The sequence below is a fragment of the Brevibacterium sediminis genome, from assembly GCF_013623905.1.
Classification (GTDB): Bacteria; Actinomycetota; Actinomycetes; order Actinomycetales; family Brevibacteriaceae; genus Brevibacterium; species Brevibacterium sediminis.
The window spans coordinates 173,015-401,480 of sequence record NZ_JABKDD010000001.1 but is presented as its reverse complement, the minus strand read 5'-3'; the positions used below and the strand labels follow the sequence as shown (position 1 = coordinate 401,480).

Genomic DNA, 228,466 nt, shown 5'->3' with positions numbered 1-228,466 from the left:
CGGGCTCCTCAGCTCGTTCAATGAGGTCCTGTTCGGTTCCTCCGCCGATGCAGCCGCCTCCACTGAGGAACCGACTTCTGAGTCCGCGATCGAACCTGCAGACGGTGGAGACACTCGCGGAGCGGCCCCGAATTCCTCTGCCCCGGCAGCGGCCGATGCTCCCGACGTGGAAGCCGCGATCACGGAGACCGCAGCCCCCGATGTGTTCATTCCCGGAGCTCAGCCTCCGTCGGCGCCCTCGGAAGACGATTCGGAGTTCGACTCCGAGCCGGGATCGCAGGTGCGGACCGAGCCGACTCGGGACGCCGACGAAACTGATGACGGGGAAGAGACCGGCCGGATCCGCTGATCTCAGCCCATGTCGTTGTCTTCCAGCCATTCGACGACTTCGGCCTCATCAGGCAGATCTGTGAACTGCACGATGTCGTCACTGCCGACGAAGTAGAACGTCCCCGTCACCTCGGCGATCTCCGGATGCACCCTGAGAATCGCGAACCGGTAGAGCGCCAGCTGCCATTTCATCACTTCGAGCACTGCCGCATCGGGTTTCTTCGAGGTCTTCCAATCCACAACTTCGGCATGATCCCCGGTGATGAAGACCGCATCGATCTTCCCCGGCACCCGGAATCTGCCGAGGACGAGTTCGAAGGACATCTCCACATGGTCGGCCCGACGCGTCGCGAACTCGGAGGCTGAGAATGTCTCCTGCAGCCGTTGGACCGTCGCGGCGTCGATCGGTCTCACTGATTCGTCTTCGCCGATTTCGATGCTCGACTGGCCGAAGTGCTGTTCCACCCAGGAATGGAAGGTCGTTCCGATCTCGGCCGCCCGGCTGGGCGGAGCCGGGATCGGACGCAGGGTCTGCGTACGGAAACCCTGCGGGTCCCTCCTCCATGCGACCAGCGCCGTTGCCGACAGACGGTCGGGCATGGCCGCAGCGGACACCGCTTCGGGCCGGTCACCGATGCGCAGGGCCTGAGCGGCGAAGCGCCCGATCGTTCCCGGATTATCGGCCAAGGACTCCAAGCTGACGTCCGGGCTCGCTTCGACCCAACCGGCGGCTCGCTGTGCGGCGGCGACCTGCTTCGTGCGCGGCACCGGCCATGGAGTGGTCTCGATGCGGTCCTCCGCCGTGTCGTCGGCAGGTTCCGGAATCTCCACTTCGAGGCCCAAGGCTTCGATCGCTTCGGTGAGGAAGGGCGAGGGGTCGTCGGGAACCGCGCGCGAACCCATCAGTTCCGCCCCGAGCCACAGATGCCTCTTCGCACGAGTGAACGCCACGTAGGCGAGGCGTCGCTCCTCCCCCTCGTGCGCGTCGGCGATCCGTGGACGGATGAAGTCTCCGATCCACTCATCCAGGGCCTTCTTCGTCTCGAATTCGGCCTCCCGCAGGTCGAAGTCGACGAGGTGTGCGCGGTCACCGCGCAACGGGTACGGCAGAGCCGTGCGATCCATCCACCCTTCCTTGTCCCGCGGCTCGGTGGGAAAGTCCTTGACCACCAGAGACGGAACGGCGACGGCGTCGAACTCCAGACCCTTCGAGGCATGGACGGTCATGATGTTGATCGCATCGGCTGCCGTCGTCGGCTCGGCGACGCTCAGCGCATCATGAGCTTCCATGAGACTGAGCCAGGAAAGGAAGCCTGTAATCGAGGGTTTGTCATCGGTGGCCGAGTACTGGCTGGCCGCGGAGAGGAAAGCGTCGACGGAGGCTCTGTGCAGATTGCGCAGCGAATCGCCGAGGCCCCAGATATCCGAATCGATTCCGGTCTCGGACATCGCGGTGCGGATGATCGAAGCCACGGTGCCGGTTCCCGACCGGGTGGCCCGCAGCGCGCGAGCCAACCGGACCAGACGATGCAGCGCCTCCGAGCTCAGACCGGACCGCTGATAGTCGGCGATGAGTCCCCTGTCAGCAGCTGTCCGCGCTCCTTGGTCGAGGACGCGCCGCACTTCGATGAGCTCATCGATGCCTTCGACGATCGTCGCCTGGTCGATAGCTTCGGCGATCACCTCCTCGGCGGCCGGTTCGGTTCGCTCGGACGCTCGCCGCTCGGTCTGACGGCGAGTGAAGGCCTGCAGCCCCGCGATGTCGCCTGCGCCGAGGCCGAGCATGCGTCCGCTGACGAGCCTCATGATCTCGTCGCCGGCCATAGGATCGACCGCAGCGGTGAGCACCGCGCGCAGATCTGCGACGAAGGGATCGGTCAGCAGCCCGGAGGAACCGTGCACGTGTACAGCGAATCCGGCGGCTTCCAGCGCCGCCGCGACCGGCGCGAAGTGGGCACGTTTGCGGCACAGCACGGCCTTCGACGAACCTGCGGGGATCGTGTGGAACCAATCCGTGAGTGCGCGCAGGCCCGTGGTGAGGAAATCGGGATCGTGGGCACCCGAGCTGATTTCGACACAGACTTCGCCCTCACCGGCATCATCGCGGGCCGACAGCGGAGACTCGCTGCTGTCAGCGAGTCCGGCGGCGATGCGGTTGGCCACCTGCAGGATCGAGCGGTCGTTGCGCCAGCTTGTGCTCAGCGACAGTGATTCGACGTCCCGGAAGTCCGATGAGAAACGCACCATGTTGTCGGCGCTGGCGCCGCGCCAACCGTAGATGGCCTGGCGGGGATCACCGACTGCGGTCACTGCGGTGGAGTGGAAGAGGTCGCGCAAGAGCTTCAGCTGAGCCACCGAGGTGTCTTGGAACTCGTCGAGGAGGACGATCTTCCACCTGGCTCTCTCGGCCTCGGCCGCGGCGGGCACCTCGTCGAGGATGCGTTGGGCGAATCGCACCTGGTCGGAGAAGTCCATGGCCAGATTGCGCCGTTTCGCGCGCATATAGGCATCAGCCAGTCGGGCCGTTCGGATCTTCGCTTCGAGCTTTGCCCGTCGTCCACTGGGATCGACGGGCTTGCCCTTGCTGGACACCAGGGCAGCCAGGCACTGCTCAAGATAGTCCGTGACGTCGTCGACATCACGACCGTGATCATTCATCTGCCCTGCCAGGGCGATGACATCGGCGATCATCGTCTCGCGGGAGAAATCGCCGGGGATCTCGTCGGGTGGCGTCGAATCGATGAGAGTCCCGGCGATGGTGTGTGCCGCGGCGTCATCGAGGAGGACAGTTTCGGGTTCGATGCCGATGCTCACCCCGTGTTCGCTGACGATGGACGCGGCATAGGAGTTGTATGTGGACACGGTCGGATTGTCGAGACCGGGCAGTGAAAGGTCCTGACCCCGGCCGAGGTTGTGCCGCAGACGCGACAGAAGCACTCGGATGCGTCCGCCGAGTTCTCCGACTGCTTTGCGGGTGAAGGTCAGGCCGAGGATCTCTTCGGGAGAGACGAATTCGTTGGCGACCAGCCACACCACACGCTGGGAGATGACTGTGGTCTTTCCCGATCCGGCCCCGGCGGTGACTTTCATCGACTGTGCCGGGTCGGCCTCGATGATCACCTTCTGCTCCGGGCTCGGAGGGAAGGCCTGGGCAGGGTCGGCAGCCGTGAGCTCGGCAAGCCGCTCGGCGGTGAAGCGCATCAGTTCTCCTCCAACATCTTCGGGCCGATCGCCGGGCACGATGATCGGACGGGGCACGACTTGCACTTCTGCGGGTCGACCCGTGCAGGGAAGCTCGCGGCACGCATCCTGCCGGACACGTCGTCGATGAGTTCACGAGCCCAGTCGGGGTTCTCATCGACGTCGAGCGCCGACTGCTCCCGAACAGTGCGAGCCGACTTGCGCAGGAAGACGAGTTCAGCGCCGAAAGCGTGTGCATCGAGCTCCTGGTCCTCACCGATCCTGATGGTCCCGGAATTGATGGCTTCCTGATACACACCCAGCTGTGCATGCCGGTCCATCTCCTTGCCGGCGACGACGTTCCTGCCGGTCTTGAAGTCGACGATGCGCAGTCCGCCCTCGACCTCCTCGACTCGGTCGAGGCGTCCGGTGACCTTCCACTCACGTCCGTTCGAGTCGACACCGACCGCATAGACCTGTGCTTCGACTCCGACGAGGCGGCCCGGAGTCTTCTTGATGTAGTCGCCGAGCCGGTCGGCCATGGTCATCGCCACATCGAATTCCCGTTCCCGTTCCCATTCTGCGTCGAATTCCAAGGACGCGAACTCAGTTTCCACGAAGCTGCGGATCGCGGAGGTGGGGCCCTCCGGATAGTTCTCGGCGGCGGCGTGGATGATGGTTCCGAGACTTTGGGCTGTCGACATCGGGCGGTCACCACCGTTGTGGGTGAGGAACCACCGCAGAGAGCAGTCGGTGAATGCTTCGACCTGGGAGGGTGAGACGCGAACCGTATCGGAGTCGGTGAAGAGCGGCTCATTCGTGGTGATGTCCTCAGCCTCGCGCCACTGCGTCGGTGACCCCACCGCCCCGCCACCAGCTGAGAGCGCCCGCATCAGCGCCGCCCATGACCGCGTGTCCGCGTCCGGAATCGCAGAGCTTTCGGCGCTTTCGGTCGTGGTGGCGTCCACAAGCGTCGACGATGGCCCCGCAGCTTCGACATCGGCCGCGGCAGCCGTTTGCAGCAGATGAGCGCGGGCATGTGCTGCCATCTCCGGTACCGTCAGCGGAGGCAGCTCATCCTCGTGGGTGATCGCATAGCCGTCGGCCGCCTCGGTGCCCTTGGCGGAGCCAGCGGCGAGCACATCGAAGAACGGAGACGGCTCGGTCTCCGCATCGGTGACGGCGGTGACGATCACGCGTTCCTGCGCACGGCTGAGCGCGGTGAAGAACAGCTCGCCCTCTTCACGCAGATTCGTCCGTTTCGCATGCGCGTGGTAACCGGGGTCGCCGGTGACCGTCTCACCCGTGGCGAGCACCGCCGTGAGGTCGGTGAGGCCGAGGATTCCGCCGCGCAGCTTCGGGTTCGGCCAGACGCCTTCGTTGACTTCGGCGATGATCACCAGAGGCACACGCACATGGGCCAGTGAGGACGGGGTGCCCACCAGCACGTGGTCGGCGAATCCTGCGGTATCGGCCAGGGAATCCTGGGCGATGTCCTGTTCGGCGACGATGCCGGCGAACGAGCGAGCGGTGAAACCGCCGCGGTCGGCGATCTTCTCGGCCAGCGCGAACAGCCGGAGCACCGAATCGAGATAGCCGTTGGTCACCGATTCCGGGTCGCGCAGGGCTTCGATCTGCCATTTCTCAGCGACTCCGGCCGCGTCCCAGATGCTCCAGAGCGCTTGGTGGGGGTCGGTGGTGCCGACCTCAGCAGCGGCGTGGAGCATCCGTGAGATCGTGGCCAGTCCCTGTGGGGACGAATCGTCGATCGGGCTGCGCAGTGCCTGAGCCAGCGACGCCGTGCTGCTGGACGCCGGGAACTGTCTGCGCACTGCTCGCCGGAATCGGCGGATCTGCACGGGGTCGAGGCGGACGTAGATGCTGCCGGCCAGGGACAGAGCGAGGTCGGCGATCGACTCGTCATCGTCGAAATCAGGGGCGGCCGAAAGCAGGTCCAACAACGGTGCGGTCGCGGGGTCGACATTGAGCGGCTGCATGAGAGTGGCGATCGAGACCCCTGAGGCTCTCAGCTCATTGGCGATCGCGCGAGCACTCGACGAATTGCGGCAGATGAGTGCGACATCGGACCAGCTGTGCCCCTGTTCGACGAAGTTCGTGATCCGACGGGCCAGATATCGGTGTCCGGACGCACTGCCCTCGAATACGTGCGTCTCCACGGCAGGCTCGGACGACACGGGAGACAGCTCTTCAACCGGTGACGCTGTCGGAGCTGATTCCGGCACGGTCACCGACGCCTCAGCGGAAGCCGCAGAATCAACAGCATCCTCGAGGGGACGTGGGCGCGGCATATGACCGGTCGACCAGCGCGTGGTGATCCTGGCTCCGAATCCGTCGATGGTCGTCGCCAATGCAGGGTCGACATCCCACTGACGATCGAGCACGACCGTTTCGAAGCCGGCCTCGGCCGTCGCCCGATCGATGATCGACGCGTCGGCTCCGTGGAAACGTCCGGTCACCGTCTCGGGCGAGCCGAACAGAGCGATGGCACTCCCCCTGGCCCGCAGCTGTTCGAGGATTCCCCAACTGGCGGCAGGGAAGTCCTGGACCCCGTCGGCCAGAACCACTGTGGGCAATCGGTCGGGGGCGAACGTCCACGAACGTCCAGCCGTCACCTCGGCAGGTTCGCGGAGGATCTCGAAAGCGGCAAGGGCGAGAACGGTCGCGGAATCGACGCCCCCGTAGCCGGGCATGGACATGATGCCCAGATATTCGTCGAGGATCTCAGCCACGGCCTGCCACCGAGGGTCGGGGTTGTCGGCAAGGGCACGATCCAGGGCGCTGCGACCGAAGTCGAACACGTGTTCTGCGTTCTCCGGCGACGTGTCGGGCGTGCGCATTCCGAAATCGAACTCCATCACTCGGTTGAGCGCGTCGCGGACCTCGGTTCGGAAGGCCGAGGTCGAGCGCACCTCGGCGGTGATCTCCGACGGCCACGCCGGGCCACGGGAACGACCGAGTTCGTGTCCGGCGAGGAGATCGGCGAGGAACACATCCTGATCGGCACCGGAGATGAATTCGAGATCCTCCCCGGTCCGCGTCGTATGTGCGGCACGGGCGATCCCGTACGCGAACGACGCCAGACTGCGGGCCGGGGCGGAGGAGAGAACCGCGTCAGCGGGCAGCTCGAGACGATTGCGCAGCACATCGGCGTGATCACGGTCGGGTGTGAGAACGAGGACCGAGGCGGGGTCGATCGTCGACACCAGCTGTGCATAGAGCGACTCGAGCAGAGTCGTCTTCCCTGTTCCCGGCCGCCCGATGATATTCAGGCAGCCGCCCGAGAGCAGGGTGCTGCCCATCCGCTGCGTCATCTCATCCATACTCGTATTCCATCACGGCCCGCTGACATGAGACTTCCGAGCCCCTGACCGGCGCGTCGTCAAAGTGACAGCGCGGATGCCCGGTGCACAGCCTGACTTCGCGTAGCATTGAAGAATGTCGAGTCCACAACAGAGATTGCCCCGTGACCAGCGCCGCGACCAATTAGTGGGAGTCGCACGCTCCGTTTTCGCCACCCGTGGATATCGGACGACCTCAATGGACATGATCGCCGAGGCAGCCGGTGTGTCCAAGCCTGTTCTCTATCAGCACTTCGATTCGAAGCAGGACCTCTACCTGGCACTCATCGATTCCTCGGCGGCGCTGCTCGACTCTCGGCTCGCCGAAGCTCTGGGATCGACGACAGATCCGCATGAGCAGGTCCACGCGACCTATCGCGCGTATTTCGACTTCGTGGTCTCACACCGCGAAGAGTTCGTCATCATCTTCAATTCGGACGTCTACGAGCCGAAAGCCGAACAGAAGCTGCGCGCGCTGCGGGAGAGTTCGGCGACACGGGTCGTGTCGGCGCTGAAGAACTTCGCCCGCCTCAGCGACGATGAGGCACAGCTGCTGTGCCGGGCTCTCATCGGCACCGCCGAGGTCGTCGTCAAGCAGATCGACTCTCAACGCGGTGTCGACGTCGACACAGCTGTCGAACTGCTCACCCAGATGAGCTGGGGCGGACTGCGGTCGTTCGCAGATCGCTGACGTTCCACCGGCCGCTCAGCCTTCAGCAGAATCCATGGGGAAGAAACCCAAGTCTGCGGACGTTAAGCTGAACACAGTCCAATCCGTCATCGATCACCGAGCATCGGCACAAGGAGCACCATGGAAATCAAGATCGGCGTCAAGCAGACTCAGCGCGAGATCACCCTCGAAACGGACGAGGATGCGAAGGCTCTCGCCGCCCGCATCGAAGAGAAGATCCAGTCCGATGGGCTGCTGACCTTCACCGATACGAAGGGCCGTCAGGTCTACGTCCCCTCCGCTTCGCTCGGCTACCTCGAAATCGGTGCCGAGACTTCACGTCGCGTAGGCTTCAGCGCCTGAGCTGCGCCTGAGCGGAAGGGCCCCGGTCGCAACGACTGGGGCCCTTTTCGCGTTCGCGGCGGAACCGTGCGTCCCTCGCAGGATCGCGAGTCCGTCGCAGGTTCGTGCTGCAGACGCGGAATCGTGCTCCGCTGCCGGTGCAAGCGCCTATAGTGTGATCAGGCGACGAGACCGAGCGCCGACATCCGCTTCGAGTGATTCGACGTCACCGCCGGGATCAGCTCGACGACGAGATCTTCGTCGAGGCCGAGGAACGGATCGGTGAGCAGACTGCGTGCCCGTCCCAGGGTCTCGGCGACGAGCTTGCGGCCCCACAGGGCCAGCCGCGAGGCCAGCTGTGTGTCGACAGCCACTTCGGAGGTCAGACGATTGCGCGCATATTCGCTGGCACGTGTATCATCGAGAATTGCAATAGCCAGGCTGTATCCGGGCTCCGCGAGTTCGTCCACCGCCGTGCGGTAGAAATCATTCATGATTCCGTCGAAGACGAATCCCTTCATGAGGCTTTCGTACCAGTCGCGAGGACGAGTCCTTTCAGCCAGAGTGCTGAAGGTCGGTTCGAAATGCTGACAGAGCTCGATCACATCCTGGCCCATCTGATCGATGTGCTGTGAGAGCTGTTCGAAGTTCGCGAATGACTGAGAGGCCAGCCGCGCCAGGATGACCTTGTCATCCAGATCCGCTGCGGTCGTCGCGTTTGTGGCCATACGTTCGAAACCGGTCAGCTCGCCGAACGCCAGAAGTGCGAGCGTTGCAGCATCATTACCGGCCAATGGGACAGAATCGGGCATAGTTCAAGACTACCGGTTCGCACCATGACAAGCGCGTACGCGCTAAAAGGAGTTTGGAATATGGCGGAGACAGAAGCGGATTTCGCGGAGCTGGGAGTCGCCGGACCGATCGTGGCCTCACTGGCCTCGGCAGGAATCACCCACCCCTTCCCCATTCAGGCACTGACACTGCCCGTGGCACTGTCGGGAGCCGACATCATCGGGCAGGCGAAGACGGGCACCGGAAAGACCCTGGGATTCGGAATCCCCCTGCTCCAGCGTGTCGTCGGCAAAACCGAGGACTCGTCGGTCACCTCCGACCCCGATTCGACTCCCGACAGCGTGGGCGATGCCAAGGAGCCGCGGCTGCCGCAGGCCCTCGTGGTCGTTCCCACCCGTGAGCTGGCCAAGCAGGTCGCGGCCGATCTCGTCACCGCCTCGGTGCAGCGTGACATCGACATCATGACCATCTACGGCGGCATGGACTTCGATCCGCAGATCAACCGGCTCAAATCCGGCGTCGACGTCGTCGTCGGCACCCCCGGCCGCCTCCTCGATCTCTATGGTCGCAAGATCCTCAAGCTCCACCGCGTCCGCACCGTCGTCCTTGACGAAGCCGATGAGATGCTCGACCTCGGCTTCCTGCCCGACGTCGAGAAGATCATCAACGCGGTGCCCGCCCACCGCCAGACGATGCTGTTCTCCGCCACCATGCCGGGTGCGGTCATCACCCTCGCCCGCCGCTACATGAACCAGCCCACCCACATCCGCGCCCAGGACCATGAGGACCTGTCGCTGACGGGCAAGAACACCACGCAGTTCGTCTACCGCGCCCATTCGATGGACAAATCCGAGCTCGTCGCCCGCATGCTCCAGGCCGAGGGCCGTGGTCGCACGATCATCTTCACCCGCACCAAGCGCACCGCCGACAAGCTCGCAGCCGAACTCGAGGATCGCGGTTTCGCAGTCAAGGCGCTCCACGGCGATCTCGGTCAGTCACAGCGTGAGAAGGCTCTGAAGTCCTTCCGCGACGGAAAGGTCGACGTGCTCGTGGCCACGGATGTCGCGGCCCGCGGAATCGACATCGACGATGTCACCCATGTCGTGAACTACCAGTGCCCCGAGGACGAGAAGACCTACGTCCATCGCATCGGACGCACCGGTCGAGCCGGCAACTCCGGTGTCGCCATGACCCTGGTCGACTGGGATGACATGCCCCGCTGGCGTCTCATCAACAAGGCCCTCGGCCTCGACTTCGATGAACCCGCCGAAACCTATTCGACCTCGCCCCACTTCTTCTCCGAGCTCGGCATCCCGAAGGGCACCAAGGGCCGACTGCCGCGCCAGCACCCCGAAAGCGAGGACGAGAAGTCCTCCGGTGAGCGCCAGGCCCGTGAGTCTGATCGTCGCGGTTCCGGCCGTGGCCGTTCGGATTCTCGCCAAGGCGGCTCATCCGACCGTCGTGACGCCACGTCCGCATCCGGCGAGGAGAGCCGCAAACCGCGCCGCCAGCGCAGCCGTCGCCGCACCCGCGGCGGCAAGCCGGTCAACCGCGCGCAGGGCGGCCAGGCGGGTCAGGGCGGTCACCCGGCCACCGACTCCAGCGAGGACTGACCTCTCCGCTGGCGAGACCTATTCTCCGTACCGTCTGCACGAAGGGCCCCGACCACTCGGCGGGGCCCTTCGTGCATCCTGCATTCGATTCGAGCCCTGATCCCGTTCGATTCTGTGACCGATGATGTTCGCACGCTTCATCATCCATCACGCGCATGCGCTGCGTCCGCCGAATCCTCGGCCGATCTCAACCGCCGGATGAAGGCTGGCGCAGATCGGAGCCGGGCTCAGCCCTGGATGTAGTCGACGCCCCCCGGCCGTGATGCCGCACGCTCGAGCAGCTTCGCGAGCATATGGTCGGAGGTGACGTGCTCGCCGAGGCGGTTGGGTTTGCCCGTGCCGTGATAGTCGCTGGAGCCGGTGACGATGAGGTCGTGCTCATGCGCCAGACGTCGCATCGCCTCTCGCTCCTGCGGAGGGTTGTCCCTATGGTCGACCTCGAGTCCGTCGAGACCGGCGGCGATGAATTCGGTCATCGCCGAATCGGGCACGACCCGACCGCGCATGGCCGCGCGCGGATGGGCGAAGACCGAGACTCCCCCGGCCTCCCGAATCAGCCCGATCGCGGTGATCGGATCGATCGTCGGCAGGGACACATGATATTTTCCCTGGCTGGACAGAATCGACGAGAACGCTTCGGTGCGGGACTCGACGACGCCGGCCGCGACCAGCGCATCGGCGATATGCGGACGTCCGATCGTGGCGTCCTCTCCCGAGACGGAGAGCACCGCATCCATGTCGATCGGATAGTCTTCGGCCAATCGTTCGATGATGAGGTGGGTGCGATCGAGTCTCGCCCGCCTGGTCTCCTGCACGACCTCGGCCAGCCCCGTATCGTATGGGTCGTGGAGGTAGGAGAGCAGGTGCACGCTGATCCCCTCGTAGCGGCAGGAGATCTCCATTCCCCTCACCAGGCCGAGCCCGTAGACGCGGGCGGCATCTTCGGCAAGGGTCCAACCTGCAGTGGTGTCGTGATCGGTGAGTCCGACGACGTCGATGCCCTCCATCGAGGCTTCTGAGATGAGTTCGGACGGGGTCTGGGTCCCGTCCGAAAATGCGGTGTGCACGTGGAGATCGATGACCATGGTCACAGTCTATCTGCATCTGTCGTTCCGACTTCCACGTGTACACACCATGTCACTCCGCCCGTCTAGACTGGCGGCATGACAGAGCACAACTCAGATACCCCAGACTCGACTCAGGACCTCGCAGACCGCGTCAACAACCGCTCGCATCGCCCGAATTCCGCCGCCTTCCGCGACTTCGTCGCCTCCGGTTGGGATCGCACTCCCCTCAACGCCGAGGCTCTCGCCGCCGCCGGTTTCACCCCTGCCCGTCGGGACGCGGTCTCGGCGGCATTCCCCGGCGAACGGCTGGTCGTTCCCGCCGGCGGACTCAAGGTCCGCTCGAACGACACCGATTATCGCTTCCGCGCTCATTCCGCGTTCATCCACCTCACGGGTCTGGAAACCGACTCCGAACCCGACGCCGTGCTCGTCTTCGAACCCGAGGGCGACGGCCACGATGTGACGCTGTACTTCCGTCCCCGCGCCGGAGCCGATACGGAGGAGTTCTTCTCCGATTCCCGCTACGGAGAGTACTGGGTCGGACCGCGTGCCGATCTCGAAGCGATGTCCACCATGACCGGCATCGCAACTGAGAGCTCCGCCACTGTCGATGACGCCATCACGAAGGATCTCGGGGCCATCTCCGTGCGCCTCGTCCGACAGGCCGACGCCCGCATCGACGGAGTCATCGACCTGGCTCGCAGCCAGGTCCAGGCCGATCTCGAGACATCCGAGGCAGGCGACGCCGAACTGGCCCAGCTGCTCTCCGAGCTGCGCCTGATCAAGGACGACCACGAGATCGCGCAGCTGCGCGAAGCCGTCGCCATCACCCGCGCCGGTTTCGACAACGTGGTGGCAGCGCTGCCGAAGGCACTCGGACACCGTCGTGGTGAGCGTGTCGTCGAGACCGCGTTCGAGACCGCCGCTCGCTCCGACGGCAACGGGATCGGCTACGACACGATCGCCGCCTCGGGCAACAATGCCTGCACCCTGCACTGGATCCGCAATGACGGTCAGGTCCGGGACGGTGACCTCATCCTCGTCGATGCCGGAGCCGAAGCCGATTCGCTCTACACCGCGGACATCACCCGCACCCTGCCCGTTTCGGGCACCTTCACTCCGGTGCAGGCGAAGATCTACGATGCCGTGCTCGATGCCTCCGATGCCGCGTTCGCTGTGGCCGCAGATCACCCCAACCGTCCTGTGAAGTTCCGTGAGGTCCACGAGGCGGCCATGGAGGTCATCGCGAAGCGTCTCGAAGAGTTCGGTGTGCTGCCGGTCTCCGCTGCCGTTTCGCTGTCACCGGAAGGACAGCAGCACCGTCGGTGGATGGTCCACGGCACCAGTCATCACCTCGGCCTCGACGTCCATGATTGTGCGCAGGCGAGAGCGGAGATGTACTTGGACGCGACCATCGAACCGGGAATGGTCTTCACCATCGAACCCGGACTGTACTTCAAGTCAGACGACCTGCTCCTGCCCGAGGAGTTCCGCGGTAACGGTGTCCGCATCGAGGACGACGTCCTCGTCACCGCCGACGGAGTGGAGAATCTCTCGGCCGACTTCCCCCGCACCCGCGCCGAGATCGAGGCCTGGGTGCAGAGCCGAGCCCAGGACCGCTGATGACCTCGGATACCGCACGCGGTTCGGGCTCCGAGGCACGACCCGGCCCGTTCCGCGGGCGCGGAGTCCTCGAGATCCCCGGTATCCGCCTCGGCCATGCCGGTGAGTTCACCGACAGCCGGCTGACCGGGATCACCACCGTGCTGCCACCGATCGGTTCGACCATCGGCGTCGATGTCCGCGGGGGCGGTCCCGCCACCCGTGAGACCGATGTCATCGCAACGGGAACACATTCCTATGGTGCCGATGCCATCGTCCTCACCGGCGGATCCGCATTCGGGCTGGGTGCCGTCTCCGGAGTCGTCGATACCCTCGCCGAGGCGGGGCTCGGATTCCCTGCTCCCGGACTTGCCGATGCGGTCATTCCGCTCGTTCCCGCCGCCGCGATCTTCGACCTCGGCCGCGGAAACGGTTCCGAGGCACCGCCGAGACCGGATGAAGGCGCCGAGGCGACACGAGCGGCGCTGTCCGGACGGACGGACGACGTCCGAGGCAGCATCGGGGCAGGCATCGGAGCCCGGTCCGGATTCCAGAGTGTGCGCGGAGGGCTCGGATCCTATGCCGTCCGGCTGCCCAGCGGAACCATGGTCGCGGCGCTCGTCGTGGCGAATTCGCTGGGAACGATCGGCACACCGTCGGGCGGTCTGTGGTTGGACCCGCTGCTGCGCTCGATCGGCCTCGATCTGCCGAAGGTGCTGAGTCTCCCCGACTCGGCAGCGCCGGTCCCGGGGACTGCTGCGAAGAACACGACGATTGCGATCGTCGCAACCGATGCACGCCTCGACTCGGCGCAAACCACGCGGATGGCATCGGGTGCGCACGCGGGCATCTCCCGAGCTGTGCGGCCCTCGCACACCCTCTTCGACGGCGACACGGTCTTCGGCATCGCCACCGGAGCGCAGGATCTGCCCTCCGATCGTGACGCCGCCACCCGAGAGCTCGTGATGATCTCCGCGGCGGCGGCCGATGCGCTGAGCTTGGCGATCCTCGACGCCCACGCTTCGGCGACACCCGTCGACAGCTCGTGGGGGCAGCCGCCGACGCTGAGCGAGATCGCACCGGATTTCACCTCGGAGTTCAACGCTCTCTGATCACGGAGACGGGGCCCGCCGTTCGGCGGGCCCCGCTCCTCTCAGTTCTCCGCAGCTTCCAAGCGCCATCATCCGACAGCCGCACGAAGCTGCAGCTCCTTCTTCAGCTGTCAGTCGTTGCGAGCCGACTGAGCCTCTTCGGAGTCGAGACCCTTCGGGTCTCGGACTTCCTTCTTCTGCTGAGCATCGAAGCCATCCTGACGCAGCAGCTTCTGCGATTCGGTCTTCGCGGCGGCCTCATCCTCGACCACGGTGAACCGGACCGACTCGGTGAAGTCACGACCGTAGCGGTCGGTTCCGGTCACCTCGGCGGTGTGGGTGCCCAGGTCGAGGTTCGAGGGGATCTCGGTCCGCCACAGGTGCGAGCTCGACTGGCCCACATTGCCGGAGGTGCGCAGATTCTGAGATGCCGTGTACGGATCGGTGTACTCCCAGCCCTTGGCCAGAGCTTCGCCCTTGCCCGGCTGAGTGTGCTCAGACCGCTTCGGTGCTTTGCCGTCGAAGCTGACCTCCACTCGTGCGTCCGAGGTGCCGGCGAGGAAGCTCGAGGTCAGCCAGGTCTCGCCCTGCTTGAGGTCCTCGCGGGTGACGACGCGTTCGGAGATCTCCTTCGGAGCGGTGCCCTTCTTGTCCGCGTCCTGCCAGTCCTGGGCTTTCTGCGCCCAGTCGCGCCACTCGGGCGAGTTCACGCCGAGCAGCAGCTGGTGGTCGTCGGATTCGTTGCGCACGGTGTAGCGTTCGCTGCGCGAAGCACCGTCGTATTCGAGGGTGAGCACGCCCGGTTCCGAAGCGTCCTGAGTGAATGAGTACGGCAGCCCGTCGGCGTTGAGGCCGCCGGAGTACCAGTCGCCGGAGACGGCACCGGCGACGATCTGCGTGTTCGGCAGCTTCTCGATCCCGGCTGCAGCCCATTCCTTCCTCGTCTCGCCTGCGACGAGGTTCTCCTGAGTGTGAGTGTGTCCGCCGACGGTCACGGCGTTCGGGTAGTCGGAGATGACGTCGTAGAAGTCCTTCGCGTTGTCGACGACGACCTCTTTGTGCGTGAGAATGGGCGCGTGGGTGGCGACGACGACCTGTGCGTTCTTCGGCACGTTCTTCAGATCGTTCTCCAGCCAAGTCAGTTGATCCTGACTGATCTTCTCCTTGTACTTCTTCTTGTTCGCCTTGCCCTCGTATTCGATGCTGTCGAGGACGACGAAGTGGGTTTTGCCGACGTCGTAGGAGAAGTAAGAGGGTCCGAACTGGTCACGGAAGGTGTCGAGGGCGTGAGCGTCGTCGACCGCGTCGTAGTCCTGGTCATGGTTGCCCGGGGCCACGCGCACGGGTCCGTTCATCTGGGAGTAGATATCGCGCAGTTCATCGTTGAGACTGAGGTCGTCACCGACGTTGTCCCCGAGCAGCAGCACTCCGCAGGCCCCATAATCACTGCGATCGGCAAGGTCACCGACGGCTCCGTCGCGGGCGTAGCCCATCTCTGTCTTGTCATAGGCCTGGGTGTCGGAGGCGATCGGGCAGTTCTGCTCGCCCTTTGCCGAGGCCTTCGACTCAACCATCGGGAAGTTCACGGCCTTCGGCGTGTCCCCTGTCGGTTCGATGCCGCCGTATTCGAGATCACCGGACCCTTCGGGCAGATGGTTGTAGCTGAACTGTGCGACCTTGTCCTCATCGACGGGAACCTGCCAGCCGGACGGCTGAGTGATGGAAACGGTCATGTTGTCCCGCACGGGCAGCTCGTAGCGGCCCTCGCCGTCGGTCTGGACGACGTCGACGCCGTTGGACACCGCGACTCCGGCCACTCCCTTCTCGTCGCCGTCGAGCTTCGAGTTCTCGTTCACGTCATCGAAGACCTGACCGGTGAACTTCTTCGGGTCGGCGGCCTTGCCGCGGTCGACCTGGACGTGGCCCTCGTAGAGTTCAGCCGGTGCGTCCGCGGCCGTCGCCGAGGTCGGCGAGAGAAGCGGAGCGAAGAGCGAGAGCGCGGCACAGGCTCCCAGGCCTGCGGCAGCGGTGCGCGGGCGGATTCGTCGTGTCTGCATGGATTTCTCCTGTATTCGACTATGGCGGGTTCTGCCGAGAAATGACCCTAGGGAGACGGGGCGACATCGAGATGAAGCAGACAGGACGGCTTGATGAATAGGAAAAGTGGGCGAGTGGAACCCGACGCCCACTGCGTTCACCGCCCGCGAATGTGATCTCGATTCAATTCGTGGAGGCGATCACTGAAAGCTCCATGCACCACGTAGTCTGAGAACATGAGTGGTCCACCGAAAAGAGTTTTCGTCGCCCGACTCGTCTCCGCCCCCGTGTTCGACCCTCTCGGCGATCAGGTCGGCCGTGTCCGTGACGCCGTCGTCGTCTATCGTGCGACGATGCGGCAGTTCCCGCGAGTCATCGGCCTCGTCGTCGAAGTGCCGGGCCGTCGCCGCGTATTCGTGCCGATGGGCCGGGTCACCGCGATCGACTCCGGCCAGGTCATCACGACCGGCCTGGTGAATATGCGCCGCTTCGAACAGCGCGAATCCGAGACCCTGGTGATGAATGACCTGCTCGACCGACGGCTGCGTCTGCGCGAGGACAACTCACCGGTGCTCGTCGAGGACGTCGGCATCGAACAGCAGGTGAACAAGGACTGGGAGGTCACCAGGCTGTTCGTGCGTCGTGTGCCCGAACGCAGCGCCTTCGCCGCGTTCCGCCGCCGCGGCGAGACCAAGCAGATCGACTGGACGGATGCCGACCATCCTGTGGATTCCGAGGTCGATCAGGAAGCCACTCAGCTCATCGCCGCCTATCAGGACACGAAGCCTGCCGACCTCGCCGATGTGCTCTTCGAGATGAACGCCGCTCGCCGCCTCCAGGTGGCCCGTGCCCTCGATGACGAACGCCTTGCCGATGTCGTCGAGGAGCTGCCGGCCGAGACCCAGATCGAGATCCTCACCGGACTCGAAACCCAACGAGCCGTGACCGTGCTCGAAGAGATGGCTCCAGACGATGCGGCAGACCTCCTCGGCGAGCTCAGCGATGAACAGGCCGAACGATTCCTGACTCTGATGGAACCGGATGAGGCCGAAGATGTGCGTACGCTTCTGGCGTACGACGATGACACAGCCGGCGGTCTGATGACGACCGAACCGGTCATCCTCACCCCGGAAGCCACTGTCGCCGAGGCGCTGGCCCATGTCCGGCGGGAAGACCTGCCTGCGGCGCTGGCTGCCGCGGTCTTCGTCTGCAGGCAGCCGGTAGAGACCCCGACTGGCAAGTATCTGGGTCTCGTCCACATCCAGGAGATGCTGCGCCATCCGCCGCACGAGGCCGTGGGCATCATGCTCGACACCGAGGTCGAACCGCTGTCGCCGGAGACTCCGCTCGGCGAGGTGGCGAAGCTGCTGGCCGCGTACAATCTGGTGTCGGTGCCGATCACCGACGACAACGATCGCCTCGTCGGTGTGGTCACCGTCGATGACGTCCTCGACGAGCTGTTGCCCGAGGACTGGCGAACCACCGGTCGAGACGATCGCAGCAGGGGGTAGATATGGCCGTCGATGATTTCGAGATCCCGCGGTCGAGCAAGCGCCGACTGCCGAGCTTCACCGTCTCCCCCGAGACCTTCGGACGCGGAGCCGAGGCCTTCGCTCGGTTCATGGGCACTCCCGCGTTCCTCGTCGGGATGACGGTGTTCTGTGCGGTGTGGCTGCTGTGGAATACCCTGCTGCCGGAATCGTGGCAGTTCGACCCGCGATCGCTCAACTTCACCCTGTTGACCCTCATCCTGTCCCTTCAGGCCTCCTATGCCGCGCCGTTGATCCTGCTCGCGGAGAACCGCAGCACCGACCGGGACCGCGTCGAGTTCGAACACGATCGGCAGCGCGCCGAACGCAACCTGGCCGACACCGAGTACCTCGCACGAGAGGTGGCGGCGCTGCGCATCGCCATGCGCGAGGTCGCCACTCGTGACTTCATCCGCTCCGAGCTCAAGGATCTGCTCAAGGAGCTCGAGGAGGAGAGACAGGACGAAAACGGGACCGACAAGGTCGATCCCCGGGCCTCCGAAAAGCGCCGAGGCGGCCCTCGAGGCGGATGACGAGACGACCGCCGAAGCGGTAGTGTTGAGGGCCCGGGAGCACTGTTCCGGGAAGGAAAGGACGTGGGCATGACTGGTCCCTCTGAGGACGCCGTGAGAGAGGCGCTGACCGGGGTCATCGACCCTGAGATCCGCCGCAGCATCGTCGAACTCGATATGGTCGAGTCGATCGTGATCGAAGGCGGCAAGGTCACCGTCACAGTTCTCCTCACGATCGCCGGGTGCCCGCTGAAGGACACGATCACCAAAGACACCAAGGCTGCGGTGGCCGGTGTCGACGGGGTCGCCGAGGTGGCTGTCGTTCTGGGCACGATGACCCCCGAACAGCGCAAGGAGATGAAGGAGAAGCTGCAGGGCTCCGGCACCCGCGATATCCCCTTCAATCGCCCGGAATCGCTGACGAAGGTCTATGCCATCGCGTCCGGAAAAGGCGGAGTCGGAAAGTCGTCGGTGACCGCGAACCTCGCCGTGTCCCTGGCGGACAAGGGCCTGCGTGTCGGCATCGTCGATGCCGATATCTACGGCTTCTCCATCCCCGGTATGCTCGGTCTCTCCGGCAAGCCGACCCGAGTCGATGAGATGATCCTGCCCCAGGTCGCCCATGACGTGAAGGTGATGAGCATCGGCATGTTCGTCCCGCCGAGCCAGGCCGTCGTCTGGCGCGGTCCCATGCTCCATCGCGCTCTGCAGCAGTTTCTCACCGATGTGTTCTGGGGCGACCTCGACGTGCTGCTGCTGGATCTGCCTCCCGGCACAGGTGATATTGCGATCTCCGTGGCTCAGCTGCTGCCCGGATCCGAGCTCCTCGTCGTCACCACACCGCAGTCGGCGGCCGCCCAAGTCGCCGAACGTGCGGGATCCATCGCCACACAGACGAAGCAGACGTTGGCAGGAGTCATCGAGAACATGTCATGGATGGAGATGCCCGACGGCACTCGGATGGAGGTGTTCGGCTCCGGCGGAGGTGCCAGCGTGGCCGAGAACCTCGCCGCCGCCCTCGACCAGGAGGTTCCACTGCTCGCCCAGATCCCCTTGGACACTCGTCTGCGGGAAGGTTCGGACGCGGGTACCCCGGTCGTGCTCGGCGGTCCAGATTCGCCTGCGGCGAGGGCTTTCGACACCCTTGCGGAGTCGCTGCGGCGACGCAGTCGCGGCCTGTCCGGCAGGTCCTTGGGACTGAGCCCGGTCTGAGTCGGTGTCTCCTCTCTCCCCTCGCGATACCCTCGTCTACTCTGCCTTCGTCGGCCTCAGCGCTCTGACCACTCTCGTCCTCTTGGCCGGAGCTGTCGTCACTGCTCTTCGAGATGACCCCACCCCCGGACGGCCGGTGGAATCCGCGCAGCGAACGATCGCCGCCGAGAACCGGGACGCTCTCTCCGCAGTGCTGCGCAGCTACGCGCTCGTCTCAGACGAACGCACGCCGCGACTGGACGTCCACACCTTCGGTCTGCCCACGGCCGCCTCGTTGAATGCGGCGATCGAAGAACATGTGCTGTCTCTCATCGACGGTTCCGGAGGCTTCGCCGACCGCGCTGCCTTCGACCCCGTTCAGACAGCCCCTGTCCACAGGTGGCCGGCGACGGCTTTCACACCAGCCCAGACCAGCATCGATGACGCTCCTGCGTCTCGAGTCGACCCGCGTGCTGTGGACATCAGCACTCGGGTGTTGGCAAGCGGCGGGAAATTCGTCGTGACCGCAATCGATGTTCAGTCGCCGCATCCGCAGACAAGGCTGCTGCTGACCGATCTCGCCCACGACAGCACAGTCAATGCCCGCCGGCTCTTCGCCGCACCGGTCGACCCGGCCGCCGTCGGAGCCGATGACACCGGCACGCTGACGATCAATGACGATGCCGTCTCCGACACCGATCTGTCCTCCATCGGCGTCCGTGTCCAGAAGGCGCTGCACAGCAGTCTCGAACTGCCGCAGCCGTTTGATCTGCGCTCCCCCGACTTCTCCTGCGCGCTGCTGCCCTGTGTGGCGCTGACCTATGACGACGGTCCCGGAGAGGCGAAGACCGAACAGACGATCCTCGACGCAGCCGATGAGGCGAACATCCGTCTGACCTACTTCTTCCTCGGGAAGAACACGGTTGCCTTCCCCGAAGTGGCCGAGCGCATCATCTCCGCCGGCCATGAAGTCGACGATCACACGTTTTCGCATGTCCAGATGGACAAGACCTCCTCGGCGACGATCCGCAGAGAGCTCGACCGGACGGACAGATCACTGCGATCGGTCGGAGTGAAGGACGAACCTCTCGTCCGTCCCCCGTACGGTGCCCTCGACAAACGCGCAGCACATGCTCTGGGTGGCCCTGCGATCATATGGGACGTCGATACCGGAGATTGGCAGCACAGAGATGCGAAGAAGACGGTCCGACGTGTGCAGTCTCTGACCAGGCCCGGATCAATCGTGCTCATGCATTCCATTCATCCGTCGACCGCGAAGGCGGCTCGGGAGGTGTTCTCGGCCGTGGCGGACAAGGGCCTCTACGCAGTGACCGTGCGCGAGCTCTTCTCCGGGATCGAATGGAAGAAGGGCGGGTCGTACTTCTGCCGCGGCTACGGCGATGAGCTGTGCTCGAATCCCGAACATCCCGCGGTGATGAAGAACTGAGCCACTGACGCTTGCACGGAGGTGGGAATGCAACATTCCCAACAGACGCCGTCGGCCCCAACCCCAGGTGGGTTCCGGGGGCGGCTCAGGTGGCTTCGGGGTCGAACGGTGCCGCAGCGGAACGGTCGCGCTGGTCGATCTGAGCTTGGAACCGTTCGATGGGTGATTTCTCCCGGGTAGGGGTCGCCCCGGTGTCGGTCTCAGTGGACAGGGCAGCACCGGAGGACTCAGCGGATGACAATTCTTCAGAGGCCCGTTCCTGACGTTTGGACTCGCGGATGGCTGCATCCTCTTCGACGAGTGCCTCACGTACGATGCGGCGGGGATCGTACTGGCGCGGATCGAGCTTCTGCCAGTCCACGTCCTTGAAGTCGTCGCCGAAATCGCGTCGGACGCTGTCTTTCGCGCCTTCGGCCATGCGACGCATCTGCCGCACGAAGTCCCGCAGCTTCTGAGCGTATTCGGGTAGGCGTTTGGGTCCGATGACGACCAACGCCACAACGACCAGAATCACCATTTCGGTGCCGTTGATACCGAACATGGTCTCAAGTCTACCGTGGACGGCGGTAGCATCGACTCATGGTCAGCTCAGGTTCGACATCCCGCTGCCGGGAGGTGCAGTGGACGAGATAGCAGTCGAACGGGTGCTGCGCATCATCGAACTCGTACCCGCCGCACGCGTCGTCGCCTACGGGACAGTCGGCGCCGTTGCCGACTGCTCACCCCGCTATGTCGGACGGGTGATGAGGGAATTCGGATCGAACGTCACTTGGTGGCGAGTCGTCAACGCGGCCGGGATCCTGCCGCCCGAGATCTTCGCCCGCGCCCGCATCCACTGGGAAGAGGAGGGCACACCGCATTCACATGAGCGGGTCGAACGCGCGGCATTCCTCGAAGTCGATGAACTCGATCGACTGTGGCGCAACCAAGGAATCGACCCCGATTGCAGTTAGACTTGGGAGAACTCAGCACCAGAAGGGAGGGGCCGGTTGGCACGCGAAAATGCAGGTGATCTCACCTTCTCGGAACAGTACAACGGTCCCGATCCGCTGCTCGACGCCGCTCGCACCCACTCTCATGAGTTCGGGATCGCACCGGTGTCGCAGACCACGGCGAGGACGCTGACGCTGCTGGCCCGACTGCTCACACCGGTCGCGGCCGTCGAGGTCGGCACCGGTGTGGGAACGTCGACGCTGTCACTTCTGCGCGGGATGCCGACCGCCGGGATACTGACGTCGATCGACACGAATTCGACGACCCAGAGCGCAGCTCGTGACCTCGCCGACATGGCAGGAATCCGGCCGGGGCGATTGCGTCTGATGAGCGGTCGAGCCGAAGAGGTGCTCAAACGTCTCGCGCCTTCGGCCTATGACATGGTCTTCATCGACGTGGAGCCGGGCAGCCTTGAGAGGATGATCCAACCCTCTCTCCGCCTGCTCGATGCCCAGGGCCTGCTGGTCATCCACAAGACTCTGCTCAAGGGCGCCGTCGCCGATCCCGTCGATCGCAGTCCCCGGACTCAGGCGGCACGGAGCATGCTCAACCGCATCGCCGAACAGGAGCACCTCGAACGGGTTCTGCTGCCCATCGGAGAAGGGCTGCTGCTGCTGCAGAAGACCCGGTGAATGCAACAACAGCAGAGACTTACAGGTAAGTCTCTGCTGTTCGTGCGTCTCCGTCCGGCCGTGTTCTGCGGCCGTCGGCTCAGAGCCCCAGCGTCTGGGCGAGAGTGTCGTGGAGTCCGGTGGCTTCATCTCTGCTGAGTTCGATCACCAGACGGCCTCCGCCTTCGACTGGAAGCCGCATCACCATGCTTCGGCCTTCTTCGGTCACTTCCAGAGGTCCGTCGCCGGTGCGGGGTTTCTGGGCTGCCATATGGGCTCTTCCTTCCGTTGTCATTCAAAGACGGTTCACACCAGGTGGACCGAATGATGTACCTACGATTATTCCATGATCCGCGCGTTCCCGGTAACTCTCCCGCCCAACGGACGGTGACGGGGGCAGATCAGCAGGCGATCACGGCGGCAGATCGGCCGGCGGAGTGAAGTGCCACAGGTAGGCGACCCATACGATCTGAAGCAGGATATAGGCCACCAGCATCGCGGCCCGATAGCCTCGTGAGCGCACCAGCGACAACGTCAGGGCCAGCGGGAACAACGGCAGCAGCAGACGCAGGGTGGAGGTCTGCGGATTGAAGAAGATGAGCAGATACAGGCCGTACCCGAGGCAGAACAGCTGCAGTGTCCGTCCCATATGCGCTCCCGCCGGGGAGAAGATCAACGCGAGCATTCCGGCGACGACGATGACGAGAAGCACCGGACCGAGCGGACCGATGAGGCTGATCGACCGAGCCACCCACTGGACGACGAACGTGGTCTCGCCGGTGTGCCAGGCCGCCTCGGTGTCGGTATAGGCCGTCAGCGATCCGGTTGCCCACCAGGCATGGACCGGGTGGATGAGGGCCGCTGCGCAGGAGAGCACACCCAGGGCCCAGGACCGGATCACCTCGCCGGTCGGATACGGATCGCTGCGGCGGCGGAGGAAGCGGTCGATGAGGTGGAAGAGCATGAAGAACGAGAACGCCACGCCGATCGGCCGCGACAGATCCATGAAGACGACGACCGGGATCGCCGTGAGATAGCGGCGTTCGACGACGAGGAACAGCGCCGACGCCTGCAGCAGGAGGGTCAGTGATTCGGCATAGCCGGTGGAGAAGATCGCGGCCGGTGGGAAGAACATCACGAGCGCTAGGCCCATCAGCGCCTGACCGGCATCGACGTACTTCCGGAAGAGGTGGAGGATGACGATCGAGGCCAGACCGGCCGCGATCGTGGACACGATCGGCGAGATGACTTCGTAGCTCAGCCCCGTGAGGTCGGCCAGAGTGGACACGATCGAGGGGTGCAGCGGATAAAACGCCCACTGGTTCTCCGCGACCGCTCCGGATTCGTCGACGGGCAGGATGCGGGGATAGCCCTCATCGGCGACGCGCCCGTACCAGCCGCCGTCCCAGAAGTTGAGGAAGTCATTGAGCGTCGTCGTCACAGGCGACGACGACCAGTTCGCCGGGTCCTGCCGTTTGAGGACTGCGGCGAAGATCGACATGCTCACGACGCGGGAGGCGAAGTACACTGCCACGGCCTGCAGCCACACGGGCAGAGCCATGAACAGTGCGCCGAGGCGGCTGAAACGGGAGGAGTCGAAGACTTCGGGGGCGAGGGTGATTCCGGGGAGGTCTGCGGGGCGGCTCATCGTGGTCCGGCAGCCGTTTCCGGTCCGTCAGGTGAGGTTGTCGCTCTGGTGGGCGATGCCGCCTCGGCGGGGGCGGCTGCGGTTTCGAGTTCGCTCAGGCGTGCCCGCAGCATCGCCATGGCCGCGTCGACGTCTTCCATCCGGTAGCCGCGCAGCGCGGGCCGGAACCGCACCGATTCCAGGTCCTTGACGGTGAACTCCGCCGGCAGCCCGGTCCAGCTCTCTTCGGCCTCGTCGACGGTTTCGGAGGAGAAGACGTTGAAGGTCGCTGCGACGACGAATACGAGGACGAAGACCGCAGCTGCGACACCGATGACAATCCACAGAGGCATGCCCCCATTTTCGCATAGGCGCCTGCACGGAAGGCTCAGCGCAGTCCGCGCACGGTGTGTCTCGGCGCCGCTTCGCCGGTGATCGCCACGGTCACGTCGATGGCGTCGGTAGTGGCCCTGACATCGTGGGTGCGGATCATCGCCGCTCCCTTCTCGACGGCCAGCGCGGTCGCGGCGATCGTTCCGTACAGCCGGTCCGACGGGGCGACCTCACCGATGGCCTCACCGACGAAATCCTTGCGTGAGATCGCCAGCAGCACCGGATAGCCGGTGGCGGCGAATCGGTCGAGTTCACGCAGCAGACGAAGCGAGTGGTACGTGTTCTTCCCGAAGTCGGGAGTGGGATCGATGATGATCCGGTCTTCGCGCACCCCTGCTGCACGCGCCGCCTCGGCGAGGTCGATGACGCCTGCCAAGGTGGAATCGACGACGTCACCGGCCTTTAGGCCATAGCGGTTGCGGTGGGCGTCGGTGCGCGGATCCAATCCCCCTGTGTGGGAGCAGACGATGCCGACATCATGTCGGGCGGCCACCTCGGCGAGCTTCGGGTCGATCCCGGCCCAGGTGTCGTTGAGCAGTCCCGCACCGGCCCTGCAGGCAGCCTCGGCCACTTCATGGCGCCAGGTGTCGACGCTGATGAGCACGTGCGGGTGGGACCTTGCGACTGCTTCGATGGTCGGGCACACGCGGTCGATCTCCTCGGCCACGGAGATCTCCCGTCCGCGGCCGGCGCGCACTCCCCCGATATCGACGATCTGAGCACCCGCCGAGGCGGCCGCCTCCACCGCCGTGATCGCCTCGTCGAGGGTGGCGGCGGATTCGTAGAACGAATCTGTGGTGCGGTTGATCACGGCCATGATCGCCGGGGTTCCGGGCCGAGCCCGGGCCAGATCGAACCGTTCGCCCTCCGGCACTGATGAGATGTCGCCCCTCATGGTCGACCGTTCGCAGGATTCGCCGCGGCCGAGTCCTGGCCGTGTCCCGGTCCGATCGCGGCGACGACTTCGTCGAGGTCATCGGTGAGGGTGAACATGTTCAGGTCTGTTTCGCTGATCGTCCCCGCGGCCAAAAGGGTCTTCTGCATCCAGTCGACGAGCCCGCGCCAGTAGTCGGTCCCGAAAAGCACGATCGGGAATGAGGTGATCTTGCCGGTCTGGACCATGGTGAAGGCTTCGAACAGCTCGTCCAGAGTGCCCAGGCCTCCGGGCATGACGACGAATCCGCGCGAGTATTTGAGGAACATGGTCTTGCGGACGAAGAAGTAGCGGAAGTTCACGCCGAGTTCGACATGCTGGTTGAGTCCGGTCTCGAAGGGCAGCTCGATGCCCAGCCCGATGGACACTCCCCCGCCCTCGCAGGCACCGAGGTTGCCGGCCTCCATGATTCCGGGTCCCCCGCCGGTGATGATCGCATTACCGTTCTCGGCGATGCGGCGAGCGATCTCGCGGGTGTCCGCATAGGCCTGGGTGCCGGCTTTCAGACGGGCTGAGCCGAAGATGGACACTGCCGGTCCGATCTCGGCCAGCGAGCCGAATCCTTCGACGAACTCGGCTTGGATGCGCATGACACGCCACGGGTCCTCATGCACCCAGTCGGTGCCCGACTTCGATTCGAGGAGGCGCTGGTCCGTCGTCGTCGCCGGCACCTGGTCACCGCTCAGCCGCAGCGGGCCCTTGCTGTAGAAGCCCGGGTCACCTGTTGGGTCGTCTCCCCGGTCGCCTGTCTGATCGTCGGCGGAAAGGCGCCCGGGAGCACTCGAAAGCTCGCCATCGACGTCGTCTGTCGCTCTGGTCATCTCGTTCACCGGCCCTGAAGGTAGCTGCGCAGAGTTGCGGTGGCCTGTTCCACCTCGGTGACTCTCACATGCTCGTCCGACTTATGGGCGTACAGAGGGTTGCCGGGACCGAAATTCACCGCCGGAACGCCGAGGGCGCTGAACCTGGACACATCCGTCCAGCCGAGCTTCGGTGCCGGGGACAGACCGAGGGTGTCGATGAAGTCCTGGGCGATCGCCCGGTCGAGTCCGGGGCGGGCCCCCTCGGCGGCATCGGTGACGACGACGTCGAATCCGGTGAAGAGCTCGCGCAGGAAGGATTCCGCCTCGGCGGCCGACTTGCTCGGAGCGAAGCGGTAGTTCACGGACACCACGCACTCGTCGGGCACGACGTTGCCGGCGACTCCCCCGCGGATGTTCACGGCGGACAGGGATTCGCGGTAGTCGAGCCCATCGACCGTGACGGTGCCCGTCTCGAATTCGGCGAGCCGGGTGAGGATCTCGGCGGCAGCATGGATGGCGTTGACACCCATGAAAGCACGGGCCGAGTGGGCCCGGACTCCGGTGGTGGTGACGTCGACGCGGATGGTTCCGTTGCAGCCGCCTTCGACGGAGGCGTTCGAGGGTTCGCCGAGGATCGCGAAGTCACCGGCCAGCCAATCGGGATGGTTGCGGGAGACGCGGCCGAGTCCGTTGAGTGAGGCATCGACCTCCTCATGGTCGTAGAAGACCCAAGTGACATCGCGGTTCGGACTGGTCAGCGCGGCCGCGGTGGACAGCTGCATCGCCACTCCGGCCTTCATATCGCAGGCACCCCGCCCCCAGATGACCTCGTCATCGGGGTAGTCGTCTCCGGACATGTGGGTGCGTACGGGCGGAAGGTTGTCTTCGACGGGAACGGTGTCGAGGTGGCCGGCGACGACGATGCGCTCGGCCAGCCCCAGGTTCGTGCGAGCGATGACGGTGTCTCCGTCGCGGAGGATCTCCAGGTCCGGTCCCGGACCCGCGCTGATCCTCTCCAGCACAGCGACGACGGCATCGGCGAGGACGGTTTCGTTCCCGGACACGGATTCGATGGCGCACAGTCGGCCGGTGAGTTCGGCCGGGTCACCCACCGCGGCGAACAGGTACTCGCCGAGGTCGCCGACGGGCGCGAATATGGCATCAGTCTCAGCAGATGGATCGACAGTCATGTCTCTTAGCCTAGTACGGCGCCACCGTCTAGGCTTGAGGCATGACAGAACGCATCGTTTCCGCACGTGGACTCGCCACGATCCATTCCGACACCGTCCTCTCCGTCTGGTACCCGGTACTGAGCACCGGCGATACCCACGACACCGCCGAGGCGGCCGCCACCGCTCGCGCCGCCGACGACGGTCTCGACGCCCTGGAGGGCACCGATGAGGCTCGCGGCACCCGCTCAGAGGTCGTCACCACCACGATCGATCTCGACGCCGGTCCCGCCTCGGCGGCCGACGCCTACCTGCGTCTGCACGCACTGTCCCACCGCGTCGTGACCCCCAACGACGTCAACCTCGACGGAATCTTCGGCCATATCGCCAATGTCGTGTGGACCTCCTTCGGCGCCTGCTCCCCCGAGGACTTCGAGGCCACTCGCGCCAAGCTCCTCGCCCGCGGCCCTGTTGCCGTGTACGGGCTCGACAAGTTCCCGCGGATGACGGACTTCGTCATCCCCTCCGGCGTGCGCATCGCCGACGCCGACCGTGTCCGCCTCGGCGCTCACCTTGCTCCCGGCACCACCGTCATGCACGAAGGCTTCGTGAACTTCAATGCCGGGACGCTCGGTTCGGCCATGGTCGAAGGCCGCATCTCCCAGGGCGTCGTCGTCGGAGACGGCTCGGATATCGGCGGCGGAGCCTCAATCATGGGTACGCTCTCCGGCGGCGGCACGCACCGCATCTCCATCGGCTCGGGCAGCCTCCTCGGCGCGAACGCCGGTGTCGGCATCTCCATCGGCGATGACTGCATCGTCGAAGCCGGTCTCTACATCACTGCAGGCACTCGCGTGACGGTCCCTGGCGAAGACGATGCCGTGGTCAAGGCCGCCGAGCTCAGCGGGAAGAACAACATCCTTTTCCGCCGCAATTCGGTCACCGGCACCGTCGAGGCGATCGCTCGCGACTCAAAGGGCATCGAGCTCAACCCCGACCTCCACTGAGTCAGCCTCCGGCGACCGGCGAAACGGGTCTCATCGACCGACCTGCCGTTCGCTGGAAAGATGAGGGCACCTTGTTGACGGTGAGGCGGAAGCCGAATCGCCTGCGAAGAGCAGCCAAGGGCGCGTTCACATCATGTGGACGCGCCCTCAGCGCATTCACTCCTCCGATAACGCGCCCCATCGCTGCAGTCCTAGCGAACACGCACGCATCTGCCTCGCCTGCGAGCATGCATCCACCATGGCTCGTCGCAAATCACTCCGCTTGAGGCAAAACATCTCGCGCGTGCCATAACGCCCCGTTCCTGCAGGAGGTTGTGGCACCAACGGTGACGCATGCCCAAGCACGTGTAGGAGAAGCCACCACCGGCGCATAGTGGCACTACCGGTGCGGGATGGCGAACGAAGGCCCACGCTGAGGACATGTTGGCGACGGGAGGCCTGCCGGAGAAATGCACCTGTGAAAAGGGCAGCGCGGAACAGCGCAGCCGGTGCGGGGGAAAGGGCAACGGCGCGGGACGGACCTGGGCAGTTACGACTGTGCCGGGCAGGTGAATGCACAACGGCGCCGGGCAGACGAATCTGCTCCGACGCCGTTGCGTCCGCTGGGACTCAGCGTTCGCTGATGTCCTTGTAGTTCCGGTTGTATTCGCCCGTGTAGATCTGTCGGGGACGGCCGATCTTCGTCTCGGGGTCCTTGATCATCTCGCGCCACTGGGCGATCCAGCCGGGCAGGCGACCGACCGAGAAGAGCACGGTGAACATATTCGTCGGGAATCCGAGAGCCTTGTAGATGAGGCCCGTGTAGAAGTCGACGTTCGGGTAGAGCTTGCGCTCGACGAAGTAGTCGTCGGCCAGCGCGATCTCTTCGAGCTGCTGAGCCAGTTCGAGCAGCGGGTCGCCGCCGGACCGCGCGAGAACCTCGTCAGCCGTCTTCTTGATGATCTTCGCGCGCGGATCGTAGTTCTTGTACACGCGGTGACCGAAGCCCATGAGACGGACGCCGTCTTCCTTGTTCTTCACGCGTTCCATGAACTTCTTCGGTCCGTCATCGGAGGCCGCGATCTGCTCGAGCATCTCGAGCACTGCGGAGTTCGCGCCGCCGTGCAGCGGTCCGGCCAGGGCGTTGACGCCGGCCGAGATCGACTGGAACACGTTGGCCTGCGACGAGCCGACGAGGCGAACCGTCGAGGTCGAGCAGTTCTGCTCGTGATCGGCGTGGAGGATGAACAGCTGATCCATGGCCTTGACCGCCAGCGGATCCGGTTCGTATTCCTCAGCGGGAACGCCGAAGTTCACTCGCAGGAAGTTCTCCACGAGGCTCAGCGAGTTATCCGGGTGGATGACCGGCAGGCCCATGTTCTTCCGATGCGCAAGTGCCGCGATGGTCGGCATCTTCGCGAGCAGACGGAACGACGAGGTGTCGATCTGGTCTTCGTCAAAGACATCGAGGTCGTCTTGGTAGAACGTCGACAAAGCCGCGACGGCAGCTGCAACCATAGGCATCGGATGAGCGTCGTACGGGAACGCTCGGAAGAAGCGCCGCAGGTCCTCGTGGACGATGGTGTGTCCGCGCAGGCGAGCGTCGAAGGCATCGTACTGTTCCTGAGTCGGCAACTCACCGTAGATGAGGAGGTAGCAGACTTCGACGAAGTTCGACTGTTCCGCGAGCTGTTCGATCGGGTAACCGCGGTACTGCAGCTCACCGTTGTCACCATCGATGTAGGTGATGGACGACGAGGTGGTTGCAGTGTTGGCAAACCCTGGATCGTATGTGACCGCGCCGGTCTCTTTGAGCAGAGAACCGATACGGTATCCGTTGTTGCCCGCTGTTGCTGACACCTCGGGCAGTGTCAGCTCCGTATCAGCGATCCTGAGGTTCGCCTCCGAAGTCATTCGATCTCCTCACCGTTGACCGACCCCAAGAACTTCCTGAGGTGTTTTGCACAGTTCTTTCAAAGACTACCGACAACTGCGGGAATCAGAAAATCACTGCACGCTTCATTTACTGGCTGGTAATACGTCTGACCAGGGCAGATAACAGTTTTTCGCCCTGCATGAAGTCTTAGCAGGAACTTAGCGGACGCTCGGAAACCGTCGACTTCCTCGCACCGTGCCCCGCCCTCGTAATCATCTCGCGGCGGCCCGAAGACGCTCGGCCGCGGCTCGAATGCGTTCGTCGGTGGCGGTCAGCGCAATCCGCACATGGTCGGCAGCCGCCGCTCCGTAGAACTCTCCGGGACCCGCCACGATGCCGAGTTCGGCAAGGTCAGCCAGGGACTCCCAGCAGTTCTTGTCCGCGGTCGACCACAGGTAGAGACCGGCAGTCGAATGGTCGATGCGGAATCCGTACTCTTCGAGACCAGTTCGCAGCTGCTCGCGTCGTGACCGGTAGGTCTCCTTCTGCGCCAGCACGTGTTCGGTGTCGCGGAGTCCGGCGACCATGGCTTCCTGAATCGGGAACGGCACGATCATTCCCGCGTGCTTGCGTGAGCGGGTGAGATCGGAGATGAGCTCGGCGTCACCGGCGACGAACGCCGCGCGGTAGCCGGCGAGGTTCGACTGCTTCGACATCGAGTACACACTCAGCACACCGGCATTCGACTCCCCCGCGGCTGCAAGTACGCTCGGCGCCGGCTCATCGGATTCCCAATTGAGCAGTCCGTAGCATTCGTCCGATGCGACGACGACTCCGGCGGCACGAGCACGGCGAACCACCTCGGCGATGGTGTCGACGTCGAGGACCTCACCGGTCGGGTTGCTCGGCGTGTTGATCCACAGCAGACCGACACCGTCCAATGACTCGCCGTCGACGATCTGCGCGGCGTCGAGACGGCGGCATTCGACGCCAGCGATCGTCGCACCCATCTCGTAGGTCGGGTAGGCAGCGGAGGGACAGGCGACGGCCAGTCCTCGCTCGCGCAGTCCCAACAGGGTCGGCAGCCAGGCTACGAGCTCCTTCGAGCCCACAGTCGGCAGGATCTCCGTGGCGGGATCGAGCTGAACCGAGTGCCAGTTCTCGTACCACCAGGCGATGGCTTCACGAAGCTGTGCGGTTCCGGCAGTCGTCGGGTAGCCGTGCGCATCCCCTGCGTCCGACAGCGCACGCCGGATCACCTCGGGGGTGGGGTCGACCGGAGTGCCGATGGAGAGGTCACACACTCCGTCGGGATGCTCGGCGGCCCGGTTGCGGTATTCCGTGAGACGGTCCCAGGGGTAGTCCGGGAGGTTGAGTCCGAAGGCGTTCGTCATCGGTCAGTCGTCGTGGTTCTGCGGCGGCAGGGCGGAGACGATCGGATGGTCCTTGCCGGTGTTGCCGAGCTTCGCGGCACCGCCGGGCGAACCGAGGTCGTCGAAGAATTCGACATTGGCCTTGTAGTACTCTTCCCACTCATCGGGCACATCGTCCTCATAGAAGATGGCCTCGACGGGGCACACCGGTTCGCACGCACCGCAGTCGACGCATTCGTCGGGGTGGATGTACAGGCTGCGTTCGCCCTCGTAGATGCAGTCGACGGGGCATTCGTCGATGCAGGCCTTGTCCTTGAGGTCGACACAGGGCTGGGCAATGATGTACGTCACTGGGCTGACTCCTCGAAAGACTCACAGATGGTGCGCATATACATCCCACAATACGCCTTCGCCCGATTCCCGTGACCACCGGTCTCAAGTGATTCGCATTGCATCTGACATCCCTGACCACGCCTGCACCCGACCGGGGCGCGCGTGTCATAGGGTGGGAGGGCATCAATTTCGCGGAGGAAGGCCAGAAGTGGACGATCTGCAGCCCGGCAGACGAGTGGTCGTGCGGTATTCGCTCGCACCCGGTGACACCCATTCGACGTCGGATGCCCTCGGCGTCGTCACAGCCGTCGACGAGGCGGGGCTCGAGATCGATACGAAGCGCGGTCCCCTGCGCATCGCTCGCGCCCAGATCCTCCTCGTCCACGAGGTGCCCCCGGCTCCGACGAAGGCCGGGCGCACGCATGAGATCGTCTCCGCCGTGGATCTGCGGCGCATCTCGGCCGCCGCCTGGCTTCCTCACGACGTGTCCTGGCTGCACGTGGAGAATCTGCGCAACGAAGGCACCGAGGCGGCCGCCGAGGTCAGCCTGCTGCAGAAGGGCTGGCTGCTGCGGCATTCGGAATCAGCGACCCGGCGCGCCAATTCCTGCCTGCCGGTGACCGACACCGGACTCGGGTGGGAACAGGGACTCGATGCCGTCGAGGAGTGGTATCGGACCCGAGGCAGGCCGAGCCGCGTCCAGATCTATTCCGCTGACGATTCCTCGACGCTGGCACCCGAATGTGAGGGGCTCGCTCCCCTGCTCTCGGCTCGCGGCTACACCCCTTCCGAGGCCACACTTCTGCTCACAGGCGCCACGGCAGAGGCAGCCGGCGGTGCATCCTCCCCCGCCGAGGCGGCCGCGGCCGGACTGATCGTCGACGTCTCCGATGCCCCGACCTCCGAGCATTTCGCCGCATGGACGTCGCAGCGCAACCCCGGTGAGGAACCGGGTTCAGCTGAGGCGTTCAAGACGCTCATCGAAGCCGATCAGCCGTGTGAGTTCGTCACCGCCTACGCCGAGCATCCCGATGGGTCCCGGACTATGGTGGCGGCCTGCAGGGTGGTCGAGCGCAGCAAATGGGGTGTCATCACCAACCTCATCACCCGTCCCGATCTGCGCAGACGCGGTGCCGGACGTTCGGTGGCCGCAGCCGCGGCAGCACTGCTCGCTCAGCGCGGGGTCAGGTCCTACCTCGTCGACGTCGAGTCGAGCAATGAGGCATCACTGGGCCTCTTCGCCTCTCTCGGAGCCGCAGTGCGTCACCGGTCCTGGTACGCCGAAGCACGCTGACCGGTCAGCCGGCCGGAATCCAGCGGGGAGGGCTCAGCCCTTGCACTCGACCTTGTTCACCGGCCGGTAGACCGTGGTGAAGCCGTCCTTCGTGGTCTTACCCGAAGCGATGTCTTTCATGGTCCGGGTGATCCGGATCGACCAGCCGCCCTTCGGCGACTGCGGGGAGCAAGAAGGCCCGCTTTCGGTGACCGACCCCGGTGACGTGTGGTTGAACCGGTCCGAGGCGTCGGCCGACACATCGTACTTCTTGACGCCGAAGACCTTCGCGTGGACCTCTCCGTCTTTGAGGTACATGTCGAGGACGACCGGAGTCTTCGAGTTGTTCGTGAACTTCATATCGATCGACGACCAGTCGAGGGTCGACTCGCGGCCCTCCGGGTAGCGGGAGATATAGCGCGAATGCGCCTGGTGTTCGTCGAGTTCGAAGCCGGCGAAGAACGCCGCATTGAACAGGGTCGTCGACACCTGCGAGACGCCGCCGCCGTAGTCTTCCTTCATCTGCCCTTCGGAGATCACGCCGGCAGGTTTGTAGCCGTTTGCGGCGGTGCGCTGGCCCAGAGCTTCATTGAGGGAGAACTGCTCACCGGGTTTGAGAACGGTGCCGGAGACCCTCTTCGCAGCCACTCGCAGGTTCGTATCGCGGTTGGGTTCGGAGCTGTAGCCGGTGGAGAAGTGTGACACGGTGTCGGAGACATCGGCCTTCTTCGCGTCCTTCGTCGTGAACTCGGGTTTGACCGAGGCCAGAGTGACCGTGGGCTTGTCCTCCTTGCCGTTGATGGCATCGGTGACCGCGCCGGTCAGCTCCTTGGCCTTGATCCCGATTCCATCGCGGGAGGGCACGACCTCGGGCTTGCCGTCCTTGATCTCGAAACTCGCGTCTTCGGCCGGTCGCCCGATGTCCTTGTTCGCGGCCAGCACGGACTTCTGCAAAGCCTCCTGATCGAAGACAGGCTTGAGCTTCGAGTCCTCGGCCTTGAACGTCAGAGTCTTCGCGACGGTCTTCGGAGACACGGTGAGGTCACCGCCCTTGACCTTCGAATCCGCATCCTTCCCGGGCTTCGCCGTGATCGTGAGGTCCTTGCTCACGGCGTCTTTCGCGAATCCGTCGGCCATGTCCTCGGCTTCGGACGTGGTGATATCGGGATCGACGTTCGTCGGAATGACCGGGAGAGCATCCTCGGTGCGCAGCCAATGATCGTCGACGGCGGTGCGCACGGCGGCGGTCTCGACGGTCTGGCCGTTCTTGCCGTCCTTGACCTTCGGTGTGGTCTTGTCGAACTCGAGTTCGGCGTCTTTGGGATCCACGGCCAGGGATTCCGTGACCTTCGCGGTTTCCTTGTCGAACTTCTCCTCGTCGACCTCGATGACGGGATCGCCTTCGTCCTCACCGAACAGGCGGTCCCAGATGACGGTGGGGTCGAGGCTGAAGCCGGTGATGCGCTCGACTGTCGCTTCCGCGTCGAAGGTGATTCCGGCCTTCTCCGGGTCGAGCTTCGCCGTCGGTTCTCCGGCCTTCAAGACGATGTCCTTCTCCGCGTCATCGCGCAGGTCGTTGCGCAGTGTATTCTCGGCGTCTGTCGCGGACTTGCCGCCGATGTCGATTCCGGCCACGGTCGTCCCCGGTGCGAGCATACGACCGCTGAAGAAGCCGATCACCACATAGATGGCGGCCAGCACGACGACGGCCACGAGGATGAAGGGCCAGACCGACTTCTTCCGGACAGCGCTGCCGGACGGGTCGGGCCCGCCTGCGTTCGAGGTTCCATCGGACAGGGTATTGGTCGGCATCATTCTCCCGAGGGTGTCGATAACGACTGATTCGGTGCGGTTCGCACGAGTCTATCGAGTGCGATCGTGCCCGCGCACGTTGATGAAGGAGAAGACGGCAGCCAGGACCATCGGTCCGAGCAGCCACACAACTGAACGCAGCAGTCCGGTGACGATCATATCGGCGCCGGGCAGCCACTTCGGCTGACCGAAGACGAAGGACAGTACGGCGATGATCACGGCGGCGACCAGCATCGGGGCGCTGCTGCGATACATCGTTTTCAGGTGCCACAGTCCCGCCGCGGCCAGAGCCAGGGCCAGCACGAGTCCCCACGGCAGGATGATCGGGGTCTCGCCGAGGTTGACCACCGTGACGTTGAGGTGCTGCATGGTGCCGAGGAAGGCGATGAGCAGTCCGAGCACAGCGGAGTGGAGGTAGGCGAAGATTCCCGGCTTCCGCGGTGCGCGTCGCCGTCGCAGGGGCTGAACCGCTGTATTCTCCTGAGCTTCGACCACTGCGACATCGAGGCCGGTGAGCACGTGCGGGGCCGATCCGGCGTTGAGGATCTCGGACGGGATCGGCGCTCCGGCTCCGATCGAGAAGTATTCGCGGTCGCCGATCTTCTGGCCGACACCGTTGGACAGAGCGAAGAAACCGCCTGACACACTCACCTGCGTACGGTGGGCTTCCAACGCTGCCCGTTTCGCCGGCAGCACCGCGCTGACGTCCTGGTCGATGACGATCTGACCGACAGGCGGTTTGGCCGGGATCGTCTCGGCGGGGGCGAATCCGGTGTCTGCGAAGCCTGCCTGGTGCGGGTCGAACGAATGGCGGGCCACCTCGGTGGGGGTGTCGACGTAGAGCAGTCGACCGGTCCGCCATTCGGCGAAGTCGATTGCCGCGGTCGTGGCCTCGTGCACCCGCACGTGGTCGGGGTGACCATAGCCCCCGTTGGCGGCGTAGGTGATGATCGCATGCGGTTCGAAGGCGTCGATGACGGCGGCGATGTGTCTGGCCACGGTCGTGATGTCGGCTGCGCTCAGAGCGTTGTCGGTCATCGATGCCGCGGGTCGAGCGTGACCGTCCGGTCCCCATTCCATTCCCGAATCCTCAAAGGTGCGCGTGGTCCCGCCGAGGAAGGTGTGCATACGCACGCCGAGAGCACGCATCGCCTCGGCGATCTCCTGCTCCCGGACCCGGGCGAGACCGGCCCGGTCGCCCTCGAGCTGCTTCAGCTCTGCGGGGATGACCTCGCCGCCCTCACCGCGGGTGGCTGTGAGCACCATGACCTCGGCACCCTCGGAGACCAATTCGGCGATCGTGCCGCCCGTCGTGATCGTCTCATCGTCGGGATGAGCGTGCACGAGGAGGACGCGTGGCGTAACAGTCATTGGTTCCTGGGTGCTCGAGGTCATTCGGTGCTGCCGGATCAAGGAATCCGGCTCAGGCGTTCTGGCGGCGCATCTTCGCGTAGAGCTTTGCGCGTTCCTTCTGATCGAGTTCGACCTTGCGGATGCGGATGGCACCCGGGGTGACCTCGACGCACTCGTCCTCACGAGCGAACTCGAGGCTCTCCTCGAGGGTCAGCTTGCGCGGCGGAGTGAGGTTCTCGAAGCTGTCGGCAGAAGCCGAACGCATGTTCGTCAGCTTCTTCTCCTTCGTGATGTTGACGTCCATATCGTCGGCGCGCGAGTTCTCGCCCACGATCTGGCCCTCGTAGACCTCGGAGGTCGGTTCGACGAAGAAGGTACCGCGGTCCTGCAGGTTGATCATCGCGTACGGGGTCACTGTTCCCGCGCGGTCGGCCACGAGAGATCCGTTGATGCGGAACTCGATATTGCCGGCCCACGGTCCGTATCCGGCCGAGATCGTGTTCGCGATACCGGTGCCGCGGGTCTCGGTGAGGAACCGAGTGCGGAATCCGATGAGGCCGCGAGCGGGGACCTTGAACTCCATCCGCACCCAGCCGGTGCCGTGGTTCGTCATGGTCGACATGACACCCTTGCGGGCAGCCAGCAGCTGGGTCACGGCGCCGAGGTAGTCCTCCGGCACATCGACCGTGAGCTCTTCGAAGGGCTCATGGACCTTGCCGTCGACCTGTTTGGTCACAACCTGAGGCTTGCCGACCGTGAGTTCGAATCCTTCACGGCGCATCTGCTCGACGAGGATGGCCAGAGCCAGCTCACCGCGACCCTGGACCTCCCAGGCGTCGGGGCGTTCGGTCGGGACGACCTTGAGCGAGACGTTGCCGACGAGCTCCTGGTCGAGGCGGTCCTTGACCATGCGGGCGGTGACCTTCGTGTTCTTCTCACGGCCGGCCAACGGGGAGGTGTTGATACCCACGGTCATCGAGATCGCCGGATCGTCGATGACGATCGCCGGCATCGGCTTCGGATTGTTGATGTCGGTGAGCGTGTCACCGATCATGATGTCGGGAATGCCGGCGACGGCGACGATGTCACCGGCCGAGGCCTCCGTGGCGGGCACCCGGTCGAGACCCTGGGTCTCGAGCAGTTCGGTGATCTTCACCGAGCTGATCTCGTCACCGCGGGCCCAGGCGACCTGCTGGCCCTTCTTCAACGTGCCGCCGAAGATGCGCAGCAGAGCCAGACGGCCGAGGAACGGCGAGGCGTCGAGGTTCGTGACATGTGCCTGGAGGATGCCGTCGGAGTTGATCTCCGGTGCCGGGATCGTCTCGAGAATGGTCTTGAACAGCGGTTCGAGGTCGGGGTTGTCCGGGACCGCTCCATCGGCGGGCTGTTCGAGGGAGGCGGCACCTGCCTTCGCGGCGGCGAAGACGACGGGCACATCGAGGACGGAGTCGACGTCGAGGTCGGGGACTTCGTCGGCGAGGTCGGAGGCCAGACCCAGGAGCAGGTCCTGAGCTTCCTCGACGACTCCGTCGATGCGGGCATCGGCACGGTCGGTCTTGTTGATCACGAGGATGACGGGCAGCTTCGCGGCCAGCGTCTTGCGCAGGACGAAGCGGGTCTGCGGCAGCGGACCTTCCGATGCGTCGACGAGGAGGACGACGCCGTCGACCATGGACAGTCCGCGCTCGACCTCACCACCGAAGTCGGCGTGCCCGGGGGTGTCGATGACGTTGATGACGATGGGGTCCTCGCCGGCCGAGGGACCGTTGTAGAGGACGGAGGTGTTCTTCGCGAGAATAGTGATGCCCTTCTCACGTTCGAGGTCGCCTGAATCCATGACGCGTTCGGCGAAGTCGCCGTGTTCGCTGAACACACCGGTCTGCCGGAGCATGGCGTCGACCAGCGTGGTCTTGCCGTGGTCGACGTGTGCGACGATTGCTACGTTTCGGCGGTTTTCCCGTCGTGTGATGGCTTCAGTCATCAAGAACCTTTTTGAGATAGAGAGATCGGTCCAGCCCGGACCCAACAGACAATTATACGGCCACCCGCACGCTCTCGCGTGCAGGTGGCCGTCAGCTTGGGCGGACTCAGGCGTTCATCGTGGCCTCGAGAACCGCGTCCCTGGCCTCCCGACGCTTGCGCTGCTCCTGCGGATCCGGAACGGGAACCGCAGACAGCAGACGCTGTGTGTACGGGTGGACGGGGTTCGACACGACCTGTGAGGACTTGCCGATCTCGACGAGGTAGCCGTGGCGCATCACCGCGATGCGCTCGGCGATGCGCTCGACCACGGCCAGGTCGTGGCTGATGAACAGACACGCGAAGCCGTATTCCTTCTGCAGGCCTTCGAACAGGTCGAGGACCTTCGCCTGCACGGACACGTCGAGGGCCGAGGTCGGCTCATCGGCGATGAGCAGCTTCGGGCGCAGGGTCAGGGCACGGGCGATGCCGATGCGCTGACGCTGACCTCCGGAGAGCTCATGCGGATAGCGGTTGCGCATAGAAGTCGGCAGTTCGACCGCGGTCAGCAGCTCCTCGACCCGCTTGCTCAGCTCCGGCCCTTTCATCCCCTCGTGGAGGTAGAGCGGCTCACCGATCGACTCTCCGACCGGCAGTCGCGGGTTGAGCGAGGAACCGGGATCCTGGAACACGATCCCGACTTCCTTGCGCAGGGGCCTCATCTGCTTATTGCTCAGGCCCTTGATGCTCGTGCCGTTGACGACCATGTCGCCTTCAACGGTGGGCAGCAGCCCGAGAGCGGCGCGCCCGATCGTGGTCTTGCCCGACCCCGACTCCCCCACCAGGCCCACGACTTCGCCGGGGGCGATCATGAGATTGATGTGATGAGCGGCGCGGAAGGCCTTCTTCCGTCCGATTGCGGGGTACTCGATCGCGGCGTCACGCAGCTGCAGAGCAGAGGGCTTCGAGAAGTCCGCCTGCGAACCTGGATGGTAGTACGTCTCCGTGGAGTCCATCTCGATATCGGGACGGTCCTGCGCGGTCACCTGAGCGCGAGCCTCGGCCACGGCCATATCGGCAGCCCCGGCCTCGGAGAGACCGTCGCCACCTACGGCGGAGTCCGGTGCGCCGACCGGGTCATCGGCGTGCGAGGCCTGATCGGAAGTGATATCGGACAGCGAGGCCTCGACATCGTCGATGCTGCCGCCGAATGCTTCGCTGTCGGTACCCTCACCGAGGTGGGGAACAGCCTCGAGGAGCTGCTTCGTATACGGATGCTGCGGGTTGTAGAAGATCTCCTCCGCGGTACCCGATTCGACCACCTTGCCGGCGCGCATGACGATGATGCGATCGGCCATATCCGCCACCACGCCCATATCGTGCGTGATGAGGATGATGCCCGCATCGAGCTTCGACTTCAGTTCGCGCATGAGCTTGAGGATCTCGGCCTGCACCGTGACGTCGAGCGCCGTGGTCGGCTCATCGGCGATGAGCAGCTTCGGCTGACAGGCCAGAGCCTGCGCGATCATGATGCGCTGACGCTGACCGCCGGAGAGCTGATGCGGGAACGAATGGAACCGATCCTCCGGATCAGGGATCTCCACCAGCCGCATGAGCTCGAGCGCCCGTTGCTTCGCCTCACTGGGACCGATGTCGAGGTGGACGCGCAGCGTCTCCACGATCTGGTACCCCGCGGTGTAGACCGGGTTGAGCGCAGTCATCGGCTCCTGGAAGATCACGGAGATGTCGTTGCCGCGCACGGCCTGCATCTTCTCCGGAGGCATGCCGATGAGTTCGCGCCCATTGAGCTTCGCTGAGCCGGTCGCACGGCCGTTGCTCGGCAGGAGGCCGAGCAGTGACATGCTCGACTGCGACTTTCCGGAGCCGGACTCGCCGACGATCGCAAGAACCTCGCCGGCATTGACCGTGTAGTCGAGGTGTTCGGCGGCCATCCACCATTCGTCGCTGACCCAGAACTGGACTCCGAGGTCATTGACCTCGAGGATCGGGGAGCCCGTCTTCGGCTGGGCCTCTGCTTTCTTCTCAGCCATCACTTCGCCTCTTTCTGTGCCATGCGCTCGGCCTTCTTCATCTTCCTCCAACTCGGGATGGTCTTCATCCGCGGGTCGAACGCGTCGCGCAGACCGTCGCCGATGAAGTTCACACACAGAGCGATGACGATGATGAACAAGCCGGGCCACCAGAACAGCCACGGACGAGTGGCGAAGGAGGTCTGGTATTCACTGATGAGCTGTCCCAACGAGATGCCGGGCGGTTTGATGCCGAAGCCGAGGTAGCTCAGCGAGGCTTCGAGCACGATCGCCTGACTCATGATCAGCGTCGTGTTGACGATGATGACGCCCATGGCATTGGGCAGCATGTGCTTGAACATGATCCGGAAATCGCTGGCCCCGGCCACGCGCGCCGAATCGACGAACTCCCGTTCGCGCAGCGACATGAAGTCTCCGCGGACGAGACGTGCAAGACCCACCCAGAGGATGCAGCCCAGCGCCACACCGAGCAGCGGGCCGTTCGCTCCGCCGACGAGCACACCGAGGATCGATCCGACCACGATGACCGGCAGGATGACGAAACCGTCGGTGATGCGCATGAGCACCGAATCGACCCAACCGCGGTAGTAGCCCGCAACAGCACCGACGACCGTGCCGATGATCAGGCAGACGATGCCGATGATGAACATGACGACGAGAGAGATCTGTGTCCCTTTCATCACTCGGGAGAAGTTGTCACGACCGATCTCATCCTGACCGAAGGGATGATCACCGAGTGAGAAGAAGTTCGCAAACGACCAGGTCGGGGCTCCGCCGGGGTTGACCACGGGCCCGGACGCCGTATGACTGAACTTCCACCAACCGGGGATTCCCGCAAATCCCTGTGCGCTGAAGGCGAAGATGGCCACGAGCACAAGGACGACGATGGAGATCATCGCGCCTTTGTGACGGAGGAATTTGCGCAGGACGATCTTGCCCTGGGAAAGACCTTCGGTTTCCTTCGACTCGATCGCATTGTCCCCGACTTCGTCGAGGGCGAGAGCGTTCTGTTTGTCGTTGTCAGTACTCATGCGTTCACTCGGATTCTCGGGTCGAGGACGGCATAGAGGAAGTCCGCGACCAGGTTGGCGATGATAGCGAGCAGGCCTGTGATCAGGATGTAGGCCATGACCGGGTCGAGCTCTGCCTGTCTCAGCGAATCGATGAAGAGCTTGCCCATGCCGTTCCAGCCGAAGATCGTCTCCGTGATGACGGCACCGCCGATCATTGTGATGATGTCGACGGGAACGACCGAGGCCAATGGCAGCAGCGCATTGCGCATAGCGTGCCGCATGATCACCGTACGTTCGTTGAGACCTTTGGCTCGTGCCGTGCGGATGTAGTCCTGGCCCAGGACCTCGAGCATCGAACCGCGGGTATAGCGGGTGTACGAGGCGAAGGAGATGAGGACGAGAGCGATCGACGGCAGCAGCAGGTGAGTGAACGAGTCGAGGTTCGTGATCCAGAAGTCGCCGTCGATATTCGGCGCCGATGCACCGATCGTCGCGATCGGACGATTGTTGATGGCCGGGTCGTCCGAATACTCCTGCCAGCCCTGCAGCACACGGTCGGCGAAGATGAGCACTGCCACGATGATGGCCGTGAAGCTCGTCGTGCGCGCGGTATCCCAGGGATCCGGGCCTCGGAATGCCAGACCGATGCCGACGGCGACGGCGATCGCAACGATGAAGAGCCCGAACATCCACAGCCAGTTCATGTCGACGTAGTAGAAGAGGTTCATCAGCGGCCAGTAGAGCAGCGCGCCGACGGCCACCGTGATGAGTGTGGCATAGAGCACGCGGCGGTTCTTCAGGCCCGTCGACAGGTACGTCATGACGATGGCCGCACCGGCGCCGATGACGACCACGCCGAGGAGGCCGATCGTCGGGTGCTGCATCCAGCCGCTGGCGAGGATGTAGTAGATGGTGCCGAAGGTGATGACCGCTGCGGCGACGAAGGTGATCACGCGACGCTTCGCGCTGCCGCCGAGCGCACCCATCCAGAACAGCCCCATGGCCACACAGCCGATGATGATCGGCCACCAGGATTCCAAGGTCGGATCGTTGATGAAGTTGTTGATGTCGATCGCTCCGTACTGCTTGAGCAGCACCGCCACCCAGAAGACGGGCAGCGAGTAGAGGAGGAACGAGACGAAGGTGATGAAGTAGTCGAAGCCCGAGTACTGGCGGATGGCCGAGATCATGCCGACGGCGATGCCGAGGATGATGGCCACGATCGTCGAGGCGGTGATGAGCTTGATCGTGTTGACGATCGCGCCCTGCAGCTGTTCGGTGACTTCCTGACCCGACTTCCAGGCGATGCCGAAGTCACATTGGCCGATGGCGCAGCCGCCGACTCCTGCCAACCACTTGAAATAACGGACGATGGCCGGAGTGTCGAGGTCGAGGAGACGTCGACGCGACTCGTAGAGAGCTTCGATGTTCGGTGATGTGCTCGCGCGCAGGTCCCAGAAGAAGTCGAGCGCGACGTTGAGGAGCAGGTAGAGGACGAAGGTGACGACGAGGAGCACGAGCGCTGTCGACAGCAATCGTCGGAGGATGAATCTGATCATGATGGGAGTTCCGTTTCAATCTTCCGAAAACGCCGCTGTGGGGACCACACAGTGATCCCCACAGAAGGCTTGAGTGGAGAAGAACCGATCGCGTCAGTCGCGGATCAGTTGACTTCCCACTCCCAGTAGTTCCAGAACATCGTCGGCGACACAGCGGTCGACTTCACGTTCTTCACGCTGTCACGGTAGATCGTCAGTTCGGGGAACTGGAAGATCGGCGCACCGAAGGCATCTTCGGTCAGCTGCTTCTCCATGTCGATGAGGAGATCCTGCTGCTCCTCTTCCTTGGACACGAGAAGCTTGTCGAGGATCTTGTTCATCTTCTCGCTCTTGTAGCCGCCGTAGTTGTTCTGCGCACCGTAGCGGAAGTTGGCATCGTTCTCGGACACGCCGGTGCCCTCGGACTGCCAACCGAACAGCGAAACATCGTAGGTGCCGTCACCGAGGCGGGTGCCCCAGTTGACATCTCCGACGTCCTTGATCTTGAAGCCGGCTTTCTCAGCCGATTCCTTGATCAGCTGAAACTCCTGCTGACGACGCGAGTTCGTGTTGTCGTACATGACACGCACGGTCGGGGAGTCCACTCCGGCTTCCTTGAGCAGCTTCTTCGCGGCCTCGACGTCACCATCTGCGGCATCGGCGACGCCGTTGACCTTGGTGATCGCGTCGTACATCGGCGAGCCCGGCACCTGCGAGTACGAATCACGGGTGACGGCTTTGTCGTTGAGGGGCTTGATGATCTTCTCGACGATGTCCTCACGCGGCAGAGCCTTGAGGAACGCCTGACGGACCTTCTTCGCCTTCTCCTCGTCGCCGCCGTTGGCAGCAGGATCGAAGGGACCCTTGTTGTCGAAGGTGAAGTCGACGTGCTCATACGTCGCACCATCGGCGGCATCGACATTGACTCCGTCGATCTTCTCGGCGGCGGAGAGGACGTCAGCGGTCGCCTGCGGCTGAGTCATATCGACCTCACCGTTCTCGATCGCCTGGATCATCGCCATCGGGTCGCCGTTGTAGCGGACCGTGACTGTCTTGACCTTCGGCTTCACCGGACCGGTGTACTTGTCGTCGAGCTCGAGGGTGACATACTGTCCCTCCTCGAACTTCGTCATCTTGTACGGACCGTTGTGGACCAGCAGGTCCTCGTCCTTCGGCATCGAAGTGAAGTCGAACCCGGTGTTCCAGGTGTTCGAGATCTTCGACAGCTTCTCGGTGTCCTTGTCCTTGATGGCCTTGAGGATGGCCTCCTTGCCCTTCTCGGCATCGTCGATCCCGAGAGCCTTCTTCGCCACGATATGAGCGGGCACACCGACGCCGTCGGCACCAGTGCCGAATTCGGTCTGCCAGTCGGCGAAGGGCTTGGAGTATTCGAGGGTGATCTCCTTGCCGTCGTCGGAGATCTCGGGGAACTTCTTGATCAGAGCCGAACCGGCGGTCGAGGAATCGAAGTAGACGGTCTTCGCGTCGTTCTTCTTCACCGTTCCGTCGTCGTTGTTGTTGGCTTCGACGGTGTTGAAGTTCGCCGAGGTGCCGGCCCAGGTCAGCGCCAGGTCGGCGGCGTCGACGGGGGTGCCGTCGGACCACTTGGCATCATCATTGAATGTGTACTTGACCTTGAGCGGGTCTTCGGAAACCTGTTCGACCTTGCCGAGGGCTCCGTCCTGAACTTCGAGGTCACCATCGTAGTACCCGAAGTTGTCATTCATCATGTAGGTGAGAATGGCGTTCGAGGTTGCATTGCCGTTGGCGGTCAGCGTATTCATCGACCGGAACGATTCGTTCCAACCGATATTGATGGCGGTGTCCTTCGATGCTTCGTCGTCATCGCCTCCGCCAGGGGGTGTGCAGGCGGTGAGCACCATTGCAGCGGCAGCCACAGAGGCACCAGCCGCGAGGAAGCGCTTGTTCACGTTCTCTCCTTGTTGTTCTAGGGCGAGTCACCCTCGTTCTTGCACCCCAAAGCCGGAGTGCATTCCGGTCACGTGAAGCATTTCGGCAGAGACCGAAGCGCATGTGACCGCGTTCATGTTTTTCACATGGATTGCAACAAAGTTAATTCACCGGCGACTGTGACGGAGTCCACATAATGAGCAAATTTCGGAATCGTTACCGTTTCGAAACCAAGGGAACAGACAACTTTTGTTCAGTCTCAATGGATAGGATGATCAGGTGGCTGACAGTGAGATAGATCGCAATGAGACCGAGCCGACCGTCGTGCGGACGACGAGTTCGACGGCCCTGTTCTTCATCGTCGGCGGGCTCTGCGCCTTGGGCGTGCTCTCAATCCTCTTCGGCGATTTCACGCTGCGCGGTCTGGCCGCCGCAGGCATCCCTCTGGCCGTCGGCACCTTGGTCTTCGTCTTCTACCGGTTCCCCCGCGTCGAGCTGCACAGACAGCAGCTCATCTTGGTCAATCCGCTGCAGACCGTGACGATCCCGTGGAACCTCGTCGACGGCTTCGAGACCCACTTCGGTCTGAGCGTGCGCACCCATGAGAAGAAGTTCGCCTCATGGCCGCTGGCCGGCAAGGGCAAGAAGTGGGAGAAGGACGAGCACGATATGCGCCGGCTCGTCGAGAATCCGAGCCCGGCCGTCGACACAGTGCTCGAGCGCTATTCGTCGCTCAGCGACGCAGAACTCGCCAACCCCGGTGGGCAGCGTGTCATCGAGACGAGATGGAACATCGGCATCATCGCCGTGGGTCTCCTCGCCATCGTCTGGGCGCTCTTCGGCTTCGCGGCACTGCCGAGCTGAGGTCACCAGCCGCGTTCGCGCCACTCCCCCAGTTTCGGACGTTCCTCGCCCAGGGTGGTCGAGTCCCCGTGTCCGGGCAGGACGAGAGTCTCGTCCGGAAGTTCGCCGAATACCCGCTCCTCGAGGTCGTCCATGAGTGAGGTGAAGTCCTCCGCCGACCAGGTCTTGCCCGGCCCGCCCGGAAACAGCGAGTCACCGGAGAACAGGATCGTCTGACCGCCGTCGCGCAGAAGCAGTGCGATCGAGCCGGGAGTGTGCCCGCGCAGTGCGATGGCTTGGAGGACGAATCCGCCGAAGTCCCCGACATCGAGGTGATCGACAGAGTGCGCGATCTCCACGCCTTCCGCCTCGGTGATGGCGGCCGCGTCCGCGGCACCGGCGATCGTCATCGCCTCCGGATAGTTCGCCGAGGTGGCCGGCAGTGCCCGAATATGATCCCAGTGCTGGTGTGTGGTGATGATCGCTCGCAGCATGGGTTCCGCGTCGGTGTCCTGGGCTCCCGAGTCGATGAGCTCGGTGATCGCCTCGGCGTCGTCGGCGGCGTCGATGAGCACCTGGGAGCCGGTCTCTTTGGCGGTGAGCAGATAGACGTTGTTCGCCATCTCGGAGACCGCGATAGAGCGGATGATGACGTGCTCGGTTTCGATCGTGTGCATTTCCAAACTCCTCAATCTGTGCTGATGCTTCCGAGGTTCAGGGACAGGTCACCAGGCTCCGCGGGTGTACTGCGGAGGGTAGGGTCCGGGTTCGGCTCCGAGGACATGGGCGGCCCGCTGCGGCCAGGAAGGTTCGCGCAGGGCTGCTCGGGCCATGAAGATCGCATCGGCCTGTCCCGTGCTGAGGATGGTCTCGGCCTGCTTCGGATCGGTGATGAGTCCGACGGCTCCGGTCGGCACGCCCTCGGCGCGGATCGCCGCGGCCAGCGACACCTGGTAACCGGGACCGATGGGGATCCGCACCGGATAGTTGCCGCCCGAGGAGACGTCGATGAGGTCGACTCCAGCCTCCGACAGCGCACGGCTGACATCGGCGGCTTCGGCGATGTCGAATCCGCCGTCGGTCCATTCGCTGGCCGAGATGCGTACGAACACCGGCACGTCCTCACCGACCTCGGCGCGGACGGCCGCATAGACCTCGTGGAGCAGTCGGGACCGACCGGCGAGATCGCCGCCGTATTCGTCGCTGCGCTGGTTCGACAGCGGGGACAGGAAGGAATGGAGCAGATAGCCGTGGGCTGCGTGGAGCTCGACGAGGTCGAACCCGGCATCGATCGAACGTCGGGCAGCGGCCGCGAAGGCGGCGACCACCTCGGCGATGTCGTCCTTCGTCATCTCCACGGGCTCGGCCAGCTGCGGATAGGCGATGGAGCTGGCGCCGAACGTCGGCCATCCGCCCTCGGACTCGGGGACGCTGCCCTTCGGTTCACCGGTGAAAGGACGATAGGTGCTGGCCTTGCGGCCGGCATGGGCGAGCTGAATGCCGATGATGCTGCCCTGGGAGTGGACGAAGTCGACGACGGCCGACCATGACTCTGCCTGGTCGTCGTTCCAGATTCCGGCGTCCTGTGGTGAGATTCGACCTTCGGGGACGACTGCGGAGGCTTCGGTGAGGATGAGCCCGAATCCGCCCTGCGCCCGGGCACCGAGGTGGACGAGATGCCAGGGGCCGGGCATTCCGTCTTCGGCTTCGCAGGAATACTGGCACATCGGTGCCAGCCAGATGCGATTGGGGATCTCGGTTCCGCGCAGTGTCAGCGGTTCGAACAGCTCAGTCATGACATCAGTCTGCCAGTTCCGCTCGGACTCAGACACCGGTCCCGAATACCGGAACGGCGAAGATGCCGCGGTCCGCTCCTCTCTAGAGCTGGCCGCAGAACTCCTGGATGTGATCGACGACGATCTCAGGGTGTTCGACCATCGGCAGGTGAGCGGAGTCCGGGATCGTGGCGAAGTGCGAACCTTCGATCTGTTCGGCCATCTCCGACATCGCTTCGGGAGTGCAGCCGGAATCCTGGGCGCCGGCGATGACGAGCGTCGGGGTGGCGATCGAGCCGAGCTTCCCACTCAGATCGTAGGTCTTCAGCGCCGAGGCGGCCGCGATGTACGCCTCGTCATCGACCAGGGCGAGGTCGGACAGGATGAGGTGGCCGGTGGCGATGTCCTCGCCGAGGAACCCGGCGGCGAACCACCGATCGGCGGTGTCATCGACAAGTCCCTTGGTGCCGTCGGCGCGGACTTCGCCGATGCGTTCGTCCCAGGATTCCGGAGTGCCGAACTTCTCGGCCGTCGCACAGGCGACGAGTCCGGCCAGCGAATCGGGGTGGTTGAGCGCCAGGGTCAGACCGACGCCGCCGGAGATCGAGACTCCGCAGTAGATGAAGGACTCCACCCCGAGCTCGGCGAGGGGCTCGACGACACCGGAAGCCAGCGCTTCGACTGTCAGCGGGGCGGACGCCTCGGCGAGGGAATCGCCGGCGGGAAGGGTATGTCCGGGAAGGTCGGTGAGATAGATCTGGAAATCGTCGGCCAGACGCGCGGCCACGGAGGTCCACAAAGGCATCCGAGTGCCCAAAGCGTTGCCGAAGACGAGGACGGGAGAACCGGGATTGTCGTTGAAGGCACGAACGGCGATGCGCATGGAGGCTCCTTGAGAACTGAAAGTGCGAACGGATTTCGACTGGATACGACGGTCGTCGATGAGCTGGATTCGACGGGGAAGCTGTGTCGGGATCGGTCAGGAGTCTGTCGTTGACAGCCTACCGCCGGAGTACTCGAGATAACAGCTCGGGCACAGTGACTCATAGGTCACGGAATTGCCGTCGATGGCGACCTGATCGCCGTCGAAGATGAACTGTCCGTCGACGAGGCGGCCGTTGAACATCGCCTTGCGGCCGCAGCGGCAGATCGTCTTGAGTTCCTCGAGGGTGTGGGCGATCTCGAGCAGTCGCGCTGAACCGGGGAATGCCTTCGTCTGGAAGTCTGTGCGGATTCCGTAGCACATCACCGGCACCGAGGCGGTGGTGGCGATCCGCATGAGCGAATCCACTTGGACGGGGCTGAGGAACTGCGCTTCGTCGATGAGCAGGCACGCGACCGGGATCTTCGGGGCGTCGATGGATTCGATGAGGGCATCGTGGTCGACGTAGTCGGCATGTTCGGCATAGATCCGCTCCACGTCACCGTCGGCGGGGATGACGAAGTCGACCTCACGGGTGACGCCCAATCGGGACACGATCTGCGATGCGCCTTTGGTGTCGATCAGCGGCTTGGCCAGCAGAACGCGCTGGCCGCGTTCCTCGTAGTTGAAGGCCGCTTGCAGAAGAGCGGTCGACTTGCCGGAATTCATCGCCCCGTACCGGAAGTAGAGTTTGGCCACTGTCGTCCTCTTTCTGTTGTCCGTGCCGACACAGAAGACTACCGGGTGCCACCTGGGGATGTGAGCACCATCATCGGCCGGGGCCGCCTACCGAAATGGCCCAGAAGGTAGGATGGAGGGCGATAAACCCCAAGAAGATGCGGAGTGGTCCTTAACTATGGCTAAAATCATTTACACGCGCACGGATGAAGCGCCGCTTCTGGCGACGTATTCGCTCAAGCCGATCATCGAAGCCTTCGCCACGTCGGCCGGTGTCGAGGTTGAGACCAGGGACATCTCTCTCGCCGCACGCGTGCTGGCCCAGTTCAACGACCGTCTGCCTGAGGAACAGCAGGTCGGCGACGCACTCGCGGAGCTGGGCGATCTCGCCAAGACCCCCGATGCCAACATCATCAAGCTGCCCAACATCTCGGCGTCCGTCCCGCAGCTGAAGGCGACGATCTCCGAACTGCAGTCCCAGGGCTACGACCTGCCCGCCTACCCGGAAGAGCCTTCGACCGATGAGGAGAAGGACGTTCGGGCACGCTACGACAAGGTCAAGGGTTCGGCCGTCAACCCGGTGCTGCGGGAGGGCAACTCCGACCGTCGCGCTCCGCAGGCAGTGAAGAACTTCGCCAAGGCCCACCCGCATTCGATGGGCGAATGGTCCAAGGACTCGAAGACCCGCGTCGCCACCATGGGCTCGGACGACTTCCGCGACAACGAGAAGTCCGTGATCATCGAGGCCGATGACACCCTGTCGATCCGCCTGCGCACCGCTGCGGGAGAGACGAAGGTCCTCAAGGAGTCCCTGCCCGTTCTGGCCGGCGAGATCGTCGATTCGACGAAGATGAACGCCGCCGCCCTCGACGAATTCGTCAAGGACCAGATCGCCGCGGCCAAGGCCGACGGCGTCCTCTTCTCCGTCCACCTCAAGGCCACGATGATGAAGGTCTCCGACCCCATCCTCTTCGGCAAGGTCATCGAAGCTTTCTTCCCCGACGTCTTCGCCGAGTACGGTGACGTCCTCGCCGAGGCGGGACTGACCTCCGACAACGGACTGGCCGCCATCCTCGCCGGGCTCGACACCCTGCCTGCCGAGGCAGCCGCCGGAGTCAAAGCCGGAATCGAGAAGGGTCTGGCCGACGGCCCCGACCTGGCCATGGTCAACTCGCACAAGGGCATCACGAACCTCCACGTGCCCTCCGACGTCATCGTCGATGCCTCTATGCCGGCGATGATCCGCGTCGGCGGCAAGATGTGGAACAAGGATGACCAGACCCAGGACACCCTGGCCGTCATCCCCGACTCCTCCTACGCCGGCGTCTACCAGACCGTCATCGAGGACTGCCAGGCCAAAGGCGCCTTCGACCCGCGGACCATGGGCACCGTGCCCAACGTCGGTCTCATGGCGCAGAAGGCCGAAGAGTACGGCAGCCACGACAAGACCTTCGAGATCCCGGAGGCCGGAACCGTCGAGGTCGTCAACTCCACCGGCGATGTGCTGATGAGCCACGAGGTCGCTGCCGGTGACATCTGGCGTGCCTGCCAGACGAAGGACATCCCAGTCCGCGACTGGGTCAAGCTCGCCGTCACCCGTGCCCGCCTGTCCGAGACTCCGGCCGTGTTCTGGCTCGACGAGACCCGCGCCCATGACCGCAACATCACGTCGAAGGTCGAGGAATACCTCAAGGACCACGACACCGAGGGCCTGGACATCCGCATCATGAACCCGGTGGAGGCCACTCAGTTCTCCATCGACCGCATCCGTGAGGGCAAGGACACCATCTCGGTGACCGGCAACGTGCTCCGCGACTACAACACCGACCTGTTCCCGATCCTGGAGCTCGGCACCTCGGCGAAGATGCTCTCCGTCGTGCCGCTCATCGCGGGCGGCGGGCTGTTCGAGACCGGTGCCGGCGGCTCGGCTCCGAAGCACGTTCAGCAGCTCGTCGAGGAGAACCACCTGCGCTGGGACTCCCTCGGTGAGTTCCTTGCCCTGGCAGAGTCCTTCCGCCACGAGTTCAACGTCCACGGAAACGAGCGGGCCGGAGTGCTGGCCGACACCCTCGACGCCGCGACCGGCAAGTTCCTCGAAGAGAACAAGTCGCCGTCGCGCAAGGTCGGCGAGATCGACAACCGCGGCAGCCACTTCTACCTCACCCTGTACTGGGCGCAGCAGCTGGCCGAGCAGACCGCGGACGAAGCTCTGGCCGAGGCCATCGCCCCCGTGGCGAAGGCACTGGCTGAGAAGGAGGACGCCATCGTGGCCGAGCTCCTCGAGGTTCAGGGCGGCCCGGTCGACCTGGGTGGGTACTACTACCCGAACGATGCGAAGACCGAAGCCGCCATGCGGCCTTCGGCCACGCTCAATGAGATCATCTCCTCGCTGAGCAAGACCGTCTGATCAACTGATCGACACCCCTTAGGAAAGAGTCCCGGCAGCGGTTGCCGGGACTCTTTCTGCAAACCTGCCTTATGCGCCCCATCAGCAGTTATGATGGGGCGCATGAGTACTCAAGACCCGCGTGGCGATTCGCAGACGCCCGAAGAGCTCCTGGCCGAAACCGATTCAGTCCTCGGCAGCGATACTCCCGCGACGGGCGAGACCGCTGCGGTGGACAAGACCCGAGAGATGTCCCCGCAGGAGAGGCATGAGCAGACCCAGCCTCCGACGGGACACACCGGTGAACTGCCGTCGACGAAGGCCGGATCCGGAATGTCGGCGGGAATGTGGGTCTCCCTCATCCTCGGCGCCCTCATCGTCGTCCTGCTGCTCATCTTCATTCTGCAGAACAATGTCCCGGCCGAGTTCAAGTACTTCGGCTGGCAGTTCGAACTGCCCCTGGGCGTGGCGATGCTCTTCGCTGCGATCGGCGGCATCCTCATCGCCGGAATCATCGGTTCGGTGCGGATCTTCGTGCTCAACCGCAAGCTGAAGAAGATCAACAAGGCCCTGGGCCGCTGATCGATGGCGCACCACCCCAGCTTCACCGAACTGCCCACCGAGCTGCCCGTCACTCTCATCCTCGCCGATACCTCGGCCGAAGCGGCCTGGGCGCGGGATGACGATTCCGTGCTCACCGAGCAGGAACGCAACTATGCGAAGGAATTCGACGCCGAGGCGGCCGCCACCTGGTCTGCCGGCCGGGTTGTCCTCCGCCATGTGCTCGGAGCGCATCTGGGTCAGGACCCCGCCGCGATCGAGATCCGCCTCGACTCGGCGGGCAAACCACGTCACGACGAGTGCGAATTCTCCGTGTCGAGGTCTCGTCGCCTCGTCCTCGTCGCCGTCGCCGACGACCCGGTCGGACTCGACATCGAAGCGATCCCCGAGCGAGATGTCGCACTGGAGGCGATGCAGCTGCTCCATGAGAGAGAACGCGCAGAACTCGAAGCGCTTCCCGATGACGACTTCGCCGCCGGCTTCGTCCGTGTGTGGGCACGCACCGAAGCTTTCCTCAAGGCACTGAGCACGGGCCTGGCTCGCGATCCGGGTCTCGACTACATCGGTGCCGGACCGGAACCGAATTCACCGCATCCCGATGTCGACATCCACGACCTCGAGGCCGGTATTCCCGACGGCCATATCGCGGCCATCGCCTTCAACCGCTGAGCGCACCGTCGCACCACAGCGAGAATTCTCCGCCGATCAAGGCCTACAGCAGATATGTGCCGGTAGGCGTCCACAAATGTGCGCCGGCGCTTGATCGACGGAGAGCGGCGCGCGCCAACGCTTGATCGACGGAAAGCGCCGTGCGGGAACGCTTCATCGACGTAGGGCGGCGTGCGACAGCGGTCAGGGGTTCTGCGGCTCGTCTTCGCTGAACGACGGGCCGTTCTCGCCGGTCGTGAAGACCACGGCGATGCCCAACGAGCCCACTCCGATCAATCCGAAGAGGACCCAGGCGCCGGCAGGGTTGCTCGCAGCGGCGAGGATGAGGCCGACGACGACCGCGACGATGAGAAGCGCGTCGAAGACCATCGGGAACTTCAGGTAGCGCTTCTCCCCCTTGGTCACGGCATAGGAGATCTGGGTGGCAGCGCTGAGGAAGAGCAGCACCAGCGCGGTGACGACCAACCAGCGTGGGGCGAGGAAGAAGTCCTCGAGCCCGCCGATGAAGATGAAGCCGAGCACGGCCAGCAGCAGCTTGATGATGCCGTCGACTGCAAATCCGGAATTCCTCATGACTGAATCCTACTCAACAGGGACTTCACCGCCCCCAAGGCCTCCCGCAGCGCAGGGGCCTCGACGTTCGAATGGGCGATGACCAGACCGTGTCGAATCTCGTCGCCACCGGTCCAGCCGCGAGCCAACGAGGCGACGAGGATGCCGCGCTCGGCAAGCTCCCTCAGGAGGCTTTCGGCCTGGGCCTGAGACGTTTCGATGACGAGGGTGCGTCCCTCGTGGACGAGACCGGGGATCGGGCCGATCTCGGACACGACCTCCTCGGCGGCCCGGAGTCGCCGCCGTCCCCGGGAGATGCGACGACGCAGCCCACCGGAGCCGAGGTAGGAGGCGATGGCCATCTGCAGAATCGGCGAGTAGGCCGGCCCGAGTGCCGCGCGCAGGCTCATGAGCTCCTCCGAGATCGGTCCGCGAGCGATGACGTATCCGGTCGATACGGCCGAGGTCAGCAGGGCAGAGAAGGTGCCGATGTGGACGACGTGCGCGCTGCTGCCGGTCGATGATGCGAGGTCGAAGAGGGTCGGCAGCACTGTGCGGGTGAAGCGGGCCTCACTGTCGTAGTCGTCCTCGACGATGAGGACGTTTCCTCGAGCTGCCCAGTCCAGCAGGCGGGCACGCTGGTCGACCGGCATCGGTGTTCCGTGCGGGAACTGGTGATTCGGTGTCACGACGGCCGCAGCCACATCGGCCCGTGCCGGCGAGGAGCCGACCAAGTCCAGAGGCACAAGCTGCTGGTCGGTCATCGCCTGGCGCAGACCCGGGAAACCGGGATTCTCCACGGCGATGGATCCGGAGACGCCGAGGCTCAGCAGCAGGCGCAGACCATCGCGAGACCCGCTGGTGAGGATGATCTCGTCGGGGTCGACGGCCATCCCACGAGTCAGCCGCAGATAGTCGGCGATCGCCCACCGGGCACGGGGCTGGCCCAAGGGGTCGATTGGGCCCGGGTCGAGGTCGAGTGATTCCCTCCAGGCCCGACGAAAGGCCGGTTCGCGCAGAGGATCGTCACCGCCGAACCCCGGGCGCAGGTCGACATAGTTGCGCAGGCGCCGCCTCGGCGAGTCCGGAACTCGGCGCTTGGGACGCACCGTCGTCGAGGCGGCGGGCAGGCCGGGATTGATCCGCGTGGCCGAACGCTCGGCGGCGATGAGGAATCCTTCCACGGCAAGCTGCGCATAGGCGGTCTCCACACTGCCGCGAGAGATTCCGAGATGCTTGGCCAACCGACGGCTCGAAGGCACAGCATCCCCCGGCCGCAGAGTCCCGTCCGAAATCAGACGACGCAGCTCCTGAGTGAGCTGATCCGGCAGCGGAGTCGACAGACCTTTGTCGACGTTCACTGGCAAGGCGATGCCCTCGGCCTGAGTGCCGTTCTGTGACTTCGTGACCATCAGTCGATCATAGAGCGATCACGTTTATTTGGCCTAAAATACTTGCATACTACTGGCTCTCTCAATGAGCCACTCATCGGCTTAGGCTGGTCGAGAACGGCCGTTCACCCCGAAGAACCACGATCCCTCCGACCTCCGGCAGCAGACAGAGATCCCTCTGTTCTGTTCCCCGTGGCGACCCGGATCGACTCCGCGACAGTGAATGGATCTACACCACAATGACCGAAACACAGACCCTGCTCAACACCGGACTGGCTCAGATGCTCAAGGGCGGCGTCATCATGGACGTCGTCAACGAAGAGCAGGCACGCATCGCCGAGGCGGCCGGCGCTTCCGCAGTCATGGCCCTCGAACGCGTCCCTGCCGACATCCGCGCACAGGGTGGAGTCGCCCGGATGAGCGACCCCGACCTCATCGACTCGATCATCAGCGCCGTGTCTATCCCGGTGATGGCCAAGGCCCGCATCGGCCATTTCGTCGAGGCCCAGATCCTCGAGACCCTCGGTGTCGACTACATCGACGAATCGGAGGTCCTCTCCCCCGCCGACTACGTCAACCACATCGACAAGTCCGTCTTCAAGGTGCCGTTCGTCTGTGGTGCGACCAACCTCGGTGAGGCTCTGCGCCGTATCCAAGAGGGCGCATCGATGATCCGCTCGAAAGGCGAGGCAGGAACCGGCGACGTCTCCGAGGCGATGCGCCACCTGCGGACCATCAACTCCGAGATCCGTGCACTGGGAGCGAAGAGCGAAGACGAGCTCTACGTCGCGGCCAAGGAGATCGCCGCCCCGTACCACCTGGTCAAGCAGGTCGCCAGCCTCGGCCGTCTGCCCGTCGTGACCTTCGTCGCCGGCGGCATCGCCACCCCGGCAGACGCAGCGATGATGATGCAGCTCGGTGCCGACGGCGTCTTCGTCGGCTCCGGCATCTTCAAGTCCGGCAACCCGGAGGCCCGTGCGAAAGCCATCGTCGAGGCGACCACACACTTCGATGACCCGCAGGCCGTGGCCGAGGCATCCCGCGGACTCGGCGATGCGATGGTCGGCATCAACGTCGCCGACGTACCCGCACCGCACCGCCTGGCCGAGCGCGGCTGGTGAGAGTCGGCGTCCTCGCCCTCCAGGGAGCCTTCCGTGAGCACCTGCTCATGCTCGGCTCCCTGGGGGTCGACACCCTCAAAGTCACCAGGTCCGAACACCTTACGGGCCTCGATGCGCTCATTCTGCCCGGCGGTGAGTCCACTGCCATGGTGCGCATCGCCGCCGGCACGGATCTCTTCGCGACTCTGCGCGAACACATGGCCGGCGGTCTGCCGGTCTTCGGCACCTGTGCCGGACTCATTCTCCTGGCCGACCGGCTCAGCGACGATTCGCTGGGTGGGTATGACCGCCTCGGCGGGCTCGATGTCACCGTTGCCCGCAACGCTTACGGTCGACAGCGCGAGTCCTTCACCGCCCCGCTGACCGTACGCGGACTGGACGAACCGGTCGAGGGCACATTCATTCGTGCCCCGCAGATCCTCGAGCTCGGGCCCGACACCGAGGTGCTCTCCCGTCACGACGACGTGCCCGTCCTCGTCCGGCAGGGCTCGGTCTGGGGTGCCAGCTTCCACCCGGAGTTGGGCACCGACGGACGAATCCATGCAGAATTCCTCCACCACCTCGGTGCCGCTGTGTAAAGATTGACTCATGACTGAGCAGGCGTTGCAGACACTCAAAGACGGATACACCTTCGACGGCGAGACACTCGATCTTGGGGTCGCCCTGAACGGTGAAGAACCCTCGAAGGAGACCCCGATCTCCATCCCGTTGTCCATGCTCAATCGGCACGGCCTCGTCGCCGGTGCCACGGGAACCGGTAAGACCGTGACCCTGCAGGTGCTCGCCGAGCAGCTGTCACGGGCCGGAGTGCCGGTGTTCGCTTCGGACATCAAGGGCGATCTCTCGGGCATCGGCGCTGCCGGCGTCGAATCCGACAAGCTGCGCAAGCGCCTCGATGCCGCCGGTCAGGACTGGCAGTCGCGGTCCAATCCGACCGAGTTCTACACTCTCGGTGATTCGGGGCTCGGCACTCCCCTGCGAGCGACGGTGACCTCGTTCGGGCCGATTCTGCTGGCAAAGGTGCTCGAACTCAACGACACTCAAGAATCCGTCCTCTCTCTGGTCTTCCACTATGCCGATCAGGCAGGGTTGGCGCTGCTCGACCTCTCCGACCTCAAGGCCGTCCTCACCTTCCTCACCTCCGACGAGGGAAAGGCCGATCTCGAAGGCATCGGCGGGGCGTCGAAGGCCACCGTCGGCGTCATCCTGCGCAAGATCTCCGAACTCGCGGCCCAAGGCGGCGACGTGTTCTTCGGCGAACCGGAATTCGACACCGCTGATCTGCTGCGCACCGACGACAACGGTGCCGGAATCGTCTCGGTGCTCGAACTGCAGAAACTCAGTCAGTCGCCGGCCCTGTTCTCCACGTTCCTCATGTGGCTGCTGGCCGACCTGTTCCAGGACCTGCCGGAGGTCGGCGACCCGGACAAGCCCTCGCTTGTGTTCTTCTTCGACGAAGCCCACCTGCTCTTCGCCGGCGCGTCGAAGGCCTTCCTCCAGTCGGTGACGCAGACCGTGCGGCTCATCCGCTCGAAGGGCGTCGGCATCTTCTTCGTCACTCAGACGCCGAAGGATGTTCCCGAAGATGTGCTCGCACAGTTGGGTTCGCGCATTCAGCACCAGCTGCGGGCACATACACCCAACGACGCGAAGGCGCTCAAAGCGACCGTGCAGACCTTCCCGAAGTCCGACTACGACCTCGAAGAGCTGCTCACCTCGCTCGGCATCGGCGAAGCCGTGGTCACCGTCATGGACCCCGATGGTGCTCCGACCCCGGTGGCACCGACGCGAATGCGAGCCCCGGAGTCGAAGATGGGGCCGATGAGCGAGGACGAGATCAAAGCGGCTGTGGCGGCGTCGCCCCAGCATGAGAAGTACGGCACCGCGATCGACAACGAATCTGCCCGCGAGATCCTCGCCAAGCGCCTCGAGGGCGGGTCAGAAGCTCACGCCGAGGAACAGAAGTCAGCTCCTGCCGATGCGCCCGCTGAGAGTCAGGGTCGCGACGCTTCAGCGGACAAGATCGACTTCCCGGAGGAGTCAGGCGGTTCTGGGAAGAAGTCGGCGAAGAAGGACGACGAGAACCTGTTTTCCCAGGTCGTGAAGTCCTCGGCGTTCAAACAGTTCACAAGGACCGCGGCACGCGAGATCGCACGCGGAATCTTCGGCACCTCACGACGCCGGCGCTGATACCCGCAGTGTCTTCTCACCGGCGCTCACCCGCAGTTCCAGGCAGTCGCCGATGAGGTCTCCGTCGAGTTGTGCCGGTACCGGATATTCGACGGTGACCGTCGTCTCGGTTGTGCGCCGATAGTTCATGAGCGGGTGGGCCTCCGGTCTGCCCTGCAGGCATGCCGCGGCGATTCCTGCCCAGGCTCGGCACCGCGCCATGGGTGAGTGCGGAAACGGGCCGACGGTGAGCATGGAGAAGGTCGGAGCATCAATGCGCGCTTCGGGGAACACGGCGATGGGACCGGCAGGACGGGCGACCTTCGACGCCATCACCGACCACACCAGCCCCGAGTCGGTTCCCTCCCCTGTGCTTGCGGTGTCTTCCGCTCTTGCGGCGTCCCTCATGCTTGCGGTGTCTCCCGTGCTCGCGGTGAAATCTGCGGCGACGAGGGCCTGCGCGGCTCCCCAGGCGTAGCCGAGCAGCCCGAGCGAGACATGGTGGTGGGCGACGGCCCGGGCGTCTCCCCCGATTCCTGCGAGACTGATGAACTCGGTGCGATGTCGAGCGCCGTCGGCCGTCTGGTACTCCGCAGTATTGATCGGAACGTTCCGGAGGTTCGGCGGATAGCCGTCACGGATGATCGAGGCGATCGTGCGCTTGCAATGGTCAATGGCGTGCCGGGAGGATCGGAGGCCGATATGGCGGCTGAGCACGTTCGCGGTCCCGGTCGGGACGAGGAACGTCAGGATGTCCGCCTCGGCGAGTACCGGCGCTGTCGCTCGGATGGTGCCGTCGCCACCGAGGATGATGACGATGTCAGCGCCCCATTTGACGAGCTGTTCGGCTTGCCAACGACCGGAACGGTCGACGCTGGTGGTCATGCTTCGGTAGTGCGCGCCGGTATTGCGCAGTTCCGGCACGAGCTCGGCATACGCCCGCAGGGTCGCCGGGTGTTTGGGATTGAGGATGATCCCGACGGCAGTTCGGCCCGCAGGCGATGCCGGTCGGTCGCCTTCACCCACACGGCTGGCCCACTGTGTGCGTGTCATGTGGCGATCGTCCACCGTCGGTCGTCTCTGCGTGCTCAGACGAAGGCCGGGTGGGTTGCACTCACCGATTCGACGGCCTCGAGGTCAACCTTCTCCCCTGGGAAGGTGTCGACGCGGACCCGCGGACCGGTCTTGAGGGGTGATCGTTTCCAGGTCGCGCGTGCGCGGGTGCCGGTCACCACCGTGTTCTTGAACATTCCGTTGCCTCCGGGCACAACGAGTCTCTCATTCGCAGGGTCGAGTGTGGCGCTGCGGTCCTTGTACCCGAGGATGATCTCGTCGAATCCCGGCAGCAGCATGGTCTCCTGCGCCGCCGTCTCCCATTCGGCCAGTCGGTCCTCCAGATCCGGTGCGTGAGCGTAGTCGGTGCCGTCGATGTCGGTGCTCACGATCTCTCCGGCATCGATTCCGGCGCGGATGGCCTTTCTCATTCTCGTCTTCGGCAGTCCCGTCCACCGTGTCGCGTCATCGACTGTGACCGGTCCGTGACTGGTGACGAAGCGTCTCATCCATTCGTGGTCGGCCGCCTCGGTGTCCAGCTCTGTAGGTGTGGGCACCCAATCGGCGGTGAGCACGTATTTCATGTCATCTTTGCCCTCGATCACGGGGGCTTGGACGATGATGTTCTGCAGCGCCAAGGAAGTGATGAGGTAACGGGCGTGGCCGTATTCGTCTCCGGCACCGATGGGAGCGAACGCTTCGAGCAGCTCTTCGCGCGTCAGCGGTCCCCGGTCCCGGATGGCCACTGTGGCGAGTTCCGCTGCAGTATCGAGCATCGCGTCGGTGATGCCGAAATACTCGCGCCGCTTGGCCGTGGATTTCATGATCCGTGCCCCGGTGAGGCCGAGGATCCACCCGATGTCCTTGGCCGTGGTCAGATGGATGGTGCCGCGCTGGGTCCAGGAACGCACGATCTCTCCGGAATCGATGGCGGCACGGACCGCGGCCACACCGTCAGTGACATCCGGTCCTAGGCGCAGGGCGATGGAGATCAGTGCACCGCCGAGAGCTTGGGCTTGGACACAGCCGAGATGCTCGACGACTGCGCCGGCGGTTGAGAGGTCGGTTCCTGTCGGTGACTCGGGTGGAGGTCCGATGAGTCCCTGCGAGATCAGACGGGCTGCCGAGATCTGATGTGCGTCCATGGTCCAACGGTAGTGCACGCCGGTGACATGGCGGTTGTGAAAAGACGACAGAGCTGGGATCGCAGACGGCGATCGTACAGTTGACCGTTCAGCCCATGATGTCGATGAGTCCGGGCACCCGCACCCGCGGCAGTGTGCCCGAGGAGGCGAATTCGCCCCAGGTCCGGCGCAGCTCGGGACCGGCGATATCGGTGGTCGCACCGTAGTCGAGGAAGGAATCGTGCCAGATATCGCCGGGGAAGATCAGCGGCAGATCTCCGGAGTGGGCCGCGTCGAAGAAGCTGCCGTCTCCGCGGGAGACGATGAGCAGGCGGGCGCCTTGACCGCCGGACATCCGGTGGCGGTCGTAGAATTCGCGTCCGGCCCGGGTATAGACCGCCGAGGTGATTCCGGAGATGAGGGATTCGAGCATCGGCGAGGTCAGGGTGCGATCGTAGAGGCGACGCAGTGCGGGAACGAAACCGGCGAAGAACGCGATCTCCCGTTCCGTGCGGGTCATGAGGACGTCGAATTTCGGGGCGACTTCGGCCCAGGCCTCGGCTGCCTTCGAGCGTGATGGCAAAGGGTACTGGCCGTAACGGACTCCGAAGCACATTCCGGCATGCAGACCCCCGACGAGGGCGGCTTTGTGCACTTCTTCCTGCGCTCGGAGGATGCCGTCGACGCCGGCTTCAGGGTCGATCTTCTGGGCGACTTTCCCCATTGCCCAGTTCATTGCGTCGGTGCCGCCGGCGAGTCCCAAGGGTGCTGAGGCCATGAGCACACGATGGAAGAGTCCTGCGGTGCCTTCGGCGATCATGAGGTGGGCGCAGGCGTCTGCTCCGGCGCTTTGCCCGGCGATCGTGACGTTGTCCGGGTTGCCGCCGAAGGCGGAGATGTTCGTCTGCACCCAGCGCAGGGCGGAGATCTGGTCGAGCACTCCGAGGTTGAGGTGTTCGTCTCGGCCGGTTCCGAGGTATCCGAGGACTCCGAGGCGGTAGGTCACGGAGACGACGATGATGTTCTGCTCGGCGGCCAGGGCGTGCGGATCGTAGATCTCCGCGTCCCCGGCCCCGGCGACGTAGGCTCCGCCGTGGATCCAGACGAGGACGGGAAGCCCCGCCTCGGTGATGGTGTCCTTCGGCATAGTCACGCTCACGCGCAGACAGTCTTCGCTGATGGGCAGCCCGCCGAGCTGATCGAAGGTCATTCCGGCATTCGGGTCGCGGCGCAGCTGCGGGCTTGCCGGGCCCGGTCGACCGCCGTCGATGAAGTCCACCGGAGGTTCATCGACGGGAGGGAGGAAACGACCTGCACGGGCGTAGCGGATGCCCCGTGCGCGGATCACGTCGTCGTTGACGTAGGCGCGCACGCGTCCGCACGGGGCGGCGATGTCCCGTGTCTCCTCCATTTGGTCAGCTTACTTGCTGGGTTCGACCGGGGGTTCGGCCGACCAGGGGAAGACGATCCACTGATCGGTGCGCTTCCACACGAAGTCCGGGTCGATGATCGATGCGGACTTCGCGTAGATGACGGCCGACTGGGCTTCCGCACCGTGTTTGCGCAGCAGTTCGAGGACGAGGGCGAGGGTGCGGCCGGAGTCGGCGACGTCATCTACGACGAGCAGCTTCTTGCCCTTGATCGCTTCGATGTCGAGCATCGGGGCGAGCAGGATGGGGTCGGGCAGGGTCTCGTGGACGTCGGTGTAGAACTCGACGTTGATGGCGTCGGAAAGCTTGAGTCCGAGCGCGTAGGCGAGTGCTCCGGCGGGCAGCAGTCCACCGCGGGCTACGGCGATGACGATCTCGGGATCGTAGTCGGAATCCGCGATGGTCTGCGCCATCTCACGCGCCGATCGGCCGAACATGTCCCAGCTGAGAATCTCTTTTTCGTCGAGATCGGTCGAATCGGCGTGATAGGCCATGGATGCTCCTCGTGTCTGCCCGTTTGTGGTTCGAGCTTCAAGGATACGCTGTCGCCGGTTCAGCGCAGAAATACCTCGAGTCCGGCTATCTCCTGCGCCTGCGAACCGGTATGGGTCGGCGGGTTCGGGTTGACCCAGTACTCCCCCGTGTGGGCATTGCGTTCGAGCAGGCGGTAGTCGATGAGTTCGCGACGCAGCAGGGCGAAGTCCGGATGGAAATCCCCGAGGATGCCGTTGAGTCGTTTCTCGGCGTAGACCTGGTCCGGGTCGAGGGCGGCGAGGACTTCGATGAGGACGAGCACGAGGGCGCGTCGTTTCGTCGGAATGGCGACGATGTGGCCGTCCGGCATGAACGTTTTCAGTGTCTTCGCCCGAAACCGTGCGATCTCCGGGGCGATGACGGATTCGCTGCGGGAATCACTGTTGGATCCTGAACCCTGGTTCGCGGCGACCAGCGCGGTGCGGGCCGTGGTGTAGTTCTCACCGGTTTCGGTCATCCGCGTGCGAACGAGCTTCTTGAAATCCTTGTCCTTGGTCATGGTGTCACTTCCTCAAACGACCAAGTCTCCCCCAGCACGAAACCTGGTCAGGAAATCACCGTGCCGGTTTCGTCCGAGGATTCTCTCCCCTTCGCCATGCGGTCGGTGTGCTGGGAACACGACCTCGGCTGGGCGTTGGATGCGCCGAACACCAGTATAGACACAGTGGTCGGCGTTCGAAGCCGTTGCCGGTTGTCAGCTCTCGAGCGCTTCGAGGTACATCCACCGCCCGGCACGGCGGACGAAGGAGGAGTTCTCTTCGAGGACATGATCGCCGAGGTGGTCCCGGAATCGCGCACGGAAGTGCACGGTGCCGGTGACATCGTCGAATCCCCCGCCCGTGGTGGACACGATTTCGAGGCCGAGCCACGTGGTGGCGTCATCGACGCCGACATCGTCGGGTCGGGTCTTGGCATGCCAGGTGCGGAAGAGGTGGTCTTCGTTGCCGCGGACGAAGGCGGTGTAGCGGGAGCGCATCAGCGCCTCGGCGGTGGTGGGCCAGGATTCACCGTCGAGGGCGGGGCGGCAGCAGTCGTCGTAGGCGGTGCCGGGAGGCATTCCGGAGCAGGGGCAGATCATCAGTCGATGATATCGGCAGTGGACAGCCGTAGGCGGCGTGCGAAGATGGAGTCATGACTTCACTGTTCCTGTCTGGAGATCCGAAGGCCGATGCACTCTTGGCCGAAGACCGCTTCGCTCTGCTTGTCGGGATGCTGCTCGACCAGCAGGTGACCATGGAGAGCGCCTTCGCTGGGCCGGCCAAGCTGGCAGATCGACTGGGCAAGCTCGATATCGACGAGATCGCCGAGATGAACCCGGACGATTTCCTCGACATCTTCGCCCAGACTCCCGCAGTCCACCGGTTCCCGAAGTCGATGGCTGGACGGGTGCAGAAGCTGGCCGCAGCCATTGTCGACGAATACGACGGCAACCCCGAGGCTATCTGGACTGAGGGCGACCCCAGCGGTGCTGAGGTCCTCAAACGGCTGAAGAAGCTGCCCGGATTCGGCGATCAGAAGGCCAAGATCTTCCTGGCCTTGCTCGGTAAGCAGTTCGAACTCCAGGCCGACGGTTGGCAGGAGGCTGCCGGTGATTACGGAGACGCAGACGCCCGCCGATCGATCGCCGACGTCGTCGATGACGTCACTCTGCAAGAGGTGCGTGCTTTCAAGAAGCAGCAGAAGGCCGCGGCCAAGACGGCGAAGGCCGCGAACAAGTAGCCGCAGTTGCCGAAAGATCGTTGTTCCCACGCACTCGGGCGTGAGTTATCCACAGATTTCACTTCGCCTGTTCTAAAAAGCATGCCGGTCGAATAATGTAGGGAATCCGGGTGCCGGCCGATGGGGTCGCGCCGCAGTTGCAGACCACAGAGGCGTGGAATGAGAACTGGATCGTCCCGACCGTATCGTCGACCTTCCCAAATATTCGTTGCCGTTTTCTCCGCGCTGAGTATGGTCTCGGTTGTCGGCTGTGCCGACAACTCGCCGGTAGCCGCACCGACGTCGACCCTGCCCGCCCAGCAGCCCGACGGAGGGTCGACCGATAATCCCCCCGAGGTGGCCATCCCCGACTACGAAACCGACCTTGACCTCGACAAAGAGGAAAAGAAGGCCGTCGAGGGCGCGCTGGTGGCATTCGACGACTTCATTCAAGCCATTAATGAAGCGTATTCCGGGAAGTTCGAGGTAGCTGATGAGTTTCCGAAATTCGCATCCGGTGATGCGCTTAAGTCAATTCAGGCCGAAGCCAAATCAGTAGCCTCCAACGAGGCTACCTTTAAGGGCCAAATCGAACCGTTGAAGGTCGAAGTATTTGAAGTCACGAGAGTCGACGAAACAGCGAAATCTGGCTCGGTCCTAGTGAACTTTTGTGTTGACACCTCTAGGTGGACAATGACCCCGGCAGGTCAAACTCCAACTGTGAATCCTGATGGAAAAGTGACGATGCAACACACCATTCAGTTAGATGATGAAAGCTGGAAAGTCGACCAGCAAACCCTCTGGGAACGACGTTGTTAGGAAATAGGTCTTCCCACAGCATTCTTTGTTTTGCAATCGTCGCCATTTGCCTGTTCATGTTTCCTCCGCCGGCGGAGGCAGCACCAGGCTGCACGATTGGCGACACTAGCGGGTGTAAAGCGGTAAAACCCCCGGTTCCCCAACCGCCTCCGGGCGGAGGGGGATCTGACGGCGGCGGAGGCTCCGGAGGTGGCGGCTCTGGTGGAGGAGGCAACGGCGGCGGTGGTTCCGGAGGCGGAGGTGGCGCCGGCGGCGGCGGTCAGCCTGACTGCCCGACTGAAGACGTCGGCTATCTGTGCGTAAGTGAACCCGGCCCCGGTGGCGGAGGGGGCGGTGGCGGCGGCGCTCCGGCTCGGCCCGATCCCCCGACCCACATCCCGGAATCGCAGTTCCAGAATTTCGACATACCGGCTCCCACAATCTATGCCTGGCCGAAGGATTGGGCTGTCGTCGGCAAACCGGCGGCCTTCTGGACGGACATCGACGTCAGTTATATCGACATGACCCTGCTGACCTATGCGGTCAAGGTCAAAGTCACCCCAGAGCGCTTCAATTGGGACTTCGGAGACGGCTCGGGCACGACCACTAATACGAAAGGTACGAAGCCCCTGCCCGGCGGCACACCCCAGATCGGACACGAATACCAAAAATCCGGCAAGGTATCCGCGTCGATGACCGCGACATTCAGCGGAGAATTCTCGGTCGACGGCGGGCCCTGGCTCCCTATCGACGGATTCGCTCACGTCTCCAGCAACGACATCGGCATCGAGGTCTACCGCTACCACCGCTACCTTGTCGACGAAGACTGCTATTCCAATCCCCGCGGGCCGGACTGTGCCCAATCTGCCCGATGACGCCGTGACGTTCTTATTCGGAAAGGCTCGGCCCATCGCCCGGCCATGATCAGTGAGCCCTTGACTAGAGAAACCTGAAACAATGGCCCCATGGTGTGCCGAATCAACGAGCTCCTGATCGACTCTCATTGGCCTATCGTCATCATCGGCGCGGGCCAAGCCGGACTGTCCGCAGCACATTACCTGTGGCGCGACGGCCTCGCACCGGGCAAAGACTTCATCATCCTCGATGCCGGAGACGGCCCCGGTGGTGCCTGGCGAGAACGGTGGGACTCATTGACCCTGGGCACCACCAACCACATCTCCGACCTGCCTGGGTTTCCTCTCGGACGTCCCGACCCGAACGTCCCTGCCTCCGAGATCGTCTCCGACTACTACTCCCGGTTCGAACGCGAACTCGAACTCTGCGTCATCCGGCCGGCTGAAGTGGACACCGTCCGGTCCGAAGAACCCGGACAGGGACGATTCACCATCACAGCCACCGTCGACGGTGAACACGTGACGCTCTCCAGCGACTACCTCATCAACGCAACCGGCACGTGGACCCAGCCTTACGTCCCCTTCGTCCCCGGCATCGCGGAGTTCGAGGGCCACCAGCTGCATACCGTGAACTTCCGTGACGTCGAAGACTTCCGGGGACTGCGCACGCTCGTGGTCGGCGGCGGAATCTCCGCCACGCAGTTTCTCCTCGAACTCGCCGAAGTGACCGACACTCTTTGGGCCACACGCCGTCCCCCGAACTTCACGTCCAGGGACTTCGACGGCCAATGGGGACTTGAGGTCGAACGAGCCGTTCGCGAACGAACTCTGTCCGGTCTGGCCCCAGCCAGCGTCGTCCGCACGACTGGCCTGCCGATCCGCAGAGAGTTCCGGGAAGGAATCGACTCGGGAGTTCTGGTGTCTCGAGGCATGTTCGACCGCATCCTTCCCCACGGCGTCCACTTCCCCGGACTCGGCGACACCGAGCTTCCGACCACGTCGGAAGGCTTGGGTCCTTCGGCCAGCGACTACCTGGCGGTGCCCGAATCATGGGCGCCGTTCGACGAACCCCATGTCGAAGAGGTCGACGTGATCTTCTGGAACACCGGGTTCCGAGCAGCACTCAAACACCTTGCACCGCTGCGCCTGCGCACACCTGATGGCGGAATCTCCATGGAAACCGAGGTCGCGGTCAAAGACGATCCACGGCTGTTCCTCGTCGGCTACGGATCAGCCAGTTCCACGGTCGGCGCGACCAGGGCCGGGAGGATAGCGGCTCGAGAACTGCTCAAACGCATGTCTGGCAGTCGGCAGCCTCAGCGCAGGTCTGGGGCTTTGAGCACCTGATCGCCAAAGCGAACCGTCGGCAGCATCTGTCGGAACTGGTCTTGAGCCTCTGTGTCATCGGCTTGCGCAAGCATGTCGACGCTGACCTTGAAGAGTCGACCGTCGACAGATATTCCGGCAACTGCACCGAACATCACGGAGTCCTCTTTGTCGACAGCTCGCATGTCATCGGGTGCCAAGGTGCCGTGGAAGACCCAGTACTCTCCACCGCTGAGTGATCCGGTGGCCTCACTGGTCATGGACGATCCCGACGTGCTGAACATCCTCTCCCGCGCCTTGTCCACCAATTCTTGAGGTGACGACTCGTCGTCATCAATGCAGTTGACAGTGATGATCGCGCCAGAATCAGCTTCGTAGAGCCGATAGCCGTCGTAGCCGGACCCATCTGCCCAGTCGGCGCCCAAGGCCAAACTGACTTCGACGGGACATTGTCCGCCCAGGTCGACAGTGGTCTCGCTCATCCCGTTGGGAATCGTCGGGCCGGTTGCGGTCGGCGAAGGCGACTGTCCGTCGCCGATTCCCACATTCGCCGGTTTGGATCCCGCATCTTCGGAGCTGCTGACCTTGAACGCCGAACATCCGCTGAGAGTCAGGCCCAGGGCCAGCGTCACCGCTACGAGTGGTCTGTTCATCATTGTCTGCCTTCACTCGATCGGTGGGGTCCTCCACATCGTACCCAATCATCTGGTCGTCCCTGGTCTCTGGCGCAAGCGTCAACTGCCGCCTAGCCTGGACTCATGACTGAGATCCCGCTTTTCGATGACTCCGATATCAACCGTGTGCTCTGCGTGGTCGCCCACCCTGACGATATGGAATACGGGGGTTCGGCAGCCGTGTCGAAATGGACCGATGAGGGCAAAGAAGTCGCCTATCTTCTGCTCACCCGAGGGGAAGCAGGAATCCGGGACATGAGCCCGGAGGAAGTGGCACCGCTGCGCGCCGAGGAACAGCGTCGGGCGTGCAATATCGTCGGCGTCGACGATCTGGAGATCCTCGACTTCCCGGATGGTCTGCTGGAACCCACGCACGAGTTGCGTCGGGCAATCGCACGGAAGATCCGCGAGTTCCGCCCGAATGCGGTTGTCGTGACGACCTTCGACCTCCAGGTGCAATGGGGGCTCAATCATGTCGACCATCGCCATGCCGGCGTTGCCACCGTCGATGCAATTCGCGATGCGGACAATCCCTGGGTCTTCACCGATCTCAAGGATGAGGGACTGGAAGCGTGGAAGGCTGATCGGCTGCTCATCAATGGTGCCCAGCCCACTCACGCCGTGGCGCTCACTGCTGCGCACGTCGACCGTGGTGTGCGATCGCTTGAGGCGCACAAGGTCTATTTGGACGCCCTCAGCGATCATCCGGCGCCGAAGGATATGATCCCCGGCATTACCACGAGCGGTGGAGAACTCGCCGGCGTCGACTACGCCCTGCCGATCACAGTCGTCGATATGTGAGCACTTCGCCAATTGCTCCTTGTCAGCAGCCGGTGCTCCGAACCACTTCGACCGGCACGCTGCTGATAGAGAACAACCGGGTGGGACGCGTGTGCGTCCCACCCGGTTCGTATTTCACGAGTCAAACCTTCGACTCGCGGGAGAAGATCAGGCTTCCAGAGCTGCGATTGCCGAGTCGTAGTCGGGTTCGGTGGTGATCTCGTCAACGAGCTGCGTGTACGTCACGGTGCCCTTCTCGTCGAGGACGACAACGGATCGGGCGAGCAGACCAGCGAGCGGACCGTCGACCATGGTCACACCGAAATCCTTGCCGAACGAGCTGCGGAATCCCGACGCCGTCACGACGTTCTCGATGCCTTCAGCGCCGCAGAAGCGAGCCTGGGCGAACGGAAGGTCGTTGGACACGCAGAGAACAGTGGTGTTCTCCAGGCCGGAGGCGAGTTCGTTGAACTTGCGCACCGAGGCGGCGCACACTCCCGTATCGAGGCTGGGGAAGATGTTGAGCACGACACGCTTGCCCGAGTTGTCCTGTGAGTTCACATCACCGAGGTCGGCGCCGACGAGGCTGAATGCCGGGGCTTGTTCGCCCTTGGCGGGCAGTTCGCCGACGGTCTTGACCGGAGATCCCTGAAATGCTGTGTTGGCCATGCTTGACTCTCTCCTTCTTCAGAGCTGACTGCTGTCACCCTCACTCTACGTGAGACGGCTCCGAGGGGAACACGACGAACATGGACCGGACTTTCGCCGGCCCTCGGATTGATGAATCCCACAGATGGCCGACAGCCGCTCAGCGACGACGGCGGCGTGAGACGACCACGAGTGCCGAACCGAGTGCGATGATCGCAGCAGCGAGGCCGATGCTTGTGGCAAGCTCGAGGCCTGTCCGCGGCAGGTCGGCCCCGCCACCTGCACCGGTTGCCGAACCGTCAGCTTCACGGCCGTCGGCGTCGCCGCCGTCAGAATTGCCGTCCAATGCACTGTTCGTCGAGCCGTCGTTCTCGGATGTTGCTTCTCCGGCATTGTCCTCCCCGTCAGCGCTTCCGGAGCTCCCGGAACCCGCGCCGTCGGAGGCTCCAGCGGCATCGGACTCGGCTCCGGCGGACGCATTCGAGCCTGCCTCGGCAGTGGCTTCGCCGGAACTGTCGGAATCCACGCTGTCACCGGAATCGTCATCGTCTCCGCCTGGTGCACGGCTGCTGGTGACGACTTGCCAGTTCTCGTCGAAGAAATCGTCGGGGTCGACGATCTGCTTCTCCTCCGCCCAGTCGATGAGTGCCTGACGCACCTCGACCTGTTCGTTGTAAACCTCTTTGAGTCCGTCGACCGGGTAGCCACCTCCACCGGACTGACGATAGTTGTTGATGGCGAGGATGAACCGGTCATCGTCTCCGATTTCGCTGCCGTCGGCCAGCGTGAGGTTCTCGATCCTCTCCCCGGTCGGTTTGGAGACATTGATGTCGTAGTCGATTCCGGCAAGCGCATCGTAGTTGTAGTCCGGGATCGGAGATTCCGAGACTTCGTCGATCGCGTTCGTGCCGTCCACCGGGTCGAATTCGGCGCCTTCCTCGGTCTGCTTGAAATAGCGTGCCGAGAATTCGAGGTAGTCGCGCAGTTGAGCACCGTTGATCTCGACACCGGCAAGAGTGTTGTCGTAGACGTAGAGTCCTGCCACATCTCGGATCGTGATGTCGCCCGCCGGGAACTCTGCGGTGCGGCTGAAGGGTGATGCCTGCGAGATCACGGGAAGATCGGCATAGTCCGTTCCCTTCAGTCCTTCTTCAACCGTCTCGGTTTGGACATGGGAGATGAAGTCGAGGATGGCCGTGTCTTCGTAGTAGGAGGTCTTCGCCGACAGTGTTTCGGTGACCGATCCGATCTTCGTGTTCACGTAGTCGATCGTGGTCTGGTGCTGCTCATCGACAAGGTCATTGATCTCCTGGTCCTCAGCGACCTCCCCTTGTGTGGCAAGAGCGTCTGCGTGCGGCTCGGTCTCGCCCCAGTCCACGTGGTGGGTGTCAAGATTGATCGGCAGTCCCACCTCGGATACCGATCGCGCCCAATAGTTCGGTTGGGTGATGAGCACTTGGGTGCCGTCGTCACGGGTCACGACCTGACTGGGTTCGTTCTGATGAGTATGGCCGGCGACGAGGACATCAACTCCTGGCACTTTCGCTACCGAGGTGCTGACGTTCTCCTGCAGCTGGTCCGGATCCCAGCTCTGTCCCTTCGGATCTTTGCCAGAGTGGGACAGTACGACGATGACGTCTGCGCCCTTCTGTTTCATCTCGGGCACATACTTCTGTGCCGTCTCGACCGGATCGTCGAAGTGCACCTTCCCGGACAGGTTGTTCTTGTCCCAGATGCGGCTGCCGGGTGTGGTCACGCCGAGAACGCCGACGGTGATCGTCTCACCATCGACCTGCTTCTCCACCATCGCGTACGGGTCCAAATGGGTCTGTCCGTCGGCATCTGCGATGACATTGGCTCCGACCAGCGGAAAGTCGACCTGGTCGCGGTAGGTAGCCAGCAGATCGAGGCCATAGTTGAATTCGTGGTTGCCGACGACCTGTGCGTCGTATTCCAGGTGGTTAAAGGTCTTGGCCAATGGGTGGGTTTGGCCACTCGTCGTGATCGGTTCCTGTTTGGCGAAGTAGTAGGCCAAGGGATTGCCTTGGATGGTGTCGCCGTTGTCGACGAGGAGCACGGAATCGGCACCTTTGTCCTCACGCACTCCCTTGATGAGAGTCGAGGCTCGGGACATGCCCAGCTCCTCCCCTGCCGGGTAGGGCTTGTTCGCGAAATAGTCCCAATTGAGTACGTTGCCGTGAACGTCAGTCGTCGCCAACAGAGTCAGTTCTCCGGTTGTCGCCGCCTGAGAGTCGGCGGGGGCGTCGGCACTGCCGAGGCCAGTCGCGGAGGCGGCCGCGGGGCCGGTGACGATGAGAGCGAGGGCGAGTGTGGACGAGGTCAGGGTGCGCAGACGCATGAGTCTCCAGAGAACTGGTCAGAGAGGATGAAAGTGATCCAACTCTCTTACCCTAGTGGGCGCTGATCGTTTTCTGAATGGATCTTGAGAGAAATTTGCACAAACTCTCTTGCGTTCACGCTGTGGCGGAATCGGCTCTATCAGCCTCATCCTTCGCAGACGCAGATTTAGCCTCGACGATGATGAGGATGACGACGACGGCCGCGCCGAGGACCGCAAGCAGGATCGGACCGAGTACCGGATCGACGGGGGCCAGCAGGCCGCCCGCTCCGTGTTCTTCGCCGTCGGCGCCCACCTCTGCAGATGACTGCCACGGCCAGAGCGCGCGGAGGGAACCGAACATCAGTCCTGCCATGACGATGAGGGTCCACCACCGGTGGTTGTGCAGGAAGTATTTGAGAATGTTGACGAAGACCGCCAGGCCGAGGATCGCGCCGAGCATGAAGATTCCGAGGTACCCGAAATCGCGTGAGTCCACGGCCCGCAGAGTGGTCGAGTACATACCCACTGCCAGCAGGAAGAACGATCCGGACACTCCGGGCACGACGAGAGCGCAGATGGCGATAGAGGCGACGAAGAAGACGGCGATGAGCGGTGGATTCTCCACGTCTGCCCCACCTGCCAGACTCGTCATCCAGAATGCGAGAGCGGCGGCGACGATGAACGCCAGAACGCCGAGGAGCACGGGCTGTCGCGAGGAGCGTGCCGGCAACATCCTCAACGGCACCGCGATGCTGGCGGAGACCAGGCCGAAGAACAGACCCCGGGAGAGTTCGGGGTTGCTGGTGACGAAGCTTTCCATGACACCGGCGATGGTGAACACTGCCGCGGCCATGCCCAACAGAACGGGGATGACGAGGAACCAGTCGGTGCGCCGCAGTTCCGCCAGAGCCCCCGCCGCACGGTTCGGTCCTGTCACGAGAGTCTTCGCGGCCGAAACGACGTGAGATGCGGAGTCGATGAGCTGGTCGTAGACGCCGGTGACCAAGGCGATGGTTCCGCCGGAGACCCCGGGGACGAGTTCCGCGCTGCCGATGAGAAAGCCCCGGATCAGGTCGAGCGGGAGGAGTGCTTTGGATCTCTTCGGCGCAGCGGCGGTATCGGTCGGCGGGGTGTTCGTCATACTTTCCAGCCTATTAGATCCACCGGGCGCCGATGAGGTGCGACTCAGTCGCCGATCTCACCATCGATGTCTTCGCGGAGGATGTCCGCATGACCTGCGTGACGAGCGTACTCTTCGATGAGATGAATGAGGATCCATCGGACGTTGAACTTCTCTCCGTCACGGTCTCCTCGTTCGGTGAGCGTGTCGAGGTCGGCCACCTCGGTGAGGATTTCACGGGACTTCTCACAGGCCTGCTCGTGGTCCGCCAGGAGCTCGTCCGCGGTCATCCCTGACGCAGACTCGAAGTCCCAATCACGGTCGCTGTTCCAGTCGACGCTCGACCACGGCTCCCCCAGGTCCCGGCCCTGCAGCACTTCGACGAACCAGCTCTCCTCGACGAGCGTGAGATGGCGGAGGATGCCGCCGATCGTCAGAGACGATGAGGCCACGGTGTGGTCGAGCTGCTCGGGCGTCAGCCCATCGACCTTGCGTCTGACCACCTGTCGGAAGTACTCGACGAATTCTTCGAGCCCACGACGTTCGTTCGGGGAGTTGCTCGGATCGGTCAATGGCAGGGTCATGCTGAGCCTCTCTGATCATGCAGACGGCCTGATGTTCGAACCAGGTGTATGAGGCTCAGTCTAGTTTTCGCCGACCGATGTCGAAGAGATTTCCTTCGGGATCTTTCAGAGTCGTCCATTCGATCCCATATTCGTCGAAAGACGCGAGCTTATGTGCACCCAAGGAGACCGCGCGGTCGACGTCCGCCGGATAGTGCGGATCGTCGAGGTCGATGTGCAGCGGGTTCTTCCCCTCTGCCCGTTCGTCGACCTTGAGGAAAAGCATTCCCGGGGTCGGTGACTCGCTGTTGTGAACTCCCCCGATGCTCGCAACGAACTCGTTGGCGCCGGGATCGATGTCGGCACCGAGGAGGTCTGCCCAGAAGATCGATTGTGCTTCCACATCGAGGCAGTCGAAGGTGATGCTCAAAGATGCCAGCGACGCCATGAGCGCGGTCCTTTCGCAGTCGGATAGGTGTTGATCCGACTCTAGAGCACCCCACAGACATGACAAGTCGAAGGCGTCATCGTCGGTTATCCGCCGTCATCGTCGCGTCACCCGCGGGGCTGGCGCGCCAACTGCCGCGACTGAGCGACGAGGCGACCGGCCGAGTCCCACAGTTCGCAGTCCTCTTCGAACATTCCGCCCGCGATGTTCCGAGTGTACAGTCGCGCGCTGATCCAGCCGGGAGCGGGCAGGGCGCGGACGTGTGCGGTCAGTTCCATCGTCGGCGCCCAGTTGAAGCGACCGAGGTCGAACATCACCGGCGGAAACGAGTCGAGGAAAGTCAGCAATGACAGCGGGTCCGGGTCGGTCCCGTCGATGAGCCGAATCCAACCTTGCAGCACTCCACGACCACTGGGTTTGCCGACCGCGAATCCTGCGGTGGCCGGGTCGAGGCGCATATCGAACCGTTCGATAAGCGGCGCCGCCTTCTTGAAGTCCTCGCTGGCTTCGGCGACACCGACGCATTCTTCCGGTGGGGGCAGCTGGGGCGGCGTGGCTGTCGTGCCGACATCGTCGGGAAGGTCGCCGAGGTTGCCCATCGTCGCCATCGCCGAGATCGTCGGTGCCCCGTTCTGGGAGAGTTCGATGCCGTAGCTCGCCGTCGATCGGCCTTCGCGCAGTGTGCGCGTGGAGATGTCGACCGGACCTTCTCTGCTCGGTCCGAGATAGAAGGTGGAGATGACGAGGGGGTCCGGGGTGCTCGGGTTGACGGCCCGCAGGGCTTGTCCGGCGACTCCGAGGAGGTAGCCTCCATTCACGGCTCCGGCGACTTTCCAGCCGGCGTCGAGGTCGGCGGTAAAGCTGTGGTCGCCTTGGCGGGTGACTGCGGTGGCCTGTGAAAACTCACTGACGGTCGATTGACTCATGTCACATACAGTACCAACAACTGAACGAACGTCCAGCCAGATTCAATGCCGACCGGACTGTCGTTCGTTGCCGTGACGATAGTGACCTGTTGCCCGTGCCAACAGCTGCTGGTCGGTGTCGTCATCTCGGCCGAGTTTGGGAATGAGCGCGGCAACCTTCTTTCCGCCGAGCTCCATGACGGTGCGGCCGCCTCGGCGAATGAAGAGGATTCCGGATTTGGTGATTTGGTAGTCGAATGGATCGTCTTCAAGGCTCATGTCTGGACTCCTTCGTCGGGCGCACCTCGTCGCTTTCATCTCTGCGTTGAGTTGCTGTGAGCGCTCACCGATTAGTCTAAGCGCATGAGTGTGAAGCTGACCCGGGTCGATCCACATGGCTGCGACGATCATGATCTGACTGAGTTCTACACCACGGAAGAGTTCCCTTTCCACGCCAGGCTGTCTCGCTGGTCGGCAGAAGAAGTCCGCCAACGGATTGCGGACGGCTATTTCATCAGCGAGGAGACCAAGACGTTCTGGCTCGTTCACAGCGAGCTGGGCCGGATCGGCATCGTCCGTCTGGAGGATCTTCGTGACGAGACGCCGATGTTCGACCTCCGATTAGCTTCGCGATTTCGAGGTCGGGGCCTCGGCGTTGAGGCATTGACCGCCATTACCGCTCATGTCTTTTCCACCACGGGAGCGATTCGACTCGAGGGTCAGACGCGCGAAGACAATCACGCCATGAGGGCGGTCTTCGACCGGGCAGGCTGGACGAAAGAAGCTCACTATCGCCGCTCGTGGCCTGTAATCGGCAGCGATCCGCTGGATTCGGTCGGCTATGCGATCCTGCGCGAGGAATGGGAGACAGGCGTCGTCCATGAGCTGCACTGGCATGATCGACGTCATTTCCGTGAGCAGACTCGTGCCGGGATCACGTATTCGTCGAATACTCCGCCATCGTGCAGTGAGATGCTCGCGCTCTACAACTCAGTCGGATGGTCGGCGTACACGAACGCCCCGGAACGACTGGTCCGCAGTGTCCTCAATTCTTCGCACGTGGTTTGTGCTCACCAGGCAGAGCTGCTCGTCGGATTGGCGCGCGTGGTCAGCGACTTCGGAACACTTGTCTACCTCCAAGATGTCCTGGTCGCTCCAGGAATGCAGCGGCGCGGCATCGGGGCTGAACTCGTCGCTCGCGTCCTCGAACCTTTCGCCGATGTCCGACAGACCGTCCTGCTCACCGACGCCGATCCCGGACTGGCTGAGTTCTACACGTCGCTCGGCTTCAGCGAAGCCGCCCCGTCTGCAGGGGCGGCGGTCCGTGCTTTCGTCCGATGACGTGAAAGTGCCCCTGGCCAGAAGGCCAGGGGCACTTTCTCTCAGTCGGTCAACGAGTGACCGTCAGAGTGTGTTTCAGTTGTTCTTCTTGCGACGCATGGTCAGAACAACAGCGGCTCCACCGACGAGGAGCAGTCCGGCTCCGGCGGCCAGGCCGGTCAGCTCGGCACCGGTGCGAGGCAGATCAGATCCGCCGCCGTCACCGTTTCCATCATCGTTGCCGTTGTCGTCACCATCGTTGCCGCCGCCGTTGCCGTCTTCGTCGGCAACAACCTGGAAGGAGCCGGTGAGGGCCTCTTCGTCTTCGGTGTCGTTGGCGCCGGTGACCTGAACGTCGTACTTACCGAGGTAGGCCTCGGGGTTCGAAGCGCTGGTGCCGTAGATCGAGAATCCGACGACTCCCTCAGCGTTGGCAGTCTGCGTCATCTCGTAGTCCTTGACGCCTTCAGGCCCGTCGACAACCTTGAGGGTCACTTTCTCTCCCTCTTCGAAGCCTTCAGCCGTGATCTGCACGCCCTTGTCTTCCTTCACGAAGTCCGAAGCAGCGATCTCCTTCGGCTCGACAGTCAGCTTGCGCTCGGCCTCTGCAGCCCGAACAGTCACCGTGAAGTTAGTGGCTTCCGAGGTCTGTCCGTTAGCTGTGACCGTAGCGGAGTAGGCGTATTCGCCAGCTTCAGCAGGAGCCTCGGTGGAGAAGTTTCCATCAGCATCGGTCTTGACCGTGACGCTGCCCTCAGCCGGTGCGGCCTGGGCCTGAGCGGAACCTGCCTGGGCATCGCCAGCGGGCTTCCAGGTCAGCTTGACGTCAGCGTTCGGAGCAGCCTTGCCGGTGATCTTTCCGCCTTCAACGACTGTCTGGTCTCCGACCTTGGGAGCTTCAAGCTTCTCGTCACCGTCGGCGTCGGAATCGGCCTTGTCATCCTTGCCATCGGCTGAGGAGGAAGCATCGGCATTGTCGCCATCGGCGGCAGCGGAAGCGTCAGCCTCTGCTCCGTCTGCGTCGGCCGAAGCTTCAGCGTCGTCGCCTTCCGCAGCGGACGAAGCATCAGCTTCCTTGGCGTCGGCGTCAGCGTTGTCGGAAGCGTTTGCGTCGTCTCCCTCGGCAGCGGCCGAAGCATCTGCATCTTCACCGTCGGCAGCAGCGGAAGCGTCAGCTTCTGCCTCATCATCACCCGGAGGCTCTTCGTTAGGATCAGTGAACGAGATCGACTGTCCGGACTTCTCGAGCGAGTAGTCGAGGTCGGCTACCCAGCTGAAGTCGATCTCCTGACCGTTCTCGTCCTCTGCAGGACCGCCGCCGGAGATGACGCCGACTGCAGTGTCTCCCTGGAAGACGCCGCCACCGGAATCGCCGGGCGCGGAGAACGGCTTGCCGGACGGTGCCTTAACACCGAAACCATGGACGAAGCGTCCGCTGACGTTGACGAAGTCGAACTGCTCGTTGTAGGCAGTCCATGTCTCGTTCTCGGTCAGTCCGGTCGTCCGGCCGGCCTTCTGAACGGTACCTTCGCTGTGAGCGCCGACCTTGGTGATATCAGTGGCGAGCTTCGCAGCCAGATCGTCGTCTCCGGCGGTCGACCAGTCAGTCACACCTGTCTTGACGTTGTACTTCGAAGCATCGACATTGATGACCGCGAAGTCGATATCGTCGTCATTGGGCTGAGCGTCTGAACCCGGAGGAACCAGTTCGCCGCCGAACTTGTTGTAACCCCAGCTGCCGATGACGCCGAGTCCGGTCTGCTTGAATCCCTCTCCACCGACCGCAGGAGCAGTGGAAGGCTGTTCGGTCTCGTCGACCGTCGTGTCGCCCTCAAATTCCCCGCTCTGCTCGTTGATGATCTTCGCGCAGTGACCAGCGGTGAGCACGATCGGCTTTCCATCAGCATCCCAACCGGAGAATCCGGTTGAACAGGCTCCGCCGCCCTCGCCTGCCTTGACGAGGTAACCTGCGCCGCCAACCAAGTCGTTGCCGGCATAGGCCTTCAGCTCTTTGACTCCCTCAACGACCTTGACGTTCGAGAAATCCTGCTCAAGCTTCTTTGTTGTCTTGTCGGCCTTTTCAACACCGATGGTGAGCTTGCCGTTCTTGGCGCCGTATGCGTTGACACCGGACGCCTTGTCCAGAGTCTTCTGCACAGCCGCATCGCTCTGCACATTCAGCTTCTGCGGACCGTTGTCAGCGACGGCCGGAGAAGCAGCGAACGCTCCGCCCAGGCCGAGCGCCGTTGCCGCTGTGAGCGCCAGCGAACTCTGTACGAGTTTCTTCTGCATAAGTTGTTGTCTCTCTGTTCTGAGGGATCAATGTCACAAGTTGATGACCTAAGTCACGATAAGGTTACGGGGCGCACTCAGTGACTACCAAAAAAGTAGGCCGAAGACTGTGAACTTAATGTACGAAACTTCAGTAGATGTATACAAAGAGACTTGCTGTTATCGCCTCTAGGCAGTCGCCATGAATAGACGATGCCCCCGGTCAGAAGACCGGGGGCATCGTCAGTGTCAGTTCGCCAGACCGTCAGACGGCCGGCATCACAGCACTCAGTTGTTGTTCTTGCGACGCATGGTCAGAACGACCGCGGTTCCGCCCACGAGGAGCAGTCCGGCTCCGGCGGCCAGGCCGGTCAGCTCGGCACCGGTGCGCGGCAGGTCAGAACCGCCGTCACCGTTTCCGTCATCGTCGTTTCCGTCGCCGGCTCCGCCGTCGGCATTGCCGTCGTCGTTGTTGCCGTCATCGTCTCCGCCGGATCCGCCGCCGGAACCGTCTTCGTCAGCGACTACCTCGAACGTACCGGTCAGTGCCGACTCGTCCTCGGTATCGTTGGCGCCGGTAACCTCGACGTCGTACTTACCGAGGTAGGCCTCGGCGTTCTCGGCGCTGGTGCCGTAGATCGAGAATGCGGCGGCACCGTTCTCATTGGCGGTCTCGTCCAGCTTGATGCCCTCGACGCCTTCAGGCCCGTTGGCAACTTCGAGGTTGACCTTCTCGCCCTCGTCGAAGCCCTTAACCGTGATCGTCACGCCCTTGTCTTCCTTCACGAAGTCGGACGCGACGATCTCTTTGGGGTCGACGCTGATCTCACGCTCGGCAGGAGCGGGAGTCTCGGACTCGTCCTTCTCAACGGTCACATCGAATTCGGTCGTCTTGGATTCCTGTCCGTCAACGATCGCCGTCGCAGTGAAGTTGTAGTCGCCTTCGGCCTTGGGGCCCTCGACGGAGAAGTTTCCGTCCTTGTCAGCCGTGACGGTCTCAGAACCGTTCTCGGCTGCCTGAGCACCTTCAGCGGGTTCCCACTTGACCTCGACCTTGGCGCCAGCCTCGGCCTTGCCCTTGACCTTGCCCTCAGGCTCGATGGTCTGGTCTTCGGCCTTCGGAGCGGCAGGTGCCTCAGGGGTCTCCTCACCCGGCTTCTTGAGGTTGAAGTCCGTGCCGGACTCCTCGAGCGAGTGGTCCAGGTCGGCAACCCAGGTGAACGAGGTGTTCGCATCGAGGTCGCCGCCGCCGGAGATGACACCCACGGCGGTGCTGCCCTGGTAGACGCCGCCGCCGGAGTCGCCCGGCTGGGAGAAGGGCTTGTCGATCGGCGCGGTCACGCCGAATCCGTGGACCCAACGACCGCCGACATTCTGGTAGTCGAAGTCGTACTCCGAGCGGGGCAGAACTTCGCCGTCGGTCTTACCGGTGGTGCGACCGGACTTGCTGATGGCGCCGTCCTTGTGCGCACCGACCTCGGTGATCTCGGTGGTCGACTTGGCCAGATCGTCCGAATCGGCGGTCGACCAGTCGGTGATGCCGTTCTTGACGTTGTACTTCGACTCGTCGACGTTGATGACGGCGAAGTCGATGTCGGACTCGCTGGGCTCAGGCCACTTGTTCTGGTCGGCGCCCTCGAGGAGGTCGCCGCCGAAGTTGTGGAAGCCCCACTTGCCGATGACGCCGCTGCCGGAGGCCTGGAAGCCTTCGCCGCCGTTGGCCTCGGAGATTGAGGGCTTCTCGGTCTGATCGACAGTGGTGTCGCCGTCGAACTCGTTGGTCTGCTCGTTGATGATCTTCGAGCAGTGACCGGCGGTCAGGACGACGGGCTTGCCGTCTCCGTCCCAGCCGGAGAAACCGGTCGAGCAGGCCCCGCCGCTCTCGCCGGCCTTGACCAGGTAGCCGGCACCGCCGACGAGATCATTCTTCGCATAGGGCTTCAGTTCCTTGACGCCCTCGGTGACCTTGATGTTCTGGTACTTCTTTTCGAGCTTCTTGATCTCGTCGGTCTTCTTGGCAACGCCGATGCTGAGCTCGCCGCCGTCGGTGCCGTAGGCGTTGACGCCTTCGATACCGGAAAGTGCCTTCTGGACGTGAGCTTCACTCTGAAGGTCCAGCTTCTGCGGGGCGTTGTCAGCCATCGCCGGTGAGGCGACGAGCGCGCCGCTCAGGCTCAGCGCCGCAGCGGCGCTGATCGCCAGTGAACTCTGCACGAGTTTCTTCTGCATAAGGTTGATTCCCTTGATCGTTGTCGATGCTTCGATTGCCCGACCCCGTCAACAGGCTTCGCCGCGACTCGGCGGTTCATGCTTCCGGTGTCAGATTTCCAACCGTGTGAAAGGTTACGGTTTGATCACGACGCAATGCAAGAACCATCAATGTCGCAGGTGAACACAACTTACAGAAGTCGGACTACACAAGCTGTCCTGTGTTCTTCCAGGTCGCTCGAAAACGGTGCCGTTATGATCAGGGGCATGCCGAACCACACAAAGCTTCGCCCCCTGGCCTCCGTAAGACCCGCCTCGAGGCTCGCGCTCGGACTCGCGGCCCTTGCTCTCACTCTGCCGCTGGCAGCCTGTGATACCGGCAACGACCCCCGAAACCCCAGCTCCCCCTCCCCCACCGAGTCCAGCGAAACCACGTCTCCCAGCGACGACGCCTCCAAGCTCGATCCCACCGGTAAATGGACCTCACCGGAGAAGGGCGACCCGTTCCTCGAATTCTCTGACGACGGCTCGCTCGAAGGCTCTGACGGCTGCAACGCGATCGTCACGAGCTGGAAGGTCAAAGGCGACGAGATCACCATCGACTCCTTCATGTCGACCCAGAAAGCCTGCGCTGGCGTCGACACCTGGCTGAGCAAAGCCTCAACGGCGACTATCGAAGGCGATGTCATGAAGGTCAAAGACAGCAACGGGAAAGTCATCGGCGGACTGGAAAAGGACGACAAATGACACAGGAACTCATCGGCCGCTGGACGGCCGAGACGAACGAGCGGGCCTTCCTCGAGTTCACCGAGGACGGCTCACTGCACGGCAGCGACGGCGCCAACAACCTTATGACCTCATGGTCGGCCGAGCCCGAGGGTTTGATGATCAAGTCCTCGATGATGACGCTCAAAGCCGCTCCCGGAATGGTCACCTGGGTTCCCAAAGCCAGGAGAGTCGAACCCGACGGCGACCGTCTGCACCTCTTCGACGCTGCCGAGAACCACCTCGGCGACCTTCATCGTCAGCTGCCCGGCCCAACTCACAAGCTCGGCGGTCGTTAGATGGCCGGAGGTCTGATCGCACTCCTCGACGATGTGGCCGCACTCGTCAAACTCTCGGCTGCCAGCCTCGACGATGTCGCCGCAGGTGCGTCACGAGCCGGTGCGAAGGCGGCTGGGGTCGTCATCGACGATGCCGCGGTGACGCCGAAGTTCGTCGAAGGAGTGGACCCCAAACGCGAGCTTCCGATCATCCAGCGCATCGCTTTGGGCTCCCTGTTCAACAAGCTCGTCATCATCCTCCCGATCATTCTCCTGCTCAGCCAGTTTCTGCCCTGGCTCCTCACTCCGCTGCTCATGATCGGCGGCACCTACCTCTGCTATGAGGGTGCCGAGAAGGTCTTCGAGAAGCTCGGCTGGATCGCCCACCACGAGAAGGACACCCCGGCCGCCGAACAGTCGACCGATGGCAAGGCGGCAGAGAAGAAGGTCGTGCGATCGGCCATCACCACCGATTTCGTCCTCAGCTGCGAGATCATGGTCATCGCCCTCAACGAGGTGGCCGCCGAATCCCTGACCAGCCGTGCCGTCATCCTCGCCGTCGTCGGCGTTGCGATCACCGTCGGCGTCTACGGTGTCGTCGCACTCATTGTGAAGATGGATGACATCGGTCTGCATATGGCGAAGAAGGACTCACCCGGGCAGCAGAAGTTCGGTCGGTTCCTCGTCGGAGCGATGCCGAAGCTACTCGCTCTGCTCTCTGTCGTGGGCACCTTCGCCATGCTGTGGGTCGGAGGACACATCATCCTCGTCGGCACCGATGAGCTCGGCTTCCACGCCCTCTACGGCTTTGTCCACCACCTCGAAGAGCCGGTCGCTGCGATCGCGGTCATCGGCGCCTTCCTGGGTTGGCTGGTCAACACGTTCTTCTCCCTCATCCTCGGTGCGATCTGGGGAGGCATCGTCGTCGGCGTGATCTTCGGAGTCAAAGCGCTCGTGAAGAAGGACGGCAAGAAGGACACTGCTACCGCCTGAGCTGCGGCGGCGTCCCTTGTCGCTCGGGTTCCGGGCTCCGTGAGTTGGGTTGGGCCGGTGAGAGAAGGGCTGGCCCGGTCGCCTACTTTTTGAGCATGTCCTCGATGCCGCTGTCGGTCACCAGCCAGTCGAGGCTGGCCGGGCTGGCGGCATTGACGGCGGTCGCGAATTCGGCGTCGATGAAGGCTGCGGTGCCGTTCTTCACCGACGGCAGCGAGTCATAGCTCGGATTGTCAACGACCTGCTTCTTCCCGTCGTCGTCCATGGCCCACACGAAAAGGTAGTCTGCGTCGAGCTCGTCGAGGTTCTCGGCCGAGAGAGTGAACTTGTTGATCTCTTCAGGCGTCTGGTGCTGCCCGGGTTTGAGGCCGAAGAGTTCCAGCGGTGCGGCGTTACCGAAATAGATCCCTTCGGCCCGCGGCGAGATCAGCTGATATGACTTCCCGTCGACCCCGAGGTCGGCACCGACGGCTTCGAGCTTGTCTTTCGTCGTGTCGATCAGTTTCTCTGCCTCATCAGACTTCCCCAGAGCTTCGCCGACCTGTTCGGTCATCTCATCCCAGTCGGGATTCGCCGACTCCGTGTCCGGAATGATCACCGGAGCGATGTCGGAGAGCTGCTCGTAGGTGGAGTCGTCGGCGATATTCCAGGGTGCTGCGAAGATGACATCCGGTTCGTATTCCGCGATCTTCTCGAGGTTCGGCGCATATTCGGCGTTGATGAGCGAATCGTCCGCGACATCGTCGGTGACGCCCTTCTGCCACGGCATGATCTGGTCTTTCGTGGATGCAACGGCGACCGGTGTCACGCCCATTCCCGCAGCCGCGTCAGCGGCAGGCGAATTGAGGACGACGACGTTCTTCGCACCAGCCGGGACTTCGACCTCCCCCTTGAGAGTGTCGACCGTGACCGAGTCGGCGTTGTCCGCCGCCTCATCGGTTCCGCCGCATCCTGCCAGCAGCAGCGTCGAGGCCGCCAGCACCGAGATGACTCCGAGAGCGGTCCTTGTCATTAGGGTTCTCATTTCCGGGATACGTGCGCTCAGCGCTGAGCGAATGTCTTCTTCGGTGCTCCCGCCACGATCATCGGCGCACCCGTGACCGGATCGTCGATGACTGTGCAGTCGATGCCGAAGACCTCGTTGACGAGTTCCGAGGTGATGATCGTCTCCGGAGCCCCCTGAGCGACGATCGAACCGTTCTTCATGGCGATGATCTCGTCGGCGTAGCGGCAGGCTTGGTTGAGGTCGTGGAGGACGGCGACCAGCGTGTGCCCGTATTCGTGATTGAGCTGCGAGAACAGGTCGAGCAGCTCGATCTGATAGGCGACGTCGAGAAAGGTCGTCGGTTCGTCGAGCAGCAGGAGGGAAGTCTCCTGAGCGAGCACCATGGCCACCCAGACGCGCTGACGCTGACCGCCGGAGAGCTCGTCGACGAGCCGTGAGGACAGCTCTTCGGTGTTCGTCGCCCGCAGCGCCGACAGCACAGCTGCTTCATCGGCGTCGGTCCACTGGCGCAGGAACGACTGATGCGGGTGCCGCCCGCGGGAGACGAGCTCGGCGACCGTGATCCCGTCCGGGGCGATGGACGACTGCGGGAGAAGACCCAACCGCTGGGCGATCTTCTTCGTCTTCATCTTCTCGATGTTGTTCCCATCGAGAAGCACAGTGCCCTTCGCCGGCGGCAGCAGTCGCGCGAGAGCACGCAGCAGAGTTGATTTGCCGCAGGCATTGGGGCCGACGATGATCGAGAACTTACCGTCGGGAATGCTCACGTCGAGATCGCTGACGATCTGGCGCTGGTCATAGGCCAGGTCGAGGTTCTCGGCGATCAGCGGGGAGGCTGCGCCTGCGGGGTTGGGAATGCTCATGATGCCTTCCGAGCTTCTTGGATGAGGAGCCAGATGAGGTAGATGCCGCCGATGCTCACGGTGATGACGCCGACGGGCAGTTGGATATCGCCGAACGCATGTTGGGCGATGAGGTCGGCGGCGACGAGGAGCAGTGCTCCGACAGCCGCGGAGGTCAGCAGGCTGGTGCCTTGCGCCCGCGCGATCCGCCGCCCGATCTGCGGTGCGGCCAAGGCGACGAAGGCAATCGGACCGGCCGCGGCCGTGACCACGGCGACGAGGGCGACGGCGATGACGATGAGAACGGCACGGATGGGCTCGTTGCGTACGCCCAGCGCTTTCGCCGTATCGTCACCGAGTTCCAGAGTGCCGAGATCTCGGGAGAAGAGTCCGCAGGCCAGACCGAGGACGATGGTGGCCACAGCCGCCGGTGCGATCGTCGACCAGCCCATTCCATTCAGGGTTCCGGCACCCCATGTGGCAGCGGCCATGGCGAGCTCGAGATCGGCGCGCATGATCAGCCAGGTGTTGAAGGCGTTGAGCATCGCCGTCAGTGCGATACCCACGATGATGAGCCGGAAGCCCTGGACCCCGCCTTTCCAGGTGAGCAGGTAGACGACCACGGCGGTCAGGAGTCCGCCGATAATCGCGCCCGCCGCGGTGGAGACGAAGCTCGTGCCGAAGACGATGATCGTGACGATGCCGCCGGTGTAGGCACCGGTGGAGAAGCCGATGATGTCCGGGGAGCCGAGAGGATTGCGTGTCAGCGATTGGAAGACGGCTCCGGAGACTCCGAGTCCGGCGCCGAGGACGATGCCGGCGATGATGCGCGGTGCCCGCCACTCCCCGACGACGGTATTGACGATGCGCTTCTCAGCGGCCCCGAACAGGCCCTGGAACACTTCGGTCGGAGTCAGCGAGAACTTGCCGAGCATGAGACCGGCGAAGCCGCAGGCCAGCGCGATCAGCGTGATGATTCCGGCGGTGATGACAACCCGCAGGTCGATGCGGAATCCGAAGACTCGCAGCATGGGCCGGCCGAAGTCGACTTTCTCCCCCGGCAGTGCATGCGGGTGCGCGGTGAGGCTGCGGTCGGTGACAGCGAGGTTGGTGGTCTTCACAGGCCGCTCGCCTTCTTTCGACGGACAAGGGCGATGAGCACCGGAGCACCGACGAACGCGGTGACGACTCCGACTTGGAGTTCGCCGGGTTTCATCACGACTCTGCCGATGACGTCCGAGGCCAGGAGCAGAATGGGAGAGAGGACGAGTGAGTAGCCGAGGATCCAGCGCTGGTCGGGACCGACGATCCAACGGGCGATGTGCGGAATCATCAGGCCGATGAATCCGATCGGTCCGGCAGCGGCCGTAGCCGCTCCGGCAAGGAGGGTCACCGCGAGGATGGAGAGCACTCGGGTGCGGTTGACCGAGGTGCCGAGGCTGGCGGCCAGATCGTCGCCGAGGGCCACGGCGTTGAGTGAGTGGGACAGTGCCAGTGCGAGCACGGTGCCGATGACCATGAACGGCAGGATCGCGGTGATCGTATCGAAATCGCGGCCGGCGATCGCGCCGACGTCCCAAGATCGGAAGGCGTCGAAGGCGCGTTCGTTGGTCAGCAGGATGGCTTTGGTCAGTCCGGTGAGCACAGCGGCGACGGCGACTCCGGCCAGAGTCAGGCGGATCGGATCGACCGTGCGGCTGCGGCCCGCGGACCCGATGACATAGACGCCGACAGTGGCGACGAGGGCGCCGGCGAACGCGAACCAGATGTAACCGGTGATCGAGGAGATCCCGAAGAATGCGACGCCGATCGTGATCGCAAGGGACGCACCCGCGTTGACGCCGAGGATGCCCGGATCGGCCAGGGGGTTGCGCGTCAGGGCTTGGATGAGACCGCCGGCCAGGCCCAATCCCATGCCGACGAGGATGCCGAGCACGGTCCGCGGCAGGCGCAGTTCGAGGACGACGAGCTGATCGTCGCTGCCGGTGGGCGCGAAGAAGGCTCGGAGGACCTCCGAGATCGGCATGTCCCTGGCGCCGATCGCCAAGGAGGCTGCGATCACGACGATGAGCGCAATGATCGCTGCGACCAGTCCCAGTACTCTTCTGATCCGCAGGCTCCCACCGGTCGGATGACTGGTGTCGGTATGCGGTTTCGCCTCGGCAGAGGTGGCGGAACCGGTCATCGAGGTGGTCCTTTGAGTGAGGTGGCGGTCAGGTGACTAAGGGCAGGCTAACCACACTGTAACTCACCGGACCACCTCAGCCAAGCGAGAGAGGTCTCACTCGGCTGTGATCTTGCCGATCCTCTCGGACACCTGCCGCTGGATCCGCGAGAGCATTCCGCTCATTCCGCGCAGCCTCAGCGGGCTGACGATCTCCGACATCGACAGCCGCAGGGGCAGGTCGGCTGGAACCGACAGGATCGCCTCGGCGGTGGCTCCGTCGAGCCCTTCGTGCAGGATCCCGGCGAAGCCCCGCGTGGTCGGCGCCTCCGGGGGCGCGGAGAAGTGCAGGCGCACTTCCGCCCGCTCCCCCGCCTCGGGGTCGGTCACCTCGGTGACGAGGAAGATCGGCGACTGGCATTCGGGTACCGGCTCGAGCAGCTCCGGGTGGTCCGTGTACTTCTCCGGCAGGTCGGGAAGGTCCGTCGCGAACTCCAGCAGCACCTGGAGACGGTCGTCGGACGGGGTTTCGGCGAAGTCCGTGACGATCTCCGCCAGAGCCTCCGGCAGATCGTCGGTCTTAGGCGTCGTCGTCTCGCTCATCAGCGTCCGGGCACCTCTCCCGGCTCCGCTCCGGTGACGATCGGCACGCCGACGACATTGCCCCATTCGGTCCAGGAGCCGTCGTAGTTGCGCACGTTCTCATATCCGAGGAGGTGCTTGAGGACGAACCAGGTGTGGCTGGAGCGTTCGCCGATCCGGCAGTAGGCGATGACCTCGTCGCTGGCGCCCAGCCCTGCCTGCTCGGTGTAGAGCTCCTTGAGTTCGGCGGCGGACTTGAAGGTGCCATCTTCGTTGGCTGCCTTGCCCCAGGGCATCGACTTCGCGCCGGGGATATGGCCGCCGCGCAGTGCGCCTTCCTCCGGGTAGGCGGGCATGTGGGTGCGTTCGCCGGTGTATTCCTCCGGGCTGCGCACATCGATGAGCGGCAGGTCGCCGAGGCTGTCGCGGACCTCGGGCAGGAAGGCGCGGATGACCGAATCGTCGCGTTCGACGACGGGGTATTCGGTCGGTACAGGCTGCGGCTTGTCCGTGGTCATCTCGCGGCCCTCGGCCTGCCATTTCGCGCGACCACCGTCCATGAGGCGGACGTCTTCGTGGCCGAAGAGAGTGAAGACCCACAGCGCGTAGGCGGCCCACCAGTTGGACTTGTCGCCGTAGACGACGATGGTGTCATCGCGGGAGATGCCCTTGGCGGACATGAGTGCGGCGAATCCTTCGCCGTCGACGTAGTCACGGGTGACCGGGTCGTTGAGTTCCGTGTGCCAATCGACCTTGACCGCTCCGGGAATATGCCCCGTCTCGTAGAGCAGCACGTCTTCGTCGCTTTCGACGATGACGAGTCCGGGATCGCCTGCATGCTCAGCCACCCAATCGGTGCTGACCAGTCGGGTTCCGTCCGCGTATTCGGCGAACTTCTCTGCGGAATCGGCCGGGATCGAAGTGCTCACGCATTCCTCCTGAGGGTTTGAGTCCAATTGTGCTCGCTGTGGCAACGTCGAGCGCGTTCAGCATATTCCCTTTCAGGGCCGGCTGAGGAATGCCGTCAGTGCTGAGACGAACTCACGCGGTTTCTCCGAATGCACCCAATGCCCCGAGCCTTTGACCGTGAGAAGGGTGGTGCGGGGGAACAGACTGCGCATCTGCGGCAGGTCGTCACGGTCGACATAGTCCGATTTCTCACCGGCGACCCAGAGGACCCGATGGTCGAAGACGGCACCGCCCAAGTCCGGGAAGCCTCCGATGATGTCGAGGCTCGAATGCAGCAACGCGAGGTTGGGCTGCCAGGAATACCCCGCCGAGGTGGGGCGCAGGTTCTGCAGCAGGAATCCCCTGATCGCAGCCTCGGGGATCGGGTCCCGAAGCGCCTCATCCGCGTCGGTACGCGATTCGATCCGGTCGAGGTCGAGGGAGGCGAGACTGGAGAGCAGATGGTCGAAGACTCCGGTGGACCCGCCGGCATCGGGGCCGATGTCGACGACGACAAGGCGGTCGATGAGTTCCGGGTGACGCAGGGCGAGAACCATGGCGACCTTTCCACCCAGGGAATGCCCGACCAGGTGCACGGGCTGATCGCCGGGATCGACCGCCTCGGCGATATGGGCCGCCACGGCATCGGCGAGCTCGACATAGTCGAAGGTCTCTGTCCATTCGGACTCACCGTGGTTGGGCAGGTCGACGAGGAGACTGGAGAATTCGGGCTCGATGTCCTTGGCGATGCGGGTGAAGTTCTTGCCTCGGCCGAACAGGCCGTGGAGGAAGACGACCAGGCGCCCGGACTCGCCGATTCGAGTGCTGTTGATGGTGGTCACGATCCCAGCCTAGCCCGTGCCGTTCTGCATATCAGCAGCCCTGTTGAGATTCTCCCCGGGCGGTCACTGCTGACGCGGGTAGGGTGAGGTCATGCACTTCTCCGAATATGACACCCGACTTGCCGGTTATGCGGTCATCGTCAATGACGACGACGAAATCCTCCTCAGCTGGTTCAACGGCGGAAAGGACCGCCTGCACGCGATCTGGACCCTGCCTGGCGGCGGAATCGAGTTCGACGAGAGCATCGAAGCCGGCACGGTCCGTGAGATCAAAGAGGAGACCGGGTTCGACGCTGAGGTCGTCCGCCCTCTGACCACTCATTCCTTCACGGAAGCACGTCGCAATCCGATCTTCAGCGATTCGACGGATCGTCCTTTCAAAGGCGTACGGGTCGTCTACGAGGCGCGGATCACCGGCGGCACCTTGGGCACACTCGAGGTCGACGGGACGACGGATCGGGCGGAATGGCTGCCGATCGATTCGCTTCAAAATGTGCGGCACGCCCGCATCATCGACCTCGGCCTGGATGCGTGGCGTGCCGCTGTGTGAGTTCTGCGCAGGGGCGCGCAGCAGCGCTCGTCAGTCGGTTACTTCACCTTGTCGGCGATGAGTCCCGGGAGCTCCTCCGCGGTGTACTTGGCCGAGAGGATCGAGTTGAGTGAGAATGCCTTGCGGATGTCGTCATTGTCGTTGGTCAGAACGAGGTCGTGCCCGTCCTTGACGGCAGGAATGCGCTTGTAGGCAGCATCCTCGGTGACATCCTTGTCCTCGATGTAGATCGGGAACGTCAGGAGCAGGTCCGCGTCGAGCTGATCGAGGTTCTCCTCGGAGATCGGCACGGAGAAGCCGTCCGCCTTCATTCCGGCGATCGTCTCGGACTGCTTGAAGCCGAGCTGCTCCATGACCTGCACGCGACCTGATTCCTCGACGTAGGCACCCCATCCCTCGGAGGTCTTCGCTGCCACGGTCACGGACTTGTCCTTGAACTCCGGATGGGCTTCGCGCGCATCGGCGTAGGTCTCGTCGAGGTCGTCGAGCAGCTTCTTCCCGTCGTCTTCCTTGCCGAGCGCCTGGGAGACGAGGTCGACCTGCTGGTCCATCGTCGTCAGGTAGTTGTCGCCGCCTTCCGGCACTCCGACCGTGGGAGCGATCTCAGAGAGGCGGTCGTAGCGCTCCTTCTCTCCGGAGCTGTTCGTATCGAGGATGACGTCGGGCTCAAGTGCGGCAATGGCCTCGTAGTCGGGTTCCATCGTCGCGATGATCTCCGGAGCTTCGTCGTAGAGATCTTCGGCCCACGGCCCGACGCCCTTGCCGCCGAACTCGACCCAGTCAGAGGCGCCGACGGGCTGGACTCCGAGCGCCAGAGCGGTCTCGGCATCGCCCCATCCCAGCGCCACGACCTTCTGCGGGTCGGCGGGCACCTCGACGGCGCCGAACTTCGTGTCGACGGTGGGCCCCGAGGCCTCGTCGGCTGAATCTGCTCCTCCGCCGCAGCCGGCGAGGACGAGAACGGAGGCAATCACTGGGGCGAGAATACGGCGCATGGAATCCTTCTTGAGTAGTTAGGCGAGCCTAGCTTAACCCATTTCTCCGGCGGTTCGAATCCGACCGCACGGCCGCCTCGGCGAGGAATCGACCAAGGGATCAGGGAGCCTTGATCTCGAGCCCATCGACGTCCATGTCATCGAGGGCGACCATGCGTGAGCGGCGGCCCGTGACGATGCGGTGGATGACCCACAGAAGCAGGAACGCAGGAAGCCCTGCATAGGCGCTGGCGACCTGGAGCAGCTGCCCGTTGACGATCGCCTGCACGTTCTGCCCGATGATGACGACGATGAGCATGATGAGCGCGATGACCGGGCCGATCGGGAACAGCGGCGCCCGGTACGGCAGGTCCGCTACAGCGCGCCCCTGCCGCACATAGGCGCGGCGGAACCGGAAGTGGCACCAGGCGATGCCGACCCAGACGATGAAGCCGGAGAGTCCGGAGACATTCATCAGCCAGGTATAGGCTCCACCGTCACCCATGATCTCGGTGAGGAATCCGAACAGTCCGATCATGGCGGTGGCCAGCAGCGCCATGACGGGGACTCCGCGTTCGTTGAGTCGGGCGAACAGCCTCGGCGCGGTTCCCTCTTTCGCCATGGCGTAGAGCATGCGGGTGGAGGCGTAGAGGCCGGAGTTGCCGGCGGAGAGGATGGCGGTGAGGATGACGGCGTTCATCATGCCGGCGGCCACGGCGATTCCGGCGCGTTCGAAGACGAGAGTGAACGGGGAGGCCGTGATGTCCTCATTGTTCGCCGAGGCCAGCAGCGAGGGGTCGGTATAGGGCAGGATGAAGCCGATGACGGCGATGGCGCCGATGTAGAAGAGCATGATGCGCCAGAACACGGTGCGGATGGCGCGCGGCATGTCCTTGCGCGGGTTCTCCGATTCCCCCGCGGTGACGCCGACGAGCTCGGTGCCCTGGAACGAGAATCCGGCGATCATGAAGACGCTGATGACGGACATCCATCCACCGACGAACGGAGCCTCGCCCTTCGTCCAATTGCTCACCCCGGGTGCGGTTCCGCCGAGGATGCCGGCGATCATGAACACACCGAGGACGAGGAACGCCAGCACGGCCGTGACCTTGATGGCGGCGAACCAGAATTCGCCTTCGCCGAAGGCCTTCGCGGACAGGAAGTTCAGCCCGGCCAGCAGAATGAGGAAGACCGCCGCCCAGATCCACGAGGGCACGTCGGGGAACCAGAAGGACATGATGACGCCCGCGGCGACGAGTTCGGCAGCCAGGGTGATCGCCCAGTTGAACCAGTAGTTCCAGCCCATGGCGAATCCGAACGAGGGACTGACGTATTTGGTCCCGTAGGTGTGGAACGATCCGGCCACGGGCAGGTGGGTCGACATCTCGCCGAGGGACTGCATGACGAAGAGGACCATGATGCCGATCGCGGCATAGGCCAGCAGGGCGCCGCCGGGGCCGGCTTGTGAGATCGTGCCGCCGGAGCCGAGGAAGAGCCCGGTGCCGATGGCACCGCCGATGGCGATCATCTGCAGGTGGCGGGACTTCAGTCCCCGTCGGAGTCGGCGGTCTTCGTTCGCCGAGGCGGCTGGCATTCCCATGGTCATCCTCGTTCGTGGTTCGGCAGGTCCGCGCACGAGGACCCTGGCCATTCCTACCACACACGAGGTCGCCCGCAGCCGATGAGGAGGCAGGGTGGGAGGAGGGTCACATCCGTTTGGGCGGGGACTCGAGCAGCTGCAGTATCGGTTTGAGCGCGGTGCGGATGCTGATGAAGCGGAACGCCTGGTCGCGGGCGAACGCGAAGAGTCCGGACCTGCCGAACATCAGTCGGGCCAGGGACCGCGAGTTGTCATGAGCGGCCTCGACTCGCGACCGCTGGCGGGCCTCGAAGCGTTCGAGCGCTGCGAATGCACCTGGCCCGGTCGTCAGGGCGGAGAGTTCGTCGGCGAGCACTCCGGCCGATTCCATCGCCATTCCGGCCCCGATTCCGGCGGTGGGAAGGAACCCGGCGGCGGCATCGCCGAGCAGAACGGTGCGACCACGGCTCCAGCGCTGCGCTCGCGAATCCCGCAGCGGCCAGAAGAACGGTGCTTCGGCCTTTTCGACCGCGGTGAGGCAGGCGTCGATCCGCGGAGTCATCACCGTGAGTCGACTGCGGACCTCGGCGGCGAACCGCCGGGAGCCGAGCGGCTGCCGGGCGTCGGGACAGCCGAGAAAGACTCCGATGGCGCCCTTGACCGGATAAATGCCGAGGAAGAATCCATCGCCCCATATCTCATCGACGGCGTCCTGATCGTCATCCGCCTCTGCCCAGCAGACCCATCCGCCCCATGTCGTGTCCACAGCGGACTCTGACGAGGGCTTATCAGAACCGTCAGCGGAAGTCTTGCCGGAGCCGGACATGGCGGTCGCGGCAGGCCCACCTGTCACGAGCCTGCGGGTTCGGGAATTCATTCCGTCTGCGATGACGACGGCATCGAATTCGAGCACTTCTTCCTGGCCACGGCTCTGTTCCTGCTCTCCAAAGCGCTGTCGGCCGACGCTCGCCTGGGCCAGAGTCACAGTGGCGCCGTCGCCGGACAGACCGGTCACTGTGGTGCCGAAGGCGATCGGGCAGTCGCTGCCGGTGAGCACGTCGAGCAGCGCTGAGCGGGAGATCCCGCGATAGTCGCCGAAGTCGGCCAGAAGATCACCGAGGTGGTCCTGTCGGAGGACTTTCCCGGTGTGTGCATGGGCGATATAGCGATCGATGCCGACGCTGGCTTCGAGGTAGGCTTCCCGGCACTCGAGTTCTTCGATGATGGGATCGACCATGGGCATGAGGGCGAGCATATATCCGGCACGATTGTCACCGATCATCCGACCGGAATCGGCCGACCGATCGATGAGGGTCGGGTGCATCCCGCGACCCCGGAGCAGCTGCGCCAGGGTGATCCCGGCGATTCCGGCTCCGACGATGAGAATGCGCGGCTCGTCCGAGTCCACGTGCTTCAGCTGCTCGTTGACCGTTGCCGCGATGATCATGCGTGGTCTCCTTCGTCGGGCCGAGGCTCACACAGCGTCGGTCCGCAACTCCCCGTCAGCGGCCGGTGCCTGAGGCAGCCCGCGGACGAGCTCGGGACCCAAATCAGAGATGCTCCGGGCACCCATAAGTCCCATGGCGGTGAGGATTTCCTGTCCGATGAGCTCGATTGCCCGCTCGACGCCTCGCTGGCCTCCGGCCATGAGCCCGTACAGGTACGCCCGGCCGATGAGCACGAAGTCGGCTCCGGCGCACAGCGCGGCGACGACATCGGTGCCGGACATGATCCCGGAATCGAAGATCAGCTCCATCTCCGGTCCGACCTCCGCACGGACTTCGGCCAGTGAGGTCAGCGAGTCCGGAGCCCGATCAAGCTGCCGGCCGCCGTGATTGGAGACGACGAGTCCATCGGCGCCGATCGACTGAGCGCGGCGGGCATCCTCGGCGGTGAGAATTCCCTTGACGAACAGGCGTCCGTTCCACTGTTCGCGGATCCACCGCAGGTCATCGAGGTCGAGGGTCGGGTCGAACATCGTCTTCGTCATCTCCGCGAGGGACTGGGAGGTGTTCGACAGCGACGCGTATTTCGGCGGTTCGGTGGTGAGGAAGTTGAACCACCAGCCGGGTCGATAGGAGGCGTCGAGGATGGTTCCCAGCGTCAGTCGGGGCGGGATCGTCAGACCGTTGCGGTGATCGCGCAGACGCTGACCGGTGATCGGAGTGTCGACGGTGACCAGCAGGGTCTCGTAACCGCTGGCGGCGGCCCGCTGGATCAGATCGAGGCTGCGCTGCCGATCCTTCCACAGGTAGAGCTGGAACCACCGGGTGGAATCCGGCGCCGCCTGCGCGACGTCTTCGACCGAGGTCGTGCCCATCGTCGACAGTGAGAACGGGATTCCGGCCTTCGTCGCCGCACGCACTCCGGCGACCTCGCCTTCCGAGTGCATCATGCGGGTGTAACCGGTCGGGGCGATGCCGAAGGGCAGCCGGGTTCGGGCACCGGCGATTGTCGTCGACGTATCCGGCGCATCGACTCCGTGGAGGATGCGCGGAAGGAGCTCAACGTTGCCGAGCGCCTCACGGTTCTTCGCCAAGGTCCGCTCGTCCAGAGCGGCACCGTCGACATAGTCGAACGGCGCGGTCGGCGTCACGCGCTTGGCGATGCGGCGGAGGTCCCAGATGTCTGCGGCCGACTCCAATCTGGCTGCGACCCGGTCGAGTCGGGGCAGGTCGAACTGCAGCAAGGGGGCGAGTTCTCTCAGATCGGGCAGTCGGCGCTTCATCTCTCTCCTCGTTCTCGGTTGAGGTAGGCGAGCACTGCCGCGACACGGCGGCTCGTGGTCTCCCCTGCCTGGAGGCCGAGTTTATCGAAGATGGAGCTGATCGCCTTTTCGACGGAACTGACCGAGACGAAGAGCCGTTCGCCGATTCCCCGGTTCGACAGTCCTTCGGCCATCGCCTCGAGCACTTCGCTCTCACGTGGAGTCAGCGTCGACAACGTATTCTGCCTTTCCGAGGTGGTGAGCAGCTGCCGGACGACGTCGGGGTCGATGACCGTTCCTCCCTCTGCGATCCGCTGTACGGACTCGAGGAACCGGTCGATGTCGGTCACCCGGTTCTTCAGGAGGTAGCCGACGCCCACCGATTCGGTGCTCAGCAGCTCCGTCGCATACTCCCGCAGCACATACTGGCTGAGGACGAGGACTCCGATATCCGGGAAGCGACGTTTGATCGCCAACGCCGCTTCGAGTCCTTCGGTGGTGTGAGTCGGAGGCATCCGCACATCGACGATCGCCAGGGTCGGGCGCAGCTCGGCGACCGCCCGCAGCAGCTCCCCTCCGTCTCCGACGGACGCGACGACGCTGATCCCTTCGTCTTCGAGCAGACTGCGGACGCCCTCTCGCAGCAACACCGCGTCATCGGCGAGGACGACGCGCATCCGGTTCTCTGTCTGGACCTCTGTCGTGTTCACTTCTGTCTCTTCTCCTTCGTCGTGCTGCCGTCCTGTGCGTCGGTCCCGAACGGGATCCGAGTTCGAACTGTGGTGCCTGCGCCCTCAAGGGAGTCGACCTCGAGATTCCCGTCGAGCGCTCCGACCCGCCGTGTGAGCCCTTGGAGCCCTCCCCCGCGCGGATCGGCTCCACCGACACCGTCATCGGAGACGGTCACGGTCAACGCGGTCCGGGGCTCGGCGACGACGCTCACCGTGATCGCGGACGCCTCGGCGTGTTTGACGACATTCGTGACGGCTTCACGGACGACGAAGTAGGCGGCAGATTCCACTGCGGGCGGAAATCTGCCTTCCGGCACGGTCACGAGGGTCAGCGGAATAGGACTGCGACCGGCGATCCTCTCGAGCACGGTTCGAAGACCATGGTCGTCCAGCGCAGTGGGATAGACCCGCCAGGCGACTTCCCGCATCTCGTCGATGAGGTCCTGGGACTGGACCAGCGCATCGTCGAGCAGCGCTTGGGACTTCGCCGGGTCAGAGGCACGCCTGGCTCGGGCGATGAGCACGGACAGGGAGACGACATTCTGCTGCACGCCGTCGTGCAGGTCCCGTTCGATCCGGCGTCGTTCCTCGTCGATGGCGAGCACGACTCCACGGCGGGTCGTCAGCAGCTCGCTGATGCGGGTGTACACGGCGAAGGGACGCTCCACCTCGACGAAATGAGCGTCGATGCGACCATGCGCCCAGCTTGCCGCCTCGGCCAGAGCGACGGCGCCGATGAGGTTCGCCGCCCCGTAGAGGACACCGACGAAGAGCGTGGGTTGCGAGATCGACCACATGTCGAACCCGATGTTGACCGCTCCCCCGATGAAGAATCCTTGGAAGAGCGATCCGAGAGTCACGACGAAGAATCCGCCGAGGAGGTTCGCGGTGGGAATGATGGCGAGTGCTGCGACCAGGCCGTTGCCGAGCAGGAACCGACGTTTGGTCGGCTCGTCGGCAAGGACGAGTCCGAACCCGCGAGAATGCCGAGCGAGTTCCCAGCTCCGCACCTTCGCGGCCATGCGTGAGGTGGGCGGAAGCACGGAGGCCATGAGCAGCGGCAGACACAGCAGACCGCCCCACGCGACGGCGAGTACGGACCGCGCCCACCGCGCGGTGAACATCCGTACTTCGGGAGGAAGGCGGGTGGACAGCGCGCTCGGCCAGGGCATGAGTCGATCGTAGCAACGCCTGACGCCGCCTCCCAGAGGTTCGGCCGCAGTCTCGGATTCCGGTTTTCCGCAATGGCGGTTGTTGTTCGACCGCACTGACCGTGTGCCCGACCGCGTACCGGCCCTGCCGTCTTGTGCCTAGCGTGGATGAGTATGGATCTCGCACTCGAGCTGCTCACTGCCACCCTCACATCTCCATGGGTGTACCTGCTCATAGCCGTGGCCGCGGCACTGGACTCGCTCATGCCGATTGTGCCGTCGGAGACTCTACTCATCACCGCTGCGACCTTCGCCGCGACGGGGCACCCTCACCCGGCAGGACTCATCCTCGCCGCTGCCGGAGGGGCTCTCCTCGGGGATCTGGCGGCTCACCTCGTCGGCCGATTCGCTGCGACCGGGGTCGGCCGATGGCGACGGTGGGCTCGCATCGCGAACCTGCTCGACTCCGCCCACACGGTCTTCTCTCGCCGAGGCGGGACCGTGCTCATCGCCGGCCGATTCGTTCCCGGGGGCCGCAGCCTGGCCACCATCGGCTCCGGTCTGCTCGGGTTCCCGATCCGCACTTTCCTGTTCTGGGACGGGATCGGCAGTCTCGCCTGGGCGCTCTATTCGACGGTGATCGGACTCATCGGGGGAATGATCTTCGAGGACCGGCCGCTACTCGGAGTCGCCGTGGGCATCGGCATCGCCCTGGCCATCACCGGCAGCGCCGAACTCATCCGCCGATTATGCCGGCGCCGCAGAGGACACACTCGGCACCGATTCACCGAATTCCAAGACCGAGATGTCACGATGGCAGGGATGTCTCAAACATATGTGTGGTACGTCAGCTACGGATCGAATATGGCTCGCGATCGGCTCGCCTGCTATCTGCAGGGCGGGCGACCGCCCGGGGCGATGGTCACCTATCCAGGTGCCAGGGACGCAACACTGCCCCGCGCAGAAGCCGGGATCGAACTGCCCGGAACGATCTATTTCGCCGGCGAGTCCAAGGTGTGGGGCGGCGGCATGGCCTTCTACGATCATTTCCTCCCCGGACCGACCCCCGCCAAGGCCTACCTCATCACTGCCGAACAGTTCGCCGATGTGGCGGCACAGGAGATGCACCGACCGCCCGAACCGGACAGTCCGCTGGAACGCCTCGTCTTCGATCTGGCAGCCGGCAGCTCCCACTCTCTGGGTCCGGGCGGGTACGAGACGCTGCTCGTCCTCGATGATGTCGACGGTGTCCCGATGGTCACGTTCACCGCCGCGCATCGTTCGTCAGACGTCGAACACGCTCAGCCGCAGGAGCCGTATCTGGCGATGCTGCGCACCGGCATTGCCGAAGTCAGAGCCGCTTCTGGGCTTCCCCTGCCCGCAGCTGCACAAGTGTGAGGTCGAGCAGCGGAGTCGCCACTCCCAGATCCTCCGCCTTGATCGACAGGTCGCCGAGGATGTGCTCCGTTTCGCTCGGCAGCCCTGCCGTCACATCCCGGTAGAGGGATGAGGTGAAGGCGGAACCGTCCTCGGTGAGCATCTTGATAGTCATGGCGTGGGAGGCTTCCGACACCGGGTGTCCTGCCGCAGCCGCCACGGCTTCGAGTTCATCGATGATGGCATACACGTGCGATCTGCCGCCGGCTTCCATGATCGCTCCGACCGGGGCGCGGAACAGGCAGGTGACGACTCCTGCCGCGGCGATGAAGATCCATTTCTCCCACAGCCCGTCGATGATTCCATCGACGGTCTGGAGTTTGAATCCGGGCACATCGAGCGCCTCGGAGATGCGTGTGGGCACTTCGGCGCCGTGGAGATCTCCGATGGTCATCACGGCCAGGTCGGTGAGCTGGACGACGGCTCCGTCCCTGATGGTGCCGACGATCTTGACGAACCCTCCGAGCACCTGTCCGGGGTATCTGCTCTGCAGCTTCTCGATCTGAGCCATGCCGTTGAGGAACGGAATGATCGTCGTCTGCTCGCCCACAGCCGGTCCGATATCGGCGATGACCGAGTCGAGTCCACCCGCTTTGACCGCGACGATGACGAGGTCGAAGGTTCGTGATGCGGCTGTGAGTTCCTCAGCGGTGATGACATCGACCTGATTCGTCCGATCATCACCGGGTGCAGTGAAGCGCAGTCCCTCCGCGCGGACCGTCTCCGCCCGTGCCTGCCGGAGCAGGAAAGTGACATCGCGTCCGGCCTCCTGCAGATAGGTGCCGAACGCTCCGCCGGTCGCCCCCGCCCCGGCGATGAGAACCGACAGGTCAGCGCCAGCACCGATTCCCTCGGATGCTCTGTCAGCTGCTTGGGTCATTCCAACTCCTCCTTGAGCTCCCGCGCGGCCGCAGCGGGATCCTCAGCCGAGGCTATCGCACGGACGACGACGGCACGCCTCGCGCCCGCCTGCCGGATCGCGTCCAGCCTCTCCCCGGTCGCGATACCGCCGATCGCGAACCACGGTTTGGCCGCCTCGGCGGCGGTGGCGGTCAGCAGCGCCGTCCCCACAGAGGCGCGGCCCGGCTTCGTCGGGGTCTCCCAGACCGGCCCGACACAGAAATAGTCGGTCTCCGGGTCCGCCTCGGCGGCGAGCGCCTGCTCGAGGGAATGGGTCGAGCGGCCGAGGATGACATCGGGTCCGAGCACAGCCCTGGCCTGAGCACTGGTGAGGTCGCCCTGACCGACGTGGAAGACGTCGGCGTCGGTCAGCAGCGCAACGTCGGCACGGTCATTGACTGAGAAGAGCTTGTCGTGACGGGCGGCAATATCTTTGAGGACCTCCAATGCCGCGATCTCGGCGCGGGCCTCGAGGCTCTTGTCCCTCAGTTGGATGATGTCGACACCTCCACGGTAGGCGGCGTCGAGGAACTCGGCGAGGTCGCCCTGACCGGTCCGGGCATCGGTGCACAGGTAGAGCTTCGCCTCTGCCAGTCGTGCCTCTCTCCAGGCTCTCTTCGTCTGCCGCGCTGCGGTGCGCGGTGGCATCTGTGTGGTCATGGTCATAGAGTAGAGGAGTTCGCGGGAGCCTCCCAACGAGGCTGAGAGGGCGTAAGAGCCGACCGTCAGACCTGATGCGGATCATGCCGCCGGAGGGAGAAGCTGTGAGAGTCATTGTCGTCGGCGCCGGGATCATCGGCCTGTCCACGGCCTGGTATCTGCGCCGCCTCGGTACCGAAGTCACCATCATCGATCCTGCGCCCGCTCAGGGTGCGAGCCATGCTGCCGCAGGGATGCTCGCTCCCGCCGCCGAGGTGGTCTGGGGGCAGACTCCCCTGTACCCGCTGATGCGAGCCTCCGCGCAGATGTATCCTCAGTTCTCCGCCGAGGTGGCGAGCGCCGCTGGCAGCGATCTCGGTTTTTCGGATGCCGGAACATTGGTGTGCGCCGGTGACCGAGCTGATCTGCAGGCTCTGCGGGAGCTGCGCGATGCACAGTCGCGGTCCGGTTTCGCCACCGAGCTCATCACCGGCAGTGCTGCCCGCCGGGTTGAGCCGTCGTTGTCGCCTGCCGTCGCCGGGGCCGTGCACATTCCAGGCGATCACTCGATCGACCCCCGTCGGCTCACTGCCGCATTGCTGACTGTCCTGTCCTCTCACTCAGGAGGCTTCATTCGCCAGCGGGCGGCCAGCCTGATCAAGGACGGCGATACGACTGTGGGAGTCGCACTGGGCGATGGCCGCCGGTTGGAGGCCGATCAGGTGATCATCTGCGCCGGCAGCGCTGTGTCCGCGTTCGTCGGTGCCCCGCAGCTGCCTCTGCGTGAGGTCTGGGGTGATGTTCTGCGACTGCGCGCCTCCGCGAAGGCGACTCCGCTGCTGAGCCGCACCATCCGCGGGCTGGTCAATGGTCGCCCCGTCTACCTGGTTCCTCGCCCGGACGGCGAGATCGTGCTCGGTGCCAGTTCGCGTGAGGACGGACTCTCCGGCACTCCGGCCGGGGCGATTCACCGGCTGCTCGCCGACGGGCAGCGACTGGTCCCGGGCATCCTCGACGCGGAGATCACCGATATCACCACCCGTGCCCGGCCCGGTTCTCCGGACGACCTGCCGATGATCGGCCGCATCGATCCCGGCTGCATCGTGAGCACCGGGTATTTCCGCCACGGCATCCTCTTGGCCCCGTTCGGCGGCAGGCTCGGTGCCGAGCTCGCCCTGGGCGTCGCCTCCGACTGGCCTCCTGACGGGACGCTCGAGTCCGTGTCCCCACACCGCTTCACCACAGACCACACCAGTGCCTACCCGATGAGGAGCATCTCATGACCGACCACGAACACTCACCGACCATCGTCCTCAACGGCGCTCGCCATGAGCTGCCGGGTGCCACCTCGGCGCTCGACCTCATCGCCGACGTCACCGGACGGGAGCTGAACCCCGATGGGACACCAGCCGACGGCGGCCGCCTGGGCATCGCCCTGGCCGTCGACGGTGAAGTCATCCGTCGCGGTGCCTGGTCCGATTGCACCCTGGCCGACGGGCACACCGTCGACATCGTCACCGCTGTGCAGGGAGGTTGAGATGACCTGGACGATCGATGATGTGGAGATGTCGTCTCGCCTCGTGATGGGCACGGGAGGGGCGAGTTCCCTGAGCATTCTCGAAGACGCACTCGTGGCTTCGGGAACCGAGCTGACCACTGTGGCGATGCGCCGTTTCGACGCCGAGTCCCGCGACTCAGTGTTCACCATGCTCCAGCGTCTGGGTATTCGGGTGCTGCCGAACACCGCCGGCTGCTATACGGCCCGAGACGCCGTGCTCACCGCCCGACTGGCCCGAGAGGCGCTGGAGACGAATTGGGTGAAGCTCGAGGTCATCGCCGATGAGGACACCCTGCTGCCGGATCCCATCGAGCTCTTCGCCGCAGCCGAGGAGCTCGTCCTCGATGGGTTCACGGTCTTCGCCTACACGAACGACGATCCGGCCCTGGCGAAGCGTCTGGAGGACGCTGGTGTAGCTGTGGTGATGCCGGCCGGTGCTCCGATCGGCAGTGGGCTGGGCATCCTCAACCCTCACAACATCGAGACCATCGTCTCCCGTGCACAGGTGCCCGTCATCCTCGACGCCGGTGTAGGCACCGCCTCCGATGCCGCTCTGGCGATGGAGCTCGGGTGCACCGCGGTGCTGCTGGCCTCGGCGGTCACCCGCGCCCACGATGCTCACGCCATGGCCCGGGCGATGGCTTTGGCCGTCGAGGCCGGGCATCTGGCGGCCGGAGCCGGGAGGATTCCCAAACGACCGTTGGCATTGGCATCATCGCCGTTCGATGGAATGCTCGCAGCACAATGACCACCGTTGCCGCCACTCCTCCGTCGCTGCCTCCTCTCGTCGACCCCGTGGAGTCTCTGTCCCGGACGGAGCTGGAACGCTACTCCCGGCACCTGAGCCTGCCGGGATTCGGACTCGAGGGACAACGGCGTCTGCGGGCCGCCTCGGTGCTGGTCATCGGCGCCGGCGGGCTCGGGGCTCCAGTCCTCAACTATCTCGCGGCCGCAGGAGTCGGGTCGATCACGATCATCGACGATGACGTGGTGGAGGCTTCGAACCTGCAGCGCCAGATCATCCACCGGAATGCGGATGTGGGCCGACCGAAGGTCTCATCTGCCGCCGATGCCGTGCACCGGCTCGATCCGAACTTCGAGGTGCGCACGATCGCGGAACGGCTGAGCCCGGAGAATGTGCTCGGTCTCTTCGCTGAACACGATGTCGTCGTTGACGGGGCGGACAACTTCGCCACTCGGTACTTATCCAATGATGCCGCCGAACTCACCGGCACCCCGTTGGTGTGGGGCACGATCTTCCGCTTCGCCGGTCAGGTGAGCACGTTCGTTCCCGGTCACGGGCCGATGCTGCGCGATCTGTTCCCGGATATCCCGGAACCCGATTCGGTGCCCAACTGCGCCGAGGGCGGAGTCCTCGGTGTGCTGTGCGGAACCGTGGGCTCGGCGATGGCAACCGAGGCGATCAAGCTCATCTGCGGCATCGGTGCCCCATTCATCGGTCGGCTGCTGCGCTATGAGGCGCTGACCGGGGAGTACTCGACCCTGCGGTTCTCCCTCGATCCCGACCGTCCCCCGGTCACCGACCTCACCGAGGTGGCTGCCGCCTGTGCTGTGGACCTCGACGGCGGCGGCGTGGCAGAGCCTGCGGCGGATGAGATCGACGTCGCCGAATTCCTGTCCGTCGAAGACGATGTGTTCGTCGTCGATGTGCGGGAGGACTGGGAACGTGAGCTGGCGGCCATCCCCGGCTCGATGCATCTGCCGCTCGGCGCCCTCCGAGACGGCGGGTGGCAGGCGCTTGAGTCGTTGCTCGGTGCCTCCGGCCGGGCTGAGGCACCGGTCGATATCGTCTTCCACTGCAAGTCCGGGGCCCGATCGGCCGAGGCCGCCCAGATTCTGTCCCGATCGGTCCCGACCGGAGTACGTCTGCGCTCGCTTGCCGGGGGCATCGAGGCGTGGGAGGCCGCCGCTCGCGCCTCGGCAGACCAGAGAGACCAGCGACCGGCAGATTCGAGGACCTGGGTACCGGTTCGCTCAGGAGCCGGGCCGGTCGGCCAGTCGTGATCGCAGTCCCCGTTCGCCGGCACTCATCACTGCCCCATGCATGAGTCCGGACAGCGGTCGCATCGCACTGATGATCGTTCTGCTCGTCGTCACACACCACAGAGAATCGATTGTCGTCACCCCCTCGGTGGCGGTCAGAGTCCATCTGCCTTCGCCGCGCAGATCACCACTCGCCCGGAACCGGATGTGATGGGGTGCATCGACCTCCTCGACTTCGATGGAGAACCGCAGACCCCCCGACCGGTGCGTGGACCAGAAGGCGGGCTCGGCTGCCTGGGGTCACCGGCAGATCGGCGGCATCAACGTCAGCCTGTGCGGCCCCGACCCTTTCGGCTGCTGTCAGTCCCGGCCACCACCCAGGCCACTCGTCGACCTGTTCCAGAACCGCCCACACCGATTCGATTCCGGCGTCGGTGGTCCAGCGGTCGTTGAAATGGAAGGGTGCGGACTCTCCGGGCTGTGGGGTCACATGATCGTGGCTCATGGTACGACGGTAGTGTGAAAGATGTGAGTGAGGACAACTTCGTCAGCAATCGTCGGCTATCCCCTCTGGGCGGTCGCAAACCGACCAAGGACGATCTCGCGGCTTTCGCCACGGACGACCCGGATGCGATCGACGATATTCTGCCGAGCGATTCCTCCGGGCTGAAGATGCTCATCGTCGGCATCAATCCGGGGCTGTGGACGGCCGCGGTGAATGCGCCGTTCGCACGTCCCGGCAACCGTTTCTGGCCGTCTCTGCATCAGGCGGGTCTCACCGATCACCAAGTCGATGCCTCGTGTGGGCTCGAGCCTGCGGATGAGCTGCAGCTGCTCAGTCGTGGAATCGGTCTGACCAACCTCGTGGGGCGAGCCACTGTCCGCGCCGACGAACTCTCCCGGCAGGAGCTGCGTGAAGGTGCGGCTCACCTCATCGAGCGTCTTGCCGATATCCGACCCCGGGCGGTCGCGATCGCCGGGATCACAGCGTTCCGCACCGGCTTTCAGGTGCCGAAAGCTCGGCTCGGCCGGCAGGATACGACGCTGATCGACGGGTGGCCGGCTGATGTGGCGCTGCATGTGGTTCCGCAGCCGAGCGGCCTCAACGCCCACTATCAGATCCCAGACCTCGCGCGGATCTGGCGAGAGGTCTGGGACAGCATCGACGGCTAGGACCGTTGGACAGGTCCGGTGAAGCTACCCGGCCCCGGTGAAGTGCTGCCGACAGCGAGCGACATAGGTATCCAAGCCACCGATGTGGCTGGCGTCGATCTCAGTCGCGGCCAGAGTCGCCTCGGGTGGCTGAACTGTCCGTGCTGCGTCTGGTCCGTTCGGGCTCTCCGTCTGTTCCAAACGCTGGTGGAACACAGCGTCCTTCCCACAGACTGTGCACACCGCCGTGAGTCTCAGGACCTCCTCAGCGACGGCCATGAAGCTGGGCAGCGGTTCGAACGGCTGCCCGTCGAAGGTCACGCACAGTCCTTCGACGATGACGTCGAGTCCACGGCTGAGGAGGTCCTCGACGGCGGGGACGAGCTCCGGGCCGAAGAACTGCGCCTCATCGATGGCGATGAGGTCATAGTCCTTCTGTAGGGCCGCCCCTGCAAGGGACGCGACGTCTCCGAGCGGCACTGCGGGGATATTCACCCCGGTGTGCGAGGTGATCGTGGAGATGTCCGATCGGGTGTCGAGCGAGTGGGACACGACGAGGACATCGATTCCGGCAATCGTAGCCCGCCGGACCCTGCGCATAAGCTCTTCGGACTTTCCGGAGAACATAGGTCCGGCGATGACCGTGAGACGACCGGTGTCAGTCATCGACGCTGACTCTCTTGGAGTCGGTGTCAACGGTGACTTCCACGTCTCCGCTGCCCTTCTCGAAATCGAACTGGTACTCCTGCTTGCCGTCGTCGAATTCGAGTTTCCAGCTCACGAGCTTTCCGTCGGCTTTCTTCTGGGCAAGTTTGAGAGCGTCGTCGAAGGCCATCGGATCGTTGAGGTCGATGGCCTTCTCTTTGTCATCGGTCGAGTCCTGCTCGTGTTCGGCGATCTTCCCGGTCTCCGCGTCGATCTCGACGTCATGGTCGGTGTTTCCGTCGAGGATGGACACCTCGTACTGCCAGGCCTCGTCTTTGTCGTCCCAGTCGAGCTCGATGCCATGAACGATTCCGTTCCCGACTTCCTCCTCGGCAGTCTTGATCGCGTCTTCGGCACTGATGGCCGGCGATTCTTTGCTCAGGTCGGCACCGGCGCTCAGGCCTTTCCCGGACGATTCCTCCGCCGGCCTGGTTTCATCGCCGTCATCGTTTTGGCCATCGTCGCTCTGATCCTCGCCTCCGGCAGGGCTGGCCTCGGCCGATTCGCTTGCCGCGGACGAGTCCTGCGCCTCATCGCCTCCGTTTCCGGAATCACTTCCGCCACACCCGGCCAGGCCGAGAGTGAGTGCTGCAAGTCCGGCCACTGTACTCATTGCCATGCGATTCGTCTTCATGGCTGCCACGCTAGCAAGCGAACACCTTTCACAAGTCGTTTCTGAGAACAATCTCATCTGAAGGGGTTCGAGACTGCTGGTCAGTCAAGGCAGAATTCGTTGCCTTCGGGATCGGCCATGACGATGAAGCCGTGTTCCAACGGCGGGTCCGGATCGACTCGGCGCAACCGAGTGCCTCCGAGTCCCGTGAGTCGGGTGCATTCTGCTTCGAGTGCATCCATCCGCTCATCGCCGTCGAGTCCCGGAGCGGCACGGACGTCGAGGTGCACGCGGTTCTTCACCGTTTTGGGCTCGGGCACCGTTTGGAAGAAGACCCGAGGACCGACCTGTTCAGGGTCTTCGATGGCGGCACGCATGTTCTCGGGACCGAGTTCGATGCCGAGTCCGGCGATGAATTCCTTCCAAGCGACGAGGGGGTCGTCGTCAGCACCGAGTCGCACCCCCGGAGGTCCTGGAATGATGTAGCCGAGTGCTTCGGCCCAGAAGCGGGCGAGCCTTTCGGGGTCGTGGCAGTCGACGGTCACCTGGATTGTTCGGCTCATGGTCGGTGGCTCCCTATTGTCCGGTTCTGCCGTCGATGCATTCACGCAGCAGGTCAGCGTGACCACAGTGGCGGGCATATTCTTCGATGCGGTGGACTAAGAATTCCCGAACCGCGATGTCTTCTCGGCCCACGTGTGTGCCGAGGTCGTCGTGTCTGCTGACTTCAGCGTCGGTGGCGGCCTGCTCCTGTTCCAGTCGGGCGAAGGCATCGGTGAGGACGGTTTCCTCGGGGTGAGACGGAACATCACTGAGGTCGAATGCGTCATCCAAGCTCCCATAGATCGGGGGCTCGGGTTCGCCGTCGGTGATCCAATTCCTCCAGTCTCGCTCCACTTCGGTCATGTGACGGACCAACCCGAACAGCGACATCGTCGACGGTGGGACGGAGAGCTTCATCATCTGCTCAAACGTGAGTCCCTGGCATTTCAGATCCAGGGTCAGCCGGTAGTCGCGCAGGTAGCTCAGCAGTGTGGCGAGTTCTCCGTCGGGACTGTGTCTGTCGGAGCTGCGGGGGTCGTCGTCGGGATCGACCCACATATCGGGGTAGACGGTGGCAATGCTCCAGCGCTGTGGTGAGGTGGACATGATGGTCATTCTGCTCCGGTGGACGGCTGAGCACCAGGGTCGAAGGCGCTTTGCCAGGGTTCAGACAGCCAAGCTGTCATCGAGTTCGAACAGGCTCGGCATCTCCTCTCGGATCATGATCCCGAAGGCGAGCGCACCTCCGAAGAGTCCCTCGATCGTGTCGACGGTCTGCAGCACCCGGTCCCGGGAGAACTCGGGCATGAGCTCTCCGTATTTGAGGTAGCCCTTGAGTGATCCGGTCGCGGCGGCCCTCACACCGAGTCGCCCGGTGATGAGCCAGATGATGCATTCGGTTTCGAACCGCGCCTGGACTCCCTCAGCCTTCGGCTCGACCGACGCCGCACCGAGGTCGCGCCCTGGCCTGCGGTGGTCGGAGAGGCTGAGCGCGAGTTCGCTGAGGAGATGGATGAGCATGACGGAGGGGCTGCGTGTGTGCGGAAGGTCGTCCGGCAGCAGGTTCTTCCGGTGCAGCGTATTGATGACTGCGTGCAGTCCATCCCAGGTGGGTGGGCTCGCCGCGGGCAGAGACCTGAGACCGTCGGTCGTGCGATCGGGCCTCTGCTTCGCACCGCGGGCCGCTTCGACGGCGGAGAGCTGCGGGGACCGACGAACAGCGGCGAGCAACTCATCCCATGACATCGGCAAGTGACGGTCGAGCAACTCGGCAACGTGGGAATCGAATGGTTTCGACTTCTGATCCATGTTCTCACGGTAGGCGCAGCCCCTGACACGAGATTCGGCGCCGGTCGGAGTCCGTGCCCGGGCGGCGGCGGTAGGCTCGCTGTGAAACAGATTCAGCGGGAAAGGAGAGAGTGTTGACCGAGCACAATCCGGATCTTCATCTGCGGATCGGGCGGGAGGAACTCGTCGTCCGGCAGCGCTACCAGGTGATCAGCATCGCCAATGATGTGCTCATCGGCCTGTGGTTCCTCATCGGCAGCTTCATGTTCTTCTCCGAATCACTGACCTATTCGGGAACCTGGCTGTTCGTCATCGGCAGTGTCGAGATGCTCATTCGCCCGGTCATCCGCCTCATCAGGCATCTGCACCTGCAGAGGCTGCGCAGCCCCGCAGCCGCCGGAGACGATTCCTTCGACTACTGACCGCTGTCATCCGCTCTCAAATATCCGCCCGCCATTCCATCATGACCGGGCTCGCCCGTCGATAAGCCGCAGTCTGCGGTGCGCGAACTCGTTCGCCCAGCGCTGGTCGTGTGTTGTTGCCAGGACAGCGCCTCCACTGTTGAGGAACGACTCGATAATCGCGTTCAGTCGGGTCATTGCCGCGAGGTCGCGCCCGATCGTCGGTTCGTCAAGCAGCAGCACCGTGGTCTCGGTCATCAGAGCCGAGGCGATGACGATGTCTTTGCGCCTGGCCACATCGAGGTCGAATGGATGGTCGTCGGCGACCTCGGTCAGGTCCGCCTCGGCGAGGACGCTGTCTGCGGCTGCCAGGCGATGGTCGCGCACTCGCTTTCGGTCTCGCCGTCGATGCGGCGGCAGCGGAGCGGCGTGAAGCAGTTCGCGTGCCACTGTGGCTGCGGAGAGCTGCAGTCCTGCATCCTGTCCCACCCATCCGAGGTGAGCACTGCGCGCGTGGGCGGGCAGGGTGTCCAATCGGATCATCTCGCCGAGGCGGCTGACTGTGATCGTGCCCGTCACGGACGCCGACCGGTCGAGCAGGCCGAGGAGGGCCCGCAGAAGCGTGGACTTGCCGGCCCCGTTGGCACCGGTGACTGAGGTGAGTTCGCCGGGCCGCAGATCGAGGTCGAGGCCGTCGAGGATTCGGCTGCTCCCCCGATCCACGGTGAGGTCGCGAACGGTGAGCAGCGGATCTGCCTGTGACCTCAGCATCGTCGAGAGAGTCGCATCATCGTTCGGGCGGCTGTCCCAGATTCCGACGGATCGAACCGTGGGAGTCGCCGTCTGCAGCCGACCGGCGTCAAGGAAGCGGACCTCTTCGCAGATCCGGGTCAGTTCGTCAGTCTGATGACCGGTGATGAGCACAGCCCCTCCCCGATCACAGAATTCCTGCAGCACTGTCACCAGGCGCACACGCATCTGCGGATCCAAGGACTGTGCTGGTTGGTCGAGAACGAGCAGGTCGGGCCCGGGTGCGAGGATCCGTGCCACCGCGACCAGTTGCCTCTGCCCTCCGGAGAGCGTGTCCAGCCGTCGGTTCCATAGGTCTCCGATGCCGAGGAGCTCGAGCAGGTTCCGGGCTCGGCGGTGGGCATCGGCCGGATCATGCCCGTACAGTCGACACGCCAGCTGGGACTCGTCACCGACGTGGCTGGTCATTCCGCTCAGTTGCGCTTCCGGGTCATCGCCGAGCAGCGCCACGGTTCCGTTCCGGTCGATGGTGCCGGTCAGGGCTCCCCGAGAGACGAGCTGTCCGGCGAACAGGCGGCAGAGAGTCGACGTTCCCGATCCGAGCGGTCCGAGCACTGCGGTCATGGTGCCGCTGACAACGTCGAAAGTGATTCCGCTCAGCGCGGCAGTGTCCTCTCCACGATAGGTGAACCACGCGTCCGTGATCGAAACGGTCATCTCAGGCACCGCCGATCAGCTGCGCGGCGCCCGGCAGCGGGAGGGATCCCGTCACCGAGGCGACGATGAGTCCGATGCTCACGAGCGGAGTCAGGATCCGCAGGAGGCTCTGCCCTGTCCCGTCCGTGTGGTCCTGGAGCGCAGTCGCGGTCGCGTTCGAATTGAGTCCGCTGGATTCGAGCACGTCGTGACGTTGGTCGACGGTCAGCAGGATCGCGGTGACGAGTCCTGTGACGATTCCCGGCAGCAGTCGGATGCGCACCCGCCAGGAGTCGGTGGCCCAGCCGCGGGCCTGTCTGGCTTCGATGATGTGTCGGGTGCGTGCGCCGATCATTGGGATGAGACCGATGGCAGAGGCGCACATATAGGCGACTGCCGAGGGCAGACGAAGTCGACGCAGACCGTCGAAGAGGCGAGCGGAGTCGGCACCCAGACCGAACATCGCGCACAGCCCGATCAGGGCGCTCACCCGCAGCCAGATCTGAACGGCGATGCTCAGTCCTTCGACGCTGAGGCGAGCGGGTCCGACCTGCCAGAGCACATACACATCGGTTCCGGGGTAGAACAGCCCCTGCACGACGATCAGCACAACCAGAGTCGGCAGGCACAGGAGACCTACTGTCATCGCCCATTCCCGCAGTCGCACGGCGGGTGAGACTGTCACGGTCACGACCGTGCCGGTCAGGATGATGACCGGCACGATCGGAGAGGGGATTCCGAAGACGAGCAGCAGGCTGCAGGCAAGGATGATCAATTCCGTGGCAGGGTGCAGACGACGCTTCGGGCGGTGAGCCTCAGCCGCGTCAACGGCGGCGTGCATGTCGGAAGAGGCGTGACTCATTCCGCCGGCTGTGCCGATTCGGCCTGTTTGGTCAGATCGGGGCCGTCGGACTTCTTCGCCCGGGGGCGACTATGAGCGGCGAACTCGTAGCGACCGACGATGCGTTTGGGCAGCGACTGGATGACGACATAGGCGAGGGCGAAGATGAGCGCCTTGTCGACGATGTCGGAGACCATGCTCTGAGCGAAGGTGGCATTGAACATCTCGAGGCCCGTCGCTTGGAGGATCGCGACGACTCCCCCGGTGCCGGCCCCCAGCCCGCCGCCGAAGACATAAGCGGCGACGGGTGCTCCGATGGCGCCGGCGGGAACACCGGCGACGGCGCCGACGATGATCGCGGTCCAGGGTGTGCGGAAGACTCCGAGCCTTGCTGCCCAGCCGGCGGCGGCGCCGATGAAGGCGGCCCCGGAGCTGAAGGCGATGACGCTGGGGCTCAGGGTCACGCCCCAGATGAGGTTCGAGATGATTCCCGTGAAGGCACCTGCTGCGGGGCCTGCCAGGACGCCGATGAGCACGGTTCCGATGGAGTCGAGGTAGAGGGGCACAGGCGTGTAGTTGCCGATGATCTGCCCGATGACGACGTTGAGGGCGATGGCGACCGGGATGAGCGCGAGAACGCTGCGGGGAATGAGCGGGAGAGTGCCTGCGGCGAGCAGAACTCCTCCGCCGAGATAGCCGAGCATGACCCACAGAGTGGTGTATCCGAGGTCAACGCCGAGGTTGGCAGGTTGGGTGAGGAGTACGGCGACGTAGGTGCCGATGACGATGAGGGTGCCGAGCAGTGTGAGGATGAGGGGAAGAGTGCGGTTGCGGTTTTGTCCGGGACCGACCGTGGTGGTCGGCCCCTGCCCAGACTGTCTGGAGTGTGCGGTCATGCGGGTGGTCCTTTCATCAGGGTGGCGCTCAGGTGGTCGAGGAAGGCAGGAGCGTCGATGGCGCGGATGATCTCTGCGTTCACGGGGCGGCCCCACCGCCCCAGCCAGTCGGCGACGGTTTCGCCTCGTGTGAGTGTACCCGTGAGTTCGACATCGACAGGTGCCCACAGCGTCGACGCCCATGGCAGGTCCCCCGCACTTCCCCTCACGGGCACCGGGGCGGACGGCTCCCGGGAGTCGGAGTCCGATCCCTCGAGCTCTGTTCCGGTCGACGTTGTGGTGTCTTGCCGAGCCCAGGACAGAGCGCAGGCGAGGACGAACGGGTCGTGGATGTGGGCGAGGTAGCCGAGCCCGTCGGTTTCGTGGAATTCGAAGTAGAACCGAAGCGCCTCGGCCAGTTGTGCGAGTACTGATTGCCAGCGGTCATCGGCACCACCGGCAGAGGATCCGTCGAGGATGGTGGCGAGACGCTCGGGTGTCATCTCAACGGCTTCGGTCGCTTCGATCGGGGCGATGACCGGAAGGTGGGCCAGCCTCTCCTCCTGTCTGGTGCGGTCGAAAGCGGCAAGCACCTGGGCGGTGGACTCAGGGTCGAAGGTGACATTCCATTCCGTCGTCGGGTGGGTGTTGCCCCGGTAGTTGAACGCTCCTCCCATGATGAAGAGACGTTTGAACAGACTCGGGAGTTCCGGGTCGATTTCGAGGGCCAGGGCAAGATTCGTGGCTGGACCGATGACGACACCGAGGAGCTGTCCGGGATGGGCGTGGGCAGCATCGACCCAGGCCTGAGCCGCCGTCACCGAACTCACCGGCGTGCTCGGGGCCGGCAGCCGCGCATATCCCCGCCCGGACTCCCCATGGGTGAGGTCGGCATATTCCAGGGCTTCGCCCGTTGCCGTCTCCGCTGCCTGCGGATCCATCTGCAGGACCCGCCATGCCAGCGGAAGGCTGTGGCCGGCGTGGACGGGAATGTCGCTGCGTCCGGCCAGCGACAGCCATCCGCGGGTGTTCTCGACGACTTGTGCGGTGGCGACGTTGCCTCCGGATGCGGCGATGCCGACAACGTCGACGTCGTCTTGGCAGCACAGGTAGGCCAGTGCAATAGCATCGTCGATTCCGGGGTCGCAGTCGAGGAAGAGCGGCAGAGCGGCAGGCATGGTTCTATTCTGCCGGATCCGGCTGTGTCACCACCGTCGGATGCGGGCCCAGTTTCCGCAGGCTTGGGTTGATCCCCGTCTCACCAGTCGGCAGCAGAGGTAGAGCTTCGCCGAGGGAGGTTCGTCGATTCCGAACCTTTCTCTCATGTCGATGGCTTCCTCACTGCCGAAGGGAGTGCCGATGACCTCCCCGAACGGCATGCTGGTGATCCACGGTTTGGCGGCGAAAGTGAAGGCGTTGAGGAACATTTCACAGTCACAGCAGCAGGCACCCATGCTGCTCAGCCGCGCGAGCAGAGCCGTGGCGCGTGGAGCCGTACGGTCACGGAAGCCTTCCGCGAACCGGTGGGTGCCGTTGCAGCCGAATTCGCCGAGTTGTCGGAACACGTAGCAGGCCAGGCATTCGCCGGGGCGCGGAGCGAAGACATGGGCGGTCTCCTCGTCGATGATCGTTCTGACGTCGTTGTCAATGGTGTTCTTGTCCATGGCCACACAGTTCCAGACGGCACTGACATGACATGAGGCGAATTAATATCGTTCATCGATTTTCGACCTATTAATGCAGGTCACAGCTGGAGAAGACTTTTCACCTTAGAATCGTGCCCATGAGCATTCTCGTCATCGGTGAGGCCCTCATCGACATCGTCAGCACGCCCGGGAGTCCAGACCGATATGCACCGGGTGGAGCTCCAGCCAATGTGGCTCTCGGGCTGGGCCGCCTCGGCGACGATGTCGAGTTCCTCACCGATGTCGGCGATGATTTCCACGGTGGGTTCCTTCTCGCTCATCTTCAGGAGTCTCAGGTCGCCGTGCTCGCTTCACCACGTGGCGCCACGTCGACGGCGCTGGCTCGCCTCGCCGATGACGGCTCCGCCGAGTACGAGTTCCACCTGCGGTGGGACCCTGACTCTTCCCTGCTCACGGACGCACCTCGCTCCGTTGTGCATTTCGGCTCGATTGCGGCATTCCTTTCGCCTGGCTCCGCAGTCATCGAAGATGTTCTCGCCTCTACGACCGGGGCTTTCGGTACGCATCCTCGTCCGCTCATCTCCTTCGATCCGAATATCCGACCGTCGATCATCGGCTCCCGCGAAGATGCGATGCCGCGTTTCGAGGAGTTGGCTCGTCGAGTCGACGTTCTCAAACTCAGCGACGTCGATGCGAACTGGCTCTATCCCGATCTCGACGAGTCCGCACAGGTCGACCGTCTTCTCAGCCTCGGGGCGAATCTGGTCGCCATGACTCGCGGTGGTGAGGGTGCGATCGTGGCGACCGCCTCGGCGCGGGCATCGGTGACCTCAAGGAAGGTGGAAGTCAAAGACACGATCGGGGCCGGGGATACGTTCATGGTCTCACTCATCCACGACCTGCATGCTCAGGAGAACGCTGTGTCCGATCTCAGCACGGCAGAACTCACAGCCCTGGGAGATCGCGCATCGGCGCTTGCGGCGATCACGGTCAGCCGTGAGGGTGCGGATCTGCCGTGGGCCGTGGAACTCACGAACTGAGGAAGTCGCCGAGCTGTCGCAGGCAGATGTCATGGCCGTTGCGGTGTCCGTCGATCATTCCCCGACCGACGAAGGACACGACCTGGTCGACGAGCTCGACCCGGGTGCCTGTCGGGATAGCGGTCAGGGTCCAGGTGATGATGGCCGTCGATAGTATCTCATCGTCTTTGGTGAGAGTCTCCGTTGTGACGATGTGACGTCCCGGCGCAAGTGAGCAGTACTGCCCGGTGGAGACGAACTCGAGTTCTCCCGGTGACCCACAGCGGGCCCGGATCGCTCCGCCCGGACGGAATTCGTCGATGTCGCAGACTATCTCCTCCCCCTCGGGAACTCCCCACTGCACGCGCTGATCCGAATCGGCGAAGGCGTTCCAGACCTTTGAGACCGGATGCTCGAAATCAGCGCCGAGGCTGATCGTCGCGGTCACTGGCGCGCCCTGGTCGGATGCTGCCTCACTCACCGAAGAACACCACCTGGTTTCCGTCCGGGTCGGTGACCGGCAGGATGCGCTGTCCGCCGCCTGGGGACGGTTCGTCATGGTCGATTCCGGCCGCTCGCAGATGCTCGGCCATCGTGTCGAGGTCGTCCACGTCGAGAACCACGTTGGAGCGTCCGGCTCGCTGCGGGTCCTCCCAGATCTGGATTCCGAACCTCTCGTCGAAGAGCCATTGGGCCAGCCCCGCCATCGGCTTGTCATCCGGCTGTCTTTCGAAGAGTCGGGAATACCATTCGGTCGCTTCCTTCTCGCTGGTGACAACGATATTGGCCATGAGTCCGGTGATCATGATCGCTCCTTCGGGATCAGTCTTGAGATTGAGTGATTGCATTCTGCAATCACTTATTCCATGGAAGCACACATCGGCCCCGGGAACAAGAGCGACGCTCAGCTCAGCCCCCGAACGGGGCCAACGCAAACCGGCCCCATGCGAGGAACGCAAATACCAGCAGGTATGCGGTGTCCCCCGCCATCAGGCCCCATTCGCTGCGTCGAAATCGGGTTGTCGCCGCCCCAGCCATCACCAGCATGAGTCCACACGCCGCGATCGGCGAGAGAACCGGAAGGACCCCCACCAGCGGCGGCACGATCAGTCCGATCACACCGAGGAGCTTGATTGTTCCGATGGCTTTGATATGCCCCGGACTGAAATCGTCCACCCAGTGCTGACTGTGAGCCAGCGCCCGATACTTCTCCTTGGACAGGATCACCTGCGAGGCTCCGCCGATGCCGAAAGCCACTGCCATTGCGGCGGCGACGACCCATAGTACGATGTCCATCATTGCAATTCTCCTTTGCCGAAAGAGCCCGGTCGGACTCTCACTCTGATGACGCATCGCCGCCAGGAAAGGTAACAGCCATCGCGCAGTCATCTTCGACCTCAGAGTTCGAAGCTCATCGCCCTCGCCTCACTGCGTTGGCCACGAGAGTGCTCGGCTCGCATTCGGACGCCGAGGATGCCGTTCAGGAGACGTGGCTCCGCTGGGAGCGGAACGGCCCGGAGTCCATCGACAATCTCGGCGGGTGGCTGACCCGGGTCATCGGACGCATCTGCCTCGATGCGCTCCGCCGACGCACCACTCGGGGAGAATCGTCGCTTGACGCCTGGCTCAGCGAAGCAATCGTCGACGAGGATGACCCGACGCCTGAGCAGAATGCAACTTTGTCGGATTCGCTCGGACCGGCCATGCTCATCGTGCTCGACTCGCTGCGCCCGGAGGAGCGAGTCGCGTTCGTCCTCCACGACATGTTCTCAGTGCCCTTTGCCGAAATCGCGGCCGTCATCGGATCCTCGGAAGCCGCCGCGAAGATGGCCGCCAGTCGGGCCCGGCGCAAGGTCAAGGACACACCACCGCCGTCCGGAGAACTTTCACAGCGCCGTGCTGTCGTCGACGCATTCCTCACTGCCGCACGGCTTGGAGACTTCGACGCTCTGCTGCACTTTCTCGACCCGGGACTGACGTGGCACCGCAGCAACGCCCGCGGCCACATGGTCCGGATGGGTGCGAACGAGGTGCTCGCAGCGATTCGGCGCGGCGATCCGGACAGGATCGAAGTTCGAAAGGTCAACGTCAACGGCGAGCCGGGTCTGCTCGTTCTGACCGCAAGCGGTCACCGTTTGGGACTCATGGCATGCACCGTGGCAGACGGCAGATTGGTCGGCATCGTCTCGATCACCTCAAGGAAGCTGCTGGAGCGACTGAGACTGCCCGGGCAGTAGGCCCACCCGAATCAGCTTCCCGAGATCTCGGCCTCGTAGGCGGCCTGCAGTCGCTCCGAGGAACGCGGTTCGTCAGGATTCGGGCGCGGCACCCCGAGGTGGGTCTCCCGAAGCTCATCCACGAGACCTGCGACGAGTCGGGAGTCATCGGCCATGATTCTGGATCGGATCGTCAGCTCCGGCGAGGTCTCCCGGTGGGTCATTCCCCACGTTCCGAGGGCGACCATGACCGGCAGAGTCTGGATTCCAGCCTCGGTGAGGGTGTACTGGGCTCGCTGCCCGCGTGCGGCTTCCGCTTTTGTCAGCAGCCCTTCGTCGATGAGCTTCCTCAGACGACTGGCGAGCATGTTCGAGGCTATGCCCTCATCATTGTGGGTGAGCAGCTCGCGGAAGTGCCGACGATTGCCGAAGATGATGTCCCGCAGGACGATGAGCGACCAGTTGTCGCCGAGGACCTCGACGGCGGCATTGATCGCACATCCTGAACGCGGCTGTGCAGGCATCGCCCCACCTCCAGTGATTGCATTCTGAAACTACTTAATCTTACACTGGGTCCACTTCCCCGGAACCCACGCCATCCGTCGGACTGAAGACATCAGCCGAACCATCACATTGGAGTGCACATGGCCAAAGCGTGTGTCAACAACCTCTTCGTCTCCCTCGACGGATTCGCTGCCGGCGAGTTCGTCACCTTCGATCAGCCGATCGGCGAAGCCCAAGCACTGTTCTCCTACTTCGACGGCCGCGGCATCGAGGGCGTGGACAAGGTCGACGCCCCGGTGACCGCAGACCGCGCTCTGTTCGCCATGTGGGGGCAGGGCATCGGAGCCGAGATCATGGGCCGGAAGAAGTTCGGTCCCCAGACGGGGCCGTGGCCCGACGACGGCTGGCGTGGCTGGTGGGGTGAGGAGCCGCCGTTCAAGACCCCGTGCTTCGTTCTCACTCATCATCCACGGGAGCCGATGGAGTTCGACAACGGCACGAGTTTCCACTTCATCGACGCGTCGCCCGCGGAGGCACTCGCCGAGGCGACCTCTGCCGCTGACGGCGGCAATGTCCGCATCGGCGGCGGTCCTTCGATGGTCAGACAGTTCCTTGCGGACGGCCTCGTCGACTTCATGCACCTCGTCATCGTCCCGGTCACCCTCGGCCGCGGGGTCTGGCTCTGGGAAGGACTCGAGGGGTTGGAGAAGGACTTCACGATCGAGAGTCTCACCACGGCCAGCGGTCTGACCCATCAATTGTGGAACAGACGAGGCTGAATCTCAGCGGCGACTCGAACCGGACTCGTCGGAACGCCCGATGGCCTGTGGTCTCGGTTCGGAGACCACAGGCCATCGGGTAGGGACGGGACAGCGCCCGCATGGATTGTCAGGTCAGTTGATCGCCTCGGCGATGGGGGTCTGCCCGTCGTAGAAGTTCACAGTCTCACGCACAGCTGCAGATTCGGCGATGACGTGTGTGATGACCTCGGCGACGAGTTCGCGGGAGGTCACCCGCACCTCGTCTGCCGGGCGTTCACCGTCGAGATCGCCGGCCGCATCGGCGATGAGGACCTTGCCGCTGGAGGGCTCGAGGGTCAGACCGCCGGGTCCGAGAATCGTGAAGTCAAGGTCGCTGGCGCGCAGGTGCTCGTCTGCACCGGCCTTGGCCTCGACGTAGGGGTAGAACGAGCTCTCGGGGTCGACGCGATCACGGTCGACGCTCGCACTGGCATAGGAAACCATGACGAAGCGCTTGACGCCCGCCTGCCCGGCGGCGTCGATCGATCGCTTGGCTGCTTCGAGGTCGACGGCCTTGGTCCGGGCCGGGTTGCCGCCGCCGGCGCCTGCGGAGAAGACGACAGCCTGGGCTCCGGAGAACAGATCGGCGAGCGCCTGAGTGTCGGCGGTTTCGATGTCGAGGACGACCGGGTTGGCCTCAGCGGCTTCGACATCTGATGACTGGTCGGGGTTGCGGATCACCGAATCGACGGCGAAGCCTGCGGCCTTGAGCTTGGGCGCGGCCAGAAGTGCGATCTTTCCATGGCCGCCGAGAATGACGACACGAGTTGAATCAGACATATCTACCTCCGTTGTCGGTGAAGCTTGGCATTCGGTACAGCGATGCCACTTGCGCGATTATTCCCAGTCCGCCGGTATTCTGAGGACCATGACCGACGACTTCTCCCCCGCCGACGTCGTGCGCCGGCTCGAGCGTGGACAGCAGGTCGTCATCCCCTCCTCGAAACGCAACGTCTTCACTGCTTTGGCCATCGCGGTCCCGCTCGGCATCGGCCTGCTCGCCTTCTTCGTCTACATTGTCACTGCAGCTCTCGGTGACGGAGGCAGCCCATGGGTCATCGTTGCGAACCTGCGCATGTGGGCAATTGTCGCTGGCATCATCGGATGCCTCGTCGTCGCGCCGATCGGCGTATTCGTGCGGCTGCGCAGGCACGAATCCCTCGTCGTCTCCCCCACCGGCGTCGCGTCGGCCCGGCGCGGTGAGGTTCTGCCCGGGACTCTGCTGCCATGGCACGATATCGAGTCAGTGGTCTTCGAATCGGCGGTGTCTCCAGGCCCGAAGGTGCTCGCTTATATGCTCACCGAAGAGGCAACCCGCCGACTCATCGGACGCGGGCGCAATCCGCGCGTGCTCGTCAGAAGCGGATTCGTCCTCTCACATCGCCGACTCTACCCGGTCCTCAGGGCCGCTCATGCCCGTTTCTCACCACACGTCCATGGACACCGATAGGCCCACACATCCTCGTGCCTTACCGTTGAGTTCATGATCCGACGCCTCCTCGCTCGCGCTTTCTGGTCCTTCAGCAAGTGGAACCTCGTGACCGAGCCCGCTCCGAACCGTCCGACCATCCTCGTCGGCGCTCCGCACACTTCGAACTGGGACTTCGTCGTCATGCTCGCGATCGCGTGGCGCATGCGCGTCGACGTCCATTGGCTGGGTAAGCATTCCCTGTTCACCGGCTGGCGGGGGCCGATCATGCGGGGACTCGGTGGGATTCCCGTCGATCGGTCTGAACCGAGCAAGATCGTCACCGAGGTGGTCGACCGCATGCGAGACGGCGAGGTCTTCGCGCTCGTCATCACCCCGGACGGCACCCGCGGCGGACACACTCATTGGAAATCCGGGTTCCATCGCATCGCGATGGCAACGGGAATGCCCGTAACGTTGGGCTACCTGGATACCGCGACCCGGACGACGGGGCTGGGCCCGACCCTGGAGATGACCGGCGACATCGCCGCGGACATGGATCGGATCCGCGAATTCTACGCCGACAAGCGTGGAATCCGCCCGCACCTGCAGATCACGCCGAGGCTGCGCGAAGAAGACTCCGCCGGTGACGATCGCGAAGGCGAAGCGGAGCCGAACTGAGATGGACGGTGATCTGCGCGTCCCCGCCGGGCCGGGTATCCCCGCCGGGCTGGTCATCCCCGCGTCCGACCTGTCCGAACAGTTCTCCCGGTCATCCGGCCCGGGCGGCCAGCACGTCAATACCTCCGATTCACGGGTGCAACTGAGCCTCGACCTGGCCTCAGCGAGATTCCTCACTGAGGTTCAACGCGAGCGAGTGCTCAGTCGGTTGGCACCACGACTGTCGGGCACTGTGGTGACCGTGACTTCGGAGAAGCAGCGGTCACAGCTGAAGAACCGTCAGGACGCACGCATGCGTCTGGCGCAGCTGCTGCGTGAGGCGTTGGCTCCGCCGGTGCAGAGGCGAGCGACGAAGCCGTCACGCAATTCCCGTCGTCGCCGAGTCCGGACCGAACAGCGGCGGTCGGAGATCAAACGCAACCGTCGCAAGCCCCGTCTCGATTGAGCGCCGGTGGTGACAGCGGTTGACGTGAAGAGCAGAATGGGCGACATGAACAGCATCGACATTCTCACTGACCTGTCCCAGCGCCCTCTCCAGGCAGCACAAGCTCTGCCCGACCTCTCCCCCGAACAGCTCAACAGCCGTCTGGGTGGTCATCCGAATTCCGTCGCCTGGCTGCTGTGGCACAGCGGCCGTGAGATCGATGTGCAGCTTTCGGACCTCACTGGCCGTCCTCAGCAGTGGGAGGACTTCCGGAACCGGTTCGATCTCGGCGAGATCGGCGAGACCTTCGGCTACGGACACAGTCCCGAACAGGCGGCAGAGATCAAGGTCGACGATCAACAGCTGCTCGTCGACTACCTCGCCGCTACTCTGAACGCGTTCACCGACTATGCAAAGACGCTCTCCGAGGATGACTTCGACGAAGTCATCGACAGGAACTGGACTCTCGCAGTCACTCGTGGCGTTCGGATGGTCTCGATCATCGACGATTCGATCCAGCATGTCGCGCAGGCGGCGTTCATAGCAGGTGCGTCTGTTTGATTCGGTTCAGGGTCGACAGAAATCCCTGACTTCGCCGAGGATGCTCATCCCAGCCGCACGGTAAGTGGCGACGGCGACTGTGTTCGATGTCGGCGTGGCAACGGTGACGCTCGACGCCCCCATCTCCCTCAGCGCCGCGGCCGCGGCCAGTGTCATCTCGACTCCGAATCCGTGACCCCGGTGGTCGCCGTGGACGCCGAGTGGTTCGATGACACCGGGGCGCCTAGGACCGGCCGACCAAACGGTTGTGGCACCGGCTGGAGCGCCGTCGGCGGTAAATCCGACGAGACATTTGGCCTGCTTGTAAGCGTGACCGTCGGCCATGGACCGCCAACGGTCCGCAGTCAATGAGGACCCGGGAAAAGCCGAGGATTCGACCGCGATACGGTCGGCGATACGGTTATCTGCTCTGTCGGGGTCGACCGTTTCGATCCGCTGGGTAACGGATGGGATCGGTTCGCTCAGATCTCGGTGGAGCGTGGTCCACGCTTCATCAGATCCCCATCCCGCCTCGGTGAGGGTATGTTGCAGGGCGGATCCGAATCGAGCTTCGACGATGCCCTTCCCTGCAGGCAGCAGTTCGGTGAGATCTCCGGTGAAATCGGCCAAGATCGCCTCAGCGAGCGCTTGGTCATCGGAGTGATCGGGTGAGATGGCCATTCGGATGAGTTCGGATTCGTCGAGGAATCCGACGGCCGCAGCTTCGTCGCCGACAGTCCACACCCGCAGTGCCGAGGCGAGCGCATCGGCCCCGAAACGCTGATACCAACCGAGGTCTCCGGGATGTACCTGGACGGGCAGTCCTTCGCGTTGCCAGGACGCGACAGTGTCGATGATGTCCGGCAGGTCCGTCGTAGTCGGTGTCAACATGGTCATTCCTCTGTCCTCGCCTCTGCGCGCCAGATGACTTCACCGTCGTCGATCTCGTCGGTCGGTTGCAGTCCGAGACAGACAGCGATTCGGGCGGAAGCGGCGTTGTCAGGATGGATGGCCGCTTGCACCACAGTCACGAGATGATCCGCCAGCCAATCGACCATGGCTCGGGCCGCCTCGGTGCCGAATCCCTGCCCCTGGCTGTCGACGCCGATGACCCAAGCGATGTCGGCTTGATAACCGGTTTCGGCTCTTGTCACTGTGGCCTGAACATATCCGACTGCAGCGGACTCAGCCGTTTCGCGAACGATCCAGTTCAGCCAGCCGGCGTCACCGGTCGGTGAGGCACCTGCGGATTGGAGTGCATAGAGTCGTTCGAGTTCGGACCGGCTCGGGCTCGTCCCACCGATATGGGTGTATAGGTCGGGTGAGGACAGTGTCTCCACCATCTCCGACGCATGGTGGACTGCGAGCGGCTCAAGCTGCAGCCTGTCGGTGACGATGGGTGTCGCCTGTGGCCAATTCACACTGCGGTTTGAGCTTTCTGCCGGGTTCACGGATTCAGCTCTCGTTCGTTTGAACGGGCCTCGTCCGATTGCTGACGCGGGAAGCGAAGTCGACGGTCTCCGCCTCGACCTCGAGGCGGGTGGTCGGTTCGTTGTGGACTTCGTGGCGGACTCCGGCGAAGACGCGGGTGCGCACTTCGTCGTGTCCGGTCGCGCGGAGGCGGTTCGCGACGTGATAGGCGCCTTCGCCGTAGTTCGCGACAGGATCCTGGTCACCTGCGAGGATGAGCACCGGCAGACCGCTGGGGATCGTCGCGTACCAGGAATCGGCATTGGCACCGTCATAGAGTTCGACGAAGCCCTGCAGGAATCGGGAGCTCATCGGGGCGCCGAAGTTGTTGAAGGGGTCGCGCCCATGATCGGCGACGACAGCCTCGTCGAGGGCGACCCAGGCGGTGGGGCCGGCATCCGGACCGAAACGTTCGACGAATCCGTCGAAGAGCTGGCCCACCAATTGATCGGATGCAGGTTCGGCTCGTCGGTTGCCGGTGGCCGCCTCGGTGAGTTCGACACGGTCGATGGTCTGATCGATACCGCGCATCTGCGCAGCGATTCCACACAGAGCCAGCCCCGCGAGGCCAGCCGTCGGATCGGAGGCCATGACCCGTGCAATCATCGATCCCCAACTGTGACCGAACACGATGTACGGCAGATTCGGGAGGATCTCGCGAGCCTTGCGCTGCAGCGTCAGTTCGTCGGCGACGACCACTCGAGCTGCGTCGTCACCTGTATCGACCCAGATTCCCGACTGCATGGCCGTCCGACCGTGACCGGAATGGTCATCGGCGACAACGGCGAATCCGGAGTCGACGAGGGTGGCGATGAGGTGGTGGTAGCGCCGGGAATGCTCGCCGAGTCCGTGGATGATGTGGATGATGGCTCGAGGTTCAGTGGTCGGTGTGTAGAGCCAGCCGAAGACCGTGTCACGATCGTTGTGAGAGGTGAACTCGATTTCGTGCAGGGCCAAGGTGGGACTCCTCTGTCGTCACGTGTGTCCGCACCGCCGTGGTGCAGTTCGCAAAACCTGTGGAATGCAGATCACCCTACCGCACCGATTCGACCTGGGTGCGGGGACCCTGGGTGCGGGGACGGAGGCTTTCACCTGCTCAATGGCCTTCGGCCCGGCTCGCGGCCACCTCATGCCAGGTGAGTCGCACCTCTCCAGACGTCTGACGAATCGCCTCGACGAGGTCGTCAGTCGCTCCGATGACAGAGCTGATACCGTCCTGACCCGACGATTTGAGCACGATCTGCCATCCAATTCTGCCAGTCGACGGAGACGTCTCCGCCGTATAGCCTCCCCAAAAGTGAACTTCTGTGCCTTCGGCGACATCAGCATCGGGGTCGGGCCTGAGAGCAGCCTGAAACGTGCGCACCGCGCGCTCGGCGGCAGCACCTGTGATCGAGGCCCGGACTTGAACTACGGTCCACACGTCGAACGGCCAGTCGTTGAGCCAGTGGTCTGACGGTGTGAACGGTTTGACGTCGGTTCCGCTGTGCATGCATTCCTCCTCAGAGGTTCATTGACAGATGTTCATCGGCCCTCGGCGACATGCGGATTCGCTGCCTCATGAGCGAGTCTCTCACCCTTCCTGACGACCGTGGGCCCGGTCGTGGGCGGATATCCAGGATCAGGCATATCCATGACCCATGCCGTTCGAAGCCGTTTCATTCACCGATGTCTCCACCGCGGGACTCGAATCCTCCCCCATCGCCGAGGCGCTGGCTGGTCTGCGCGCCAACGAGGCACGGTACTTCTCCAACAAATACAAACACACATTCGCCGTGGCCCCGGCCGCCGAGGTACAGGAGGCCCTGAACTGGGTGGAGGAGATCCTTGACTCCGAGCGTGAGATCGTACCGACCTCGCCTGCCCTCGAAGTCAGCATCAATGACGTCGATGGCATCTATTGGGTGCACGTCTTCTACGAGTCCGGGCTCGCAGTCAATGTCATATGGACACGAGCAGACGATGGCAAGCGGGCCGTCGGCTTCAAACTTTCGGAGGGGATGGACGTGCCTCCCGAGCTGTCGGCGTTCAAGTTCGCCCGTCAGAAGTCGAAGCTCGCCGGGGAGATCCGTGGATCCTTCTTCAAGATCAAGGGTGATCATCCCCTGCCGTAGCGTCACGACGCGCAGGTCCTGAGGCCGCGACCGGCCGTTTTCACTCCTCGGTCGTTCGCGGTCTCAACTCATCGAGTTCAGTCTCTGAGAACATACTTCAGGGTTTCGACCACTTGATCCGTCGTCTGGCACCAGGCCTTGGCTTCGGCATCGACTTCTTTGAGCGGATGCACGATGTCGGCATCGTGGAGGGTCACATAGGGTGTGCCGAGTGCCGCGCAATAGCCGGCATCGAAGGCGGCGTTCCATTGCTTGTACTTGTCTCCGAAGCGCACGACGACCATATCGGCCTTTTCGATCAGGGTCCGGGTGCGGATGGCGTTGACCTTCGCCGACTGGTGATCACGCCAGAAGGCGCTGTCGTTCTCGCCGAGGTGGTCACCGGCAGCATCGCTGGCAGGATGGTCGGTCACGGGTGCGGTGAAATCGATATCCAGACCGGCCGCCTCGGCACCGCGCTTGATCTCATCGCGCCACTCGGTGTGGATCTCACCGGACAGATAGACAGAGAAACTCAAGTCGATCACTCCTCATTCTTATGGCAGAAGGGACCGGTTCGTCCCTCAGGCACCACCATAGCCAATCGGAGGTCAGACGCTCAGCGCCGACCGCGCGGCCGAGCCCCAGACACAAATGTCGCAGGCAGTGTCGTCTGCGGGCTCAGCCCCGGCGGTCGTCACCGTCAGGAGGTTGCCGTCCAGACGATCTCGGCAATGCGTTTCTCGGCGACCTCATCGATAGTGTCGAAGTACCATGCGGCGGGCATCAGCGTTCCATCGGAACCACCGGCTGGGGTGAGGTCGACCTTTTCGGTGAGGGCCAGGTTGACCCGCTCGTCATTGCGCAGTGTCACCAGTGCAGGAGTGCTCGCTGACAGAGCATAGGCAGGCATGCCGTACCAGATCCGCGGCTTGAGACTGGGGGCGACGGTCACGATGATCTCGTGCGCTCGCTGCATGAGCGATCGTTCCGGTTCGTCCATCTTCGCGATCTTGTCGATCACCTGGGACAGGTTCTTCTCGTCTTTGGTCGTCATGTCATGTCCTTACGTCAGCCGGTGTGTCGCACCGGCGGTTGAAGACGGCGCAGAAATGCGCCGCACCCCATCTGGACATGTTCCGGGCCGACCGGAGCTCTCCGCAATGATTCAGGCTTAGGTACCTGGAAGTGCTGGCAACCGTACGTGCTGCCAGTTTCCACGATACTTGCATCGACGCCTCCCCGCCAGGACAGCCGAGATCCACAACGGACGTGTGGCTAGCGAAGTTGTTCGGATAAGTAGGCCTCTGCGATGCTCAGGTGTCCCTGGCTGCCGATTGAGTTCTTCGCCTTCTGCGGGTACGCATGATTGGCGAGGGGAACTTTCACGGTTGTGACGTCGACTCCGCGGCTTCGGGCCGATTCGGCCCATGAAAGCTGGTCGGTTGGGGTGATCACGTCATCGCGCATCGCTGTCATCATGAGCACCGGCGGCGCGGGTGCTTTCAGATGCGTGACGGAATCGGCCACTGAGTAGCGTTCCGGATATTCCTCCGGTGTGCCACCCGTGTAGCTGGTTGCGAACAGGCGCGTGCCGGATCCCGCGCCGGGCCCGGTGGGGGCGTTCTCGTAGAGGCCCGTCACGTCGAACGCGGGGTAGTCGGCAATGACCGCCGCCGGAACCGGAACCTTCCCACCGCAGGACGATTCGGCGTCGCCCTGCGCTGCGGCACCGGCGGTATTGGCGACCATGTTGCTGCCCGAACTCTCGCCCCAGAACGCAAGACGATCGGTGTCTGCACCGATCGTGTCTGCGTGGGTCTGAATCCAGCTTGCCGCACAGGCGACCTGCGACGGTGCGCTCTGCCAAGTGGCGTTATCCAGGGTGGCGAGTTCGTATTCGACCGATACGACCAGGTAGCCGTGATCGGCGAGTTCACGGAGCTCTGAACTCGCCGCGTTCGGTTCGCCTGCGATCCAACCGCCTCCGTGGACGTACATGATCGTCGGAGCTGAACCCTTCGCTCTCTCAGGTTCGTAGATCGATACGGAGAGGTCATCGCCTGAGCTGGATTTGTCGTACACTTCCTTGCGATCAGGCGATGCCGAGTCGATCGCCGAGAGTCCGAACGTCGCAGTGAACAGGTTCACCGAACCACCGGCCGAGGTGATGGCGACGAGGAGCACAATGACGACAGCCAGATTCGCGATCGTGCTCACCACTCCGAATCCTGTCACCACAGCTCCGGTCCTTCGCCGGCCTCGGCGCAGGCAGACGATTCCCAACCCAAGCACAATCGCTCCGATCACAGTCGCCATCGGCGCAATCGTCGGCGCAAACCGGGCCGCAGCGGAACTGAACGGGCCAAGCCCGGGAATGAGCGATGCCAGGCCGATGACCGCAGCGATCGCACCGAACACGAGCGCGAGGATGAGACCCGTTGCCCGAACTGTATTGGCCGCGCGCTGGGGCACCGCGGGCTGTGACGAACTCTTGCTGGCTGTCATCTTCGGTCCTCGCCTTCCGATCTGTCGGGTTGAGATTCCCGCTGCAGCAGATCTCATCGTGGCGGTCACCTCCTGACGCCAGGGGCCACTCTAACGCAGTCCGATTCTCACAACCCAGATGAATCGGCCTGCGTCCACGGCCATGGGAGCGCAGCCGAGGTCAGCAGAGAATCCCTGCACTGAGTCAGCCTCATCGATGTCGCGAGGCTAGTCGGGCATATTGGACGATCTGCAGATCCCACTGATCTGGAATGCGGTTCGGCGGTCATAGTCGGCTCGAGGCGGTCGGCCCCCGTGCTTGAGGACGAGAGCATTGTCGCGGGCAAGTGATTGGAAGTCTTCTGCTGTGAAGGCGGGGACCAATACGCCGGCGGCGTGCCCCTGAGCGACAAGGCTGTCGTGGAATTCCGTTCCGGCATGGCACAGGGCCAGCAACGGCTCGGAGTCGCGATACTCCTGGAGGAGAACATCATTGACCGCAGGAACTCGATACTGCAGGTCACGCAACGCATAGATATACGAGCAGATACGTTCTCGGACCTCGCCGATGGACCGCATCTCCTCGATGACCGTCTGCAGCTCCACCGCAACAACCTCGTCGATGACGGCATCGATGAGCCCGATTCTCCCGCCGAGTCGATTGAAGATCGTCGCCTTGCTCACATCTGCGACTGCGGCGACCTCCTCGAGGGGCGCAGAGAACCCCCGCTCCCGGAACACCTGGACCGCCGCACGTCGTATCCGGTCGACATTCCGGCGAGCATCCGAGCGAAGAGACTGCACACCACTTGGATCAGACACGATGACGCTCCCTCCCACAGCGACAAATAACTTGATCATAGCAGTCAATTTGGTGCAGAATGGGGCCACGCAAGTTGACCTTATGAGTCAATTTCAATCATGACAGCAGCTCTGACGTGCGCACTGAGCACGACGTCAGTTCATATTTCGCACGAACGGGAATTCAGATGATCATCGTCACCGGAGCGACAGGCACTCTCAACGGAGCCACAGTCGACCACCTTCTGAAGCGGATTCCGCCAGAGCAGATCGGCGTCAGCGTACGCGATCCCTCGCGTGCGACCCATTTGGCCGATCACGGAGTCCGCGTACGGCAGGGGAGCTATGACAATCCAGCGGCTCTGCGCCAATCGTTCGCGGACGCCGAACAGGTTCTCCTGGTGTCCTCCAGCGACCTTACTGCCGACGTCGTCGCACAACACCGCAGGGCGATCGATGCAGCCGTCGGTGCAGGGGCTCAGCGGATCCTGTACACAAGCACCCACGGAGCAGGCTTTGACACTCCCTACCCGCCGCTCGGAATCCATGCGGCCACGGAACAGTATTTATCAGAATCGGGAGCAGCCTGGACCTCGTTGCGAAACGGCTTCTACGGAGACCCGGCTCAGCTGCTCGGTGCGTGGGAAGAAACCGGCGAGATCGCTATGCCCGCCGATGGACCATTTTCCTGGATTGATCGCCGCGACGCGGCGGAGGCCGCTGCTGCGGTTCTGACTGCGGATGAACCGTTCGAGGGCCCGATCGACCTGACGCTGCCCAAGCCGGTCACCCTCGCGGATTTCGCCGCTTCCGCGTCCGAGATCGCCGGACGCCGAATCGAGCGCGTCGTCGTGGACGACAAGAAGTGGGTGGCCGACGCCATCTCCCGCGGTACGCCCGAGGAGGTCGCGCGTTTCACCCTGTCGATGTTCCAGGCAACAAGGAGCGGGCATTTCTCGGATTCGGACCCCACGCTCACGCGACTCCTGGGACGCAGCCCACGCAGCATCACCGATCAATTGAAAGATCTCGATACTCGGTGACACGGTCGCCGTCCACTAGACGTCGAATCTGAGTTCCACCCATGAGACGTCCAACGAGGCTGCCACTTCAACGTCGGAGTGAAGTCCCACCGCTTCCAGCTCTCGAATCCCGACGCATTCGGCCAGGGCCTGAGTCAGACGTGGCCTCACTGCCTCGAATAGGTCGGCGGCAGCTGAGGCCACAGGACTCATCTCCTCGCGGATTCCGCGATCTGCAACCCCAGAGCGCACGGCCCCTGCACCGAGGTGGTCTTCAAGCGAGGGGCGCAGCGAGTCGTACGGCTATTCGAGACCGCCTCGGCGCTGTCCTCGGTCACGGCTGATCGAGCAGCGCAATGCCGAAACCGCCGACGACGGCCCGTACTTCGTCGAGGTAGCGTTGCGCCTGTTCGGTCAGCGGGATCCCGGAATGATCGATCCAGCCGATCTCGATGCGCTCCTCGACCTCGAGTGGAATCGCGACAATGGCCGGATCGAGATCGTCGCTGATGATGCCCGTCGAGATGGTGTAGCCGTCGAGCCCGATCATCAGGTTGAAGATGGTCGCACGGTCAGAAACCCGGATCTCCTGCTTGCTCGACAGGGTGGAGAGAATCTCCTCGGCGAAGGAGAACGAGTTGTTCGCCCCCTGGTCGAAGGTGAGCCGAGGCAGGGCGGCGAGATCGTCGAGGGTGACGCGGCGGCGGGAGGCAAGCGGGTTCGTACGAGAGATGAAGATGTGCGGGGAGGCGAGGAAGAGCGGGTGGAACGCAAGCCCGGAATCTCGCAGCAGCTTATCGATGACCTTCCTGTTGAAGTCGTTGCGGTAGAGGATGCCGAGCTCACTGCGGAGCGTGCGAACGTCTTCGATGATGTCCCAGGTACGCGTCTCTCGCAGTGAGAACTCGTACTCGGCAGCATCGCTGGCCTTGACCATCCGAACGAAAGCATCGACGACGAACGAGTAGTGCTGCGCCGAGACTCCGAGCAGACGCCGGGACGGTGGGCGCCCTAGGTAGTGCTGCTCGAGGAGTTCCACCTGTTCGACGACCTGCCGGGCATAGCCGAGGAACTCCACACCGTCGTCAGTCAACGTCACCCCGCGGGCGGATCGGACGAGCAGAGCGCGATCCACCCGGGTCTCCAGGTCCTTCATCGCGGCAGACATGGTCGGCTGAGAGACATAGAGGAGATCGGCGGCGGCGGTGATCGATCCCTCCGACGCGACCTCGATGAAGTACTGGAGTTGCAGCAGCGTGATGTTCTTCAGACCTCGAGACATAGATCAAGGCTATAGGAATCCATAGTTCCCCCGAGTTACCCGATGACCACAGGGGACGGGCAGGATGGATCACAGACATGCCAGCGACCACAACCGGCCGAACACCCACCGAATTGGACGTCCATGACACCTGAGTTCTCATTCAGCATCACCACGACTCGATTCGACGAGGACTACTCGCCGTCGGAGAGCACCCGAGCGACGACGAACTTCGCCAACCTCGCCAGGGGCGAGGACCGCCAGCAGAACCTCCGCACTGCTCTGAGCATCATCAATCGCCGCTTCAACGAACTCGCGTCCTGGGACAATCCCGACCGGGATCGCTATGTCCTCGAACTCGACATCGTCTCCGGAGGACTTCACTTCACCTCGGGCGGCCGGGAACAGGAGTTCCCGCTGCTCGAAGTCCTGGATATCCAGATCATCGACAGACTGACTGGAAAACGTTACCCCGGGATCGTGGGGAACAATTTCTCGTCCTTTGTCCGCGATTTCGATTTCAGCGTGCGGCTGCCGGCTGCCAATGAGGCCGCAACCGAGTTCACGGTCCCCGATGACTTCGGTGATCTGCATGGCAAACTATTCCAACACTTCCTCGATTCTGCTGCCTATCGGGAACGGTTCCAGACGGCACCCGTGATCTGCATCAGCGTGTCCACGAGCAAGTCGTACCGTCGGACCGAGAATCACCACCCGATTCTCGGGTTCGAATACCAGCAGGACGACTACTCGCTGACCGATGACTACTTCGCAAAGATGGGACTCCAGGTGAGGTATTTCATGCCACCGGGCAGCGTCGCACCGCTGGCCTTCTACCATCGCGGCGACCTCCTCGGCGACTATTCCGATCTGGCGCTCATCGGCACGATCAGCACGATGGAGACTTTCCAGAAGATCTATCGGCCCGAGATCTACAACGCGAATACCGCCGCCGGAGAGGTCTACCGGCCGACGCTGGACCGGCACGACTTCTCGGAGATGCCGGTCACCTATGATCGCGTCGAACGCAACCAGCTCGGCACCAGACAGGGAAAGTTCACGGAGGAGTTTTTCGTCAACCCGCACCGAGAGATGCTCGAGCAGTGGGCGTCCGACCGCCCCGTCCCAGTCGCATGACCGCAGGAGAAGAAACGATGACCCAGCCGCTGCTGCCCACCTCAATCGTCGGCAGTCTGCCGAAGCCGTCCTGGCTCGCGCAGCCCGAAACCCTCTGGTCCCCCTGGAACCTCCAAGGCGAAGCCTTGGTCGAGGGCAGGCACGATGCCCTGCGCATCTCGACTCATGAGCAGACCAACCGCGGCATCGACATCGTCAGCGACGGAGAGCAGACCCGTCAACACTTCGTGACGACGTTCATCGAGCATCTCAGCGGAGTCGATTTCGAAAAGCGCGAGACAGTTCGGATCCGCGATCGCTACGACGCAAGCGTGCCCACAGTCGTCAGCGCCGTGAGCCGTGAGAAACCGGTCTTCGTCGACGATGCGAAGTTCCTCCGCCAGCAGACCGATCAGCCGATCAAGTGGGCGCTGCCGGGACCGATGACGATGATCGACACACTCTATGACGACCACTACAAGAGCCGCGAGAAGCTGGCCTGGGAATTCGCCACGGTCCTCAATCAGGAGGCAAAGGATCTGGAGGCGGCGGGAGTGGACATCATCCAGTTCGACGAGCCGGCATTCAATGTCTTCTTCGAGGAGATGAAGGACTGGGGAGTCGCCGCGCTCGAACGAGCAGCGGAAGGTCTGCGGGCCGAAACCGCAGTGCATATCTGCTACGGCTATGGGATCAAGGCGAACAACGACTGGAAAACGACCCTCGGGTCCGAGTGGCGCCAATACGAGGAATCCTTCCCCCTCCTGCAGCGCTCGAGCCTCGACATCGTCTCGCTCGAATGCCACAACTCCCATGTCCCGATGGACCTCATCGAACTGATCCGCGGCAAGAAGGTCATGCTCGGTGCCATCGACGTGGCAAACGAGACCATTGAGACACCGGAGGAGGTCGCCGCGACTCTGCGCAAGGCTCTGAAGTTCGTCGACGCCGACAAGCTCATTCCAAGCACGAACTGCGGCATGGCCCCCTTCGCGCGCGACGTCGCCCTCGCGAAGATGAGCGCCTTGAGTGCGGGAACAGCGATCGTCCGCGAGGAGCTGTCTAGGGGCTGATCGCCGCCGCACTCCATCCGCACACGTCCAGAGCCGTCCGGCCTCTCCGCAACTATTCGGGCGTTCTGAGCTGGGGAAGTGCAGTGACAGCTCAAGCTGTCGTTGCCACAGTGCCCCAGCCTCTGCCGCAGACGTTGAAGCGGAACCTTCGGCAGACCGGATTCCGCGAAGAGTCGAACGGCTGCGCGACTACGAGAGGTGTGATCGCAGAGATCCTGTCGCGCAGCACCCGACGTTCACGACGCAGCCCGCAGCTCGACTTCAGATTCATCCAGAACTCTTCCGCCGTGTTGAAGCCGATGCGAGCTACTAACTGCACCCAAATTCGTCGACTACCCGTCGCGACGCACGTACTCGGCACAGACATCGACGATCCGAACGGCCGCGGTGATCGCTTCAGCCACGTCTTGGTTCGTCGCTGTCGGTCGATCGTCGTCGGGATACTCAGTCGCGTTGCGCACTTGACGCACCCATTCAAACTCGCCCAACGCACTGTCGTTGACGAAGCCCGCTGCCGCGATCCCGGTCTTGCGATGAGCTCCGCCGACGGGTCGGACACGGAGTCCTTCGGCAGCAAGAGCCGCGACGAGCGATTTACGCACAATCGTGCGCGGCTGTGAACGCCATCGCGTGATCGTCGGTATCAGCAAGCAGCTCCGCCGTACGGATATGGCGTTCTGCGGTCACGACCACAGCCAGCGCATGCTCGCGATTCCGCTCCACACGCTCCAGTCTTCGGTTCACGAGCATCTGATTGACGATCTCAGGCAAGGATCTCACCGGACCTCACATCGACTAAGGGGCGTGACCGAATCGTCGAGACGAACGGCGACGGGTCCTCAGAGTTCCAGTCAACCGGTACGATACGCGTGATGTTCACGGGCAAGTCGAGCTTGTCACCTGCTTCGGCCGCAATCCCCGAGAGCGTCCTCCGCGGCGTCTCCCCCACGACGAGGACGTCTAAGTCGTTGGGAAACTCACCGCTTTCCCCGGACCGGCGCGCGGCCCAAGATCCGTAGATCAGCAGCTCCTCCACCCCGTCGATCCCGTCGAAGAGCTCACGCAAGACCGGCACCGGCCCGTAGGTCGCCGCGATCAGATCTCGCATCAGAGCGAACAATGGGTGGTCGGCATTCGCACTCACGAGACGGTTTCGCCCCTCATACCGGTCACGAAGCACGGCGGAGTCGACCAGTCGCCCCACTTCGCGGTGCACGACCGGGCCACTCGTGTCCGTGCGCCGCCCAAGCTCTGCCAGCGTAAACTCCCGCTCAGGGTGCCCGAGAGTCTCGGCCAGAATCGCCCCAACGGCATCCGAGCGCACGAAAGGCGTCAGCTGCGGTGCGATATTCTTCATAGAACACGAAGATATCTTCCACTTATAGGAAGAGTCAAGAGTGTGGGCACCACTCGATGAACCGGAACTCCACCGAGTTCCGGCACGGAACAACGTCTCAAACCACACGCTCGGCAAGCACGGGAGACCTCAGCGGAGGAACCGTGTCTCGATCACGCCCTGAATCTCTGGCGTACATGACGCACCAATAACATCCCTTGCGGTGATCCATCGAGCCGCGACGTGCTCGTCCGAGAGCTTCACAATACGATCGGCCAACGGCACTGGCACTGTGAGCTGTCGCGTCAGTCTCCCCGAAGCGGATCTATAGTCGAAGTGTTCAAGGAAGTCGCCATCGATCACCACAGACTCGAATCCGACTTCTTCGAGCAGTTCACGATCAAGCGCCGCTGTGAGTGACTCCCCGACCTCAACGCCACCAGAGGGCAGTTCATCGATCCCAGGCAGGAAGTCGTCCAGTTCGCTACGAGTGACGACCAGCACAGACCCATCTGAATGTATCACCGCGCCGACCACGAACTTCTCCACGCCGTCACGTTGTGCAGAATCGCGGAGCTCTTACACGAGGACAGTCACGCAACCTCCAACGGCGTGATCGCGGCAACCTTGTCGTGAAGGACACGGCGCTCAAGCCGAAGCTCGTAGTTCGACTGCAGATTCATCCAGAGCTCCTCGGACGTTCCGAAGTAGCGCGCCAGACGGATCGCCGTATCAGCGGTGATCCCCCGCTTGCCGTGCACGATCTCGTTGATCCGGCGCGGCGGCACGCCGATGGACACCGCGAGCTTGTTCTGAGTGATCCCGAAGCCCTCGATGAAGTCCTCCATCAGGATCTCTCCCGGGTGGATCGGCTCGATCAGGTCGGCCTCAGTGGTAGTCGACGAGTTCGACATCGTCCGCACCTCCCTCTCTCCAAACGAAGCAGATACGCCATTGCGCGTTGACGCGGATGCTGTGCTGCCCGCGTCGGTCGCCGACCAGACGCTCCAGGCGGTTGCCCGGCGGGACCCGGAGGTCCTCGACATCCTTCGCCGCATGGATCAGCTCGAGCTTCCGCATGGCCGCCCGCTGCACCGTCCGGTCGACGCGCTTGACGTACTGCTCATGCCAGATGCGCTCGGCGTCCTTGCTGCCGAACGATCTGATCACGAGAGCATTCTATAACGGAAACCGTCAATAACGCTAGACGTTAAACCTGAACTCAACCGAGTTCCGGTACGGAACAACCTCTGGGTTCTACAGGTCTTCCAGTCTCGGTGGGCGGTCATGCGGTATGTGGGGGCCGTCAAGTACGCCATCACCCCTTCCGGAACCCAGACCCGAGATGGCGTCAACGATGCCGGACCGAATCCGTTGTCCCCGGCAACGAATTACCGGTCAGTCCACTGCCCCCGACGCCGTCTCTTCGACGACGAGGACAACCTTGCCGTGCACCCCGCCGGCCTCAAGCCTGGCGTGAGCGTCACCTATGCGGTCGAGAGGATAGACCTCATCGACGATCGGCTGCAGGTGCCCGTCTTCCGCCAACCGAGCCACCTCACCGATGAGTGCAGCGGTCGGGTGCCCGAGGAAGAAGCGTATGCGGCGGCCACCGAAGATGCTCGACGCGGCGATACCGGCCAGGCTCCGCGCCTTGCGATCGACGTCGAATGACACTGCGACCATCCGTCCGCGGGGCGCGAGGTGTTTCCGCAGTTCCCACAGATCAGTTCCACGCGTATCGAACACCACGTCGAAGGTCCCGATGGCGTCGAGGGAGGTGCGATAGTCGATCACCTCATCTGCGCCGAGTCCTCGGACGAACTGTTCACTCGACTGGCTGGACAGCGCGGTGACGTGCGCACCGTACAGTCGGCCGAGCTGCACGGCGACACTGCCCACGCCGCCGGAGGCGCCGCGCACCAGCAGTCGTTCGCCGGCCCGCAGCCGGGCCTTGTCCCGGAGCCCGACGACTGCGGTCGCAGCCCCGGCCAGCACGCTGACCGCGTCTGTTGCGCTCCACCCCTCGGGCATCCGGGAAACTCGGCCTGAATCGATCGCCACCGCCTCTGCGGCCGCACCCACCGAGCCGCGCTCGTCGACGGTTCCCCACACCCGGTCCCCGATCGAGAACTCGGTGACGCCGGGCCCCAGCGCCAGAATCTCACCTGCAAAGTCGATGCCAACATACCTCGGCAGGCTTACCCGGGCGAGTGCACGCAATTTGCCCCGCCGCTGAGCGAGCTCGCCGCCGTTGACAGAACTGGCTTCCACCTTGACGAGAACCTGCCCTGCGCCCGCCGCCGGCATCGCGACCCGCATGACCTCCAGGACCTCGGGTCCGCCATAGCGGCGGAAGCCCGCTGCTGCCATCGTCATCGTGATCTCACACTCCCTGAGTCGTTCGTACCTTCCCGGGCAACGGTACCGCGGAAGTGGGCAGGCCTATCCGTTTTCCGGTAAAGTGGGAGTGTACTCCTGTTCGGTCTCTCACATCGGAGGTGGCGACTTGGTCGAGTCGATGAATCGAGCGGATGCGCGTCGAAACCGCGTTCGCATCATTAACGCAGCACGTGCGGCGTTCGCCGATCATGGGCTCGAGGTGTCGGCCGCCGCAGTCGCGCGCCACGCCGGTGTCGGAACGGCCACGCTGTACCGGCATTTTCCCACCCGCTCCGACCTGATCGACGCCGTGTTCGGCCACGAGATCGAACACTGCCTGGCCTTCCTCGCGGACGCCGCCAGAACCTCGGACCCGTGGCAAGGGCTCGGTAAGGCGCTCGACGCAGTCGTCGATCTGGAGCTGGCTGCGCCAGGCCTAGCGAGCATCATCACGACGAGCGACCGGTCCGCGCCGCTCCTCGAGCAATTTAACCGGCACGTGCTCCAGGATCTCGAACGCCTAGCCGAGCGGGTGCGCGGCACCAGCGAGGCTCGCCCCGATCTGACCAGCGGGGACATCGGCTTGCTTCTCACCGGCGTACGTGCCATCGCGGCAGGCGGTGGCCCTCAAATCCGCACCCGCTGCCGCAGGTTCATCACGCTCATCACCGAAGGCGTACGCCGTCACCGGTAGCCCATGCGCGGGCAGGCGCGACAGCCCACCGTCGGCCGCTCCCGGATCTCCCGGGTTCCCAACCAGGGACCTCTTCTACGATCCTCCCGGATCGCCTGGTGCACGGCATGATGGAGCGCGTTCGACATCCCTCGCCAGCGGGAATACGCCCATGGGTTCAGTTCGAGAAACGGAACTCGACCACGTTCAGGCACGTTCCAACCTCTGTCACCGGATCCGCACAGCTGGTTGCCCGGTGATGTCCGTGTGTACGTTCACGCCTCCGCAGATGTTCGCTGGATCAGCGTGATCAACGACTGCGCCAGAGACGACACCTGACTCGATTCACGATCCCAGTCGACCTGCCCCTCGCCTAGGTACTCGCGAGCGGCAGCAAGAAGCAGATCCGCCCCAGCGGGATCGACGCGCCTCGCCGCAACAGCTGCCGCCTGATCCTTGGCGACTATCGCTCCGGTCTCCACGGTATGAAGCGCACGCGCCAGCGTCAGAAGAACATTGCGCGGCTCGCCATCCAGATCGTCGACGAGCGCCGGCAGTGCAGCCAGTTGCGCGTCCTTCAGGAGCGCGAAGGGCACATCAGTGACCAGAGTGTCCAGCGCCGCCCCGTGCAGCACCCGGTGCGATGCCAAAGCTGTCGCCAGCAGGATCACCACATCCGGATCGCGCTCCGGCTCGGACACATAGCCCTGGACGAAGTCGCCCCTGAGCCACTCCCCGAACTGGAAGTCACGCCACGGCGCAGCGACCAACGGCTTGAGGTCAGCCGTGACCAAGCTCGTCACCTCAAGCGGGCGACGGTTCGCGACCTCCGGAAATACGTCGGCATGCCCCTTCCACCCCGAAAGCCCGAGCAAAGTGGATACCAACGATGCCCGCTCCTGAGACGTCAGTGCCCTGCGAGTCACCAGCAGCAGGTCGACATCACTCTCCGGGCCGAGCCCCGTCGTCGTACTGGAGCCATAGAGGTACACCCCGACGATCCCACCGGGATCGGCCGTGAGCACTCGGTCGAGTACCGTCTGGATCAGATCGTCCACATCAATGGAGACTACGCACCCGAAGCCCCGCGAGGCAACGCTTGTATTGTCCAACCGCGCACGCGGATCGCACAGGTTGAATCGAAGCTCACCCGCACGAGAGTTCGATCCAAACACCCTTCTGACCAGGGCCTTTATACATTGAACCTAAACTCAACTGCGTGCCCGTCCCGGCTCTCGACATCATCGACACATGACTGGATCAGGTCCAAATCCTCCCGTTGGCCCTCTGCGACCCGCCCGCTCCAACGGAGTCCATCAGCACTCGCTGCGGCGAAGAGGTTGAAGCCTGGTCCCTGACCGCCGTGACCAACGAGTGTCACCGGCTCGCCTTTGCTCATGATCCCGAGGCCGTATCCGGCATGGGGTGACAGTGGGTGCCGGGCCGGAGCGTTGACCGGGACCGATTGCATCATCAAGTGGGGAATATCGTCGCCAAGTTCGCCGCGCATGACCGCCGCGATTCCCCGGGCCGCTTCGTCAGGCTCAGCAGCGAACGTACCTGTGAATACCCATCCGGGATCGTAAGCACGAAGCTCTTCCCCGATTGACTCGTGCGTGCAGGCGCGCCAGTCGCCACGGGACGCGAAGGGGAAGGCCACAACACCGAGCGGCTGGAGTACTCGACGGGAGATTGCGGTGAAGAAGTCTGCGGATTCGTCGTACTCAAGAGCAAGTCGCAGCAGGGAGAAACCGATATTGGAGTACCGGAACCGGCCAGCACGATCAACGACTGCGCCTGCGATAACACGGTCGATCTCCCACGCATCGTCACGCGCTTCTACTGCTACGCGGTAATCCGCCCACCCGAAGTAGTCGTTGAGGCCCGAGGTGTGGCTCAGCAGGGCACGCACAGTCACCGGGCGAAGGGACTCCGGCAAAGCGGGAACCAGCTCACCAAGCTGCCCATCGACATCGAAGGAGCGAAGCACCGCGACAGCCGTGTAAGCCTTGGCAATGCTGTACACCGGAACAACGCTCACTTCTTTCCACCAGAGGTTAATCCGCTACGAAACTCCACCACGTCCCCATCGACCATGATGTAGTCCTTGCCTTCCATCCGGACCTTGCCGGCGGACTTCGCGGCAGCCATCGAACCGTTCGCATCAAGATCATCGAAGGACACGATTTCGGCCTTGATGAAGCCCTTCTGGAAGTCGGTGTGGATGACTCCGGCCGCCTCGGGGGCGGTGGCTCCCTTCGGAATCGTCCACGCACGGGATTCCTTGGGCCCGGCCGTCAGATAGGTCTGCAGACCCAGGGTATCGAAGCCGACTCGGGCGAGCTGATCGAGTCCGCTCTCTTCCTGGCCGGTCGATTCGAGCATCTCCCGGGCTTCCTCCTCGTCGAGTTCGGCGAGTTCGGACTCGAACTTCGCGTCGAGGAAGATGGCTTCGACGGGAGCCACCAGTGCCCGCATCTCATTCTTCTTGTCCTCATCGGCGAGCACCTCGTCGTCGACGTTGAACACGTAGAGGAAGGGCTTGACCGTCATCAGCTGCAGCTCACGCAGGGCGCTGACATCGAACTTGTCGGCCTGCATCGCCTGGTAGAGCGTCCGCCCGCCTTCGAGAATCTCGGTGGCGGCATCGATCGCAGTCAGCTGCTCAGCAGGAGCGCGCTTGCCCTTGACTTCCTTCTCGATCCTGGGCCGAGCCTTCTCCAATGTCTGGAGGTCGGCGAGGATGAGCTCGGTATTGATCGTATCGATGTCATCGGCGGGGCTGATCTTGCCGTCGACGTGGACGACATCGTCGTCGACGAATCCGCGGATGACCTGGCAGATCGCATCGGCTTCACGGATGTTGGCGAGGAACTGGTTGCCCAGGCCTTCCCCTTCGGAGGCGCCGCGCACGATTCCAGCGATATCGACGAAGTCGACGGTGGCATTGAGGATGCGTTCGGAGCCGAAGATCTCAGCCAGTCGCGTGAGTCGCTCGTCCGGCAGCGGGACCACGCCCACGTTCGGTTCGATCGTCGCGAACGGGTAGTTCGCCGCGAGAACTTGGTTCTTGGTCAGTGCGTTAAACATGGTCGACTTGCCAACATTGGGCAGTCCCACGATTCCAATAGTCAAAGCCACGGTATCCAAGTCTAGCCGTCGCCGAGGTGGTCCTCGAATTCTCGTGTCAGTGCCCTCTGTCACCCTGGGATCATGAATGCTTTCCCCGCATCCGCAGTCATCATCGTCTTCATCGTGGCGATCGTCCTCGCCGCCGTGCTCGGATTCCTCCTCGGCCGCAGTCTCACCCGTTCCCGCTATCTCGAGAGACTCACTCGCGCCGAGACCACGTCACGCATCCTGTCCGAGCGCACCGAAGATCTCGAAGCCGATGCGCAGATGGCCGGTGAGATCACTGCCGCCATCGGGCCGTTGGCGGCAAGCGTGAAGAATCTGCAGGAGAACCTGCACTCCCAGGACCGCACGCAGATCGAACAGATCACCCGACTGAACTCCCAGATCGGGCACCTCAGCCAACAGAACCTCCGCCTCCAGGAATCGACTGGGTCACTGGCCAACGCTTTGAATTCGACGACCCACCGTGGAGACTGGGGCGAGGTCCAGCTCAAACGCATCGTCGAATATGCCGGCCTCCTCCCCCACGTCGACTTCGACACGCAGGTCAGCGCCGACCGGGACGGCAAGCGCCAGCGCCCCGATATGGTCGTCCATCTGCCCGGTGGCGGCACGATCGTCATCGATGCGAAGACACCGTTGTCGGCACGGATGAACAAGGACTCCGTCGAGGCGGCCGACTCCGGCACGGGCGGTCAGGACCATGCCCGCGCCCTGTTGCGCCATGTTGATGCCCTGGCGTCGAAGGAGTACTGGAAGGCGTTCGATGCCTCCCCCGACTTCGTCGTCTGCTTCGTGCCCACCGACGGTCTGCTCTCCGCGGCCGCGGCAAGCTACCCGAAGATGATCGATCATGCACTGGGCAAGAACGTCGTCCTCGCCTCACCAGCGACTCTGCTGGTGCTGTTGAAGACCGTGGCGCTCAACTGGCGGCAGGCGGATATGTCCACCTCGGCGGCCGAAGTGCTCCGACTCGGCACGGAACTCTACGAACGTATCGGCACCCTTGTCACCCACGTGTCACGGATGGGTGCCAGCCTGGACCGCTCGGTCGAGGACTACAACCGGTTCGTCTCCTCGCTGGAGTCGCGCTTCCTCGTCACCGCGCGAAAGTTCCCCTCGACGGGAATCGTCGCCGACGAGCTCGACGCCGTGGCCGAACTCGATACTCGTTCTCGCGGCATCAGCGCCGAGGAACTCAGTCGGCCGCGGGCCATGGACTTCGATGATCGTGGTCCGACTCATCTGCGCGGTCGGCAGACGGGGACAAGTTGAGAATCGACAGCGTTTGTCGACTCCGTTGAGTCGTGGAAGTCCCCGTCGCGTCACGCAGCGGAATTGCTCAGCTCAGCCGAGTTTGCGCAGTTCCTTCGGCAGCGAGAAGATGAGGTCCTCTTCGGCGGTGACGACCTCTTCGACGGTGCCGAATCCGTACTCGGCCAGCAGCTGCAGCACGTCTAGGACGAGGTTCTCCGGAACGCTCGCACCTGAGGTGACACCGACCGTGGCCACGTCGTGGAACCATGTCTCGTCGATCTCGCGGGCGAAGTCGACACGGTAGGCAGCCTTCGCCCCGTGTTCGAGAGCGACTTCGACGAGGCGAACGGAGTTCGAGGAGTTCGCCGACCCGACGACGATAACGAGGTCCGCGTCGGGCCCGACCTTCTTCACCGCGACCTGCCGGTTCTGTGTCGCGTAGCAGATGTCATCGCTGGGTGGATTCTGCAGGTGCGGGAAGCGCTCACGCAGGATCTCAACCGTTTCCATGGTCTCGTCCACGCTCAAGGTCGTCTGTGAGATCCACACCAGCTTCTCGGCATCGGGAACCTCGATGGTGCGGGCCTCTTCCGGGCTCTGCACCAGTGTGATGTGCTCCGGCGCCTCGCCCATGGTGCCTTCGACCTCTTCATGCCCGGCATGGCCGACGAGGAGGATGCGGAAGCCGTCCCGGGCGAACCGGATGGCTTCCTTGTGGACTTTCGTCACCAACGGGCATGTCGCATCGATCGTCGACAGCGAACGCTGGGCAGCCTCGGTGTGCACGGCCGGTGAGACTCCGTGAGCGGAGAACACGACCCGAGCACCTTCCGGGACTTCATCGGTGTCATCGACGAAGACGGCCCCGCGTTCGGACAGGGTCTCGACGACATGTCGGTTGTGCACGATCTCCTTGCGGACATAGATCGGTGCGCCGAAGTGTTCGAGGGCGCGCTCGACGGCGATGACAGCACGATCTACGCCGGCACAGTAGCCGCGCGGTGCGGCCAGCAGCACCCTCTTGTCTGCATTGACCGGAGTGCGGATCTCGCCAGGTGCCAGACGCCGGCGCGGAATGGTCGGGGCAGGTACTGAAACGACGCTCACCCGTTCAGTCTAAGCCGGAGGCATCGACTGCGGCCAGGAATGGGCTGTGTCGGTGGCGTTCGTTAGGCTTGGGATTCGGAAGGGGACTTAAATGGCGCAAAGAATTTCCGGCACTCCCGGCACGCTCGGTGAAACGGCCGAGCAGAAGGAGCTCGCCGCCACTGCAGCCGAGACCACAGCGGAGAATCCGTGGCCGCTGAGTCTGCTGTCTTCGAAGATGAAGTCCTATATCGACCGCATGTCGAGCGTGTGGATCGAAGGGCAGGTCGTCGAGCTCAACCATCGCGGCAAGGCCAGCTACCTGACCCTGCGCGACACCGATGTCGAGATGTCCTTGCCGGTCCAGATCTGGAAGAACGTCCTCGACCGCACCGGGGCTCCTCTGACCGAGGGCAGCCACGTCGTCGCCAATCTCAAAGCCGATTTCTGGACGAAGACCGGTCGGCTGACGATGCGGGCCAACGATATCCGCGCCGTCGGCCTCGGCGAACTCCTCGCCCGCCTCGAACGATTGAAGAAGCAGCTAGGCGCCGAGGGGCTCTTCGATCCCAACCGGAAGCTGCGCCTGCCGTTCCTGCCGAACCGGATCGGGCTGATCACCGGACGGGATTCGGATGCCCAGAAGGACGTCATCCGCAATGTGCATCTGCGCTGGCCTGCCGCCGAATTCGAAGTCCGCAACTGTGCCGTGCAGGGACCGGATGCCGTGCCGGGAGTGATGAAGAACCTCGCCGAACTCGACGCGGACCCGCAGATCGATGTCATCGTCATCGCCCGCGGCGGCGGCAGCATGGAAGACCTCCTGCCGTTCTCCAACGAAGCCCTCGTCCGTGCCGTCTCCGCCGCGCAGACACCGGTCGTCTCTGCGATCGGACACGAGGCGGACCGGCCCATCCTCGATGAGGTCGCTGACATGCGGGCATCAACACCCACGGATGCCGCAAAGAGGATCGTTCCGGATGTCGCCGAGGAAGGCATGAATCTGCTGCGTGCCCGCGCCGAGCTCGAAGCTGCCGTCAATCGCATCCTCGATCGAGAGCAGGAGATGCTCACCGCCGTGCGCTCACGGCCGGTGCTCGCCGAACCGCAGACGATGATCACCGCGCATGAGAACGAGCTGACGATGATCCGCCGCCGCAGTCTGCAGGCGACGAACGGACTGCTCATCCAGGCTCAGAACGAGATCCAGCATCTTCGTTCCCAAGCCAGGTCCCTCTCTCCCCTGCGGACGTTGGAGCGCGGCTACGCCGTGGTGCAGACCGACGACGGTCAGGCCGTTCGCAATGCCGCCGAAGTCGCCGCCGGCGACAGCGTCCATGTCCGGGTCGCTCGTGGTCGGTTCGACGCCGATATCACCGAGGTCACTCCGGAGTCCGACGATTCGACGACCGACGATTGACTACAACTCCACACTCTGTACACGTTTCACACACTCTGCGAAGGAGACACCGATGACCGAACCGACAACACAACAGGACCAGCCCGATATCAGCACGCTCAGCTACGAGCAGGCGCGCGAAGAACTCGTCATGACCGTCAAGCGTTTGGAGACCGGCAATCTGCCGCTCGAAGAGTCACTGCGGCTGTGGGAGCGTGGCGAGGCTCTGGCCGACCGGTGTCAGGCGTGGCTCGACGGAGCGCGGGAGCGCCTTGACAAGGCCCGTGAGGAGACCTCGGACGACACCGAATAGGTCTCCGGGTCAGCCGAAGTTCAGCCAGGGCCGCCGAGTTCACTTGAGTTCGGCGGCGACCTGATCGGCGAAGCTGTTGACGGTGTCCGGCGCAGCGGTGGCAGTCAGAACGACATACATATCGCCTTTGTGCGAGACCCAGTATTCTTTCGCCTCTTCAGTGCGGTAGATCTGGAAGTCGGCGCCGCCGACGGTCACCTTCTCGGCAGCGACAGCCTCGTCGGTCTTCCGCTTCGCCCAGTTCGCGCTGGCTTCGGCCTGTTCGATGCTCACCCATTGGTCGTCGGGGCCGATGAACGACATGTACCACGAGGTGTATTCGGAGTCGCCCACGCGGTCGAGGCTGGCTTCGTTCGACGTCCATCCGCGCGGGATCTGCGGAACGATGAGGTCGAAATCGGCGTTGCCCTGGGACTGCTCGGCGATCCCCTGATAGTCGACGACACGTTCTGAGTCGACTTCGGGCTGCGGGGCGAGGAACAGGATCCCGACGGCGACTGCGAGACAGGCGAGGATCGCGATGACCATATTGACCCAGTTCGAGTTCTTGCGCAGGAAGCGCATCTCTTCCCGGGACCCCGGCAGCATCACTCCGGACTCATCAGCCATGGACTCTCCCCTAGGACTCGGCGTCGCCTCGTCGACGACCGTTCGAGTACCCGTCTCGTCGGCAGCATTTCGGACATTCACACCGCCATTGTCCTCGGCTCGCGCGCGAAGGGCCAATTCCGGCCCGAGGACGTGACTGCGGCCACAAGCGGACACCGCTGTCGCGACCTCGATCACAGGGGTGGCACAATTGGAGGCATGAGTGACTCCAAAGAGCCTGTTGACGTGAAATCTCACCATGACCGAGGACGAGTTGATGAGGAGGCTCCGCCTGTCGCAGTGACCGACTCATGGTCACAGAAGGCTCAGGTCGAGTCGGATGCTCCCGACCGCAACTTGGCTCTGGAGCTCGTCCGAGTCACCGAGGCCGCAGCCATCGCCGCCGCCCCCTGGGTCGGCCGCGGCGACAAGAACGCAGCCGACGGAGCAGCCGTGGCCGCGATGCGCAATGTCATCTCCACCGTCCGCATGGCCGGCACCGTCGTCATCGGCGAAGGTGAGAAGGACGAAGCTCCGATGCTCTTCAACGGCGAGCAGGTCGGCGACGGCGGAGGACCGCACTGCGATGTTGCTGTCGACCCGATCGATGGCACTCGCCTGACCGCTCTGGGCATGCCCAATGCGATCTCGGTCATGGCTGTGACCGAAGACGGTGCGATGTATGACCCCTCGGCCGTGTTCTACATGGAGAAGCTCGTCACCGGCCCCGATGCCGCTGATGCCGTCGACATGCGTCTGCCGATCGCTGAGAACATCCGCCGCGTTGCCAAGGCGAAGGGAACGAAAGATCCCGCCTCGGTGACGGTGATGATCCTCGACCGCCCCCGCCACCAGCAGATGATCGATGAGATCCGCGCCGCCGGAGCTCGCATCCAGCTCATCACCGATGGCGACGTCGCTGGAGCCATCGCCGCCTGTCGTCCCGGAACCGGCGTCGACATGCTCATGGGCATCGGCGGTACCCCCGAAGGCATCATCACCGCCTGCGCCATCAAAGCACTCGGCGGAGTCATCCAGGGCCGTCTGTGGCCGCAGGACGACACAGAGCGCGAGGCCGCTGCCAAGGCCGGTCTCGACATCAATCAGGTGCTCAACACCGATGACCTCGTCACCGGTGACAACAGCTACTTCGTCGCCACAGGCATCACGAACGGCGACCTGCTCGACGGAGTGAAGTTCCAGGGTGGCCACGTCACCACGCATTCCCTGGTGATGAGGTCGAAGTCGGGGACCGTCCGGCAGGTCTTCGCCGAGCACCAGGCCGCGAAGACCCACTCCTACGTGGAGGCCGCCGAAGAAGCCGCACGCCGCGGATTGGTCTGACCTCCAATCGCACCCGGTCCCGGGCGCGATGCACACAACTCGGAAGCAGGTGCGAAAGCAATGCCCAATCAGGCGTGGAAGCGACTCCTCGAGGGAAACCAGCGTTTCGTCGACGATGTCCCTCAGCACCCCAACCAGGACACGGCGCGACGTGAGTCACTGTCGGGCAGCCAGACCCCGTTCGTCACTCTCTTCGGCTGCTCGGATTCCCGAGTCGCCGCAGAGATGATCTTCGATGTCGGCCTCGGTGACATGTTCGTCGTGCGCAATGCCGGACAGGTCGTCGACCCGGTCACCTTGGGCTCGCTCGAATACGGAGTCGAGATGCTCGGCACTCCCCTGCTCGTCGTGCTCGGCCACGACAGCTGCGGGGCCGTGACCGCGGCATACAACGCCTACGACTCGGGTGAGACTCCCCCGGGATTCATCTCCGACGTCGTCGCCCGCATCCTGCCGACGGTGGCCCGGGCGCGCAAGAACGGGCGCACCACCATCAACGAGACCGTCGGGCAGAACACCATGGACACGGTCGACAAGATCATGCAGCTGTCCACGATCATCAAGACCGCCGTCGAAGAGGGCCGACTCATCATCGTCGGACTCACCTACCAACTCCACGACGGCCACACCACGGTCGTCGCCCAGTACGGAGGCGACGAGGCCGCGGTCTCCACCTATGCTTCCTGAGCGACCGGCCACCTCGGTGGACAGCCGTTCAGTCTCCCAACGAGCCTGAGCTCCGCAATCATTTCCCAGGCACCCAACGGAAAGGACAACAATGACCGAAGAATTTCGCATCGAACACGACACCATGGGTGAGGTCAAAGTCCCCAAGGACGCCCTCTACAGCGCACAGACCCAGCGTGCCGTCGAGAACTTCCCGATCTCGGGCAAGACCCTCGAATCCGCTCACATCGCCGCACTGGCTCAGGTGAAGAAGGCCGCTGCGAAGGCCAACGCCGAACTCGGCGTGCTTGACGAGGCCCGCGCCACAGCCATCCAGAACGCCGCCGACCGGGTCATCGCAGGCGAATTCGACGCCCACTTCCCGATCGACGTGTTCCAGACCGGCTCGGGAACCTCGTCGAACATGAACACCAACGAGGTCCTTGCCTCGTTGGCGACCAAGGCGCTCGAAGCCGACGGAATCAACGTCCACCCGAACGACCACGTCAACGCCTCGCAGTCGTCGAACGACGTCTTCCCCACCTCGGTGCACCTGGCAGTGACCAAGGCCCTGGTCAACACCCTCATCCCGGCCATGGACACCCTGGCGACTTCGCTGGAGAAGAAGGCGAAGGAGTTCTCCTCGATCGTCAAGTCCGGACGCACCCACCTCATGGATGCCACTCCGGTGACTCTCGGTCAGGAGTTCGGCGGCTACGCAGCTCAGGTCCGTTACGGAATCGAGCGCATCGAGGCTTCCCTGCCGCGCGTGGCAGAGGTCCCGCAGGGCGGAACCGCTGTGGGCACCGGCATCAACACCCCCGACGGCTTCTCCTCCCGCGTGGTCGAGATCCTCGCCGAGGAAACCGGACTGCCGATCACCGAGGCTCGCAACCACTTCGAGGCCCAGGCCAACCGCGACGGACTCGTCGAGGCCTCCGGTCAGCTGCGGACCATCGCCTACGGCTACATGAAGATCTGCAACGACCTGCGCTGGATGGGTTCGGGACCGAACACCGGCCTCGGCGAGATCGCCATCCCCGACCTGCAGCCCGGTTCGTCGATCATGCCCGGCAAGGTCAACCCGGTCATCTGCGAGGCCACCATTCAGGTCGCCGCACAGGTCATCGGCAATGACACCTCCGTGTCGCTGTCGTCGACCAACGGCGCGTTCGAGCTCAACGTCGGCATCCCCGTCATGGCCTCGAACCTGCTCGAGTCGATCCGCCTGCTCGCGAACGCCTCGACCGTCATGGCCGAGAAGATGATCGACGGACTCACCGCCAACGAGGAGCGCGCCCGCTTCCTCGCCGAGGCGAGCCCCTCCATCGTCACCCCGCTGAACAAGGTCATCGGCTACGAGGCGGCCGCGAAGATCGCGAAGCACGCCGTGGCTGAGAAGATGACTGTCAAGGAAGCGACGATCGCGCTCGGCTTCGTCGAGAACGGCTCCATCACCGAGGCGGACCTCGACAAGGCCCTCGACGTCACCACCATGATCGGCAGCTACAAGTAAGCCTCTGATCTGACAGAACGAAACGGCGCCCGGACGGATACCGTCCAGGCGCCGTTTCGTGTCGGCGGCCGCTCAGCGTCCCGTCGACCGCTCACCGAACATCGCGAGACATCGGCGGTAACGTGAGCGGTCGGCGACCGGAGCAGAGGCTCAGGACCGGAACGGGTCGAATTCCTCGAGCACATCGGTGACCAGGGCGGCGATCTCCGACCGCTCCGACCGCGTCAGCGTGACATGCGCGAACAGTTCGTGGCCCTTGAGCTTCTCGATCACCGCGGCGACTCCGTCGTGCCTGCCCACTCGCAGGTTGTCGCGCTGGGCGACATCGTGGGTGAGCACCACCTTCGAGTTCATTCCGATGCGTGAGAGCACGGTCAGCAGAACATTGCGCTCCAACGACTGCGCTTCATCGACGATGACGAATGCATCGTGGAGGGACCGTCCCCGGATGTGGGTGAGCGGAAGCACCTCGAGGATCTCCCTGTTGACCACCTCGTCGATGACGTTCTTGCTCACCAGCGCACTGAGGGTGTCGAATACGGCCTCCGCCCAGGGGTTCATCTTCTCACCTTCGCTGCCGGGCAGGTAGCCGAGGTTCTGTCCGCCCACTGCGTAGAGGGGACGGAAGACCATGATCTTCGAGTGCTTGTTCTCCTCGAGCACCTTCTGCAGGCCCGCCATGAGGGCCAGCGCGGACTTCCCCGTTCCGGCTCGCCCTCCCATCGACACGATCCCCAGGGCGTCGTCGAGCAGCATGTCGATGGCGATCCGCTGTTCTGCCGACCGTCCGTGGACGCCGAAGATGTCACGATCCCCGCGCACCATCGACACTCGGTTGCCGCTGCGCACACGTCCCAGTCCGGATCCGCGCGGTGAGGTGATGACGACCCCGGTGTTGACCACCTCGTCGGAGACATCCTCGGTGACGACCGACCCCGAATCGTAGAACTCGCTCATCTGCTCGTCGTCGAGGCCGAGCTCGCTCATCCCGGTGAACCCGGAGTCGACGGCAAGCTCCGCCAGATACTCCTCAGCGTGCAGACCCAGGGCCGAAGCTTTCACTCGCATCGGCACGTCCTTGGTCACGACGACCACGTCACAGCCTTCGGCAGAGAGGTTGCGGGCCACGGCCAGGATGCGGGTGTCGTTCTCCGTCCGGTCGAAGCCGACCGGCATCGTGGAGGCGTCGATGTGGTTGAGCTCGACCCGCAGCGTTCCGCCTGCGTCACCGACGGGAATGGGCTGATCCAACCGGTCGTAGTCGGAACGGAAGTCGTCGAGGATGTGGAGGGCTTTGCGTGCGGTGAATCCGAGTTCGGGATGATTGCGTTTGCCCTCGAGTTCGGAGACGACGATGAGCGGGATGACGACGTGGTGTTCGGCGAAGCGCAGAAGCGCTCCGGGATCCGACAGCAGCACCGAGGTGTCGAGAACGTAGGTGTGGACTTTTTCAGCCATGAGGACCTCTGAGGCGTGAGTTCCGCCGAGATCCGGTTCTGACATCCCCCGATCTCGGGTTGGTGTCGACCAACTACAGCCAACCTAACCCGGTTCGCCCCCGCAGGCGGTAGCGGCACGCGTGCTCGGGCAAGTCAGGGTCATGAACTTCGAGTGAATGCGGGATTCCCCCGTCAGAAGGCCGGCAGGTCTCGCCGGCGGCGGGCACAGCCTATTTGCCGAAGCGCCGCTGCCGCAGACCGTAGTCGCGCACGGCTCGGAGGAAGTCCGTACGGCGGAAGTCCGGCCAATAGGCTTCGCAGAAATAGAACTCCGAATAGGCGCTCTGCCACATGAGGAAGCCGGAGAGTCGCTGCTCTCCCGAGGAGCGGATGATGAGGTCGGGATCGGGTTGGCCCTTGGTGTAGAGGTGTTCGCCGATCTGCTCCGGCGACAGTTCGGAGATGATCGACTCCAGGTCCATGCCGTCGTCGGTCCGTGTGCGCAGCAGGGACTTCACAGCATTGACGATCTCCTGCCGACCGCCGTAGCCGACGGCGACGTTGACGCGCATTCCACAGTTCTCGGTCGTCGACACCGCTTCGAGGCGGGCACGCAGATCCGAGGGAACGATGTCGAGATCACCGACGAGCTGGACGCCGACGCCGTCGAGTGCCGCGATCTTCTCCACCAGGTCCGAGATGATCTCGATGAGGATCGAAACCTCTTCTGCCGAGCGGGCGAGGTTCTCTTTGGACAGAACGTAGAGAGTGACGATCTCCACATCGATCTCGTGGCACCAGCCGAGGAACTCGACGATCTTCGCCGCTCCGGCGCGGTGACCGTCAGCGGTCGTCGCACCGAACTCCTTGGCCCACCTGCGGTTGCCGTCGGTGATGACTCCGACGTGACGTGGAACCGGAACCGACTTGTCGAGCTCACGTTTGAGCCGTCGCTCGTACAGCCGATAGAGCAGGTTCACGGGTCGCGCCACAGCTGTCCTCTTCCACATGGGTCGTCGGTCGGTTCGAATACTGTACAGACTACTAGCCGATGATGCTGAATGAGGCCTCAGGTCCGCTGGCTACCATGGAGCTATGAATGCTTCGCTCACCGATTCCTCTCCGGTCGTTCCCGACGGCGCCGGGCCGGTCGGTTCAGCGGGCGCGGATGACGTTCCGCCCGCCGATGACCACCGCATCGCCCGTCGCCGCTCAGCACTGCGCGCCGAACTGACGAAGTTGGCGGGTCAGGTCAAGCCGAAGCTGCGCGGTTGGTTCCACGCCGGGGCGTTCCCTCTGGCGATGATCGGCGGCCTGGCTTTGGTGATCATCTCCCCGACCATCGAGTCGCGCATCGCCGCCGCGATCTTCGCCGTCACCGGCATGCTGCTCTTCGGCACCTCCGCCGTCTATCACCGAGGCCGCTGGCGCACCCGCGTCCGCCTCGTCCTGCGGCGGCTCGACCACGCGAATATCTTCCTCATCACCGCCGGTACGTACACACCGCTGGCAGTGCTGATGCTCCGCACCGACCAGGCAGTCCTCCTGCTGTCCGTGCTGTGGGGTGCCGCCGCACTCGGCGCTGCCTTCCGTACGATCTTCACCACCGCACCGAGGTGGCTCTTCGTCCCGATCTACGTCGGGTTCGGCGTCGCCGGAGTCGGGTACATTCCCCAGATCTGGGCCACGAACTTCCCCGTCGGACTCCTCGTCGTCCTCGGCGGCGTGTGCTACATCGCCGGCGCGGTGATCTACGGGATCAAGCGCCCGAACCCCTCACCGAAGTGGCTCGGCTTCCATGAGATCTTCCACATCTTCACGATCCTCGGCTACGGCTGCCACCTCGCCGCACTCATCATCGCCGCCGTCGCAGCCTACTGAACTCCAATCGACTGAGTCCGCACGGACGCACACGGCGCGATCACCGATCGGTGATCGCGCCGTTGTCTGTGTGCGCAGGACCTCAAAGCCTCAGAGCTCAGGCTCGTTCATTGCGTTCGTCGGTGGATTCGGAGGAATCGATCGGCTCCTCCGCCGAGCCGCCTCGGCGATCTGCATCGGATGGTCCGGTATCGGCGGACGCGTCGGAGTCGCTGTCAGCGGTCTCCGGTTCGGGTGCCTCCGGCCCTGAGAGCTTCGACTGGTTGGGCACCACATGCCTGCGCAGCGGGATCGGATAGGCATCGCTGGCGCCCGAGTGCGCCCGCACCCGACGGACACGGCGCAGGGCGTCCCTGATGAGGAAGATCGTCAGGACGACGATGGCGAGGGTGGCCAGGAAGCCGACGGTTCCGGGCGTCACCAGATCCGGGTCCGGTGTGCCTCCGTCCGGAGTCGGGGCTGGAGAGGACGCGAAGATCATGCGCGGGTGTCGCTTTCGGTCGGGACGGCGGAATCAGCGTCGAGGTCGTCGGCAGCCGGCGAGTCCGGGAGCATCCCCTCGGCGGGAACGCGACGACCGTCATCGAAGGTCACTGCGGCGAACAGGTCGGTCTCCTGGAAATCCAGTTCCCGGTTCAGCGGCTCACGGTCGGTGAGGTCGAGAGCCAGCTCGAACTCTTCGGTCGGCCAATACGTACGAGCAGCCTTGCGCGACGCGGAGAAGAAACCGCCTTCGGGGTCGATCTGAGTGGCGTGGGAGAGCAGCGCGCGATCGCGGGCGGAGAAGAACTCGGAGCAGGAGATGCGGGTACTCAGCCAGTTGTGGCGCTGGTTGTCACGCTTCTTGAAATCCTCGAGGTGGTCGGCGAACGGGGACTTGAGTCCCGCCTCGAGCATCTTCTCGTGGATCGTGATCCACTTCTTCGCCGACAGGTCCTGGTTGAAGTAGATCTTCTGCACCTGCCACGGTTCGCCGAGCTCGGGATGCGAGGTCGCATCTGCGGCGGCTTCGACGGCGGCCATGGTCACAGCGTGGTTCTTGATGTGGTCGGGGTGAGGATATCCGCCGAGCTCGTCGTAGGTGGTCACCACCTGAGGACGGAAGGTGCGGATGATGTGCACGAGGGGAAGCATCGCCACCTCGTCGGGAACCCGATAGAAGCATCCGGGAGGAGTCTGGTTGTCGAAATCGCCGTCGGGCAGTCCCGAGTCGACGTGACCGACCCAGACATGTTCGGCGCCGAGGGCTGCGGCAGCGGTCGCCATCTCCTCTCGACGGAGACCGGCGATGTCGCGGCTGGCCTTCGGACTCTGCAGGAGAGCGGGATTGAGGATATCGCCGGCCTCGCCACCGGTCATGGTGGCGATGAGCACCCGGGCACCCAGTGAAGCGTACTTCGCGCTCGTTGCCGCACCCTTGGAGGATTCGTCGTCGGGGTGGGCATGGACGGCCAACAGGCGCAGTCCATGGTACGGAAGCGAAGTCATATCCTAAATGTCCCTTTCGATTCAGCCTGGTGGCCACCTGCTGCCGGCGCTGCGGCTGACATGATCGCCGGCAGAGGATCGACTACTCTAGATTAGTGCGCGAAGTACTTAAAGAGGAATTCAATGACTGAGGTAACAGTGGCACCACCACTGCATGATGATCGCTACGGCCGGACCAGCAGACCCAAGCGAGAGCTGAGTCGTCCGGCGAAGATCATCGCCGTCATCGTCCTCGCCGTGGTGGTCGCCGTCATCGCTGTCTGGGCATTCCGCCCGCAGACGAATCCCACAACACCGCGCACTCTTGACTATTCGGTTGTCGACGATTCTTCAACGCGCGTCAGCGTCGGAATATTTCCTGATCAGAAACGCGACGTGCACTGCATCGTCCAGGCCACGAATGAGCAGGAAGCGATCGTCGGATTCACCGAGGTGACCGTTCCCGCCGATCCGAACGCCGATCCGAATTCGCCGAAGCGCATCGACGTGGACCTGGCCACAACTCAGCTGGCCGCCTCCGGCCACGTGGACTCCTGCTGGTTCGAATAGGCCGAACCTTCGACCGCTTCGACCGCCTGGTGGAAGCACAGGAACCCGGTCGCACGAGTCTCTTCGAATAGTTCTCGCACGGGAACGCATCTTGCGGTCGCGAACCTCCGACTCACGGCCGGGGACGTGATCGAACTCATCGTTTTTCTCCGCAGATGCGTTACACTGTAGTTTCATTCAACTTCCGGGCGTGCCCATACGCCCGGTTTTTTCGTTGCCTGACACGCCCGTCAGTGCACCGACCGAAGAAGGAGAAGTCATGACCGAGGAAGTCACCCAGGAAGAGACATGGTTGACCCAGGAAGCCTTTGACCGCCTGTCGAAGGAACTCGAGCATCTCTCCGGACCGGGTCGTGCAGAGATTGCTGAGAAGATCGAAGCCGCCCGCGACGAGGGTGACTTGAAGGAGAACAGCGGTTATCACGCTGCGCGTGATGAGCAGGGCAAACAGGAAGCACGCATCCGCCAACTCGAGGTGCTGCTGCGGAACGCGAAGGTCGGCTCCAGCGACAGCGACGGCAAGACCGTGGCACCCGGAACCGTCGTGACCGCCAGCGTTGCCGGCAACTCCATGCGATTCCTGCTGGGCAACCGCGAGATCGCCGGAGACTCCGATATCGACGTCTTCTCGGAGAAGTCGCCGCTCGGAGCGGCTGTCCTCGGCGTCAAGGCCGGAGACAAGACCTCATACGAGGCTCCGAACGGCAAGACCATCGAGGTCAAGGTCGATTCCGTCGAAGCCTTCACCGGCTGATCGAGACCGAATAGAGAAGTGGGCGGGTGCGATCGCACCCGCCCACTTCTCTATTCATTCCGGTTCAGGCGCGTCCTGCCGGACCCCGATTCAGACGAGTCCTGCCGGGTCGTCTGGTCCGAGCCTCAGGCATCGGGGCCCTTCTTCGGCCGTCCGGGTTCGGCCGAACCGGTCTCACCCGACGTGGTCGGACCGGTTGATCCGGTTTCCGTCGAATCGGTCTGTCCGGAACCTGATGCACGTTCGTCTTCCGCGGACTCGTGGACGGCATCGGTGAGCCTTTCCTTCGCCGTCTCGAGGACTGCCGTGGCCTCGCGTTCGTCCGGGTCACGCTCGGCGTCGTCCTCCGCTTCGTCTTCGTCCGAATCACCGGCGTTCGTACGCACGATATAGCTGACGACGCTGTTGAGCACGGCAACCAAGGGAACGGCGAAGAGAGCGCCGACGATGCCGAAGAGGAAGCCGCCTCCGGTGACTGCGAGGATCACAGCCAGCGGATGGACCGACACTGCCTTGCCCATGAGGAACGGCTGCAGCACCTGGCTTTCGATCTGCTGGACGGCAATGACAACCGCGAGCATGATGACGGCACTGACCAGACCGTTCGAGACCAGAGCCACGAGCACGGCGACCGCACCGGAGGCGATGGCTCCGACGACGGGGACGAACGAGGTGAGGAAGACGAGCACGGTCATGGGGATGACCAGCGGGATCCCGAGGAACGCAGCGCCGATGCCGATGCCGATCGCATCGACGGCGGCGACGAGGATCTGGACCCTCACGTACTGCACGAGGGTCGTCCACCCCTTCAGAGCGGCACCCGTGGCGACGGGACGGGCCGGGACCGGCAGCAGGTTCATCACCCACCTGAAGATGTTCTGCCCGTCGTAGAGGAAGAAGAACGTCGCGAACAGGCAGACGGCCATACCGGTGAGGAAGGTGCCCACCGAGGAGGTGGCCTCCAGGGCGCCGCCGAGAAGCTGGCTGCTGTTGTTCTGGAAGAAGTTCGTCGCGGTTTTGATGGCGTCGTCGATATAGCTCGAGATCGTCGTTGCGTCGATGCCGAAGGGGCTCGAAGCCAGCCATCCGCTGATCCCGGACACACCGGCGATGACCTGTTTGACGAGGTCGGGCATGCCGGAATAGATCTGCTGACCGACGAGGCCGAAGAGTCCGAGCACGACGACGATGAACCCGATGAAGGAGATCGCGGCGGCCCCTCCTCGAGGCACGCCCTTCTTCTTCAGCCATCCGGTCAGGGGCGCGAGCAGCGCTGCCAACAGCAGAGCAATGAGCACGGGCAGCACGACGCTGGAGATCTTCGACAGGAGCCACAGCGCCACACCGATCGCCACGAGCACGACGATCGACCGCCACGACCATGCGGCAGCTAGCTTAAGACCGGGAGCCACATACGGTTTGGCCTCGGCTTCGATTCGGCTGAGTGCGATCTCCTCGGGACTGACTGCCTGCGATGGGGTTGCTTCGGGTTCGGACGAGGAGTGAGAGGAGCCGCGTCCGCGCCGGAACGCCTCCCATGCTCCTCGGAGTCGGTTCGGAGGATGCTGCTGATCGTTTTCGCTCATGACTCAACAATAGTTGTTGATGCAGTGACAAAGGTGCAATGATGACGCCGGAGGAGGGAAATCAGTGGGAAGACGCTTGATCTACACGCTGGCGACCATGGGGGCGACCGTCGTCGGCGCCGGCGCCTCGGCGGCGGGACTGCTCCGCCACCAGGCCGGATCGCTGCGCCGTTCCTTCGACGACGACAAGAACCGTCGCTTCTCCACCTTCACCGAGGCGATCGCCGCCCCACGTGACAACGACGATGACGACTCCGCCGCTCTTGCCATCATCGGCGACTCCTGGCTGTGCGGGGTCGACGTCGACCCGGAGCAGGCGCCCCCGACCCTCATCGGGAGAGGCCTGGCGCGGATGCTCGGCACCACCGTCCGGGTCCAGACAACCGCACGCCCCTCGGCACTGTCGGATGATCTGCACCGACAGGTCGACGAAGTCCTGCGCTCGCCGTGGCTCTCCCGCCAGCTCTCGGACCGCTGGAGCGACGACCGCCGGTTCGCGATAGTCTCGATCGGCACCGGCGACATCATCCACCCGATCCAGGCGACCATCGGCGTACCCGTGCTCAACCAGGCCATCAACCGGCTCCAACGCGAGGGCCGCTACACCGTGTTCGTTCTCGTCTGCCCCAATCTCGGCGGTCTGCCGGGGCTGCGCGATCCTCTCAAGACGTCGCTGCGCCGAACCTCGCGGGTCCTCGCCGGCTCTCAATGGCTGGCCGCCCTGGCCGCGCGTGCGGTTCCACTGCGGTCGACGGGATCGCTGAGCGGAACGACACGCCGGTCTCTGCTCAACGACTCGGGCCGATTCCCCAGCGAACTCGGCTATGCGCAACTGTCCTCGACGCTGCTGGCCGCAATCGCCGAACGCATCGATGCACCGGTCGTCGTCGACCGCAGCCTCGACATCCCCGAGAAGGGCGAAACCGCCCGCCGACACGAACTGGTCCCCGGCGCCGAGGCGCAATCTGCTGCTCAGAACGATTCGGATATCGAGGCGCAGACCGGCGCCGAGGCGCAGCCAGATGCCGAAAAAACAGCAGTGACAGAAGACGCCAGCCCCGAACCGGTCCCGAATCGTTCGGAAGCAGCCTCGTGATCCCCGTCGTCCTCGCCTCCCAATCTCCTTCACGTCGCCAGATCCTCCGGGACGGCGGGATCGACCCGGTCATCATCGTCTCCGAGGTCGACGAACGTGCCATCGAGGACGATTTCACCGGCTCCGTCGGCGAACTCACCACAGCGTTGTCGGAGGCGAAGGCGCGTGCGGTCATCGACCGGATCATCGCGTCCGCTCCCCCGACACTTGACGGCGCGGACACCGTGGTCGTCATCGCCGGGGATTCCCTGCTCGAATTCGACGGACAGGCCATCGGCAAACCGGGAACGGCCGATCGCACTCGCAACGTGTGGTCGGCGATCGCCGGTCAGTGGACACAGCTGCATTCGGGCCATACGGTCGCAGTGCTCACGCGGGCGCAGCAGTCGAACGGCGCAGTCGGGCGAGCGGGAGACGATGTCCGCAGTGACGGCCCCGACAGTGCTGATCGAACCGGCTCGGCGCCCTTCGAACTCGGCGCTCTGCGCTCGCAGCGGTCGGCCACCTCGGTGCTCATCGGCTCACCCAGCACGGAGGAGCTCGAGGCGTACATCGCCACCGAAGAGCCCTTCCACGTGGCCGGGGCGCTGACGATCGACGGCTATGGTGGGGCCTTCGTCGACCGGCTCGACGGCGACCACCTCACCGTGCTCGGCCTCAGCCTGCCCGTCGTGCGCGAATTGGTCACCGACATGGGGCTGTTCTGGCCCGATCTGTGGACTCTCAAGCGGTAGACTCGACCCTGGTCCGGTGACACGCCCGAGGACATTGAAGTTCTCGTCCCAGTTTTTTATCGCTGTCCTACAAACCCTTGGTGCTGCTCTCTAAATTGTTCTGTGATCGTACAAAGGAGCACCATGACCACAGTCCTCTCCGACTCCACGACCTCGGTACTGAGCACCACTGTTCCGACCGGGGCCGTCCGCCGAGTCCTCATCGCCAACCGCGGTGAGATCGCTCTGCGCATCATCCGGGCCGCCCACGACCTCGGTATCAAGGCCGTCGCCGTGTACACCCGCGCCGATTCCGATGCCGACTTCGTCGAACTCGCCGACGACGCGTGGCTGCTGGACGGTTCCGGAGCCGGGGAGACGTATCTCGACATCGAGAAGATCCTCGCCTTGGCAAAGCGCTCCGGCGCCGATGCCGTCCACCCCGGTTACGGCTACATGGCCGAGAACGCGCAGTTCGCGCAGGCCGTCATCGATGCCGGGCTGATCTGGGTCGGTCCTCCCCCGGCGGCGATCAAACTCCTCGGTGACAAGTCCGGAGCCCGTGCCGTCGCCGAAGCCGTCGACGCTCCCGTCGCTCCCGGTTCCGACGGCGCCGTAGCCGATCTGACAGAAGCCGCCGAAGTGGCCGGCCGGATCGGGTTCCCCGTCGTCGTCAAGGCCGTCCACGGCGGAGGCGGGCGTGGCTTCCGCGCCTGCGCCGCTGCCGAAGACCTCGAAGCCGCCTATACTGCAGCGACCCGCGAGGCACAGAGTGCCTTCGGGCGCGGTGAGTGCCTCATCGAGAAGCAGATCGTGCGCCCCCGTCACCTCGAGACCCAGTGCCTGGCCGATGCCCACGGCAACGTGCGGATCGTGTCCACGCGTGACTGCACTCTGCAGCGCCGCAACCAGAAGATCATCGAGGAAGCACCCGCTCCGTTCCTCACCGCCGAACAGGAGCGCATCGTCTCCGAAGCCTCGGCACGCCTGCTCGCCCACGTCGGCTACGTCGGCGCCGCGACGTGTGAGTTCCTCCTCGGCGAGGACGGCACGATCATCTTCATGGAAGCCAACGCGCGCATCCAGGTCGAGCACACCGTCACCGAGGAGGTCACCGGAGTCGACCTCGTCGGTTGGCAGGTGCGCATCGCTTCGGGCGAGGCGCTGCCCGACGAATTCCCCGCCGTGCGCGGACACTCCTTCCAGTTCCGCATCAACGCCGAAGACCCCACGACGTTCTTCCCCGCCACCGGCGCAGTGAAGAACTACCGTGCGCCTTCGGGTCCCGGAGTGCGTCTGGATTCCGGCATCGGCGAAGCCAGCGTCGTCGGCACGGACTTCGACCCGATGCTGGCCAAGCTCGTCGTCACCGGCGCCACCCGTGACGAGGCCCTGGCACGAGCACGCCGGGCCCTGTCCGAATACCGCATCGAGGGCGTCTCGACGCTGCTGCCGCTGCATCGGGTGCTCGTGAACGAACAGGCCTTCGCGACCGATTTCAAGGTCTGGACCAACTGGCTCGAAACCGCTTTCGTCAATCCGCTTGTCGATCCACAGCTAGGAGAACAGATGAATACTGCAACCGACAGCTTCAGCGTTGTGGTCGAGGTCGATGGCCGCCGCATGACCGTTTCGGTCCCCAAGGACGTCATCTCGGACCTCGGTCATGTTCCCAGCCCCAGCGTGCCGCGGCGCAAGCGCGGGCTGAGCAGCCGCAAGGGTGCGAAGATCGCCGACGACTCGAATGCGCTCAACGCTCCCATGCAGGGCACCATCGTCTCCGTCTCCGTCAACCCCGGTGACACCGTCGAAGCCGGTGACACCCTCGCCGTCATCGAGGCCATGAAGATGGAACAGCCGCTCAAGGCCGGCCACTCCGGCACCGTCTCCGAGGTGCTCGTCGGCGCAGGCGCCTCGGTGAAGTCCGGTGAGGCGATCATCCGCTTCGCCGCCTGAGCCGCTCCCGCTCCTGCCTCCGTTCGCTCCGGCCTGCGGTCAGGAGTCACGAACACAGAAGTCCCTGCCCGGATCACCGTCGAAGATCGGTGATCCGGGCAGTGATGTATTCGGATTCGGCATCGTTGCCGGGACATTCCAGACCCGCGGCATAGGCGTCCTCGGCCTCCGCCGTACGACCGAGTTCGTCGAGGGTGATCGCCCGTGCGATGTGGAAGGGCCGGTAACGCAGCAGCTGCGGATCGTGGGCCAGTTCATCGAGTGTGCTCATGGCCGCTTCGGGACCCGAGACCTGCCCGAGGGCGATCGCGGTGTTGAGAGCGACGACCGGCGACGGATCGAGGCCGGACAGCATCCGATAGAGCACGAGGATCTGCTTCCAGTCCGTGTCGGCGAATCGCGCGGCGTCGGCGTGAAGGGCGGCGATCGCCGCCTGGATGGTGAATGCCCCGGCTCCCGGTTCGCCGGCGGCCACGTCGACGAGTCCGGTCCCTTCGGCGATGAGGCGTGAGTCCCACAGGCTGCGGTCCTGCTCGGCCAGCGGCACCGGCCGGCCATCCGGCGTCACACGGGCGGTCTCACGTGCCCGTGTGAGCAGAAGCAGAGCCAGCAGGCCACGGGCTTCGGTCTGCTCGGGCAGGTATCCGACGAGCAGTCGGGTCAGCCGGATGGCTTCGTGCTGCAGATCGACTCGAGTATGTTCGGGTCCTACAGTGGCGTTGATGCCCTGAGTGAAGATGAGATAGAGGACGCGCAGCACTCCGGGCAGCCGGTTGCCGAGTTCATCGGGCGCTGGGCGGCCGAAGGGAATCCCGGTCTTGAGGATCCGCTGTTTGGCACGGACGATCCGCTGTTGCATCGTCGCGGTCTCGATGAGGAACCCGGCGGCCATCTCGGCGGTGGTCAGCCCCGAGAGGAAGCGCAGGATGAGCACGATGCGTTCGTCCTCGCGCAGGGTCGGGTGGGAGCAGGTGAAGAACAAGCCGAGGCGCTCGTCGGGCAGATCCGCGGCATCCATCTCCTCGCCGAGGCGCTCCGCGTGATCGTCGTGGTCACCTGGTCGCAGCTCGTCCTCGATGCGCAGGCGGGCGAGATGCCGGGTGCGCGCCTCATCGGAGCGGATGAGATCGATGGCGCGGTTCTTCGCCGTGGCCATCAGCCACGCCTGAGGGCGTTCGGGCACTCCCCTGCCCGACCACGTCTCGACCGCGCGCAGCACGGCATCGTGGAGGGCCTCCTCGGCGAGGTCGAAGTCACGGAACCGGGTGACCAGCGCCGCGAGCAGCCGCCCGTAGTCCTCCTCGCCGATGGCGCTGAGGACGCGGGCGGCCGCATCGGGGTCGGGGTCCATCAGTAGTCGGCCACCGGACGGATCTCGATGTGTCCGGCCTTGGCTGCGGGGCTCTTCTTCGCCCAGGCGATCGCCTCGTCGATATCGGCGACGTCGATGACGTAGCTGCCGCCGACGAACTCGTTCGATTCAGCGAACGGGCCCGAGGTGACAAGCGATTCGCCTCCGGATCCGCTCACCCGGACCCCGAGTTCGGGTCCTTCGAGGGCGAAGCCGCCGACGACGATCCCCGCCTCGCTGATCTCCTTGTCGAATGCCATGAATTCTTCAGGGTCCGCTCCGCCGTCCTCACCGCAGTCAGGATCCTGTGTGCGTCCCATGAGCAGAAGTGCGTATTTCATGTCGTTCTCCTTCGTCGTTCCTCATGTCATGCCGGGCGGCCTGACACCATGATGACGGTCGAGGAGCGACCGGATCGACAGCTGCGGAGAAAAACTTTCCTGCGATCGTCGGATCGACGATTCAGAGGTGACGGTGGAGCTTCCGTGCCGCTTCGGTCAGCGAACCGCTCACCGAGGGGTAGACGACGAAGGAGGCGGAGAGCTGATCGACGGTCAGCCGGTTCTCCACTGCCATGGTGATCGGCAGAATGAGCTCACTGGCTCGGGGACCGACGACGACTCCGCCGAGGATGGAGCCGGATCCGCGCCGAGCGAAGATCTTGACGAAGCCGTCCTCGATGCCGAGCATCTTGGCGCGCGGGTTCGTGTCCAGCGGCAGCATCACGGTGTCGATGTCCGTCGGGTTCTCGCGGTAGTTCTGCTGAGTGAAGCCGACGGTGGCGATCTCGGGTGCGGTGAACACGTTCGATGCGACATTGCGCAATTTGAGAGGCTGCACGGCGTCGCCGAGCGCGTGGTTCATGGCGATCCGCCCCTGCATCGCTGCCACCGAGGCCAGCGGCAGCACACCGGTGCAGTCACCGGCCGCGTAGATTCCGGCCCGCGAGGTCCGCGAAACGCCGTCGACGACGATGTGTCCGGATTCGCTGACCCGGACACCGGCCTTCTCCAGGCCGAGACCTTCGGTGTTCGGAATCGAACCGACGGCCATGAGGCAGTGGGATCCTTCGACACGGCGACCATCGGCGAGCACGACTTCGACTCCGTCGTCGGTGCGAGTCACCGAGGCGGCGCGGGAGCGGGAGAGGACATTCATGCCCTTGTTGCGGAAGACGAATTCGAGCACATCGGCTGCGTCCTCGTCCTGGCCGGGCAGGACCTTCTCACGCGAGGACACGAGGGTCACCTCGGTGCCCAGTGCCCGATAAGCCGAAGCGAACTCGGCACCGGTGACACCGGAACCGACGACGATGAGGTGCTCGGGCAGTTCGTCGAGATCGTACAGCTGAGTCCAGGTGAGGATGCGCTCACCGTCAGGCTGCGCAGTGGGCAGCTCACGCGGGTGGGCGCCGACCGAGAGCAGGATCGTCGAGGCCTCGAGGGTGTACTCGGTGCCGCCGGATTCGACGACATGGACCTGGTCGCGACCGGCCAGAGTCGCCTTGCCCTGGATGGCTTTGACACCGGCCCGAATGAGGCCCTCGTAGATGTCGTTGGCCTGAGCGTCGGCGAGGGAGAGGATGCGCTTGTTGACCGCTTCGAGGTCGGCGGTGACTCGGCGCGCAACGGCCTCGGTGTCCTCGGAGTTCTCGATCCGGATTCCGAGCCCGTCGGAGCGCTCGATCTCGTCCATCATCTCCGCGGTGGCGATGAGCGACTTCGACGGCACGACGTCGGTGAGCACGGCGGAACCACCGCACCGATTCTGCTCGATGAGCATGACATCGGCACCGAGCTGAGCCGCGACGAGCGCGGCTTCGTAGCCGCCGGGGCCGCCGCCGATGATGACGACGCGATCTGCAGTGGAATCAAATTCAGTGTTCACATACTGATTGTCTCAAATCGCCACGATGCTGGCGAACGGCCCCCTGGGGATCGACCGAATGGTTCCTTTGGGATCTGGTGGAGATCAGGCCTGGGCCGGTCCGCAATCGGTCCGGTTACGGTCCGATCAGTTCGGGTCGACCACCTCGGCGGTGTCCTTGTGCAGGGTCGACAGACGCACATAGGACTGGGCGTTCTGCCGGACCTTCTCCACTCCTTCATCGGTCATCTCCCGGCGCACCTTCGCGGGCACACCGGCGACGAGCGACCGTGCGGGGATCTGCGTGCCTTCGAGGACGACGGCGCCCGCGGCGACGAGGGACTCGCTGCCGATATGGGCGTCGTTGAGCACTGTGGAGTGCATTCCGATGAGCACATCGTCATCGACCACGGCACCGTGGACGAGCGCTTGGTGGCCGATGGAGACGCGGGCGCCGATGACGACGGGTTTGCCGGCGTCGGTGTGCATGACGGTGTTGTCCTGTACGTTCGAGTCCTCACCGATCGTGATCGGGGCGGCTTCGGCGCGCAGAACACAGCCGTAGAAGACGCTGGCGCCCTCCTTCACGTGCACGTCGCCGACGAGAGTGGCACCGGCTGCGACGAACGCCTCCGGATCGATCTGAGGTGTGTGTCCGCCGACGGAGACGATGCGTGGGCTGGCGAGATCGTTGGTCATGAGTCCTCCATTGGTTCACGTGATGTCTATGTGCATTCACCTGCTGTCTGCATGTGCCTGACAGTCTAGGCGGAGACGCTCAGACAGGCCCGAAAATACGAATCGCGGACCGATTTGCGCGATCGCCCTCATAGCAGGACAATGGGGAAAATTCTTGTCAGAAATTTCACACTGCCGGACCCTTGTGCGCCCAATTGCGTTATGTGAACCTTGACTGTGAGAGTTGCACGCCCGGAATTCGGGCGTAGCCAACCGCGTTCACTGAATTCGTCGAAAGGTCACCATGGATTGGCGACACCGTGCAGCATGCCTCAATGAGGATCCGGAGCTCTTCTTCCCGATCGGCAACACCGGACCCGCGCTGCTCCAGATTGAGGAAGCAAAGACTGTCTGTCGCCGTTGTGAAGTCGCAGAGACCTGCCTGCAGTGGGCCCTCGAATCCGGTCAGGATGCCGGAGTCTGGGGCGGTCTGAGCGAGGACGAGCGCCGCGCTCTCAAGCGTCGTGCCGCTCGCGCCCGCCGCGCCGGCTGAGTCGCCGGCCATTGAGAAGGCGGTTCCCCCGGACTGCCGAAGCCATAACTGAATCACCAGCCACACCTGCACCGAAGACTGAGTCCCTTGTCCCGACGGCGAAAGATCGTCGTCGGAACAAGGGACTCAGTCGTGTGCGCGCACGAGCGTCCGGCCGAATGTCGACCGACACCGGAGCGTGGCAGCTCTGCGGGTCGGTCCGACGGGCCTCGCTCAGTCGTAGGAGTCCGGGCGCAGCGGAACGTCGAGGACGGCAACTGTTCCGCCGCCTTCGCGCGCCTGCCATTGGATCGAACCTGCCAGGTCGGCCGAGACCAGCGTGCGCACGATCTGCGTGCCCAGACCATTGCCCGGATTCTGCGTCTCTCCCAACCCGATGCCGTCATCGGCGATCGTCACGCTCAGGTGATCGCCGTTGCGTTCCGGGGTCACCCACACATGGCCGTTGAGCGTCTCCCCCGGTTCCAGGCTCTCGAGGTTCTCGGTGGGGAATCCGTGTTCGATCGCGTTCGTGATCAGCTCCGTGATGGCCAGGGCCAGAGAGGTGGCATCGGCGGAGGAGATGGTTCCGAAGCTTCCGCACCGTTTGAGTTCGATATGCACCAGCGGGCTGGTCAGCTCGGGAGTCAGACGCAGTCCCTTGTCGACGACTTCGTCGAAGTCCACTTCGGATTCGACGCCTTGACTGAGCACATCGTGGACCACGGCGATGATCGAGACCCGGCGCATCGCCTCGGTCAGCGCCCCCTTGGCCTCGGGGCTGTCGATGCGGCGGGTCTGCAGCCGCAGCAGAGCGGACACGGTCTGCAGATTGTTCTTCACCCTGTGGTGCATCTCCTTGATCATCGCGTCGCGGGAGAGCAGCTCGCGCTTGCGGCGGCGGATCTCGGAGACGTCACGGGCGAGGACGATCGCACCGACCCTCTCGCCCTCGTCCGTCAGCGGAATCGCGCGCAGTGACACACTCGTGCGCCCGACTTCGAGTTCGGTCCGCCACGGGGCACGCCCGGTGAGCACCAGTGGGAGGGTCTCATCGACCTGACGCAGCTCTGCACTGAGGTTCGAGACCACCTCGGAGAGATAGCTGCCTTCGATCTCTCCTCCGTAGCCGAGCCGGTGCATGAGCGATACGGCGTTCGGGGAGGCATACTGCACATGCGAATCGCGGTCGAGGATGAAGATGCCGTCGCCGACTCGCGGTTCGCCGTGCCGGGCCCCGGACGGGGCATCGCGATCGGGGAACGTTCCCTGCACGATCATCCGCATCAGAGCCATCGCCGTTTCCCGGTAGTACTTCTCCAGGCGAGACGAACCTCTGCGTCGGACCTCCTCCGAATACCGGACGACGAGCGCGATGGCCTCGCCGCTGCGGATGATCGGCACCGCCTCGGCGAGGATGTCGACGTCAGAGGATCCGGCGCTGATTCCCATCTCTCGGGCCGCGGCAACGTGGGAGACAGAGCTGCGGGTGCTGCTGGCCCGGTCAAGCAGCTCTTTCTCCAGACCGGTCGCACGCGCTCCGATCAGATCCCGGTTGAACAATGTCGCCCCGGTCGTCGATCGGGCATGAGCCAGGACCGTGTAGGCACCGTTGGGCGACGGCACCCACAGCACGAGATCGGCGAAGGAGAGGTCGGCCAACAGCTGCCAGTCACCGACGAGCAGATGGATGTGTTCGACGTCTGACTCATCCGTGATGCCCTCGGCCGCCAGCAGTTCGTTGAGCACCATACGTTCCTCCAAGGTGAGATCAGCAGACCCGCGTTGCGCGGATCTGCTGAGATGTCGATGTTCAGACGCTACCACTTAATCGGACGGTGTTCGGACCCACCGAGGCGACTGTGTCCGCACGATCCCAACTGACCTGCCGATCGTGGTCGCCCTGCCGGTCACCGCTGTCGAACCGATCAGGAGTGTCCGGCCGGTCGCGGACGCACTGCCGATCGCGGCCGACCATGGTGTCGACCGCGACCGCAATCGGCCTCAGCCGTTGTGTTCGCTCTCCCAGGCCGAGGAGCGGACCATCGACCGCAGTGAGCGCAGCAGCACAGACAGCGGCGCCTGGGTGACGGAATCGAGACCGAGGATCGTCTCCGTCGTCTCCAGCACCCGCCCCACGACAGTCTCGTTGCGTTCGAGCCATTCGGCCAGGCGCTGCTTCGCCCGTTCGTCCGGGGTTCCGGAGATCGGCGAATCCGTGGCGGCCAGAACCGTGCCGGTCACCGACAGGATCGCGGCGTAGTAGTCGTCACGCATGGATCCGCGGGCCAGCGCAGACCACCGGTCGCTGCGATCGAGCTCTCCGATGAGGGTGAGGATCTGCGAACCGGAGAAGCGTTCGTTCACGGCGTAGTAGACCTCTGCGACATCCTCGGCGGATTCGTTCGCCCGAGCTGCCAGCTGGGTGATGTCGAGCAGCACGAACTCGTCGAGCAGGGCGGCGGAGCGCCACGCGAGTTCGCTCGGCACGCCTTCGTCGATGTAGCTCTGCGCCTTCGCCTGCATGGTCTTGGCATCGTAGCCGTCGACGAGGTCCGGGACCCGGGAGCGCAGTGCTTCGACGACCTTGCCGTACATCTCGATGCCGGAATCGACGTCGAGGCTGTCCGGCGCCTGCTGCACGAGCCAGCGCGAGGAACGATCGAGGACACGCACATAGTCGTGCTGGAGTTTCACCTGCACCTCGGTCGGCACCTGGTTGTCGAGTGCGCACACTGCGTCGAAGAAGTCATCGAGTCCGAAGATCTCCGAGACCACGACGAACACGCGTGCGATCTGCGGCACCGACGCCGGCGTCTCTTCCAACATCCGGTAGATGTAGGTCAGTCCGCCGCGGTCGACGAGCCGGTTGACGAGCTTCGCCGTCGCGATCTCCCGGTGCAGCGGGTGTTCGGGGATGAGTTCGCCGTATTTCTCCTGCAGAGCATCCGGGAAGTAGGACACGAGTTCGCGCCGCATCCACGTCTCATCCGGCACGGTGCTGGCAAGGACCTCATCGGCGGCGTGCATCTTCACATAAGCCAGCAGCACGGCCAGTTCAGGCGACACGTAGTAGCTGAACTCGCGTTTGGCGAGCTCATCGGCGTTGGGCAGGAATTCGACCGCCCGGTCGAGATCGGCGTTCTTCTCCAGATAGCCCAGCAGCCGGCCATAGGTGCCCGACATCGATTCGGTCTGGGCCCGAGCCTCGCCGAGGACGACGTTCTGCGAGTAGTTGTTCGCCAGCACCCGGTCGGCGACCTGGTCGGTGAACGAGTGCAGGACCGCCTCCCGTTCTTCCGCGGCGAAGGCTCCCTTGTGCAAGAGCGTACGCAGGAGCAGCTTGATGTTGACCTCGTGGTCGGAGCTGTCGACGCCGGCCGAGTTGTCGACGGCGTCGGTGTTGACCTCGACGCCGCCCAGGGCGGCCTCGACACGTCCCAGCTGTGTCACACCGAGATTGCCGCCCTCGCCGATCACCCGCGCCCGCACATCGGCGCCGTCGATGCGGATGGCATCGTTGGACTTATCGCCGACGTCGGCGTGGCTCTCGCTCGAGGCCTTGATATAGGTGCCGATACCGCCGTTGTAGACGAGGTCGACCGGTGCCTTGAGGATCTCCGACATGAGGTCGGCGGGGCTGCGCTTTCCGGGTTCGACTCCGAGCACCGAGGCGGCTTCGGGGCTGAGGTCGATCGACTTCGCCGACCGGGAGAAGACTCCGCCTCCTGAGGAGATGAGGTCCCTGTCGTAGTCCTGCCAGCTCGAACGCGGCAGGTCGAAGAGGCGTTGGCGTTCGACGAAGCTGCGGGCGGCGTCGGGGTTCGGATCGAGGAAGATGTCCCGGTGGTCGAATGCCGCGACGAGGCGGATGTGCTCGCTGCGCAGCATGCCGTTGCCGAAGACGTCACCGCTCATATCGCCGATGCCCACGACGGTGAAGTCCTCGGCGGCGGTGTTGAGTCCGAGTTCGCGGAAGTGGCGTTCGACGGATTTCCACGCGCCCCGGGAGGTGATGGCCATCGCCTTGTGGTCGTAGCCGACCGATCCGCCGGATGCGAAGGCGTCGCCGAGCCAGAATCCGCGGCGTTCGGCGATCGCGTTGGCCACATCGGAGAACCGTGCCGTGCCCTTGTCGGCGGCGACGACGAGATAGTAGTCGTCTCCATCGTGGCGGACGACACGGTCGGGGTGGACGACGACGCTGGAGTCGTCGCTGCCGTAGGTGAGGTTGTCCGCAACCTCGAGCATGCTTTCGATGAACACCTCGTAGGCGGCCTGACCGGCGGCCATCCACGCGTCCCGATCGCTCATCGGCGGCAGCTGCTTGGGGAAGAAGCCGCCCTTCGCCCCGGTGGGCACGATGAGCGCGTTCTTGACCATCTGGGCCTTGACGAGACCGAGGACCTCGGTGCGGAAGTCATCGCGACGATCCGACCACCGCAGCCCTCCGCGGGCGACGGTGCCGAAACGCAGGTGCACGCCCTCGACCTGCGGGGAATACACCCACATCTCCAGAGCCGGCTTCGGCTTCGGCACGAAGCTGAGCTCGTCGGGCCGGATCTTGAGCACCAGGGCGGTGGGCAGAGCACCGGATTCGTCGATGTAGTAGTTCGTGCGCAGGGTCGCCCGCAGCAGTTCCAGCGAGGAGCGCAGCACACGGTCGGCGTCGAGGCTGGCCACTTCGCTGAGGGCGGCTTCGATCGCGTCGTCGATCTCGGTCATCGTCGCTTCGCGTCCGGCGTCGTCGACGTCGGGATCGAACTTGGCGGAGAAGTAGTCGACGAGCAGCTTCGAGATCTGCGGGTTGTCGCTGTAGACCTCACCGACATAGGCGTCGGAATAGGTGAATCCCGCCTGGCGCAGGTACTTGCCCAGTGCGCGGATGATCGTCACATGCTGCCAGGAGAGTCCGGCGACGACGAGGCGGTCGAAGACCCCAGCTTCCTTCTTGCCGTCCCAGCCGGCCATGAAGGCCTCGGCGATGCGGTCGTAGTCGTCATCGGCCAGCTCTTCGGAGAAGCTGAGTCCGAAGTCGTAGATGTAACGATGGGAACCGTCGGCGAGGTCGAGTTCGTGGGGTCGTTCGTCGACGACGTCGGCGCCGAAGGCCGTGAGGAAGGGCAGGACCTCGGACAGGCTGACCCGGTCACGACGATAGAGGACGAGGCGCACAGAGGCATCGGTGTTCTGTTCGGGACGGTAGAGGCGCACCGCCGGACCGTGACCGGCGTCGAGGGCTTCGAACCGACCGACATCGGCGACCGCCTCGGCGGGGGTGTGGTGCTCGCCGTAGCTGGGAGGGAACGCCTTCGACCACAGGTCGGCCCGGGCATGCGAGGCGCCGGAATCGCCGGTCTCGGCGGGGACGAGGAACGCGTGGACGTCTTCGGACCAGGAGCGAACGGCCCCGACGATGCGTGCCTCGACCTCGTCGGCGCCGATCTGCGGCAGTTCGCAGTCACGGGCGACGCGGGCCACGAAGTGGATGCGGGCCAGCGCGGATTCACTCAGCAGCACATCGAAGTCGACGCTGTCGGCGTTGTAGAACTTGCGCAGCACTTCCTGCACGCGCACTCGAGCGTCGGTGTTGTAGAGGTCGCGCGGGAGGTAGAGGATGACGGAGACGAAGCGCTGGTAGGGGTCGGTGCGGACGAACACGCGGGACTCACGACGCTCCTGCATGTCGACGATCTCCATGACGACGTCATAGATCTCCTCGGTGCCCTCGTGGAGCAGGTCCTCGCGGGGATAGTTCTCAAGGACGCCGAGAAGTTCATTGGCCGAGTGGGATCCGGTGGGGAATCCGCTGGCCGAGAGGATCTTCGCGACCTTCCTGTCGATGACCGGGATGTTGAGGACGCTGTCGTTGTAGAACTCGGGTTTGAACACTCCGACGAAGCGCCGCTCGCCGACGATCTCACCGTCGGCATCGAAGGTCTTCACGCCGATGTAGTCCATGAATGAGGATCGGATGACGCGGGAGCGGGAGTTCGCCTTCGTCAGCACCAGCACATGCGGTTCGAGCGCTTTGTCGGCGACCGCCCGGCTGAGCGGTGACTTCACGAGGGGGCGCAGTGCGGAAATGCCCATCGAGGTGTCCTCGATCGGTTCGAGGCTGCTGTGTTCGGCGTCGTGGGTGTAGTCGTATTCGCGGTAGCCGAGGAAGGTGAAGTGTCCGTCGAGCCAGGTGAGCAGGGCGGCGGCGGATTCGGCTTCTGAGGCCAGCTCCGGGCGCGGCGCGTGTGCGCTCAGCTCGGCGGCGATGTCTTTGGCCTTCGCGGCCATCGCCTGGGCATCGCGCGCTGCCGCGGCCACGTAGTCGAGGACCCCGCGCAGCCGTTCTTCGAGTGCATCGAAGTCGCTTTCGGAGATGCGGTCGATCTCGAGGCGGATCCAGGACTGCTGCTGTGGGGCGCCGTCTTCGCTGTCGGCAGGATCTTCGGAGACCGTCGGAATGCTCGCCGTGTCCGCACTGAGCGTGGGGGCCTCTGCCGGGGAGAGGATCTTCTCGTCCGGGCCGTTGCCGGTGACTGTGATGATCGGGTGGTGCACGCGGCGGATCGCCCTGCCGTTGGCAGCGAGGTCGCTGACGATCGAGGACACGAGATGGGGCATATCGGCGAGCACGATGGCGATGACCGTGTGGTTGTCGCTGAATTCCGGCGAGTCGACGCTCGGATTGTAGATCGCGATCGCCGGACGCTCACCGTCGTATTCGGTGCCGAGCGCGAAGTGACGGGCCGCCGCGGCCGCGTAGGCCTCGGGATCGGTCGCCCCTGTTTCGAACCGCGGATAGTACGCATCGAGGAAGTTGTCGGGAGCCGATTGCCCCCTCTGCTTTCTCCACTCTTCTGCAACGTTCGAAATTGAGACCTGAGTCACTGTTTCACCTCTATGATCAACGAGCATTCGTCACGCGATTCGACGCCGAATCGTCATTCCCCACACTATGCCCAAATATCGAGAAAGGCACGCCGAGCGGCCTACGGTGAAGTACCGTTCATTCGCTGGCAAACTGGAGCTATGCGATCTCTGACTCTCAATCATGAATATTCGGTTGATCTGTCGACATTCTTGGCCAAACTCGCCGACCCCGGCGTGTGGGAGAAGCTCGGTTCCGAGGCCAGTGCCGAATACATCGACCCCGACACGGAGATGACCGTGCGGACCCCGATGCCCAAGGCCGAGCTTCCATCGGCTCTGGCCTCTCGGCTTCCCGACAACACCGTGCTGGTCGAGGTGTACATGATTCCCGGGGATGTCCTCGGTGATGATGCCGAGATCCGCATGTCCGCACGCGCCGCAGGCGTCCCCGTCGAGATCGATGCGGTCCTCGAACTGCGCGAGGCCGAGTCAGTGACGAAGCTGGCCGCTCATGCCGAGATCAGCTCGTCGATCCCGATGTTCGGCGCAATGATCGAACAGGCTGTGGTCCCGATCCTGGAGAAGCGCCTGAGCGACCGGCTGCGCCGCTTCGAATCCGCCTGATCCCGGGGCCGGCGTCGGTTCAGGCCTGGTCGCCGAGCAGCTGTTCCAGTTCGGAAGAGTCGTACCACAGCAGATCGGAAGCGCCGAGGTGGTCCTCGGCTGCACTGGAGTCCGTGTCCTCGGCCAGCTGCACCGCCTCATCCCAGACGGCGTCCTCGTCGAGGTGGAAGCTCGCAATCCGGACCATGTCGACATCGGCAAGGGTGATGAGCTCGAAGCCTTCGGTCAGCGGCGCGGCCGGGCTGGACTCTGGGGCGTCATAGGCCACGATGACACGCCGCTCGGGAGCCGCCTCGGTGCCGGTCTCGGCTTCAGCAGGAGCGAACACTGCGTTCGCGGCCAGTGCCGCGGCGATGCACATGGCGTCGAATTCAGCGGATTCGAACTCCTCACCGCGCAGACGGCGCCCCTGAGCGTCGGGGGCGACGGCGCGGACGTCGGTCAGCGTCGAACGCAGCGCGGTCAGGGTGGTGGGAATGTAGCAGCGAATGGCCATGCCCCTCATCCTAGTCCTGTGGTCCGCTCCCCTGGCTCACCCTGACTTTCTGCGGGCGTCCGCGGCGGCCGGCGCCGCGACGGTCACGGCCTCCGACGGATCTGCGGGAACGGCGGCGACCCGGCAGCAGCTCGTCGATCATCGCCGCGAGGTCCCCGACGAGGACGGACCGGGGATTCTGCTCGTGCAGGGTGTGGCCGGCGAGCATCGCCGCATCGGCCGTGGGCCGGTCATCTCTGAGAATGAAGTCCGGAGTGATCCGGGCGAATCGGTCGAGGACTTCACTGATCCGTGTCTCAGCGGGATGGCCGACCGCACTCGGGCGCACCTTCGTGATCACCAGCCGCATCTTCTCGCGCACCGCCTCGGCCCGTGGTGTGCCGAGGAGTTTGACCAGTCGCTGTAGGCCGATCGGCTCCCCTGCTGCGAGGACGAGCACGATATCGGCGGCCTCGAGCGCGGCACGGGTGGCGCAGTGGCGGTCGTAGAAGGGGTCGGCGAGCTCGTCATCGGGATCGATGCGGTCGCTGACGTCGACGATGACGACGTCGTAGACCTTGGCCAGGCGTTTGAGCACAGCCTCGAGGACGGAGGCGCGGATCTCCGGCCACCGCTCGGGCCGAGTCAGCCCGGTCACCGCATGGAAGCTCTCACCGATCGATGCATGCGGCACCGCATGCGCGCCGAATCGCCCCGCCGGGTCAGACTGCGACCGGCAGAGGCTGGCCAGATGCGAAGATTCCTCTGTCAGCCCGAGGGTGGACGCGACCATGCCGGAAACCGTGTCAGCGTCGACGACGACGCTGCGCTTGCCCTGACGGGAGGCCTGATCAGCGAGGTTGACGGCAGTGAGAGTGCGTCCGGGCGACGAACCGGTCCCCCAGACCGTGATGATCATTCCCGCTCCCCCGACCGGCCCCGGCGGCGACATCGGACGCGGCGGGACCACGGTGGAGGCACGGAGGTCGTCGATCGCCGCGGCCATCGTCGTCGGGTCGGCGTCCGTTGCGACGACGGCGCTGATGCCGACTGCTTCGAGGGCGTGCGCGTCGTCGCCGAATCCGAGCACCTTCGCACCGGAGGCCGTGATCGCGGCAACCACCTCCGCGTCGAGGCCGGGAAAGTAGCGGCCGATGATGACGACATCGGCTCCGCCGGTGCGGCAGTGTGCCAGCAACTCCACCTCGTCGGCGGGGCGGGCGACGATCGTGACGTCGTCGATCTCGCTGAGCAGCTCGAAGAGGATGAGGTCGTATTCGAAGTCGACCGCCAGCAGGACCTGCGTCATCACTGCTCGCTTTCATCGGCAGGAACGGACGGGGCACCGACCACGGAGAGCACACTGCGTCCGTCGAGTGCGGCAAGCACGCCGGGCAGGTCCACCGAGCCGACGAACACTTCGATGCGGGCGCCGTCACCTGCCCCGAAGCTGCCTACATCTCGATTGATATGAGCGACCGGGGCCGAATCGACGATCTGCTCCGGCGGTGAGCCGTCATCGTCGAGCCCGTTCTGCTCCGGCTGGGCCCAGACGTCGACGAGGCTGCCCGAGTCGACGACGCTCGGGACTGAGCCGGCGATGTCGATGGCTACGACTCGCCCCTCGAGTTCTGACACTGGCGCCACCGCCGAGGCAGCCAGCAGTTCGCCTGCCGCCACGACGCTGCGCACGCTCGTATTCGTCGGCAGCTCGGAATCGGCAGAGAGATACTTCCTGCCGAGATCGGCGAGATTGACCTCGGCCACTGTGAGGTCGGCCGGTTCGAGGATCTCACCGGGGACGAGTGCGCGTGCGCTCGCCCAGACCCGGGTGGTCGAGTTCGCCGAGGTGACGAGCAGGTAGGTTCCGACGACCGCGAGGACGACGAGCATCGCACCGACGAGGAGGCGCGCATCGGTCCAGCGGGGGCGTCGGATTCTTTTCGAGAGCTCCATTGCATCTCCAGATTCGCAGAAGTTTCGCTGACAGAAACTGCTTCTCAGTGATAATATTGGGCATCAAATGATGCCAAAGCAAGGTTTTTGGCCAAATGCACCAACAAGCAGATGGACATCTGGTGGCAGATGGACATTTGGAATGGGAGAAGACACCTCATGGCCGTCGAAAGTCGCTTCCTGCCGCTGACCGATGTGGCCGAGCTGCTCAATGTCTCGATCGCACAGGCTCGGGCCCTGGTCCGCTCCGGCGATCTCCGCGCCATCAAAGTCGGAGGGCGCGGCCAGTGGCGTGTCGAGAAGTCCGAGATCGAAGCGTATATCCAGCGCATGTACGAGCGCACCGAGTACCAGATCAAGACCGGTTCTATCGAGGACTGACCCACTCGCTTCGGCTCTGATCTCCATCATGGACGAGTCATCCGAAGGGATTCGTCCGGGCGTGGACGGCGTTGATCGCCGCGAAGGGAATGATCCTGCCAGCGATTTCGACATAGTCGGAAGCAACGAGCGCGCATCGCCCCCGAATGTTGCCCGCACGGTCCGCGACATCGATCGACACCTCTTCATAGGCGGCTGACCAGCGGCGCAGCGCCGATCCCAGGCCCAATCTCTCCAGCCCGCCAGCGTCGAATCGATGCACTCTCGTGGTCAGCCTGAATCCGCGGACAGCCCTGATTGCAATGACGGAGACTTCGACGCCGGCGAGGACGATGATGTTCCGACCGAGGAAGCACGCCGTCCCCGTGATATCCCGATCCGGCATCGTCACCTGCACCGTCGATCCCAGCGCCCCGCGCATCCGTTCGAGCAGAGTCCTCTCGGCCGCCTGACCGGACACCTCGTCACCGAATTCGCCTCTCCTGACGTGCGCCTGCGCTGCCGCGTCGGCGGCTTCGATATCCGCCAGTAGTGCATCGATCCGATCGTCCATAATCGCCAAGCCTGCCCCAGCTGTAGTCCACTTTCAAGACTTGAAATGAAGACGCACCGAACTACAGTCATGTAGTTAGAGCTGACCCATTGACACCAAATAACATCTAACGGCATCATTATGTTCAATATCCAATGGAGGATGTCTAGATGTATCTCTTGATCGCATGTGCGAGTTCGTGGCTGCTCCTGCTCGGTTCGTTCGCCGCTGCGTGGGAGCGGCTTCCTCAGCCGTGGACGACCAGCGACGTCGTCGTCATCGTCATCATCGGCACCGGATCGCTCCTGTTCGCACGGATCGGACTCATCTCTCTGCTGGCCCTGCTGCTGCAGGGCCTTCCCACCGGCCGTTTCCGGTCGGCGCTTGCCGGATTGGTCGTCAAGGCAATGCCCCGGATACTCGCGTCGAGTGTTCTTGCCATCGTCTCTGCCGGCCTCGTGGTCCACTCCGCTCAAGCAGCACCGCTCGCTGGTCCCGGCCCTGACCCCGCATCGTCCGCACAGGCTCCTTCCGTCGCTGCGCCGTCTGCGCATACTCCGTCCGCCCCTGCCGACCCCGGCTGGCCGACGATCGACGATGATCAGAGCTCTGCGGACCCATCCGACCATGCGGGACGGTCTCAGGATGAGCAGCCGCCAGACGGTTCCAAGCCGCGTAAGGAATCCGAGCCACCCGACCGAGTCCGCCCGCCCGATCCCGGCTGGCCCACAGAACCTCCCGCAGACAGAGCGCCTTCAGCACCACCGACCGACCGGCCGTCGGACGGGCCGATGGAGGGGCCCGGCGAATCCGACAGGTCAGGCGAATCCGACCACAGCAGGGAGCCGAATGAGCCAGGCTACAGTGACTCTGCCGCCGAGCCTCCGGATCCTGGAACCGCCACACATGTTGTGGCTCAAGGGGAGAGCCTGTGGTCGATAGCTGCCGATCTGGCCGAGACCCCAGAAGAGATCCCCCAGCTCGTCGCGCACGTCTATGCCGCCAATGAGGACACCATCGGACCCGATCCGAGCCTCATCATCGCAGGTCAGAGATTGGAGATTCAGAAATGACCGCCCCACTCACCCTCACTCGGCCGCAGGCGTCGGCACCGCCTCGGCGAGAGGTCGCAGCGTCGTCCACGGAATCGCAGAATCGCCGGGTCAGCGGGCAGGTCCGGGGCCTGGAAATCGCGGACGACCGGGCGCGGATCGCGGCCACGGCCACCTCGTTGGCGGTAGCCTGCCTCGAAGTCCTCTCCGGCGTCAGACGCAGCGAGACGATCGCCCGATGGGTCCAACCGGAGCTGCTGGCGAAGATCGACCACCGCTGTCAGCTGCGCGCCGAGGTGGCACCCCACAGGGCGACCGTGCCCGGAACGCGGACGGTGCGGCCGGGAACGGCGCACGTCTGCCAGATCAGCCCCGAGATCGCCGAGGTCACAGTCATCGTCGCCGCCGCAAATCGCGTCCGGGCGGTGGCAGTCCGCTTGGAACTGCTCACCACCCGGTGGACGCTGACTGCGCTGCAGACGATGTGAGCCGCTGTCGGCTCGGAATCAGCTCTTGGCCTTCTTCTTCGCGCGACGTTCGGCGCGATTGGCCGGAGCCGGCTCGTCTTCGGATTCGGAAACAGAGGCGGAACCACCCTCGGACGGCGCCGACAGCTGCATCTTGGGAGTCTTGTGACGCAGCTCCTCAGCGTCGACCTCGACCTCGGATTCGTCACCATCGGAACCGGCCGATGAGGTCACCTGAACCTGCAGAGTGTTGGTCAGGCGAACGACGTCCTCCTTGATTCCGTCCTGCATGGTGGTGAACATCTCGAAGCCCTCACGCTGGTATTCCACCAGCGGATCGCGCTGGGCCATCGCCCGCAGTCCGATGCCGTTCTTGAGGTAGTCCATCTCGTAGAGGTGCTCACGCCAACGCTTGTCGATGACAGAGAGCACCACGCGGCGTTCGAGTTCGCGGGTGGCATCCTCTCCGAGTTCCTCTTCGCGCTGGGAGTAGAACAGTGCGATGTCGGACTGGATCTCCTGGTTGAGGCGGTTCTTCGTCAGGTTGCCGAGGCCACCGAGTTCCTCGGCGAGGTCGTCGGGAGTGATCGACGGTGAGTAGATCTTTCCGAGAGCCTCGAAGAGCTCGTCGACCTGCCATTCCTCGACCGGTCCCGTCGTCGCCTGTGCGACATAGGCATCGATGACCTCTTCACGGAAGTTCGCGACCTGATCTTCGAGGTCGGCGCCGTCGAGCACACGGCGGCGCTCATCGTAGATCACAGTGCGCTGACGGTTGAGCACATCATCGTATTTGAGCACGTTCTTGCGCTGCTCGGCATTGCGCTGCTCGATCTGCGACTGGGCCGAGAGGATGGCACGGGAGACCATCTTCGATTCCAGCGGCACATCATCGGGCACGTTCGCTGTGGCCATGATCCGTTCGGCAGCCCCCGAACCGAAGAGCCGCATGAGATCATCGGTCAAAGACAGGTAGAACCGGGATTCGCCGGGGTCTCCCTGGCGGCCGGAGCGTCCGCGCAGCTGATTGTCGATGCGACGGGATTCGTGGCGTTCGGTTCCGAGCACATAGAGTCCTCCGAGCTCGACGACCTCTTCGGCCTCTTCCTTGACCTTGTCTTCGGCGGCCTTGAGCACCTCCGGCCATTCGGACTCGTACTGGTCCTCGTTCTCGGCGGGGTCGAGGCCTCGACGTTCCATTTCCGCGACCGCGAGGAACTCGGCGTTTCCGCCGAGCATGATGTCGGTACCGCGTCCGGCCATGTTCGTGGCCACAGTGACGGCGTTCTTGCGTCCGGCCATCGCCACGATCGACGCCTCACGGGCGTGGTTCTTCGCGTTGAGGACTTCATGCTTGACGCCGCGTTTGGCCAGGTGCTTCGACAGGTATTCGCTCTTCTCGACGCTCGTCGTGCCGACGAGGACGGGCTGTCCGGTCTCGTGGCGTTCGACGATATCGTCGACGACGGCGTCGAACTTCGCGACCTCGTTCTTATAGACGAAGTCGGACTGGTCGACACGTTGCATCGGCTTGTTCGTCGGAATCGGGACGACACCGAGCTTGTAGGTCGACATGAATTCCGCGGCTTCGGTCTCGGCCGTACCGGTCATTCCCGAGAGCTTTTCGTAGAGGCGGAAGAAGTTCTGCAGAGTGATCGTCGCCAGGGTCTGGTTCTCTGCCTGAACCTTCACCCCTTCCTTCGCCTCGATGGCCTGGTGCAGGCCCTCGTTGTAGCGGCGGCCCTTGAGCACACGCCCCGTGTGCTCGTCGACGATGAGGACTTCGCCGTCGAGGACGACGTAGTCCTTGTCCTTCTTGAACAGCTCCTTGGCGCGGATGGCGTTGTTGAGGAAGCTGATGAGCGGGGTATTCTCCGCATCGTACAGGTTGCCGATGCCCAGGTAGTCCTCGACGCGTTCGATTCCGGGTTCGAGGACGCCGACGGTGCGCTTCTTCTCATCGACTTCGTAGTCGCGATCGGTCTTCAGACGCTTGACGACCTTGGCGAATTCGCCGTACCAGCGGTTCGCATCGCCTTCGGCAGGACCCGAGATGATGAGCGGGGTGCGCGCCTCGTCGATGAGGATCGAGTCGACCTCGTCGACGATGGCGAAGGCATGACCGCGCTGGACGAGCTCGTCCGCGGACCAGGCCATGTTGTCGCGCAGGTAGTCGAAGCCGAACTCGTTGTTCGTGCCGTATGTGATGTCTGCGGCGTACTGCTTGCGGCGCAGGTCCGAGGGCATATTCGCCTGGATGCAGCCGGTCTCCATGCCGAGAAAGCGGAATACGCGGCCCATCAGTTCGGACTGGTAGGTAGCCAGGTAGTCGTTGACCGTGATGATGTGGACCGGATCGCCGGTGAGCGCGTTGAGGTAGGCCGGGGCCGTGGCGACGAGAGTCTTGCCCTCACCGGTCTTCATCTCGGCGATGTTGCCCAGGTGCAGAGCGGCGCCGCCCATGAGCTGGACGTCGAAGTGCCGCAGACCCAGGGTCCGGCTCGATGCCTCACGAACGGTGGCGAAGGCTTCAGGAAGCAGGGAGTCGAGGCTCTCGCCGTCCTTGTAGCGCTCCTTGAACCGGCCGGTTTCCTCCCGCAGTTCGGTGTCCGTCATCTCGCTGAACTCATCGGACAGCTGATTGATGGCATCCGTGTATCGGCGGAGCTTCTTCAGAGTTCTGCCTTCACCTGTGCGCAGAAGCTTCTCGAGGAAATTAGCCACTTTTCTCCTAATCGGCATGTCTGCCGGACAACGACTCGAACGACTGTATAGCCCCTAGCTTAATGGCAGGTGAGTACCTTCGAGGTCCACGGCGGTCAGGCCCAGCCACGCAGCCATCGTCATGAGCTCGTCCGTCAGCTCGGTGATGTGCTCCTCCCCCGGCTCCCATGTCACCTGGTGAGCACGCAGGATGCCCGCCGCCCGATCCCTGTGCAGGTCGACTCGCCCGACGAGGCGATCACCGAGGAGGAACGGAGTGACGTAGTAGCCGTGCACACGCTTGGCCGCCGGGGTGTAGATCTCGATGCGGTAGTGGAAGTCGAAGAGCCATTCGATGCGCGGTCGGTAGAAGACCAAGGGGTCGAACGGCGCCAGCAACGCTCGGGCATTCACGGTGCGCGGAGTCCGAGCCTCATGCCATTTCAAGGCGGGGACACCTTCGACGTCGACTTCGCGCAGCTCTCCTGAGGCGACGAGTTCGGTGATGGCGGCGTCGGTCGGTGCCCGCCGCTGCCGAAAGTAGTCGGCGATGTCCTCGGACCGGGAGATCCCCAGGGCACGTGCCGCGATACGGGTGAGTTCGTAGACATTGTTTTCGACCCCGGATATTCCGCGTGGAAGCTCCGCATTCGGGTCCAGCCCCAGCCGAGGATCCTCCGGCGGCCCGTAATTCAATGGCAGCTGCGGCAGCTGGGGTGAGACGTCACGGGCCAGGGCATAGATGCGTTCGAAGTGGTCGTTGCGTCCCGAGGCGCTGATGACTCCACCGGCGAACAGCGCTTCGAGAGCGACTTTCACCTGGCTGGGATTCCAGCCCCAATGTCCGCGGTGGATCTCCGGCAGATCGTGGTCGACCACCTCGGCGACTTCACGTGCCGTCATCGGCCGGGTGGACAGGGCGGTGAGGACGCGAGTCTGGAGGTTTCGGAACTCCTCCCCGGTCTCCGGGTGGCGCTGTCCGAAGTCGTTGCGCCACCATTCGCTGTGGGCGCGGGCGAAGTGCTTCCATGTCTGCGGCGGCACGAAGGCCGCGGCGTGTGCCCAGTACTCGACGCCCATGCGCGGAGAAGAGTAGAAGAGGCGGTCGAGGGTCTCCCGCGGGTAGGGACCCAGGCGAGAGTAGAAGGGCAGATAGTGGGATCGGACGACTCGGGCGACTGAGTCGATCTGGGTCAGTCCCAGGGTGGCGAAGACCTTCTTGAGGTGTCGGGCGGTGACCTTCACCGGTCGCGGTCGGTCCAGTCCCGTTGCCGCGATCGCCGTCCTGCGGGCCGCGGCACGTGTCATCCTCTGCATACCCCAACGCTATACCCCAATTGCTACCTGACGGCGGCCCAGCAACCTCGCGCGAGGTTGCTGGGCCGCCGTCAGGTAGTAATTGGTCAGTCGATGGCTTCTTCGAGGTCGTGGTCGAGGGCGATGACTCCGTAGCTCCAGCCCTTACGGCGATAGACGACGGACGGCTTGCTCGACTCTTCGTCGATGAACAGGTAGAAGTCGTGTCCGACGAGTTCCATTCTGTTCAACGCCTCTTCGATGCCGATGGGTGAGGCGGTGAAGGTCTTCTCTCGCAGAACCACCGGCGAATCGCCTTCGGCCTTGATGCGGCCGTTCGTCTGGTCGACGCTGTGGTCCGCTGCAGACTTCGCGTCGTCGGCGTTCGCATCGGGAACCATCGGTTCGGCCACCGGCATCTTCGCCAGCACCTCGGCGGTGGATTCCTTGCGGTGATGTCCCGACCGGGGCACCTTGTGCCGGTCTCTCGCTCGCCTCAGTCGTTCGACGAGCTTCGCCCATGCCAGATCGAGTGCCGCATATTTGTCGCTTGCCATGGCCTCTGCCCGAATTGCCGGTCCCTTCGCCACAACCGTGAGCTCGACCCGCTCACTCGTCTCGGGCTGGCGGGAGTTCTTCTCGTGAGTGACATGCACTTCGACACGCTGAGCGCGAGGGGCAAGCTGCTCGACCTTGGCGATCTTGTCCTCGATGTGGGCTCGAAAGCTGTCGGAGATGGTCAGTTGACGGCCGTTGACAACAATGTCCATGATGTGTCCTTAGCGACTCGCTCGTCGGATTCATCCGATCCCATGCCCTTGGATGGGTAAACACCGTTATACAGTAAAGGGAGAGACAAATCGAGTGCCCCCGCGACCGAGACCGAGAACAGCTCCTACAGCGGGCCTGATCTGCACCGATGCTAGCAGACGTGCGCTTTCTGCCAAGGTTGCGCCGGTGGTGGAGAAGTCATCGATGAGCAGGTCCGTCGGCGCGGATTCGGTGCCCGACACGGGACGGACTTCCGCGATCTCAGCGATTCTCCTCCGGTCGAGATATTGGGTCCGCTGAGCATTCTGAGCCCGCTCGATCGCCCCGAGTCCAACCTGGTCACGCGATCGTTTCGCCGCGAGCACATCGTGGACTTCCAGAGGCAGCTCCGGCGACAGCTCCTTCGCCCGATTCGCCAGGGCGGCCGTATGCGATCCGCCTCGACGACGTCTGGCCCGATCCGAACTGGGCGCCGGAAACAGTCGGATCGCCCCACCCGAGTAGCCGATGAGCTCGAGGGCCGCGACGATCGAACGGGTCAGAGCCAGGGCCAAGGGATCGAGGATGTCCCGGCGTCCGTCGTCCTTGAAGCCGACGACCATCTTCGAGATCTGCGAGTTGTATTCGCAGACCCCGACGACCGGAATCGTGCCGTAGCGCGGTTCCATCGCCCGTGGGATCCCACCGAGCAGCTGCAGGCAGCGGGTGCACAGGGACACGTTCTCCCGCCCGCAGCCGGCACACCGGCGAGGCAGGAGCAGTTCGCCGAACTCCCCGAGCAGCCCCATGGGAGAAATCTACTGCATGCCCGGATCGGGGGGCGGCGATGAGCCGCTTTCCAGAACAGCCGCGCACCGCCGCCCGACGGCCCAGCCGGGAAGGGAAAGGCGCCGTGGGTCAGCGGGGACAGGCAATGCTGTGCGGGTCAACCGGGATAGGAGGGATCCTTCGCTTCGACGTCGACGAGTTTCTGCCAGGCGTTCGAGTTGTAGCTGTACAGCGCGCCATCGGCACCGGTGACCAGGATCGAGCGTCCGTCCACTCCACCGGCGATGCGGCTTCCGTCCGAGACCTCACCGAGCTGTTCAGCAGGGCCGGTGACTCCGATGCGGAACGGCTGCGCTGATTCGCCTTCCCCTGCGGCCAGAGCCACGAGAGACGTCGCCCCTGCCCATGAGACATCCTTGATCTCGTGGAAATTCGCACCCACTTCGATCGGCGTTTCAGAGACATGACCGGCCGGATTGCCCGCCTTGTCCCTGGGGATGCCGACCACATCGACGCGATCCGGTTCCCCTTTGTGGCGACTGAGCAGCGCGATACGAGTGCCGTCTCGGGAGACCTCGATATCGATGAGCTGTCGACCGTTGAGGAAGTCGGCGGCGACGGTGGAGGATTTGCCGTCACGACCGACGGCCTTGAGCTCGCCCTTGTTCTCAGCCTCACCCGTCCATGTCGTGTTGAAGCGATCGATGCTGGGGCGCACGAGCTTCTTGCCCTTGAGGATCGGAGTAGCGTCGACGGCGTCGGACTTCAACCGCATGAGCTGCTTGCCGTCGTCGGCCAGATAGACGTAGAGAGAGTCGTCCAATGACACCGCGGGATCGCTCGCCTTCGCCTTCTTCAGATTCGGACTGTTCTCGACCTTGGCCACGGTGGTGCCCGAAACCCGAGAGAGGTGGTCGTCGGCGAGAACCACGGGTGGCCCGTCCACCTGGACCGACGTATCGGTCTTCGGCTGCAGACTGGCCGGAACCGTCTGCCCGCCGATGCTCAGATCGATTGCCGAGATCGAGGGAATGACCTGCAGGGTGGTGGCGATCTGCTGACGGATAAGTCCCTTTTCGCGGTCGGACGGGGCCGGGTTCTGCGGTCCCAGGGCCACATTGGCGACGCCGTTCTCGATCGTCACCACGTTCGAATCCGAATCGCTGAGCTTGGCACCATCGGGAATCGACGTGATCACCGCTCCCGAGAGGTAGGGAGCGGGTCCGCTGAGCAGCTCGTTCATCAGCACCGTCGGGGTCGAGGAAGACCGGAGGAACCAGCGGGAGTCAGGGACGAGATACGAATAGTCGGAGGTGAAGAACTGCAGCGAATAGTTGAGGAAGATCGTCTGGAAGTCGGTCTGGCTGATGAGAAGCCCGTCCGGCGCCGAGGAGATCCTCCACTCCCCGTTCTCCTGCCGCAGCGAGAATTCCATCGTGGACCGAGTGCCCGGTTCGGTGGAGTTGTACACTCCGGAGGAGTCGACGAGACCGACGACCGGGGGCGAGATGCTCATCGTCTTCTGGTCGGAGGTGGTTCCGACGTTCAAGGAGTCGAGATCTGTGCCGTTGGGCAGCACCGACACCGATTCCTGTGGGCTCCATTTCTGCGCCTCACCCTCGGTGAGGAATGACCGGGCCACGGAGAAGTTGTTGCCGGCGCCCGCTCCTGCACGGAGGAACCCGCGCACGATGTCCGATGGGCTGTCCCCGGGTTCGGGACCGTCGGGGATCCGCGCGTTGTTCGCACCTGCATCGCCCGAGTCGTCTTCGATATGGCCGACAGGCGATGACGTCGGGATCGACGAGCAGCCGACGAGGGTCAAGGCGGTGAACACGGAGACCAACACGGTCTTCACTCGCAGCCCTCTGGGCTTCGTGCGCATCATGACCGTCCTCCTTCTCCGTCGTCCATGCCGTCACCGTCCAGGTCCGGATCGCCGACGTCCGTGGACCGCGGCCCAGTCTCGGCGGTGCCTGTCTCAGAGCCGTCGGCAGCCGCGCTGTCCAACTCGTCGGCGGCGGCCCCATCGTCCGAGACCGCCTCAAAGGAAGTCGTGGTCGTCTCCGGCGATGATGACTGCGGGGCCGCCTCGGCGACGGATTCGTTGTCATCTTCGAGCATCTCCGGCTCGGTTTCGACGACGATCGGGATCGATCCGGTCTGGATGCGGACTGAGCCGTCCGAGGACAGCGGTCCCGCCACGAGCGCGGAACCGCGGATCTGCGCATCGCGAGGCGGCAGAGGCAGAGGTGAGGAGGTGATCTCCTGATCGGGGCGCCGGGGAATCGTCAGCCGGAAGCACGATCCTTCGCCGAGTTTGCCCCAGACCTGCAGCCAGCCGTTGTGCAGGTGCGCGTCCTCGAGTGAGATCGCCAAGCCCAGACCCGACCCGCCGAGGGTGCGCTTGCGTGCCGGATCGGCACGCCAGAACCGGTCGAAGACGTGCTCGACCTGCTCTTCGTTCATGCCCACTCCGTGGTCGCGCACGCTCACAGCCACCGCCTCGGCGTTGGAGGCGACATAGACGTCGACGGGGTTGTTCTCACCGTGTTCGATGGCGTTGACGACGAGGTTGCGCACGATCCGGGTGATCCGCACCCGGTCGACCTCGGCCATGACCGGTGAGGAAGGAGCGTGGACGACGATGGCGGTGTCCATCTGTTCGGCCACCATCGACACGGTCTCGATCACCGAGGTCACGATCGCGCCGATATCGACGGGCTTGGGCACCAGCGCCGCGGCACCGGCATCGTAGCGGGAGATCTCCAGCAGGTCGGAGAGCAGGTTGTCGAACCGTTCTGCCTGCGAGTTGAGCAGTTCCGCGCTGCGCGCGGTGACGGGGTCGAGGTCGTCACGGGAATCGTAGATGAGGTCCGCTGCGGCACGGATCGTCGTCAGGGGTGTCCGCAGTTCGTGGGAGACGTCGGAGACGAACTGCCTCTGCAGCACCGACAGCCGTTCCATCTGCTCGATCTGGTGCTGGAGGGTGTCGGCCATATCGTTGAAGCTCTCACCGAGGACGGCGATCTCATCGTTGCCGTGGACGGGCATGCGTTCGTCGAGGTCACCATCGGCGATGAGCCGGGCCACCTCGGCCCCGGTGCGCACCGGTGTGACGACGAGTCGGGTGACGATCCAGGCGACGGCACCGACGAGGACGACGAGGACGAGGGCGGCGACGAACATCGAACGCTGCACGAAGTTGAGCGTGTCCTGCTGTTCGCTGAGGTCGCCGAGGTAGTAGAGCTGGAACTGGCCGGCGCCCGGGATCTGCAGCTCCTGGGTGATGAGCAGACCCGGTCCGGTCCCGTCGGGCAAGCTCACCGACTGGTAGAGCTTGTCGTCGGTCGGCGCCTTGCGGATGGCCTCGCGGAGTTCATCGGAGACGGGCACCTGCGTGGCCTCACCGTCCTCATTCGACCCACCGGCGGTGATCGTCGAGAAGGAGGAGTTCGGGTCCTTCGGCTGCAGGGTCAGCGAGTACACCGACCCGGCCGAACGGTTGTAGATCGAGGACAGCTGCGAACTCAGCGTGTCCTGGGTGACCGCCTGCCCGTCGACGGGTGCCAGGGAGCGCAGCTCGGCCAGGATCGACCGAGTCTGAGAGGACAGGGAATCCAGGCGGGTGTCGAAGAGACCGCGGGCGATCTGCTGGGACATATAGGTTCCGACGCCGAAGATCGCCACCGAAGTGAGCACGATCGTGAGCACGACGATGCGGACCTGCAGGGAGTGGCTGAACGATCGGAGGATGAAGTTCCAGAACGTCTTCAGCGCCGAGGCCGCGGTGCGAACGGGTCCGTCCGCGGCTGACTCGGAAGTCACGCGGCTCGGCCGGCCTTATAGCCGACGCCGCGGACGGTGACGATGATATCCGGCTTCTCCGGATCGCGTTCGATCTTCGACCGCAGACGCTGCACATGGACATTGACCAGTCGGGTGTCGGCGGCATGACGATAGCCCCACACCTCTTCGAGCAGGGTCTCGCGGGAGAACACCTGCCACGGCTTGCGAGCCAGGGCGACAAGGAGGTCGAACTCGAGAGGGGTCAGCGACACCGGTGATCCGCCCTTGGTCACCGTGTGGCCGGCGACGTCGACGACGACGTCGCCGACGGTCAGCAGCTCGGGAGCCTGCGGTTCGGAGATCCGCAGCCGAGCGCGGACACGGGCGATGAGCTCCTTGGGCTTGAATGGCTTCGGCACATAGTCGTCGGCACCGGATTCGAGGCCGAGGACGACATCGACGGTGTCGGACTTCGCCGTGAGCATGATGATCGGCACCGAGGAGATCTCACGGATCTCCCGGCAGACTTCGAGTCCGTCCTTGCCGGGCAGCATGAGGTCGAGGAGCACGAGGTCCGGATTGACCTTCTGGAATTCTTCGAAGGCTTGGTCTCCGGTGGCGCAGAAGAAGGGCTCGAAGCCTTCGCTTTTGAGCACAATTCCGATCATTTCGGCCAAAGCCGTGTCATCATCAACTACGAGGATTCGAGCGTTCATGCTCCCATTGTCCCTTATGTTCGCGTGTTCTTCGGTTCCCGACACTCCTAGCCTATCGGGCGTTGTCGACTGCCTCATGCACCGGATCCGCCGACAGCGGAGACCGACGGTTCAGCTGCCGCGCCGCACGGCCCCCTGCAGCGGGCCATTCACTCCCCGAGGCCGACCGTCGGAACGGCCGCCCGACCTCCCTCCCGATCGCCTTTCCCGATCGCCCCTCAGACCAACCCCGAACCGTCCCCGGGCCGTCCCCCGACGGCCGGGATCGACACGGCCGACGCGCACCGAATCCGACAGGGAGGCCTCTCGGCACTTGCCGGCGAATCATGGCAGGATTGGCGTGATGGGACAGACGAATGCATGGACCTCGGAGGTCGACTGGCACACCGGCCGCTGGCAGCGGCGTTCGCCGTCCCCGCCCTCGCGCGGATGGCAGCCGCCTCCCCCACGCGGGCTCCTGCCCAAACGTCCGCTGACTTTCATCGAGGCGCTGGATTCGGGATTCCGCCTGCTGCGTTTCGTCCCGACTCTGTCCATCGGCTCCTCTCTCATCGTCTTCTCCCTCTGGAGCCTGCTGCTCGCCGCGATCGGTGCCCTCATCGCAGTGCAGTTCCTGCCGTTCTTCAACGACCTCAGCGGCAATGAGGATGCCGCCTCCGGTTTCATCGCCCTGGCCCAGCTGGGTTCGGTGGCACTCAGCCTGCTCAGCCTCGGTTTGGCCCATCTGCTCTCCGGCATCATCGCCACCGGAACCCGCGCCTCCTTCGGCGCCCGCAGGACCACTCTGTCGATGGCGTGGAAGTCCCTGTCCGGTCGCCGCCTGCGCCTCATCCTGGCCACACTGCTGATGAGTGGAATCAACCTCGGCCTGCTGCTGGCCCTCACCGCCCCGACGCTGCTGTTCCTCGGCGCCGATTCGGCGATCCTCGCCTTCGTCTGGGCCGCATTGGCCGCCCTGCTGTGGTTCGTCGCGCTCATCTGGGTCAACCTGCGCCTGGCGTTCCTGGGTTCGGCGATCGCGGTCGAGGACCTGAGCGTCCGTGCCGGAATCCGCCGGTCTTGGAAACTGACCGGGCGCGGCTTCTGGCGAATGCTCGGCCAGCTGGCGCTCGGTTATTTCCTGTCCAATCAGCTCGTCCAACTCATCATCACCCCGATCGTCTTCATCATCTCGGTGCTCCTGGGCGTCGGCATGACGACGACAACCGAGTCGACGACGGCGCAGGCGGCCATCGCCATCGTCTCCGTGGGTCTGCTGCTCGCACTCACGCTCATCTCCTCCGCCGTCCTCTTCGCCTATTTCGCCTGCCTGGTCACGGTCTGCTTCTTCGATCAGCAGATGCGCTCGGAGGGGCTCGACCTCGTCCTCATCCGCGCCGAGGAGGACCGATGATCCTCTCCCCCATCACCGAGGCGGCCCGCCACCTCCACACCGCCGCGTCCTCCCAGCCGGGCGCGGCACAGCTTCGCGCCGCCTCGGCGAATATCGACCGGGACACCGGCCGCGAATGGGTAGAGCACGAACTCTCGAAACCGGAATACGCCGCCAACGATCTCACCCCCTTGGAACGGATCGGCCGGTGGCTGTCCTCCCTGTGGGATTCGCTCGTCCATGCCGCCCTGGGCGCGAACTCCCCGTGGCTGCTCATCGTCGTCGTCCTCGGCCTCGCCGCGATCGTCGCCTTCATCGTCTGGCGCGTGCGTCGGGCCGGATTCCGCCGTGTCGGCGTCCCGCTGTCCGCATTCGATCCCGTGGTCTCCCAGCCCGAACCGGGCCCGTGGCGCGAGAGCGCGGCCCGGGCCGCGCAGGCCGGGGACTTCGAGACCGCGGTCATCGACGAATCCCGAGCGATCTTCGCGATCCTGTCCGTCAAGCAGATCGTCTCGCTCGAGTCCTCGGCCACAGCGAGTGAGATCGCCCGTTCCGCCGAGGCGGCCCTGCCCGAGCACGGATCCGCCGTCCACGGGGTGGCCGAAGTCTTCAACGACCTCCGCTACGGGGAGGCGACCGAGGCGAAGACACGTGCCGACCGCAGCCTCGGCGAGGTCTATGCGGATCTGTGCGCACTCGACCGGACGCTGAGCGCACTGCCGGTCCGCCGGGAGGCAGCTGTATGAGCGCACAGTTGGATGTCGCCGCCCGCGGCACCCGGTCGACCTCGCGGGTTCCGCTGCGCGCTCGGCTGCGGTCGGCTGCGGTATGGATCGTCGCGGCCTTCGTCATCCTCGTCACCGTGATCGTGCTCGTGCTGCTGACCGGCGACGAGGAGTCCGCAGAGCCCCTGCACTATGACTCGACGGAGCGCACCGGCACGAAGGCCCTCGTCGAGACCCTGCGTGACCATGACGTCGATGTCACCACCACCGAGGATCAGGAGCAGGCCCGCTCGGCCGCCGCCCGACCCGACACCACCCTGCTCATTCCCGCGAACACCGCGGCTCTGTCCCCCGGGGACATCGCCGGCCTCGAGTACGCTCTGCGCACCCACGGCAACCGGCTCGTCCTCGTCGATCCCGGTCCGACGGTGTCGGAGTTCACCGACCGGATCACGGTCAACGACAACCTCGGCCCGTTGGCCGATCCGGAGGCCACGTCCGCACCGTCCTGCGATTCACCGATCGCCCGCAGTGCCGGTGCCGTGTCCACCGGCGAGGTCGAATACGCGGAGACGGAGAAGGGCACCGAGGGGATCACCGCCTGCTACCCGTTCACCGGCCCGGGGGTCGCCGAGATCGACGGCACCGAGGTGGCTCCAGGGTCTGCGCGCGGACAGTTCCTCACCGATTCGGGCGGTTCCGTTCCGCTGACCGTGCTCGGCAGCCCCGACTGGGTGACCAATGAGAACATCGACGAAGAGGGCAATGCCTCTCTTGTGCTCTCGCAGCTGTCCCAGACGCAGAACCTCGTCGTCTACTATCCGACCTTCGACGGTTCGGGACAGGGGCAGTCGCCTCCGTCGACGATCGATTTCGTGCCCGGCTGGTTCCTCGCAGGAGTCCTGTGGCTGGTCCCCTGCCTCCTCGTCCTGCTGCTCGTCATCGGGCGCCGGTTCGGGCCGCTGGCTCTCGAACGTCTGCCGGTCATCGTGCCTGCCGTGGAGACCGTGCACGGTCGGGCAGCCCTGAGCTCGCGCAGCCACGATCGCGACGGGGCGCTGCACACGCTCCGGGCCGGAGCCCTGCTGCGCATCGCCAAACGACTCGGTCTCAGCCCCGATGCCCGCACACCCGACATCATCGCTCACATCGCGACCGTCACCGGGGCCGATCCGGGCCGTCTCCACTATGTCTTCGTCTCCGCGTCGGCTCACACCGACGCCGAACTCACCGAACTCGTCCATCAGCTCACCCAGATCGAAAGTGAGATCCCATGACTCAGCCGCCCCAGGGCCCTACGAATTCTCAGGAACCGGTCGCCTCTCAGCCTCCGGCCGCACCTCGGCCCCAGGAGCCGGTCGTGCCGCAGACCCCTGCTGCGGACAGCGCGCAGGCTCCGCAGGCTGAGCCGGACCCGCTCAGGGAGGCGTTCACCGGTGTGCGCACCGAGATCGCCAAGGCCGTCGTCGGCCAGGACCAGGCAGTGACGGGAATGCTCATCGCACTGCTGTGCCAGGGTCACGTGCTTCTCGAAGGGGTTCCCGGAGTGGCGAAGACTCTGCTCGTGCGCAGCTTCGCCGCCGCGGTCAGCCTGGACAGCTCGCGTGTGCAGTTCACTCCCGACCTCATGCCCAGCGATGTCACCGGTTCGCTGGTCTACGATGCTTCCGCCTCGGACTTCTCATTCCGTCCCGGCCCGGTTTTCACGAACATCCTCATCGCCGATGAGATCAACCGCACCCCGCCGAAGACCCAGTCGGCCCTCCTCGAAGCGATGGAGGAGCATCAGGTGTCCGTCGGTGGACGCTCACGCAAGCTGCCTGAACCGTTCCTCGTCGCAGCCACCCAGAACCCCGTCGAATACGAAGGCACCTATCCGCTCCCGGAGGCTCAGCTCGACCGGTTCCTCTTCAAGCTCGTCCTCGACCTGCCCGAGCGGGATCACGAATTCGAGATCCTCGACCGCCATGCCCGGGGCTTCGACGCCGGGTCCCTGGCCGCGGCAGGTCTGCGTCCGGTCGCCGATGCCGAACTCATCGGCCGGGCCCGCGAAGCCATCGCCAAGATCTACATCGCCCCACAGATCATCACCTATATCGTCGACCTCGCCCGAGCCACCCGCCAGACCCCGTCCCTGGCCTTGGGCGTCTCACCTCGCGGAGCGACGAGGATGCTCGGAGCCGCCCGCGCTCATGCGTGGCTGAGCGGTCGGCACTATGTCACCCCCGATGACGTCAAAGCTCTGGCCCATATGTCTCTGTCGCACCGGGTCATCCTGCGCCCCGAGGCGCAGATGGACGGTCTGGACGTCGGTCAGGTCCTCGATTCGATCATCGCCACGACCGAAGTGCCCCGCTGAATGACCACCCGACTGTTCCTGCTCACCTTTCTCGGTCTCGTGCCGATCATGCTGGTGCCCTCATGGCCGACGGCCATGATCGTGGCCGGGGTGATCGTCCTGGCAGCGGTTCTCGATTTCTTCTTCGTCCCCCGGATCCACGGGTTGGAAGTCCAGCGCACACCGGGACCGATGGTCCGCCTCGGCGACAGCACCCACAGCACGCTGACTATCATCAATGGGACCAGCCGCCGGCTGCGCCTCCACGTCCGCGACGCCTGGGCACCGAGTGCCGGGGCGGTCGAGACTCGTTCTCGTCACGTGCTGGAACCGGGTGAGCAGACAGAGGTGATCACCGAGCTGGAGCCGACTCGACGAGGCGCGCTGCCCGGCGATCTGGTGACCGTGCGCAGTCGCAGCATGCTCGGGCTCGTCCAGCGGCAGAAGAGCATCGATGTTCCCGCCTCTGTGCGTGTTCTGCCTCCTTTCGTGTCCCGGCGTGAGCTGCCGTCGAAGACGCAGAAGCTGCGGGAGCTCGAGGGACGGTCGGCGGTGATGATCCGCGGGATGGGCACGGAATTCGATTCGCTGCGCGACTATGTCGACGGTGACGATGTCCGGTCGATCGACTGGCGGGCCAGCGCCCGCGCGCAGAACCTCGTGGTCAAGACCTGGCGGCCGGAGAAGGATCGTCGCGTCGTCATCGTCGTCGATTCTTCCCGGTTCGCCGCCCGTCGCTGTGGCGAGGGAACGGTCTTCGACGCCGCGCTCGAGGCGTCGCTGCTGTTGACGGCTCTGGCCACGGGTGCCGGCGATCGGGTCGATGTCATCGTCGCCGATGCCCGGGTGCGGGCAGTCGCGTCGAGCCATCGGGCTCATGATCCGGTCCATGAACTGTCGGTGGCGCTGACGCCTGTGTACCCGGAGCTCTACGAGGCGAACTGGGAGTCGATCGCCGCTGCGGTTCTGCAGACCTCCCGGCAGCAGGCGCTCGTCGTCTTGGTCACTCAGCTCGATGAGGCGACCATCGCCGAGGACGTCCTGCCAGTGTTGCCGACTCTCACGGCACACCACCTGGTCGTCGTCGCCGGAGTCGAAGATCCCGCACTTGCGGACCTGGCTGCCCGGCGCGGCGACGCCGACGACGTATATACGGCGGCGGCCGCCGAGGCCGAGATGCTCGCGACGGCGTCGCTGCAGTCTCGGCTGCGCGGACTCGGCATCTCCTCCGTCCAGGCTCTGCCGGAGAAGCTTCCCGGAGCGTTGGCCGATCTCTACATTCGGCTCAAGGTCTCCGGCGGGCTGTGACCGCGACCCCGCTCAGCGGCGAACTGTCAGCGACAATCTGATCAGCGGTCGGTGGAGATGACCGAGTATCCGGCCTGATGCTCGTCGAGATCGGCGCTGAGTCCGGCTGCGGCGGCGCGCTTGCCGAAGTACCACGCGTAGACGACGACAGCCGCGGTGTAGGCCACTCCGATGGCGATCTTGACGGCCGGCGGAATCGGGTTCGGGGTCACGAAGCCCTCGATGAGCCCCGAACCGAACAGCAGAAGCACGAGACCGCCGGCGACGATGAGCAGCGACCGAGCCTCGGAGGCGAGCTTGTCACGACGCAGCCTGGGGCCCGGCACCACCCAGGCGAAGAAGAGACGCAGTCCCGCAGCAGCGGCGAGGATGATGCAGCTGATCTCCGGGATCCCGTGGGGCAGGATGTAGAGGAAGAAGTCGGAGGCCCGGTCGAACTCGAACATCATCGCTCCGGAGAAGCCGACGTTGACGGCATTCGAGAACAGTCCGACGATGACATAGCCGCCCGTGATGCCGAGGAGGACGAACTGAACGGCGATCCACGCGTTGTTCGTCCACACGCCGACGGCGAAGAAGCCGTTCGGGTTCTCTTTGTAGTAGTCGACGAAATCATGTTCGGCGAACTGCCGTCGGAACTCTCGATCCCCGAAGGTCTCGAGCACTTCCGGATGCGATCCCGCCCAGATGCCCGACAGGACGGCGACGGCGAGGAATCCGGCGGCCACGATGACGAAGTCCCATCGCAGCCGGTACAGCGACAACGGCAGACTGATGACGAAGAACCGTCCGAGCCCGGACAGTCCTCCGCTGGGCACGGACGAGAGATGATTGCGGGAGCGGTGGACGATCGCCGAGAGCCGAGCGGCTTCGAGAGAGTCGGGAGCCACCGTCGTGATCCGCGACAGATCCTTCGACGCGGTCCGGTAGAGCTCGAGGAAGCGGGTCGTCTGCTCGGGTGTCAGCGTGTTCTTCTTCGCCAATGCCGAGAGCTCCAGCCAGTCATCGCCGTGCAGCTGGGCCAGCAGGTTCGGATCCATCCCTCCACCCTATCGGAGACGACGCCTCGGCACCTCCGACGCAGAGAGAGGCACACGGCAAGCTCTCGGCGAAACGACCGCCTCGGAACGCGGCAGTATGACACGATGGTCGGGTGAGTACTCTGATCACCGGTGAAGCCGTCGAACTCAACGTCCAACCGGCCGCTCTCGCGGCGCGGGCATTGAGCTGTCTCATCGACTACATCGTCTATTCGCTGGTGAATGTCGGTCTGCTCATCGCCATGTTCTGGCTCATGCTCAAGGTGCTCGATCTCAACGGACTGCTTCTCGGCTCACTCATGACCGTGATGACGATCTTCGTGTTCGTGCTGCTGCCGATGCTCGTCGAAGTGCTCAGTCACGGTCGTTCGCTGGGCAAGCTCATCCTCGGGCTGCGCGTTGTTCGCGACGACGGCGGTGCGGTGCGGCTGCGCCATTCCTTCATCCGCGCTCTGCTGTGGCCGTTCGAGATCGTGTCCAGCGGCGGCGGCATCGCGGCTCTGTCCGGTCTGCTCTCACCGCAGGCCAAACGCCTCGGCGACTATCTGGCCGGGACCATTGCCGTCAGCGAACGCAGCCGACCTCTGCCGCCCATGCACACCCATGTGGCCCCTCATCTGCACGAATGGCTGAACCGCACAGACGTGACAGCGATCCCCGATGGTCTGCATCGGCGCATCGTCGCGTTCCTCGCCATGGCGCCCCAGCTCGGTGCGGAGTCGAGGTGGCAGCGAGCGATCGAGCTCGCCACCGAGCTCAATCCCTATGTGGCTCCGGCCCCGCCGGAGGGAACGTTTCCCGAACAGTTCCTGTCCGCAGTCATCCATCGGCAGCGCATCGCCGAAGTCGAGAAACAGCGCCGTCGGAGCGACCGTGCGAACGCTTTCCGGTCCGGAGTCGAGACGCTCCCCCACGGCCTCAGCCTCACCCGCCGCTGACGACGCAGTCTGACTGTCCGCCGCTGACACCGCGGCTCGACTGCTCTCGGTCGACGGAGCGGTCCCGGACTGCGACCGGGTTCGCCCGCTCCGCCGCCGGACCGAACCGGCAGTGCTCGATCAGTACCGGTAGTGCTCGGGTTTGAACGGTCCTGCCACGTCGACGCCGATGTACTCGGCCTGTTCCTTGCTCAGTTCAGACAGCTTCGCCCCGAGCGCCGGCAGATGGAGGCGTGCCACCTTCTCGTCGAGTTCCTTCGCCAGCCGATGCACCGAGTTGCCGTAGTCATCGTGGGCGTGCCACAGCTCGATCTGGGCGAGCACCTGATTGCTGAATGACGCACTCATCACGAACGACGGATGACCGGTGGCGTTGCCCAGGTTGAGCAGGCGCCCTTCGGAGAGGACGAGGAAGTCCGTGCGGTCGCGACCGAGTCCCGCCTCGGCGGGCACGGGCACGCTCCACTCGTGGACCTGCGGTTTGATCTCGATCTTCTCCACTCCGGGCAGGCGGGACAGCCCTGCCAGATCGATCTCCTCGTCGAAGTGACCGACGTTGCCGACGATTGCGCCGGGTTTGAGCGTCTGCAGCACGTCGACGTCGAGGACCCGGGTGTTTCCGGTCGTGGTGATGATGATGTCGGCCTGGGGAGCCACCTCAGCGAGGAGGTCGACCTGGTAGCCGTCCATCGTGGCCTGCAGCGCACAGATCGGATCGATCTCGGTCACTATGACGCGCGCACCCTGTCCGCGCAGCGCTTCGGCGGCACCCTTGCCGACGTCGCCGTAGCCGATGACGACGGCGATCTTTCCGCCGATGAGGACATCGGTGGCGCGGTTGAGCCCGTCGGGCAGCGAATGGCGGATGCCGTAGCGATTGTCGAACTTCGACTTCGTCACCGAGTCGTTGACGTTGATGGCAGGGAACGGCAGAGCCCCCTGTTCGGCGAGGCGGTAGAGGCGGTTGACTCCGGTCGTCGTCTCCTCGCTCACCCCCTTGATTCCGGCGGCCAGACGGGCGAAGCGTCCGGGGGCCGATTCGATGGAGGTGGCGATCTGCTTGAGCAGGACCTTGAACTCCTCCGAGTCCTCGGCGCCGGCGGTGGGCACTCCCCCGGCGGCTTCGAATTCGGTGCCCTTGAGCACGTACATGGTGGCGTCGCCGCCGTCGTCGAGGATGAGGTTCGGTCCATCCGCGAAGTCGAAGATCTTGTCCGCGGCCCACCAGTACTCTTCGAGGGTTTCACCCTTCCATGCGAAGACGGGGACGCCGGCCGGGGCCTCGGGAGTGCCGGAGCCGACGACGACGGCCGCTGCGGCCTCGTCCTGCGTGGAGAAGATATTGCAGCTGGCCCACCGGACGTCTGCACCGAGTGCGACGAGGGTCTCGATGAGGACAGCGGTCTGCACGGTCATGTGCAGGCTGCCGGCGATGCGGGCCCCGGCCAGCGGTGCCGTCGAGGCGTATTCCTCACGCAGCGCCATGAGGCCCGGCATCTCCCTTTCGGCGAGACGGATCTGGTGTCGGCCGGCCTCGGCCAAGCTGAGATCGGCGACCTTGAAGTCAGTGGAATCGAGCACGGTACCTCCATACGGCGGGCTGTCTGATCGGCTTCGAGTCTATTGCCGGGCAGGCGGCTTGTCGCGTCATGCTCGTTCTGCGGACAGCGAAGACCGTCAGCAAGCGGTCATATCCTGACTGCCCTAATTCCGAGAAACGGAAGCAGAGGACCGGCTGCCGTCGATCCGGCTTCAGGCGTGAGCGTTGACGAAGTCCGTGACCCGGCGGGTGAGCGCGTCCACCTGCGCCGAATCGGCGGCTTCGACGTTGAGTCGGACGAGGGGTTCGGTATTGGACTTGCGCAGGTTCACCCACCAGTCCGCACCCTGCAGGCCGATTCCGTCGAGGTCGTCGACGGTGTTCTCTGGGAAGTCTCCGGCATGTGCGGCGAAGTCGGCGAGCACAGCGTCGGGGTCGGCGACGGTGAAGTTGATCTCCCCCGACTGCACGAACCGGTCATAGTCGGCAACCAGACGGGAGGCGGGGGCGCGTGATTCGGCGAGGGCGGCGATGAGATGACAGGCGGCGAGCATTCCCGAATCCGCCCCGAAGAACTCGTCGAAGTAGAAGTGCGCGGAGTGCTCGCAGGCGAAGACGGCTCCGGTTTCGCGCATGAGCGTCTTGATTCCCGAATGGCCGACCTTCGACCGCAGTGCGTGTCCCCCGGCGGCGGTGATCGTCTCGGCCACGCTGCGGGAGGTGATGAGATTGTGGATGACGGTGGGTCGGTCGTCGCCGAGTGCCCGGGCCCGTGCGATCTCGCGTTCGGCGACGAGTGCGCCGACGGCCGAGGCCGACATCGTCGCGCCGGTCTCGTCGATGAAGAAGCAGCGGTCGGCGTCCCCGTCGAAGACGAGCCCGAGATCGACGCCGTTGTCGACGACAGCGCGTGCCGCGTCGACGAGGTTCTCGGGTTTGAGCGGGTTCGCCTCGTGGTTGGGGAAGGTCCCGTCGAGCTCGGTGAAGAGGCCGATGACGTCGAAGGGCACCGAGGCGGCTCCCGCGTCCGTGCCGAAGACCTCCCCGAGGAGGCGCCCGGCCATTCCGTTTCCCGCGTCGAGCACGATCGACAGTCCCGTGACCTTATCGACGTGGGTGAGTTCGCGGATCCGTGCCGCGTACTGTTCCCGCATCCGGGATGCGGCAGTCTCGTCTTCGGCGATGGTCCGGCCGTCGGTCTGCGGTGCAGTGATCGCGAGTTCTCTGACTCGGGAGAGTCCGGAGGCCAGGCTGACTCCGGCGGCGCGGGGTCCGCAGATCTTGATTCCGTTGTAGTCGGCGGGATTGTGGCTGGCCGTGATCATGGCTCCGGGCAGATCGAAGATGCCCGAGGCGAAGTAGAGCTGATCGGTCGAGCACAGGCCGAGCAGGACGGCTGTCGAGCCGGCAGCGTCGACTCCTGCGGCGAAGGAGTGGGCGAATCCGGGAGAGCTCGGGCGCATATCGTGGCCGATGACCACCTCGGTGGCGGTGTGGATCTCTGCCATGGCTCGGGCCGTGGCCCAACCGAGGGCGAACAGGATGTCGTCGTCGAGCTGGTCGGGAATCCGACCGCGGATGTCATAGGCTCCGACGGCGGCGTCGAGGGCGGCCGTCCGGGCCTGTCCGAGTTCGGAGTCGATCAGGATCTGCTGTGCGGGTTCGATTCGGGTCGAGCTCGGCTCTCGGTGGCTCATGAGTCGCCGATGATGCGCAGGTGACCGTGTCGACGTCCCGAGGCGGCCGGATCGTCGGCCGGTCCCGGTGCGGTCCGGGCCGGGGTCTGATCGGCACGATCGGCGGCTTCGCGGACGGCGTCGGCGATCGCCAGCAGGTCGTCATGGCTGCGTTCGGGCGGGGCCTGCCCGGAGTCGATCCGGATGAGCTGCCAATCCACGGGCGGGGTCAGCTTCGCCGCATGTTCGGCGCACAGGTCATGAGCGCCCGGTTCGGCGCGCCTGCCCAGAGGTCCGATGACGACGGTCGCATCGGCGTGCACGTACGTCATGGTGGCGGCGGCGGGGCGCGAACAGCTGACTTTTGAACACATTCTCACGGCTGACACAGTCCCACACTCTACACGCCGCGCCCCGCCGATTCGCTCAGGCACGGCGGCGCCGCCCGTAGAATGAAGTGCTATGAGACCAAGGCGACATCGCGACCGACATGGGCGGGGTCTGCGGTCTCCGCTGCACCGGGCCGAGGTGCCCGCGCGGCTGAGTCGGGCGGAGAGTTTTGCGAAGGTCGCGGCCGCCGAATTCGCCCGCATGCGCAGGCACGAACCCGTTCTCCTCGCCGAGGTGGTGCTGGCCGTCGATTCCGTGCCGCCGGCGAGTTCGACCGAACCGAGCTTCGGCCGTGTGTTCCCGGCGGCCGGGGACCGTCCCACCCATATCGTCCTCTATCGACGGGTGATCGAAGATCATGCCGGTGCTGAGGCCCGGGATGGACTCATCGCCGAGGTGGTGGCGGACCAGGTCGATATCCTCCGTCGCACCTGAGATCCGCAGTCACCGCAGGAACCTGGTTCGTGAGACCTCAGCCGAGCCGGATATCCCGGTAGGCCACGCCTGCCGGGGCAGGCGCCGGGACGACCGTGGAGATTCCGTCCTCGGTGGTCACGACGAGGGTCGCATGCACCCCATCGGACTGTGAGCCCGAGGCTTGGGATCCCTTGAGGACGAGTGCGCGCACCGACTCCTCGGAGACGTCGCTCGGATTGAGCACGGTCGTTCCCGTCGGGTTGAGGTCGATCGATTGAGGATCGGTAAGCGTTCCGTCGTCGAGCATTCCCTGCACCTGCACATGTCCCTGACCGGGAGAGAGGTTCAGGGAGGACTCACCGGTGCGAGGAAGCGCCAGAATCTGGGTCTCGGCGAGGGAGTCGGTCGACGGGATGCTGCCGAAGTCGGCGGCTCCCTTCCCACCGTCTTTGCCGATGAAGGCTCCGGCCTGGACGCGCTGAGAGGATTCGACGACGAGACTCGTGGCGTCGAGATCCCCGAGGTCGGCCTCGGCGACCCCGCGACCGACGACGGTCATCGAGGAACGGGGAATGTCGATCTCTCCGTCCGGCCCGTACGCCTTCAGGGACACCTCGGCGAGGTCACCGCTCGGGTTCGCGACCCGGACTCGCACATCTTTGCCGCTGAGCCCGGTGAGCACCTGCTGGCGATCGGCTCCTGCCCCACCGGCCGCGAGGTCGATGCCCTGCGGCTTGAGTCCGTCGAGGACGGTCTCCTGGACGGAACCGGCCAGGACTCCACCGTCGACGGTGACGTCGACGGCAAGAGCCTCTGCCCCTCCAGCCAGACCACCCAGCGGGACGGCACGCTGCTGACCGGCCTTGATGCTCAGTTCGGTCGGTTCGGCGGATTCGCCGCCCGGGGTCATGAGGGCAACCTTCGCCTGGACGGGAACGTCTCCCGGGTTGCTCAGCAGCAGCTGCGAGTTCGAGCCGGTGGCTCCGGATCCGGCGACGATCCGGAAGCTGCTCGATGCCTGGGCGCAGGTGAGGGTGGCGAGGCCCGTGAGGTCACCGGAGCTGCCTTCGACGGTTTCGAGGCCGGTCGTCAGGGCCGGAGCCCCGGGGCGGGCGAAACCGGTGACGAGCTTCGTCGAGTCGATGCTGTCGTCTCCGGAGACGAAACCCTGGCCGGAGGGATTGTCGAAGTCGATCGAACCGCCGAGATCGGCGACCTGGAGACGAGCCGAGGAGGTCGAACCGTCTGCGGCTCCGATCGGTGCGGAGGCGGAGACGACACGGGTTGAGACCTTCGAGTCGTCGACGAATTCGGCATCGGTGCCTTCGGCTTCTCCGGCTGTGAGCAGGGGGCCGGGACAGACGACGCGGGTATCCGCGGTGGGCATGCGCACCTGTTCCGGACTGCGGTCCAGCGTGCCGGGGGTCAGCGGGGTGAGGAACGAGGTCATGGCCACGAGCACCCCGGGCACGGCAATGGCCGCGAAGGTCACGATGCTGCGCTGGTGCTTCATGCCTTCTGCTCCTCACGGCCGGGCTTCCGCGTCACATTCCCCGCCCGGCCGAAGGGGATGGCGACGATGAGGCTGAGCAGTCCGAGCACCCATCCGACGATGACGCCGATCGGGTAGAGCGGTGAGTTCAGCGAGATCTCGACCGTTCCCCCGGCTGCGGGGAGGTCGAATTCGCTTGCCCACGCCTCTTCGCCGGGCTTCGGCTGCGGCAGCGGCTCACCGTCGATGCTTGCGGTGATGCCGTGCGCTGCATCGGCGATGGTCAAGGTGCGCCCCTCCTGACCGGCCGGCACCGTTGCGGTGGTGCCTTTCATTGCCGCCGTTGACACCTTCCCTTCGGCGTCGCGGATGAGGAATCGGCCGCTGTAGGGTTTGTCGACGCGCCACAGCTGTCCGGACGAGGTCGGTCCGACCGGCAGGAGGCCCTCGGAGACGGATACCGAGTTGGTCAGGCTGCCGGCATCGGGGCCGACGAGGACGAAATCGACTCCGAGTTCACCGAGGATGCTGCCGAGGTCACCGGAGTCATCGGCCGAGAGCGCGGACGCGGCCTGAGCCACGAGCACCTGGTCGGGGGTGATCGGCAGCGGGCGGCGCTGCCACGGCCACCCTCCCACGGTTTCTGCCGAGGTCACCGTCGATGTGCCCAGCACCGTGCCGTCGGCGGAGGCGATGAGGGTGGCCAGAACTTCTCCGTCGACATTGTCCAGGCGGAGGGTGCGCGCTTGGGTCTCCCCCGCGGCGCGGTCAGAGGCCAGTGCGGGGACGTTGCTGTCTGAGGTTGCGGTGACCGCTTCGGGCGAGGATGTGGCCCGTCCGGCGCCGATGGCGATGAGCCCGATGGCCGCTACGGTCACGAGTCCGACAAGGCCGCGCATCGGCAGCCGGCCGGATGCCGCGGAGGCTCCCTTGGCCGAACTCTTCGCAGAGGACGAACCGGTGTCTCGGCTGCGCCCGGGGCGGCGACCGACGGTGCGGTCGGCGCCGAGGGACAGCAGCAGGATCGATCCCAGGCTGACCAGGGTCAGTCCCGCTGCGGGGTATGAGGCGATGAGGTGGAACGGTCCCGTCTCCGCGGGCAGATGCACCTGGATCGCGGCGAGGATGAGACCGCCGACGTAGAGTCCGACCGCCCAGGTCAGGCGAGAGAGTTCGAGCCGGGCCTCGATGAGGGTGAAGAAGGCCAGGATGAGCATCGGCAGCATCAGGACCGGAGCCCAGAGCTCGAGGGTGCCGGCAGAGACCCCGCCGAAGCCGAGATCTGAGATCAGCTTCGTCAGCCAGGACATGTCGAGCGGAGCGGGGAACCCGACGGCGAGCAGATAGGTCGGGGCGGACTCGGTGGCCGTGGTCTGCCCGGGCATCGTGAGAAGAGTTCCCGGCTCGCGGACGACGGCCCACAGCCACGCCCAGCCCAGGAACACGGTCGGGGCGAGCAGCCACAGATGGCGCAGACCGCGACCTGCCACCAGAAGCACCGCGGTGCCGAGGACCGTGACCAGCAGGAGCAGTGGAATGCCTGCGGTGATGACGAACAGCAGCAGGCCGGTGCCGGCTGCCGCGGCGATCGATCCGGTCGTCAGGCTGCGGCGCAGAGTCAGCACCGCCAGCGGTGCACAGATCCAGACGAGGATCACACCGAGGCGGCCGTCCGACAGCGCGGCCGTGAACAGCGGAGACGCGATCCACAGCAGTGCGGCGAAGCCGCGCACCCACCGCCGCGCCCGCACACTCCCCGCGCCCGCGTACGCGGTGATGGCAGCCAGGATCGGCGCGGCCAGCAGCAGGGAGCGGACCATGACATCGACATGGCCGAAGAAGAGGAGGGAGAGCACGCCGAGGACGAGGTGGTAGGGGTCGGCCGGCACCGCCGCACCGGTCGAAACGTCGAGGTGACGCCCGAGGAGACGGTCGACGATCTCGCCGAAGCCGATGTCGGTCGAACCCAGGGCGCCGCCGGCGAGGTGGCCGGGGCCGAAGAGTCGGAAGCTGATGACCCCGCTCATCACCACGGCGGCGAGGATCACATAGGTCAGGGGTGCCCGCAGCAGACTGGAACCGCCGGAGATCTCCAGACGTGAGAAGGAGTCGATGGCCTCTTCGGTGTCGCCGACCGGGTTGAGTTCGGCATCGGTATCGGGACCGCCGGTGGGAACCTCGGCCGGGCGAGAGTCATCGCTCTCACCGCTCATCGTCCGGCGTTGGACGGCGAGTTCTTCGTCATCGGCGTAGAGCGCGGCGACATGTCCGGTGTTCGATCGTCTGGCCACACGGTTGCGACGGGCGTTGGCGCGTCTCAGCGGGGCGGTCGTCGACACATCCGCGAGAAGACCGATGAGCGCACCGAAGTGCCACCCGGCAGGTCGGAAGTTGTTCGACAGCAGCCCGCCGACGATGCGGCCGAGGTGGCCGAGCGCCAGAAAGCAGAACAGTGAGACCAGCCCCTGACCGGCGAGGCTGAGGCGGTAGCGCTGCTCAGTCCGGATCTGAGTCTTCGACCTCGGTGGGTGGGGCGAGGAGCCGAGTCGGGCAGCGGACGCAGCGGAGATCTCCATCCGCGCTCGCGGGGCCAGCAGCACGCGGGCGCCGAGGTCGCGCAGACGACGGGAGTATTCGAGACCGGAATAGGCGGGGCCGAGAACTCGGGACGGTGCCCCGATGCGCTCGAGTTCGGTGGTGGCCATGAGCAGGCCCGGCAGGTCGAGACCCAGTGTTTCGATCTGACTGTCGCGCTGCCCCTGGTCGATCTCCCCGGAGCCGACGGGGTTGAAGCGCTCCCCCGCCGAGGTGGTGCTCACTCCGGCGGAGACGATGCGCCCGGAGCATATGAGCTTCGGTCCGACGGCGGCGATGGATTCCGTCTCCCCGATGGCGTCGAGCAGCTCATCGAGGCAGTCTGGTTCGGGACGGGAGTCAGGGGTGAGGAACCACAGGAAATCCGATTCCGCGATCTCCGGCATCTCACCGGCTTCGCGGACCGTCCGCCCCCCGAGATCCACCACGGGGATCTCGGGGTAGTGCGGACGCAGAGCTGTTTCGAGCTCGACCTTGCTGGCATCGTCGCCGGAGACGACGACGATGGTGACGGCTTGCCTCACACGACCTTTTTCTTGAGCCGGCGGCGTTCGCGTTCGGACATTCCGCCCCAGATGCCGAAGCGCTCATCGTTGGCGAGCGCATATTCGAGGCATTCGGAACGGACGTCGCAGGAGGCGCAGACCCGCTTGGCTTCACGAGTCGATCCGCCCTTCTCCGGGAAGAACGCCTCGGGGTCGGTCTGAGCGCAGAGGGCCTGGTCCTGCCAGGACAGTTCGCCGTCGTCTGCGGCTCCCAGCAGCAGGGACAGCGGAGAGACGGCGGAGTTGTCCGGCGGCAGCGGCGTCAGATCACTCGGATCGACGGCCAGCGGATCCGGCAGCGTCTCGGGTGTACGTGCTCCCGGTTCGATGAACCAGTCTTCGGCACGGCGGGAGGTGACTCCCGGTGCGGCGGTGAAGTCTTCTCTCTCCCGCCATTCTCTCTGTGCACTTTGCACGGTTTTCCCCTTTCTCACGCTCGAGCAGGTCCAGTACCGTGACTGAGGCGATCAGTCCGATGTACGGTCGAATCCTGAAGGATCCCTGCTCGGCGCGTTCCCCTTAGGTATAAATTACACGCGTGTCATTACCGCCCCGTCAAGCCCTTATGGAGTATCGAGACACCCCGTGAGACGCTATTCGAACATGCGTTCACATGCACACGCGCCCGTAACCCCATATATAGGTCACGGCCCAGTCATAAGGCACAACCTGTGGGATTCGCCTGAGCAAACCTGGAGAATTTAGAAAGTGGGCACCCACAATGGGATTATGGAGAGATGAGAGTGGAATCACCGGTGGCCCGGCATGAATGACCGTCTGCTCACCGTCTACGCGCCTCCCGTCGAGGAAGAGATCGCGTCGGGCTCCGACCTCTCCGCGATCCTCATCAACGCCCTCCGGCGCAACCGCATCGACCTCAAGGACGGCGATATCCTCGTCGTCGCCTCGAAAGTCGTCTCCAAGGCCGAGGGACGCCTGCGCACGGTCTCAGATCGCGCCGAGTTCGAGGAACTCGTCGCGGAGACCGGCACCCACTTGGTCGCTGAACGCTCCTATCGCTCCGGCACCACCGTCCAGATCGTGCGCACCCCGGCAGGCACCGTCCAGGCCGCAGCGGGCCTCGACCAGTCGAACTCCGGCGGTGCCGTCATCCTCCACCCACTCGACAGCGACCGGTCCGCCGACGGCCTGCGCCGACGGGTCGAACAGGCCTTCGAGGTGCGCATCGGTCTGGTCATCTCGGATACGAGCTCACGGCCGTGGCGGGTCGGGGTCGGCGATATCGCCATCGGCCTGTCCGGGTTCTCCGGCCTCGACGACCAGCGCGGTCGCCCCGACGACGACGGGCGCGTCCAGACGGTGACCGTGCGCGCGATCGCCGATGAGATCGCAGCGGCAGCCGACTTGGTCAAGGGCTCCTCCCGCGGACTGCCCATGGCGTTGGTCCGCGGAGCCGGCGGATACCTCGACAACGGCGACGAAGGCGCCCGTGCGCTCTCCCGCGACCTCGGCGAGGACTGGTTCCGACACGGCCATGTCGAAGCCATTCAGCGCGGTCTGGGAGTCACCGACCTGCCCGGCAGCGCCCCTGCCGGCGACGACAGCGACGACATCCTCGAAAGGGTGTCTCGAGCGATCCGCGTCGTCCGCGCCGGGCAGTCGCGGACTCCCGGCCATGCGGCGTGGCGGATGCGGATCGAGGGGTCGGGATCGCGGATCACGCTCAGCCCCTCTGACTCGCCGGCGACCGCCCAATCGGGCGGCCCGCCCCTGCTCGAGGCGATGGTCGGGCTCGGATCTCTCGTCGAACGCCTCCATACAGCCCTCTTCGCCGAGGATCTCAGCGCCTCCACGCGCTATCACTGGGTCGATGGTGAGCTCGGGGCCTTCCCCCGCGGGGTGACGATCGACATCGGCCTCATCGTTCACTGACCCTCCCGACAGGCTGCATTCGGAACACAATCATGGAAGCGGATATGGATCTCTCAGTCATCGCGCGCACCGGCGGGCCCGTCCTCATCTGGCGCGGACCCGATTTCGATCGCCTCGACCTCACCGGCCCGGTCGTCTCGAACTGGGTGAATAAGGGAGTCGGCCTCTTCGGCGACTACGACCTCGGACCGGAGTTCACTCTCTTCGCTCCTCTGCCAGAGGGCCTGCACTGGCGCGAACTCGTCTCTGTCCTCAGTGTCCTGCTGGCCGGGGGCCGCGTCGTCATCGCGAACGAGGCACCGGACGAGGACTTCATGGCCCTCGTTCCCTTCGGCCACGAGGATGATGACCAGGTGTCCGACGCCGACGAGGTCTTCGTCTTCAATCCCCCGGCCCTGGCGCTGAGCACTCCGGTCGATGCCGACTTCGTCGACGTCAATTCCGCCATCCGCGCCTACCCCGATGTCGCTGCGCGCCGCCTCGACGCTTCGGGAATCCTCGAAGTGGACGGTCAGGTCATCGACTGGACGAAGTCCGAGTCGACCGACGCAACCCGTCCGCAGGGACTGCTCGCCTCGAACTCGACCCCGCTGCCGGGCGAGTGGCCGCGCTTTCTGCAGCACCTCCTCGGCGGTGGTGAGGTCCTGCTCACCAGCAGAGTCGACGATGCTCGCATCACGGACCTGGCCGCCGGGCTGGGAGTGGTCCATGGCACACTGGGCACATGGACAAAGTAGTTGATACCCCCGCAGCAGCGGTGGCCGACATTGCAGATGGATCATCGATCGCCGTGGGCGGCTTCGGTGTCGTGGGCGTGCCCGAATTCCTCATTCGGGCTCTCCAGGCCCAGGGAGCCAAAGACCTCGAGGTGATCTCGAACAACGCCGGCGTCGACGGCCGCGGACTGGGCATTCTGCTCGCCGACGGACGACTCCGCCGCATCATCGCCTCCTACGTCGGCGAGAACAAGGAATTCGCCCGTCAGTACCTCTCCGGTGAACTGGAGGTCGAACTCACTCCGCAGGGCACCCTGGCGGAGAAGCTGCGCGCAGGTGGCGCCGGCATCCCCGGCTTCTTCACCATCACGGGCGCCGGGACGCAGGTCGCCGAGGGCGGCATGCCCTGGAAGTACGACTCTGACGGCAACGTCGTCAAGGAATCTCCGGCCAAGGAGACGAAGGTCTTCGACACCTTCGGAGAAGAGAAGGAATACGTCCTCGAGAAGTCCCTGGCTCCCGACTACGCACTTGTGCGCGCCGCGATCGGTGACCGGCACGGCAACCTCGTCTTCCACTCCTCGGCACGGAACTTCAATCCCCCGGCCGCACAGTCGGCTCGCATCACCATCGCCGAGGTCGAAAAGCTCGTCGAACCCGGAGAGATCGATCCGGACATGGTCCACGTGCCTGGCGTCTTCGTCCACCGCGTGGTGCCGCTGACGCCCGAACAGGTGGCGGACAAGCCCATCGAGAAGCGCACCGTACGAGAAGCCTGAGGAGACACAGAAATGTCATTGACACGCAATCAGATGGCGGCCCGTGCCGCCCAGGAACTCGAAGACGGCAGCTACGTCAACCTCGGCATCGGCATGCCGACCCTGGTGCCCAATTTTCTGCCCGAGGGTGTCCACCTCGTGCTCCAGTCGGAGAACGGCCTGCTCGGCGTCGGCCCGTACCCGACCGAGGATGAGATCGACCCCGACCTCATCAACGCGGGCAAGGAGATCGTCACGATGAACCCGGGCGCCGCGTACTTCGACTCAGCGGCGAGCTTCGGGATGATCCGCGGCGGCAAGATCAACGCCGCGATCCTCGGCGCCATGCAGGTGGCCACGAACGGAGACATCGCGAACTGGATGATCCCGGGCAAGATGGTCAAGGGCATGGGTGGCGCAATGGACCTCGTGCACGGTGCCCAGCGCGTCATCGTCATCATGGACCATGTCGCCAAGGACGGTTCGCACAAGCTGTTGAAGTCGTGCGAGCTGCCGCTGACAGGAAAGGGCGTCGTCGAGCGCATCATCACCGATATCGCCGTCCTCGACGTCAGCGGTGACGCGTTCACCCTCGTCGAACTCGCCCCGGGCGTGACCGTCGACGAAGTCAAGGAGAAGACAGGCGCCGAGGTGATCGTCCCCGAGGACGTCCCCACCATCGAGGTCGCCGCCTGAGTTCCAGGTGACCGGCCCGGGCCTCACGCGTGCAGTGTCCGAACGAGGACACTTGGTGATCGAACAGTGGTCACGTTCGGATGCTCTCTCTGATCGCTCAGAAGCATCCGAACGTGACCACTGTTCTGTGTTCTGCTGCCAGCGCACCGCAGTCTTGACCACCCACGCGCTGGCGTCGACCGCCGCCGAACACCGGATTCGTCCGTCAGGACCGTCGGACGTTGCTCGACACCGTCGGAAACGCAGATTGTTGGGTCGATCCACGGTGGTTACGTTGAAGAAATCACCGCGGATCGACCCAACAATTCTGCGGGGGCCCTGCACACCGGTTCGCAGGGGTGAGTAAGCATTCGCTGGGGCGAGTTGAGCAGACGAGCTCAGCCGCCGGTGGTGGCGGACAGCGCGCGCTCAGCGGCCGGCAGCTCCGGAATTCAGTCCGGTGGTCGCTACGAACACATCGCCGTGGCCATCGGCCGTCACCGTCGGTTCGTTGGCCGCGATGAAGGCGCTCTGCCCACGTTCGAGGGTGAGCGTCGAGCCGAGCGAGCTGAGTGTGACAGTTCCCGCGGTGCACAGCACGATCGCCGCACCGCGCCGTTCCACCGTTGTCGTGCGCGGGCACCGCAGTGCCTGCAGAGCGAAGTCATCGGTGGGTCCCAGCAGCATTCCCGAGTGATCGGGTTCGACCATCCGGGGTGCACCGGCGTGGAAGTCCGTGATCTTCGACAGCTGTTCGATGTCGACGTGCTTCGAGGTCAGCCCGCCGCGCACGACGTTGTCGCTCGAGGCCATGATCTCTATGCCTGTGCCGAAGAGGTAGGCATGCAGCACTCCGGCGTCCATGGTCAGCGCTTCTCCCGGCTGCAGGTGAACTCGGTTGAGCATGAGTCCGACCAGCGCGCCGGGGTCATGGGGATAGTCGGTGACCAGCTCGCAGAATGTCTGCGCCGGGTCGACCGCGCTGCCTGACCGGCTGATGTGTCCGACCGGCAGTTCGTCGATCCCATGGGCGGCGACCTCGTCGACGAGCCCGGGCGTCCGCGGATCGCTGAGGATGATTTCAACGGCGCGTGACAGCGCCTTGGATTCGCTGAAAGACTTCAGCGCTGCGATGATCGCTCCGAGCACGTCCAAGGACGGCGGAGTCAGCGGCTGGGAGAGCATCCGTTCGAACGTGGCTCGCACGGCCTTGCGCGGGCGGAACCCCGTGAGCGCGTGGAAGTCGGTGAGCGCGTAGATGAGCTCCGGTTTCGCCGAGGCGTCCTTGAAGTTCCGGTCGGGAGCGTCCAGCGCCGGTCCGGCCGCTTCCTCGGCGGCGAATCCGGCCCGGGCCTGTTCGCGATTCGGGTGCACCTGGATCGACAGGGCCTTGCTCGCCGAGAGCACCTTGAGCAGGAACGGCAGTCGCGCTCCGAAGGACTCGAGGGAGTCGTGGCCGAGCAGACCTTCAGGGTCCCCCACCAGGTACTCGATGAGGTTGGGTCCGAGCCGAGGCTCGGCCTCCGTCGCCACGCCGCCCGTCGGCTGCTGCCCGCCGAGGCGGTTCTGCCGTTCCAGCGGAGCCTGGGACGGCGTGTGCCCGACGTCGAGTCGAGAGGGGCTGACCGGGTGGGCTCCGAGCCAGAGTTCCGCGCAGGGGGTGCCGTCCGGGACTGTGCCGAGGATCGCGGGAATCGCGTCGGTGCTGCCCCATTCGAACTTCTTGACCGTATTGTGCAGACGATGCACTGCGGGCCCCCTTTTGACAGGATCGATTTGGATTCACATCCGGTGATTTCCGGTTGTGCTCAGTCCAGCCTAGCCCCGCTGTCGTGGCCGGGGTCGGCACTTCACTGACTGTTCAGCCGAAGTCACAATCTATTCACCGCTTGTCACCTGCACAGATACATATCGACCGGTCACTGCCGCAACCGGAATCGTCCGGGAAACCAGACAGTGCCCCGAGGGAGATCCACAATGGGTTCGTCCTCGGGGCACTGTCCGGCAGGCGCTGCACGCCCTGTCCTCGATGCCTGGTGTCAGCCGACTACGCGGATGACCTTGGCTCCACGGTTCAGCATCCAGCTGTAGCTGCGCTTCGTGGTGTTCGTCCGCGTCGAGCCGGCATCGTACATCTGGCCCTTGGTCTCGGAGATGATTCCGATATGACCGGGGATCCAGATCAGGTCGCCGGCCTTGGCGTCCTTGAGCGAGATCTCCTTGCCGGCGTAACGCTGCTGACTGGTTGTGCGCGGCAGCTTGATGCCGTTCTTGCCATAGACGTACTGGGTGTAACCCGAGCAGTCCCAACCGGACTTCGGCGAGGTCCCGCCCCAGACGTACTTGACGCCGAGGTTGGCCTTCGCATCCTTGATGATGGACGCACGCTGGGCCGCGATCTTCTCGGCCTTGGACGGCTTGTCCTTCTTCTTGTCGTCGTCCTTCTTCTTGTCGTCCTTGGACTTGTCGTCCTTGGACTTGTCGTCCTTCTTGGAATCATCCTTGGACTTATCGTCCTTCTTGGAATCATCCTTGGACTTATCGTCCTTCGAGTCCTTGTCGTCTGCAGAACCTTCCCCGGAGTCTGCAGGCGACTTGTCATCGGTGGAATCGTCTCCCGGCGGCGTCGCGCCGCCCGGAGCATTGTCGTCGCTGACTCCGCCGGCGATCGAACCCTTGGGAGAGAACTCGGTGGTTCCGTAGCCTTCGGCCCAGACCAGACGTGCGCCTTCGAAGAGCTGCTCACCGCGGCCCTTCTTGTAGACCACGTCCGACTTGGGGTAACCGAGGTGACCCTTGACGGTCCCCTTGTCACCCCAGTACTTCATGATGGTGCCGGAGGTGTAGTGGGCGCCGGTGTTCTTCGACCAGTAGAACGAGCCCTTTTCGAAGCGCTGTGCGACGCCCCCGCCCTTGAGGCCGCCCTTCTCCGCAGAGGTGGGCAGCCCCAAGTCGGTGACTGCATTGCCCTTGTACGCCGAAGCGATCGCTCCGGACAGGTGGTAGGCACCGGTCTTCTTGGACCAGTAGACAGTGCCCTTCTCGAACTTCTGTGCCTTGGCGCCAGAAACGCCCTTGACGTCGTATTCCTTGCCGAGAGCCTTGCCGAGCTTGTTCTTCTCGGCGTACTTCTCGATCGAGGTCTTCGCCTTCGGCTTCTCGGTCTTCTTGTCGTCGTCCTTGGACTTGTCGTCGTCCTTGCTGTCGCTGGGCTGTTCGCCGGTCTTCAGGATCGAATTGACCGTCGAACGCATCTCACCCAGCTTGGCGTAGAAGGCGTCACCCGGGCAGTCGGTCTGCCCCAGATCGCGGTGGCCGACCAGGTTCGACTTCGTCGCTTTGGAGATTCCGTTGATCGAGAACTTCCAGGCGATCGCCGAGGCGACGGCATCGCGTGTCTTCTTCGGCGGGGCCGCGCTGTTGTAGGTACCCAGCACGGAGATGCCGAAGGTTCCGGTGTTGTGTCCGGCGACGTGAGCGCCGATGACGGCCTTCGAAACGTCACCGCCGCGAGCGTGCCAGAGGCGGCCGTACTTGTCTGCGACGACGTTGTATCCGATGTCGTTCCAGCCGCGGCCCTGCTGGTGGTAGGCCTGGATACCGCGGATGATTCCGGGAACATCGGCAGCCGAGTAGCTGTTCGAACCGGAGGTGTGGTGAACGACGGCCTGCTTGATGCCGCTGGCGTAATCGGGGCTGCCGCGGTAGGCCTTGGCACCCCACGAGCTGCGCGAGCCGATCTTCGGCTTCGACACCTTCTTCGCCACGGTGTCCACCGTCGACGATCCGGGTACGTAGTTCTGGTTGGTCACCGTCGCGCCGGCGGCCGCATCGACGTTCTCTGCGGATGCCGCCTCGGCGTCGGTCGAGTCCTCGGTCGACTGCTCCGGCGCGGTTTCAGCACCGGCAGAGTCGCCGCTGACCTGATCGTCGAGCTCGACGGGATCGTTCTCGGCGACGGCCTGAGCGTCGCCGGCGTCCCGCTTCGGATCGACGAGGACGAGTTCGGCCTCGCTCGGCGCGGAGTCACCGAGGATGCGCATCTGCACAGCGGAAGCGTTCGACACCGTCATCGGCTCCGAACCCTTGTTCTGGGCTTCTTCCTGCTGCTCTTCGTCCAGGGTGTCCCAATTGCCCCATTCCGAACCCTGCTTGGTGCGGACCTGGATGCGGATATTGGACTTCGACTCGGAGAAGGTGAAGCCGACAAGGCTCGGGTTGTTCGCGGGAACGTCGAGGACATCGGAGATGAGCGCGATGTTCACTCCGTCTTCGGTCTTCTGACGGACCGAACCGGAGATGTCGTCTTCGCCCTCGGCCTTCGACTCGTCGGACGAATCCTTCGCGTCCTCGTCCTCGGACTTCGGGGTCTCGGTCTCTGCACCCTCGGCAGGAGCCTGCTCGGTCTCGGACGGCGCCGATCCCTCGGACGGCGCCGATCCCTCGGACGGCGCGGCGTCGTCGCCCCCGGAGGTCAGTCCGGCGGAGACGTTGTTGACCGAAGCCGCAGATGCCGACGCCGAAGCGTTGACGATATCGGGCACCTTGGCCGAGGCCAGTGCAGTCTGCGACTTGAAGATATTCGGCAGATTGCTCGTGGCGCTCTGGTTGGCGGCAGTGGCGGTGGAATCACTGGAATCGCGGGCACCGGGGACGTTGAGTCCCTCTTTGCTGACGTTCAGCGCCTCTTTGGACACATCAGGCGTCGTCGTGGCTGCGGAAGCCGACGGTGCCGTGACCGCTAAGGTGCCGACCAGCGCAATAGAAGCGCAGCCCGCAACAGTGGGCAATAGATATTTCATCGTTACAGCCTTTTCGAGGAAGACAGGGAAGTTCAGGCCTCGAGGTCCCCTTCACCGTTGGCAGAACGGTGGGCAACCCCAACATCTCAAAATTGTTACACATTTTCGGCGTGTCAGACTAGCCACAGAGCAGAATATTCTAATTACACGAGTGTGGTTCCCAGTATTGACAAGGGACACACCGAGCAAAAGATTTTCCCGGAATCGTCATGGGATCGACCGATTCGGTCATTGGTCTCATCACGACCGACCTCACAGCAGCGCCTCACGGCACGTAGCAGATCGCCTTTGCGTCGGCTTCTTCGCCGTTGTCAGCAGAGGTGTCGCCGGCACCCTGTGCCAGCAGCTGCGGCCCTGAACCGGGGTTCGGATCGAGTCCCGCATCGACTCCGGCAGCGGCTGACAGGTCGCTTCCGGGAACCGAGAACGCGCCTTTGTCCTCTTCGGAGGACTTCGACGACTCCTCGATCTTATCGGCTACCAGCTGATGTGCCACATCGAAGTCGGGCTGTGACGGAGTGATACGCGGCGGGGTGAGGTCGACGGATTCGATCTTCTGCGACTTCACCTTGAGCGCGAGGTCGACGAACGAGTCCACCTGAGACGAGGGGATATCCGTCGACACGGCCCCCGGAGTGGCTTTCGCAATCGACTGGTAGCGGGTGAGCACGGTGGCCGGGTCGAGCTGTTTGACCATCGCCGTCTGCACGCAGCGCTGGCGGACCATCCGCTCGTAGTCGCTGGAGAACTCTCGGGAGCGGGCGAACCACAGCGCATGGAAGCCGTCGAGCTTCTGTTTGCCCGGTTCGATCCATCCCTTGACCGGCCCATGCTCGCCCGTGGTCGGATCGACCTTCGACGAAATCGGCACTCGCTTGCCGGAGACGAGGGTGATTCCGCCGAGGGAGTCGATGAGGTTCTCGAATCCCTTGAGGTTGATCATCGCGTAGTACTGGACCTCGAGTCCGGTGGCACCCGAGACCGCATCCATCGTCGCCTGCTCGCCGGCAGTCTTCGGGTCCTCGAACTCATCCTTGTGCTGTTCGCCCTGCTGGAAGACGGCATTGAGCAGACATTCGTCCCCGCAGTTGTATCCCTGCGGGTAGTGCTTGTGCAACGGCGAGTCGTCCGGGAACGGCACGTTCTCCATATTGCGAGGCAGGCCGATGATGACGGTTTTGCCGGTCTTCGCATCGATCGAGACCAGCGACAGCGAGTCCGGTCGGATTCCTGTCCGCCCTTTTCCGGCGTCCGAACCCAGCAGCAGGATGTTGTATCGGCCGTCGACGGGTTTGAGTGCCTTGCCCGAGGCGAACAGGTCGCTCATCAGTCCGCGCTGCGAGTTGAGAATCGTCGTCCCCCAAGCCAAGGGGCCCACGACGATGAGCAGGAGGGCACAGAAGGCCGCCACGAAGCGTTTGCGGGCCCTTCGGGAGATCGTGACGATCCGGATGCGCCGCAGGGTGTCGAACAGGCACACCGCCCAGTTGATCGCGATGACGGGCACCCAGATGGTCAGAAAGGTGAGGATGAAGGGGTTCGTGCCGATGGTGAAGAGGAACGTCCGGCTGATGAGGACGATCACACCGGCGATCAGAGCAAGGATCCAGCTGATGGCGGTGATCGACAGAGAGATCTTCGCCCAGCGGCGGTGGCCGAAGAGCAGCTGCACTCCCCCGGGCACGAGAGCCGTGACGAGCAGCAGAAGCCACGCCCGCACATCACGCGTCGGCTGCGAAGCATACGACGGGTGGCGGATCGGGTCCACATATCTCGTCTCAGCCACTGACTTCCCTTCGCTTCAGGCTCTGCTCACGGACTGCTTCCGGCATCGACATCCGCGGGTGGCCACACAGGCCGTATCGCCCCATCGGGTGTCCACAGCAGACAACTGTGCCAAAGACACTTCAGAGTCCACTGTGTTCACCTATTGTGTCGCGTGAGAACCATCGATTCCGGCACATCCGCGCCGCGCATGTCGGATTCGTCGCGTGTGCGATTCTTCACAGACAGAAGAACGGGCGCCGCAGACTCCCGTCTGGGGAATCCGCGGCACCCGTTCGATACAGACCGGACGGCACCGTGCAGCCTTGACCAGGTGCGGCCTGCCGCAGAGCGTCCGAACCCGGTTCAGGCGAGGAGTTTGCGTCCCATCACCATCCGCTGGATCTGATTGGTGCCTTCGTAGATCTGCGTGATCTTCGCATCGCGCATCATCCGCTCGACCGGGTGGTCCACGACGTAGCCGGCACCGCCGAGCAGCTGCACGGCGTCAGTGGTGATCTCCATCGCAGCATCGGAGGCGAAGGCCTTCGCCGCGGCGCCGAAGTACGTGAGGTCCTCATCGCCGCGTTCGCTCTTGGCGGCAGCGGTGTAGGTCAGCTGGCGTGCCGCCTCGAGCTTCATGCCCATATCGGCGAGCATGAACTGGATCGCCTGATTATCGGCGATCGACTTGCCGAACTGCTGCCGATCCTTGACGTAGGCCAGGGCGTAGTCGAGCGCGCCCTGGGCGACGCCGACGGCCTGCGCGGCGATCGTGACTCGAGTGTGGTCGAGGGTGCGCAGGGCGATCTTCAGGCCTTCCCCGGGCTCACCGACGATGCGGTCGCCGGGCAGGCGGACATTGTCGAAGAGGAGCTCGCGGGTGGGCGAGCCCTTGATGCCGAGCTTGCGCTCCTTCTCACCGAAGGTGAAGCCCTCATCGGACTTCTCGACGACGAAGGCGGAGATGTTGCGTCCGCGGGCTCCGTCGGGGTCGGTCACGGCCATGACCGTGTAGTACTCGGATTCTCCGGCGTTGGTGATCCAGGTCTTGACACCATTGAGGATCCAGTCGTCGCCGTCGCGTTCGGCGCGGGTCTTCATCGATGCGGTGTCGGATCCGGCTTCGCGCTCGGACAGTCCGTAGGAGAATCCTGCTTCTCCGGCGGCCACGGACGGGAAGTACTTCTTCTTGATCTCTTCGCTGCCTCCGAGCTGGACGGGCATGCTGCCGAGCTTGTTCACAGCCGGAATGAGCGAGGACGAGACGCAGCCGCGTGCGACCTCTTCGATGATGATCGCCACGGCCAGCGCATCAGCGCCCATGCCCCCGTACTCTTCGGGGATGTGCGCGGCGAAGAAGTCCGTCTCGACGAGGGCGTCGTGCGCCTCCTGCGGGTAGCGGGAGTCCGCATCGACCTCGGCCGCGAACGGCGCGATCTTCTTCTCGACGACATTGCGGACCGCGGCGCGGATCTCTTCGTGCTCTTCGCTGGGCTGGTACAGGTCGAACATCATTCTCCTCAGACTTATCAAACGTTCAGCAAGCCCTATTATTCCTGCAGTGCCCGGCCTTTGTCGAGAGCGACCTGCCGCAGCTGGCTCCGATAGTCGTCGAGACGCGTGCGCACAGCCTCGGCTTCGGCGCCCTGACCTGCCCCGAGGATGCGCGCCGCCAGCAGGCCGGCGTTCTTGGCGCCGCCGATCGAAACGGTGGCCACGGGAACTCCTCCGGGCATCTGCACGATGGACAGCAGCGAGTCCATTCCGTCGAGGTACTTCAGGGGCACGGGGACTCCGATGACCGGAAGCGAGGTCATCGAAGCGATCATTCCGGGCAGATGGGCCGCTCCCCCGGCTCCGGCGATGATCACCCGGACGCCTCGCGCGGCCGCGGACTTCGCCCAGTCGACCATGTCCTCGGGCATGCGGTGGGCGGAGACCACCTCGGCGCTCGATTCGATGCCGAGTTCGTCGAGGGCGTCGGCGGCTGCTTTCATCGTCGGCCAGTCCGAGTCCGAGCCCATGACGATGCCGACCGGAGCCGCCGTGTCAGTGGAGTCTTCATTCGCTGTGGTCATCTGTGCTTCCTTCGTTGCAGGCGGTTGATATCCGCGTATCGGTGCCGGGTGGGTCCGGGGTGCAGTCGGCGCCGGGACTCAGCGTGCGCCGGGTTCGCTCTCGGCCCGGAGATTCTCCGGAGCGGGCATCTGAGGATGCGGATCGACGTCGACGCCGGCGATGAAATCGGCGGCATGCCGCGCTCGAGCGAGCACGAGCTGCCGATCCTCGCCGTAGGCGTTCACGTGGCCGACCTTCCGACCCGGGCGCACCCCCTTGCCGTAGAGGTGAACCTTGACCGCCGGGTCGTGAGCCATGACGTGCAGGTACGGCTGATAGAGGTCCTCATGATCAGCGCCGAGGATGTTGACCATCACGGACACGTCCTCCCGTGCCGCGGGGCTGCCGAGCGGAAGGTCGAGGACCGCGCGGAGGTGCTGCTCGAATTGACTCGTCACCGCTCCGTCCTGGGTCCAGTGACCGGTATTGTGCGGACGCATCGCGAATTCGTTGATGAGGAAGCCCTCGGCGGTCTCGAACATCTCCATCGCCATGACGCCGGTGACTTCGAGGGTGCCGGCGACAGTGAGGATCGCTTCGGTGATGGCCCGCGCCTTCTCATCACGCAGATCGGGAGCCGGGGCGATGGCCTCCTTGCACACACCGTTCTGCTGCCAGGTCTCGACGACCGGCCACACTGCGGTCTGCCCCATCGGGGACCTCCCGACCATGACGGCGAGCTCCCGGGTGAAGTCGACCTTCTCCTCGGCGAGCAGCTGGGGAACCTCGTTCAGCCACTCGACGGCCTCGTCGAGGCTGTCGATGACGCGCACACCCTTGCCGTCATAGCCTCCGCGGGGCGTCTTGAGGATGAAGGGGTATCCGACACGAGCGGCGAACGCTTCGACATCGGCGGCCGAGGTGATCTCCGCCCATGCGGGGTTGGGCAGACCGAGCTCGTCCATCTTCGTGCGCATCCGGATCTTGTCCTGGGCGAAGATGAGGGCATCGGGCCCGGGGCGCACTGCGTGTCCGGCCTCGACGAGGGCCTGCAGATGCTCCGGTGGGACGTGTTCGTGGTCGAAGGTGATGACGTCGACGGTCTCGGCGAAGGCCTTGAGCGTCGGATAGTCCGTATAGTCACCGACGGTCACCTCGTTGATGACCTGTGTGGCGGGGGCGTCGGCGGTCTCCGCAAGAACGGAGAAACGGACGCCGAGGGCTTCTGCGGCGGGAGCGAGCATGCGTGCCAGTTGTCCGCCGCCAATGACACCGATTCGAGGAAAAGTCACGTGTTCCATCCTATCTTCCGCGCCGGTCGCGGATCGACTGCGGTCAAATCGTGGATCGGCCGAGCGGTCGGCAGCTCATCTCAGTCCCAGTCTCCACAGTGAGGTCACTTCGGCGCTGCGGGCAACGTGGAGCGCGTCGGCGGTATCAGCGGCGCGGGGATGGCGGGGCACCGTGTCGATGCGTTCGAGCACGCGCAGTCCTGCCGCCTCGATGCGTTCGCGGAGCTCACCTGAGGGCCTGAGGCCCAATCGTTCGGCGAGGTCGGAGATGATCAGCCATCCCTCCCCAGCCGGTGTGAGGTGGTCGGTCAGCCTCTCGACGAAGCGATGGAGGACAGCGGAGTCCGGATCGTAGATGCCGATCTCGAGTGCCGAGGTCGGCTGGGCCGGCAGCCACGGCGGATTGCACACGATGAGGTCGGCACGACCGGGCGGAAACAGGTCAGTCTCGATCACGCTCACATCGGCACCAGGACAGAGACGGTCGAGGTTCTCACTGGCGCAGGCGACGGCGCGCGGGTTGATGTCGGTGGCCACCACTGTCGCAGCGCCGCGCCGCAGCAGGATCGCAGCGAGGACTCCGGTACCCGTTCCGAGGTCGAATGCGGTGCCGGTCGTCTGCGCGGAATCCGTGTCGGTCGAAACCGGACCGACGTTCCTTCCCCACGGCAGGGGCGTCTGCGCGACGAGATCGAGGTACTCTCCCCGCACAGGCGAGAAGACGCCGTAGCGCGGATGGACGAAATCGCCCAGAGCCGGGATCTCGACTCCTCGCAGCTGCCATTCATAAGCGCTGAGCACTCCGCCGAGTTCGGTGAGCGACACGCAGACCGGTCCGTCGGCCGGGCCGTAGGCGGCGCGGCAGGCGGCGGCGACGTCGGGGGCACGGCGCAGGGCGAGGTCGAAGTCCGGGCCGAGCTCGACGACGACTCTGCCGAGCAGCCGGGCCCGCTGCTCGATGGCGTCACGTTCCGCGAAGAATGACAGCGCGGGATCGAGAGCAGGGCCATCGCTGTCCCCGGGTCCCACGAATCGGTCTCTGCCCCGTCTGTCGCGGGATCGACCCCGGCCGCCGGAACGTCGACCCCCTGTGCCTTCACGGTTTCCGCCGCGGTCGCCTCTGAGCCGACGGCTCATCGCCTGGACGAGTTGACGGCCGTTGTGGAAGTCTCCGCGCCACAGCAGTCCCACTCCGGCGCGTGTCAATCGGCAGGCTTCGTCGGCGGTTGTCTCGTCTCCGATGATCTGCACAGTCGCGGGAGGCGGCGCCCCGTTCTCAGAATGCCAGTCGGCTGTGCGGCCGATGCCGTCCTCGGTCCAGCGGATCGTCGTCAACGGGTGCTCCCAGAAGGTCGGTGGTGAGTCATCTCGGCTGCAGTCGGCACCGCTCACACGACGAGCAGCGGGATCTCCAGCTCCTGCTCCGTGGTGGAACCATGGTGACCGATGAGGGCCAGCGCCGAGGCGGATTCCACTTCCGAATCGACCACGGCGAAGCCATCGGTGCAGATGACGAGGAAATCCCCGATCCGCGGATAGACGTGCGGGGCGACTGGACCGAAATAGCCGCGGTCGATCGCCGAGGCCTTCGGCAGGATGAGCCCGCGGTCGTCGAGCGTCTCCTGCCAGACCGAGAGCACGTCCGCCTCCGCGCCCTCAGCAGCGTAGAGATGCAGTGCGCGCGGCTCTCCGCCGACGTGGCGCAGACCGGCCTTGAGCTCAGGGAGTTCAGCGAGGTCGAAACGACGTTCGTGGTCGACGTCGACCATGCCGTGGTCGGCGGTGATGAGCATGGTCGCGTCGTGCGGCAGGTCGGAGGCGAGTCGGGACAGGGCGAGATCGACGCGTTCGAGTTCTTCTGTCCAAGCGGCGGAGTCCGCACCGTGCACATGACCGGTCTTGTCGAGATTGCCCCAATAGAGGTACACGAGGCGGCGACCCGGAGCCCTCGCCTCGGCGAGAGCCTGGGCACAGCGCTCCTCCAGGCTCTTCGAGTCCCGGAATCTGCCTCCGCGCAGCGAGGCCCGGTTGAGGCCGCGTCCGGCGAACTTCTTCTCTCCGAGGCTGACCACATCGATTCCGGCATCGGTGAGGCGTTCGAAGAGCGTCGCATCGGGGACCCAGGCGACGGGGTCGACGTCGAGGTTCCACGTCAGCTGGTTGAACACCGCGTCCTTCTCCGGGTCGAGGACGCGGTAGCCGACCACGCCGTGGGCGCCGGGCAGGCGGCCCGTGGCCAACGACGACAGAGAGTTCGCCGTCGTCGACGGGAATCCGGCGGACAGGGTACGGCGTGTTCCGGCCTGCGACCGGAAGAAGGGAGTGTACCCGCTGTAGCGGCGCAGCTGCTGCTCCCCGAGACCGTCGATGAGCACAACGATCGTCGCCCGGGACTCCCTGTCGAGTCCGAGCGTTCGTGCACGATCGGACATCGGCGCATCGAGGGCGTCGGCCGCACCGAGGCTCAGCGCCGCGGCGGGAACGACATCGGAGAGCATGGGACCCGCATAGTCCGGGGGCCCCAAGTGCTCAGCACCGGATGGGTCCTGCTGCCTTTGACTCGTCGAGTCCTCGCTCATCAGCGGCGCGACCGCAGCCGGGCGTGGAAGACTGCGGCGCGCAGCTTCCCGGCGAAGTCGGCCATTCGGTCGACGGCGGCCTGCCCTTCGGCCTCGGCCGAGACCCGGAGCATGACATCCTCGGCGAAGATCGATCCGCCGTATCCGTGATCGCCCATGCAGTTGGGATCTCCGCAGGTCTCGGGGAAGGCCTCGATGCGCTTCGACGCACCCCAGGACATGGTCAGCGAAACCTCGACGGGCTTGTCACCGGGCTTGTAGGCGGCCGGATCGGCGAAGGTGCGGCCGACCATCACTGTGCCCAGGCGATCGAGTTCGATGTCCTCGCTGCTCGTGACGGCGCGGGGTTTGGCGCCGGGTTCCGCGTTCGGATCGTCATCGACGTGAGCCAGTAGGAGGCGGGTCTCGGTGAGGACGAAGGCTGTGACATGCCGGTGGATGGATTCGATGTCGACATGTGTGTCGATGTGGACGAAGTGGGCCAAGACCGGTTCCTCGTAGAGCGAGTCGGCGAGGATGCCCTGAGTGAGCTGGGGATAGTAGCCGGCCGACTGCAGATCGTGAACGAGAACTTCGGGTAATGCCATGCCCACTATTGTGCCCCACTCCTCTGACTTGTCCCAGCGAGGTCGGCCATATCAGGACGCCCGACGCATATGCTGGGACCATGGAAGACTATCCTGCCGGGTGGGAAGCCGATGTCGTCCTCCGCGACGGCGGCACCGCCCACCTTCGCCCGATCACCCCTGACGATTCCGCTGCTCTGGCCCGCATGCACGAGGCCCAATCGCCGGAGTCCGTCTATCTGCGCTTCTTCGCTCCGCTGCCCCGGCTTCCCAAACGCGACCTCGACCGCTTCGTCAACGTCGACCACCACGACCGAGTGGCGCTGATCATGCTCATCGGCGACGACATCATCGGTGTCGGCCGCTTCGATCGGATCACCGACACCGACGCCGAGGTGGCGTTCAACATCGCCGACGCCCACCAGGGTCGCGGGGTCGGTTCGATCCTGCTGGAGCATCTGGCCGCGGCCGCGCGCGAATCGGGGATCCAGCGATTCACCGCCGAGGTGCTTCCCCAGAACCGGTCGATGCTGCAGGTCTTCCAGGCCGCCGGCTACGAGGTCTCCCGCGGTTTCGATGACGGTGTCGTGGCCGTGAAGTTCGACATCGATCCCACGGCACGGTCCATCGAAGTGCAGGCCTCCAGGGAACACAGGGCCGAGGCCCTGAGCGTGCGCACGGTCCTCCACCCCGCCTCGGTGGCGGTGATCGGCGCCAGCCGCAAACGCAACTCCACCGGACATCTGCTCATCCGCAACATCACGGCCGCGAAGTTCACCGGCGACCTGTGGGTCGTCCACCCCGAAGCCGATCAGATCGCCGGCGTCCAGGCCTATCCGAGCCTCGCCGATCTGCCGGGCAAGGCCGACCTCGCGGTCATCGCCGTGCCCGCCGAGTCCGTCACCGAGGTGGTCAAGGACTGTGCCGTGCACGGGGTCAAAGCCGTGCTCGTCATCTCCTCCGGTTTCGCCGAGACCGGTCCCGAGGGGGCCGAACTCCAGCGCCGCATGGTCGCAACCTCCCGCGCCTACGGAATGCGCGTGGTCGGGCCGAACTCCTTCGGATTGGTCAACGAGGCCGCCGACATCTCGCTCAACGCCTCTCTGGCCCCGTTCCTCCCGGCTTCCGGAACGCTCGGGCTCTTCAGTCAGTCCGGGGCGCTGGGCACCGCCCTGCTCGCGGCGGCGAAGACCCGCGGACTGGGCATCTCCACCTTCGTCTCCGCAGGCAACCGCGCCGACCTCTCCGGCAATGACCTCCTCCAGTATTGGGAGGAGGATCCGGCCACGCAGACCGTCGGTCTCTACCTCGAATCCATCGGCAACCCGCGCAAGTTCTCGCGCATCGCCCGTCGAGTCTCGCGCGTCAAACCCGTCGTCGTCATCAAGTCCGACCTCACGGGCCGGGAGCTGCCGCCCGGGCATATCGTGCGTACCTCTTCCCTGGCACCGAACACCCTCGACCAGGTGCTCGAGCAGGCGGGAGTGATCCGCGCGGATACGATCCACCAGCTCTTCGACCTCACCCAGGTGTTCTCGACCCAGAAGCTGCCGGCGGGCCGCCGGGTCGGGGTCATCGGCAACTCCGCGGCGATGAGCACCCTGATCATGCAGCGCGCCCGTTCCGAAGGTCTGCGCGTCGACACCGAGCCCGTGTCCCTGCACCCCGAGGTCGATGCGGAGACCTTCCGGACCGAACTCGATGCGATGTATGCCCGCGACGACGTCGACTCGGTCATCGTCACCTTCACCCCGTCGGCCGGTGCGGAGGAGACGGAGATCGCCGGCCTGCTGTCCGAGTCGGCCGCACGCTCGGGGAAGACCACGGTCGCCTGCTTCCTCGGCATCCACGGTGTCCAAGACGAACTGACCACGTACCTCACCGATGAGGCCGGCAGCCGGGTCTCCCACACCGTCCCCAGCTATATCGGTCCCGAAGATGCTGTGTGGGCTCTGGCCAGGGCCACGGACTATGCCCGGTGGAGGGCCGCCGACCACGGGCGCTACACCGAGCTCGACGACATCGATGACAAGAAGGTGCGGACGATCATCGACGCAGCCCTGGAGGGGGCACAGCCGGGCTCCCCCGTCAGGCTCGAACGCGACGACGTCCGCGACCTGCTCAGCGCCTACGGAATCGAGGTGCTTCCCTACGTCACGGCCTCCTCGGTGGACGAAGGAATCGCCGCGGCTGAGAAGATCGGGTATCCGGTCGCCCTCAAGGCCGTGACCACGGTGCTGCGGCACCGGATGGAGCTCGGCGGTGTGCGCCTGAACATCGACACCCCAGAGGAGCTCGCCGAGGATTTCACCGCGATCCAGGAGACCATCCGGCAGCTGGCCGGTGAGGATGAGCCGCTCGTCGACGTCCAAGCTATGGCCCCGCATGGTGTCCCCTGCGTCCTCCGCGCCGGTGAGGATCCGCTGCTCGGTCCGCTGCTGGCGTTCTCTTTGGCCGGGGACACCACGGAGCTGCTCGGCGATGTCGCTCATCGGGTCGCCCCGATCACCGACAAGGAGGCCGGGGACATGATCCGGTCGATCAAGGCCTCCCCGCGGCTGTTCGGCTATCGCGGTCTGCCGCCGATGAACATCGAACCGCTGCGCAATGTGCTGGTGAGGCTCGCTGTGCTGGTGGAGAACCATCCGCAGATCCTCGAGCTCGTCATCCACCCGATGGTCGCCACAGAGACCGAGTCGCATGTGCTCAGCGCCCACGTCGACCTCCTGCCCGACCCGACTCGGATCGACAGCACCCGTCGACTGCTGAGCTGAGACGGATTGGAGCAGACGCCCGCCCAGCTGAAAGGAGAATCCACACCCGCCGCAGGCCGTCTTCGAATTTCACTGTCACAGCGGCATATTGGCGCGTCCTATACCAATTCGCAGACTTGACGGGTAGTGTCTGTATCCGTTCACCACGAAATGTTATGAATTCGTGTTTTAATGAATGGCCGCTCCGGCGGCCATTGTCTGTGGCCAGTCACTGGTCATCCACCGTCCCAGGCGCCCGCGTTCAGCAGGTGTCCCATGAGAGCGAGGCCTCACAGTCATGATTTCGCGCAGAGACGTCGTCACCGACTCCGCGATCGCCGTAGTCGCCGAACAAGGAGTCCGCGGACTCACCCATCGGGCAGTCGATGCACTGGCCGAACTGCCGGTGGGGTCGACTTCGAATGTCTACCGCACCCGCGATGCCCTGATCACCGGAATCATGGAACGCATCGGAGAGCTCAACTCCCAGCAGCTCGAACGCCTGCCGGAGCTGGTACGTGCTCCGGGCGCTGACCCGATCGAGGTCGCCATCGACTTCTGCATGAACTGGCTGACCACGGACCGCAACCGGTTCTACACGATGATGATGCTCAGCCTGGATCCGGCTCTGCCGCCTGAGGCAGTGATCGCCAAGGAGAAGAACCTCCGCGCGATCAGGGAATTCATCATGCGCTTCGCCGGCATCGACGCCGAATACGCGCAACGGGTCAACAGCTCGGTCGCGGGCATGATGGTCAGCGAACTCGTCGCCGGCACGGCTGAGCGCTCGCATGTCGAGGCATACCTCAAGGAGTTCTTCCAGTGGCTGCGCAGCGGCCGCGACGATGCCTGAGCTCCGACACGAACCCTCCGGGAACGCCCGATTGAGCAGGAGTTCGCAAATCGAACGCTAGAATCGACGGGTGCCCTCCCCCGCTGAGGTCTAGCCTCGGCGCGGGCGGGTGTTCGAATCGAACAGTTCGTGCGTCAAAGGAGTTCCATGCCCGAAGGCAGAGTCATCGAAGTCGACGTCTCCTCAGAGATGGAGAGTTCGTTCCTCGAATATGCGGTCTCGGTCATCCACTCCCGCGCACTGCCCGACGCCAGGGACGGCCTCAAACCCGTCCAGCGGCGCATCGTCTACCAGATGGGCGATATGGGGCTGCGCCCTGACCGCGGACATGTGAAGTCCTCGCGCATCGTCGGCGATGTCATGGGCAAGCTCCACCCGCACGGCGACACCGCGATCTACGACGCCCTCGTGCGCCTCAGCCAGGGCTTCATCATGCGTGTGCCCCTGGTCGACGGCCACGGCAACTTCGGCTCCCTCGACGATGGTCCCGCTGCCCCGCGCTACACCGAGGCTCGACTCACGACCGCGTCGATGCACATGATCGCCGGGCTCGACGAAGACGTCGTCGACTTCGTGCCGAACTACGACAACACACTCACCCAGCCCGAGGTCCTGCCCAGCGCTTTCCCGAATCTGCTCATCAACGGCGCCTCGGGCATCGCCGTCGGCATGGCCACGAACATGGCCCCGCACAATCCCGGCGAGGTCATCGCCGCCTGCGCCCACCTCATCCGCAATCCCGATGCCGGACTCTCGGAGCTCATGCGCTTCATCCCCGGCCCGGATCTGCCCACCGGCGGACGGATCATCGGCCTCGACGGAGTGCGCGAGGCCTATGAGACCGGTCGCGGCACCTTCCGCACCCGCGCCACCGTGTCCATCGAGAACATCAGTGCCCGCCGCAAGGGAATCGTCGTCACCGAACTGCCCTACCTCGTGGGACCGGAGAAGGTCGTGTCGAAGGTCAAGGACGCGGTCGGGGCGAAGAAGCTGTCCGGAATCGCCTCGATCGATGACTATTCGGATCGCAAGAACGGCATGCGTCTGGTCATCGGCGTGAAGAACGGCTTCAACCCCGAGGCGGTGCTGGCCGAGCTCTACCGCCAGACTCCCCTCGAGGAATCGTTCAGCATCAACAACGTCTGCCTCGTCGAGGGACAGCCGCGGACCCTGGGACTGCGCGAGCTGCTCATGGTCTACCTCTCCCATCGCATCGACGTGGTGCGCAGGCGCACGGTCTTCCAGCTGCGCAAGGCCAAGGACCGGCTCCACCTCGTCGAAGGTCTGCTCATTGCGATCCTCGACATCGATGAGGTCATCCAGCTCATCCGCTCCTCGGACGATGCGGCCACGGCCCGCACCCGCCTCATGGACGTCTTCGAGCTCTCCGAGCTGCAGGCGACCTACATCCTCGATCTGCAGCTGCGTCGGCTCACGAAGTTCTCGCGTCTCGAACTCGAGGCCGAACGCGACGAGCTGAAGAAGACGATCGACTACCTCGAATCGCTGCTCGCCGATGAGGCGAAGCTGCGGGAACTCGTCGCCTCGGAACTGGAGTCCACGGCCGAGGTCATCGGCTCTCCGCGACGCACCGTCCTCATCGAAGGCTCGATGAAGGAGCTGACGGCCAAGGGCAAAAAGGCTCCGACGAACCTCAAGATCGCCGATTCTCCCTGCCGGGTGCTGCTGTCGACCTCCGGACGCATTGCGCGCACCTCGGATGCCGCTCCGCTGGCACGTGAGGGTCGCCGCTCCAGCCATGATGCGCTGGTCTCGGAGATCGTCACCACCACTCAGGGCAAGGTCGGCGCCATCACCACCACCGGTCGACTGCACATGGTCGACGTCGTCGATCTGCCCGCCCTGCCGCCGGCCGCGGCACGGCCCAATGTCGCCGGCGGTGTGAAGATCGCCGAATATGCGGCGCTGGAGAAGAACGAGAAGATCATCGGTCTGATCGACCTCGACCGGGAATTCGTCCTCGGCACCGCCGACGGCGTCGTCAAACGCGTGTCGGTGGCCGGTCGGCCGAACAAGAACGAGTGGGAAGCCATCACCCTCAAGGGAAAGGACTCCGTCGTCGGGGTCGCCCAACCCGAGGACATCGACGATTCCCTCTCCGTATTCGTGACCTCGAATGCTCAGCTGCTCGCCTTCGACGCCTCCGGTCTGCGTGCACAGGGCTGGAACGCCTCGGGTGTGGCCGGAATCAAGGTGGCCGCCGAGGCGAAGGTGATCTTCTTCGGAATGACTCCGAAGGCGGCGAAGACCGACGAGGACGGTACCGCGGATGCCGAGCTCGGCAGCTTCGCGGTCGTCACGATCGCCAGCGGTGAGAACTTCTACGGCGCCCCATCGTCGTCGATCAAGGTCAGCGAATTCTCCGAGTTCCCGACCAAAGGGCGAGCCACCTCCGGGGTGCGCGCCCACAAGTTCCTCAAGGGCGAGACCGAACTGTCACTGGCCTGGGTCGGCGACTCTCCGCAGGCTGCTGCCACCGCCGGCGGTGCACGCACGCTTCCGGCCGAACTGTCCCGTCGCGATGGGACGGGATCGCCGTTGGAATCGAAGATCGATGTCATCGGCACCCTGCCCCGCCTCGGCGGTGCCGAATCCGCCGACCGTTCCCCAACGGCCGACGGCGACGAATCGGCTGAGGCATCAGCCGAAGCTGACGCTGATTCTGCATCCGGCACCGGCGAAGAGAAGCCGAAGTCCGGCGGAAAGCGATCAGCACGCAAGGAGCAGCAGGGGCAGCAAGGACTGGCGACCAGTTTCGATGAGCTCGATCTCGACCTCGATGAGGCCAAGGACGAGATCGCGCGGTCGAAGTTCGACATCGAAGGCGCCGTGATCGTCTCCCATGACGATGACGACGAGGACGACGACTCCGCCCTGTTCTGAGCTCGGACCGGCCCTGACGGAGGGCCCTGCTCTGGCGAACCACTCGGCCCGTCGGCCGTTTCAGCAGCTGAGCCCAGCACCTCGGTGCTGGGCTCAGCTGTCTGCCGCCTGTGCTGTCAGCGGCCGCTGCAGCCGCTCACTGGTCTGAGTTCTCGGGATCGTCGTCGAGGTCGAGGCGCATCTTGGCGGCGGTGCCGCGCTTCATCTCGCCGATGGCGGTCTCGCCGAGTCCGTGCAGCGAAATCGAATCGCGCGGTTCGAAGACGTAGTCGTCCGATGCCGAGAGCACTCGTGCGGTCTCCTCGTCGGTGAAGATCGTCCCTGGGTCGGCCACGGCCGTCAGGCGGGCGGCGAGGTTGACGCTGGAGCCGAAGATATCGCCGAGGCGGGAGAGCACCCGTCCCCAGACGAAGCCGACGCGCGCCTGGGGCAGGTCCTCGGCGGCAGTCACGCGCTCCATCAGCGTCATGGCGATCTCGGCCCCGGCCAGAGGGGTCGACGCGGCGAAGAACACTTCATCGCCGACGGTCTTGATGACCCGTCCGCCGCCGGTGGCGACAATGTTGTAGGCCATGCCCTGGAACTCCTGGACCATGTCCGCCAGCTGCCGTGGCTCCATCTTCTGCGACAGGCGGGTGAAGGAGACGAGATCGATGAATCCGACGGCGCGGGCCAACGGCATCGAGGAGTCGTACCAGCCCTGCCTGTTGTCCATGGCCAGCCCGTCGGAGACATTGACGTTGAGACGGCCCATGACGTCGGCGAGGTTGCGCCGCCAGGAGTAGGTGAGCATCTTCTGCAGCGGGTCGATCATCTCTTCGACGACGGCCAGGGCATCCCGGCGTGCTTCCGGGTCGGTCAGTCCCTTCTCCTCGGTGAGGAATTCGACAAGGGTCTCCATCTGCCAGACGACGAGGCGGTCCGTCGTCTGGCCGATCGCCCGGGCCAGGGACAGCGCGGTGGTCTGGTCGATGAGACCGTCGGCGACGGGCTTGGCCCAGATCCGCAGGGCGTGCGCATCGCTGACGGTGTAGGCCTTATCCGTCGGCTTCGCCTGGGACATGCCGAGGGCCCGCCACATCTTCCGGGCCGAGACCGTGGAGATCCCGCCGAGTTTCGCGGCCTCCCGTCGGTCGAGGACGCGCTTGCCGTCGAGCAGGATCTCTTCGAGTCGTTCGGCCGCGGTTCGGGTCTCATAGATCGTGCCGTCGAAGTCGGGACCGTCCGCGTCGAGAGCTCCGTCGGCGTCGTCCTCGTCGATGATCGGCAGCGCTGTGGTGCGCGGATCCTCACGCAGTCCGCTGAAGAAGTCCTCATCGACGTCGATGTCCGGGTCGGCCGCATCCGCATCCGCGTCCGCATCGGCAGCATCCGCGGGGGGTGCGCCAGGATCAGCCGTGACCTCGTCGGCGAGCTGCGCGCCGACCTCTCCTGCCTGAGGCGCGGACCCCGTCAGGCCGCCGACAGGCTCGTCATCGCCGTCGACGTCATCATAGGGATCGCCCGCGCTCGACTCGGCCGCCTCCTCGAGGAGGGTGTCCGGGGAACGATCGTCCGCCTCGGCGGTCGACGAGGTCTCACCGTCGTCCTTCGGCTCCGGGCTCGGCGAAGAATCAGGGGCGGACCGGCTATCCGACTCCGTCCGGGGTACGGCATCGGACTGGGACTGAGCGGTCGGCTGCGATGCGTCGGCGGACCGGGGCGCGTCTCTGTGCGACTGGGTGCCGGCGTCGGCCGGCCGAGTCTCTGCGGAGGTGCCTGCGGCTTCTCCGACCTCGGGTGTGCCCAGCCGTTCCGGTTCGACGATGTCGAATCCGGCGGTGAAGTCCGAAACCGCCATCAGTCTTGGCTCCTCTCCGCAGCGGTCGGGGCCGCGGCCGGACGCAGATGGTGGACGTCTCCGGCGCTTAAGCACACCTGATCGTCGATGATGAGGTCGGCTCCTGCGTCCAGCCCCGTGGCGGTGCCGATGATGTCGGAACCGTCAGGCTTCTCCACCCGAACCCGCGACCCGAGCGTCACCATATGATCACGCACTCTCCGCGCTGTGCGGCTGTCGCGGAAATCCTCATCTCCATAGTCGATCAGCTCTCTGTAGCAGGGGATCAGTGTGCCGAGAATCGAGACTAGCAATGCTTCATGATCAATTTCTGAACCGTCGATTCCGGTTTCGATCGCTATTGAGCTCGCGTCTTCGCGCGGCAGATCAGCAGGCTCCAACCGGGTGTTCAGCCCCATCCCCAACACGATCTGCGGTCCGCCGGCCAGGGGTTCGACGCGTGCGAGGATCCCGCACAGCTTCCTGCCCTCGGCGGTGAGCACGTCGTTGGGCCATTTGATCGCGGCGGGCACTCCCGCCTCGGTGACGGCGGAGTGCACGGCCTCACCGGCGATGAGCGGGACCCATCCCCATTGGGAGAACCCGGCCGGGGGTGTGAGCAGAATCGACCACGTCAGCGACCGGCGGGCGGGTACCGTCCAGGTCCGGCCCAGTCGGCCGTGTCCGGCGTTCTGGAAGTCGGTGCCGCGGATGGTGAATTCGGCCACGGGCGAACCGGCGTCGGCTCCTTCTCGGACCACTCGCGCAAGTTCGTCATTCGTCGAGGTGCAGCTATCGTCCCAGATCAGCGGCGGGAGCGAGAGACCACGATCCGCAGCGGTGCGGCGCACTGAGTCGACGTCGACGAGAAGGGAATTGTGTTGGCTGTTCACCAGACCACTCTAGATTCTTTTGGTGAGAGTGCACAACGAAGTCTCACGTCATCGTTATTGTGGAGACATGACGGATACCCCACGGACCACAGCCGAGCGCATCGACGCATTCACCCAGCGCCGAGAAGCAGCCCACACGGGCAATCAGCGCTCGGTGGACAACCAGCACAAGCGCGGCAAACAGACCGCCCGTGAACGCATCGACGCTCTCCTCGACGCCGACTCCTTCCAAGAGATCGACGAATTCGCCCGCCATCACAATCACCAGTTCGGGATGCAGGACAACCGCCCCGACGGTGACGGAGTCGTCTGCGGATTGGGCACGATCGAAGGCAAGACCGTCGCGGTCTTCGCTCACGACTTCACCGTCCTCGGCGGATCCCTCGCCGAAGCCAACGGCCGCAAGATCGTCAAGGTGCAGAAGCTCGCTCTCAAGCTCGGCTGCCCGATCATCGGCATCAACGACTCGGGAGGCGCCCGGATCCAGGAGGGCGTCGGATCGATTGCGCTGTTCGCCGAGATCTTCCGCCTCAATGTCGCCTCGTCGGGAGTGATCCCCCAGATCTCGCTCATCATGGGTCCCTCGGCCGGCGGCGCCGTGTACTCCCCCGCACTGACCGACGTCACGATCATGGTCGATCAGATCAGCCACATGTACATCACCGGCCCCGACGTCATCAAGACCGTCACGGGAGAGTCCGTCGGCCATGAGGAGCTCGGCGGCGGACGGACGAACAACACCGTGTCCGGAAACGCGCACTACCTGGCCTCGGAT

Annotated in this window: 218 protein-coding genes and 1 riboswitch (2 of these 219 cut by a window edge); of the genes, 82 read left to right on the top strand and 136 right to left on the bottom strand. The window is 64.3% G+C overall.

What is annotated here, in order from left to right:
- Window positions 1–349 carry the 3' portion of a protein kinase family protein gene (locus tag HK108_RS01865; protein ID WP_229663904.1) on the top strand. The gene continues 878 nt to the left of window position 1, outside the view, so only the last 349 of its 1,227 coding nucleotides appear in the window; its start codon lies off the left edge, out of view; its stop codon occupies window positions 347–349.
- Between the two features lie 2 nt (window positions 350–351).
- On the opposite strand, the gene HK108_RS01860 is transcribed toward HK108_RS01865, so the two are convergent.
- Together HK108_RS01860 and HK108_RS01855 are read right to left on the bottom strand one after the other, a co-directional pair.
- On the bottom strand, window positions 352–3,531 hold the full coding sequence (locus HK108_RS01860; protein WP_181270436.1) for an ATP-dependent helicase: 3,180 nt from the start codon (window positions 3,529–3,531) through the stop codon (window positions 352–354).
- Window positions 3,531–6,851 carry a PD-(D/E)XK nuclease family protein gene (locus tag HK108_RS01855; RefSeq protein ID WP_181270435.1) on the bottom strand — a complete coding sequence of 1,107 codons (3,321 nt, stop codon included), beginning with the start codon at window positions 6,849–6,851 and terminating at the stop codon, window positions 3,531–3,533. Before HK108_RS01855 ends, HK108_RS01860 begins: the two co-directional genes overlap by 1 nt.
- A gap of 115 nt (window positions 6,852–6,966) precedes the next feature.
- Here HK108_RS01855 and HK108_RS01850 point away from each other — a divergent pair, with 115 nt between their 5' ends.
- Window positions 6,967–7,560 carry a TetR/AcrR family transcriptional regulator gene (locus HK108_RS01850; protein WP_253903686.1) on the top strand — a complete coding sequence of 198 codons (594 nt, stop codon included), beginning with the start codon at window positions 6,967–6,969 and terminating at the stop codon, window positions 7,558–7,560.
- A gap of 120 nt (window positions 7,561–7,680) precedes the next feature.
- Window positions 7,681–7,902, top strand: coding sequence for a DUF3107 domain-containing protein (locus HK108_RS01845; protein ID WP_173153838.1), 222 nt, complete (start codon window positions 7,681–7,683; stop codon window positions 7,900–7,902).
- Between the two features lie 158 nt (window positions 7,903–8,060).
- Here HK108_RS01845 and HK108_RS01840 read toward each other — a convergent pair whose 3' ends face one another.
- Window positions 8,061–8,693 (bottom strand): ferritin-like fold-containing protein, encoded by a 633-nt coding sequence (locus HK108_RS01840; protein WP_039210607.1) that lies wholly within the window; start codon window positions 8,691–8,693, stop codon window positions 8,061–8,063.
- A 60-nt stretch (window positions 8,694–8,753) separates the two neighbouring features.
- On the opposite strand from HK108_RS01840, the gene HK108_RS01835 reads away from it, so the two are divergent.
- The gene (locus HK108_RS01835; protein ID WP_181270434.1) at window positions 8,754–10,286 is read left to right on the top strand and encodes a DEAD/DEAH box helicase; all 1,533 of its coding nucleotides are present in this window, start codon (window positions 8,754–8,756) and stop codon (window positions 10,284–10,286) included.
- A gap of 227 nt (window positions 10,287–10,513) precedes the next feature.
- On the opposite strand, the gene HK108_RS01830 is transcribed toward HK108_RS01835, so the two are convergent.
- A complete protein-coding gene (locus tag HK108_RS01830) occupies window positions 10,514–11,371 on the bottom strand; it encodes a PHP domain-containing protein (protein ID WP_139466944.1) in 858 nt (285 codons plus the stop codon).
- A 78-nt stretch (window positions 11,372–11,449) separates the two neighbouring features.
- Between HK108_RS01830 and HK108_RS01825 the strand changes: the two genes are divergently transcribed.
- Both HK108_RS01825 and HK108_RS01820 read left to right on the top strand, forming a co-directional pair.
- A complete protein-coding gene (locus HK108_RS01825; RefSeq protein WP_181270433.1) occupies window positions 11,450–12,976 on the top strand; it encodes an aminopeptidase P family protein in 1,527 nt (508 codons plus the stop codon).
- Window positions 12,976–14,067: a P1 family peptidase gene (locus HK108_RS01820; RefSeq protein WP_181270432.1), complete on the top strand. Its 1,092-nt coding sequence runs from the start codon at window positions 12,976–12,978 to the stop codon at window positions 14,065–14,067. Before HK108_RS01825 ends, HK108_RS01820 begins: the two co-directional genes overlap by 1 nt.
- Before the next feature lie 110 nt (window positions 14,068–14,177).
- Here HK108_RS01820 and HK108_RS01815 read toward each other — a convergent pair whose 3' ends face one another.
- Entirely contained in the window at window positions 14,178–16,103 is a 1,926-nt protein-coding gene (locus HK108_RS01815; RefSeq protein ID WP_181270431.1) for a calcineurin-like phosphoesterase C-terminal domain-containing protein, read from the bottom strand.
- Window positions 16,104–16,319: 216 nt separating this feature from the next.
- Here HK108_RS01815 and HK108_RS01810 point away from each other — a divergent pair, with 216 nt between their 5' ends.
- From HK108_RS01810 to HK108_RS01795, 4 genes are all read left to right on the top strand, one after another.
- Window positions 16,320–17,594: a magnesium transporter MgtE N-terminal domain-containing protein gene (locus HK108_RS01810; RefSeq protein ID WP_181270430.1), complete on the top strand. Its 1,275-nt coding sequence runs from the start codon at window positions 16,320–16,322 to the stop codon at window positions 17,592–17,594.
- A gap of 2 nt (window positions 17,595–17,596) precedes the next feature.
- Window positions 17,597–18,145: a DUF1003 domain-containing protein gene (locus tag HK108_RS01805; protein ID WP_229663902.1), complete on the top strand. Its 549-nt coding sequence runs from the start codon at window positions 17,597–17,599 to the stop codon at window positions 18,143–18,145.
- A gap of 69 nt (window positions 18,146–18,214) precedes the next feature.
- Window positions 18,215–19,336, top strand: coding sequence for an Mrp/NBP35 family ATP-binding protein (locus HK108_RS01800; RefSeq protein ID WP_181270429.1), 1,122 nt, complete (start codon window positions 18,215–18,217; stop codon window positions 19,334–19,336).
- Window positions 19,337–19,340: 4 nt separating this feature from the next.
- Window positions 19,341–20,762 carry a polysaccharide deacetylase family protein gene (locus tag HK108_RS01795; protein WP_139466939.1) on the top strand — a complete coding sequence of 474 codons (1,422 nt, stop codon included), beginning with the start codon at window positions 19,341–19,343 and terminating at the stop codon, window positions 20,760–20,762.
- Window positions 20,763–20,847: 85 nt separating this feature from the next.
- Here the strand turns inward: HK108_RS01795 and HK108_RS01790 are convergent, their stop codons facing one another.
- The gene (locus tag HK108_RS01790) at window positions 20,848–21,303 is read right to left on the bottom strand and encodes a twin-arginine translocase TatA/TatE family subunit (RefSeq protein ID WP_139466938.1); all 456 of its coding nucleotides are present in this window, start codon (window positions 21,301–21,303) and stop codon (window positions 20,848–20,850) included.
- A gap of 79 nt (window positions 21,304–21,382) precedes the next feature.
- On the opposite strand from HK108_RS01790, the gene HK108_RS01785 reads away from it, so the two are divergent.
- Complete coding sequence (locus tag HK108_RS01785; protein WP_139466937.1) at window positions 21,383–21,715, top strand: MGMT family protein; 333 nt, start codon at window positions 21,383–21,385, stop codon at window positions 21,713–21,715.
- A 36-nt stretch (window positions 21,716–21,751) separates the two neighbouring features.
- The gene (locus HK108_RS01780; protein ID WP_139466936.1) at window positions 21,752–22,387 is read left to right on the top strand and encodes an O-methyltransferase; all 636 of its coding nucleotides are present in this window, start codon (window positions 21,752–21,754) and stop codon (window positions 22,385–22,387) included.
- A 79-nt stretch (window positions 22,388–22,466) separates the two neighbouring features.
- On the opposite strand, the gene HK108_RS01775 is transcribed toward HK108_RS01780, so the two are convergent.
- From HK108_RS01775 to dapE, 6 genes are all read right to left on the bottom strand, one after another.
- A complete protein-coding gene (locus HK108_RS01775; RefSeq protein ID WP_064485784.1) occupies window positions 22,467–22,637 on the bottom strand; it encodes a DUF3117 domain-containing protein in 171 nt (56 codons plus the stop codon).
- A gap of 141 nt (window positions 22,638–22,778) precedes the next feature.
- Window positions 22,779–24,014, bottom strand: coding sequence for a hypothetical protein (locus HK108_RS01770; RefSeq protein WP_139466935.1), 1,236 nt, complete (start codon window positions 24,012–24,014; stop codon window positions 22,779–22,781).
- On the bottom strand, window positions 24,011–24,346 hold the full coding sequence (locus tag HK108_RS01765; RefSeq protein ID WP_181270428.1) for a DivIVA domain-containing protein: 336 nt from the start codon (window positions 24,344–24,346) through the stop codon (window positions 24,011–24,013). Before HK108_RS01765 ends, HK108_RS01770 begins: the two co-directional genes overlap by 4 nt.
- A gap of 35 nt (window positions 24,347–24,381) precedes the next feature.
- Window positions 24,382–25,281: a dihydropteroate synthase gene (gene folP, locus HK108_RS01760; protein ID WP_219922129.1), complete on the bottom strand. Its 900-nt coding sequence runs from the start codon at window positions 25,279–25,281 to the stop codon at window positions 24,382–24,384.
- Window positions 25,278–26,141, bottom strand: coding sequence for an LOG family protein (locus HK108_RS01755; protein ID WP_181270427.1), 864 nt, complete (start codon window positions 26,139–26,141; stop codon window positions 25,278–25,280). Before HK108_RS01755 ends, folP begins: the two co-directional genes overlap by 4 nt.
- A 5-nt stretch (window positions 26,142–26,146) precedes the next feature.
- Complete coding sequence (dapE, locus tag HK108_RS01750; RefSeq protein ID WP_172169109.1) at window positions 26,147–27,313, bottom strand: succinyl-diaminopimelate desuccinylase; 1,167 nt, start codon at window positions 27,311–27,313, stop codon at window positions 26,147–26,149.
- Between the two features lie 41 nt (window positions 27,314–27,354).
- Between dapE and dapD the strand changes: the two genes are divergently transcribed.
- The gene (gene dapD, locus HK108_RS01745; RefSeq protein WP_139907645.1) at window positions 27,355–28,299 is read left to right on the top strand and encodes a 2,3,4,5-tetrahydropyridine-2,6-dicarboxylate N-succinyltransferase; all 945 of its coding nucleotides are present in this window, start codon (window positions 27,355–27,357) and stop codon (window positions 28,297–28,299) included.
- A gap of 609 nt (window positions 28,300–28,908) precedes the next feature.
- Here the strand turns inward: dapD and HK108_RS01740 are convergent.
- The 3 genes from HK108_RS01740 to fdxA form a co-directional block, all read right to left on the bottom strand.
- Complete coding sequence (locus HK108_RS01740) at window positions 28,909–30,192, bottom strand: citrate synthase (protein ID WP_101544913.1); 1,284 nt, start codon at window positions 30,190–30,192, stop codon at window positions 28,909–28,911.
- 234 nt (window positions 30,193–30,426) lie between these two features.
- Window positions 30,427–31,548, bottom strand: coding sequence for a succinyldiaminopimelate transaminase (gene dapC, locus HK108_RS01735; RefSeq protein WP_172169106.1), 1,122 nt, complete (start codon window positions 31,546–31,548; stop codon window positions 30,427–30,429).
- Between the two features lie 3 nt (window positions 31,549–31,551).
- The gene (gene fdxA, locus HK108_RS01730; protein WP_181270426.1) at window positions 31,552–31,878 is read right to left on the bottom strand and encodes a ferredoxin; all 327 of its coding nucleotides are present in this window, start codon (window positions 31,876–31,878) and stop codon (window positions 31,552–31,554) included.
- Between the two features lie 190 nt (window positions 31,879–32,068).
- On the opposite strand from fdxA, the gene HK108_RS01725 reads away from it, so the two are divergent.
- Window positions 32,069–33,154: a GNAT family N-acetyltransferase gene (locus tag HK108_RS01725; RefSeq protein WP_139907636.1), complete on the top strand. Its 1,086-nt coding sequence runs from the start codon at window positions 32,069–32,071 to the stop codon at window positions 33,152–33,154.
- 33 nt (window positions 33,155–33,187) lie between these two features.
- On the opposite strand, the gene HK108_RS01720 is transcribed toward HK108_RS01725, so the two are convergent.
- The 7 genes from HK108_RS01720 to HK108_RS01690 form a co-directional block, all read right to left on the bottom strand.
- Window positions 33,188–34,948, bottom strand: a complete 1,761-nt coding sequence (locus tag HK108_RS01720) for a VanW family protein (protein WP_229663901.1) — start codon at window positions 34,946–34,948, stop codon at window positions 33,188–33,190.
- Between the two features lie 48 nt (window positions 34,949–34,996).
- Window positions 34,997–36,316 carry a PIG-L family deacetylase gene (locus HK108_RS01715; protein ID WP_181270425.1) on the bottom strand — a complete coding sequence of 440 codons (1,320 nt, stop codon included), beginning with the start codon at window positions 36,314–36,316 and terminating at the stop codon, window positions 34,997–34,999.
- A gap of 52 nt (window positions 36,317–36,368) precedes the next feature.
- A complete protein-coding gene (gene typA, locus HK108_RS01710; protein ID WP_139466927.1) occupies window positions 36,369–38,279 on the bottom strand; it encodes a translational GTPase TypA in 1,911 nt (636 codons plus the stop codon).
- Window positions 38,280–38,385: 106 nt separating this feature from the next.
- Window positions 38,386–40,308 carry an ABC transporter ATP-binding protein gene (locus tag HK108_RS01705; protein ID WP_139466926.1) on the bottom strand — a complete coding sequence of 641 codons (1,923 nt, stop codon included), beginning with the start codon at window positions 40,306–40,308 and terminating at the stop codon, window positions 38,386–38,388.
- Entirely contained in the window at window positions 40,308–41,339 is a 1,032-nt protein-coding gene (locus HK108_RS01700) for an ABC transporter permease (protein ID WP_139466925.1), read from the bottom strand. The genes HK108_RS01705 and HK108_RS01700 overlap by 1 nt, the downstream gene beginning before the upstream one ends.
- The gene (locus HK108_RS01695) at window positions 41,336–42,880 is read right to left on the bottom strand and encodes an ABC transporter permease (RefSeq protein WP_139907628.1); all 1,545 of its coding nucleotides are present in this window, start codon (window positions 42,878–42,880) and stop codon (window positions 41,336–41,338) included. Before HK108_RS01695 ends, HK108_RS01700 begins: the two co-directional genes overlap by 4 nt.
- 104 nt (window positions 42,881–42,984) lie before the next feature.
- Window positions 42,985–44,790: an ABC transporter family substrate-binding protein gene (locus HK108_RS01690; RefSeq protein WP_139466923.1), complete on the bottom strand. Its 1,806-nt coding sequence runs from the start codon at window positions 44,788–44,790 to the stop codon at window positions 42,985–42,987.
- A 259-nt stretch (window positions 44,791–45,049) separates the two neighbouring features.
- On the opposite strand from HK108_RS01690, the gene HK108_RS01685 reads away from it, so the two are divergent.
- The gene (locus tag HK108_RS01685) at window positions 45,050–45,634 is read left to right on the top strand and encodes a hypothetical protein (RefSeq protein WP_229663900.1); all 585 of its coding nucleotides are present in this window, start codon (window positions 45,050–45,052) and stop codon (window positions 45,632–45,634) included.
- 2 nt (window positions 45,635–45,636) lie between these two features.
- Here HK108_RS01685 and HK108_RS01680 read toward each other — a convergent pair whose 3' ends face one another.
- The 4 genes from HK108_RS01680 to HK108_RS01665 form a co-directional block, all read right to left on the bottom strand.
- On the bottom strand, window positions 45,637–46,290 hold the full coding sequence (locus HK108_RS01680; protein WP_139466922.1) for an MBL fold metallo-hydrolase: 654 nt from the start codon (window positions 46,288–46,290) through the stop codon (window positions 45,637–45,639).
- 48 nt (window positions 46,291–46,338) lie between these two features.
- The gene (locus tag HK108_RS01675; protein ID WP_181270424.1) at window positions 46,339–47,409 is read right to left on the bottom strand and encodes an NADH:flavin oxidoreductase/NADH oxidase; all 1,071 of its coding nucleotides are present in this window, start codon (window positions 47,407–47,409) and stop codon (window positions 46,339–46,341) included.
- Window positions 47,410–47,491: 82 nt separating this feature from the next.
- Window positions 47,492–48,271: an alpha/beta fold hydrolase gene (locus tag HK108_RS01670; protein WP_181270423.1), complete on the bottom strand. Its 780-nt coding sequence runs from the start codon at window positions 48,269–48,271 to the stop codon at window positions 47,492–47,494.
- 96 nt (window positions 48,272–48,367) lie between these two features.
- Window positions 48,368–49,009, bottom strand: a complete 642-nt coding sequence (locus tag HK108_RS01665) for a thymidine kinase (RefSeq protein ID WP_139907616.1) — start codon at window positions 49,007–49,009, stop codon at window positions 48,368–48,370.
- A 157-nt stretch (window positions 49,010–49,166) separates the two neighbouring features.
- Here HK108_RS01665 and HK108_RS01660 point away from each other — a divergent pair, with 157 nt between their 5' ends.
- From HK108_RS01660 to HK108_RS01650, 3 genes are all read left to right on the top strand, one after another.
- Window positions 49,167–51,395, top strand: coding sequence for an NADP-dependent isocitrate dehydrogenase (locus HK108_RS01660; protein ID WP_181270422.1), 2,229 nt, complete (start codon window positions 49,167–49,169; stop codon window positions 51,393–51,395).
- A 102-nt stretch (window positions 51,396–51,497) separates the two neighbouring features.
- Window positions 51,498–51,956, top strand: coding sequence for a LapA family protein (locus HK108_RS01655; protein ID WP_139466917.1), 459 nt, complete (start codon window positions 51,498–51,500; stop codon window positions 51,954–51,956).
- A gap of 3 nt (window positions 51,957–51,959) precedes the next feature.
- Entirely contained in the window at window positions 51,960–52,604 is a 645-nt protein-coding gene (locus HK108_RS01650) for a 4'-phosphopantetheinyl transferase family protein (RefSeq protein WP_181270421.1), read from the top strand.
- A 183-nt stretch (window positions 52,605–52,787) separates the two neighbouring features.
- Here the strand turns inward: HK108_RS01650 and HK108_RS01645 are convergent, their stop codons facing one another.
- Both HK108_RS01645 and pdxR read right to left on the bottom strand, forming a co-directional pair.
- A complete protein-coding gene (locus tag HK108_RS01645) occupies window positions 52,788–53,177 on the bottom strand; it encodes a hypothetical protein (RefSeq protein ID WP_139466915.1) in 390 nt (129 codons plus the stop codon).
- Window positions 53,174–54,568 carry a MocR-like pyridoxine biosynthesis transcription factor PdxR gene (gene pdxR, locus HK108_RS01640; protein ID WP_181270420.1) on the bottom strand — a complete coding sequence of 465 codons (1,395 nt, stop codon included), beginning with the start codon at window positions 54,566–54,568 and terminating at the stop codon, window positions 53,174–53,176. Before pdxR ends, HK108_RS01645 begins: the two co-directional genes overlap by 4 nt.
- A gap of 218 nt (window positions 54,569–54,786) precedes the next feature.
- On the opposite strand from pdxR, the gene pdxS reads away from it, so the two are divergent.
- The 3 genes from pdxS to HK108_RS01625 are packed head-to-tail and all read left to right on the top strand — an operon-like array spanning window position 54,787 to window position 57,858.
- On the top strand, window positions 54,787–55,668 hold the full coding sequence (gene pdxS, locus HK108_RS01635; protein WP_139466913.1) for a pyridoxal 5'-phosphate synthase lyase subunit PdxS: 882 nt from the start codon (window positions 54,787–54,789) through the stop codon (window positions 55,666–55,668).
- A complete protein-coding gene (gene pdxT, locus HK108_RS01630) occupies window positions 55,665–56,246 on the top strand; it encodes a pyridoxal 5'-phosphate synthase glutaminase subunit PdxT (RefSeq protein WP_308423761.1) in 582 nt (193 codons plus the stop codon). Before pdxS ends, pdxT begins: the two co-directional genes overlap by 4 nt.
- Window positions 56,247–56,256: 10 nt before the next feature.
- Window positions 56,257–57,858, top strand: coding sequence for a helicase HerA-like domain-containing protein (locus HK108_RS01625; RefSeq protein ID WP_139466911.1), 1,602 nt, complete (start codon window positions 56,257–56,259; stop codon window positions 57,856–57,858).
- On the opposite strand, the gene HK108_RS01620 is transcribed toward HK108_RS01625, so the two are convergent.
- The 6 genes from HK108_RS01620 to HK108_RS01595 all read right to left on the bottom strand — a co-directional run bounded on the left by HK108_RS01620 (window position 57,841) and on the right by HK108_RS01595 (window position 63,056).
- The gene (locus HK108_RS01620) at window positions 57,841–58,890 is read right to left on the bottom strand and encodes a diacylglycerol/lipid kinase family protein (RefSeq protein WP_139466910.1); all 1,050 of its coding nucleotides are present in this window, start codon (window positions 58,888–58,890) and stop codon (window positions 57,841–57,843) included. The two genes, HK108_RS01625 and HK108_RS01620, sit on opposite strands and share 18 nt — an antisense overlap.
- 35 nt (window positions 58,891–58,925) lie before the next feature.
- A complete protein-coding gene (locus HK108_RS01615) occupies window positions 58,926–60,035 on the bottom strand; it encodes a winged helix DNA-binding domain-containing protein (RefSeq protein WP_181270419.1) in 1,110 nt (369 codons plus the stop codon).
- Between the two features lie 88 nt (window positions 60,036–60,123).
- Window positions 60,124–61,425: a carboxylesterase family protein gene (locus tag HK108_RS01610; protein ID WP_181270418.1), complete on the bottom strand. Its 1,302-nt coding sequence runs from the start codon at window positions 61,423–61,425 to the stop codon at window positions 60,124–60,126.
- 9 nt (window positions 61,426–61,434) lie between these two features.
- The gene (locus tag HK108_RS01605; protein WP_025778180.1) at window positions 61,435–61,938 is read right to left on the bottom strand and encodes a phosphoribosyltransferase; all 504 of its coding nucleotides are present in this window, start codon (window positions 61,936–61,938) and stop codon (window positions 61,435–61,437) included.
- A gap of 59 nt (window positions 61,939–61,997) precedes the next feature.
- Window positions 61,998–62,477 carry a DUF2087 domain-containing protein gene (locus tag HK108_RS01600; protein WP_139466907.1) on the bottom strand — a complete coding sequence of 160 codons (480 nt, stop codon included), beginning with the start codon at window positions 62,475–62,477 and terminating at the stop codon, window positions 61,998–62,000.
- A 195-nt stretch (window positions 62,478–62,672) separates the two neighbouring features.
- Complete coding sequence (locus tag HK108_RS01595) at window positions 62,673–63,056, bottom strand: YchJ family protein (protein WP_229663899.1); 384 nt, start codon at window positions 63,054–63,056, stop codon at window positions 62,673–62,675.
- 53 nt (window positions 63,057–63,109) lie between these two features.
- Between HK108_RS01595 and HK108_RS01590 the strand changes: the two genes are divergently transcribed.
- The 4 genes from HK108_RS01590 (at window position 63,110) to HK108_RS01575 (ending at window position 66,675) form a co-directional block, all read left to right on the top strand.
- Window positions 63,110–63,697 carry an HhH-GPD-type base excision DNA repair protein gene (locus HK108_RS01590; RefSeq protein ID WP_181270417.1) on the top strand — a complete coding sequence of 196 codons (588 nt, stop codon included), beginning with the start codon at window positions 63,110–63,112 and terminating at the stop codon, window positions 63,695–63,697.
- 231 nt (window positions 63,698–63,928) lie between these two features.
- On the top strand, window positions 63,929–64,495 hold the full coding sequence (locus tag HK108_RS01585) for a hypothetical protein (RefSeq protein ID WP_181270416.1): 567 nt from the start codon (window positions 63,929–63,931) through the stop codon (window positions 64,493–64,495).
- 500 nt (window positions 64,496–64,995) lie between these two features.
- Window positions 64,996–65,349, top strand: a complete 354-nt coding sequence (locus HK108_RS01580; RefSeq protein ID WP_181270415.1) for a hypothetical protein — start codon at window positions 64,996–64,998, stop codon at window positions 65,347–65,349.
- A gap of 90 nt (window positions 65,350–65,439) precedes the next feature.
- Window positions 65,440–66,675: an NAD(P)-binding domain-containing protein gene (locus tag HK108_RS01575; protein WP_181270414.1), complete on the top strand. Its 1,236-nt coding sequence runs from the start codon at window positions 65,440–65,442 to the stop codon at window positions 66,673–66,675.
- Here HK108_RS01575 and HK108_RS01570 read toward each other — a convergent pair.
- On the bottom strand, window positions 66,645–67,310 hold the full coding sequence (locus tag HK108_RS01570; protein WP_181270413.1) for a hypothetical protein: 666 nt from the start codon (window positions 67,308–67,310) through the stop codon (window positions 66,645–66,647). The two genes, HK108_RS01575 and HK108_RS01570, sit on opposite strands and share 31 nt — an antisense overlap.
- A gap of 102 nt (window positions 67,311–67,412) precedes the next feature.
- Here HK108_RS01570 and HK108_RS01565 point away from each other — a divergent pair, with 102 nt between their 5' ends.
- Window positions 67,413–68,129 (top strand): PIG-L deacetylase family protein, encoded by a 717-nt coding sequence (locus HK108_RS01565; RefSeq protein WP_139466901.1) that lies wholly within the window; start codon window positions 67,413–67,415, stop codon window positions 68,127–68,129.
- A gap of 147 nt (window positions 68,130–68,276) precedes the next feature.
- Here the strand turns inward: HK108_RS01565 and tpx are convergent, their stop codons facing one another.
- From tpx to HK108_RS01530, 7 genes are all read right to left on the bottom strand, one after another.
- Window positions 68,277–68,777 carry a thiol peroxidase gene (gene tpx / locus HK108_RS01560; protein ID WP_181270412.1) on the bottom strand — a complete coding sequence of 167 codons (501 nt, stop codon included), beginning with the start codon at window positions 68,775–68,777 and terminating at the stop codon, window positions 68,277–68,279.
- Window positions 68,778–68,916: 139 nt separating this feature from the next.
- Window positions 68,917–71,115: a bifunctional metallophosphatase/5'-nucleotidase gene (locus tag HK108_RS01555; protein ID WP_181270411.1), complete on the bottom strand. Its 2,199-nt coding sequence runs from the start codon at window positions 71,113–71,115 to the stop codon at window positions 68,917–68,919.
- 115 nt (window positions 71,116–71,230) lie between these two features.
- Window positions 71,231–72,238 carry a DUF368 domain-containing protein gene (locus HK108_RS01550; protein ID WP_181270410.1) on the bottom strand — a complete coding sequence of 336 codons (1,008 nt, stop codon included), beginning with the start codon at window positions 72,236–72,238 and terminating at the stop codon, window positions 71,231–71,233.
- Between the two features lie 44 nt (window positions 72,239–72,282).
- Complete coding sequence (locus HK108_RS01545; RefSeq protein ID WP_139466897.1) at window positions 72,283–72,801, bottom strand: DinB family protein; 519 nt, start codon at window positions 72,799–72,801, stop codon at window positions 72,283–72,285.
- Between the two features lie 55 nt (window positions 72,802–72,856).
- Window positions 72,857–73,228 carry a VOC family protein gene (locus tag HK108_RS01540; protein ID WP_101544850.1) on the bottom strand — a complete coding sequence of 124 codons (372 nt, stop codon included), beginning with the start codon at window positions 73,226–73,228 and terminating at the stop codon, window positions 72,857–72,859.
- Between the two features lie 107 nt (window positions 73,229–73,335).
- The gene (locus HK108_RS01535; protein ID WP_139466895.1) at window positions 73,336–74,154 is read right to left on the bottom strand and encodes a thioesterase family protein; all 819 of its coding nucleotides are present in this window, start codon (window positions 74,152–74,154) and stop codon (window positions 73,336–73,338) included.
- A 42-nt stretch (window positions 74,155–74,196) separates the two neighbouring features.
- Complete coding sequence (locus tag HK108_RS01530) at window positions 74,197–74,412, bottom strand: hypothetical protein (RefSeq protein ID WP_139466894.1); 216 nt, start codon at window positions 74,410–74,412, stop codon at window positions 74,197–74,199.
- 84 nt (window positions 74,413–74,496) lie between these two features.
- Here HK108_RS01530 and HK108_RS19040 point away from each other — a divergent pair, with 84 nt between their 5' ends.
- Window positions 74,497–75,474: a GNAT family N-acetyltransferase gene (locus tag HK108_RS19040; protein ID WP_308423760.1), complete on the top strand. Its 978-nt coding sequence runs from the start codon at window positions 74,497–74,499 to the stop codon at window positions 75,472–75,474.
- Between the two features lie 75 nt (window positions 75,475–75,549).
- Here the strand turns inward: HK108_RS19040 and HK108_RS01515 are convergent, their stop codons facing one another.
- Both HK108_RS01515 and HK108_RS01510 read right to left on the bottom strand, forming a co-directional pair.
- A complete protein-coding gene (locus HK108_RS01515) occupies window positions 75,550–77,745 on the bottom strand; it encodes a S1 family peptidase (RefSeq protein ID WP_181270409.1) in 2,196 nt (731 codons plus the stop codon).
- A gap of 267 nt (window positions 77,746–78,012) precedes the next feature.
- Window positions 78,013–79,953, bottom strand: a complete 1,941-nt coding sequence (locus tag HK108_RS01510) for a S1 family peptidase (protein ID WP_181270408.1) — start codon at window positions 79,951–79,953, stop codon at window positions 78,013–78,015.
- Window positions 79,954–80,199: 246 nt separating this feature from the next.
- Between HK108_RS01510 and HK108_RS01505 the strand changes: the two genes are divergently transcribed.
- Genes HK108_RS01505 through HK108_RS01495 form a run of 3 tightly spaced genes read left to right on the top strand, consistent with a single transcriptional unit; the run spans window position 80,200 to window position 81,968 of the window.
- Complete coding sequence (locus HK108_RS01505; RefSeq protein ID WP_172169032.1) at window positions 80,200–80,679, top strand: META domain-containing protein; 480 nt, start codon at window positions 80,200–80,202, stop codon at window positions 80,677–80,679.
- Window positions 80,676–80,996, top strand: a complete 321-nt coding sequence (locus tag HK108_RS01500; RefSeq protein WP_139466890.1) for an META domain-containing protein — start codon at window positions 80,676–80,678, stop codon at window positions 80,994–80,996. The genes HK108_RS01505 and HK108_RS01500 overlap by 4 nt, the downstream gene beginning before the upstream one ends.
- Complete coding sequence (locus HK108_RS01495) at window positions 80,997–81,968, top strand: DUF808 domain-containing protein (RefSeq protein ID WP_139466889.1); 972 nt, start codon at window positions 80,997–80,999, stop codon at window positions 81,966–81,968.
- An 82-nt stretch (window positions 81,969–82,050) separates the two neighbouring features.
- On the opposite strand, the gene HK108_RS01490 is transcribed toward HK108_RS01495, so the two are convergent.
- From HK108_RS01490 to HK108_RS01460, 7 genes are all read right to left on the bottom strand, one after another.
- Window positions 82,051–82,980, bottom strand: a complete 930-nt coding sequence (locus HK108_RS01490; protein WP_172169026.1) for an ABC transporter substrate-binding protein — start codon at window positions 82,978–82,980, stop codon at window positions 82,051–82,053.
- A gap of 29 nt (window positions 82,981–83,009) precedes the next feature.
- The gene (locus tag HK108_RS01485) at window positions 83,010–83,837 is read right to left on the bottom strand and encodes an ABC transporter ATP-binding protein (RefSeq protein WP_181270407.1); all 828 of its coding nucleotides are present in this window, start codon (window positions 83,835–83,837) and stop codon (window positions 83,010–83,012) included.
- Window positions 83,834–84,847, bottom strand: a complete 1,014-nt coding sequence (locus HK108_RS01480; protein WP_139467407.1) for a FecCD family ABC transporter permease — start codon at window positions 84,845–84,847, stop codon at window positions 83,834–83,836. The genes HK108_RS01485 and HK108_RS01480 overlap by 4 nt, the downstream gene beginning before the upstream one ends.
- 86 nt (window positions 84,848–84,933) lie before the next feature.
- Window positions 84,934–86,001: an iron chelate uptake ABC transporter family permease subunit gene (locus tag HK108_RS01475; RefSeq protein WP_139466886.1), complete on the bottom strand. Its 1,068-nt coding sequence runs from the start codon at window positions 85,999–86,001 to the stop codon at window positions 84,934–84,936.
- Between the two features lie 96 nt (window positions 86,002–86,097).
- Window positions 86,098–86,583 carry a SufE family protein gene (locus HK108_RS01470; RefSeq protein WP_181270406.1) on the bottom strand — a complete coding sequence of 162 codons (486 nt, stop codon included), beginning with the start codon at window positions 86,581–86,583 and terminating at the stop codon, window positions 86,098–86,100.
- Entirely contained in the window at window positions 86,583–87,491 is a 909-nt protein-coding gene (locus HK108_RS01465; RefSeq protein WP_181270405.1) for a sulfurtransferase, read from the bottom strand. Before HK108_RS01465 ends, HK108_RS01470 begins: the two co-directional genes overlap by 1 nt.
- Window positions 87,492–87,563: 72 nt before the next feature.
- Window positions 87,564–88,352, bottom strand: coding sequence for an alpha/beta fold hydrolase (locus HK108_RS01460; RefSeq protein ID WP_139466883.1), 789 nt, complete (start codon window positions 88,350–88,352; stop codon window positions 87,564–87,566).
- 91 nt (window positions 88,353–88,443) lie between these two features.
- Between HK108_RS01460 and HK108_RS01455 the strand changes: the two genes are divergently transcribed.
- A complete protein-coding gene (locus HK108_RS01455) occupies window positions 88,444–88,902 on the top strand; it encodes an NUDIX hydrolase (protein ID WP_139466882.1) in 459 nt (152 codons plus the stop codon).
- A gap of 38 nt (window positions 88,903–88,940) precedes the next feature.
- Here HK108_RS01455 and HK108_RS01450 read toward each other — a convergent pair whose 3' ends face one another.
- The 6 genes from HK108_RS01450 to HK108_RS01425 all read right to left on the bottom strand — a co-directional run bounded on the left by HK108_RS01450 (window position 88,941) and on the right by HK108_RS01425 (window position 96,065).
- On the bottom strand, window positions 88,941–89,897 hold the full coding sequence (locus HK108_RS01450; RefSeq protein ID WP_139466881.1) for an ABC transporter substrate-binding protein: 957 nt from the start codon (window positions 89,895–89,897) through the stop codon (window positions 88,941–88,943).
- 100 nt (window positions 89,898–89,997) lie between these two features.
- The gene (locus tag HK108_RS01445; protein ID WP_282433163.1) at window positions 89,998–91,476 is read right to left on the bottom strand and encodes an amino acid permease; all 1,479 of its coding nucleotides are present in this window, start codon (window positions 91,474–91,476) and stop codon (window positions 89,998–90,000) included.
- A 106-nt stretch (window positions 91,477–91,582) separates the two neighbouring features.
- Window positions 91,583–92,902: an FAD-dependent oxidoreductase gene (locus tag HK108_RS01440; RefSeq protein WP_181270404.1), complete on the bottom strand. Its 1,320-nt coding sequence runs from the start codon at window positions 92,900–92,902 to the stop codon at window positions 91,583–91,585.
- Between the two features lie 27 nt (window positions 92,903–92,929).
- Window positions 92,930–94,183, bottom strand: a complete 1,254-nt coding sequence (locus HK108_RS01435) for an alpha-hydroxy acid oxidase (RefSeq protein WP_139466879.1) — start codon at window positions 94,181–94,183, stop codon at window positions 92,930–92,932.
- Window positions 94,180–94,839, bottom strand: coding sequence for a response regulator transcription factor (locus tag HK108_RS01430; RefSeq protein WP_139467405.1), 660 nt, complete (start codon window positions 94,837–94,839; stop codon window positions 94,180–94,182). The genes HK108_RS01435 and HK108_RS01430 overlap by 4 nt, the downstream gene beginning before the upstream one ends.
- 29 nt (window positions 94,840–94,868) lie before the next feature.
- Window positions 94,869–96,065, bottom strand: coding sequence for a sensor histidine kinase (locus HK108_RS01425; RefSeq protein WP_139466878.1), 1,197 nt, complete (start codon window positions 96,063–96,065; stop codon window positions 94,869–94,871).
- A 153-nt stretch (window positions 96,066–96,218) separates the two neighbouring features.
- Between HK108_RS01425 and HK108_RS01420 the strand changes: the two genes are divergently transcribed.
- Window positions 96,219–97,442, top strand: coding sequence for a DedA family protein (locus HK108_RS01420; protein ID WP_181270403.1), 1,224 nt, complete (start codon window positions 96,219–96,221; stop codon window positions 97,440–97,442).
- Here HK108_RS01420 and HK108_RS01415 read toward each other — a convergent pair.
- Window positions 97,396–98,361, bottom strand: coding sequence for a ketopantoate reductase family protein (locus tag HK108_RS01415; protein WP_181270402.1), 966 nt, complete (start codon window positions 98,359–98,361; stop codon window positions 97,396–97,398). The two genes, HK108_RS01420 and HK108_RS01415, sit on opposite strands and share 47 nt — an antisense overlap.
- On the bottom strand, window positions 98,358–99,041 hold the full coding sequence (gene thiE / locus HK108_RS01410) for a thiamine phosphate synthase (RefSeq protein WP_229663897.1): 684 nt from the start codon (window positions 99,039–99,041) through the stop codon (window positions 98,358–98,360). The genes HK108_RS01415 and thiE overlap by 4 nt, the downstream gene beginning before the upstream one ends.
- 11 nt (window positions 99,042–99,052) lie before the next feature.
- Window positions 99,053–99,156, top strand: a riboswitch (TPP riboswitch).
- Here thiE and thiO point away from each other — a divergent pair.
- The 5 genes from thiO (at window position 99,146) to HK108_RS01385 (ending at window position 103,755) form a co-directional block, all read left to right on the top strand.
- On the top strand, window positions 99,146–100,303 hold the full coding sequence (gene thiO, locus HK108_RS01405; protein WP_139466874.1) for a glycine oxidase ThiO: 1,158 nt from the start codon (window positions 99,146–99,148) through the stop codon (window positions 100,301–100,303). It overlaps the preceding riboswitch by 11 nt.
- Entirely contained in the window at window positions 100,300–100,557 is a 258-nt protein-coding gene (gene thiS, locus HK108_RS01400; RefSeq protein WP_139466873.1) for a sulfur carrier protein ThiS, read from the top strand. The genes thiO and thiS overlap by 4 nt, the downstream gene beginning before the upstream one ends.
- A gap of 1 nt (window position 100,558) precedes the next feature.
- Window positions 100,559–101,326 (top strand): thiazole synthase, encoded by a 768-nt coding sequence (locus HK108_RS01395; RefSeq protein WP_139466872.1) that lies wholly within the window; start codon window positions 100,559–100,561, stop codon window positions 101,324–101,326.
- Window positions 101,323–102,603: a molybdopterin-synthase adenylyltransferase MoeB gene (gene moeB / locus HK108_RS01390; RefSeq protein WP_139466871.1), complete on the top strand. Its 1,281-nt coding sequence runs from the start codon at window positions 101,323–101,325 to the stop codon at window positions 102,601–102,603. The genes HK108_RS01395 and moeB overlap by 4 nt, the downstream gene beginning before the upstream one ends.
- A 507-nt stretch (window positions 102,604–103,110) precedes the next feature.
- A complete protein-coding gene (locus HK108_RS01385; RefSeq protein ID WP_181270400.1) occupies window positions 103,111–103,755 on the top strand; it encodes a mismatch-specific DNA-glycosylase in 645 nt (214 codons plus the stop codon).
- Window positions 103,756–103,779: 24 nt separating this feature from the next.
- On the opposite strand, the gene HK108_RS01380 is transcribed toward HK108_RS01385, so the two are convergent.
- The 5 genes from HK108_RS01380 to HK108_RS01360 all read right to left on the bottom strand — a co-directional run bounded on the left by HK108_RS01380 (window position 103,780) and on the right by HK108_RS01360 (window position 106,903).
- Window positions 103,780–104,400: a thymidine kinase gene (locus HK108_RS01380; protein ID WP_139466868.1), complete on the bottom strand. Its 621-nt coding sequence runs from the start codon at window positions 104,398–104,400 to the stop codon at window positions 103,780–103,782.
- Entirely contained in the window at window positions 104,393–105,073 is a 681-nt protein-coding gene (locus tag HK108_RS01375) for a PepSY domain-containing protein (protein WP_248283828.1), read from the bottom strand. Before HK108_RS01375 ends, HK108_RS01380 begins: the two co-directional genes overlap by 8 nt.
- An 80-nt stretch (window positions 105,074–105,153) precedes the next feature.
- Window positions 105,154–105,615 (bottom strand): VOC family protein, encoded by a 462-nt coding sequence (locus HK108_RS01370; RefSeq protein WP_139466867.1) that lies wholly within the window; start codon window positions 105,613–105,615, stop codon window positions 105,154–105,156.
- A gap of 13 nt (window positions 105,616–105,628) precedes the next feature.
- The gene (locus tag HK108_RS01365; RefSeq protein ID WP_139466866.1) at window positions 105,629–106,201 is read right to left on the bottom strand and encodes a DinB family protein; all 573 of its coding nucleotides are present in this window, start codon (window positions 106,199–106,201) and stop codon (window positions 105,629–105,631) included.
- 60 nt (window positions 106,202–106,261) lie between these two features.
- A complete protein-coding gene (locus HK108_RS01360; protein WP_139466865.1) occupies window positions 106,262–106,903 on the bottom strand; it encodes a hypothetical protein in 642 nt (213 codons plus the stop codon).
- A gap of 113 nt (window positions 106,904–107,016) precedes the next feature.
- On the opposite strand from HK108_RS01360, the gene HK108_RS01355 reads away from it, so the two are divergent.
- Window positions 107,017–107,304 (top strand): YrhK family protein, encoded by a 288-nt coding sequence (locus HK108_RS01355; RefSeq protein WP_139466864.1) that lies wholly within the window; start codon window positions 107,017–107,019, stop codon window positions 107,302–107,304.
- A gap of 39 nt (window positions 107,305–107,343) precedes the next feature.
- Here the strand turns inward: HK108_RS01355 and HK108_RS01350 are convergent, their stop codons facing one another.
- From HK108_RS01350 to HK108_RS01330, 5 genes are read right to left on the bottom strand one after another with little or no spacing between them, the layout of a single operon-like run.
- A complete protein-coding gene (locus tag HK108_RS01350) occupies window positions 107,344–108,750 on the bottom strand; it encodes an ATP-binding cassette domain-containing protein (RefSeq protein WP_139907527.1) in 1,407 nt (468 codons plus the stop codon).
- Between the two features lies 1 nt (window position 108,751).
- A complete protein-coding gene (locus HK108_RS01345; RefSeq protein ID WP_139466862.1) occupies window positions 108,752–109,570 on the bottom strand; it encodes an energy-coupling factor transporter transmembrane component T family protein in 819 nt (272 codons plus the stop codon).
- Window positions 109,571–109,587: 17 nt separating this feature from the next.
- The gene (locus HK108_RS01340) at window positions 109,588–110,466 is read right to left on the bottom strand and encodes a histidine kinase (RefSeq protein WP_139466861.1); all 879 of its coding nucleotides are present in this window, start codon (window positions 110,464–110,466) and stop codon (window positions 109,588–109,590) included.
- Window positions 110,463–111,623: a nucleoside hydrolase gene (locus tag HK108_RS01335; protein WP_139466860.1), complete on the bottom strand. Its 1,161-nt coding sequence runs from the start codon at window positions 111,621–111,623 to the stop codon at window positions 110,463–110,465. Before HK108_RS01335 ends, HK108_RS01340 begins: the two co-directional genes overlap by 4 nt.
- A 27-nt stretch (window positions 111,624–111,650) precedes the next feature.
- Complete coding sequence (locus HK108_RS01330) at window positions 111,651–112,109, bottom strand: DUF2695 domain-containing protein (protein ID WP_139466859.1); 459 nt, start codon at window positions 112,107–112,109, stop codon at window positions 111,651–111,653.
- A 119-nt stretch (window positions 112,110–112,228) separates the two neighbouring features.
- Here HK108_RS01330 and HK108_RS01325 point away from each other — a divergent pair, with 119 nt between their 5' ends.
- Entirely contained in the window at window positions 112,229–113,131 is a 903-nt protein-coding gene (locus tag HK108_RS01325) for a carbohydrate kinase family protein (RefSeq protein WP_181270399.1), read from the top strand.
- Here the strand turns inward: HK108_RS01325 and HK108_RS01320 are convergent.
- From HK108_RS01320 to HK108_RS01310, 3 genes are all read right to left on the bottom strand, one after another.
- Window positions 113,121–113,591: an SRPBCC domain-containing protein gene (locus HK108_RS01320; RefSeq protein ID WP_180345510.1), complete on the bottom strand. Its 471-nt coding sequence runs from the start codon at window positions 113,589–113,591 to the stop codon at window positions 113,121–113,123. The two genes, HK108_RS01325 and HK108_RS01320, sit on opposite strands and share 11 nt — an antisense overlap.
- The gene (locus HK108_RS01315; RefSeq protein WP_139466856.1) at window positions 113,584–113,916 is read right to left on the bottom strand and encodes a VOC family protein; all 333 of its coding nucleotides are present in this window, start codon (window positions 113,914–113,916) and stop codon (window positions 113,584–113,586) included. Before HK108_RS01315 ends, HK108_RS01320 begins: the two co-directional genes overlap by 8 nt.
- Before the next feature lie 103 nt (window positions 113,917–114,019).
- Window positions 114,020–114,409: a DoxX family protein gene (locus tag HK108_RS01310; protein WP_218973594.1), complete on the bottom strand. Its 390-nt coding sequence runs from the start codon at window positions 114,407–114,409 to the stop codon at window positions 114,020–114,022.
- Window positions 114,410–114,486: 77 nt separating this feature from the next.
- On the opposite strand from HK108_RS01310, the gene HK108_RS01305 reads away from it, so the two are divergent.
- On the top strand, window positions 114,487–115,347 hold the full coding sequence (locus tag HK108_RS01305; protein ID WP_139467402.1) for a sigma-70 family RNA polymerase sigma factor: 861 nt from the start codon (window positions 114,487–114,489) through the stop codon (window positions 115,345–115,347).
- A gap of 11 nt (window positions 115,348–115,358) precedes the next feature.
- Here the strand turns inward: HK108_RS01305 and HK108_RS01300 are convergent, their stop codons facing one another.
- Entirely contained in the window at window positions 115,359–115,850 is a 492-nt protein-coding gene (locus HK108_RS01300; RefSeq protein WP_139466855.1) for a winged helix-turn-helix transcriptional regulator, read from the bottom strand.
- Between the two features lie 120 nt (window positions 115,851–115,970).
- On the opposite strand from HK108_RS01300, the gene HK108_RS01295 reads away from it, so the two are divergent.
- Entirely contained in the window at window positions 115,971–116,609 is a 639-nt protein-coding gene (locus HK108_RS01295) for a dihydrofolate reductase family protein (protein ID WP_139466854.1), read from the top strand.
- A 114-nt stretch (window positions 116,610–116,723) separates the two neighbouring features.
- Here the strand turns inward: HK108_RS01295 and HK108_RS01290 are convergent, their stop codons facing one another.
- The gene (locus HK108_RS01290) at window positions 116,724–117,410 is read right to left on the bottom strand and encodes an SDR family oxidoreductase (protein WP_139466853.1); all 687 of its coding nucleotides are present in this window, start codon (window positions 117,408–117,410) and stop codon (window positions 116,724–116,726) included.
- Between the two features lie 88 nt (window positions 117,411–117,498).
- On the opposite strand from HK108_RS01290, the gene HK108_RS01285 reads away from it, so the two are divergent.
- Genes HK108_RS01285 through HK108_RS01270 form a run of 4 tightly spaced genes read left to right on the top strand, consistent with a single transcriptional unit; the run spans window position 117,499 to window position 119,704 of the window.
- Window positions 117,499–118,080 (top strand): hypothetical protein, encoded by a 582-nt coding sequence (locus HK108_RS01285; protein WP_139466852.1) that lies wholly within the window; start codon window positions 117,499–117,501, stop codon window positions 118,078–118,080.
- Window positions 118,081–118,113: 33 nt separating this feature from the next.
- Window positions 118,114–118,719: a 1-acyl-sn-glycerol-3-phosphate acyltransferase gene (locus tag HK108_RS01280; RefSeq protein ID WP_181270398.1), complete on the top strand. Its 606-nt coding sequence runs from the start codon at window positions 118,114–118,116 to the stop codon at window positions 118,717–118,719.
- 1 nt (window position 118,720) lies between these two features.
- A complete protein-coding gene (arfB, locus tag HK108_RS01275) occupies window positions 118,721–119,164 on the top strand; it encodes an alternative ribosome rescue aminoacyl-tRNA hydrolase ArfB (RefSeq protein WP_139467401.1) in 444 nt (147 codons plus the stop codon).
- A gap of 45 nt (window positions 119,165–119,209) precedes the next feature.
- Window positions 119,210–119,704: a mycothiol transferase gene (locus HK108_RS01270; protein WP_181270397.1), complete on the top strand. Its 495-nt coding sequence runs from the start codon at window positions 119,210–119,212 to the stop codon at window positions 119,702–119,704.
- A gap of 6 nt (window positions 119,705–119,710) precedes the next feature.
- On the opposite strand, the gene HK108_RS01265 is transcribed toward HK108_RS01270, so the two are convergent.
- The 4 genes from HK108_RS01265 to HK108_RS01250 form a co-directional block, all read right to left on the bottom strand.
- Window positions 119,711–120,574: a GNAT family N-acetyltransferase gene (locus tag HK108_RS01265; RefSeq protein ID WP_219922125.1), complete on the bottom strand. Its 864-nt coding sequence runs from the start codon at window positions 120,572–120,574 to the stop codon at window positions 119,711–119,713.
- 2 nt (window positions 120,575–120,576) lie between these two features.
- Complete coding sequence (locus tag HK108_RS01260) at window positions 120,577–121,104, bottom strand: GNAT family N-acetyltransferase (RefSeq protein WP_139466848.1); 528 nt, start codon at window positions 121,102–121,104, stop codon at window positions 120,577–120,579.
- 34 nt (window positions 121,105–121,138) lie between these two features.
- The gene (locus HK108_RS01255; protein ID WP_181270395.1) at window positions 121,139–122,110 is read right to left on the bottom strand and encodes an alpha/beta fold hydrolase; all 972 of its coding nucleotides are present in this window, start codon (window positions 122,108–122,110) and stop codon (window positions 121,139–121,141) included.
- A gap of 139 nt (window positions 122,111–122,249) precedes the next feature.
- Window positions 122,250–122,645 carry a hypothetical protein gene (locus HK108_RS01250; RefSeq protein ID WP_139466846.1) on the bottom strand — a complete coding sequence of 132 codons (396 nt, stop codon included), beginning with the start codon at window positions 122,643–122,645 and terminating at the stop codon, window positions 122,250–122,252.
- Between the two features lie 148 nt (window positions 122,646–122,793).
- Here HK108_RS01250 and HK108_RS01245 point away from each other — a divergent pair, with 148 nt between their 5' ends.
- Complete coding sequence (locus HK108_RS01245; protein WP_139466845.1) at window positions 122,794–123,267, top strand: DUF8821 family protein; 474 nt, start codon at window positions 122,794–122,796, stop codon at window positions 123,265–123,267.
- Window positions 123,268–123,344: 77 nt separating this feature from the next.
- Here HK108_RS01245 and HK108_RS01240 read toward each other — a convergent pair whose 3' ends face one another.
- The 4 genes from HK108_RS01240 to HK108_RS01225 all read right to left on the bottom strand — a co-directional run bounded on the left by HK108_RS01240 (window position 123,345) and on the right by HK108_RS01225 (window position 126,555).
- Window positions 123,345–123,785 (bottom strand): YtoQ family protein, encoded by a 441-nt coding sequence (locus HK108_RS01240; protein WP_139466844.1) that lies wholly within the window; start codon window positions 123,783–123,785, stop codon window positions 123,345–123,347.
- A 164-nt stretch (window positions 123,786–123,949) separates the two neighbouring features.
- Window positions 123,950–124,303 carry a DUF1801 domain-containing protein gene (locus HK108_RS01235; protein ID WP_139466843.1) on the bottom strand — a complete coding sequence of 118 codons (354 nt, stop codon included), beginning with the start codon at window positions 124,301–124,303 and terminating at the stop codon, window positions 123,950–123,952.
- Window positions 124,304–124,524: 221 nt separating this feature from the next.
- Entirely contained in the window at window positions 124,525–125,754 is a 1,230-nt protein-coding gene (locus HK108_RS01230) for an alpha/beta hydrolase fold domain-containing protein (protein WP_180345509.1), read from the bottom strand.
- Between the two features lie 207 nt (window positions 125,755–125,961).
- The gene (locus HK108_RS01225) at window positions 125,962–126,555 is read right to left on the bottom strand and encodes a TetR/AcrR family transcriptional regulator (RefSeq protein WP_229663894.1); all 594 of its coding nucleotides are present in this window, start codon (window positions 126,553–126,555) and stop codon (window positions 125,962–125,964) included.
- Window positions 126,556–126,722: 167 nt separating this feature from the next.
- Here HK108_RS01225 and HK108_RS01220 point away from each other — a divergent pair, with 167 nt between their 5' ends.
- Window positions 126,723–127,577 carry an NAD(P)H-binding protein gene (locus HK108_RS01220; RefSeq protein ID WP_181270394.1) on the top strand — a complete coding sequence of 285 codons (855 nt, stop codon included), beginning with the start codon at window positions 126,723–126,725 and terminating at the stop codon, window positions 127,575–127,577.
- A 15-nt stretch (window positions 127,578–127,592) separates the two neighbouring features.
- On the opposite strand, the gene HK108_RS19170 is transcribed toward HK108_RS01220, so the two are convergent.
- Window positions 127,593–127,847 (bottom strand): 2-phosphosulfolactate phosphatase, encoded by a 255-nt coding sequence (locus HK108_RS19170; protein WP_139467400.1) that lies wholly within the window; start codon window positions 127,845–127,847, stop codon window positions 127,593–127,595.
- 43 nt (window positions 127,848–127,890) lie between these two features.
- Window positions 127,891–128,838, bottom strand: coding sequence for a LysR family transcriptional regulator (locus tag HK108_RS01210; RefSeq protein WP_139466839.1), 948 nt, complete (start codon window positions 128,836–128,838; stop codon window positions 127,891–127,893).
- A 123-nt stretch (window positions 128,839–128,961) separates the two neighbouring features.
- Between HK108_RS01210 and HK108_RS01205 the strand changes: the two genes are divergently transcribed.
- Window positions 128,962–129,954 carry a putative oxygenase MesX gene (locus tag HK108_RS01205; RefSeq protein ID WP_139466838.1) on the top strand — a complete coding sequence of 331 codons (993 nt, stop codon included), beginning with the start codon at window positions 128,962–128,964 and terminating at the stop codon, window positions 129,952–129,954.
- Between the two features lie 17 nt (window positions 129,955–129,971).
- Window positions 129,972–131,006, top strand: a complete 1,035-nt coding sequence (locus HK108_RS01200) for a methionine synthase (RefSeq protein ID WP_139466837.1) — start codon at window positions 129,972–129,974, stop codon at window positions 131,004–131,006.
- A gap of 332 nt (window positions 131,007–131,338) precedes the next feature.
- Here the strand turns inward: HK108_RS01200 and HK108_RS01195 are convergent, their stop codons facing one another.
- From HK108_RS01195 to HK108_RS01165, 7 genes are all read right to left on the bottom strand, one after another.
- A complete protein-coding gene (locus HK108_RS01195) occupies window positions 131,339–131,608 on the bottom strand; it encodes a hypothetical protein (protein WP_139466836.1) in 270 nt (89 codons plus the stop codon).
- Window positions 131,601–131,777, bottom strand: a complete 177-nt coding sequence (locus HK108_RS01190; protein ID WP_180345507.1) for a hypothetical protein — start codon at window positions 131,775–131,777, stop codon at window positions 131,601–131,603. The genes HK108_RS01195 and HK108_RS01190 overlap by 8 nt, the downstream gene beginning before the upstream one ends.
- A complete protein-coding gene (locus HK108_RS01185; protein ID WP_139466835.1) occupies window positions 131,770–132,363 on the bottom strand; it encodes an ArsR family transcriptional regulator in 594 nt (197 codons plus the stop codon). The genes HK108_RS01190 and HK108_RS01185 overlap by 8 nt, the downstream gene beginning before the upstream one ends.
- 129 nt (window positions 132,364–132,492) lie before the next feature.
- Entirely contained in the window at window positions 132,493–132,891 is a 399-nt protein-coding gene (locus tag HK108_RS01180) for an NUDIX hydrolase (RefSeq protein ID WP_181270393.1), read from the bottom strand.
- A gap of 44 nt (window positions 132,892–132,935) precedes the next feature.
- Complete coding sequence (locus HK108_RS01175) at window positions 132,936–133,256, bottom strand: HigA family addiction module antitoxin (protein ID WP_139466833.1); 321 nt, start codon at window positions 133,254–133,256, stop codon at window positions 132,936–132,938.
- The gene (locus tag HK108_RS01170; RefSeq protein ID WP_139466832.1) at window positions 133,231–133,512 is read right to left on the bottom strand and encodes a type II toxin-antitoxin system RelE/ParE family toxin; all 282 of its coding nucleotides are present in this window, start codon (window positions 133,510–133,512) and stop codon (window positions 133,231–133,233) included. The genes HK108_RS01175 and HK108_RS01170 overlap by 26 nt, the downstream gene beginning before the upstream one ends.
- 228 nt (window positions 133,513–133,740) lie before the next feature.
- Window positions 133,741–134,721, bottom strand: coding sequence for an NAD(P)-dependent alcohol dehydrogenase (locus tag HK108_RS01165; protein WP_181270392.1), 981 nt, complete (start codon window positions 134,719–134,721; stop codon window positions 133,741–133,743).
- A 130-nt stretch (window positions 134,722–134,851) separates the two neighbouring features.
- Between HK108_RS01165 and HK108_RS01160 the strand changes: the two genes are divergently transcribed.
- Window positions 134,852–135,418, top strand: coding sequence for a TetR/AcrR family transcriptional regulator (locus tag HK108_RS01160; RefSeq protein ID WP_219922124.1), 567 nt, complete (start codon window positions 134,852–134,854; stop codon window positions 135,416–135,418).
- 254 nt (window positions 135,419–135,672) lie between these two features.
- Here HK108_RS01160 and HK108_RS01155 read toward each other — a convergent pair whose 3' ends face one another.
- From HK108_RS01155 to ychF, 3 genes are all read right to left on the bottom strand, one after another.
- A complete protein-coding gene (locus HK108_RS01155; RefSeq protein WP_181270391.1) occupies window positions 135,673–136,455 on the bottom strand; it encodes an aminoglycoside adenylyltransferase domain-containing protein in 783 nt (260 codons plus the stop codon).
- Between the two features lie 134 nt (window positions 136,456–136,589).
- The gene (locus HK108_RS01150) at window positions 136,590–137,438 is read right to left on the bottom strand and encodes a serine hydrolase domain-containing protein (protein ID WP_181270390.1); all 849 of its coding nucleotides are present in this window, start codon (window positions 137,436–137,438) and stop codon (window positions 136,590–136,592) included.
- Window positions 137,435–138,538: a redox-regulated ATPase YchF gene (gene ychF / locus HK108_RS01145; protein WP_139466829.1), complete on the bottom strand. Its 1,104-nt coding sequence runs from the start codon at window positions 138,536–138,538 to the stop codon at window positions 137,435–137,437. Before ychF ends, HK108_RS01150 begins: the two co-directional genes overlap by 4 nt.
- A 72-nt stretch (window positions 138,539–138,610) precedes the next feature.
- On the opposite strand from ychF, the gene HK108_RS01140 reads away from it, so the two are divergent.
- Window positions 138,611–139,807, top strand: a complete 1,197-nt coding sequence (locus tag HK108_RS01140) for a DNA recombination protein RmuC (protein ID WP_139466828.1) — start codon at window positions 138,611–138,613, stop codon at window positions 139,805–139,807.
- 72 nt (window positions 139,808–139,879) lie between these two features.
- Here the strand turns inward: HK108_RS01140 and HK108_RS01135 are convergent, their stop codons facing one another.
- Complete coding sequence (locus tag HK108_RS01135) at window positions 139,880–140,896, bottom strand: 4-hydroxy-3-methylbut-2-enyl diphosphate reductase (protein ID WP_139466827.1); 1,017 nt, start codon at window positions 140,894–140,896, stop codon at window positions 139,880–139,882.
- A 91-nt stretch (window positions 140,897–140,987) separates the two neighbouring features.
- Here HK108_RS01135 and xseA point away from each other — a divergent pair, with 91 nt between their 5' ends.
- Together xseA and HK108_RS01125 are read left to right on the top strand one after the other, a co-directional pair.
- Entirely contained in the window at window positions 140,988–142,295 is a 1,308-nt protein-coding gene (xseA, locus tag HK108_RS01130; RefSeq protein ID WP_181270389.1) for an exodeoxyribonuclease VII large subunit, read from the top strand.
- Window positions 142,296–142,347: 52 nt separating this feature from the next.
- On the top strand, window positions 142,348–142,587 hold the full coding sequence (locus tag HK108_RS01125; protein WP_025778102.1) for an exodeoxyribonuclease VII small subunit: 240 nt from the start codon (window positions 142,348–142,350) through the stop codon (window positions 142,585–142,587).
- A 39-nt stretch (window positions 142,588–142,626) separates the two neighbouring features.
- Here the strand turns inward: HK108_RS01125 and HK108_RS01120 are convergent, their stop codons facing one another.
- Window positions 142,627–143,196, bottom strand: coding sequence for a DUF4245 domain-containing protein (locus HK108_RS01120; RefSeq protein ID WP_229663893.1), 570 nt, complete (start codon window positions 143,194–143,196; stop codon window positions 142,627–142,629).
- Between the two features lie 198 nt (window positions 143,197–143,394).
- On the opposite strand from HK108_RS01120, the gene glpX reads away from it, so the two are divergent.
- From glpX to HK108_RS01105, 3 genes are all read left to right on the top strand, one after another.
- Window positions 143,395–144,519 (top strand): class II fructose-bisphosphatase, encoded by a 1,125-nt coding sequence (gene glpX / locus HK108_RS01115; RefSeq protein WP_139466822.1) that lies wholly within the window; start codon window positions 143,395–143,397, stop codon window positions 144,517–144,519.
- A 60-nt stretch (window positions 144,520–144,579) separates the two neighbouring features.
- Complete coding sequence (locus tag HK108_RS01110) at window positions 144,580–145,206, top strand: carbonic anhydrase (RefSeq protein ID WP_139466820.1); 627 nt, start codon at window positions 144,580–144,582, stop codon at window positions 145,204–145,206.
- 91 nt (window positions 145,207–145,297) lie between these two features.
- Entirely contained in the window at window positions 145,298–146,701 is a 1,404-nt protein-coding gene (locus HK108_RS01105; RefSeq protein WP_139466818.1) for a class II fumarate hydratase, read from the top strand.
- Window positions 146,702–146,851: 150 nt separating this feature from the next.
- On the opposite strand, the gene phoH2 is transcribed toward HK108_RS01105, so the two are convergent.
- Entirely contained in the window at window positions 146,852–148,159 is a 1,308-nt protein-coding gene (gene phoH2 / locus HK108_RS01100; protein ID WP_139466815.1) for an RNA 5'-3' helicase PhoH2, read from the bottom strand.
- 211 nt (window positions 148,160–148,370) lie between these two features.
- Window positions 148,371–149,132, bottom strand: coding sequence for an isoprenyl transferase (locus HK108_RS01095; RefSeq protein WP_282433162.1), 762 nt, complete (start codon window positions 149,130–149,132; stop codon window positions 148,371–148,373).
- A gap of 103 nt (window positions 149,133–149,235) precedes the next feature.
- Here HK108_RS01095 and trhA point away from each other — a divergent pair, with 103 nt between their 5' ends.
- A complete protein-coding gene (trhA, locus tag HK108_RS01090; protein WP_139466811.1) occupies window positions 149,236–150,021 on the top strand; it encodes a PAQR family membrane homeostasis protein TrhA in 786 nt (261 codons plus the stop codon).
- A 97-nt stretch (window positions 150,022–150,118) separates the two neighbouring features.
- On the opposite strand, the gene HK108_RS01085 is transcribed toward trhA, so the two are convergent.
- Window positions 150,119–150,502 carry a hypothetical protein gene (locus HK108_RS01085; protein ID WP_180345505.1) on the bottom strand — a complete coding sequence of 128 codons (384 nt, stop codon included), beginning with the start codon at window positions 150,500–150,502 and terminating at the stop codon, window positions 150,119–150,121.
- Complete coding sequence (gene mca, locus HK108_RS01080) at window positions 150,499–151,509, bottom strand: mycothiol conjugate amidase Mca (RefSeq protein ID WP_139466809.1); 1,011 nt, start codon at window positions 151,507–151,509, stop codon at window positions 150,499–150,501. The genes HK108_RS01085 and mca overlap by 4 nt, the downstream gene beginning before the upstream one ends.
- A 123-nt stretch (window positions 151,510–151,632) precedes the next feature.
- On the opposite strand from mca, the gene HK108_RS01075 reads away from it, so the two are divergent.
- Together HK108_RS01075 and greA are read left to right on the top strand one after the other, a co-directional pair.
- Window positions 151,633–152,058, top strand: a complete 426-nt coding sequence (locus HK108_RS01075) for a DUF4307 domain-containing protein (protein WP_181270388.1) — start codon at window positions 151,633–151,635, stop codon at window positions 152,056–152,058.
- Between the two features lie 259 nt (window positions 152,059–152,317).
- Window positions 152,318–152,812, top strand: a complete 495-nt coding sequence (gene greA / locus HK108_RS01070) for a transcription elongation factor GreA (protein WP_101546580.1) — start codon at window positions 152,318–152,320, stop codon at window positions 152,810–152,812.
- 125 nt (window positions 152,813–152,937) lie between these two features.
- On the opposite strand, the gene HK108_RS01065 is transcribed toward greA, so the two are convergent.
- On the bottom strand, window positions 152,938–154,398 hold the full coding sequence (locus HK108_RS01065; RefSeq protein WP_172168892.1) for an AI-2E family transporter: 1,461 nt from the start codon (window positions 154,396–154,398) through the stop codon (window positions 152,938–152,940).
- Between the two features lie 64 nt (window positions 154,399–154,462).
- Here HK108_RS01065 and HK108_RS01060 point away from each other — a divergent pair, with 64 nt between their 5' ends.
- From HK108_RS01060 to HK108_RS01050, 3 genes are all read left to right on the top strand, one after another.
- Window positions 154,463–155,494, top strand: a complete 1,032-nt coding sequence (locus HK108_RS01060; protein WP_229663892.1) for an SGNH/GDSL hydrolase family protein — start codon at window positions 154,463–154,465, stop codon at window positions 155,492–155,494.
- Complete coding sequence (locus HK108_RS01055) at window positions 155,491–156,228, top strand: Maf family protein (RefSeq protein ID WP_181270387.1); 738 nt, start codon at window positions 155,491–155,493, stop codon at window positions 156,226–156,228. The genes HK108_RS01060 and HK108_RS01055 overlap by 4 nt, the downstream gene beginning before the upstream one ends.
- A 123-nt stretch (window positions 156,229–156,351) precedes the next feature.
- Entirely contained in the window at window positions 156,352–158,163 is a 1,812-nt protein-coding gene (locus HK108_RS01050; protein ID WP_139466801.1) for an acetyl/propionyl/methylcrotonyl-CoA carboxylase subunit alpha, read from the top strand.
- A gap of 73 nt (window positions 158,164–158,236) precedes the next feature.
- Here the strand turns inward: HK108_RS01050 and HK108_RS01045 are convergent, their stop codons facing one another.
- The 4 genes from HK108_RS01045 to HK108_RS01030 form a co-directional block, all read right to left on the bottom strand.
- Window positions 158,237–159,514: an RNA polymerase sigma factor gene (locus HK108_RS01045; RefSeq protein WP_181270386.1), complete on the bottom strand. Its 1,278-nt coding sequence runs from the start codon at window positions 159,512–159,514 to the stop codon at window positions 158,237–158,239.
- The gene (locus tag HK108_RS01040) at window positions 159,514–159,855 is read right to left on the bottom strand and encodes a YciI family protein (protein ID WP_139907488.1); all 342 of its coding nucleotides are present in this window, start codon (window positions 159,853–159,855) and stop codon (window positions 159,514–159,516) included. Before HK108_RS01040 ends, HK108_RS01045 begins: the two co-directional genes overlap by 1 nt.
- 121 nt (window positions 159,856–159,976) lie before the next feature.
- Window positions 159,977–161,401 (bottom strand): NAD(P)H-quinone dehydrogenase, encoded by a 1,425-nt coding sequence (locus HK108_RS01035; RefSeq protein WP_139466795.1) that lies wholly within the window; start codon window positions 161,399–161,401, stop codon window positions 159,977–159,979.
- A 126-nt stretch (window positions 161,402–161,527) separates the two neighbouring features.
- Window positions 161,528–162,079, bottom strand: coding sequence for a gamma carbonic anhydrase family protein (locus HK108_RS01030; RefSeq protein WP_181270385.1), 552 nt, complete (start codon window positions 162,077–162,079; stop codon window positions 161,528–161,530).
- Window positions 162,080–162,362: 283 nt separating this feature from the next.
- On the opposite strand from HK108_RS01030, the gene HK108_RS01025 reads away from it, so the two are divergent.
- The gene (locus HK108_RS01025) at window positions 162,363–162,611 is read left to right on the top strand and encodes a WhiB family transcriptional regulator (RefSeq protein WP_009374875.1); all 249 of its coding nucleotides are present in this window, start codon (window positions 162,363–162,365) and stop codon (window positions 162,609–162,611) included.
- A gap of 213 nt (window positions 162,612–162,824) precedes the next feature.
- Here the strand turns inward: HK108_RS01025 and HK108_RS01020 are convergent, their stop codons facing one another.
- Window positions 162,825–164,342, bottom strand: a complete 1,518-nt coding sequence (locus tag HK108_RS01020) for a sensor histidine kinase (protein ID WP_216656708.1) — start codon at window positions 164,340–164,342, stop codon at window positions 162,825–162,827.
- Between the two features lie 252 nt (window positions 164,343–164,594).
- Complete coding sequence (locus HK108_RS01015; protein ID WP_229663891.1) at window positions 164,595–169,475, bottom strand: NAD-glutamate dehydrogenase; 4,881 nt, start codon at window positions 169,473–169,475, stop codon at window positions 164,595–164,597.
- A 141-nt stretch (window positions 169,476–169,616) separates the two neighbouring features.
- Between HK108_RS01015 and HK108_RS01010 the strand changes: the two genes are divergently transcribed.
- Window positions 169,617–170,081 carry a DUF2505 domain-containing protein gene (locus tag HK108_RS01010; protein ID WP_139466790.1) on the top strand — a complete coding sequence of 155 codons (465 nt, stop codon included), beginning with the start codon at window positions 169,617–169,619 and terminating at the stop codon, window positions 170,079–170,081.
- 19 nt (window positions 170,082–170,100) lie between these two features.
- Here HK108_RS01010 and HK108_RS01005 read toward each other — a convergent pair whose 3' ends face one another.
- Genes HK108_RS01005 through HK108_RS00995 form a run of 3 tightly spaced genes read right to left on the bottom strand, consistent with a single transcriptional unit; the run spans window position 170,101 to window position 172,512 of the window.
- Window positions 170,101–170,577: a DUF6912 family protein gene (locus HK108_RS01005; protein WP_139466789.1), complete on the bottom strand. Its 477-nt coding sequence runs from the start codon at window positions 170,575–170,577 to the stop codon at window positions 170,101–170,103.
- Window positions 170,578–170,587: 10 nt separating this feature from the next.
- Complete coding sequence (locus tag HK108_RS01000) at window positions 170,588–171,865, bottom strand: CpaE/TadZ family protein (RefSeq protein WP_181270383.1); 1,278 nt, start codon at window positions 171,863–171,865, stop codon at window positions 170,588–170,590.
- Window positions 171,865–172,512, bottom strand: a complete 648-nt coding sequence (locus HK108_RS00995; RefSeq protein WP_181270382.1) for an SAF domain-containing protein — start codon at window positions 172,510–172,512, stop codon at window positions 171,865–171,867. The genes HK108_RS01000 and HK108_RS00995 overlap by 1 nt, the downstream gene beginning before the upstream one ends.
- Before the next feature lie 159 nt (window positions 172,513–172,671).
- On the opposite strand from HK108_RS00995, the gene HK108_RS00990 reads away from it, so the two are divergent.
- Window positions 172,672–172,893 (top strand): helix-turn-helix domain-containing protein, encoded by a 222-nt coding sequence (locus HK108_RS00990; RefSeq protein WP_025780784.1) that lies wholly within the window; start codon window positions 172,672–172,674, stop codon window positions 172,891–172,893.
- A gap of 37 nt (window positions 172,894–172,930) precedes the next feature.
- Here the strand turns inward: HK108_RS00990 and HK108_RS00985 are convergent, their stop codons facing one another.
- A complete protein-coding gene (locus tag HK108_RS00985) occupies window positions 172,931–173,446 on the bottom strand; it encodes a hypothetical protein (protein WP_181270381.1) in 516 nt (171 codons plus the stop codon).
- Between the two features lie 149 nt (window positions 173,447–173,595).
- Between HK108_RS00985 and HK108_RS00980 the strand changes: the two genes are divergently transcribed.
- The gene (locus HK108_RS00980; RefSeq protein WP_181270380.1) at window positions 173,596–174,498 is read left to right on the top strand and encodes a hypothetical protein; all 903 of its coding nucleotides are present in this window, start codon (window positions 173,596–173,598) and stop codon (window positions 174,496–174,498) included.
- The gene (locus tag HK108_RS00975) at window positions 174,495–174,965 is read left to right on the top strand and encodes an Rv3235 family protein (protein WP_139466776.1); all 471 of its coding nucleotides are present in this window, start codon (window positions 174,495–174,497) and stop codon (window positions 174,963–174,965) included. Before HK108_RS00980 ends, HK108_RS00975 begins: the two co-directional genes overlap by 4 nt.
- Before the next feature lie 18 nt (window positions 174,966–174,983).
- Here HK108_RS00975 and secA read toward each other — a convergent pair whose 3' ends face one another.
- The 7 genes from secA to mtrA all read right to left on the bottom strand — a co-directional run bounded on the left by secA (window position 174,984) and on the right by mtrA (window position 184,987).
- Window positions 174,984–177,668 carry a preprotein translocase subunit SecA gene (secA, locus tag HK108_RS00970; RefSeq protein ID WP_139466774.1) on the bottom strand — a complete coding sequence of 895 codons (2,685 nt, stop codon included), beginning with the start codon at window positions 177,666–177,668 and terminating at the stop codon, window positions 174,984–174,986.
- Window positions 177,669–177,722: 54 nt separating this feature from the next.
- On the bottom strand, window positions 177,723–178,964 hold the full coding sequence (locus HK108_RS00965; protein WP_139466771.1) for a winged helix-turn-helix domain-containing protein: 1,242 nt from the start codon (window positions 178,962–178,964) through the stop codon (window positions 177,723–177,725).
- An 86-nt stretch (window positions 178,965–179,050) separates the two neighbouring features.
- On the bottom strand, window positions 179,051–179,713 hold the full coding sequence (gene hpf / locus HK108_RS00960; RefSeq protein WP_139470306.1) for a ribosome hibernation-promoting factor, HPF/YfiA family: 663 nt from the start codon (window positions 179,711–179,713) through the stop codon (window positions 179,051–179,053).
- A gap of 66 nt (window positions 179,714–179,779) precedes the next feature.
- Window positions 179,780–180,502 carry a ComF family protein gene (locus HK108_RS00955; RefSeq protein WP_139470303.1) on the bottom strand — a complete coding sequence of 241 codons (723 nt, stop codon included), beginning with the start codon at window positions 180,500–180,502 and terminating at the stop codon, window positions 179,780–179,782.
- A gap of 137 nt (window positions 180,503–180,639) precedes the next feature.
- Window positions 180,640–182,370: an LpqB family beta-propeller domain-containing protein gene (locus HK108_RS00950; RefSeq protein ID WP_229663890.1), complete on the bottom strand. Its 1,731-nt coding sequence runs from the start codon at window positions 182,368–182,370 to the stop codon at window positions 180,640–180,642.
- Window positions 182,367–184,310: an MtrAB system histidine kinase MtrB gene (gene mtrB / locus HK108_RS00945; protein ID WP_181270379.1), complete on the bottom strand. Its 1,944-nt coding sequence runs from the start codon at window positions 184,308–184,310 to the stop codon at window positions 182,367–182,369. The genes HK108_RS00950 and mtrB overlap by 4 nt, the downstream gene beginning before the upstream one ends.
- Complete coding sequence (gene mtrA / locus HK108_RS00940) at window positions 184,307–184,987, bottom strand: MtrAB system response regulator MtrA (protein WP_062861422.1); 681 nt, start codon at window positions 184,985–184,987, stop codon at window positions 184,307–184,309. The genes mtrB and mtrA overlap by 4 nt, the downstream gene beginning before the upstream one ends.
- Window positions 184,988–185,330: 343 nt before the next feature.
- Here mtrA and HK108_RS00935 point away from each other — a divergent pair, with 343 nt between their 5' ends.
- The 5 genes from HK108_RS00935 to HK108_RS00915 are packed head-to-tail and all read left to right on the top strand — an operon-like array spanning window position 185,331 to window position 190,730.
- The gene (locus tag HK108_RS00935) at window positions 185,331–186,380 is read left to right on the top strand and encodes a DUF7847 domain-containing protein (RefSeq protein WP_139907477.1); all 1,050 of its coding nucleotides are present in this window, start codon (window positions 185,331–185,333) and stop codon (window positions 186,378–186,380) included.
- On the top strand, window positions 186,377–187,105 hold the full coding sequence (locus HK108_RS00930; protein ID WP_219922121.1) for a DUF4129 domain-containing protein: 729 nt from the start codon (window positions 186,377–186,379) through the stop codon (window positions 187,103–187,105). Before HK108_RS00935 ends, HK108_RS00930 begins: the two co-directional genes overlap by 4 nt.
- Window positions 187,102–188,361, top strand: coding sequence for a DUF4350 domain-containing protein (locus HK108_RS00925; RefSeq protein ID WP_172168862.1), 1,260 nt, complete (start codon window positions 187,102–187,104; stop codon window positions 188,359–188,361). Before HK108_RS00930 ends, HK108_RS00925 begins: the two co-directional genes overlap by 4 nt.
- Window positions 188,358–189,443 (top strand): AAA family ATPase, encoded by a 1,086-nt coding sequence (locus tag HK108_RS00920; RefSeq protein WP_139470294.1) that lies wholly within the window; start codon window positions 188,358–188,360, stop codon window positions 189,441–189,443. The genes HK108_RS00925 and HK108_RS00920 overlap by 4 nt, the downstream gene beginning before the upstream one ends.
- On the top strand, window positions 189,444–190,730 hold the full coding sequence (locus HK108_RS00915) for a DUF58 domain-containing protein (RefSeq protein ID WP_181270378.1): 1,287 nt from the start codon (window positions 189,444–189,446) through the stop codon (window positions 190,728–190,730).
- Window positions 190,731–190,771: 41 nt separating this feature from the next.
- Here the strand turns inward: HK108_RS00915 and HK108_RS00910 are convergent, their stop codons facing one another.
- Window positions 190,772–191,770, bottom strand: coding sequence for a stage II sporulation protein M (locus HK108_RS00910; RefSeq protein ID WP_181270377.1), 999 nt, complete (start codon window positions 191,768–191,770; stop codon window positions 190,772–190,774).
- Between the two features lie 113 nt (window positions 191,771–191,883).
- Between HK108_RS00910 and HK108_RS00905 the strand changes: the two genes are divergently transcribed.
- Window positions 191,884–192,708, top strand: a complete 825-nt coding sequence (locus HK108_RS00905) for an RDD family protein (RefSeq protein ID WP_229663889.1) — start codon at window positions 191,884–191,886, stop codon at window positions 192,706–192,708.
- A gap of 120 nt (window positions 192,709–192,828) precedes the next feature.
- Here the strand turns inward: HK108_RS00905 and ahcY are convergent, their stop codons facing one another.
- From ahcY to HK108_RS00890, 3 genes are all read right to left on the bottom strand, one after another.
- On the bottom strand, window positions 192,829–194,289 hold the full coding sequence (ahcY, locus tag HK108_RS00900) for an adenosylhomocysteinase (RefSeq protein ID WP_181270376.1): 1,461 nt from the start codon (window positions 194,287–194,289) through the stop codon (window positions 192,829–192,831).
- Between the two features lie 171 nt (window positions 194,290–194,460).
- A complete protein-coding gene (locus tag HK108_RS00895) occupies window positions 194,461–195,945 on the bottom strand; it encodes a phosphohexomutase domain-containing protein (RefSeq protein ID WP_181270375.1) in 1,485 nt (494 codons plus the stop codon).
- The gene (locus HK108_RS00890) at window positions 195,942–196,298 is read right to left on the bottom strand and encodes a DUF3499 domain-containing protein (RefSeq protein ID WP_139470312.1); all 357 of its coding nucleotides are present in this window, start codon (window positions 196,296–196,298) and stop codon (window positions 195,942–195,944) included. The genes HK108_RS00895 and HK108_RS00890 overlap by 4 nt, the downstream gene beginning before the upstream one ends.
- Before the next feature lie 88 nt (window positions 196,299–196,386).
- Here HK108_RS00890 and HK108_RS00885 point away from each other — a divergent pair, with 88 nt between their 5' ends.
- Complete coding sequence (locus HK108_RS00885) at window positions 196,387–196,749, top strand: metallopeptidase family protein (protein WP_139470284.1); 363 nt, start codon at window positions 196,387–196,389, stop codon at window positions 196,747–196,749.
- 37 nt (window positions 196,750–196,786) lie between these two features.
- Here the strand turns inward: HK108_RS00885 and HK108_RS00880 are convergent, their stop codons facing one another.
- The 3 genes from HK108_RS00880 to HK108_RS19035 are packed head-to-tail and all read right to left on the bottom strand — an operon-like array spanning window position 196,787 to window position 201,779.
- Window positions 196,787–198,244, bottom strand: a complete 1,458-nt coding sequence (locus tag HK108_RS00880; RefSeq protein WP_139470282.1) for a DUF5719 family protein — start codon at window positions 198,242–198,244, stop codon at window positions 196,787–196,789.
- A complete protein-coding gene (locus HK108_RS00875; RefSeq protein WP_181270374.1) occupies window positions 198,241–201,342 on the bottom strand; it encodes a glycosyltransferase family protein in 3,102 nt (1,033 codons plus the stop codon). Before HK108_RS00875 ends, HK108_RS00880 begins: the two co-directional genes overlap by 4 nt.
- Window positions 201,339–201,779: a WhiB family transcriptional regulator gene (locus HK108_RS19035; RefSeq protein ID WP_276330045.1), complete on the bottom strand. Its 441-nt coding sequence runs from the start codon at window positions 201,777–201,779 to the stop codon at window positions 201,339–201,341. Before HK108_RS19035 ends, HK108_RS00875 begins: the two co-directional genes overlap by 4 nt.
- 349 nt (window positions 201,780–202,128) lie before the next feature.
- On the opposite strand from HK108_RS19035, the gene HK108_RS00865 reads away from it, so the two are divergent.
- From HK108_RS00865 to HK108_RS00850, 4 genes are read left to right on the top strand one after another with little or no spacing between them, the layout of a single operon-like run.
- Window positions 202,129–203,256: a coenzyme F420-0:L-glutamate ligase gene (locus HK108_RS00865; protein ID WP_139470278.1), complete on the top strand. Its 1,128-nt coding sequence runs from the start codon at window positions 202,129–202,131 to the stop codon at window positions 203,254–203,256.
- Between the two features lie 44 nt (window positions 203,257–203,300).
- Window positions 203,301–203,993: a hypothetical protein gene (locus HK108_RS00860; protein ID WP_139470276.1), complete on the top strand. Its 693-nt coding sequence runs from the start codon at window positions 203,301–203,303 to the stop codon at window positions 203,991–203,993.
- Window positions 203,981–204,751, top strand: a complete 771-nt coding sequence (locus tag HK108_RS00855) for a CoA transferase subunit A (protein ID WP_139470275.1) — start codon at window positions 203,981–203,983, stop codon at window positions 204,749–204,751. The genes HK108_RS00860 and HK108_RS00855 overlap by 13 nt, the downstream gene beginning before the upstream one ends.
- 12 nt (window positions 204,752–204,763) lie before the next feature.
- Entirely contained in the window at window positions 204,764–205,426 is a 663-nt protein-coding gene (locus HK108_RS00850; protein ID WP_101546544.1) for a CoA transferase subunit B, read from the top strand.
- A gap of 408 nt (window positions 205,427–205,834) precedes the next feature.
- Here the strand turns inward: HK108_RS00850 and manA are convergent, their stop codons facing one another.
- From manA to HK108_RS00805, 9 genes are all read right to left on the bottom strand, one after another.
- Window positions 205,835–207,154, bottom strand: a complete 1,320-nt coding sequence (gene manA / locus HK108_RS00845; RefSeq protein WP_139470273.1) for a mannose-6-phosphate isomerase, class I — start codon at window positions 207,152–207,154, stop codon at window positions 205,835–205,837.
- Between the two features lie 290 nt (window positions 207,155–207,444).
- On the bottom strand, window positions 207,445–210,207 hold the full coding sequence (locus HK108_RS00840; RefSeq protein WP_218973680.1) for an NlpC/P60 family protein: 2,763 nt from the start codon (window positions 210,205–210,207) through the stop codon (window positions 207,445–207,447).
- Window positions 210,208–210,472: 265 nt separating this feature from the next.
- Window positions 210,473–211,993 carry an LCP family protein gene (locus HK108_RS00835; protein WP_139470271.1) on the bottom strand — a complete coding sequence of 507 codons (1,521 nt, stop codon included), beginning with the start codon at window positions 211,991–211,993 and terminating at the stop codon, window positions 210,473–210,475.
- 344 nt (window positions 211,994–212,337) lie between these two features.
- Window positions 212,338–213,486 (bottom strand): acyl-CoA dehydrogenase family protein, encoded by a 1,149-nt coding sequence (locus tag HK108_RS00830; RefSeq protein WP_139470308.1) that lies wholly within the window; start codon window positions 213,484–213,486, stop codon window positions 212,338–212,340.
- Between the two features lie 38 nt (window positions 213,487–213,524).
- Entirely contained in the window at window positions 213,525–214,052 is a 528-nt protein-coding gene (gene purE, locus HK108_RS00825) for a 5-(carboxyamino)imidazole ribonucleotide mutase (RefSeq protein ID WP_139470269.1), read from the bottom strand.
- 78 nt (window positions 214,053–214,130) lie between these two features.
- Entirely contained in the window at window positions 214,131–215,333 is a 1,203-nt protein-coding gene (locus tag HK108_RS00820) for a 5-(carboxyamino)imidazole ribonucleotide synthase (protein ID WP_139470267.1), read from the bottom strand.
- Between the two features lie 66 nt (window positions 215,334–215,399).
- Complete coding sequence (locus HK108_RS00815; RefSeq protein ID WP_181270373.1) at window positions 215,400–216,659, bottom strand: methyltransferase; 1,260 nt, start codon at window positions 216,657–216,659, stop codon at window positions 215,400–215,402.
- Between the two features lie 53 nt (window positions 216,660–216,712).
- On the bottom strand, window positions 216,713–217,822 hold the full coding sequence (locus tag HK108_RS00810) for an alkaline phosphatase family protein (protein ID WP_229663886.1): 1,110 nt from the start codon (window positions 217,820–217,822) through the stop codon (window positions 216,713–216,715).
- A gap of 80 nt (window positions 217,823–217,902) precedes the next feature.
- Window positions 217,903–218,490: a DUF5998 family protein gene (locus HK108_RS00805; protein WP_139470262.1), complete on the bottom strand. Its 588-nt coding sequence runs from the start codon at window positions 218,488–218,490 to the stop codon at window positions 217,903–217,905.
- An 80-nt stretch (window positions 218,491–218,570) separates the two neighbouring features.
- Here HK108_RS00805 and HK108_RS00800 point away from each other — a divergent pair, with 80 nt between their 5' ends.
- The 3 genes from HK108_RS00800 (at window position 218,571) to HK108_RS00790 (ending at window position 224,979) form a co-directional block, all read left to right on the top strand.
- A complete protein-coding gene (locus tag HK108_RS00800) occupies window positions 218,571–221,243 on the top strand; it encodes a bifunctional acetate--CoA ligase family protein/GNAT family N-acetyltransferase (protein WP_181270372.1) in 2,673 nt (890 codons plus the stop codon).
- Between the two features lie 277 nt (window positions 221,244–221,520).
- Window positions 221,521–222,075 carry a TetR/AcrR family transcriptional regulator gene (locus HK108_RS00795; protein WP_139470258.1) on the top strand — a complete coding sequence of 185 codons (555 nt, stop codon included), beginning with the start codon at window positions 221,521–221,523 and terminating at the stop codon, window positions 222,073–222,075.
- A 147-nt stretch (window positions 222,076–222,222) separates the two neighbouring features.
- Complete coding sequence (locus HK108_RS00790; RefSeq protein ID WP_181270371.1) at window positions 222,223–224,979, top strand: DNA gyrase/topoisomerase IV subunit A; 2,757 nt, start codon at window positions 222,223–222,225, stop codon at window positions 224,977–224,979.
- A 136-nt stretch (window positions 224,980–225,115) separates the two neighbouring features.
- On the opposite strand, the gene HK108_RS00785 is transcribed toward HK108_RS00790, so the two are convergent.
- The gene (locus tag HK108_RS00785; protein ID WP_181270370.1) at window positions 225,116–226,819 is read right to left on the bottom strand and encodes an adenylate/guanylate cyclase domain-containing protein; all 1,704 of its coding nucleotides are present in this window, start codon (window positions 226,817–226,819) and stop codon (window positions 225,116–225,118) included.
- The gene (locus tag HK108_RS00780) at window positions 226,819–227,691 is read right to left on the bottom strand and encodes a biotin--[acetyl-CoA-carboxylase] ligase (protein WP_181270369.1); all 873 of its coding nucleotides are present in this window, start codon (window positions 227,689–227,691) and stop codon (window positions 226,819–226,821) included. Before HK108_RS00780 ends, HK108_RS00785 begins: the two co-directional genes overlap by 1 nt.
- Window positions 227,692–227,758: 67 nt before the next feature.
- Here HK108_RS00780 and HK108_RS00775 point away from each other — a divergent pair, with 67 nt between their 5' ends.
- A protein-coding gene (locus tag HK108_RS00775; RefSeq protein WP_139470250.1) for an acyl-CoA carboxylase subunit beta crosses the window boundary here: on the top strand, window positions 227,759–228,466 show its beginning. 873 nt of this gene lie beyond the right edge of the window; only the first 708 of its 1,581 coding nucleotides appear in the window; the start codon lies at window positions 227,759–227,761; its stop codon lies off the right edge, out of view.

Coding starts and splice junctions, on each gene's coding strand:
- HK108_RS00885 (WP_139470284.1), top strand. CDS start 196,387: ATGAGACCAAGGCGACATCGCGACCGACATGGGCGGGGTCTGCGGTCT.
- typA (WP_139466927.1), bottom strand. CDS start 38,279: ATGACTGAAGCCATCACACGACGGGAAAACCGCCGAAACGTAGCAATC.
- HK108_RS01570 (WP_181270413.1), bottom strand. CDS start 67,310: ATGATGAACAGACCACTCGTAGCGGTGACGCTGGCCCTGGGCCTGACT.
- HK108_RS01380 (WP_139466868.1), bottom strand. CDS start 104,400: ATGACTGACACCGGTCGTCTCACGGTCATCGCCGGACCTATGTTCTCC.
- folP (WP_219922129.1), bottom strand. CDS start 25,281: ATGAGGGGCGACATCTCATCAGTGCCGGAGGGCGAACGGTTCGATCTG.
- HK108_RS01670 (WP_181270423.1), bottom strand. CDS start 48,271: ATGCGCATCGCCGTTCGTGCCTTCAACGACAATCCCGGTTCTCCCGTC.
- HK108_RS00985 (WP_181270381.1), bottom strand. CDS start 173,446: ATGGACGATCGGATCGATGCACTACTGGCGGATATCGAAGCCGCCGAC.
- HK108_RS01415 (WP_181270402.1), bottom strand. CDS start 98,361: ATGACCCAAGCAGCTGACAGAGCATCCGAGGGAATCGGTGCTGGCGCT.
- HK108_RS01535 (WP_139466895.1), bottom strand. CDS start 74,154: ATGAGTCAATCGACCGTCAGTGAGTTTTCACAGGCCACCGCAGTCACC.
- HK108_RS01660 (WP_181270422.1), top strand. CDS start 49,167: ATGGCTAAAATCATTTACACGCGCACGGATGAAGCGCCGCTTCTGGCG.
- HK108_RS01505 (WP_172169032.1), top strand. CDS start 80,200: ATGCCGAACCACACAAAGCTTCGCCCCCTGGCCTCCGTAAGACCCGCC.
- HK108_RS01575 (WP_181270414.1), top strand. CDS start 65,440: ATGGTGTGCCGAATCAACGAGCTCCTGATCGACTCTCATTGGCCTATC.
- HK108_RS01025 (WP_009374875.1), top strand. CDS start 162,363: ATGGATTGGCGACACCGTGCAGCATGCCTCAATGAGGATCCGGAGCTC.
- HK108_RS01625 (WP_139466911.1), top strand. CDS start 56,257: ATGACTGAGCAGGCGTTGCAGACACTCAAAGACGGATACACCTTCGAC.
- HK108_RS01545 (WP_139466897.1), bottom strand. CDS start 72,801: ATGACCCTGCCATTGACCGATCCGAGCAACTCCCCGAACGAACGTCGT.
- HK108_RS01330 (WP_139466859.1), bottom strand. CDS start 112,109: ATGGACAAGAACACCATTGACAACGACGTCAGAACGATCATCGACGAG.
- HK108_RS00995 (WP_181270382.1), bottom strand. CDS start 172,512: ATGGAGCTCTCGAAAAGAATCCGACGCCCCCGCTGGACCGATGCGCGC.
- HK108_RS00865 (WP_139470278.1), top strand. CDS start 202,129: ATGAATGACCGTCTGCTCACCGTCTACGCGCCTCCCGTCGAGGAAGAG.
- purE (WP_139470269.1), bottom strand. CDS start 214,052: ATGACCACAGCGAATGAAGACTCCACTGACACGGCGGCTCCGGTCGGC.
- HK108_RS01335 (WP_139466860.1), bottom strand. CDS start 111,623: ATGCCTGCCGCTCTGCCGCTCTTCCTCGACTGCGACCCCGGAATCGAC.
- HK108_RS00785 (WP_181270370.1), bottom strand. CDS start 226,819: ATGGCGGTTTCGGACTTCACCGCCGGATTCGACATCGTCGAACCGGAA.
- HK108_RS01340 (WP_139466861.1), bottom strand. CDS start 110,466: ATGACCGCACACTCCAGACAGTCTGGGCAGGGGCCGACCACCACGGTC.
- HK108_RS01120 (WP_229663893.1), bottom strand. CDS start 143,196: ATGGCTGATGAGTCCGGAGTGATGCTGCCGGGGTCCCGGGAAGAGATG.
- thiS (WP_139466873.1), top strand. CDS start 100,300: ATGACCGACCACGAACACTCACCGACCATCGTCCTCAACGGCGCTCGC.
- HK108_RS01300 (WP_139466855.1), bottom strand. CDS start 115,850: ATGCCTGCACAGCCGCGTTCAGGATGTGCGATCAATGCCGCCGTCGAG.
- HK108_RS01295 (WP_139466854.1), top strand. CDS start 115,971: ATGGCCAAAGCGTGTGTCAACAACCTCTTCGTCTCCCTCGACGGATTC.
- HK108_RS01540 (WP_101544850.1), bottom strand. CDS start 73,228: ATGGCGTCGCTGGCATCTTTGAGCATCACCTTCGACTGCCTCGATGTG.
- HK108_RS01365 (WP_139466866.1), bottom strand. CDS start 106,201: ATGTCCACCTCACCACAGCGCTGGAGCATTGCCACCGTCTACCCCGAT.
- HK108_RS01210 (WP_139466839.1), bottom strand. CDS start 128,838: ATGTCTCGAGGTCTGAAGAACATCACGCTGCTGCAACTCCAGTACTTC.
- HK108_RS01140 (WP_139466828.1), top strand. CDS start 138,611: ATGAATGCTTTCCCCGCATCCGCAGTCATCATCGTCTTCATCGTGGCG.
- tpx (WP_181270412.1), bottom strand. CDS start 68,777: ATGGCCAACACAGCATTTCAGGGATCTCCGGTCAAGACCGTCGGCGAA.
- HK108_RS01765 (WP_181270428.1), bottom strand. CDS start 24,346: ATGCCTCTGTGGATTGTCATCGGTGTCGCAGCTGCGGTCTTCGTCCTC.
- HK108_RS00930 (WP_219922121.1), top strand. CDS start 186,377: ATGATCCTCTCCCCCATCACCGAGGCGGCCCGCCACCTCCACACCGCC.
- HK108_RS01435 (WP_139466879.1), bottom strand. CDS start 94,183: ATGAAGCGCCGACTGCCCGATCTGAGAGAACTCGCCCCCTTGCTGCAG.
- HK108_RS01125 (WP_025778102.1), top strand. CDS start 142,348: ATGACCGAACCGACAACACAACAGGACCAGCCCGATATCAGCACGCTC.
- HK108_RS01800 (WP_181270429.1), top strand. CDS start 18,215: ATGACTGGTCCCTCTGAGGACGCCGTGAGAGAGGCGCTGACCGGGGTC.
- HK108_RS01645 (WP_139466915.1), bottom strand. CDS start 53,177: ATGAGGAATTCCGGATTTGCAGTCGACGGCATCATCAAGCTGCTGCTG.
- HK108_RS00895 (WP_181270375.1), bottom strand. CDS start 195,945: ATGAGCCACCGAGAGCCGAGCTCGACCCGAATCGAACCCGCACAGCAG.
- HK108_RS01755 (WP_181270427.1), bottom strand. CDS start 26,141: ATGACCAGAGCGACAGACGACGTCGATGGCGAGCTTTCGAGTGCTCCC.
- HK108_RS01530 (WP_139466894.1), bottom strand. CDS start 74,412: ATGAGCCTTGAAGACGATCCATTCGACTACCAAATCACCAAATCCGGA.
- HK108_RS00925 (WP_172168862.1), top strand. CDS start 187,102: ATGAGCGCACAGTTGGATGTCGCCGCCCGCGGCACCCGGTCGACCTCG.
- HK108_RS01430 (WP_139467405.1), bottom strand. CDS start 94,839: ATGCGCGTCGTCCTCGCCGATGACGCGGTGTTGCTGCGAGAGGGCGTC.
- HK108_RS01000 (WP_181270383.1), bottom strand. CDS start 171,865: ATGACGCAGGTCCTGCTGGCGGTCGACTTCGAATACGACCTCATCCTC.
- HK108_RS01860 (WP_181270436.1), bottom strand. CDS start 3,531: ATGCGCTTCACCGCCGAGCGGCTTGCCGAGCTCACGGCTGCCGACCCT.
- HK108_RS01250 (WP_139466846.1), bottom strand. CDS start 122,645: ATGCACAGCGGAACCGACGTCAAACCGTTCACACCGTCAGACCACTGG.
- HK108_RS01620 (WP_139466910.1), bottom strand. CDS start 58,890: ATGACACGCACACAGTGGGCCAGCCGTGTGGGTGAAGGCGACCGACCG.
- HK108_RS01110 (WP_139466820.1), top strand. CDS start 144,580: ATGCCCAATCAGGCGTGGAAGCGACTCCTCGAGGGAAACCAGCGTTTC.
- HK108_RS01285 (WP_139466852.1), top strand. CDS start 117,499: ATGACCGACGACTTCTCCCCCGCCGACGTCGTGCGCCGGCTCGAGCGT.
- HK108_RS00860 (WP_139470276.1), top strand. CDS start 203,301: ATGGATCTCTCAGTCATCGCGCGCACCGGCGGGCCCGTCCTCATCTGG.
- HK108_RS01585 (WP_181270416.1), top strand. CDS start 63,929: ATGGTCTCGGTTGTCGGCTGTGCCGACAACTCGCCGGTAGCCGCACCG.
- HK108_RS01085 (WP_180345505.1), bottom strand. CDS start 150,502: ATGATCTTCGCGTCCTCTCCAGCCCCGACTCCGGACGGAGGCACACCG.
- HK108_RS01445 (WP_282433163.1), bottom strand. CDS start 91,476: ATGGGAATGCCAGCCGCCTCGGCGAACGAAGACCGCCGACTCCGACGG.
- HK108_RS01440 (WP_181270404.1), bottom strand. CDS start 92,902: ATGATCATCGCGGCAACGGTCAACGAGCAGCTGAAGCACGTGGACTCG.
- HK108_RS00795 (WP_139470258.1), top strand. CDS start 221,521: ATGATTTCGCGCAGAGACGTCGTCACCGACTCCGCGATCGCCGTAGTC.
- HK108_RS01200 (WP_139466837.1), top strand. CDS start 129,972: ATGACCCAGCCGCTGCTGCCCACCTCAATCGTCGGCAGTCTGCCGAAG.
- HK108_RS19040 (WP_308423760.1), top strand. CDS start 74,497: ATGAGTGTGAAGCTGACCCGGGTCGATCCACATGGCTGCGACGATCAT.
- HK108_RS01565 (WP_139466901.1), top strand. CDS start 67,413: ATGACTGAGATCCCGCTTTTCGATGACTCCGATATCAACCGTGTGCTC.
- arfB (WP_139467401.1), top strand. CDS start 118,721: ATGGACGGTGATCTGCGCGTCCCCGCCGGGCCGGGTATCCCCGCCGGG.
- thiE (WP_229663897.1), bottom strand. CDS start 99,041: ATGACCACACAGATGCCACCGCGCACCGCAGCGCGGCAGACGAAGAGA.
- HK108_RS00840 (WP_218973680.1), bottom strand. CDS start 210,207: ATGAAATATCTATTGCCCACTGTTGCGGGCTGCGCTTCTATTGCGCTG.
- HK108_RS01655 (WP_139466917.1), top strand. CDS start 51,498: ATGAGTACTCAAGACCCGCGTGGCGATTCGCAGACGCCCGAAGAGCTC.
- HK108_RS01485 (WP_181270407.1), bottom strand. CDS start 83,837: ATGAGCATTCCCAACCCCGCAGGCGCAGCCTCCCCGCTGATCGCCGAG.
- hpf (WP_139470306.1), bottom strand. CDS start 179,713: ATGGACATTGTTGTCAACGGCCGTCAACTGACCATCTCCGACAGCTTT.
- HK108_RS01775 (WP_064485784.1), bottom strand. CDS start 22,637: ATGGCAGCCCAGAAACCCCGCACCGGCGACGGACCTCTGGAAGTGACC.
- HK108_RS01675 (WP_181270424.1), bottom strand. CDS start 47,409: ATGACTGAGCTGTTCGAACCGCTGACACTGCGCGGAACCGAGATCCCC.
- mca (WP_139466809.1), bottom strand. CDS start 151,509: ATGACTTCGCTTCCGTACCATGGACTGCGCCTGTTGGCCGTCCATGCC.
- HK108_RS00975 (WP_139466776.1), top strand. CDS start 174,495: ATGACCGCCCCACTCACCCTCACTCGGCCGCAGGCGTCGGCACCGCCT.
- HK108_RS01325 (WP_181270399.1), top strand. CDS start 112,229: ATGAGCATTCTCGTCATCGGTGAGGCCCTCATCGACATCGTCAGCACG.
- pdxS (WP_139466913.1), top strand. CDS start 54,787: ATGACCGAAACACAGACCCTGCTCAACACCGGACTGGCTCAGATGCTC.
- HK108_RS00955 (WP_139470303.1), bottom strand. CDS start 180,502: ATGGGGCTGCTCGGGGAGTTCGGCGAACTGCTCCTGCCTCGCCGGTGT.
- HK108_RS01450 (WP_139466881.1), bottom strand. CDS start 89,897: ATGCGCCGTATTCTCGCCCCAGTGATTGCCTCCGTTCTCGTCCTCGCC.
- HK108_RS01810 (WP_181270430.1), top strand. CDS start 16,320: ATGAGTGGTCCACCGAAAAGAGTTTTCGTCGCCCGACTCGTCTCCGCC.
- HK108_RS01605 (WP_025778180.1), bottom strand. CDS start 61,938: ATGGCCTATCACGCCGATTCGACCGATCTCGACGAAAAAGAGATTCTC.
- HK108_RS01825 (WP_181270433.1), top strand. CDS start 11,450: ATGACAGAGCACAACTCAGATACCCCAGACTCGACTCAGGACCTCGCA.
- HK108_RS01395 (WP_139466872.1), top strand. CDS start 100,559: ATGACCTGGACGATCGATGATGTGGAGATGTCGTCTCGCCTCGTGATG.
- HK108_RS00935 (WP_139907477.1), top strand. CDS start 185,331: ATGGGACAGACGAATGCATGGACCTCGGAGGTCGACTGGCACACCGGC.
- HK108_RS01855 (WP_181270435.1), bottom strand. CDS start 6,851: ATGGATGAGATGACGCAGCGGATGGGCAGCACCCTGCTCTCGGGCGGC.
- dapE (WP_172169109.1), bottom strand. CDS start 27,313: ATGACTGTCGATCCATCTGCTGAGACTGATGCCATATTCGCGCCCGTC.
- HK108_RS01500 (WP_139466890.1), top strand. CDS start 80,676: ATGACACAGGAACTCATCGGCCGCTGGACGGCCGAGACGAACGAGCGG.
- HK108_RS01270 (WP_181270397.1), top strand. CDS start 119,210: ATGAACAGCATCGACATTCTCACTGACCTGTCCCAGCGCCCTCTCCAG.
- HK108_RS01185 (WP_139466835.1), bottom strand. CDS start 132,363: ATGAAGAATATCGCACCGCAGCTGACGCCTTTCGTGCGCTCGGATGCC.
- glpX (WP_139466822.1), top strand. CDS start 143,395: ATGAGTGACTCCAAAGAGCCTGTTGACGTGAAATCTCACCATGACCGA.
- trhA (WP_139466811.1), top strand. CDS start 149,236: ATGAATGCTTCGCTCACCGATTCCTCTCCGGTCGTTCCCGACGGCGCC.
- pdxR (WP_181270420.1), bottom strand. CDS start 54,568: ATGGTCACGAAGTCACAGAACGGCACTCAGGCCGAGGGCATCGCCTTG.
- HK108_RS01820 (WP_181270432.1), top strand. CDS start 12,976: ATGACCTCGGATACCGCACGCGGTTCGGGCTCCGAGGCACGACCCGGC.
- HK108_RS01495 (WP_139466889.1), top strand. CDS start 80,997: ATGGCCGGAGGTCTGATCGCACTCCTCGACGATGTGGCCGCACTCGTC.
- HK108_RS00990 (WP_025780784.1), top strand. CDS start 172,672: ATGGCCGTCGAAAGTCGCTTCCTGCCGCTGACCGATGTGGCCGAGCTG.
- phoH2 (WP_139466815.1), bottom strand. CDS start 148,159: ATGGCTGAAAAAGTCCACACCTACGTTCTCGACACCTCGGTGCTGCTG.
- HK108_RS00880 (WP_139470282.1), bottom strand. CDS start 198,244: ATGAAGCACCAGCGCAGCATCGTGACCTTCGCGGCCATTGCCGTGCCC.
- HK108_RS01715 (WP_181270425.1), bottom strand. CDS start 36,316: ATGACTGTTACGCCACGCGTCCTCCTCGTGCACGCTCATCCCGACGAT.
- HK108_RS00820 (WP_139470267.1), bottom strand. CDS start 215,333: ATGGAACACGTGACTTTTCCTCGAATCGGTGTCATTGGCGGCGGACAA.
- HK108_RS01510 (WP_181270408.1), bottom strand. CDS start 79,953: ATGCAGAAGAAACTCGTGCAGAGTTCACTGGCGATCAGCGCCGCTGCG.
- HK108_RS00980 (WP_181270380.1), top strand. CDS start 173,596: ATGTATCTCTTGATCGCATGTGCGAGTTCGTGGCTGCTCCTGCTCGGT.
- HK108_RS01705 (WP_139466926.1), bottom strand. CDS start 40,308: ATGGCTGAGAAGAAAGCAGAGGCCCAGCCGAAGACGGGCTCCCCGATC.
- HK108_RS01280 (WP_181270398.1), top strand. CDS start 118,114: ATGATCCGACGCCTCCTCGCTCGCGCTTTCTGGTCCTTCAGCAAGTGG.
- HK108_RS00950 (WP_229663890.1), bottom strand. CDS start 182,370: ATGATGCGCACGAAGCCCAGAGGGCTGCGAGTGAAGACCGTGTTGGTC.
- moeB (WP_139466871.1), top strand. CDS start 101,323: ATGACCACCGTTGCCGCCACTCCTCCGTCGCTGCCTCCTCTCGTCGAC.
- HK108_RS01010 (WP_139466790.1), top strand. CDS start 169,617: ATGCGATCTCTGACTCTCAATCATGAATATTCGGTTGATCTGTCGACA.
- HK108_RS01165 (WP_181270392.1), bottom strand. CDS start 134,721: ATGACGATGGCAGCAGCGGGCTTCCGCCGCTATGGCGGACCCGAGGTC.
- HK108_RS01230 (WP_180345509.1), bottom strand. CDS start 125,754: ATGACAGCCAGCAAGAGTTCGTCACAGCCCGCGGTGCCCCAGCGCGCG.
- HK108_RS01005 (WP_139466789.1), bottom strand. CDS start 170,577: ATGGCCATTCGCTGCTACATTCCCACCACCCTGACCGCGCTGCGTTCG.
- HK108_RS00800 (WP_181270372.1), top strand. CDS start 218,571: ATGGAAGACTATCCTGCCGGGTGGGAAGCCGATGTCGTCCTCCGCGAC.
- HK108_RS01175 (WP_139466833.1), bottom strand. CDS start 133,256: ATGTCGAACTCGTCGACTACCACTGAGGCCGACCTGATCGAGCCGATC.
- HK108_RS01490 (WP_172169026.1), bottom strand. CDS start 82,980: ATGACAAGGACCGCTCTCGGAGTCATCTCGGTGCTGGCGGCCTCGACG.
- HK108_RS00805 (WP_139470262.1), bottom strand. CDS start 218,490: ATGGCATTACCCGAAGTTCTCGTTCACGATCTGCAGTCGGCCGGCTAC.
- HK108_RS01050 (WP_139466801.1), top strand. CDS start 156,352: ATGACCACAGTCCTCTCCGACTCCACGACCTCGGTACTGAGCACCACT.
- HK108_RS00920 (WP_139470294.1), top strand. CDS start 188,358: ATGACTCAGCCGCCCCAGGGCCCTACGAATTCTCAGGAACCGGTCGCC.
- HK108_RS00910 (WP_181270377.1), bottom strand. CDS start 191,770: ATGGATCCGAACCTGCTGGCCCAGCTGCACGGCGATGACTGGCTGGAG.
- HK108_RS01470 (WP_181270406.1), bottom strand. CDS start 86,583: ATGAGCGAGACGACGACGCCTAAGACCGACGATCTGCCGGAGGCTCTG.
- HK108_RS01370 (WP_139466867.1), bottom strand. CDS start 105,615: ATGAGCCGAACAATCCAGGTGACCGTCGACTGCCACGACCCCGAAAGG.
- HK108_RS01290 (WP_139466853.1), bottom strand. CDS start 117,410: ATGTCTGATTCAACTCGTGTCGTCATTCTCGGCGGCCATGGAAAGATC.
- HK108_RS01350 (WP_139907527.1), bottom strand. CDS start 108,750: ATGACCGTTTCGATCACGGACGCGTGGTTCACCTATCGTGGAGAGGAC.
- HK108_RS01310 (WP_218973594.1), bottom strand. CDS start 114,409: ATGATGGACATCGTACTATGGGTCGTCGCCGCCGCAATGGCAGTGGCT.
- HK108_RS01235 (WP_139466843.1), bottom strand. CDS start 124,303: ATGACGACCAAAGACGAGAAGAACCTGTCCCAGGTGATCGACAAGATC.
- HK108_RS01265 (WP_219922125.1), bottom strand. CDS start 120,574: ATGTTGACACCGACTACGACGGACCTGCCGGACATCATCGACACTGTC.
- HK108_RS00790 (WP_181270371.1), top strand. CDS start 222,223: ATGCCCGAAGGCAGAGTCATCGAAGTCGACGTCTCCTCAGAGATGGAG.
- HK108_RS01770 (WP_139466935.1), bottom strand. CDS start 24,014: ATGAGCCGCCCCGCAGACCTCCCCGGAATCACCCTCGCCCCCGAAGTC.
- HK108_RS00915 (WP_181270378.1), top strand. CDS start 189,444: ATGACCACCCGACTGTTCCTGCTCACCTTTCTCGGTCTCGTGCCGATC.
- HK108_RS01075 (WP_181270388.1), top strand. CDS start 151,633: ATGACTGAGGTAACAGTGGCACCACCACTGCATGATGATCGCTACGGC.
- HK108_RS01515 (WP_181270409.1), bottom strand. CDS start 77,745: ATGCAGAAGAAACTCGTACAGAGTTCGCTGGCGCTCACAGCGGCAACG.
- HK108_RS01420 (WP_181270403.1), top strand. CDS start 96,219: ATGGATCTCGCACTCGAGCTGCTCACTGCCACCCTCACATCTCCATGG.
- HK108_RS01845 (WP_173153838.1), top strand. CDS start 7,681: ATGGAAATCAAGATCGGCGTCAAGCAGACTCAGCGCGAGATCACCCTC.
- HK108_RS01805 (WP_229663902.1), top strand. CDS start 17,597: ATGGCCGTCGATGATTTCGAGATCCCGCGGTCGAGCAAGCGCCGACTG.
- HK108_RS01740 (WP_101544913.1), bottom strand. CDS start 30,192: ATGACTTCGGAGGCGAACCTCAGGATCGCTGATACGGAGCTGACACTG.
- HK108_RS00855 (WP_139470275.1), top strand. CDS start 203,981: ATGGACAAAGTAGTTGATACCCCCGCAGCAGCGGTGGCCGACATTGCA.
- HK108_RS01245 (WP_139466845.1), top strand. CDS start 122,794: ATGCCGTTCGAAGCCGTTTCATTCACCGATGTCTCCACCGCGGGACTC.
- HK108_RS01045 (WP_181270386.1), bottom strand. CDS start 159,514: ATGGACCCCGACCCCGATGCGGCCGCCCGCGTCCTCAGCGCCATCGGC.
- xseA (WP_181270389.1), top strand. CDS start 140,988: ATGGCGCAAAGAATTTCCGGCACTCCCGGCACGCTCGGTGAAACGGCC.
- greA (WP_101546580.1), top strand. CDS start 152,318: ATGACCGAGGAAGTCACCCAGGAAGAGACATGGTTGACCCAGGAAGCC.
- HK108_RS01835 (WP_181270434.1), top strand. CDS start 8,754: ATGGCGGAGACAGAAGCGGATTTCGCGGAGCTGGGAGTCGCCGGACCG.
- HK108_RS00965 (WP_139466771.1), bottom strand. CDS start 178,964: ATGCAGAGGATGACACGTGCCGCGGCCCGCAGGACGGCGATCGCGGCA.
- HK108_RS01205 (WP_139466838.1), top strand. CDS start 128,962: ATGACACCTGAGTTCTCATTCAGCATCACCACGACTCGATTCGACGAG.
- HK108_RS01360 (WP_139466865.1), bottom strand. CDS start 106,903: ATGGATCAGAAGTCGAAACCATTCGATTCCCACGTTGCCGAGTTGCTC.
- HK108_RS01700 (WP_139466925.1), bottom strand. CDS start 41,339: ATGAGTACTGACAACGACAAACAGAACGCTCTCGCCCTCGACGAAGTC.
- HK108_RS01315 (WP_139466856.1), bottom strand. CDS start 113,916: ATGATCACCGGACTCATGGCCAATATCGTTGTCACCAGCGAGAAGGAA.
- HK108_RS00890 (WP_139470312.1), bottom strand. CDS start 196,298: ATGTGTTCAAAAGTCAGCTGTTCGCGCCCCGCCGCCGCCACCATGACG.
- dapD (WP_139907645.1), top strand. CDS start 27,355: ATGACAGAACGCATCGTTTCCGCACGTGGACTCGCCACGATCCATTCC.
- HK108_RS01600 (WP_139466907.1), bottom strand. CDS start 62,477: ATGACCAAGGACAAGGATTTCAAGAAGCTCGTTCGCACGCGGATGACC.
- mtrA (WP_062861422.1), bottom strand. CDS start 184,987: ATGAACGCTCGAATCCTCGTAGTTGATGATGACACGGCTTTGGCCGAA.
- dapC (WP_172169106.1), bottom strand. CDS start 31,548: ATGACGAACGCCTTCGGACTCAACCTCCCGGACTACCCCTGGGACCGT.
- HK108_RS01220 (WP_181270394.1), top strand. CDS start 126,723: ATGATCATCGTCACCGGAGCGACAGGCACTCTCAACGGAGCCACAGTC.
- HK108_RS01840 (WP_039210607.1), bottom strand. CDS start 8,693: ATGCCCGATTCTGTCCCATTGGCCGGTAATGATGCTGCAACGCTCGCA.
- HK108_RS01595 (WP_229663899.1), bottom strand. CDS start 63,056: ATGATCTGCCCCTGCTCCGGAATGCCTCCCGGCACCGCCTACGACGAC.
- HK108_RS00830 (WP_139470308.1), bottom strand. CDS start 213,486: ATGTTCGACCTGTACCAGCCCAGCGAAGAGCACGAAGAGATCCGCGCC.
- HK108_RS01105 (WP_139466818.1), top strand. CDS start 145,298: ATGACCGAAGAATTTCGCATCGAACACGACACCATGGGTGAGGTCAAA.
- HK108_RS01345 (WP_139466862.1), bottom strand. CDS start 109,570: ATGCACGCCGCCGTTGACGCGGCTGAGGCTCACCGCCCGAAGCGTCGT.
- HK108_RS00850 (WP_101546544.1), top strand. CDS start 204,764: ATGTCATTGACACGCAATCAGATGGCGGCCCGTGCCGCCCAGGAACTC.
- HK108_RS01615 (WP_181270419.1), bottom strand. CDS start 60,035: ATGGACGCACATCAGATCTCGGCAGCCCGTCTGATCTCGCAGGGACTC.
- HK108_RS01610 (WP_181270418.1), bottom strand. CDS start 61,425: ATGGAGGAGACACGGGACATCGCCGCCCCGTGCGGACGCGTGCGCGCC.
- HK108_RS01480 (WP_139467407.1), bottom strand. CDS start 84,847: ATGCTGCGAGTCTTCGGATTCCGCATCGACCTGCGGGTTGTCATCACC.
- HK108_RS01590 (WP_181270417.1), top strand. CDS start 63,110: ATGACTTCACTGTTCCTGTCTGGAGATCCGAAGGCCGATGCACTCTTG.
- HK108_RS01065 (WP_172168892.1), bottom strand. CDS start 154,398: ATGAGCGAAAACGATCAGCAGCATCCTCCGAACCGACTCCGAGGAGCA.
- HK108_RS01695 (WP_139907628.1), bottom strand. CDS start 42,880: ATGATCAGATTCATCCTCCGACGATTGCTGTCGACAGCGCTCGTGCTC.
- HK108_RS01375 (WP_248283828.1), bottom strand. CDS start 105,073: ATGAAGACGAATCGCATGGCAATGAGTACAGTGGCCGGACTTGCAGCA.
- HK108_RS01020 (WP_216656708.1), bottom strand. CDS start 164,342: ATGGTGCTCAACGAACTGCTGGCGGCCGAGGGCATCACGGATGAGTCA.
- HK108_RS01030 (WP_181270385.1), bottom strand. CDS start 162,079: ATGACCAACGATCTCGCCAGCCCACGCATCGTCTCCGTCGGCGGACAC.
- HK108_RS01475 (WP_139466886.1), bottom strand. CDS start 86,001: ATGACCGGTTCCGCCACCTCTGCCGAGGCGAAACCGCATACCGACACC.
- HK108_RS01790 (WP_139466938.1), bottom strand. CDS start 21,303: ATGTTCGGTATCAACGGCACCGAAATGGTGATTCTGGTCGTTGTGGCG.
- HK108_RS01680 (WP_139466922.1), bottom strand. CDS start 46,290: ATGCACACGATCGAAACCGAGCACGTCATCATCCGCTCTATCGCGGTC.
- HK108_RS01550 (WP_181270410.1), bottom strand. CDS start 72,238: ATGACGAACACCCCGCCGACCGATACCGCCGCTGCGCCGAAGAGATCC.
- HK108_RS00810 (WP_229663886.1), bottom strand. CDS start 217,822: ATGCTCTCCGATGTCGTTCCCGCCGCGGCGCTGAGCCTCGGTGCGGCC.
- HK108_RS01850 (WP_253903686.1), top strand. CDS start 6,967: ATGTCGAGTCCACAACAGAGATTGCCCCGTGACCAGCGCCGCGACCAA.
- HK108_RS01580 (WP_181270415.1), top strand. CDS start 64,996: ATGACCCTGCTGACCTATGCGGTCAAGGTCAAAGTCACCCCAGAGCGC.
- HK108_RS01425 (WP_139466878.1), bottom strand. CDS start 96,065: ATGCCCTGGCCGAGCGCGCTGTCCACCCGCCTTCCTCCCGAAGTACGG.
- HK108_RS01555 (WP_181270411.1), bottom strand. CDS start 71,115: ATGCGTCTGCGCACCCTGACCTCGTCCACACTCGCCCTCGCTCTCATC.
- HK108_RS01815 (WP_181270431.1), bottom strand. CDS start 16,103: ATGCAGACACGACGAATCCGCCCGCGCACCGCTGCCGCAGGCCTGGGA.
- HK108_RS01455 (WP_139466882.1), top strand. CDS start 88,444: ATGCACTTCTCCGAATATGACACCCGACTTGCCGGTTATGCGGTCATC.
- HK108_RS01650 (WP_181270421.1), top strand. CDS start 51,960: ATGGCGCACCACCCCAGCTTCACCGAACTGCCCACCGAGCTGCCCGTC.
- HK108_RS01720 (WP_229663901.1), bottom strand. CDS start 34,948: ATGATGCCGACCAATACCCTGTCCGATGGAACCTCGAACGCAGGCGGG.
- HK108_RS01040 (WP_139907488.1), bottom strand. CDS start 159,855: ATGAAATACGCACTTCTGCTCATGGGACGCACACAGGATCCTGACTGC.
- HK108_RS01830 (WP_139466944.1), bottom strand. CDS start 11,371: ATGGTCATCGATCTCCACGTGCACACCGCATTTTCGGACGGGACCCAG.